The organism is Stenotrophomonas sp. 116085_Sma, from assembly GCF_056479585.1.
The window spans coordinates 1,017,672-1,238,190 of sequence record NZ_CM151057.1; the positions used below are offsets into that span (position 1 = coordinate 1,017,672).

General features: G+C 66.9%; 206 protein-coding genes, 14 tRNA genes, 1 other RNA gene and 1 pseudogene (2 of these 222 only partly in view). 102 read left to right on the forward strand and 120 right to left on the reverse strand.

Translation table 11 applies throughout. The features are described from left to right. Positions 1-1,167: the 5' portion of a DUF2235 domain-containing protein gene (locus ACZK0Z_RS04625; RefSeq protein ID WP_197633321.1), read on the reverse strand. The gene continues 291 nt to the left of window position 1, outside the view; the window shows 1,167 of its 1,458 coding nt (coding positions 1-1,167); the start codon lies at positions 1,165-1,167; the stop codon falls past the left edge of the window. A 224-nt stretch (positions 1,168-1,391) separates the two neighbouring features. Here ACZK0Z_RS04625 and ACZK0Z_RS04630 point away from each other — a divergent pair, with 224 nt between their 5' ends. After that, positions 1,392-2,645: a zinc-dependent metalloprotease gene (locus ACZK0Z_RS04630; RefSeq protein ID WP_049430308.1), complete on the forward strand. Its 1,254-nt coding sequence runs from the start codon at positions 1,392-1,394 to the stop codon at positions 2,643-2,645. Positions 2,646-2,699: 54 nt separating this feature from the next. Here the strand turns inward: ACZK0Z_RS04630 and lpxH are convergent, their stop codons facing one another. From lpxH to ACZK0Z_RS04675, 9 genes are all read right to left on the reverse strand, one after another. Next, entirely contained in the window at positions 2,700-3,446 is a 747-nt protein-coding gene (gene lpxH / locus ACZK0Z_RS04635) for a UDP-2,3-diacylglucosamine diphosphatase (protein WP_197633319.1), read from the reverse strand. Positions 3,447-3,539: 93 nt separating this feature from the next. Beyond that, a complete protein-coding gene (locus ACZK0Z_RS04640; protein WP_005408251.1) occupies positions 3,540-4,079 on the reverse strand; it encodes a phosphatase PAP2 family protein in 540 nt (179 codons plus the stop codon). Continuing rightward, complete coding sequence (locus ACZK0Z_RS04645; protein WP_049430305.1) at positions 4,060-5,205, reverse strand: glycosyltransferase family 4 protein; 1,146 nt, start codon at positions 5,203-5,205, stop codon at positions 4,060-4,062. The genes ACZK0Z_RS04640 and ACZK0Z_RS04645 overlap by 20 nt, the downstream gene beginning before the upstream one ends. A 142-nt stretch (positions 5,206-5,347) precedes the next feature. Next, positions 5,348-8,272, reverse strand: a complete 2,925-nt coding sequence (locus ACZK0Z_RS04650) for a TonB-dependent receptor domain-containing protein (protein ID WP_049430302.1) — start codon at positions 8,270-8,272, stop codon at positions 5,348-5,350. A gap of 397 nt (positions 8,273-8,669) precedes the next feature. Next, positions 8,670-10,196 carry an exopolyphosphatase gene (gene ppx / locus ACZK0Z_RS04655; protein ID WP_106550085.1) on the reverse strand — a complete coding sequence of 509 codons (1,527 nt, stop codon included), beginning with the start codon at positions 10,194-10,196 and terminating at the stop codon, positions 8,670-8,672. Between the two features lie 451 nt (positions 10,197-10,647). Further along, on the reverse strand, positions 10,648-12,735 hold the full coding sequence (ppk1, locus tag ACZK0Z_RS04660; protein WP_197633317.1) for a polyphosphate kinase 1: 2,088 nt from the start codon (positions 12,733-12,735) through the stop codon (positions 10,648-10,650). A 4-nt stretch (positions 12,736-12,739) separates the two neighbouring features. Next, complete coding sequence (gene phoR / locus ACZK0Z_RS04665; protein WP_100443773.1) at positions 12,740-14,071, reverse strand: phosphate regulon sensor histidine kinase PhoR; 1,332 nt, start codon at positions 14,069-14,071, stop codon at positions 12,740-12,742. A 106-nt stretch (positions 14,072-14,177) separates the two neighbouring features. Next, entirely contained in the window at positions 14,178-14,867 is a 690-nt protein-coding gene (phoB, locus tag ACZK0Z_RS04670; RefSeq protein WP_005408258.1) for a phosphate regulon transcriptional regulator PhoB, read from the reverse strand. A gap of 116 nt (positions 14,868-14,983) precedes the next feature. Further along, entirely contained in the window at positions 14,984-16,630 is a 1,647-nt protein-coding gene (locus ACZK0Z_RS04675) for a M48 family metalloprotease (RefSeq protein WP_049431132.1), read from the reverse strand. A 142-nt stretch (positions 16,631-16,772) separates the two neighbouring features. Between ACZK0Z_RS04675 and grxC the strand changes: the two genes are divergently transcribed. The 6 genes from grxC to ACZK0Z_RS04705 all read left to right on the forward strand — a co-directional run bounded on the left by grxC (position 16,773) and on the right by ACZK0Z_RS04705 (position 21,476). Then, the gene (gene grxC / locus ACZK0Z_RS04680) at positions 16,773-17,063 is read left to right on the forward strand and encodes a glutaredoxin 3 (protein ID WP_049400919.1); all 291 of its coding nucleotides are present in this window, start codon (positions 16,773-16,775) and stop codon (positions 17,061-17,063) included. Next, on the forward strand, positions 17,060-17,452 hold the full coding sequence (locus ACZK0Z_RS04685; RefSeq protein ID WP_005408260.1) for a carboxymuconolactone decarboxylase family protein: 393 nt from the start codon (positions 17,060-17,062) through the stop codon (positions 17,450-17,452). The genes grxC and ACZK0Z_RS04685 overlap by 4 nt, the downstream gene beginning before the upstream one ends. A gap of 325 nt (positions 17,453-17,777) precedes the next feature. Further along, positions 17,778-18,782, forward strand: a complete 1,005-nt coding sequence (locus ACZK0Z_RS04690) for an isocitrate dehydrogenase (protein WP_099551263.1) — start codon at positions 17,778-17,780, stop codon at positions 18,780-18,782. Positions 18,783-18,983: 201 nt separating this feature from the next. Further along, the gene (locus ACZK0Z_RS04695) at positions 18,984-19,727 is read left to right on the forward strand and encodes a cysteine hydrolase family protein (protein ID WP_049431138.1); all 744 of its coding nucleotides are present in this window, start codon (positions 18,984-18,986) and stop codon (positions 19,725-19,727) included. Between the two features lie 53 nt (positions 19,728-19,780). Then, on the forward strand, positions 19,781-20,689 hold the full coding sequence (locus ACZK0Z_RS04700; protein WP_197633205.1) for a LysR substrate-binding domain-containing protein: 909 nt from the start codon (positions 19,781-19,783) through the stop codon (positions 20,687-20,689). 25 nt (positions 20,690-20,714) lie between these two features. Next, entirely contained in the window at positions 20,715-21,476 is a 762-nt protein-coding gene (locus ACZK0Z_RS04705; RefSeq protein WP_049431144.1) for a sulfite exporter TauE/SafE family protein, read from the forward strand. 3 nt (positions 21,477-21,479) lie between these two features. On the opposite strand, the gene ACZK0Z_RS04710 is transcribed toward ACZK0Z_RS04705, so the two are convergent. Beyond that, positions 21,480-22,100, reverse strand: a complete 621-nt coding sequence (locus tag ACZK0Z_RS04710; RefSeq protein WP_049431147.1) for a flavin reductase family protein — start codon at positions 22,098-22,100, stop codon at positions 21,480-21,482. Between the two features lie 70 nt (positions 22,101-22,170). Beyond that, on the reverse strand, positions 22,171-22,929 hold the full coding sequence (locus ACZK0Z_RS04715; RefSeq protein ID WP_049431150.1) for a Bax inhibitor-1/YccA family protein: 759 nt from the start codon (positions 22,927-22,929) through the stop codon (positions 22,171-22,173). A gap of 179 nt (positions 22,930-23,108) precedes the next feature. Here ACZK0Z_RS04715 and ACZK0Z_RS04720 point away from each other — a divergent pair. The 18 genes from ACZK0Z_RS04720 (at position 23,109) to ACZK0Z_RS04805 (ending at position 34,177) form a co-directional block, all read left to right on the forward strand. Then, positions 23,109-23,185 (forward strand) — tRNA-Pro (locus ACZK0Z_RS04720). Positions 23,186-23,224: 39 nt separating this feature from the next. After that, a tRNA-Arg gene (locus ACZK0Z_RS04725) sits at positions 23,225-23,301 on the forward strand. A 174-nt stretch (positions 23,302-23,475) separates the two neighbouring features. Next, a tRNA-His gene (locus tag ACZK0Z_RS04730) sits at positions 23,476-23,552 on the forward strand. Between the two features lie 79 nt (positions 23,553-23,631). Continuing rightward, positions 23,632-23,707 (forward strand) — tRNA-Lys (locus tag ACZK0Z_RS04735). Between the two features lie 198 nt (positions 23,708-23,905). Next, a tRNA-Lys gene (locus ACZK0Z_RS04740) sits at positions 23,906-23,981 on the forward strand. A 207-nt stretch (positions 23,982-24,188) separates the two neighbouring features. Beyond that, positions 24,189-24,494: a hypothetical protein gene (locus tag ACZK0Z_RS04745; protein ID WP_197633206.1), complete on the forward strand. Its 306-nt coding sequence runs from the start codon at positions 24,189-24,191 to the stop codon at positions 24,492-24,494. 110 nt (positions 24,495-24,604) lie between these two features. Beyond that, a tRNA-Leu gene (locus ACZK0Z_RS04750) sits at positions 24,605-24,689 on the forward strand. Positions 24,690-24,879: 190 nt separating this feature from the next. Then, on the forward strand, positions 24,880-26,175 hold the full coding sequence (tig, locus tag ACZK0Z_RS04755; RefSeq protein ID WP_049426654.1) for a trigger factor: 1,296 nt from the start codon (positions 24,880-24,882) through the stop codon (positions 26,173-26,175). Positions 26,176-26,251: 76 nt separating this feature from the next. Beyond that, positions 26,252-26,878: an ATP-dependent Clp endopeptidase proteolytic subunit ClpP gene (gene clpP, locus ACZK0Z_RS04760; RefSeq protein WP_004146318.1), complete on the forward strand. Its 627-nt coding sequence runs from the start codon at positions 26,252-26,254 to the stop codon at positions 26,876-26,878. 126 nt (positions 26,879-27,004) lie between these two features. Then, complete coding sequence (gene clpX / locus ACZK0Z_RS04765) at positions 27,005-28,294, forward strand: ATP-dependent Clp protease ATP-binding subunit ClpX (protein WP_004154600.1); 1,290 nt, start codon at positions 27,005-27,007, stop codon at positions 28,292-28,294. 142 nt (positions 28,295-28,436) lie between these two features. Next, on the forward strand, positions 28,437-30,887 hold the full coding sequence (gene lon / locus ACZK0Z_RS04770) for an endopeptidase La (protein WP_049426655.1): 2,451 nt from the start codon (positions 28,437-28,439) through the stop codon (positions 30,885-30,887). A 217-nt stretch (positions 30,888-31,104) separates the two neighbouring features. Beyond that, complete coding sequence (locus ACZK0Z_RS04775) at positions 31,105-31,377, forward strand: HU family DNA-binding protein (RefSeq protein ID WP_004146343.1); 273 nt, start codon at positions 31,105-31,107, stop codon at positions 31,375-31,377. An 11-nt stretch (positions 31,378-31,388) separates the two neighbouring features. Beyond that, positions 31,389-31,463: transfer RNA gene (locus ACZK0Z_RS04780), tRNA-Val, on the forward strand. A 26-nt stretch (positions 31,464-31,489) separates the two neighbouring features. Then, positions 31,490-31,566, forward strand: a tRNA-Asp gene (locus ACZK0Z_RS04785). A gap of 84 nt (positions 31,567-31,650) precedes the next feature. Further along, a tRNA-Asp gene (locus ACZK0Z_RS04790) sits at positions 31,651-31,727 on the forward strand. A gap of 87 nt (positions 31,728-31,814) precedes the next feature. Then, positions 31,815-31,891, forward strand: a tRNA-Asp gene (locus ACZK0Z_RS04795). A 106-nt stretch (positions 31,892-31,997) separates the two neighbouring features. After that, a tRNA-Asp gene (locus tag ACZK0Z_RS04800) sits at positions 31,998-32,074 on the forward strand. 147 nt (positions 32,075-32,221) lie between these two features. Continuing rightward, positions 32,222-34,177, forward strand: coding sequence for a peptidyl-prolyl cis-trans isomerase (locus ACZK0Z_RS04805; protein WP_197633207.1), 1,956 nt, complete (start codon positions 32,222-32,224; stop codon positions 34,175-34,177). Between the two features lie 182 nt (positions 34,178-34,359). Here the strand turns inward: ACZK0Z_RS04805 and ACZK0Z_RS04810 are convergent, their stop codons facing one another. Further along, positions 34,360-35,559, reverse strand: a complete 1,200-nt coding sequence (locus ACZK0Z_RS04810; RefSeq protein WP_049430235.1) for a lytic transglycosylase domain-containing protein — start codon at positions 35,557-35,559, stop codon at positions 34,360-34,362. Further along, complete coding sequence (gloB, locus tag ACZK0Z_RS04815) at positions 35,556-36,320, reverse strand: hydroxyacylglutathione hydrolase (RefSeq protein WP_049430232.1); 765 nt, start codon at positions 36,318-36,320, stop codon at positions 35,556-35,558. The genes ACZK0Z_RS04810 and gloB overlap by 4 nt, the downstream gene beginning before the upstream one ends. Positions 36,321-36,331: 11 nt before the next feature. Between gloB and ACZK0Z_RS04820 the strand changes: the two genes are divergently transcribed. Genes ACZK0Z_RS04820 through dnaQ form a run of 3 tightly spaced genes read left to right on the forward strand, consistent with a single transcriptional unit; the run spans position 36,332 to position 38,178 of the window. Then, on the forward strand, positions 36,332-36,976 hold the full coding sequence (locus tag ACZK0Z_RS04820) for a class I SAM-dependent methyltransferase (protein ID WP_049430230.1): 645 nt from the start codon (positions 36,332-36,334) through the stop codon (positions 36,974-36,976). Positions 36,977-36,989: 13 nt separating this feature from the next. Then, positions 36,990-37,442: a ribonuclease HI gene (gene rnhA, locus ACZK0Z_RS04825; RefSeq protein ID WP_049430229.1), complete on the forward strand. Its 453-nt coding sequence runs from the start codon at positions 36,990-36,992 to the stop codon at positions 37,440-37,442. 4 nt (positions 37,443-37,446) lie between these two features. Further along, positions 37,447-38,178 (forward strand): DNA polymerase III subunit epsilon, encoded by a 732-nt coding sequence (dnaQ, locus tag ACZK0Z_RS04830; protein WP_197633208.1) that lies wholly within the window; start codon positions 37,447-37,449, stop codon positions 38,176-38,178. Between the two features lie 61 nt (positions 38,179-38,239). Here the strand turns inward: dnaQ and ACZK0Z_RS04835 are convergent, their stop codons facing one another. Further along, a complete protein-coding gene (locus tag ACZK0Z_RS04835) occupies positions 38,240-38,944 on the reverse strand; it encodes a PP2C family protein-serine/threonine phosphatase (RefSeq protein WP_049430225.1) in 705 nt (234 codons plus the stop codon). A 165-nt stretch (positions 38,945-39,109) separates the two neighbouring features. Between ACZK0Z_RS04835 and ACZK0Z_RS04840 the strand changes: the two genes are divergently transcribed. Next, a tRNA-Ser gene (locus tag ACZK0Z_RS04840) sits at positions 39,110-39,200 on the forward strand. A 579-nt stretch (positions 39,201-39,779) separates the two neighbouring features. Here the strand turns inward: ACZK0Z_RS04840 and ACZK0Z_RS04845 are convergent. Next, positions 39,780-42,794: an autotransporter domain-containing protein gene (locus ACZK0Z_RS04845; protein ID WP_197633209.1), complete on the reverse strand. Its 3,015-nt coding sequence runs from the start codon at positions 42,792-42,794 to the stop codon at positions 39,780-39,782. Between the two features lie 174 nt (positions 42,795-42,968). Here ACZK0Z_RS04845 and ACZK0Z_RS04850 point away from each other — a divergent pair, with 174 nt between their 5' ends. Continuing rightward, positions 42,969-43,373, forward strand: a complete 405-nt coding sequence (locus ACZK0Z_RS04850) for a DUF6165 family protein (RefSeq protein WP_049430220.1) — start codon at positions 42,969-42,971, stop codon at positions 43,371-43,373. A 46-nt stretch (positions 43,374-43,419) separates the two neighbouring features. Here ACZK0Z_RS04850 and ACZK0Z_RS04855 read toward each other — a convergent pair whose 3' ends face one another. After that, positions 43,420-44,466 carry a glycosyltransferase family 9 protein gene (locus tag ACZK0Z_RS04855; RefSeq protein ID WP_049430218.1) on the reverse strand — a complete coding sequence of 349 codons (1,047 nt, stop codon included), beginning with the start codon at positions 44,464-44,466 and terminating at the stop codon, positions 43,420-43,422. 20 nt (positions 44,467-44,486) lie between these two features. On the opposite strand from ACZK0Z_RS04855, the gene ACZK0Z_RS04860 reads away from it, so the two are divergent. The 3 genes from ACZK0Z_RS04860 to ACZK0Z_RS04870 are packed head-to-tail and all read left to right on the forward strand — an operon-like array spanning position 44,487 to position 46,389. After that, positions 44,487-45,236: a 3-deoxy-D-manno-octulosonic acid kinase gene (locus ACZK0Z_RS04860; RefSeq protein WP_012479275.1), complete on the forward strand. Its 750-nt coding sequence runs from the start codon at positions 44,487-44,489 to the stop codon at positions 45,234-45,236. Next, positions 45,236-46,003, forward strand: a complete 768-nt coding sequence (locus tag ACZK0Z_RS04865; RefSeq protein WP_197633210.1) for an MBL fold metallo-hydrolase — start codon at positions 45,236-45,238, stop codon at positions 46,001-46,003. The genes ACZK0Z_RS04860 and ACZK0Z_RS04865 overlap by 1 nt, the downstream gene beginning before the upstream one ends. Further along, entirely contained in the window at positions 46,000-46,389 is a 390-nt protein-coding gene (locus ACZK0Z_RS04870; RefSeq protein ID WP_197633211.1) for a DUF4440 domain-containing protein, read from the forward strand. The genes ACZK0Z_RS04865 and ACZK0Z_RS04870 overlap by 4 nt, the downstream gene beginning before the upstream one ends. Before the next feature lie 90 nt (positions 46,390-46,479). On the opposite strand, the gene ffs is transcribed toward ACZK0Z_RS04870, so the two are convergent. Continuing rightward, positions 46,480-46,576, reverse strand: an RNA gene (ffs, locus tag ACZK0Z_RS04875) — signal recognition particle sRNA small type. A 300-nt stretch (positions 46,577-46,876) separates the two neighbouring features. Here ffs and ACZK0Z_RS04880 point away from each other — a divergent pair. Both ACZK0Z_RS04880 and ACZK0Z_RS04885 read left to right on the forward strand, forming a co-directional pair. Continuing rightward, positions 46,877-47,194 carry a DMT family transporter gene (locus tag ACZK0Z_RS04880; protein WP_005408286.1) on the forward strand — a complete coding sequence of 106 codons (318 nt, stop codon included), beginning with the start codon at positions 46,877-46,879 and terminating at the stop codon, positions 47,192-47,194. Positions 47,195-47,553: 359 nt separating this feature from the next. Further along, positions 47,554-58,458: an autotransporter-associated beta strand repeat-containing protein gene (locus tag ACZK0Z_RS04885; protein WP_197633212.1), complete on the forward strand. Its 10,905-nt coding sequence runs from the start codon at positions 47,554-47,556 to the stop codon at positions 58,456-58,458. Positions 58,459-58,515: 57 nt separating this feature from the next. On the opposite strand, the gene ACZK0Z_RS04890 is transcribed toward ACZK0Z_RS04885, so the two are convergent. Beyond that, a complete protein-coding gene (locus ACZK0Z_RS04890) occupies positions 58,516-58,959 on the reverse strand; it encodes a GNAT family N-acetyltransferase (RefSeq protein ID WP_197633214.1) in 444 nt (147 codons plus the stop codon). A 374-nt stretch (positions 58,960-59,333) separates the two neighbouring features. Here ACZK0Z_RS04890 and ACZK0Z_RS04895 point away from each other — a divergent pair, with 374 nt between their 5' ends. Further along, complete coding sequence (locus tag ACZK0Z_RS04895; protein ID WP_197633213.1) at positions 59,334-59,708, forward strand: DUF3592 domain-containing protein; 375 nt, start codon at positions 59,334-59,336, stop codon at positions 59,706-59,708. Between the two features lie 141 nt (positions 59,709-59,849). Here ACZK0Z_RS04895 and ACZK0Z_RS04900 read toward each other — a convergent pair. Then, positions 59,850-59,942: transfer RNA gene (locus tag ACZK0Z_RS04900), tRNA-Ser, on the reverse strand. 144 nt (positions 59,943-60,086) lie between these two features. Here ACZK0Z_RS04900 and dnaX point away from each other — a divergent pair. From dnaX to ACZK0Z_RS04920, 4 genes are all read left to right on the forward strand, one after another. Continuing rightward, entirely contained in the window at positions 60,087-62,132 is a 2,046-nt protein-coding gene (gene dnaX / locus ACZK0Z_RS04905) for a DNA polymerase III subunit gamma/tau (protein WP_197619973.1), read from the forward strand. A gap of 6 nt (positions 62,133-62,138) precedes the next feature. Then, positions 62,139-62,459, forward strand: coding sequence for a YbaB/EbfC family nucleoid-associated protein (locus ACZK0Z_RS04910; protein ID WP_004154630.1), 321 nt, complete (start codon positions 62,139-62,141; stop codon positions 62,457-62,459). 82 nt (positions 62,460-62,541) lie between these two features. Continuing rightward, entirely contained in the window at positions 62,542-63,141 is a 600-nt protein-coding gene (gene recR, locus ACZK0Z_RS04915; protein ID WP_197633660.1) for a recombination mediator RecR, read from the forward strand. A gap of 67 nt (positions 63,142-63,208) precedes the next feature. Then, positions 63,209-63,568 (forward strand): histidine triad nucleotide-binding protein, encoded by a 360-nt coding sequence (locus ACZK0Z_RS04920; RefSeq protein WP_049430202.1) that lies wholly within the window; start codon positions 63,209-63,211, stop codon positions 63,566-63,568. 112 nt (positions 63,569-63,680) lie between these two features. Here ACZK0Z_RS04920 and ACZK0Z_RS04925 read toward each other — a convergent pair whose 3' ends face one another. The 4 genes and pseudogenes from ACZK0Z_RS04925 to ACZK0Z_RS04940 all read right to left on the reverse strand — a co-directional run bounded on the left by ACZK0Z_RS04925 (position 63,681) and on the right by ACZK0Z_RS04940 (position 68,064). Next, entirely contained in the window at positions 63,681-64,208 is a 528-nt protein-coding gene (locus ACZK0Z_RS04925; protein WP_008265847.1) for a Slp family lipoprotein, read from the reverse strand. Beyond that, positions 64,205-66,171: pseudogene (locus ACZK0Z_RS04930) on the reverse strand (transglutaminase TgpA family protein). The gene ACZK0Z_RS04925 and the pseudogene ACZK0Z_RS04930 overlap by 4 nt, the downstream one beginning before the upstream one ends. After that, positions 66,164-67,108, reverse strand: a complete 945-nt coding sequence (locus ACZK0Z_RS04935; protein WP_197633659.1) for a DUF58 domain-containing protein — start codon at positions 67,106-67,108, stop codon at positions 66,164-66,166. The pseudogene ACZK0Z_RS04930 and the gene ACZK0Z_RS04935 overlap by 8 nt, the downstream one beginning before the upstream one ends. A 2-nt stretch (positions 67,109-67,110) precedes the next feature. Next, the gene (locus ACZK0Z_RS04940) at positions 67,111-68,064 is read right to left on the reverse strand and encodes an AAA family ATPase (RefSeq protein WP_049430196.1); all 954 of its coding nucleotides are present in this window, start codon (positions 68,062-68,064) and stop codon (positions 67,111-67,113) included. Between the two features lie 42 nt (positions 68,065-68,106). Between ACZK0Z_RS04940 and ACZK0Z_RS04945 the strand changes: the two genes are divergently transcribed. Then, entirely contained in the window at positions 68,107-69,948 is a 1,842-nt protein-coding gene (locus ACZK0Z_RS04945; RefSeq protein WP_197633658.1) for a glycosyltransferase family 39 protein, read from the forward strand. Positions 69,949-70,198: 250 nt separating this feature from the next. On the opposite strand, the gene ACZK0Z_RS04950 is transcribed toward ACZK0Z_RS04945, so the two are convergent. Next, positions 70,199-70,768 (reverse strand): Maf family nucleotide pyrophosphatase, encoded by a 570-nt coding sequence (locus tag ACZK0Z_RS04950; protein ID WP_197633657.1) that lies wholly within the window; start codon positions 70,766-70,768, stop codon positions 70,199-70,201. Positions 70,769-70,881: 113 nt separating this feature from the next. On the opposite strand from ACZK0Z_RS04950, the gene ACZK0Z_RS04955 reads away from it, so the two are divergent. The 15 genes from ACZK0Z_RS04955 to ACZK0Z_RS05025 all read left to right on the forward strand — a co-directional run bounded on the left by ACZK0Z_RS04955 (position 70,882) and on the right by ACZK0Z_RS05025 (position 83,231). After that, positions 70,882-71,391: a YceD family protein gene (locus ACZK0Z_RS04955; protein ID WP_012479287.1), complete on the forward strand. Its 510-nt coding sequence runs from the start codon at positions 70,882-70,884 to the stop codon at positions 71,389-71,391. Between the two features lie 107 nt (positions 71,392-71,498). Beyond that, a complete protein-coding gene (gene rpmF / locus ACZK0Z_RS04960) occupies positions 71,499-71,693 on the forward strand; it encodes a 50S ribosomal protein L32 (RefSeq protein WP_005408308.1) in 195 nt (64 codons plus the stop codon). Positions 71,694-71,784: 91 nt separating this feature from the next. Further along, complete coding sequence (locus ACZK0Z_RS04965) at positions 71,785-72,762, forward strand: beta-ketoacyl-ACP synthase III (RefSeq protein WP_099553840.1); 978 nt, start codon at positions 71,785-71,787, stop codon at positions 72,760-72,762. A gap of 77 nt (positions 72,763-72,839) precedes the next feature. Next, a complete protein-coding gene (locus tag ACZK0Z_RS04970) occupies positions 72,840-73,622 on the forward strand; it encodes a BUD32 family EKC/KEOPS complex subunit (protein ID WP_197619848.1) in 783 nt (260 codons plus the stop codon). Between the two features lie 113 nt (positions 73,623-73,735). Beyond that, the gene (gene fabD / locus ACZK0Z_RS04975; RefSeq protein ID WP_197619847.1) at positions 73,736-74,680 is read left to right on the forward strand and encodes an ACP S-malonyltransferase; all 945 of its coding nucleotides are present in this window, start codon (positions 73,736-73,738) and stop codon (positions 74,678-74,680) included. Between the two features lie 82 nt (positions 74,681-74,762). Beyond that, entirely contained in the window at positions 74,763-75,506 is a 744-nt protein-coding gene (fabG, locus tag ACZK0Z_RS04980; RefSeq protein WP_005408312.1) for a 3-oxoacyl-ACP reductase FabG, read from the forward strand. A 152-nt stretch (positions 75,507-75,658) separates the two neighbouring features. Further along, entirely contained in the window at positions 75,659-75,898 is a 240-nt protein-coding gene (acpP, locus tag ACZK0Z_RS04985) for an acyl carrier protein (RefSeq protein ID WP_005408313.1), read from the forward strand. A 142-nt stretch (positions 75,899-76,040) separates the two neighbouring features. After that, on the forward strand, positions 76,041-77,303 hold the full coding sequence (gene fabF / locus ACZK0Z_RS04990; protein WP_197633656.1) for a beta-ketoacyl-ACP synthase II: 1,263 nt from the start codon (positions 76,041-76,043) through the stop codon (positions 77,301-77,303). Between the two features lie 112 nt (positions 77,304-77,415). Continuing rightward, on the forward strand, positions 77,416-78,780 hold the full coding sequence (locus ACZK0Z_RS04995) for an aminodeoxychorismate synthase component I (protein WP_197633655.1): 1,365 nt from the start codon (positions 77,416-77,418) through the stop codon (positions 78,778-78,780). 157 nt (positions 78,781-78,937) lie between these two features. Beyond that, positions 78,938-79,999: an endolytic transglycosylase MltG gene (gene mltG / locus ACZK0Z_RS05000; protein ID WP_197633654.1), complete on the forward strand. Its 1,062-nt coding sequence runs from the start codon at positions 78,938-78,940 to the stop codon at positions 79,997-79,999. Then, positions 79,996-80,661, forward strand: coding sequence for a dTMP kinase (tmk, locus tag ACZK0Z_RS05005; protein ID WP_197633653.1), 666 nt, complete (start codon positions 79,996-79,998; stop codon positions 80,659-80,661). Before mltG ends, tmk begins: the two co-directional genes overlap by 4 nt. Beyond that, positions 80,658-81,614, forward strand: coding sequence for a DNA polymerase III subunit delta' (locus ACZK0Z_RS05010; protein WP_043033674.1), 957 nt, complete (start codon positions 80,658-80,660; stop codon positions 81,612-81,614). The genes tmk and ACZK0Z_RS05010 overlap by 4 nt, the downstream gene beginning before the upstream one ends. Beyond that, on the forward strand, positions 81,611-81,964 hold the full coding sequence (locus tag ACZK0Z_RS05015; RefSeq protein ID WP_004146965.1) for a PilZ domain-containing protein: 354 nt from the start codon (positions 81,611-81,613) through the stop codon (positions 81,962-81,964). The genes ACZK0Z_RS05010 and ACZK0Z_RS05015 overlap by 4 nt, the downstream gene beginning before the upstream one ends. A gap of 116 nt (positions 81,965-82,080) precedes the next feature. Continuing rightward, positions 82,081-82,155: transfer RNA gene (locus tag ACZK0Z_RS05020), tRNA-Val, on the forward strand. A gap of 188 nt (positions 82,156-82,343) precedes the next feature. Further along, complete coding sequence (locus tag ACZK0Z_RS05025; protein WP_197619843.1) at positions 82,344-83,231, forward strand: hypothetical protein; 888 nt, start codon at positions 82,344-82,346, stop codon at positions 83,229-83,231. Positions 83,232-83,274: 43 nt separating this feature from the next. Here ACZK0Z_RS05025 and ACZK0Z_RS05030 read toward each other — a convergent pair whose 3' ends face one another. After that, a complete protein-coding gene (locus ACZK0Z_RS05030; RefSeq protein WP_197632549.1) occupies positions 83,275-83,682 on the reverse strand; it encodes a hypothetical protein in 408 nt (135 codons plus the stop codon). Positions 83,683-84,245: 563 nt separating this feature from the next. Here ACZK0Z_RS05030 and ACZK0Z_RS05035 point away from each other — a divergent pair. After that, the gene (locus tag ACZK0Z_RS05035; RefSeq protein WP_049430176.1) at positions 84,246-84,626 is read left to right on the forward strand and encodes a tautomerase family protein; all 381 of its coding nucleotides are present in this window, start codon (positions 84,246-84,248) and stop codon (positions 84,624-84,626) included. An 80-nt stretch (positions 84,627-84,706) separates the two neighbouring features. Here the strand turns inward: ACZK0Z_RS05035 and ACZK0Z_RS05040 are convergent, their stop codons facing one another. From ACZK0Z_RS05040 to ACZK0Z_RS05155, 24 genes are all read right to left on the reverse strand, one after another. Further along, the gene (locus ACZK0Z_RS05040) at positions 84,707-85,780 is read right to left on the reverse strand and encodes a contractile injection system protein, VgrG/Pvc8 family (protein WP_197619841.1); all 1,074 of its coding nucleotides are present in this window, start codon (positions 85,778-85,780) and stop codon (positions 84,707-84,709) included. Next, entirely contained in the window at positions 85,771-85,986 is a 216-nt protein-coding gene (locus tag ACZK0Z_RS05045) for a tail protein X (protein ID WP_049430174.1), read from the reverse strand. The genes ACZK0Z_RS05040 and ACZK0Z_RS05045 overlap by 10 nt, the downstream gene beginning before the upstream one ends. Next, the gene (locus ACZK0Z_RS05050) at positions 85,970-86,437 is read right to left on the reverse strand and encodes a phage tail protein (protein ID WP_049430173.1); all 468 of its coding nucleotides are present in this window, start codon (positions 86,435-86,437) and stop codon (positions 85,970-85,972) included. Before ACZK0Z_RS05050 ends, ACZK0Z_RS05045 begins: the two co-directional genes overlap by 17 nt. A gap of 2 nt (positions 86,438-86,439) precedes the next feature. Beyond that, entirely contained in the window at positions 86,440-88,887 is a 2,448-nt protein-coding gene (locus ACZK0Z_RS05055; RefSeq protein ID WP_197632550.1) for a phage tail tape measure protein, read from the reverse strand. A 120-nt stretch (positions 88,888-89,007) separates the two neighbouring features. Continuing rightward, on the reverse strand, positions 89,008-89,298 hold the full coding sequence (locus tag ACZK0Z_RS05060; protein ID WP_005412456.1) for a phage tail assembly protein: 291 nt from the start codon (positions 89,296-89,298) through the stop codon (positions 89,008-89,010). Positions 89,299-89,378: 80 nt separating this feature from the next. Next, positions 89,379-89,882 (reverse strand): phage major tail tube protein, encoded by a 504-nt coding sequence (locus tag ACZK0Z_RS05065; RefSeq protein ID WP_049430170.1) that lies wholly within the window; start codon positions 89,880-89,882, stop codon positions 89,379-89,381. Positions 89,883-89,884: 2 nt separating this feature from the next. Continuing rightward, positions 89,885-91,087 carry a phage tail sheath C-terminal domain-containing protein gene (locus ACZK0Z_RS05070; RefSeq protein ID WP_197632551.1) on the reverse strand — a complete coding sequence of 401 codons (1,203 nt, stop codon included), beginning with the start codon at positions 91,085-91,087 and terminating at the stop codon, positions 89,885-89,887. 106 nt (positions 91,088-91,193) lie between these two features. Continuing rightward, positions 91,194-91,853 (reverse strand): hypothetical protein, encoded by a 660-nt coding sequence (locus ACZK0Z_RS05075; protein WP_197632552.1) that lies wholly within the window; start codon positions 91,851-91,853, stop codon positions 91,194-91,196. Position 91,854: 1 nt separating this feature from the next. Next, entirely contained in the window at positions 91,855-93,846 is a 1,992-nt protein-coding gene (locus ACZK0Z_RS05080; RefSeq protein WP_197632553.1) for a tail fiber domain-containing protein, read from the reverse strand. Between the two features lie 7 nt (positions 93,847-93,853). Beyond that, positions 93,854-94,402, reverse strand: coding sequence for a phage tail protein I (locus tag ACZK0Z_RS05085; protein WP_238378719.1), 549 nt, complete (start codon positions 94,400-94,402; stop codon positions 93,854-93,856). A 223-nt stretch (positions 94,403-94,625) separates the two neighbouring features. After that, positions 94,626-95,522 carry a baseplate J/gp47 family protein gene (locus ACZK0Z_RS05090; protein ID WP_197632555.1) on the reverse strand — a complete coding sequence of 299 codons (897 nt, stop codon included), beginning with the start codon at positions 95,520-95,522 and terminating at the stop codon, positions 94,626-94,628. 2 nt (positions 95,523-95,524) lie between these two features. Continuing rightward, positions 95,525-95,863, reverse strand: coding sequence for a GPW/gp25 family protein (locus ACZK0Z_RS05095; protein WP_197632556.1), 339 nt, complete (start codon positions 95,861-95,863; stop codon positions 95,525-95,527). A 52-nt stretch (positions 95,864-95,915) separates the two neighbouring features. Beyond that, positions 95,916-96,506 carry a phage baseplate assembly protein V gene (locus tag ACZK0Z_RS05100; RefSeq protein ID WP_049430163.1) on the reverse strand — a complete coding sequence of 197 codons (591 nt, stop codon included), beginning with the start codon at positions 96,504-96,506 and terminating at the stop codon, positions 95,916-95,918. Continuing rightward, positions 96,503-97,057, reverse strand: coding sequence for a hypothetical protein (locus tag ACZK0Z_RS05105; RefSeq protein ID WP_049430162.1), 555 nt, complete (start codon positions 97,055-97,057; stop codon positions 96,503-96,505). The genes ACZK0Z_RS05100 and ACZK0Z_RS05105 overlap by 4 nt, the downstream gene beginning before the upstream one ends. Before the next feature lie 116 nt (positions 97,058-97,173). Further along, the gene (locus ACZK0Z_RS05110; RefSeq protein ID WP_197632578.1) at positions 97,174-97,503 is read right to left on the reverse strand and encodes a hypothetical protein; all 330 of its coding nucleotides are present in this window, start codon (positions 97,501-97,503) and stop codon (positions 97,174-97,176) included. Further along, positions 97,409-97,786, reverse strand: coding sequence for a hypothetical protein (locus tag ACZK0Z_RS05115; RefSeq protein ID WP_049430160.1), 378 nt, complete (start codon positions 97,784-97,786; stop codon positions 97,409-97,411). Before ACZK0Z_RS05115 ends, ACZK0Z_RS05110 begins: the two co-directional genes overlap by 95 nt. Continuing rightward, positions 97,783-98,268: a glycoside hydrolase family 24 protein gene (locus tag ACZK0Z_RS05120; RefSeq protein ID WP_049430159.1), complete on the reverse strand. Its 486-nt coding sequence runs from the start codon at positions 98,266-98,268 to the stop codon at positions 97,783-97,785. The genes ACZK0Z_RS05115 and ACZK0Z_RS05120 overlap by 4 nt, the downstream gene beginning before the upstream one ends. Beyond that, on the reverse strand, positions 98,265-98,615 hold the full coding sequence (locus ACZK0Z_RS05125; protein WP_049430158.1) for a hypothetical protein: 351 nt from the start codon (positions 98,613-98,615) through the stop codon (positions 98,265-98,267). The genes ACZK0Z_RS05120 and ACZK0Z_RS05125 overlap by 4 nt, the downstream gene beginning before the upstream one ends. Next, a complete protein-coding gene (locus ACZK0Z_RS05130) occupies positions 98,612-99,040 on the reverse strand; it encodes a helix-turn-helix domain-containing protein (protein ID WP_238378677.1) in 429 nt (142 codons plus the stop codon). Before ACZK0Z_RS05130 ends, ACZK0Z_RS05125 begins: the two co-directional genes overlap by 4 nt. 353 nt (positions 99,041-99,393) lie before the next feature. Further along, positions 99,394-99,777 (reverse strand): hypothetical protein, encoded by a 384-nt coding sequence (locus ACZK0Z_RS05135; RefSeq protein ID WP_049430156.1) that lies wholly within the window; start codon positions 99,775-99,777, stop codon positions 99,394-99,396. A 151-nt stretch (positions 99,778-99,928) separates the two neighbouring features. Next, on the reverse strand, positions 99,929-100,567 hold the full coding sequence (locus tag ACZK0Z_RS05140; RefSeq protein WP_197632557.1) for a deoxynucleotide monophosphate kinase family protein: 639 nt from the start codon (positions 100,565-100,567) through the stop codon (positions 99,929-99,931). Between the two features lie 41 nt (positions 100,568-100,608). Further along, positions 100,609-100,836: a hypothetical protein gene (locus ACZK0Z_RS05145; RefSeq protein WP_197632558.1), complete on the reverse strand. Its 228-nt coding sequence runs from the start codon at positions 100,834-100,836 to the stop codon at positions 100,609-100,611. A gap of 74 nt (positions 100,837-100,910) precedes the next feature. Further along, on the reverse strand, positions 100,911-101,186 hold the full coding sequence (locus tag ACZK0Z_RS05150) for a DUF7696 family protein (RefSeq protein ID WP_049430152.1): 276 nt from the start codon (positions 101,184-101,186) through the stop codon (positions 100,911-100,913). After that, entirely contained in the window at positions 101,187-103,523 is a 2,337-nt protein-coding gene (locus ACZK0Z_RS05155) for a VapE domain-containing protein (protein ID WP_197632559.1), read from the reverse strand. It lies immediately after the preceding gene. Positions 103,524-104,010: 487 nt separating this feature from the next. Here ACZK0Z_RS05155 and ACZK0Z_RS05160 point away from each other — a divergent pair, with 487 nt between their 5' ends. The 5 genes from ACZK0Z_RS05160 (at position 104,011) to ACZK0Z_RS05180 (ending at position 108,884) form a co-directional block, all read left to right on the forward strand. Next, positions 104,011-104,235, forward strand: coding sequence for a hypothetical protein (locus tag ACZK0Z_RS05160; protein WP_197632560.1), 225 nt, complete (start codon positions 104,011-104,013; stop codon positions 104,233-104,235). 11 nt (positions 104,236-104,246) lie between these two features. Beyond that, entirely contained in the window at positions 104,247-104,501 is a 255-nt protein-coding gene (locus ACZK0Z_RS05165; protein ID WP_005408345.1) for a hypothetical protein, read from the forward strand. 211 nt (positions 104,502-104,712) lie between these two features. After that, complete coding sequence (locus ACZK0Z_RS05170) at positions 104,713-105,099, forward strand: DUF2946 family protein (RefSeq protein ID WP_197632561.1); 387 nt, start codon at positions 104,713-104,715, stop codon at positions 105,097-105,099. 129 nt (positions 105,100-105,228) lie between these two features. Continuing rightward, positions 105,229-107,367, forward strand: a complete 2,139-nt coding sequence (locus ACZK0Z_RS05175; protein WP_197632562.1) for a TonB-dependent siderophore receptor — start codon at positions 105,229-105,231, stop codon at positions 107,365-107,367. 11 nt (positions 107,368-107,378) lie between these two features. Next, on the forward strand, positions 107,379-108,884 hold the full coding sequence (locus tag ACZK0Z_RS05180; protein WP_197632563.1) for a PepSY domain-containing protein: 1,506 nt from the start codon (positions 107,379-107,381) through the stop codon (positions 108,882-108,884). Between the two features lie 9 nt (positions 108,885-108,893). Here the strand turns inward: ACZK0Z_RS05180 and ACZK0Z_RS05185 are convergent, their stop codons facing one another. Continuing rightward, positions 108,894-110,027, reverse strand: coding sequence for an MFS transporter (locus ACZK0Z_RS05185; RefSeq protein ID WP_197632564.1), 1,134 nt, complete (start codon positions 110,025-110,027; stop codon positions 108,894-108,896). Between the two features lie 11 nt (positions 110,028-110,038). After that, complete coding sequence (locus tag ACZK0Z_RS05190) at positions 110,039-110,815, reverse strand: DeoR/GlpR family DNA-binding transcription regulator (protein ID WP_197632565.1); 777 nt, start codon at positions 110,813-110,815, stop codon at positions 110,039-110,041. A gap of 161 nt (positions 110,816-110,976) precedes the next feature. On the opposite strand from ACZK0Z_RS05190, the gene smqnr reads away from it, so the two are divergent. Further along, entirely contained in the window at positions 110,977-111,624 is a 648-nt protein-coding gene (gene smqnr / locus ACZK0Z_RS05195) for a SmQnr family pentapeptide repeat protein (protein ID WP_197632566.1), read from the forward strand. 3 nt (positions 111,625-111,627) lie between these two features. Here the strand turns inward: smqnr and ACZK0Z_RS05200 are convergent, their stop codons facing one another. Beyond that, positions 111,628-112,302 (reverse strand): class I SAM-dependent methyltransferase, encoded by a 675-nt coding sequence (locus ACZK0Z_RS05200; RefSeq protein ID WP_197619834.1) that lies wholly within the window; start codon positions 112,300-112,302, stop codon positions 111,628-111,630. Positions 112,303-112,436: 134 nt separating this feature from the next. Then, on the reverse strand, positions 112,437-113,816 hold the full coding sequence (locus ACZK0Z_RS05205; protein ID WP_197632567.1) for an aminotransferase class I/II-fold pyridoxal phosphate-dependent enzyme: 1,380 nt from the start codon (positions 113,814-113,816) through the stop codon (positions 112,437-112,439). Positions 113,817-113,948: 132 nt separating this feature from the next. Between ACZK0Z_RS05205 and ACZK0Z_RS05210 the strand changes: the two genes are divergently transcribed. After that, positions 113,949-114,812, forward strand: a complete 864-nt coding sequence (locus ACZK0Z_RS05210) for a DMT family transporter (RefSeq protein ID WP_100447882.1) — start codon at positions 113,949-113,951, stop codon at positions 114,810-114,812. Here the strand turns inward: ACZK0Z_RS05210 and ACZK0Z_RS05215 are convergent. Next, entirely contained in the window at positions 114,802-115,719 is a 918-nt protein-coding gene (locus tag ACZK0Z_RS05215; protein ID WP_197632568.1) for a LysR substrate-binding domain-containing protein, read from the reverse strand. The genes ACZK0Z_RS05210 and ACZK0Z_RS05215 overlap by 11 nt on opposite strands. Before the next feature lie 106 nt (positions 115,720-115,825). On the opposite strand from ACZK0Z_RS05215, the gene ACZK0Z_RS05220 reads away from it, so the two are divergent. Beyond that, positions 115,826-117,343, forward strand: a complete 1,518-nt coding sequence (locus tag ACZK0Z_RS05220; RefSeq protein ID WP_197632569.1) for an MFS transporter — start codon at positions 115,826-115,828, stop codon at positions 117,341-117,343. Positions 117,344-117,440: 97 nt separating this feature from the next. On the opposite strand, the gene ACZK0Z_RS05225 is transcribed toward ACZK0Z_RS05220, so the two are convergent. Together ACZK0Z_RS05225 and ACZK0Z_RS05230 are read right to left on the reverse strand one after the other, a co-directional pair. Beyond that, complete coding sequence (locus ACZK0Z_RS05225) at positions 117,441-118,817, reverse strand: sensor histidine kinase (RefSeq protein ID WP_080355058.1); 1,377 nt, start codon at positions 118,815-118,817, stop codon at positions 117,441-117,443. Next, positions 118,804-119,487, reverse strand: coding sequence for a response regulator transcription factor (locus tag ACZK0Z_RS05230; protein ID WP_049430138.1), 684 nt, complete (start codon positions 119,485-119,487; stop codon positions 118,804-118,806). The genes ACZK0Z_RS05225 and ACZK0Z_RS05230 overlap by 14 nt, the downstream gene beginning before the upstream one ends. A gap of 156 nt (positions 119,488-119,643) precedes the next feature. Between ACZK0Z_RS05230 and ACZK0Z_RS05235 the strand changes: the two genes are divergently transcribed. Both ACZK0Z_RS05235 and ACZK0Z_RS05240 read left to right on the forward strand, forming a co-directional pair. Next, complete coding sequence (locus ACZK0Z_RS05235) at positions 119,644-120,831, forward strand: efflux RND transporter periplasmic adaptor subunit (RefSeq protein ID WP_197632570.1); 1,188 nt, start codon at positions 119,644-119,646, stop codon at positions 120,829-120,831. Between the two features lie 2 nt (positions 120,832-120,833). After that, positions 120,834-123,935 carry an efflux RND transporter permease subunit gene (locus ACZK0Z_RS05240; protein WP_049430136.1) on the forward strand — a complete coding sequence of 1,034 codons (3,102 nt, stop codon included), beginning with the start codon at positions 120,834-120,836 and terminating at the stop codon, positions 123,933-123,935. Positions 123,936-124,201: 266 nt separating this feature from the next. On the opposite strand, the gene ACZK0Z_RS05245 is transcribed toward ACZK0Z_RS05240, so the two are convergent. Next, complete coding sequence (locus ACZK0Z_RS05245; protein ID WP_049430135.1) at positions 124,202-124,606, reverse strand: GFA family protein; 405 nt, start codon at positions 124,604-124,606, stop codon at positions 124,202-124,204. Positions 124,607-124,777: 171 nt separating this feature from the next. On the opposite strand from ACZK0Z_RS05245, the gene ACZK0Z_RS05250 reads away from it, so the two are divergent. Continuing rightward, a complete protein-coding gene (locus ACZK0Z_RS05250) occupies positions 124,778-125,752 on the forward strand; it encodes an Lnb N-terminal periplasmic domain-containing protein (protein ID WP_049430134.1) in 975 nt (324 codons plus the stop codon). Then, complete coding sequence (locus ACZK0Z_RS05255; protein WP_197632571.1) at positions 125,752-127,776, forward strand: lipase family protein; 2,025 nt, start codon at positions 125,752-125,754, stop codon at positions 127,774-127,776. The genes ACZK0Z_RS05250 and ACZK0Z_RS05255 overlap by 1 nt, the downstream gene beginning before the upstream one ends. A gap of 46 nt (positions 127,777-127,822) precedes the next feature. On the opposite strand, the gene ACZK0Z_RS05260 is transcribed toward ACZK0Z_RS05255, so the two are convergent. Beyond that, positions 127,823-129,244, reverse strand: coding sequence for an MFS transporter (locus ACZK0Z_RS05260; RefSeq protein ID WP_197632572.1), 1,422 nt, complete (start codon positions 129,242-129,244; stop codon positions 127,823-127,825). A gap of 29 nt (positions 129,245-129,273) precedes the next feature. Here ACZK0Z_RS05260 and soxR point away from each other — a divergent pair, with 29 nt between their 5' ends. After that, positions 129,274-129,708: a redox-sensitive transcriptional activator SoxR gene (soxR, locus tag ACZK0Z_RS05265; RefSeq protein WP_049430131.1), complete on the forward strand. Its 435-nt coding sequence runs from the start codon at positions 129,274-129,276 to the stop codon at positions 129,706-129,708. Positions 129,709-129,758: 50 nt separating this feature from the next. Here soxR and ACZK0Z_RS05270 read toward each other — a convergent pair whose 3' ends face one another. Beyond that, a complete protein-coding gene (locus ACZK0Z_RS05270; RefSeq protein WP_049430130.1) occupies positions 129,759-130,361 on the reverse strand; it encodes a short chain dehydrogenase in 603 nt (200 codons plus the stop codon). A 96-nt stretch (positions 130,362-130,457) separates the two neighbouring features. On the opposite strand from ACZK0Z_RS05270, the gene ACZK0Z_RS05275 reads away from it, so the two are divergent. After that, positions 130,458-131,333 carry a LysR family transcriptional regulator gene (locus ACZK0Z_RS05275; RefSeq protein WP_100443775.1) on the forward strand — a complete coding sequence of 292 codons (876 nt, stop codon included), beginning with the start codon at positions 130,458-130,460 and terminating at the stop codon, positions 131,331-131,333. A gap of 48 nt (positions 131,334-131,381) precedes the next feature. Here the strand turns inward: ACZK0Z_RS05275 and proC are convergent, their stop codons facing one another. Both proC and ACZK0Z_RS05285 read right to left on the reverse strand, forming a co-directional pair. After that, entirely contained in the window at positions 131,382-132,203 is an 822-nt protein-coding gene (gene proC, locus ACZK0Z_RS05280; RefSeq protein WP_049430129.1) for a pyrroline-5-carboxylate reductase, read from the reverse strand. A gap of 18 nt (positions 132,204-132,221) precedes the next feature. Further along, positions 132,222-132,899 carry a YggS family pyridoxal phosphate-dependent enzyme gene (locus tag ACZK0Z_RS05285; protein ID WP_049430128.1) on the reverse strand — a complete coding sequence of 226 codons (678 nt, stop codon included), beginning with the start codon at positions 132,897-132,899 and terminating at the stop codon, positions 132,222-132,224. Between the two features lie 87 nt (positions 132,900-132,986). Here ACZK0Z_RS05285 and ACZK0Z_RS05290 point away from each other — a divergent pair, with 87 nt between their 5' ends. From ACZK0Z_RS05290 to ACZK0Z_RS05300, 3 genes are all read left to right on the forward strand, one after another. Beyond that, complete coding sequence (locus ACZK0Z_RS05290) at positions 132,987-134,024, forward strand: type IV pilus twitching motility protein PilT (RefSeq protein WP_004147099.1); 1,038 nt, start codon at positions 132,987-132,989, stop codon at positions 134,022-134,024. Positions 134,025-134,170: 146 nt separating this feature from the next. Beyond that, positions 134,171-135,265, forward strand: a complete 1,095-nt coding sequence (locus ACZK0Z_RS05295) for a PilT/PilU family type 4a pilus ATPase (RefSeq protein WP_049426723.1) — start codon at positions 134,171-134,173, stop codon at positions 135,263-135,265. A 204-nt stretch (positions 135,266-135,469) separates the two neighbouring features. Next, positions 135,470-136,453 carry an aldo/keto reductase gene (locus tag ACZK0Z_RS05300; RefSeq protein ID WP_197632573.1) on the forward strand — a complete coding sequence of 328 codons (984 nt, stop codon included), beginning with the start codon at positions 135,470-135,472 and terminating at the stop codon, positions 136,451-136,453. Between the two features lie 66 nt (positions 136,454-136,519). Here ACZK0Z_RS05300 and ACZK0Z_RS05305 read toward each other — a convergent pair whose 3' ends face one another. Beyond that, the gene (locus ACZK0Z_RS05305; RefSeq protein ID WP_197632574.1) at positions 136,520-137,419 is read right to left on the reverse strand and encodes a LysR substrate-binding domain-containing protein; all 900 of its coding nucleotides are present in this window, start codon (positions 137,417-137,419) and stop codon (positions 136,520-136,522) included. A gap of 340 nt (positions 137,420-137,759) precedes the next feature. Here ACZK0Z_RS05305 and ACZK0Z_RS05310 point away from each other — a divergent pair, with 340 nt between their 5' ends. Beyond that, positions 137,760-137,972, forward strand: a complete 213-nt coding sequence (locus tag ACZK0Z_RS05310; RefSeq protein ID WP_014646220.1) for a DUF4287 domain-containing protein — start codon at positions 137,760-137,762, stop codon at positions 137,970-137,972. A gap of 110 nt (positions 137,973-138,082) precedes the next feature. After that, positions 138,083-138,790, forward strand: a complete 708-nt coding sequence (locus ACZK0Z_RS05315) for a YitT family protein (RefSeq protein ID WP_049427633.1) — start codon at positions 138,083-138,085, stop codon at positions 138,788-138,790. An 83-nt stretch (positions 138,791-138,873) separates the two neighbouring features. Here the strand turns inward: ACZK0Z_RS05315 and ACZK0Z_RS05320 are convergent, their stop codons facing one another. Then, positions 138,874-139,419 carry a DNA-3-methyladenine glycosylase I gene (locus ACZK0Z_RS05320; protein ID WP_197633052.1) on the reverse strand — a complete coding sequence of 182 codons (546 nt, stop codon included), beginning with the start codon at positions 139,417-139,419 and terminating at the stop codon, positions 138,874-138,876. Between the two features lie 88 nt (positions 139,420-139,507). On the opposite strand from ACZK0Z_RS05320, the gene ACZK0Z_RS05325 reads away from it, so the two are divergent. The 3 genes from ACZK0Z_RS05325 to ACZK0Z_RS05335 are packed head-to-tail and all read left to right on the forward strand — an operon-like array spanning position 139,508 to position 141,527. Continuing rightward, complete coding sequence (locus tag ACZK0Z_RS05325) at positions 139,508-140,074, forward strand: YqgE/AlgH family protein (protein WP_049427628.1); 567 nt, start codon at positions 139,508-139,510, stop codon at positions 140,072-140,074. Further along, a complete protein-coding gene (gene ruvX, locus ACZK0Z_RS05330; RefSeq protein ID WP_049427627.1) occupies positions 140,067-140,561 on the forward strand; it encodes a Holliday junction resolvase RuvX in 495 nt (164 codons plus the stop codon). Before ACZK0Z_RS05325 ends, ruvX begins: the two co-directional genes overlap by 8 nt. 15 nt (positions 140,562-140,576) lie before the next feature. Further along, complete coding sequence (locus tag ACZK0Z_RS05335; RefSeq protein WP_197633054.1) at positions 140,577-141,527, forward strand: aspartate carbamoyltransferase catalytic subunit; 951 nt, start codon at positions 140,577-140,579, stop codon at positions 141,525-141,527. 91 nt (positions 141,528-141,618) lie between these two features. Here ACZK0Z_RS05335 and ACZK0Z_RS05340 read toward each other — a convergent pair whose 3' ends face one another. From ACZK0Z_RS05340 to ACZK0Z_RS05420, 17 genes are all read right to left on the reverse strand, one after another. Continuing rightward, complete coding sequence (locus ACZK0Z_RS05340; RefSeq protein WP_049427631.1) at positions 141,619-142,110, reverse strand: REP-associated tyrosine transposase; 492 nt, start codon at positions 142,108-142,110, stop codon at positions 141,619-141,621. Positions 142,111-142,247: 137 nt separating this feature from the next. Further along, complete coding sequence (locus tag ACZK0Z_RS05345) at positions 142,248-143,045, reverse strand: carboxylesterase family protein (protein ID WP_080354970.1); 798 nt, start codon at positions 143,043-143,045, stop codon at positions 142,248-142,250. A 71-nt stretch (positions 143,046-143,116) separates the two neighbouring features. Continuing rightward, positions 143,117-143,383, reverse strand: coding sequence for a hypothetical protein (locus tag ACZK0Z_RS05350; RefSeq protein ID WP_049427625.1), 267 nt, complete (start codon positions 143,381-143,383; stop codon positions 143,117-143,119). Positions 143,384-143,444: 61 nt separating this feature from the next. Further along, the gene (gene mgtE / locus ACZK0Z_RS05355; protein ID WP_010483662.1) at positions 143,445-144,806 is read right to left on the reverse strand and encodes a magnesium transporter; all 1,362 of its coding nucleotides are present in this window, start codon (positions 144,804-144,806) and stop codon (positions 143,445-143,447) included. Between the two features lie 274 nt (positions 144,807-145,080). Further along, positions 145,081-146,850: a phosphoenolpyruvate--protein phosphotransferase gene (ptsP, locus tag ACZK0Z_RS05360; RefSeq protein WP_197633056.1), complete on the reverse strand. Its 1,770-nt coding sequence runs from the start codon at positions 146,848-146,850 to the stop codon at positions 145,081-145,083. A gap of 2 nt (positions 146,851-146,852) precedes the next feature. After that, positions 146,853-147,122 (reverse strand): HPr family phosphocarrier protein, encoded by a 270-nt coding sequence (locus ACZK0Z_RS05365; protein WP_005408385.1) that lies wholly within the window; start codon positions 147,120-147,122, stop codon positions 146,853-146,855. After that, positions 147,115-147,507, reverse strand: coding sequence for a PTS sugar transporter subunit IIA (locus ACZK0Z_RS05370; RefSeq protein ID WP_005408386.1), 393 nt, complete (start codon positions 147,505-147,507; stop codon positions 147,115-147,117). The genes ACZK0Z_RS05365 and ACZK0Z_RS05370 overlap by 8 nt, the downstream gene beginning before the upstream one ends. Before the next feature lie 405 nt (positions 147,508-147,912). After that, positions 147,913-148,797, reverse strand: a complete 885-nt coding sequence (gene rapZ / locus ACZK0Z_RS05375) for an RNase adapter RapZ (RefSeq protein ID WP_049427492.1) — start codon at positions 148,795-148,797, stop codon at positions 147,913-147,915. Positions 148,798-148,823: 26 nt separating this feature from the next. Then, positions 148,824-149,774, reverse strand: a complete 951-nt coding sequence (gene hprK, locus ACZK0Z_RS05380; RefSeq protein ID WP_005408388.1) for an HPr(Ser) kinase/phosphatase — start codon at positions 149,772-149,774, stop codon at positions 148,824-148,826. Next, positions 149,771-150,223 (reverse strand): PTS sugar transporter subunit IIA, encoded by a 453-nt coding sequence (locus ACZK0Z_RS05385; protein ID WP_049427489.1) that lies wholly within the window; start codon positions 150,221-150,223, stop codon positions 149,771-149,773. The genes hprK and ACZK0Z_RS05385 overlap by 4 nt, the downstream gene beginning before the upstream one ends. Positions 150,224-150,244: 21 nt before the next feature. Beyond that, complete coding sequence (hpf, locus tag ACZK0Z_RS05390; RefSeq protein WP_197633058.1) at positions 150,245-150,562, reverse strand: ribosome hibernation-promoting factor, HPF/YfiA family; 318 nt, start codon at positions 150,560-150,562, stop codon at positions 150,245-150,247. 58 nt (positions 150,563-150,620) lie between these two features. Continuing rightward, a complete protein-coding gene (locus tag ACZK0Z_RS05395; protein WP_049427487.1) occupies positions 150,621-152,042 on the reverse strand; it encodes an RNA polymerase factor sigma-54 in 1,422 nt (473 codons plus the stop codon). Between the two features lie 40 nt (positions 152,043-152,082). Next, the gene (gene lptB / locus ACZK0Z_RS05400) at positions 152,083-152,802 is read right to left on the reverse strand and encodes an LPS export ABC transporter ATP-binding protein (protein WP_049427486.1); all 720 of its coding nucleotides are present in this window, start codon (positions 152,800-152,802) and stop codon (positions 152,083-152,085) included. Further along, positions 152,802-153,353, reverse strand: coding sequence for a lipopolysaccharide transport periplasmic protein LptA (gene lptA / locus ACZK0Z_RS05405; protein WP_049427484.1), 552 nt, complete (start codon positions 153,351-153,353; stop codon positions 152,802-152,804). The genes lptB and lptA overlap by 1 nt, the downstream gene beginning before the upstream one ends. Before the next feature lie 103 nt (positions 153,354-153,456). Continuing rightward, entirely contained in the window at positions 153,457-154,032 is a 576-nt protein-coding gene (gene lptC, locus ACZK0Z_RS05410; protein WP_197633060.1) for an LPS export ABC transporter periplasmic protein LptC, read from the reverse strand. Beyond that, on the reverse strand, positions 154,029-154,577 hold the full coding sequence (locus ACZK0Z_RS05415; protein WP_197633062.1) for an HAD hydrolase family protein: 549 nt from the start codon (positions 154,575-154,577) through the stop codon (positions 154,029-154,031). The genes lptC and ACZK0Z_RS05415 overlap by 4 nt, the downstream gene beginning before the upstream one ends. A 66-nt stretch (positions 154,578-154,643) precedes the next feature. Continuing rightward, positions 154,644-155,645, reverse strand: coding sequence for a KpsF/GutQ family sugar-phosphate isomerase (locus tag ACZK0Z_RS05420; RefSeq protein ID WP_197633064.1), 1,002 nt, complete (start codon positions 155,643-155,645; stop codon positions 154,644-154,646). Between the two features lie 54 nt (positions 155,646-155,699). Between ACZK0Z_RS05420 and ACZK0Z_RS05425 the strand changes: the two genes are divergently transcribed. From ACZK0Z_RS05425 to ACZK0Z_RS05435, 3 genes are read left to right on the forward strand one after another with little or no spacing between them, the layout of a single operon-like run. Beyond that, a complete protein-coding gene (locus ACZK0Z_RS05425) occupies positions 155,700-155,930 on the forward strand; it encodes a BolA family protein (protein WP_005408396.1) in 231 nt (76 codons plus the stop codon). Between the two features lie 21 nt (positions 155,931-155,951). Then, entirely contained in the window at positions 155,952-157,223 is a 1,272-nt protein-coding gene (gene murA, locus ACZK0Z_RS05430; RefSeq protein ID WP_049427476.1) for a UDP-N-acetylglucosamine 1-carboxyvinyltransferase, read from the forward strand. Further along, positions 157,220-157,537 (forward strand): hypothetical protein, encoded by a 318-nt coding sequence (locus ACZK0Z_RS05435; protein ID WP_049427475.1) that lies wholly within the window; start codon positions 157,220-157,222, stop codon positions 157,535-157,537. The genes murA and ACZK0Z_RS05435 overlap by 4 nt, the downstream gene beginning before the upstream one ends. Before the next feature lie 123 nt (positions 157,538-157,660). Here ACZK0Z_RS05435 and ACZK0Z_RS05440 read toward each other — a convergent pair whose 3' ends face one another. From ACZK0Z_RS05440 to purM, 7 genes are all read right to left on the reverse strand, one after another. Further along, complete coding sequence (locus ACZK0Z_RS05440) at positions 157,661-158,344, reverse strand: DUF3108 domain-containing protein (protein WP_197633066.1); 684 nt, start codon at positions 158,342-158,344, stop codon at positions 157,661-157,663. Between the two features lie 2 nt (positions 158,345-158,346). Continuing rightward, positions 158,347-159,174, reverse strand: a complete 828-nt coding sequence (locus ACZK0Z_RS05445; protein ID WP_049427470.1) for a DUF3108 domain-containing protein — start codon at positions 159,172-159,174, stop codon at positions 158,347-158,349. Positions 159,175-159,241: 67 nt separating this feature from the next. After that, positions 159,242-159,901, reverse strand: coding sequence for a phosphoribosylglycinamide formyltransferase (gene purN, locus ACZK0Z_RS05450; protein WP_197633068.1), 660 nt, complete (start codon positions 159,899-159,901; stop codon positions 159,242-159,244). Beyond that, positions 159,898-160,560, reverse strand: coding sequence for a DUF2238 domain-containing protein (locus ACZK0Z_RS05455; RefSeq protein WP_478449466.1), 663 nt, complete (start codon positions 160,558-160,560; stop codon positions 159,898-159,900). The genes purN and ACZK0Z_RS05455 overlap by 4 nt, the downstream gene beginning before the upstream one ends. A gap of 40 nt (positions 160,561-160,600) precedes the next feature. After that, complete coding sequence (locus ACZK0Z_RS05460) at positions 160,601-161,023, reverse strand: hypothetical protein (RefSeq protein WP_197633070.1); 423 nt, start codon at positions 161,021-161,023, stop codon at positions 160,601-160,603. Then, positions 161,020-161,508, reverse strand: a complete 489-nt coding sequence (locus tag ACZK0Z_RS05465) for a hypothetical protein (RefSeq protein ID WP_049427463.1) — start codon at positions 161,506-161,508, stop codon at positions 161,020-161,022. Before ACZK0Z_RS05465 ends, ACZK0Z_RS05460 begins: the two co-directional genes overlap by 4 nt. Positions 161,509-161,529: 21 nt before the next feature. Further along, a complete protein-coding gene (gene purM, locus ACZK0Z_RS05470) occupies positions 161,530-162,588 on the reverse strand; it encodes a phosphoribosylformylglycinamidine cyclo-ligase (RefSeq protein WP_197633071.1) in 1,059 nt (352 codons plus the stop codon). A gap of 99 nt (positions 162,589-162,687) precedes the next feature. Here purM and ACZK0Z_RS05475 point away from each other — a divergent pair, with 99 nt between their 5' ends. Genes ACZK0Z_RS05475 through hda form a run of 3 tightly spaced genes read left to right on the forward strand, consistent with a single transcriptional unit; the run spans position 162,688 to position 165,700 of the window. Then, positions 162,688-163,827 (forward strand): DUF2066 domain-containing protein, encoded by a 1,140-nt coding sequence (locus ACZK0Z_RS05475; RefSeq protein WP_049427460.1) that lies wholly within the window; start codon positions 162,688-162,690, stop codon positions 163,825-163,827. Next, positions 163,824-164,993 carry an AI-2E family transporter gene (locus ACZK0Z_RS05480; protein WP_049427458.1) on the forward strand — a complete coding sequence of 390 codons (1,170 nt, stop codon included), beginning with the start codon at positions 163,824-163,826 and terminating at the stop codon, positions 164,991-164,993. Before ACZK0Z_RS05475 ends, ACZK0Z_RS05480 begins: the two co-directional genes overlap by 4 nt. Further along, positions 164,993-165,700, forward strand: a complete 708-nt coding sequence (hda, locus tag ACZK0Z_RS05485) for a DnaA regulatory inactivator Hda (RefSeq protein WP_049427455.1) — start codon at positions 164,993-164,995, stop codon at positions 165,698-165,700. Before ACZK0Z_RS05480 ends, hda begins: the two co-directional genes overlap by 1 nt. A 464-nt stretch (positions 165,701-166,164) precedes the next feature. On the opposite strand, the gene murU is transcribed toward hda, so the two are convergent. The 4 genes from murU to ACZK0Z_RS05505 all read right to left on the reverse strand — a co-directional run bounded on the left by murU (position 166,165) and on the right by ACZK0Z_RS05505 (position 169,794). Continuing rightward, the gene (murU, locus tag ACZK0Z_RS05490) at positions 166,165-166,875 is read right to left on the reverse strand and encodes an N-acetylmuramate alpha-1-phosphate uridylyltransferase MurU (RefSeq protein WP_049429349.1); all 711 of its coding nucleotides are present in this window, start codon (positions 166,873-166,875) and stop codon (positions 166,165-166,167) included. After that, positions 166,872-167,897: an aminoglycoside phosphotransferase family protein gene (locus ACZK0Z_RS05495; RefSeq protein ID WP_197633073.1), complete on the reverse strand. Its 1,026-nt coding sequence runs from the start codon at positions 167,895-167,897 to the stop codon at positions 166,872-166,874. Before ACZK0Z_RS05495 ends, murU begins: the two co-directional genes overlap by 4 nt. A 64-nt stretch (positions 167,898-167,961) precedes the next feature. Further along, positions 167,962-168,231, reverse strand: coding sequence for a GlsB/YeaQ/YmgE family stress response membrane protein (locus ACZK0Z_RS05500; protein ID WP_005415577.1), 270 nt, complete (start codon positions 168,229-168,231; stop codon positions 167,962-167,964). A 69-nt stretch (positions 168,232-168,300) separates the two neighbouring features. Next, positions 168,301-169,794: a M20 family metallopeptidase gene (locus tag ACZK0Z_RS05505; RefSeq protein ID WP_100443776.1), complete on the reverse strand. Its 1,494-nt coding sequence runs from the start codon at positions 169,792-169,794 to the stop codon at positions 168,301-168,303. Positions 169,795-169,994: 200 nt separating this feature from the next. Between ACZK0Z_RS05505 and ACZK0Z_RS05510 the strand changes: the two genes are divergently transcribed. The 4 genes from ACZK0Z_RS05510 (at position 169,995) to ACZK0Z_RS05525 (ending at position 173,142) form a co-directional block, all read left to right on the forward strand. Beyond that, complete coding sequence (locus ACZK0Z_RS05510) at positions 169,995-170,321, forward strand: ComEA family DNA-binding protein (RefSeq protein WP_049429368.1); 327 nt, start codon at positions 169,995-169,997, stop codon at positions 170,319-170,321. Positions 170,322-170,673: 352 nt separating this feature from the next. Beyond that, positions 170,674-171,759 carry a L,D-transpeptidase gene (locus tag ACZK0Z_RS05515; RefSeq protein ID WP_197633075.1) on the forward strand — a complete coding sequence of 362 codons (1,086 nt, stop codon included), beginning with the start codon at positions 170,674-170,676 and terminating at the stop codon, positions 171,757-171,759. Positions 171,760-171,776: 17 nt separating this feature from the next. Further along, positions 171,777-172,502: a murein L,D-transpeptidase catalytic domain-containing protein gene (locus ACZK0Z_RS05520; RefSeq protein WP_197633077.1), complete on the forward strand. Its 726-nt coding sequence runs from the start codon at positions 171,777-171,779 to the stop codon at positions 172,500-172,502. Positions 172,503-172,536: 34 nt separating this feature from the next. Then, on the forward strand, positions 172,537-173,142 hold the full coding sequence (locus ACZK0Z_RS05525; RefSeq protein WP_049429352.1) for a HutD/Ves family protein: 606 nt from the start codon (positions 172,537-172,539) through the stop codon (positions 173,140-173,142). 115 nt (positions 173,143-173,257) lie between these two features. Here ACZK0Z_RS05525 and ACZK0Z_RS05530 read toward each other — a convergent pair whose 3' ends face one another. From ACZK0Z_RS05530 to ACZK0Z_RS05590, 13 genes are all read right to left on the reverse strand, one after another. Continuing rightward, on the reverse strand, positions 173,258-174,862 hold the full coding sequence (locus ACZK0Z_RS05530) for a flavodoxin domain-containing protein (RefSeq protein ID WP_197633079.1): 1,605 nt from the start codon (positions 174,860-174,862) through the stop codon (positions 173,258-173,260). Next, positions 174,859-175,830, reverse strand: a complete 972-nt coding sequence (locus ACZK0Z_RS05535) for an FAD:protein FMN transferase (RefSeq protein WP_336339907.1) — start codon at positions 175,828-175,830, stop codon at positions 174,859-174,861. Before ACZK0Z_RS05535 ends, ACZK0Z_RS05530 begins: the two co-directional genes overlap by 4 nt. A gap of 52 nt (positions 175,831-175,882) precedes the next feature. Next, the gene (locus ACZK0Z_RS05540) at positions 175,883-176,686 is read right to left on the reverse strand and encodes a DUF4198 domain-containing protein (RefSeq protein ID WP_197633083.1); all 804 of its coding nucleotides are present in this window, start codon (positions 176,684-176,686) and stop codon (positions 175,883-175,885) included. Between the two features lie 121 nt (positions 176,687-176,807). Then, entirely contained in the window at positions 176,808-177,326 is a 519-nt protein-coding gene (locus ACZK0Z_RS05545) for a DUF2271 domain-containing protein (RefSeq protein ID WP_005408420.1), read from the reverse strand. A gap of 26 nt (positions 177,327-177,352) precedes the next feature. Then, positions 177,353-177,991 (reverse strand): PepSY-associated TM helix domain-containing protein, encoded by a 639-nt coding sequence (locus tag ACZK0Z_RS05550; protein ID WP_197633085.1) that lies wholly within the window; start codon positions 177,989-177,991, stop codon positions 177,353-177,355. Positions 177,992-178,154: 163 nt separating this feature from the next. Further along, on the reverse strand, positions 178,155-180,575 hold the full coding sequence (locus ACZK0Z_RS05555; RefSeq protein WP_197633087.1) for a TonB-dependent receptor domain-containing protein: 2,421 nt from the start codon (positions 180,573-180,575) through the stop codon (positions 178,155-178,157). Between the two features lie 145 nt (positions 180,576-180,720). Further along, positions 180,721-181,119 (reverse strand): hypothetical protein, encoded by a 399-nt coding sequence (locus ACZK0Z_RS05560; protein ID WP_197633089.1) that lies wholly within the window; start codon positions 181,117-181,119, stop codon positions 180,721-180,723. Positions 181,120-181,284: 165 nt separating this feature from the next. Beyond that, positions 181,285-181,962: a Fe2+-dependent dioxygenase gene (locus ACZK0Z_RS05565; RefSeq protein WP_197633090.1), complete on the reverse strand. Its 678-nt coding sequence runs from the start codon at positions 181,960-181,962 to the stop codon at positions 181,285-181,287. A gap of 10 nt (positions 181,963-181,972) precedes the next feature. Continuing rightward, entirely contained in the window at positions 181,973-182,692 is a 720-nt protein-coding gene (locus ACZK0Z_RS05570) for an SEL1-like repeat protein (RefSeq protein ID WP_197633092.1), read from the reverse strand. A 68-nt stretch (positions 182,693-182,760) separates the two neighbouring features. Continuing rightward, complete coding sequence (locus ACZK0Z_RS05575) at positions 182,761-185,064, reverse strand: TonB-dependent siderophore receptor (protein WP_197633094.1); 2,304 nt, start codon at positions 185,062-185,064, stop codon at positions 182,761-182,763. A gap of 147 nt (positions 185,065-185,211) precedes the next feature. Further along, a complete protein-coding gene (locus tag ACZK0Z_RS05580) occupies positions 185,212-185,616 on the reverse strand; it encodes a hypothetical protein (RefSeq protein ID WP_049429362.1) in 405 nt (134 codons plus the stop codon). Positions 185,617-185,790: 174 nt separating this feature from the next. Beyond that, a complete protein-coding gene (locus tag ACZK0Z_RS05585; protein WP_049429363.1) occupies positions 185,791-186,123 on the reverse strand; it encodes a non-heme iron oxygenase ferredoxin subunit in 333 nt (110 codons plus the stop codon). Continuing rightward, positions 186,120-186,659 (reverse strand): GNAT family N-acetyltransferase, encoded by a 540-nt coding sequence (locus ACZK0Z_RS05590; protein ID WP_049429364.1) that lies wholly within the window; start codon positions 186,657-186,659, stop codon positions 186,120-186,122. The genes ACZK0Z_RS05585 and ACZK0Z_RS05590 overlap by 4 nt, the downstream gene beginning before the upstream one ends. Positions 186,660-186,775: 116 nt before the next feature. Here ACZK0Z_RS05590 and ACZK0Z_RS05595 point away from each other — a divergent pair, with 116 nt between their 5' ends. Next, a complete protein-coding gene (locus ACZK0Z_RS05595; protein ID WP_404830276.1) occupies positions 186,776-187,522 on the forward strand; it encodes a transposase in 747 nt (248 codons plus the stop codon). A 15-nt stretch (positions 187,523-187,537) separates the two neighbouring features. Here the strand turns inward: ACZK0Z_RS05595 and ACZK0Z_RS05600 are convergent, their stop codons facing one another. The 5 genes from ACZK0Z_RS05600 to ACZK0Z_RS05620 form a co-directional block, all read right to left on the reverse strand. After that, the gene (locus tag ACZK0Z_RS05600) at positions 187,538-188,794 is read right to left on the reverse strand and encodes a SufS family cysteine desulfurase (protein WP_197633768.1); all 1,257 of its coding nucleotides are present in this window, start codon (positions 188,792-188,794) and stop codon (positions 187,538-187,540) included. Continuing rightward, the gene (sufD, locus tag ACZK0Z_RS05605) at positions 188,791-190,053 is read right to left on the reverse strand and encodes a Fe-S cluster assembly protein SufD (protein ID WP_197633769.1); all 1,263 of its coding nucleotides are present in this window, start codon (positions 190,051-190,053) and stop codon (positions 188,791-188,793) included. Before sufD ends, ACZK0Z_RS05600 begins: the two co-directional genes overlap by 4 nt. Then, positions 190,053-190,817 (reverse strand): Fe-S cluster assembly ATPase SufC, encoded by a 765-nt coding sequence (sufC, locus tag ACZK0Z_RS05610; protein ID WP_049429367.1) that lies wholly within the window; start codon positions 190,815-190,817, stop codon positions 190,053-190,055. Before sufC ends, sufD begins: the two co-directional genes overlap by 1 nt. Before the next feature lie 64 nt (positions 190,818-190,881). After that, a complete protein-coding gene (gene sufB, locus ACZK0Z_RS05615; RefSeq protein WP_006423171.1) occupies positions 190,882-192,357 on the reverse strand; it encodes a Fe-S cluster assembly protein SufB in 1,476 nt (491 codons plus the stop codon). Positions 192,358-192,374: 17 nt separating this feature from the next. Beyond that, positions 192,375-192,830, reverse strand: a complete 456-nt coding sequence (locus ACZK0Z_RS05620; protein ID WP_005408436.1) for an SUF system Fe-S cluster assembly regulator — start codon at positions 192,828-192,830, stop codon at positions 192,375-192,377. Between the two features lie 208 nt (positions 192,831-193,038). Between ACZK0Z_RS05620 and ACZK0Z_RS05625 the strand changes: the two genes are divergently transcribed. Together ACZK0Z_RS05625 and ACZK0Z_RS05630 are read left to right on the forward strand one after the other, a co-directional pair. Further along, complete coding sequence (locus ACZK0Z_RS05625) at positions 193,039-193,506, forward strand: SET domain-containing protein (protein ID WP_012479369.1); 468 nt, start codon at positions 193,039-193,041, stop codon at positions 193,504-193,506. Between the two features lie 162 nt (positions 193,507-193,668). Further along, a complete protein-coding gene (locus ACZK0Z_RS05630; protein WP_024956948.1) occupies positions 193,669-194,211 on the forward strand; it encodes a type 1 glutamine amidotransferase domain-containing protein in 543 nt (180 codons plus the stop codon). 38 nt (positions 194,212-194,249) lie between these two features. Here ACZK0Z_RS05630 and ACZK0Z_RS05635 read toward each other — a convergent pair whose 3' ends face one another. From ACZK0Z_RS05635 to ACZK0Z_RS05650, 4 genes are all read right to left on the reverse strand, one after another. Continuing rightward, positions 194,250-194,846 (reverse strand): YceB family lipoprotein, encoded by a 597-nt coding sequence (locus ACZK0Z_RS05635; RefSeq protein WP_005408439.1) that lies wholly within the window; start codon positions 194,844-194,846, stop codon positions 194,250-194,252. A gap of 82 nt (positions 194,847-194,928) precedes the next feature. Next, positions 194,929-195,459 carry a hypothetical protein gene (locus ACZK0Z_RS05640; RefSeq protein WP_049430049.1) on the reverse strand — a complete coding sequence of 177 codons (531 nt, stop codon included), beginning with the start codon at positions 195,457-195,459 and terminating at the stop codon, positions 194,929-194,931. A gap of 50 nt (positions 195,460-195,509) precedes the next feature. Further along, positions 195,510-195,818: a DUF3861 family protein gene (locus ACZK0Z_RS05645; RefSeq protein WP_049430048.1), complete on the reverse strand. Its 309-nt coding sequence runs from the start codon at positions 195,816-195,818 to the stop codon at positions 195,510-195,512. Between the two features lie 253 nt (positions 195,819-196,071). After that, positions 196,072-196,470 carry an HU family DNA-binding protein gene (locus ACZK0Z_RS05650; RefSeq protein ID WP_010483539.1) on the reverse strand — a complete coding sequence of 133 codons (399 nt, stop codon included), beginning with the start codon at positions 196,468-196,470 and terminating at the stop codon, positions 196,072-196,074. 371 nt (positions 196,471-196,841) lie between these two features. On the opposite strand from ACZK0Z_RS05650, the gene ACZK0Z_RS05655 reads away from it, so the two are divergent. Beyond that, positions 196,842-197,273 (forward strand): OsmC family protein, encoded by a 432-nt coding sequence (locus tag ACZK0Z_RS05655; protein WP_049430047.1) that lies wholly within the window; start codon positions 196,842-196,844, stop codon positions 197,271-197,273. A gap of 102 nt (positions 197,274-197,375) precedes the next feature. Here ACZK0Z_RS05655 and ACZK0Z_RS05660 read toward each other — a convergent pair whose 3' ends face one another. Both ACZK0Z_RS05660 and ACZK0Z_RS05665 read right to left on the reverse strand, forming a co-directional pair. Continuing rightward, positions 197,376-198,254, reverse strand: coding sequence for a PhzF family phenazine biosynthesis isomerase (locus tag ACZK0Z_RS05660; RefSeq protein WP_197632848.1), 879 nt, complete (start codon positions 198,252-198,254; stop codon positions 197,376-197,378). Between the two features lie 90 nt (positions 198,255-198,344). After that, positions 198,345-199,217: a PhzF family phenazine biosynthesis isomerase gene (locus ACZK0Z_RS05665; protein ID WP_197632846.1), complete on the reverse strand. Its 873-nt coding sequence runs from the start codon at positions 199,215-199,217 to the stop codon at positions 198,345-198,347. Between the two features lie 75 nt (positions 199,218-199,292). On the opposite strand from ACZK0Z_RS05665, the gene ACZK0Z_RS05670 reads away from it, so the two are divergent. From ACZK0Z_RS05670 to ACZK0Z_RS05685, 4 genes are all read left to right on the forward strand, one after another. After that, a complete protein-coding gene (locus ACZK0Z_RS05670; protein WP_197632845.1) occupies positions 199,293-201,887 on the forward strand; it encodes a bifunctional aspartate kinase/diaminopimelate decarboxylase in 2,595 nt (864 codons plus the stop codon). A gap of 76 nt (positions 201,888-201,963) precedes the next feature. Beyond that, the gene (gene murL, locus ACZK0Z_RS05675) at positions 201,964-203,316 is read left to right on the forward strand and encodes a UDP-N-acetyl-alpha-D-muramoyl-L-alanyl-L-glutamate epimerase (RefSeq protein ID WP_099560396.1); all 1,353 of its coding nucleotides are present in this window, start codon (positions 201,964-201,966) and stop codon (positions 203,314-203,316) included. Further along, positions 203,297-204,706, forward strand: a complete 1,410-nt coding sequence (murD, locus tag ACZK0Z_RS05680; RefSeq protein ID WP_197632843.1) for a UDP-N-acetylmuramoyl-L-alanine--D-glutamate ligase — start codon at positions 203,297-203,299, stop codon at positions 204,704-204,706. The genes murL and murD overlap by 20 nt, the downstream gene beginning before the upstream one ends. Before the next feature lie 96 nt (positions 204,707-204,802). Beyond that, the gene (locus ACZK0Z_RS05685; protein ID WP_049430041.1) at positions 204,803-205,336 is read left to right on the forward strand and encodes a hypothetical protein; all 534 of its coding nucleotides are present in this window, start codon (positions 204,803-204,805) and stop codon (positions 205,334-205,336) included. 60 nt (positions 205,337-205,396) lie between these two features. Here the strand turns inward: ACZK0Z_RS05685 and ACZK0Z_RS05690 are convergent, their stop codons facing one another. After that, positions 205,397-205,990 (reverse strand): SMI1/KNR4 family protein, encoded by a 594-nt coding sequence (locus ACZK0Z_RS05690; RefSeq protein ID WP_049430040.1) that lies wholly within the window; start codon positions 205,988-205,990, stop codon positions 205,397-205,399. A 133-nt stretch (positions 205,991-206,123) separates the two neighbouring features. Here ACZK0Z_RS05690 and ACZK0Z_RS05695 point away from each other — a divergent pair, with 133 nt between their 5' ends. After that, the gene (locus tag ACZK0Z_RS05695) at positions 206,124-206,909 is read left to right on the forward strand and encodes a dienelactone hydrolase family protein (RefSeq protein ID WP_049430039.1); all 786 of its coding nucleotides are present in this window, start codon (positions 206,124-206,126) and stop codon (positions 206,907-206,909) included. A gap of 79 nt (positions 206,910-206,988) precedes the next feature. Here the strand turns inward: ACZK0Z_RS05695 and ACZK0Z_RS05700 are convergent, their stop codons facing one another. Beyond that, positions 206,989-207,987: a polyprenyl synthetase family protein gene (locus ACZK0Z_RS05700; protein WP_049430038.1), complete on the reverse strand. Its 999-nt coding sequence runs from the start codon at positions 207,985-207,987 to the stop codon at positions 206,989-206,991. Positions 207,988-208,201: 214 nt separating this feature from the next. Here ACZK0Z_RS05700 and ACZK0Z_RS05705 point away from each other — a divergent pair, with 214 nt between their 5' ends. Beyond that, on the forward strand, positions 208,202-209,815 hold the full coding sequence (locus tag ACZK0Z_RS05705; protein WP_049430037.1) for an alpha-glucosidase: 1,614 nt from the start codon (positions 208,202-208,204) through the stop codon (positions 209,813-209,815). Positions 209,816-209,998: 183 nt separating this feature from the next. Here ACZK0Z_RS05705 and ACZK0Z_RS05710 read toward each other — a convergent pair whose 3' ends face one another. Continuing rightward, on the reverse strand, positions 209,999-212,767 hold the full coding sequence (locus ACZK0Z_RS05710; protein ID WP_197632841.1) for a TonB-dependent receptor: 2,769 nt from the start codon (positions 212,765-212,767) through the stop codon (positions 209,999-210,001). Positions 212,768-213,043: 276 nt separating this feature from the next. Then, complete coding sequence (locus ACZK0Z_RS05715; protein ID WP_404830730.1) at positions 213,044-215,092, reverse strand: glycoside hydrolase family 97 protein; 2,049 nt, start codon at positions 215,090-215,092, stop codon at positions 213,044-213,046. 243 nt (positions 215,093-215,335) lie between these two features. Here ACZK0Z_RS05715 and ACZK0Z_RS05720 point away from each other — a divergent pair, with 243 nt between their 5' ends. The 3 genes in view from ACZK0Z_RS05720 to ACZK0Z_RS05730 are tightly spaced (each overlapping or abutting the next) and all read left to right on the forward strand, a layout consistent with a single transcriptional unit that may run on beyond the window. Continuing rightward, positions 215,336-217,528, forward strand: coding sequence for a glucosidase family protein (locus ACZK0Z_RS05720; RefSeq protein ID WP_197632838.1), 2,193 nt, complete (start codon positions 215,336-215,338; stop codon positions 217,526-217,528). Continuing rightward, complete coding sequence (locus tag ACZK0Z_RS05725) at positions 217,525-219,012, forward strand: MFS transporter (protein ID WP_049430034.1); 1,488 nt, start codon at positions 217,525-217,527, stop codon at positions 219,010-219,012. The genes ACZK0Z_RS05720 and ACZK0Z_RS05725 overlap by 4 nt, the downstream gene beginning before the upstream one ends. Further along, on the forward strand, positions 219,012-220,519 hold the 5' portion of the coding sequence (locus tag ACZK0Z_RS05730; RefSeq protein ID WP_197632836.1) for an alpha-amylase family glycosyl hydrolase. Its footprint extends 208 nt past the window's final position; 1,508 of the gene's 1,716 nt are visible here — the first part of the coding sequence; it begins with the start codon at positions 219,012-219,014; its stop codon lies off the right edge, out of view. The genes ACZK0Z_RS05725 and ACZK0Z_RS05730 overlap by 1 nt, the downstream gene beginning before the upstream one ends.

Genomic DNA, 220,519 nt, shown 5'->3' on the forward strand with positions numbered 1-220,519 from the left:
TTGCACGCCGGCATTGATGGCCTGCTGCTGCATCACCTGCAGTGCGATCAGCTGGTAGCGCCAGTCGATCCTCCGGCGCAGCACTACTGCAGCGGTCACATACAGCACCGGTGACAGCAGCACGCTGCGGCTGCCGGCACGGCGCTGCTGCTGCCATTGGTGCCAGACATCCACCCAGATCTCTTTTTCCCCAACGCCCAGTTGTTGCCGCCAGCGCTCGGCATCGGCCTGCGTTTCAGCGTAGGCCGTGGTCGCCTGCAGCAGGGCCAGCGGTGGCGTCTGGTAGTCAGCCACTGCTGGCCGGCGCAGCTGTTGCCGGCGTGGACGACTGAGCAGCTTGGGGCCTTCCTCCAGCTGGTTGTAGCCACCACCGATGTTGGCGTGTACGCCGGGCAGGGCGATTTCGGTGAACGGCGGTGCCACGCTGGTCAGCGGATAGTGCTGTCGATGTTCATCGCGTGCAGTGAGCTGCACGACGCGACCGGCGATGCCGCTGTGCAGGGCCAGCCGCGGCTGCTCGTCGGCGCGGCCACCATTGACTGCGACTATGGTGTCGAACAGTCCGATGAAGCGCAGCACCGGTGTGGCGGGGGCGAAGTTCGCAGTGCAGGACAGGCCGGCGGTCTGCAGCAGCTGGCGCCAGCGCACGCTGTCCCAGCCCTGCAGTTGGTTGGCGATGTCACGTGCGGCAGCAGCACCGCGTGAATAACCGAACAGGTCCAGCTGCACCCCCTGCAGCGGTCGCTGCCAGCGTGCGGACAGTTCCGCCAGTGCGGTCGGCAGCAGCACCTGCAGCGCGCGCTGCACTTTCGCCCGCACGCCGCTGGCACCGACTCCGAAGGCCAGCCCGATCAGATCGTCGTCGGCATCATCGCGGGTACCCACGCCTTCGACATAGATCGACAACGAGGGGGCGGCCACCGCATCACGGCGGCTGTCGGGATACAGCTGCTGCAGGCGCGCGATGTTGGTCAGGCCGTTGTCGTAGCTGCTGGTCAGCCGGCTCTGGTAGGTCGAATCATCATCGGCCCGCAGCTGCGCCGGCCGCGGCTGCGGGACCTGCGGGCGACCGCGCGCCAGGTTATGTGCGTTGTTGCGGGTGCCGTCGAAGAACAGGCCGATCCGCAGCAAGCCGACATCTTCGTCCGTGTCCTGCGATGGTGCCATGTGCATTCCCCGTCGTGGCTGCGTCACGGTAGCGCGAAAGCGGTGTATTGGCGAAGTGTAGTGACGCTATTGACCTCACTGAACGCAGATGCGGTCGATCACAGTTCCTGATTTTCATTCCCATCTTCTATTGAATTCACACGACCCGCGCAGGCCATATGGCCAAACCCGGCAAACCGGGCGTGCTGCATCAACGCTGTTCACATCATTCAAGGAGCGACGCAATGTTGTCCAGATCGATTGGCAAAGCGGCAGGTGGCCTCGTGTTGGGTTTGTCGGTGGCAGCGGCCGCGCATGCGGCACCGTTGTTCGAACCGGTAACGGTCATCAGCCGCGCATCGGCAAACAGTGAGCCTGCCCTGGGCAAGCTGCTGGCCACCCCGTCCACGGCGACGGTGCAGGAAGTGCGTGTCGACGCGGCGGCCACCGCGCAGCCGCAGCTGGAATTCGAGCTGCTCGGCAAGCGCGTGCAGGCGGTGCGCAGCAAGGTCGAAGCGCTGCCCGACGGCGGCAGCATCTGGTACGGCCAGTTCCGTTCGCCGTCCGACCGGCTGACCGCGGCCACCTCCAACGGCCAGGACGATCCGGGCAATTCGCTGATCCTGGTGCGTTCGGGCGACACCATCACCGGTTCGATCCGCAAGGACGGCAAGCTCTATCGCCTGCGTCCGCTGGGCAACCGCCACGTGCTGGTGGAAGTGGACGAATCGCGGATGCCGGCCGATCACCCGGCCGATTACAACCAGCTGCCGAAGATCCCGATGGCCGACAACGACCACATCGGCATCGCGCAGGCTTCGTCCGGCACGCCGGCGACCATCCGCGTGCTGGTGGTGGCGACCAATGCCGCGGTCACTGCCTATGGCGGCAACATGCAGTCGCTGGTGCAGCTGGCGGTGGCCGAGTCCAACCAGGGCTACACCAACAGCAACGTTGGCCTTACCCTGCAACTGGCCGGTTACGAGACCACCAGCTACACCGAGTCCGGCAACTTCACCACTGATCTAACCCGCTTCCGCGGCACCAGCGATGGTTTCATGGACAGCATCCACACCAGCCGCAACAACACGGCGGCCGACGTGGGTGTACTGCTGATCAACAACAGTGCCTATTGTGGCCTCGCTTCGGGCATCGGCTCGACCGCATCGACCGCGTTCGCCGCGGTGTACTGGGATTGCGCGACCGGCTACTACTCCTTCGCGCACGAGATCGGCCACCTGCAGAGCGCGCGGCATGACATCGCCACCGACTCGAGCACCTCGCCCTACGCCTATGGCCACGGCTACCGCTATGAACCGGCCACCGGCACCGGCTGGCGCACGATCATGGCCTACAACTGCACCCGCAGCTGCCCGCGCCTGAACTACTGGTCCAACCCGAACATCAGCTACAACGGCATCCCGATGGGCAACGCCAGTACCGCCGACAACCAACGCGTGCTGGTCAACACCAAGGCCACCATCGCGGCCTTCCGCTGAGTCCGTAGGGTCCGCGGCCGCCTTGCGCGGCCGCGGATTTCCTGCCGGCGGGAATTACCCGCGGGCGAGGGTATCCAGCGACCAGCCGCTGGCGTCCACGCGCAGCACCGAACCCTGCTCGTACCAGTCGCCCAGCACGATGCGGGTGCAGGCGCGACCACCCGCCTGCAGCGAGTGGATCGCCGGACGATGGGTGTGGCCATGGATCATGGTGTCCACGCCATGGCGCACGAAGGTGGCATCGACTTCGGACAGAGCCACGTCGGTGACGGTCTCGAACTGCGCGCGATCACCCTGCTTCATTTCCGACTGGCGGGCCTGGCTGGCTTCGCGCGCCTTCTGCGCGAAGGCGATACGCGCGGCGAGCGGCTGTGACAGGAACTGTGCCTGGAACACCGGGTCACGGGTCTGTGCACGGAACTGCTGGTAAGGAATGTCATCGGTGCACAGCAGGTCACCGTGCTGCAGCAGCACCGGGCGACCGTAGAGGTCGATCATGCACGGGTCGGGCAGGATGCGCAGGCCGGCGCGACGCGCGTAGTCCTCGCCAAGCAGGAAGTCACGGTTGCCGCGGATGAAGTACACCGGCACGCCACTGTCGGACAGTACCTTCAGTGCATCGGCCACCACATCGGCGGCGGGCGAGGGCGTGTCGTCGCCGATCCAGGCTTCGAACAGGTCGCCGAGGATGTACAGCGCATCGGCGCCGGGTGCCTGCTCGCGCAGGAAGCGCAGGAACAGGTCGGTGATCTCCGGACGGCTGGGGTCCAGGTGCAGGTCGGAAATGAACAGCGTGGTCATGCGGGCATTCTAGGGCATCAACGATGACGGCAGCGACGCCGGCATCGTGGGGCCAGAACCCTCTCCAAAGGAGAAGGGATCTGCCCCCGGGGGCTACACCGGCAACGGCAACCAGGCCAGGCTGGCCGAGGCCAGCCCGATGGCGATGCCGGTGGCGGCCAGCACGTCGGACGGGTAGTGCAGGCCCAGTACCACCCGCGACAGCGCCACGCCCGCCGTGAACGGCACCAGCAGTGGCGCCAGCCACGGGTAGTAGGCCAGCGCCACGATGGTGAACGACACTGCGTGCAGGGTATGCCCGGAAGGGAAGCTGAACTCGTCCAACGGTGCCACCCAGGCGCGGATGCGCAGGTCGGCGGCATACGGGCGCGGTCGCCGGGTCCAGCGCTTGAGGCCCTTGTACAGCAACAGCGCGGCCAGGCCGGTGGCGGCCATGTGCACGGATGCGCGCAGGCCGTCGAAGCCATCAAGCAGCACCAGCGCGCCCATCAGCACATACCAGAACACACCATCACCGAGCCGGCTGATGACCGCGAACAGGCGGCGCACGCGGCGACGTCGGCAGTAGTGGTTGGCCCGCCGGCACAGGCGTGCCTCGCGGTCGGCCAGCAGTTCAAGCCGCGTTGTGCGCATGGCCGGTCCTCCGCGACTGGGCCAGTTCGGCCAGCAGGGCGTCGAATTCCGCCACCACCTGCTGCGGATGCAGACGCTTCATGGCGCGTGCGGCGTTGTTGCCCAGCACGTGGCGCTGTGCGTCATCCGCGGCCAGTTGCACGGCCGCTTCGATGAACTGCTCATCGTTGTCCACTGCGGCGCCATTCTCGCCATTGCGCAGGTACTCGCGCGCAGCGCCGTAGTCGAAGGCCACCGTTGCCACGCCACTGGCCATGCTTTCAAGGGTCACGTTGCCGAAGGTCTCGCTGCGGCTGGGGAACAGGAACAGATCGCCGCTGGCGAAATGACGTGCAAGGGCTTCGCCACGCTGGATGCCGCAGAAGATGAAGTCGGGATTCTCGTGCGCCAGTTTTTCGCGGGCCGGGCCATCGCCCACCCACACGAAGCGCGCCTTGGGACGGATCTGCTGCAGCCGGCGGAATGCTTTCACCGCCAGGCCGAGGTTCTTCTCGGCGGCGATGCGGCCGACGTAGATCGCCACCAGGCCGTTGCCGTCCACGCCCCACTCCTCGCGCAGCGCAGGGTCACGGCGGCTCGGATCGAACTGCTGGCTGTCGACCGCACGTGCCAGCAGGCGTACGCGTTCGAAACCCTGTTCGCCGAGGAACTGCTGCAGTTCGCGGGTGGGTACCAGCGTCGCATCGGCCTGGTTGTGGAAGCGGCGCATCCAGCGCATCGCGGCGGCCTGCAGCCAGGCCACGCCGTAATCGGGCAGGTACTCGTCGAAGCGGGTGTGGAAGCCGCTGGCCACCGGGATGCCGAGGCGCCGTGCGGTGCGCACCGCCGACCAGCCCAGTGGGCCTTCGGTGGCGACATAGACGGCATCCGGGCGTTGCTGCTGCCAATGGCGGCCGAGCCGGATCGGTGCCGGCATGCCGAAGCGCAGGCCGGGGTAGCGCGGAAGGGCGGCGCCGGGAACCAACAGGGTGCCCGGGGCGGAGTCCAACGCTTCGTTGGCCTGGCGGGGCCGGATCAGGTCGATCTCATGGCCGGCGTTGCGCAGTCCCTGCTCCAGTCCCTGCACGGTGAGGGCAACGCCGTTAACTTCCGGCGGATAGGTCTCGGTGACGATGGCATAGCGCATGGCGGGCCTCCGGGTTTCCGGCATGCTCGGGTCTGGCGATGTAGCCGATATGACCGCTTTGCGACCAGTAGATGACGCGGTCGGGGGCCCTCGCCACCACGGCCCCGAGGGGCCATGGTGGGCACCGTGTTTGGTGCGTGGATCAGAAGCGCTGCTGGTATTTCATATAGATGAAACGGCCGATGTCGAAGCCGCCGTAATAGGAAAAGTTGGAACTCGGCTGGCTGTACATGACCGGCCCCTGGCGGCCGAACACGTTGTTGGCACCGATCGAAACGGTGGCGTCCCATGGCAGGTTGTAGCGCGCCTGCACGTCATGGAAGGTGACCGATCCACGACGGTTGTAGTCGCGCGTACCGCTGAACCACGGCGCGCGCTGGCCGGGGTGGGAACACTCGTTCGGATAATCCTCCGCGCCCAGGCAGCGTTCCTTGACCGCGGAGAAGTAGCGCAGTCCCCAGGTCAGGCCGAGATTGCCATGCTCCCAGCCCAGCGATGCGTTGGAGCGAACGCGGAAGCCGATGCCGCCGTTGGTGGCGATGCCGTTGCTGGGGATGGCCGGTACGCCGGCTTCGTTGGTGGTCTTCTCTTCGGCGTTGACCACATAGGTGGTCTTCCAGTCGGCGCTCAACGTGCCCCAGCGGGTTTCGACCTTGTGGCCAATCTCCAGGTCATAGCCTTCCGCCTGGCGGAAGCCGCTGTTGCGGTTGCCGTAGTTGAGCTTGTTGACAATGCCCAGCTCCGGATCGCGGGTGAAGCTGCCGCAGCGCTCGGCGATGCCCAGCTCGTAGCAGTCGCGGAGGATGTCATTGGGATGATCGGAAACGATGGTGTTGTCGATGCGGATCCTCCACCAGTCCAAAGCGATGTTCAGCCCTTCGGCAAACGTCGGGCTCCAGACCAGGCCCAGCGTGCGGCTGGTCGAGGTTTCCGGCTGCAGGTCCGGATTGGAGCCGTTGGTGAAGGGCAGGGGCGTCTGTCCACTGCTACCGGTGATGGGTTCATTGCCCTGGCCGAGCTGGCGGTAGGTGTCGGCATTGGCGATGTCGGCGGCGCAGCGCGCGCGCACTTCAGGACTGCTGGCCGCTGCACCGTAGACCGTGTCGCAGGGGTCGCGGAAGCCGGTGGTGAACGTCTCCGAGCCGCCGCCGTAAAGGTTGGCGATGGTTGGCGCGCGGAAGCCCTGGGCCCAGGTGCCGCGGACCAGCAGCTGATCGATGGGCTTCCAGGTGACGCCGAACTTGCTGTTGAGGGTTCCGCCGAAGGTGGAGTAGTCCGAGTACCGCGTGGCCGCGTTGAGGGTCAGCTCGCGGGCACCGGCGAGGTCGCGCAGCACCGGCACGCTCAGCTCCAGGTAGGCTTCGTCGACACGGTAGCTGCCGCCGGTCGGGCCGGCTGCCAGGTTGGTGGTGGCACCGGTCTGCGCCAGCGGGTCGGGGATGAAGCGACCGTCCTCACGACGGCTCTCCGCGCCCACTGCGAAGCCGAGTTCACCTGCCGGCAGAGTGGCCAGGCTGCCGCTGAGGTTGGCGAACAGATTGCGGGTGGTGGTGCGCCCGCGGGTGAGTTCTTCCGGGAACAGCCACTCCTGCAGTTCGGGATTGCCGGTCAGCCCATAAGGATCATTCTGGCCCTCCGGAACCAGCGGATTCCACGGCTTGCAGCCGGCAATCGGTGCTTCTGGGGTGCCACATTCAACCCTGCCGGTTTCCGGGTTGAAGAACGAGGGGCCGGTGGCATCGGCCACGCGCTGTTTGTGCAGGTTGCCGGTGGCACGTTGGGTCAGCTCACTGCGGTTGTACTGGTAGCCCGCTTCCCAGTCGAAGTCGCGACCGCCGAATTCGAAGTTGCCCTCGAATGCCGCGACGGCCTGCCAGGTGGTCAGATCGCTGGTGCTGACGCGAGGAATTTCCCAGGTACGGCGGTTCCAATGCACATCACTGGGCGTGTCGTAGCCGTGGTGGCTGCCGAACGGGTTGAACCAGCTGTCGGCGGACATCGGGGTGATGCCGGCTGGGCCGGACTGGAAGGGGTAGCCGGCGATCTGGCGCGTGGTGGTGCGCCGGTTGTAGGCCAGCTGCGTGTTGAAACGGACCTGGTCGTTCAGATCCACGCGCGCATCGACGAAGATCGAATCGCGCTTGATCGGCGTCTGCAGATGCATCTGCTCGTTGCTGTTGCTGACATCACCGGTGAATGGTGTGTTGTCGCTGAGGTGGAAGCTGTCCGGTCCACCCGGCAGGCTGCCACGGTCGAGCGAATAGCTGCAGCCCCGGCTGTTGCTGCAGCCGGGGCCCTTGAAGCCGGTGATGCGGCCCCACTGGCCGACCGTGGTCCAGCCGTCATCCGCGTGGCGGTCGGTATAGGTATAGGCACTGAAGCCACGGTCCCTGGCCCAGACGCCCTTTTCTTCGACATGTTCGGCAGCAATGCTGATGGAAGCACGGTCATTGGACCAGCCGGCAACCACGTCGTACTGGGTGCGTGCGCCGTCGCCTTCACTGTATTGGCCGTGATAGACGTTGGCGGTGACGCCTTCGACGTTGCGGCGGGTGATGATGTTCACCACGCCGGCCATCGCATCGGACCCGTAGATGGCCGAGGCACCGTCCTTGAGCACTTCCATGCGTTCCACCGCAGCGGCGGGAATGCTGGAAATGTCCTGGTATCCGCTGGTGGTCATGCCCAGCCGCTTGCCGTTGACCAGCACCAGGGTGCGCTGCGCACCGAGGCCGCGCATGTCCACGTAGCTGCCGCCGGCGGCTTCGCCGGCGCTCAGTGGGCTGGCGCGGCTCAATGCCGGACTGCCGGTCGCAGTCAGGTTCTGCAGGATGTCGGCAACGGAGTTGAAGCCCTGTCGCTCGATGTCGGCGCGGCTGACGGTCAGCACCGGCTGTGCGGTTTCCAGGTCGACCTGGCGGATGCGTGAGCCGGTGATCTCGATGCGGTCCAGCGTGGTGGCTTCGGGGGCCTGCTGCGCGAAGGCAGGAGCCGCCAGGGCAGTGGTTGCCGTCATCGCAAGTGCACGACGGATCGCCAACCCGAGTTCGGGAATACGGATGGTCATGGGTCTCTCTCTCTCTCAGTCTTCGAAGTCTTCGGTGCGCGGCCAAGCGGGCTGCGCCAACGCCACCGCAGGCGGTGGTTGTTCGAACCTAGTGAAGGAGGAGGGGGAGAGGTATGGGAAATGGACGAAATCGCCATGGCACGGCATGACGCTTCCGCACAAACCGGAAGTGAATCAATCGATTGATCTGATCGACGTGGGAGCGACGGACGAAGCATCCTCGCCTCGACTCTGGACTGAAAGCGTCATGGCAATTGCAGGGAGCGACAACCTGCGCGGAAACAGAAAAAAACCACGGCCCCGAAGGGCCGTGGTCGTAGAGCTTCAACAGCTTGTCGAACACGCGCGGAGGAGGCCTAAGGCGACGCGTTCTGACGCGCCGCTCTGGCAGTAGGGATCAGGCCACGAACGGACGGAACTGGATGCCCAGGCCGGCGAGGCCGTCGGTCTCACCGATCAGGTCGGCGCGGAGCAGCGGGCGGGCATCGATGAAGGCCTGCGGCACGATCAGCGACAGGCGGTTGTCGTCGGCGGTCAGTTCCAATGCCGGCAGCGGATCGTCCTCGTGGGCACGGTTGAGCAGTACCGCCAGGCGCAGCAGGGCGGCCAGCCGGCGTGCAGTCAGCAGCAGGCGCTCGGGCAGGGCGTCGAAGGCGGTCTTGGTCACGCTACGGCGATGACTGCGTACCAGTGCCGCCAGCATCTGCTGCTCCTGCCGCGAGAAGCCGGCGATGTCCGAGTGCTCCAGCACGTAGCTGCCATGCACGTGGTAGCCGCTGTGGGCAATCATCAGGCCCAGTTCGTGCAGGCGCGCGGCCCAGCCGAGCATGCGTGCGTCGTCGGCGTCGAGCTTCCAGCGCTCCTGCACCTGCTCCAGCAGCGACAGCGCGGTGTCCTGCACGCGGTCGGCCTGTACCGTGTCGATGCCGTAGCGCTGGCTGAGCGCGGCCACCGATTCGTCACGCAGGTCGTTCTCACCGGCGCGGCCGACGATGTCGTACAGGATGCCTTCGCGCATCGCCGCCTTGCTGACCAGCAGTTTCTGCAGGCCCAGTGCCTGGAAGGCGGCCTCCAGCACCAGGATGCCGCCGGCAATGATCGGGCGGCGGTCGCTGGACAGGCCCGGCAACTGGATGTCGTCGATCTTCTTGGCCTTCAGCAGTTCGTCGCGCAGTTGGGGCAGGGCCTCGGCGGTGATCGCGCCCTTGCTCAGCTTCATCGTTGCGCAGATCTCGCTGATCGCCTTGTGCGTGCCCGAGGAGCCGAGCGCTTCCTGCCAGCCCAGTGCGCGGTACTTGCTGGCGAAGGGCTGGAACTCGCGGCCGATCTCGGCCAGCGCATCCTTCCAGCGCTTCTTGCTCAGCTTGCCACCCGGGAAGAAGCGGCGGGTGCTGGCGATGCAGCCGGCCTGCAGGCTCTCGCGCTCCAGGGTCTGCATGCCCATGCCGATGATGAACTCGGTGGAGCCACCGCCAATGTCGATGACCAGGCGGCGCTGGCCGGGTTTGGGCGGTTGCGCGTGGGCCACGCCGAGGTAGATCAGGCGTGCTTCTTCGCGGCCGCTGACCACTTCAATGGCATGCCCCAGCGCGGTTTCGGCCGGGACCAGGAACGACTGCGGCGAGCGCAGCTGGCGTACGGTGTTGGTGGCCAATGCGCGTACCCGGTGCGGCGGCACATTGCGGATGCGTTGTCCGAAACGGGCCAGGCATTCCAGCGCGCGCTGCCGTGCAGCGGCGGAGAGGCCACCTTTGCCATCCAGGCCGTCGGCCATGCGCACCGTCTCGCGCAGGCGGTCGATCACCCGCAGCTGGCCGAGCGTGTAGCGCGCGATGACCATGTGGAAACTGTTGGAGCCAAGGTCGATGGCGGCCAGCAGGTCGCCATCCTGCAATGCGGGCGGAGTCGTGGTGGTATGCGGCATGGGCGAATGTTAGCCGAAGGGGCGGTGTGCTCGTCACCGCGTGGCCTTCACATTTTGGAAGAGGGGAGTGCGGCAGGGCTGCGCCCTGCACCTGCAGAGGCCAGAGCAACGGCAACAGCAACAGCGGGCTATCCGTGGGATGGCGGGGTGGGTCCGATGGCAGGGGACGCCGTGAACCCCCAGGCCGGCCCAGCCGCTGGCGGCTGGGCGTTCGGGCGCTCGCGAAGCAGTGCTTCGCAAGCAAAGCGCCCTCACCCATGGGGGCTTGGTCGCCGCTTGCTCGTGTGCGCAGTCCTGCGCACACGGCAAGACCGGGGTTGGGCGTCCTGCCCAACCCGCCCGAGGCATGCCTCGGGCCCATGCGGCTCACACCCCTGCCACCGGACCCACCCCGCCTTCGACAGTTCTCTGCGATCTGATGGTGGGTGTCGACCTTGGTCGACACACCAGGTCAGAGACCCTGCATCAATGCCATCTGCGCAGAGTGCGGGGCTTCGTCGTGGGCCGGCGCACGCTTGTGGTAGATGCCGTCGGCATCCAGTTCCCAGGCGTTGAGGTTGTCGTCCAGGTAGTTCTGCAGGACTTCGCGGTAGACGCGCTTGGCCAGCTCCGGGTCCAGGATCGGGAAGCAGGTTTCCACCCGGCGCAGCAGGTTGCGTTCCAGCCAGTCGGCGCTGGCGCAGTACATCTCCGGTGCGCCGTCGTTGCCGAACCAGTAGACGCGGCTGTGCTCCAGGAAGCGGCCGACGATCGAACGCACGCGGATGTTGTCCGAGATGCCCGCTACGCCCGGGCGCAGGGTGCAGGCGCCGCGGATGATCAGGTCGATCTGCACACCGGCCTGCGACGCGGCGTACAGCGCGCGCACCACCTGCGGTTCGTTCAGGGCGTTCATCTTGGCGATGATCCGCGCCGGGCGGCCGGCGGCGGCGATGCGCGTTTCGCGCTCGATGCGGCCGAGGATGCCGGTGTGCAGGGTGAAGGGCGACTGCAGCAGGCGCTTGAGCTTCATCTTCGACGCCAGCCCGGACAGCTGCTGGAACAGCAGGTGCACATCGTTGCCGATGTCCGCATCGGCAGTGATCAGGCTGATGTCGGTGTACGCGCGTGCGGTGCCGCTGTGGTAGTTGCCGGTGCCCAGGTGCACGTAGCGGCGCAGCTTGCGGCCCTCGCGGCGCACGATCAGCAGCATCTTGGCGTGGGTCTTGTAGCCGACCACGCCGTACACCACCTGCACGCCGGCTTCCTGCAGGCGATCGGCCAGGCCCAGGTTGGCCTCTTCGTCGAAGCGCGCGCGCAGCTCGACCACCACGGTCACGTCCTTGCCGTTGCGCGCGGCCTGGATCAGCGCGTCGACGATCAACGAATCCTTGCCGGTGCGGTACAGGGTCTGCTTGATCGCCAGCACGTTGGGATCGATCGCCGCCTGCCGGATCAGGTCCAGCACCGCGGTGAAGGCATCGAACGGGTGGTGCAGCAGCAGGTCCTGGCGCGCCGCTGTCTCGAAGATGCCGTCGCTGTCGCGCAGGGTGCGCGGGGTCATCGGCGGGTACTTCAGGTCCGGCTGTGCGATCAGGTCGTACAGCTGGATGATGCGGTTGAGGTTGACCGGGCCGTCGATGCGGTACACCGCGTTCTCGGTCAGGCCGAAGTTCTGCAGCAGGGTGCGCACGATCTCGCGCGGCATGTCCTGCGCGATTTCCAGCCGCACCGCCGGCCGGTAGCCGCGATCGACCAGTTCGTCGCGCAGTGCCAGCGCCAGGTTCTCCACTTCCTCCTCGTCCACCACCAGCTCGGAATTGCGGGTAACGCGGAACTGGTAGGCACCCTGGACTTCCATGCCCGGGAACAGCTCATCGACGAAGGTGGACAGCACCGACGACAGGAACACGAAGTTCTGCGATCCGCCGAGCTTCTCCGGCAGCTGGATGATGCGCGGCAGCGAGCGCGGCGCACGCACGATGGCCAGGTGGCCGGCGCGGCCGAACGCATCGGTGCCCTTCAGCACCACCACGATGTTCAGCGACTTGTTGAGGATCTTCGGGAACGGGTGCACCGGGTCCAGGCCCAGCGGCGACAGCACCGGCATGATCTCGTTGCGGAAGTACGCGCGCAGCCAGCGCTTCTGGCGGTGGGTCCACGAATGCCGGCCGAGTACGCCGATGCCGGCCTCCATCAGTGCCGGGCGCAGCGTCTCGTTCCAGCAGCGGTACTGCTGGTCCACCAGTTCGGCGGCGCGGTCGTGGATGGCGTTGAGGATGGCCTGCGGGCTCATCCCGTCCGGTGCCGGCGGCAGGCCGAACTCCTGCGCGTGGCGGACGGCGGCGGCGCGGATCTCGAAGAACTCGTCCAGGTTGGTGCAGGAAATGCACATGAAGCGCAGGCGCTCCAGCAGCGGCACCTGCGGATCCATCGCCTGGGCCAGCACGCGGAAGTTGAAATCCAGCTGCGACAGTTCGCGGTTGATGTAGAGCGCCGGGTCGCGCAACGGATCGTTGTCCGGGCTCACGGGGAGGGGGAGGGATCCGAGGCTGCTCATGGCGTCATTCTTCGATGGAAGTCAGGGGGGCGGACTCGCGCGGGCGCACGTGGTCGGCATCGAAATGGCAGGAAAACACCGAGCCCTTGCCAACCTCGCTTTCAATCTCCAGCCGCGCGTGGTGCAGGCCGAGGATGTGCTTGACGATGGACAGGCCCAGGCCGGTACCGCCGCTTTCGCGGGAACGGCTGCTGGAGACACGGTAGAAACGTTCGGTCAGGCGCGGCAGGTGAGTGGCCGGGATGCCGTAACCGGAATCGCGCACCGCCAGCACCGCGCCGTCGCCTTCGCGGCGGAATTCCACCGCGATGCGGCCACCGGCCGGGGTATAGCGCACCGCATTGGTCACCAGGTTGGAGAAGGCGCTGTGCAGTTCCTTGGTGGAGCCCTGCAGGTCGACGCCGGCCTGATCGTCGATGCTGATCTGGTGGCGGCCCTGGCTGTGCGCTTCGGCCTCGCGGCGCAGCGTGGCCAGCATCGGCTGCATGGCCACGGTCTCTTCCTCGCTGTGTTCCTGCGATTCCAGCCGCGACAGGGTCAGCAGGTCTTCCACCAGCTGGGCCATGCGCTGGCTCTGCTTGCGCATTTCTTCCAGCATCGGTCCGGTTCCCGGGAAATCCTCCGGGTCCATCATGTCCAGGTAGCCGTGGACCACGGTGAGCGGCGTGCGCAGTTCGTGTGAAACGTTGGCGACGAAGTCGCGGCGCACCTGTTCCAGGCGCAGCAGCTTGCTGACGTCGCGGGCGATCAGCAGCCAGTAGTCCGACGAATAGGGGATCAGGCGCAGGTTCAGGCGGATCGCCGGATCGACCGGCGAGGGCACGTCCAGGATCGGCTCGGCATTGCGGCCGCCGGCCAGCCAGTGGGCAAGCGGCATCGGCTGCAGGCGTTCGACCAGGGCCTCGCCGAGGTCGCCCGGATGATGCAGGCCGAGCAGGGCGGTGGCCGCTTCGTTGAACCACTGCACGCGCTGGCTGTTGCGGTCCAGCACCACCACGGCGTCGGGCAGCGCGGCGGCGGCGGCGCGGTAGCTGCGCAGCATGTCGAGCAGGCGGCGCTTGCGAACGCGCATTTCCACCTGGTTGCGGTACAGCAGGCGGTCCAGCTCGTTCCAGACGCCGGTGCCTTCCTCGGCGGTGTCCCAGCGCTGGCGCGCGGTCAGCCGGCGCAGCACGCTGCGCAGCCGCCAGTAATGCCAGGCCAGGGTGGCCAGTGCGCCCAGTGCGATGCACAACCACAGGTGACCCGTGAACCACCCCACCAGTCCGGAGAACAGCAGTACCGCGGCAACGGTGGCCAGGGTCTTCAACCAGGCAGAGCGGATGTGGCGGGGCATTGCGATCTCGTCGTTGAGGTGCGGCGGTTCACTGGGGTGAACCGAGGGTTATAGCAGAGTTGCCGGCGCCGGCACCCGCGGGTGCGTGGCGCCGGCACGACGAGACTCAGGTGGCGGTGGAGAAGCGGTAGCCGGCGCCGCGCACGGTCTGCACCATGTTCTCGGCGTTGAACGGTTCCAGCGTCTTGCGCAGGCGGCGGATGTGCACGTCGATGGTGCGCTCCTCCACGTACACGCTGCCGCCCCACACATGGTCCAGCAGCTGGGCGCGGGTGTAGACGCGCTCGGGGTGGGTCATGAAGAAGTGCAGCAGGCGGTATTCGGTCGGGCCGATCGGCACCGGCTGGTCGTTGGCGAACACGCGATGGGCGGCGCCGTCGATGCGGATCGGGCCCACCGCCACGCTGCCGTCTTCGTCGTCCTCGCGGGCGCGGCGCATGACCGCACGGATGCGGGCCAGCAGTTCGCGCGCCGAGAACGGCTTGACCACGTAGTCGTCGACACCGGCTTCCAGGCCACCCACGCGGTCGTTCTCTTCACCGCGGGCGGTCAGCATGATGATCGGCACTTCGCGGGTCAGCGTCTCCTTGCGCCAGCGGCGGGCCAGATCCAGGCCGCTGGTGCCGGGCAGCATCCAGTCCAGCAGGATCAGGTCGGGAACGCGGTCGGCGATCGCGGTCTGGGCCTCGCGGGCGTCGCCGGCGTGGACCGGTTCGTAATCGCCCTTGCGCAGGGCGAAGGCGACCATTTCACGGATCGCGGGCTCGTCATCGACGATCAGGATGCGTTTCTGCACGAGGACACCGTAGGGCTCGGTTACTGGAGTGGTGCCAGTAGACTACGGTTTGATGACATGTTTGTGACTGCCTGGCCGGAACCGGTCGGGATTGCCATCGACCGGTCATGCAGCACTCAGCGGCGGTCCAGGTCCGGGTCCTGCACGCCCTGGCGGCGCAGCTCCAGCACGGTGGGGGTGATCGCCTCGATGCGCGCATCCACCCGCGCCCGGCCCACATAGTCCAGCGCCGGGTTGCGCTTGAGCGCCTGCAGCTGCATCAGCGACTGCTCCGGGCGGCCGCTGAGGAAGGCGGCCTCGGCATAGGCCTCGCTGGCGCGCACGCTGTCACCGGCCAGCTCGCTGGCACGGGCGTATCGCTGCTGGAAGACCGGATCGTTACCACTTTGCGACAGCAGGGGCCGCAGCATGGCCTGTGCGCGCTGGCCGGCCTCGCGGGTGCCCTGTTCGTTCAGGATCTCGGCATAGGTCAGGGCCACGGGCCGGCTGTTGGGGTGCTCGCGCAGCAGCTGCTCGAAACGGGTGTTGGCCTGCGCCCCCAGCCCGGCACGCGATTCGGCCTCGCCCAGGCCCAGTGCCAGCCACAGGTTGTCCGGGCGGGTCTGCAGCAGGCTGGCCAGGGTCTGCCGGGCCTGCGTGGCACCGCTGCGGCCGCCGCGCATGACCGCCAGCGCCTGGCCGTAGCGCTGTGCATCGTTGAGGCCGTCCTTCTGCCGCTTGGCCATATCTGCGTATTCGCGCTCCAGCTCGGCGGTGGAATCGGCGCTGAGCACCCGCAGGCGTTCGCGTGCCCACTCGAAGTCGCCGCTGGCGCCACGGGCCAGCTGGCCGACCGGAATGCGCAGCACGCTGCTGGGCAGCAGGGGGTTGTTTCCGCGCAGCAGCGGCTCGGCCAAGCCCGGGTCGGCCGGATTCACCCGTTCCTTGCGCTCGCCGCTGGGGGTGCTGGTGGTCAGCAGCACCGTGTCCTTCTTCATCTGCTCGGCGCGGGCCTTGGCCTCGCTGATGCGGGTGATGTTGACCGGGTGGGTGCGCAGGAACTCGGGCACGCTGTAGCCGCCCTCGTTGCCGCGCATCGCCGCCGACATGCGCTCGAAGAAGCCGGCCATCGCGTCCACGTCATAGCCGCTGCGCGACAGGGTGCGGATGCCGAGGCGGTCGGCCTCCGATTCGTTGGAGCGGGTGTAGTTGATCTGCCGCTGCTGCATCAGGCCCATGCCCGAGCTGATCGCGGCCATGGTCGCATTGCCCGAGGAGGTGCTGTTGCTGGCCTGGGCAGCCACCACCGCCGCCAGCATGCCCAGCAGGATCGGAATCTGGTCGCGCTGGGCGCGCTCGACCCCGCGCAGCACGTGCTGCTGGGTGACGTGGGCGATTTCGTGGGACAGCACTGCAGCCACCTCGTCCTCGCGTTCGGCGGTCAGCACCAGGCCGGCATTGACCCCGATGTAGCCGCCCAGCGTGGCGAAGGCGTTGATCTGGCGGTCCTTCATCACGAAGAAGGTGTAGGGCTGGCGCGGCTGGTCGCTGTTGGAGCCAAGCCGGGTGCCCATGGTCTGCAACCAGTCGTTCACCAGCGGGTCGTCCAGCAGGTAGCCGTAGTTGCGCAGCTCGCGCAGCATCATCGCGCCGTACTCGGCCTGGCGCGCCGGGGTCAGAAGCTCGCCGGCCGAGGAACCGATGTCGGGCAGCTTCTCCTGGGCCTGGGCCAGCGGCATGGCCAGGGCCAGGGTGACGGCGGTAGTCAGCAGCAGGGCTCGCAAGCAGAAGATCCTCGGGCAGGGCGCGCCAAGCGTGGCAGGGCAGGGGGCAACCATTCGTTAATCCACAGTGTTGCGTCGGTGGCGTGGAAATTCCAGCGCACCGGTACCATATGTAGACCGTCGATCCATCGTGGAGTTTCCCGTGACAGCCCAGACCGCCGGCGGTGCCCCCGCCATCACCATCTATTCCACCGCCGTCTGCCCGTATTGCGTGGCCGCCAAGAACTTCCTGAAGAGCAAGGGCCAGCAGTGGACCGAGGTCCGCATCGACCTGGACCCGGTCGAGCGCGAGAAGATGATGGCGCTGACCCGTCGGACCAGCGTGCCGCAGATCTTCGTGGGTGATGTCCATGTCGGCGGTTACGATGACATGATGGCCCTGCACCGTGAAGGCAAGCTCGAGCCGCTGCTGGCCGGGCAGGGCCAGGCATGAGCGCGGCCGACGACGGCAGCAAGGACCGCATCGCCGAGTTCACCGATTTCCGCAAGCGCATGAACGAGCGCATCCTGGGCGAACCGAACCAGGTGGTGCGGCGCTTCTTCGCACTGGACACGCAGACCTACCAGGCCGGCGCGCTGGACGTGAAGACCAAGGAACTGCTGGGCCTGGTGGCCTCGATGGTGCTGCGCTGCGACGACTGCATCAGCTACCACGTGGCCCAGTGCAAGGACGCCGGGGTGACCCGCGAGGAGTTCTTCGAGACCTTCTCGGTCGGCCTGGTGGTCGGCGGCTCGATCGTGATCCCGCACCTGCGCCGCGCGGTCGACTTCCTCGACCAGCTCGAAGGCGGCGCCGCCGCCCCGGCAGCGCACGAGCACTGAGGGGTAGTGCCGGCCGCTGGCCGGCATCGCCTGAATCCGGCATGGCCGGGGTTGCCGGCCAGCGGCCGGCACTACCGGGCCCGCGAGGGGGCCTGCCCCGCGATCCAACAGTCCTGGAGCCCCCTTGTTGTTCAAGGGGGCGCGCCGACAGGCGCGGGGATAAGGTGGAATGCGCGGGCAATTCTGCCTGAGCCGGGGACTGGGACCATGGTCTATTTGGGACCTCGGCCCCGGCTCAGGCATAATTGCCGGTGAAACTTCCTTTGCGCCGGCGTTTCCGGGCACGTCCGGACGGCGTTTTTCCCCCTGTTCGGAACATCGATCAATGACGCAGAAAATTACGGTCATCCGCGGCGACGGCATTGGCCCGGAAATCATGGACGCCACCCTGTTCGTGCTCGACCAGCTGAACGCTGGCCTGGAGTACGAAGACGCCGACGCCGGCCTGGTGGCCCTGGAAAAGCACGGCGACCTGATGCCGGCGGTGACCCTGGAATCGATCGCGCGCAACAAGGTCGCGCTGAAGAGCCCGCTGACCACCCCGGTCGGTGGTGGCTTCACCTCGATCAACGTCAGCCTGCGCCGCCACTTCGACCTGTACGCCAACGTGCGTCCGGCCCACACCTTCCCGAACACCAAGTCGCGTTTCGACAACGTCGACCTGATCACCGTTCGTGAGAACACCGAAGGTGCGTACCTGGCCGAAGGCCAGGAAGTGTCGGCCGACGGCGAGACCGCCTTCTCCGGCACCCGCATCACCCGCAAGGGTTCCGAGCGCATCGTGCGCTACGCCTTCGAGCTGGCCCGCAGCGTCGGCCGCAAGAAGGTCACCGCCGTGCACAAGGCCAACATCATCAAGTCGACCTCGGGCCTGTTCCTGAACGTCGCCCGTGAAGTGGCCGCGCAGTACCCGGACATCGAGTTCCAGGAAATGATCGTCGACAACTGCTGCATGCAGCTGGTGATGCGTCCGGAACAGTTCGACGTGATCGTCACCACCAACCTGTTCGGCGACATCATCTCCGACCTGTGCGCCGGCCTGGTTGGCGGCCTGGGCCTGGCCCCGGGTGCCAACATCGGCAAGGACGCGGCGATCTTCGAAGCCGTGCACGGCACCGCGCCGGACATCGCCGGCCAGGGCAAGGCCAATCCGTGCGCGCTGCTGCTGGCAGCCGCGCAGATGCTGGACCATATCGGTCAGCCGGAAAACGCCGAGCGCCTGCGCAAGGCCATCGTCGCAACGATGGAAGCCAAGGATTCGCTGACCGGCGACCTCGGCGGCACCGGTACCACCATGAGCTTCGCCAAGGCCATCGCCACCCGCCTGTAAGCGGCCGGTCGACCTCGGTTGGATCCCAACGGGGCGCCTTCGGGCGCCCCGTTGCGTTTTCCGGTATATCCACGCCATGCGTGGATGACGGAATGATCGGTTGTGCGGTTTCCGCACAGATCATGTACCGCCGCACGGCTGGTCCGTGCGCCAATCGCTACGCATCCTGTGCCCCCACACCCACCACACAGGAACCCTCCCATGAACCTCACCGCCTTCGGCTTGGCCAGCCTGATCGGCATGGCCGCCACCGCCCCGGTTGCCGCTGCCGAGCCGTCCCATTCCACCATCCGCGACATGGCCGGCGTGCCGGTCGCGGCCTCGCTGGATGCCGCGAAGACCGCCGTGCTGGTGATCGACTTCCAGAACGAATACTTCGATGCCAGCGCTGCACCGGGCTTTGCCGGTGGCCGCATGGTCATTCCCGATGGCATGGCGGCGCTGCGCCAGGCCAAGCGGGTGGTCGAGTTCGCCGATGCGCATGGCATCCGTGTGATCCATGTGCAACACGTGCTGCCGGCCGGCGCGCCGTTGTTTGCGCAGGGCAGCGTCAACGCCGCCTTCCATCGTGACCTGCTGCCGCGCAAGGGCGAAACCGTGGTGCAGAAGGACAACGTCAGCGTGTTCGCTGGTGCTTCGGCTGCCGTGCTGGACACCGTGCTGAAGGACGCCGGCATCGACACGCTGATCGTCACCGGCCTGCAAACCCATGCCTGCGTGGCCGGTGCGGCCCGCGATGCAGCCGCCGCACCGCGTGGCTACCGGGTGATCGTGTCGTCCGATGCCAGCGCCAGTCGCGACCTGGATCTGGCCAGCGGCCAGCGCATGGATCATCGCGTGCTGCACGAGGCCTCGCTGGCGCAGATCGAGGACGCCTTCGGTGACGTTCTGAGTACCGATGCGATCCTGGCGCTGCCGGTGCGCAAAGCCGGCGACGGCGCTTGATAAGCTGGCAGGGCCCGCATGCCGTGGGCCCTGCCAGGGGGAACCGCTCGCTGATGGATCATTTCGCTGCCCTGCGTGCGCTGCGCGCCATCGTCGACGCAGGCAGCTTCACCGCTGCGGCAGAACGCCTGGGCACGACCCACTCGGCGATGTCACGGCAGCTGCGGCAACTGGAAGACCACCTGCAGGTACGCCTGCTCGATCGGAACAGCCGCCGGCTGTCATTGACCGAAGCCGGACGCGATTACTACCGGGAGGCGGGCTTGCTGCTCGATCGTCTGCAGGAGGCGGATGACCGCGCGCGTGCCGGGCAGGCGCAGCCCAGTGGCGCCGTACGCATCAGCGTGCCGCAGGTGGTCGCCAGCCAGGAGCTGCCCCAGTGGCTGCCGTCGTTCCTGCAGCGCAACCCACAGGTCTCGCTGGACCTGTCAGCCGATGATCAACTGGTCGATGTGGTGGGGGGCGGTTTCGACCTGGCCCTGCGCATCGCGCCCTCGTTGCCGGACAGCCAGCTGGTCGCGCGCGAACTGGCCAGCTGCCCGCGCATCCTGGTGGCCGCGCCGGCCTATCTGGCACGTCGTGGTCTGCCGCGGCAGGCTGCGGATCTCGAACAACATACGCTGCTGGGATTCAGTCCCACGCCGTCAATGCCGCCCTGGCAGCTGCAGGGGCCGCGCGGTACCTGCGTGAGCATCGAGGCCGGCCAGCGCCTGCGCGTGGATGCCACGCCTGCGCTGTATGCCGCCGCGCTGGCCGGAATGGGCATCAGCCTGTTCACTGCGCTGACCGTCCAGGAGGACCTGCGCGCGGGCCGCTTGATCCGCGTGCTGCCGGCCTGGCATGCCGGGCAGCGCCGCTACTTCGCGCTGTATCCGCATGCACGTGCGCTGGCGCCGAAAGTGCGCGCGCTGGTCGAGCACCTTGTAGCGCACTACGCTGCGCAGATGGGCGCGGCAGGGTAGCCGCGCGGTTGCAACCGAGGTGGTGATGGAGTCGGTGTATCTGCTGGTCGCGCTTGGCGCGATCGTTGCCGGGTTCGTGCAGGGGCTGTCCGGCTTCGCCTTCGGCATGGTGGCGATGTCGTTCTGGGCATGGGGGCTGGAGCCGCGACTGGCGGCCACACTGTCGGTGTTCGGCGCGCTGGTCGGCCAGCTGGTGGCGGTGTTCACCGTGCGCCGTGGCTTCAACCTGCGCCTGCTGCTGCCCTTCGTGCTGGGTGGGCTGGCCGGCATTCCGCTGGGCGTGATGGTGCTGCCGCAGCTGGACATGGACTGGTTCAAGGCTTTGCTGGGCGGCTTCCTGGCGCTGTGGTGCCCGGTGATGCTGATGGCGCGCTCGTTGCCGCCGATCACGATCGGAGGGCGCGTGGGTGACGCCATTGCCGGTATGGCCGGTGGCGTGCTCAGTGGCATCGGTGGCTTCGCCGGGCCGGTGCCGACGTTGTGGAGCACGCTGCGCGGCTTCGGCAAGGACGAGCAGCGCGCGGTCATCCAGAACTTCAACCTGGCCATGCTGGCGGTGACCATGGCCACCTATGTTGGCAGTGGACTGGTGACGCGGCAGATGCTGCCGTACTTCGCCATCGTGGCGCCGGCGATGCTGGCGCCGACCCTGCTGGGTGCGCGGGTCTACATCGGCATCAGCGAAGCGCGTTTCCGGCAGGTCGTGCTGAGCCTGCTCACGGCGTCAGGCATCGCGTTGCTGGCCTCGTCGCTGCCGGCGCTGCTGGCACGCGCGCCGGCGGCCTGAGACTCAGGCCGGGCGGAACATGCGGAAGCGTTGTTCGGCGCCGATGCGGAAGTAGTCGGCGGGGCCGCCGCCGCGCAGGATCGGCGCCGCTGCAGCGGTGTCGTAGATGCCATCGACCAGCAAACGGGTATCGATGTGCACTGCGACCACTTCGCCCAGCACCAGCCAGCCGTTGGTGTCCTGCCCGGCGGCATCGCGCAGGCGCACGATCTGGGTGCAGCGGCATTCCATGCTTACCGGGCTCTGTGCCACGCGGGGTGGCGCGACCTGCGTGGAGGCCAGTGGCGTCAGCCCGGCCAGGGCGAACTCGTCGACCTCCGGCCCGACCGCACGACAGCTTTCGTTCATTGCTTCGGCCAGGTCGAAGGTCGCCAGGTTCCAGGCGAACTCACCGGTCGCTTCAATGTTGCGCAGCGAGTCTTTGCGGCCCTGGCTGGAGAAGCCGATGATCGGCGGGGTGTAGTTGAACGCATTGAAGAAGCTGTACGGCGCCAGGTTCAATGTTCCTTCGCCGTCGCAGCTGGAAATCCAGCCGATCGGTCGTGGGCCGATGATGGCGTTGAACGGGTCGTGCGGCAGGCGGTGGCCGTCGGCCGGGCGATAGCTGTGGAAGGTGTGGGACATGGGGTGGGGTTCCAAAAAAGAAGCCGTGGCCCTCTCGGACCACGGCTTGTCGTTTACGACCTGATGGGGCTCAGCGCTGCTGGATCTTCGACAGCAGGCGCAGGAACTCCACATACAGCCAGACCAGGGTCACCATCAGGCCGAATGCGCCATACCACTCCATGTACTTCGGCGCGCGCTGGGCCACGCCGGTTTCGATGAAGTCGAAATCCAGCACCAGGTTCAGCGCGGCGACGACCACCACGAACAGGCTGAAAGCAATGCCCAACCAGCTGGAGTCGTGGATCACCGGCACATCGATGTTGAAGAAGCCGAGCACGAACGAGGCCAGGTAGAGCAGGGCGATGCCGCCGGTGGCGGCGACCACGCCCATCTTGAAGTTCTCGGTGGCCTTGATCATGCCGCTGCGGTACGCGAACAGCAGCGCGGCCAGGGTGCCGAAGGTCAGCAGCACGGCCTGGAATACGATGCCCGGGTACTTCATGTTGAACAGGGCCGAGACGGCGCCCAGGAACAGGCCTTCGACCAGCGCGTACATCGGTGCGGTGACCGGCGACCATTCCTTCTTGAAGATGGTGATCAGCGCCAGCACCAGGCCGCCGATTGCACCGCCGATGGCGTACAGGCTCGCGCTGCCGGAAATCTGGCCGTACTCATCGACCGACTGGCTCCAGGCGAACGCCGCGGTCAGCACGGTCAGCAGCAGCAGGATGCCGGTCTTGTTGGCGGTGCCGTTGAGGGTCATGACCTGGTCGGGGCTGGTCACCACCGAGCCACTGGCGAGGTCGAGGAAGGTCGACTCGGAAAGAGCCGGGTTGCCGCTGCGCATGCGTGTTCTCCGTGCGAATGAGGGGCTGGACGGCCATCCGGCCGATGACCGGGAGCATAGCCGATGGCTGCGCGTGGCGCCGTGCCACGCGTCGGGTCCGGATCGCCGCGTTGACAGTTCATGATGCGCTTGGCCACAATGACCAGCTCCCCGGGCCTGGCCCGAGGGGATTGCAAGACCGGGGTATAGCGCAGTCTGGTAGCGCGCCTGCTTTGGGAGCAGGATGTCGGGGGTTCGAATCCCTCTACCCCGACCAATCCCACATCACGTCGGATTGGACGCCGTTCCGGTTCGGGCGCCCGTAGCTCAACTGGATAGAGCACCGGCCTTCTAAGCCGGCGGTTACAGGTTCGATTCCTGTCGGGCGCGCCATTGGCGAGGCACTGGGATCGCATCGACGGATGTGAAGAAGTGCTTGCAAAAGCGTAAAGACTCCACCAGAATATCGGACTCGCTTCGGCGGACCGGAACTTCGGTGACAGTCTCCAGGCAAAGGTTTGAAGCTCCCGCGTCGGCAGTAGCGGCGGTGGGGCGAAAGTTTCAGTGGTGGCTGTAGCTCAGTTGGTTAGAGTACCGGATTGTGATTCCGGTGGTCGGGGGTTCGAATCCCCTCAGCCACCCCACTGATTCAACCGCATCGGCGCTGCCGAAACGGTATTGCAATAAACAGAACGCACGCTACAATGTGCGTCTGAGTTTCACGGGCCGTTAGCTCAGTTGGTAGAGCAGTTGACTCTTAATCAATAGGTCCAAGGTTCGAATCCTTGACGGCCCACCAAGACGGAAGCCACCTGGTACGCCAGGTGGCTTTTTTCTTATAAGTGTGACCCCATCATTTCGATGGATCACGCGCTGAAGCGCTCCGCCTGGCGGGGCCGCTGCAGCGGCAGCGGGACCGCAGCGCTGGTTTCAACGATGTTGAAAAAAGTGCTTGCACCCACCGAGCGGATCGGGTCATAATTCGCGCCCCGATTTCGGGCTGTTAGCTCAGTTGGTAGAGCAGTTGACTCTTAATCAATAGGTCCAAGGTTCGAATCCTTGACAGCCCACCAGACGAAAGCCACTTGGTCAGCCAAGTGGCTTTTTTCTTGCCTGTGGCCTGGCTGAGTGCGCCAAGTCGCTACTGAAGCGGTGATGAAACCGGGGTCATACGCGTCATCAGTGTTTTCAATGCTGTGCGCTGCTTCTCACCGCTTCGTGTCCTGCATCGCACCCAATGGTTCTTCCGCGCTGATGGCGCATGCATGAAGGAGAATCTGATGGCCGATATCAACCGACGCGTTTCATGGGCGATGGTTCCGCTCGCGCTGGTGGCGCTCGCTGCCTGCAGCCCGCCGGGCGACCCAGCGCAGACCGTGCAGCGCGATGCCGATGCGCAGCATGTTCCCGCACCTACTGTCGGTGAGGCGATGGAGATGCAGCCGGCGGCGCCGGCTGAAGGCGTGACCCAGCCCGAAGCGGTGCAGCTGCGCCGGACCGATGGCGGTGGCATCGAGATCCGCAACGTGGACGCAGCGGGCGGGCAGGGGGCTGACGCAGCGCCCGCCGCACCCCTGAAACCCTGATCCAGGGCCGTCCCGGGCGGCTGCCGGTCGTCCGGGACAGCAGATTCAGCTTTGTGCAGACCTTTCGCTTCCGGCCCCCGCCTGCGACAATGAAGGCCTGTGCCGGCCACGCGAAAGTGGCGGAATTGGTAGACGCCCTGGATTTAGGTTCCAGTGCCGCAAGGCGTGGGGGTTCGAGTCCCCCCTTTCGCACCAGTGCCGGCCTGTCTCCCCGCCCAGATCGGGCCCGCTGCACCCCTTGACCGGCACGCGCTGGCAGTGCAGGCCAAATTGGGCGAAACTAAAGGGCTGCGGCAAGCAGGCGCGTCCCAGACGCCGTGTCCTTACAACCGTTTCATCCCAATCATCGAGCCGGGGGCCTGGGCCACCGGTGGCAGGAGTCAACATGCAAGCTTCGATCGAATCCACCGGCAACCTGGAACGCCGCCTGAGCTTCTCGCTGCCGGAAGAGCGTCTGCAGAGCCACATCGTCGGCCGCCTGGGCGAAATCGCCCGTACCACCCGCATCAAGGGCTTCCGCCCGGGCAAGGTGCCGGCCAAGGTGATCGAGCAGCGCTTCGGCGCGCAGGTCCGTGGCGAGGCGCTGGACGGCCTGCTGCGCGAAACCTTCGACGCGGCCGTGCGCGAGCACGACCTGCGCATCGTCGGCAGCCCGCGCATCGACAAGGGCGACGAGGGTGAGTTCTCCTTCGTGGCCACCGTGGAAGTGGTGCCGGACTTCGGCGACATCGACGTCAGCAAGCTGACCGTGGTGCGCCACAGCGCCGAGATCACCGACGCCGACATCGACCAGATGATCGAGAACCTGCAGAACCAGCGTCGTACCTGGGCCCCGGTCAGCCGTGGCGCGCAGGACGGTGACCTGGTCGCGGTGGAAACCTGGTCGCAGGCCGGCGAAGAGCGCCTGCCGGCCGAAGGCACCGAGAAGGGTTCGATCGTGCTCGGCCAGGGCATGATGTTCGAAACCATCGAAAAGGGCCTGGTCGGCCTGGCCAAGGGTGAAGAGAAGACCCTGGACGTCGAGTTCCCGGCTGACTGGCGCGTGCCGGTGCTGGCCGGCAAGACCGTGCAGGTCACCGTCAAGGTGGCCGAAGTCTCCGAGCCGGTCGTGCCGGCGGTCGACGAAGCCTTCATCAAGAGCTTCGGCGTGAAGGGTGGCGATGTGGAGCAGTTCCGCAGCGACATCCGCGCCAACCTGGAGCGCGAGCTGAAGGGCGCCCTGATGAACCGCCTGCGCCGCGAAGTGGGCGAGCAGCTGATCGCCGCCTATTCCTCGGTGGAAATGCCGCCGCGCCTGGTCGAGAACGAAGCCCGCGCCATGCTGGCCCAGCAGGTCGAGCAGATCCGCCGCAACGGCCAGAACGTCGGCGAGATCCCGGCCGATGCCCACGAAGGCTTCAAGGACGCCGCCGCCAAGCGCGTGCTGGTCGGCCTGCTGGTCGGTGAAGTGGCCCGCATCAACGACCTGCGCCTGGAAGCCAAGCGCCTGAACGAAACGATGCGTCTGATCGCTTCGACCTACGAAGAGCCGGACCAGGTCATTGAGATGTACCGCAACGACCCCCAGCTGATGTCTGGCCTGCAGAACCGTGTGATGGAAGAGCAGGTGATCGACTGGATCGCCGAGCGTGCCCAGCACACCGAAGAGAAGCTGTCGTTCCAGGACGCGATCCGCCAGTAAGCCCGGGCGGATCACCGGATGCCCCGCGCCTTTGCCGGCGCGGGGTTGTAGCCCCCCAAGATAGGTACCTCACGTAATGGACAACCGAACCAAAGCCCTGAACCTGGTTCCGATGGTGGTCGAGCAGACCAGCCGCGGCGAGCGTGCCTACGACATCTATTCGCGCCTGTTGAAGGAGCGCCTGATCTTCCTCGTGGGCCCGATCGACGATCACATGGCCAACGTGGTGGTGGCGCAGTTGCTGTTCCTGGAATCGGAAAACCCGGAAAAGGACATCAACATCTACATCAACTCGCCGGGTGGCGTGGTCACCGCCGGCATGGCGATCTACGACACCATGCAGTACATCAAGCCGAATGTGAGCACCACCTGCATCGGCCAGGCCGCCTCGATGGGCGCCCTGCTGCTGGCCGCGGGTGAAGCCGGCAAGCGCTATGCGCTGCCGAACTCGCGCGTGATGATCCACCAGCCGCTGGGCGGCTATCAGGGCCAGGCCACCGACATCGACATCCACGCGCGTGAGATCCTGACCCTGCGTTCGCGCCTGAACGAGGTGCTGGCCAAGCACACCGGCCAGTCGCTGGAGACGATCGCCCGCGATACCGAGCGCGACAACTTCAAGAGCGCCTTCGAGGCGCAGGCCTACGGTCTGGTCGACCAGGTCCTGGAGCGTCGTCCGGATGAGTCGATCCAGGCCGGCTGACCGGCCTTCACGGGGCCATGGAGGCCCCGTTCCTGCAGGGTCGGGCGGGACTGGTGTCCCCTCGGCCCTGTGCTATTCTCGAATCGAACCCCCGTTCAGCGGGTGGGGTAACTGGGTAAGCGAAGCATGAGCGAAGACCGCCAAGGTCGTTCCACGGACACCGGCAAGATCCTCTACTGCTCTTTCTGCGGCAAGAGCCAGCATGAAGTGCGCAAGCTGATTGCGGGTCCGAGCGTGTTCATCTGCGATGAGTGCGTGGAGCTGTGCAACGACATCATCCGCGAGGAGCTTGAGGAAAAGGCGCAGTCGGCGCGCAGTTCGCTGCCGAAGCCGCGCGAGATCCTCGAGGTGCTCGACCAGTACGTGATCGGCCAGAACCGCGCCAAGCGCACCCTGGCCGTGGCCGTGTACAACCACTACAAGCGCATCGAGAGCCGGCAGAAGAACGACGACGTCGAACTGGCGAAGTCGAACATCCTGCTGGTCGGCCCGACCGGTTCGGGCAAGACCCTGCTGGCCGAGACCCTGGCCCGCCTGCTCAACGTGCCGTTCACCATGGCCGACGCCACCACGCTGACCGAAGCCGGTTACGTGGGCGAGGATGTGGAGAACATCATCCAGAAGCTGCTGCAGAAGTGCGACTACGACGTCGAGAAGGCGCAGCAGGGCATCGTCTACATCGATGAAATCGACAAGATCTCGCGCAAGAGCGAGAACCCGTCGATCACCCGCGATGTGTCCGGCGAAGGCGTGCAGCAGGCCCTGCTGAAGCTGATCGAAGGCACCGTGGCCAGCGTTCCGCCGCAGGGCGGCCGCAAGCATCCGCAGCAGGAATTCCTGCAGGTGGACACCAAGAACATCCTGTTCATCTGCGGCGGCGCGTTCGCCGGGCTGGACAAGGTGATCCAGGCCCGTTCCACCGACGTCGGCAGCATCGGCTTCGGCGCCAAGGTGAAGAGCAGCGAGCGCAAGCAGGAAGTGGGCAAGGTGCTGGCCGAAGTCGAGCCGGAAGACCTGATCAAGTTCGGCCTGATCCCCGAGTTCGTCGGTCGCCTGCCGGTGGTGGCGACCCTGGAGGAGCTGGACGAGCCGGCCCTGATCAAGATCCTGACCGAGCCGAAGAACGCCATCACCAAGCAGTTCAAGAAGCTGTTCGAGATGGAGAACGTCGAGCTGGAGTTCCGCCCGGACGCGTTGTCGGCCATTGCCCGCAAGGCGCTCAAGCGCAAGACCGGTGCCCGTGGCCTGCGCACCATCGTCGAATCGGTCCTGCTGGACACCATGTACGACCTGCCGTCGCAGGAAAACGTCAGCAAGGTGGTGGTGGACGAGTCGGTGATCGAGCACAAGTCCGAGCCGTACTTGATCTACCAGACCCCGGCGGCCCCTGAACAGAAGGCCGCAGGCGCCGAGTGATCCTTCCAGGTTGTTGATTGGAAAGGATTTTCAAGGAATGCCTTGCATCTGAAAGCCGATGGCCCCATAACGGGGCCATCGGCTTTTTTTGTCTCCGGAAGATGCCCTCCCGGAGGCGGTTTTCCCCTTCCCTGGAGCCCCCATGGCCCGTTCCCCAAGTGAAACCCTCGACCTGCCGGTCCTGCCGCTGCGCGACGTAGTGGTGTTCCCGCACATGGTCATCCCGCTGTTCGTCGGCCGTGACAAGTCCATGCACGCGCTCGAACAGGCAATGGAATCGGACAAGCGCATCCTGCTGCTGGCGCAGAAGTCGGCCGAGACCGACGACCCGCATGCGGCCGACCTCTACCAGGTCGGTACGCTGGCGCAGGTGCTGCAGCTGCTGAAGCTGCCCGACGGCACCATCAAGGTGCTGGTCGAAGGCCTGTCGCGCGTGCAGGTCACCCACGTCGACGAGCGCAACGGCTCGCTGCACGGCCAGGCCGTGGAGATCGACGCCACCGACGAGCGCGAAGCGCGCGAGGTCGAGGCGATCGCACGCTCGCTGATGTCGTTGTTCGAGCAGTACGTCAAGACCAACCGCAAGCTGCCGCCGGAACTGCTGCAGACGCTGTCGGGCATCGATGAGCCGGCACGCCTGGCCGATACCATCGCCGCGCACATCAGCGTGCGCCTGGCCGACAAGCAGCGGCTGCTGGAAACGCTGGCCGTGGGCGACCGCCTGGAGATGCTGGTCGGCCTGGTCGACGGCGAGATCGACGTGCAGCAGATGGAGAAGCGCATCCGCGGCCGCGTGAAGTCGCAGATGGAGAAGAGCCAGCGCGAGTACTACCTCAACGAACAGATGAAGGCCATCCAGAAGGAACTGGGTGACCTGGACGACGCACCGGGCGAGCTGGAAGAGCTGGCCCGCAAGATCGCCGAAGCCGGCATGCCGAAGGCCGTTGAAGCCAAGGCGCGCAACGAACTGAACAAGCTCAAGCAGATGTCGCCGATGTCCGCCGAAGCGGCCGTCGTGCGCAACTACCTGGAGTGGTTGCTGGGCGTGCCGTGGAAGAAGCGCAGCAAGGTGCGCAAGGACCTCAAGGCCGCGCAGGACACCCTGGACGCCGATCACTACGGCCTGGAGAAGGTCAAGGAACGCATCCTTGAATACCTGGCGGTGCAGTCGCGCGTGAAGCAGATGAAGGGCCCGATCCTGTGCCTGGTCGGGCCGCCGGGCGTGGGCAAGACCTCGCTGGGCCAGTCCATCGCCAAGGCCACCAACCGCAAGTTCGTGCGCATGTCGCTGGGCGGCGTGCGCGACGAGGCGGAGATCCGTGGTCACCGTCGTACCTACGTCGGTTCGATGCCGGGCCGCATCGTGCAGAACCTCAACAAGGTCGGCAGCAAGAACCCGCTGTTCGTGCTCGACGAGATCGACAAGATGTCGATGGACTTCCGTGGCGATCCGTCCTCGGCGCTGCTGGAAGTGCTCGACCCGGAACAGAACAACGCCTTCAACGACCACTACCTGGAAGTGGACCTGGACCTGTCCGAAGTGATGTTCGTGGCCACCTCGAACTCGCTCAACATTCCGGGCCCGCTGCTGGATCGCATGGAAGTGATCCGCATCCCCGGCTACACCGAGGATGAGAAGCTCAACATCGCCACCCGTTATCTGGTGCCCAAGCAGATCAAGGCCAACGGCCTGCAGCCGGAAGAGCTGGAGATCGGCAGCGATGCCATCCAGGACATCGTGCGCTACTACACGCGCGAATCGGGCGTGCGCAACCTGGAACGCGAGATCGCCAAGATCTGCCGCAAGGTGGTGAAGGAGATCGCGCTGGCCGGCCCGCAGCCGGCGGCGAAGGCGAAGAAGGGTGCGAAGAAGAAGGCGCTGGTGAGCGTGTCCAGCAAGAACCTGGACAAGTACCTGGGCGTGCGTCGCTTCGACTTCGGCCGTGCCGAGGAAGAGAACGAGATCGGTCTGGTCACCGGCCTGGCCTGGACCGAGGTCGGCGGCGATCTGCTGCAGATCGAATCGACGCTGGTGCCGGGCAAGGGCCAGCTGATCCTGACCGGCCAGCTCGGCAACGTGATGAAGGAATCGGCGTCGGCGGCACTGTCGGTGGTGCGTTCGCGCGCGGTCGGCTTCGGCATCGACAGCGACTTCCTGCAGAAGCATGACGTGCACCTGCACGTGCCGGATGGTGCCACGCCGAAGGACGGCCCAAGTGCCGGCGCGGCGATGGTGACCTCGCTGGTGTCGATGCTGACCAAGGTGCCGGTGCGTGCCGATGTTGCGATGACCGGCGAGATCACCCTGCGTGGTCGCGTCACCGCGATCGGTGGCCTGAAGGAAAAGCTGCTGGCGGCACTGCGTGGTGGCATCCGCACGGTCATCATCCCGGAAGAGAACCGCAAGGACCTGGCCGACATTCCGGCCAACGTCACCCGCGATCTGAAGATCGTGCCGGTGAAGTACATCGAAGAAGTCCTGGACCTGGCGCTGGAGCGTCCGTTGGCACCGAAGAGGGCGCGCAAGAGTGCGCAGCGTGTCACGGTGCGCAGCAAGGCCAAACCGAGTGGAAGCGCGCGCGTCAAGCATTGATGCGCGCTGTCCAATGGCCCGAAACCCGCGTCGTTGCTGGCTTTCCAGCTTGCGTGGGGGTAGGGCCACTGGTATAAAAGCAGCACTCGCGAATGAGTGATCGCTGTCAGCGATGACTGAATCGGCGAACCGTTTCCACATGGCGGCCGCATGCAGAAGGCATGCGGTTGCTTCCCTGTCGAATAAGCGGAACCCACCGCCAAAGGAGTTGTAGAGAATGAACAAGACCGAATTGATCGATGCCGTTGCTGAAGCTGCCGACCTGACCAAGGCCGAGTCCAGCCGCGCTGTCGATGCCGTCGTTGCTGCCGTCACCAAGGCGCTGAAGGACGGCGATGCGGTCACCCTGGTTGGCTTCGGTACCTTCCAGGTCCGCGACCGTGCTGCACGCACCGGCCGCAACCCGAAGACCGGCGACACCATCAAGATCGCTGCTTCGAAGAATCCGTCGTTCAAGGCTGGTAAGGCCCTGAAGGATGCTGTAAACTAAGCGGCTCGCTGGGGTGCTTAGCTCAGCGGTAGAGCGTCTCCTTTACACGGAGAGGGTCGGGGGTTCGAAACCCTCAGCACCCACCACAGCACCGCGGTAAAAGTTTGAGTGTGGAGCGGTAGTTCAGCTGGTTAGAATGCTGGCCTGTCACGCCGGAGGTCGCGGGTTCGAGTCCCGTCCGCTCCGCCATTCAACGAGGCCTCCGGCCAAAAGCTGGAGGCTTTGTTTTCTTCCCGGTCCAGGCTGGTTGGAAAGCAAAAAAAGCAACAATGCGGAGCGGTAGTTCAGCTGGTTGGAATGCTGGCCTGTCACGCCGGAGGTCGCGGGTTCGAGTCCCGTCCGCTCCGCCACTACATCGAGGCCCCCGGCCTGAAGCCGGGGGCCTTGTCTTCTCCCAGGAAGGTTCGGGAAGAAGGCGAAAAGGTTTTTGCAAGAACGGAGCGGTAGTTCAGCTGGTTAGAATGCTGGCCTGTCACGCCGGAGGTCGCGGGTTCGAGTCCCGTCCGCTCCGCCATTGCAGAATTCTTAAGTCCCTGTGAAAAAACTTTGAAAAAAGTGTTCATCGGGCTGGGTTTCCAGGGAGTCTTCGGATATACTGGGCGCCTGCAAAGTTTCAGCGCGGAGCGGTAGTTCAGCTGGTTAGAATGCTGGCCTGTCACGCCGGAGGTCGCGGGTTCGAGTCCCGTCCGCTCCGCCAACTTTAAAAGCCCTCGGCGCAAGCCGGGGGCTTTTTCTTTGTGTCGTCGCGAAGCGGTGCGCAGGCCACGCCGGTGCTGCTTTTGGTCCCTGCGGCGAAGCGGGTTACACTGCCGGGCTCGCCAATCAGGCCTTGTGATTCCTCACCATGCTGCAGAAACTCCGCGACAAGACCTCAGGCTGGATCGTCACCGTGATCCTGGGGCTGCTGATGATTCCGTTCCTGTTCGTGATCGACAACAGCTACCTGGGTGGCGTTGGCGCACAGAACGTGGCCAAGGTTTCCGCGCCCCCGACCTGGTGGCGTTCGGCACCGTCGTGGTGGCCGGTGCGCATGCTGTGGCAGCACCATGAGATCAGCGCGCAGGATTTCCGCACCCGCTTCGAGCAGGAGCGCATGCGTGAGCGCCAGCAGCAGGGCGAGAACTTCGACCCGCGCGCGTTCGAGAGCACCCAGAACAAGCTGGCCGTGCTCGACCAGCTGATCGACGAGCAGGTCGTGCGCCTGGTCGGCGAGCAGGCCGGCGTGGTGATCGGCGATGGCGCGGTGCGCGAGTACATCGCCACCATCCCGGCCTTCCTCGATTCGAACGGCAAGTTCAACGAGAACAACTACCGCCTGGCGCTGGCCGGTGGCAATCCGCCGCGTACCCCGACCCAGTTCCAGGAACTGGTGCGTGAGAGCCTGCAGCAGTCGGTGATTCCGTCGGGCCTGCAGAACTCCGGCTTCGTTACCCAGTCCGAGACCGAGCGCCTGCTGAAGCTGCTGGGCGAAACCCGCGACGTCGAACTGGCCGCGCTGCCGGAAGTGCCGGCCGATACCGCGCCGGTGACCGATGCGCAGATCAAGCAGTGGTACGACAGCCACGGCAAGGACTTCCGCCAGGCCGAGAGCGTCTCGCTGGAGTACGTCGAGATCAATGGCGCGAACCTGCCGGCACCGACCGCAGCCGATGAAGCCACCCTGCGCAAGCGCTATGAAGACGAGAAGGCGAAGTTCACCACGCCGGAGCAGCGCCAGGCCTCGCATATCCTGATCACCGGCGACGGTGCCGAAGCCAAGGCGAACAAGATTGCCGCCGAAGCCAAGGCCGCCGGCGCCGACTTCGCTGCACTGGCCAAGGCCAACTCGGAAGACCCGGGTTCGAAGGGGCAGGGGGGGGACCTGGGTTGGGTGGAACGCGGCGCGATGGTCAAGCCGTTTGAAGATGCGCTGTTCGCCGCCAAGGCCGGTGACGTGATTGGTCCGGTCAAGACCGAATTCGGCTATCACATCATCAAGGTTGCCGCGGTCCGTGGTGGCCAGGGCAAGTCCTTCGAGGAAGTGCGTGACACGCTGGCTGCCGAGCAGCTGAAGGCCGATGGCGAGCGCGGCTTCAACGAACTGGCCGGCCGTCTGGTCGACGCCATCAACAAGAGCCCGAGCGATCTGGCTGCTGCGGCCAAGGAAGTGAACCTGCCGCTGCAGACCCTGGGCCCGATCACCCGCGCCACCGCCAGTGGCATCGCCGCTGACCCGGCCGTGCTGCGTGCCGCGTTCTCCGACGTGCTGGTGCAGGACGGGACCGCCAGCGACCCGATCGCTCTGGGCGGCGCGACCAACCACAGCGTGGTCATCCGCGTGGCCGCGCACACCCCGGAACAGGCCATGCCGCTGGACAAGGCCCGCGAGCAGGTGATCGCCGCGATCCGTGCCGACCGCCAGCGCCAGGCCAGCGACAAGGCAGCCGATGCCGTGCTGGCCAAGCTGAAGGCGGGCGCCACCCTGCAGTCGCTGGCGGCCAGCGAGAAGCTGCAGCTGAGCCCGATGCCGGGCCTGCCGCGCAGCCAGCCGGTGCCGACCCCGGAAATCAACCGCGCGATCTTCAGCGCGCCGGTGCCGGCCGAGGGCAAGCCGAGCTACGGCAAGGTCGACGTCAACGGCCACGCGCTGCTGTTCGCGGTGAACAAGGTGAACCCGGGCGACGTGAAGGAAGTGACCGCCGAGCAGCAGAAGCAGCTGAAGGACCAGCTGAGCCAGATCGATGGCATGGCTGCGGCCAAGGCCTACGTCGAGGCGATGCGCAAGAAGTTCGTGATCCAGACCACCGAAGCGAACCTGTAAGCCTCGCGGTGGACAGGACGAGAAAGGCCCGGCAATGCCGGGCCTTTTTTATTGGGAGCGATGCTGGAAATTGAACTGTAGAGCCGAGCCTACGCTCGGCTTGTCATGAACCCCGACACGTCGCAGGCAAGAAAAAAGCCGAGCATGGGCTCGGCTACATGGGGAGGCGCTTGGCCTGCGCGTCAGTCCTCCACGCGCAGTACCGCGCCAGGCTTCAGCACGCTGCTGCCGCTCAGGCCGTTCAGCGACAGCAGGGCCTTCACCGGCATGCCGTAGCGGCGGGCGATGGTCCAGGCCGACTCGCCATCACGCACGGTGTGGCGGCGACTGCGCGGACGGTCGGCGATCGCGGCGACGGTCCTGCTGGCCTGCGGCGCGGGTACAGCGGCCGCCACCGGTGCGGCGCTGGCGACCAGCGTGGTCGCTGCCTCCGTTACCGTCGCATTTGCGGCCGAGACCGGTGCCAGCACGCGGGTGGTGCCCGAGGGGCGGCCACCGGAGGCCAGGGCCGGGTTGAGGCGGGCGATCCTGGCCGGGTCCAGGGCGCGCTGTGCGGCCCACTGCTGCACGCTGGTGCCCGCGGGCAGGGTGTGGTCCTTCAGCACCGGCACGGTGCGGTCCAGCGAGGCCATCACGCCAGGCTGGTCTTCCACGTCTTCCAGCACGCACGCCAGGGCATGCAGCTTCTCGACGTAGGCATGGGTGACCGGCGACAGGCCGGGCAACGCCGAAGGCTTGGCGTTCTGCGCGTTCATGCCAGCCTTGCGCATGGACTGCAGCACGCGGTACTCGCCGGCGTTGTAGGCCATGGTGGCCAAGCGCCAGTCGCCGCCGAACATGCCGTGCAGGGTCTTCAGGTAGCGCACTGCGGCCTGGGTCGAATCGACCGCCGACAGGCGGCCGTCATAGCCATTGGTCATCGGCACGCGGTGGTTGCGCGCGGTGGTGGCGATGAACTGCCACAGCCCGGTCGGGCCGCTGCCGTTGCGGGCATTGGGCCGGTAGCCGCTTTCCACGAAAGGAATCAGCGCGAACTCGGTGGGCAGGTCGGCCTTGCGCAGCTCTTCGACCACGTAGCCGAACAGCACCAGCGCATCGTCATCCTGGTTGGCCAGGCGCGAGGGGGCGTGGGCGAACTGCTTCTGCCAGCGCGGGCTGGTGGCCTCGGCGTCGCAGCTGGGTTCGGCCAGGCCATCGCGGAAGCTGGTGAAGATCTCCTGGCCGTTGCGCACCGAGGCCGCTGGCAGCGAGGACGGATCCAGTGGCAGGGCCGCGGCAGCGGTCAGGTTCTGGCTGATGCCGGCGCCCAGCGACTGTGCGCCCGCGGTTCCGGCCAGCCCCAGGGCAAGGCCCAGGGCCAGCGGCAGACTTCGGCGCATCATGCGCGGAAGCCGTCTTTCCAATGCCGGAGACCGGCCATCACGTCGACGTCGTCAACGACGTCACGGCCCAGGTGTGCCGACACCGACGCACGGATGGGCGCCGCGTGCACACGCAGGAAGGGATTGCAGTCGAACTCGTTGGCCAGGGTTACCGGCAGGGTGGAACGGTCATCGCGGCGCATGGCCAAAGCCTCCTCTTGGCGCTGCCACAGGGCAGCGTTGGCGGGGTCGACATGCCGCGCGAAGACGGCATTTGACACGGTGTACTCGTGGGCGCAACAAAGCAGCAGTTGCGCGGGCAAGGTACCCAGCTTGCGCATCGATGCCAGCAGCTGGGACGGCGTACCTTCGAACAGACGTCCACAGCCCAGGCTGAACAAAGAATCTCCACTGAAAAGATGTTCAGCAGTGTGAAACGCGATGTGGCTGCGGGTATGCCCGGGCACGGATAGTACGTGGAACGTCCGGCCCAGTGCCTGAACGCGTTCACCTTCGCCGACCCGCTCGGTCGCCGTGGGAATGCGCTCTTCGACCGGCGCGATCACCCGCGCATCGGGAAAACGTGCTTTCAGGGCAGGCACGCCACCGATGTGGTCGTCGTGGTGGTGGGTGAGCAGGATCGTATCCACGCGCAGGCCCTGATCGGCCAGCGCGAGCACCGGCGCGGCGTCGCCGGGGTCAACGACCACGGCGGCACCCTCGTCGTCGATCAGCGTCCAGATGTAGTTATCCGCAAATGCGGGCAGGGCAGTCAGTCGCATAGAATTGGACCATGCCCGCGCTGCAGAGCACCCGTCAAGCGAGCCAGACCCCGTGGTTCGACAGTGAGCCGGCGGCGGCCCTGCGCGTTCTGGAACGGCAGTTGCTGCTTCCGCAGCTGTCGGTGCTGCCCGCGCAACCCTGGTTGTGGATCGCACCGAGTGCGGCCTGGCTGGAGGATGCCCAGCTGGGTGGGCGCGGCCTGCGCCTGTACCGGCAGGGGCCGGGCTATGGCGGCGATACCCGCTGCGGGCTGCCCTTGCCCCTGGCCAACGAGAGCGTCAATGCGATCGTGCTGCAGCATGTCACCACAGGCGATGCCGACCAGCTGCTCGACGAGTGCGAGCGCGTATTGATGCCGGGCGGGCATTTGTGGCTGAGCAGCCTCAATCCGTTCAGCCCGTACCGCACGCACTGGCGGCAGCATGGGCTGGTGGTGCGTACGCCGCAGCGGATCCGCCTGCTGCTCGGCCGCCATGGCCTGGAGTGCGACGATATGCGCTACCTCGGCCCGCTCTGGCGCGGTGCCGGCAGCCGTCGTGCGGGGGGCTGGGCGCCATTGCGCGCGGCCTGCCTGTTCCATGCGGAAAAACGCACGCTGGCCCTGCCCGGGCCGAAACCGTTGCCGGTGCGCTGGCACGGCACCGTTGCTACCTGATTCTGGAGCTGTATTGAAAACCATCGAAATCCACACCGACGGATCCTGCCTCGGCAATCCCGGCCCCGGCGGCTGGGCCGCGTTGCTGCGCTACAAGGGCCACGAGCGCGAGCTCAGTGGCGGTGAGGCGCACACCACCAACAACCGGATGGAGCTGATGGCGGCCATTTCCGGGCTGGAGACGCTGACCGAGCCGTGCAACATCGTGCTCTACACCGACTCGCAGTACGTGCGGCAGGGCCTGACCCAGTGGATGCCCGGCTGGATCCGCAAGAACTGGAAGACTGCCGGCGGTGATCCGGTGAAGAACCGCGAGCTGTGGGAGCGCCTGCACGCGGCCACGCTGCGGCACCAGATCGACTGGCGCTGGGTGAAGGGGCACTCCGGCGACCCCGACAATGAGCGGGTGGATACCCTGGCCCGCAACGCGGCGATCCAGGTCCGCGACGCCAGCCCGGTAAACTGAGCCCATGCGTCAGATCATCCTCGATACCGAAACCACCGGCCTGGAGTGGAAGAAGGGCAACCGCATCGTCGAAATCGGCTGCGTGGAGCTGTTCAAGCGCCGCCCGACCGGCAACAACTACCACCAGTACATCAAGCCGGACTGCGAGTTCGAACAGGGCGCGCAGGAAGTCACCGGCCTGACCCTGGAGTTCCTCGATGACAAGCCTGAATTCGCGCAGATTGCCGATGAGTTCCTGGCGTTCATCGATGGCGCCGAGCTGATCATCCACAACGCGGCGTTCGACCTCGGCTTCCTCGACAACGAGTTGTCACTGCTGGGGCCGCAGTACGGAAAGATCACCGATCGCTGTACGGTGATCGATACCCTGGCGATGGCGCGTGAGCGCTTCCCGGGCCAGCGCAACTCGCTGGATGCGCTGTGCAAGCGGCTGGGCGTGGACAACTCGCACCGTGCGCTGCACGGTGGCCTGCTCGATGCGCAGATCCTGGGCGATATCTATATCGCGCTGACCTCGGGCCAGGAAGAGATCGGCTTCGGCCTGGGCGATGAAGATGGCGGCGGCGCCGGCGCGGGGTTGCAGGCTTTCGATACCAGCAAGCTGCTGCCGCGTCCGCGCGTGGTGGCTACACCGTCGGAACTGGAAGCGCACACCGCGCGACTGGAGCGGCTGCGCAAGAAGGCCGGGCACGCACTGTGGGATGGCCCGAAGGTGGAAGAGCCCGCCAGCGCCTGATCATCCACGCATGGCGTGGATCTGCTGTAGAGCCGAGCCATGCTCGGCTCATGCGCGAGGCTCAGTGGCAGCGCACCAGGATCACGCTGATGTTGTCGCGGCCACCGCCGTCGAGTGCGGCGGCGACCAGCGTATCCACGCATTCCTGCGCGCTGGCATCTTCGAATGCCAGGGTGTGGGCGATGCCGCGGTCATCCACTTCCTCGGTGAGACCGTCACTGCACAGCAGCAGCTGCATGCCCGGGCGCAGCTCACCGCTGGTGGTGGCCACGTTCAGGTGGGCCGGATCAGTCACGCCCAGTGCCTGGGTGACCACGTTGCGGTGCGGATGCGCGCGGGCCTGCTCGGCGGTCAGGTTGCCCTGCGCGACCAGTTCCTGCACCACGCTGTGGTCCTGGCTGAGCTGCGCCAGCTGGCCGTCGCGCCACAGGTAGGCGCGGCTGTCGCCGACCCAGGCCACTTCATAGCGGTTGCCCTGCACACGCGCGGCGACCACGGTGGTACCCATCGGCAACGTGTCGTTGCGCCGGCGCGAGGCACGGATGATCTCTTCGTCGGCAGTGCGGATGGCCTGTGCCAGCGGTGCGCCGCGGCGGATCTCGCGCACGATGGTTTCGCGCGCCAGTGCACTGGCCACTTCGCCGCAGGCATGCCCGCCCATGCCATCGGCCACCAGCCACAGGGCCAGCTCGCTGTCACCGTAGTAGGTGTCCTCGTTGAGCTCGCGGCGCATGCCGGGGTGGGTGAGGTGTCCGAATTCGATCATGGTAGGCAGGGCGGGGTATTGCCGGGGGAGACAGGCATCATCGGGTGGCCGCAGGCATCCGGCAAGGCATGCGCCCAGGAAATTTACACTTCGTTGGCCAGAATCACTTGTCGTCGGCCTCACTTCCTCGTATGATGCGCGTCCCCGGTCCGCCGGGGACCACCCGGAGAGGTGGCAGAGTGGTTGAATGTACCTGACTCGAAATCAGGCAGGCGTTTATAGCGCCTCGGGGGTTCGAATCCCCCCCTCTCCGCCAGATAAAGAAGAAAGCCGCCCACTGGGCGGCTTTTTTCTTGGCCAACGTTCGGGAGATGCAGGCGGTTGTTGTAGTGATCGACATCTCTGATGCGGGGGGATGAGAACCCCCGACGGGGTTCGACGGTTCTGCAGGAGCAGAACCGGACAGCCGTAGGCTGGCCCTGGAGCGCGTAGCGCGGAAGGGTCGGGTGCATGGATGCACCCGACAATCCCCCCCCTCTCCGCCAGATAAAGAAAAAGGGCTGCCTTTCGGCAGCCCTTTTTCTTTATCTGGCGCGGGACGCGACGCGCGTTTCGCGCGTCGCCCCACACGTTGCTGCGCAACGCGTGGGCCCCTCCCTTTGCCTGCCTCTCCCCGCCCCTGTCGGGGCAGCCCCTCAACAGAGGGGCTTGTTCCACCCGACGATTCAATGTCACGCCTGTGGGCCATCCACGCATGGCGTGGATCTACCGGGAGGCGCATTCGCGTGGTGTGGGAGTGAAGGCCATCCAAGCACGCGATGGATCCACGCATGGCGTGCGAGGGGAGGCCATTCGCACAGAGTGGGGAACCATGCCCTGTGCGAATGGCGTGTGCTCAGAACGTGTAGCCCAGCCCCAGCTGGATGCCGTTCTGGGTCTGGCCGTCGCGCCGCTCGCCCACGTAATCAACCATCACCGACAGGCGCTTGCTGGCGCGGCTGGTGATGCCGAGGTTCCAGGCCAGCACCTGCTCGCCGACGGTCTGGCTGCTGGCACCGAACAGCAGGTCCGGGGCGGCGGTGAAGCCGTTGCTGTAGCGGGCCTGGGTATCGCCCAGCTCCTTCTGCCAGAGCACGCGGGCACGCGGGGTGATGCGCTCGCCGTTGTTGCCGTCGAAGGTCTTGAACAACTGCAGGCCTGCGCCCACGCGGATGCTCTCCAGGCTGCCACTGCGGCCGACCAGTGCGGCCGCATCCTGGCCTTCGTTGAAGCGCGTGGCCGAGGTGCGCGTGTAGTCGATCACCGGCAGCAGCGGCTGGATCACCACGCCATTGCCGGTGGTGAACGAGAACGCATGCTCCACGCGTGCGGAAATCGCGTCGTTGCTGTACTTCGCACGCAGCGGAGCCTGCAGGCCCTCGATTCCCTCGATGCTGCGACGGGTGTCGTGGCGAAGATCGGTGTAGCGGACGGCGGCGGACAGGTAGCCGCGCGAATAGAGCGCGTCCACGTAGCCGCCGATATCCAGCGCGCGGACATCACCGCTGAATCCTGCACTTTCGCTGGACCGGGTCGACATGTCGGCCGCGGCAAGGCTCACGCCCAGTGTCACACGGTCGTCTGCCAGGCGTGTATCGGCACCAAGCGCGATGCCGCCGATGGTGTGGCTCAGGCCGGCGACGCCAGCATCACCGTCGATACGGCCGTGGCTGCCGAACCCCCGCGCCCAGAAGCTGCGGTTGCGTCCGGCGTCGCCCGCATCACTGCCGGCATCTGCCGGTGCGACCAGGTGCATCGCCAGCTGGTTGAACAGGCGATTGCCGGTCATCGCCGATTGCGCCGAGGCCGCCTGCGCGGCCTGTGCCGCCAGGCCATCGGCATCGCCACCGCTGCGCGATGCCGCCTGGTGCTGCTGCACGACATTGCCGATGCTGCCGATCAATGCGTTGTCGGCCAGGCGCAGGCTGGCATGCGCGTCGCCACGCAATGCTCCCGCCTGGCGCGCGATGTCATCGCGGTCAGCGAACTGCAGGGCGCCCAGCAGTCCGCTCATCGAGGAAGTGCTCTGTGCAGCCGCCTGTTGCAGTGCGACGCCCAAGCCGTCGCCGGATTGCGCATTGCCGAACAGCCGGGTGTCGTCGAAGGAGGGATTGGCGGTCAACCAGATGCCGCTGCCGGTCTGGTTGACCGCGAAGCTGAGCAGCGAATTGTGGCGGGGACGGAACACCGCGCCGGGCGCGGTGAGGTCGACCGCGCTGCCGGCTTCGCCACTACGCTCGACGTACTGGAAGCGCCCTTCGATGAAGTCCGACACCGGCGCTGCGCGGGTCAGGGTGTCTGGCGTAGCGGTACGGCACCACAGGCCAGCGTACTCACCGTTCGACGGGCCGCAGGGGGCGACGGGCAGCTGCAGGGCGCTGGCATCCACCTGGGTCCCGACCAGGTGGTTCTGCTGCCCGGCCGGGAAGAACGCCTGCTTGACGTCCAGTGTCAGCCTGGCGCTGGGGGCAATGCTCAGCACGGCGCGGTTGATGTTGCCGAACAGGTTGTAGTCACCCGCACGCGGGTCCTCATCGACCAGGAAGTAGCGGGCTTCTTCCAGTGTCAGTGCCGGTGCGGTGCGCTGGCTGTCGACCTGGAAGGCCAGGTTCGCGCCGTCATTGAGGTTGATGTAGCGACCCTTGCCGATCCGGAAGCGTTCGCTGGTGAACACGTCGTCGCCACCCGGCGCGAGTGCTTCCAGCGAGTAGGGGCGCATGACGATGCCGGACGGCGCGAGTGTTCCGCCCTCGTTGATGTCGATCGTGGCATTCAATGAACCGTGTCCAGTCAGCACGCCGCCGCGTTCGATCACGGTCAGGCTGCGCAGTGCGCCCTGCTGCAGCTCGATGCGTCCGCCATTGCGGGCGCCGATGGCTTCGGCGTGGTGGATCCAGCCATTCTGCTGCAGGCGCAGGGTGCCGCCATCGGCCACCACATACTGGGCAGCAGAAGCGGTATCCAGCGACCAGGCGCCGCCCTTGCCGATGCGGATCACACCGAAGGCGTCGTCCAGCCGGATGTCCGGGGCCGATTGCTGGAAGTAGCGCAGATTGGCCAGCGCATTGGTGTAGCGCCCGCGCACGGCCAGGTTCGGATTGAGGTCTCCGCTCACTTCCTTGTTGATGGAAAGCACGTCTCCGGGCTGGGCGTAACCGGCTTCGGTAACGACGCGATCACTGTAGAAGGTCACGCCGGGATAGGCGGTGCAGTTGCCTGCCGCGCTCTGGTCGCGGGTTGGGCAGAAGCGCGTGGCCACGGCCGCCACGTTCGGGTCGAAGTAGCGCAGGAAGCCCGACTGCTGGGTCAGTTCATAGTGCGCCTGGACGATGCGCGCTTCGATCACCGCGAAGTCGGTCGGCCCGAACATGTCCTTGTAGTACTTGATGTACTTGTCCTGCCCCGGGTACGGGGTAGGGCCGTTCGGGCCGGATTCGCCATGGATGCCCAGCACCGTCTGCGTGTAGTTGCCGTGCGCCGGCAGCAGGCCGAACTGCGTCACCTTGCGCTTGACGCCGGCCACGAAGGCGTCGGCGCAGGCCGAGTAGCAGCCGCCGTCGAGCACGGTGTCCAGCCCATGCTGGCGGATGATGGCGCCCATGCCCACGCCGCCGGAGGCGGCCCCGCCCGGCGAGTTGCGGAACACCACCTGGCGCAGTGGCGTACCACGGGCCTGCGCGGCCAGGATGTAGGCTTCCAGCGTCTGCGGATCGGTCGCCAGCACGTTGCCGGTGTAGTAGAGCGTGTCTCCATTCACATGGAAGGCACTGGCATGGGCCTGCGGCGCGAAAGCGATGCCGAGCAGTGCTGCAACAAGGGCGCTGCCGAGGACGGTGGCGCGGCGGGTGGGGAGGGTGGGGTATCGATGCATGCGGAATTCCACGGAAAGGAGTGGAGGGCGGCAGGCCGCCTCTCCAGACCGCTAACGCAGCTGCAGGGGTTTCTCCCCCAGTCATCGCGCTCGGGCGCCCATGCAGGCGCCGGGGCGGAGCATTCGTGCCGCGCGGGTTACCATGTGCGCATCACTTGCTGGAGCCTTCCCCCCATGAGCGCTGAAATCCTCGTCCCCGTGTCCTTCGGCGAGCTGCTGGACAAGATCTCGATCCTGCAGATCAAGTCCGAGCGCATCAGCGACGAGGGCAAGCTGGCCAACGTGCGCAGGGAGCTGTCGGCGCTGGAGCAGACCTGGATGGCGCACCCGGCGGCGGTGAAGGACATCGCCAAGCTGCGTGCCGAGCTGAAGGCGGTCAACGAGCAGCTGTGGGACATCGAGGACGACATCCGCCTGAAGGAGAAGGCGCAGGCGTTCGACCAGGGCTTTGTCGACCTGGCGCGCAGCGTCTACCTGCGCAACGATGAGCGTGCGCGGATCAAGAAGGCGATCAACCTGGCGCTGGGCTCGGCGTACGTGGAAGAGAAGTCCTACCAGGACTACGCGCAGCGCGGGTGAGGTGGATCCGCCGGGCGTGGCCCGGCGCTACCGATGATCCGTCGACTCAGGTGAGGTGGTCCGCTACGTAACGTTCGAATGCCGCGATGCCGTCTTCGACGGTGATCAGTTCCATCACATCGTCGAACTCGATCTTGGTGCCCCATTTCAGGTCGGCAGCCTGCTTGGCCAGGTACTTGCGCGCGGCATCGTCGTAGCGATCCACGCAGTAGCGGCGGTCAGAGTACGGGCCGCTGCGGTTCGGGTTGCTGGCCGCATGCAGGCCCAGCACTTTGGCGCCCATCGCGTTGGCGATATGCATCGGGCCCGAGTCCGGGGTCATCACCAGGTTGGCGCGGGCGAGCAGGGCGGGCAGCTGCTTGAGCGTATCCTTGCCGACCAGGTCCAGCGCTGGCGTATGCAGTTGCGCCTGGATGGCATCGGCCATGCTGCGCTCCAGTTCGCTGCGGCCACCGCACAGCACCACCCGCCAACCGCGCTGTGCGGCGTGGTTGGCCACGGCTGCATAGCGGTCTGCGTACCAGTTGCGGCGCACGTGGCTGGAACAGGGCGAGATCATCAGCACCGGGCGGCCATCGTCCTGCCACTGCGCCGCAGCCCACTCGTACGCGGATTGCGGCACGGCCAGATCCCAGCTGACCTCGGTCTGGCGCAGGCCCAGCGGCTCGCAGAAGCTGCCGATGGCGTCCAGCACATGGATGCCGGGGCGGTCGGGGATGCGCTCGTTGATGAAGAGCCCGTGCAGGTCCTTGGAGCGGCTGCGGTCGTAGCCGATGCGGCGCTCGGCGGGAATGAAGGCCGACAGCAGGTTGGCGCGGAACGCCACCTGCATCTGCAGCAGCGCTTCAAAACGCCCCGGTGGCAGCTGTTTGCGCAGCTCCTTGACCCCTGCCATGCCGCTCTTCTTGTCGAAGGCGTGGAAGGTGACGCCGGGCAGGCCGTCGAGCAGTTTGTGGCCGACCTTGTCGATGATCCAGTGGATCGGCGTGTCCGGACGCGCAGCCTGCAGGGTGCGCACCAGGGGCACCACGTGGGTGACGTCGCCGAGTGCGGACAGGCGCAGGAGGCACAAGGAGGAGGACGCTGATGCCATGTGTTGTTAGACTCAATGAAATGGTCGCATTCGACGCCAATGAAGCGCTGACGCCATGCCGCGAGGGTCGCGGCATCGGGGCCATTCTGTTCGACCGCGAGCGGCTGCGGCAAGCCGAGGTTGGCCTGTTCTCGCCCCAGCACTGGGGCAGCAAGGCCCGGCCGGTCGGCGAGGGCGGTCGCGGCAGCGCCTGGTTCATTGATGCGCCGTTCGGCGCCAGCGTGCTGCGCCACTACCTGCGCGGCGGCCTGGCAGCGAAGATCAGCCATGACCAGTACCTCTGGCGCGGGTCGGACCGGACCCGGAGCTTTGCCGAATTCCGCCTGATGCGCGCCCTGCGCGAGAAGAAGCTGCCGGTGCCCCGGCCGATCGCCGCGTACTACATGCGCGAGGGCCTGCGTTACCGCGCCGCGATCCTGATGGAGCGGATCGAGGGCGTGCGCTCGCTGGCCGACCGCGCATTGGTTGCCGGCCGCGGCGCCCCGTGGGAGGAGACCGGGCGGTTGATCGCCCGCTTCCACCGTGCCGGCCTGGACCATGCCGACCTCAACGCGCACAACATCCTGTTCGATGGCAACGGCCACGGCTGGCTGATCGACTTCGACCGCGGGGTGATCCGCATACCGGCCACCGCCTGGCGCGAGCGCAACCTCAAGCGCCTGCTGCGTTCGCTGATCAAGCTGCGTGGCGAGCGCAGCGTGGAAGACGTGCAGAAGGACTACGCGCGGCTGCGCCGCGCCTATGACATGGCCTGGAACCGGGGCACCTGATGGACTGGTCGTTGCGTTTCCTCGGCGTCGGCAATGCGTCGGCGGTCGAGCTGGGTTCGCCGATGTCGGTGATCGAGCGCGATGGCCGGCCGTGGCTGACCATCGATTGTGGCGGTGAAGGCCTGACCGCGTTCAAGGCCCACTACGGGCACATGCCGCAGGCGCTGTTCGTCACCCATGTGCACCTGGATCACGTGGCCGGTTTCGAGCGGCTGTTCGTGGATACCTTCTTCAGCACGCAGCGCCGCGGCAAGGTGCGCCTGTACGTGCCGGCCACGGTGGTGCCGCTGCTGCACAGGCGCATCGGCGACTACCCGAACGTGCTGGCCGAGGGCGGTGCCAACTTCTGGGATGCCTTCCAGCTGATCGTGGTGGGCGAGGCGTTCTGGCATGAGGGCGTGCGCCTGGAAGTATTCCCGGTACGCCACCACTGGCCGGAGACGGCTTACGGCCTGCGCCTGCAGGGCGCGCTGACCTGGAGCGGTGACACCCGGCCGATTCCGGAGATGCTGGCCCGCTTCGCCAACGACAACGAGCTGATCGCCCACGACTGCGGCCTGCACGGCAACCCGTCGCATACCGGCGTGGACGACCTGGAGCGTGAGTACAGCGCAGAGCTGCAGTCCCGGATGATGCTCTACCACTATGCCAGCGTGGCTGACGGTGCGGCGCTGGCCGCGCGCGGCCACCGCGTGGCGCAACCGGGGCAGCGCGTGCCGCTGGCTTTCCCGACCGCACCGAACGTGCTGGCACAGGATCCGCCGTGAGCGGAACCGGCGCGCCCGCCGATGCGGCGCTGGCCGCCGAACTGGAGATGCTGGAGCGCGCGCTGCATGCGCCTGCGGTGCGGGCTGATCGTGAGCGCCTTGCCGCACTGCTGGACGAGGATTTCAGCGAAATCGGCAGTTCCGGCCGCTGTTACGGCCGTGAAGCGGCGTTGGCGGAGATTCCGCTGGAGCGGGCGCAGGTGCAGATCGAATCGGAGCAGTACGCGGTCTCGCTGCTGACGCAGGACCTGGCCCAGGTGCGTTATCGCAGCCGCTATCACCTCGATGGCCAGCCGCAGGGCTGGGTGCTGCGCAGTTCGCTGTGGCGCAGGCACGCACAGGGGTGGCGGGTGGTGTTCCACCAGGGCACGCCCGAGGCACGGTAGCGCTGGGCCATGCCGGGCGAAGCATGTGAAGCCGGGGTCAGATCCCTTTGCCGTGCAAAGGGATCTGACCCCAGTGCAGAAAAGGCGGTGGCCCCGCCGGCTGACCTCGGCGCCCGCGTCGATCGATACCGTTGCTGCCTTCCGGCCCTGGCGGGGTTTTCGACCTAGCGTCGCGAGGGGCCGACGGGGCCACCATAGAGACGTTGGCCGCCCGGTGGGCGGCCAGTTCACGGATCAGGGGAAGCAGCGCGCGATGCGCCAGAGACCACAGCCGGACTGCGCATCGGCTGGCCGATGGCAGGCGCGTAGTCTAGCGCAGGCAGGTGCATCGACGCCAGCTTCACGCGCTGAATCTGCTGTAACCCGTTCCCGCCCACGGCGCCCCGGGCCAGCCCCCGTTGCTAGAATGCCGGCCTGGAGGAACGACCTCCCCCACATCGGGAATCAATGACCAGGACGGCCTGGCCCTACCAAGAGGAGGGCCGTCATGGCCTGGATCTATCTGTTGTTCGCCGGCCTGCTGGAAATCGTCTGGGCCGTGTCCATGAAGCAGTCCGAAGGCTTCACCAAGCTCACCCCCACCGTGGTCACGATCGTTGGCATGATCGCCAGCTTCTGGCTGCTGGCCGTGGCCATGCGCAGCCTGCCGCTGGGCACCGCCTACACGATCTGGACCGGCATCGGCGCGGTCGGCGCATTCGTGGTCGGCATCGTGTTCCTGGGCGAGCAGGTCAGCCCGATGCGGATCGGTGCGGCGGTACTGATCGTTTCCGGCCTGGTGCTGATGAAACTCTCGAGCAGCTGAATGTATTTACTTATGGCGGGGAAAGGAATCTCCGCTTCCAGTAGATATATGCATTTTCGGCAAAACCATTTTGTCCGCCCGTTTTATTTGACGTACGTCATGAAAATGGAGGGCGTGATTCACATGCCGCTGGCACCGACGGTCGCACAGTGCCGCCATTCGTCGGGCGAAACCGGGGAGTTTTCGCCTTGATGGACATGCTTTCGTACCTGTCACCGGGTGTGATCGCGTGAAGATGTGAAGATTTTCAGGAGTTAATGCCTTCAAGCCTTGTTTCCGTATCGGGAGCCGAGGTGGGCCGCATTGTCTCCAAAAAACCTGCCAGCTGTGCCATCCGGTCTTTTCATGGAGATTTACCGATGAACCGCATTTACCGTCTGGTTTTCAATCGCGCCCTCGGCGTAATGCAGGTTGCTTCGGAGGTCGCCCAGAATCCCGGCGGAAGTGCGGTACGCTCGGCACGGCCACCGCGATTGCGGACGCACCAGCTGGCGGTAGCACTGGCAGCCACGCTGGCCAGTGGATCGGCATTCGCGGCCTGCACTACCGCAGGTACGACGGTGACCTGCGCCACCGGCTCCAATACCAATTCTCTGGCCAACAGCATCAATGGCGTGACGCTGGATATCCAGACCGGCGCCGCGCTCAGCGTGCTGCCGGTCGTTGGCGGAAGTGCAGTGAATTTGAGTGGTAATGGCATCACCGTGAACAACCAGGGCACGGTCGATCCCACGATCAACGGTGGCCTGAGCCTGGCGGCGTCGGGCATGGTGCTGGGCAACAACACCGTCGGTGGAAACACCATCAGCGTCAACAATCAGGCAGGCGGGGCGATCAAAGGCCTGGTCAACATCGGCTCCATCTTCGGTTTCGGCGGACAGGCGCTGGTGGTGCAGAATGCTTCCGGCGGTGTCAGCAACATCGTCAACGCCGGTAATGTGGACATGTCGATCTTTGGTGCAGGCCTGTTGACCACGGCCGATGCGGCATCGATCGTCAGCTACGGTGGTGCGCAGACCACTCTCGACAACACCGGCACCATTACCGGCCGCATAGGGTTCCAGGGTTCGGCCACGGCGGGGGCCGGCAATACCTTCCTCAACGCAGGAACCATCAACGGCAGTGTGAACCTGGGCAGTTCGGTCACCGGCAACACCTTCACCGCCGTGTCTGGTTCCAGCGTCAATACCGCCGGTATCGGCGTGGCCGGGCAGGTCGGCGCGCTTGCGGTGAATCTGGCCGCGGCCGGCATCGTCGACGGTGGTTCGGCGTCCAACAACAGCCTGGTGCTGCAGAACAGCGCCACCGGCCCGGGCAGCGGTACCGGTGGGGTGGTGACCACGCTGGGCTGGAACCAGTACATCAACTTCCAGAGGCTCACCGTCAACAGCGGTACCTGGAACCTGCAGGGTGCGTGGGCTGGTGCAGGCACGACCACGCTCAATGATGGTCTGGTCAATTTCAATAATGCCGGTTCCTTCGGCACAGGGCTGTTCACCGCCAACGGGGGTGCCATCGCCTCCTCCACGGCCGGTCTGAATCTGGCCAACGCTTTCAGCCTTGGTGGCAATCTGTCACTCGCGGGGACCAATGCGTTCAGCCTGGGTGGCGTGCTGTCCGGTACTGGCGGGCTGACGGTCAACAACACCGGCATCGTTACTCTCGGCGGCGCAAACCTGTTCTCCGGCGGCGTCAACCTCAATGCCGGCGGCCTGGTACTGGGGAATGCCGGTGCACTGGGCAGCGGCAACCTGACCGTGGGTGGCAGCGCTTCGTTGGATACGACGGCGGGCTTCACCCTGGGCAACAATCTGGTGATCAATGGCGGGGGCTCGCTGAACCTGCTGGGCAGCAATGCGCTGTCATTGAACGGTTCGATCTCCGGTGCCGGCAACGTGACCAAGAACGGCGCGGGCACGTTGACCTTGAATGGTGCCAACTTGCTGACCGGTAACTTCAGCCTTGCCGGGGGCTCGCTCGCGCTCGGCGCGGGCGGCAGCCTGTCGCCCACGGGTGCGATGACGCTGGGCGTTGGCACCACGCTGGACCTGACGGCAGCGGCCAACCAGACCATCGGCTCGTTGGCCGGCCTCGGCGGCACGGTCAATCTGGGCAGCCACACTCTGACCTTGGGCGGGCTGGGCGACACCAGTTACAGCGGCACGTTCGGCGCCGGCACGGGTGGCCTGATCAAGCAGGGCATCGGTGTGCAGACCCTGTCCGGCGTAAACAACCTCAGCGGCGGTGTTGCGCTCAACGCCGGCGGCTTGTTGCTGGGCAACGTGGCAGCGTTGGGCAGCGGCACGCTGTCCGTCGGCGGCGATGCCACGCTGGATGGCACGACCGGGTTGGCGTTGACCAATGCCGTCAACCTCGGTGCCGGCGCCAGCCTGAATCTGCTGGGCAACCAGGCGCTCACCTTCAACGGCGTGATCGGTGGCGCTGGCGGCCTGATCAAGAATGGCGCGGCAACCCTGACGCTCAACGGCGCCAATACGTTCGGCGGCGGTCTGGCGCTCAACGCCGGCAGTCTGGTGCTGGGCAATGGCGGTGCACTGGGAGCCGGCGCACTGAACGTCGGCGGCGCGGTATCGCTCGACGCCAGCACCGGGCTCACCGTGGGCAATGGCATCACACTGGGCGCCGGCGGTTCGCTCAATGTGCTGGGCTCGAACGCGCTGACGCTGGGGGGTGTCATTGGCGGGACCGGCAGCCTGGTCAAGAACGGCGCTGCCACGCTGACGCTGGGTGGTGCGAACACCTTCACCGGCGGCCTGGCCATCAATGCCGGCAAGGTCGCGGTGGGCAGCGGCGGCAGCCTGGCTGCCGGCGGTGCGGTCAGCCTGGCCGGCGTGGGCGCTGACCTGGACATCTCGCTGGGGGGCAACCAGACCATCGGTGCACTGTCCGGCATCGCCGGCAGCACGGTGACGTTGGGCAGCAGCACGCTCACCTTCGGTGATGCCACCAACCAGACCTTCGCCGGCGTGATCGGCGGCACCGGTGGCCTGATCAAGCAGGGCACCGGCGTGCAGACGCTGACCAGCGCCAACACCTTCAGCGGTGGGGTAAATCTTGCCGCCGGTGGCCTGGTGCTGGGCAACGCCGGTGCGCTGGGAAGCGGTGCGCTGACCGTAAGTGGCAACGGTTCGCTGGACGCCACTGCTGCGCTGAACCTGGGCAATGCGATCAACCTTGGCGCGGCATTGACCCTGCCGGGCAGCCAGAACCTGACCCTGGCCGGCAACATCACCGGCACCGGCAGCCTGGTCAAGAACGGTGCGTCGACGTTGACCTTGAACGGCACCAACACCTTCAGTGGTGGACTGAGCGCAAACGCCGGAAGTCTGCTGCTGGGCAACAACGGTGCGCTGGGTACCGGAGCGCTCAGCGTCGGCGGGAGTGTTTCGCTGGACGGCAGTGCCCCCCTGAGCCTGGCCAATGATGTCGCGCTCGGTGGTGGTGCGCTGCTGACGCTGCCGGGCACACAGGCCATCACCCTGGGCGGCGCGGTTTCCGGCGCAGGTGGCCTGGTGAAGAACGGTGCCAGCTTGTTGACCCTCAACGGCGCAAATACCTTCAATGGTGGGCTGACGCTCAACGGTGGTGGCCTGCTGCTGGGCAATGCCGGTGCACTCGGCACGGGCGCACTGAATGTCGGCGCAAGCGCGACGCTGGACAGCAGTGTCGCGCTCAGCCTGGGCAATGCGGTGAATCTGGGCGGAGGCACGGTACTGAACCTGCTTGGCACGGAGAATGTAACGCTGGGCGGTGTCATCGCCGGAACCGGCGAACTGGTCAAGAACGGCGCTTCGACGCTGACCTTGAATGGCTCCAACACCTTCTCCGGTGGTGTCGGCCTCAATGCCGGTGTGCTGCGGCTGGGCAATGCCGGCGCACTGGGCACCGGCGCACTGGATGTGGGTGGCAACGCGTCGCTGGATGCCAGCGCCGCACTGAACCTGGGCAACAGCATCGGCCTGGCCGCAGGTGCCAATCTGACCGTGCTGGGCAGCAACGACCTGACGCTGGGTGGGCCGGTGTTCGGCGCCGGTGGATTGATCAAGGACGGTGCGGCACGGTTGACCCTGAGCGGTGCCAACCTCTATGCCGGCGGCACCACCATCAACAACGGCACGCTGGCGCTGGGGGCCGGTGGCAGCCTGGCGGCGGGCGGCGATGTGACGCTCGGCAATGCCGGCGCGGGCTTCGACATTTCCGCGGCCGGCGGCAACCAGACCATCGCTGCGTTGAACGGCGTGGCCGGAACCGCGCTGACGCTGGGCGGCAATTCGCTGACCTTCGGCAGCAATGCCAACGCCAGCTTTGATGGCGTGATCAGCGGCACTGGCGGCCTGGTCAAAACCGGTACTGGCATCCAGACGCTGTCCGGTGCCAACACCTTCAGCGGTGGCCTGGCGCTCAATGGCGGTGGGCTGGTGCTGGGCAACGCCGGTGCGCTGGGGACCGGCGCGCTCGGTGTGGGTGGCACCGTCAGCCTCGACAACACGGTGGCACTGAACCTTGCCAACGCGGTGAACTTCGGCGCCGGCACGCAGCTGACTCTAGGCGGCGGCAGTGACCTCACCCTGGGCGGCGTGCTGAGCGGCAACGGCAGCCTGGTCAAGAACGGTGCTGGCCTGCTGACGCTCAACAACAGCAACACCTTTGGCGGCGGCCTGACCTTGAATGGTGGCGGCCTGGTGGTCGGCGCCAGCGGCGCGCTGGGCACCGGTGCGTTGAATGTGTCCGGCAGCACCACGCTGGATGCCGGCGCTGCGGTGACGCTGGGCAACGCCGTGAACCTGGGATCGGGCGTGGCACTGACCCTGCCGGGAAGCAACGCGCTGACCCTGGGCGGCATCGTGGCCGGCAATGGCAGCCTGATCAAGAACGGCACCGCCACGCTGACGCTGGCAGGGGCCAGCACCTACAGCGGTGGTACCACCATCAACGCCGGCACGCTGGCGCTGGGCACGGGCGGCAGCCTTGCCGCAGCGGGCGATGTCACGTTGGGAGCAGGCGCTGGCTTCGATATCTCCGGTGCCGGCAGCAGCCAGACCATCGGCGCGCTCAACGGTGCTGGCGGAAGCACGCTGGCGCTGGGCGGCAATTCGTTGACCTTCGGTACGGCCGGCAACGCCGCGTTCGACGGCGTGATCAGTGGCAGCGGCGGGCTGATCAAGGTAGGCACGGGCGTACAGACGCTGTCCGCGGCCAACACCTTTGGCGGCGGCGTGACGCTCAACGCGGGCGGACTGGTGCTTGGCAATGACGCGGCGCTGGGCAGCGGCGTACTGACCGTTGGTGGTGCCGCCACGCTGGATACCACCGGCCTGGCAGCGCTGACCAACAACATCGCGCTCAACGCCGGGCTGACCGTGCTCGGGACCAATGCACTGACGCTCAACGGCGTCCTATCCGGGGCCGGCAGCCTCACCAAGAATGGCAGCGCGACGCTGACCTTGAATGGCATCAACACCTACACCGGTGGCACCAACATCAACGCCGGCACGCTGGCGCTGGGGGCCGGTGCCAGCCTGGCGGCGAGCGGTACCGTGAACCTCGCCACCGGCGCCACGCTGGATCTGTCTGCCGGCAGTGGCACGCAGCAGTTCGGCACGCTGGTCGGCAACGGTACGGTGAACCTCGGTGCCAACTCGATCGAGGTCGGCGGCGCCACCAATGGCACCTTCAGTGGCTCGATCGCAGGCACTGGGGGCCTGACCAAGGTCGGTGCGGGCATCGAGACGCTGACCGGTGCCAATACCTACACCGGCGGGACCTTCATCAATGCCGGCACGCTGGCGATTGGTCCGGGCGGCAGCCTGGCCGCCACCGGTGCGGTCACGCTGAGCGCCGCAGGCACCGGCTTTGATATCTCCACCGCAGGGGCCAGCCAGACCATCGGGGCGTTGAATGGCGTGGCGGGCTCGACGGTGAGCCTGGGGGCACAGACGCTGACACTCGGTGGCGTTGGCAACAGCCTCTTCGATGGCGCGATTTCCGGCACCGGTGGCCTGGTCAAGAATGGCGCCGGGATTCTCACGCTGGGCGGCGCCAATCTCTTCAGCGGTGGCGTTGCACTCAACGGCGGTGGCCTGGTGGTTGGCAACAACGCTGCGCTCGGCAGCGGTGCGTTGACGGTCGGAAGCAACGCAACGCTGGACGCATCGACCGGTGCCAGCCTGGCCAACAACATCAGCCTGGCAGCGGGTGCCAATCTTGATCTGCTCGGCAGCCAGTCGCTGGCACTGGGCGGTGTGATCTCGGGTACAGGTGGGTTGATCAAGGACGGTGCGGCCACGGTAACCCTGAGCGGTGCCAACACCTACACCGGTGGTACCACCATCAACAGCGGCACGCTGGCGATCGGTGCCGGTGGCAGCCTCGCCGCAACCGGCGCGGTGAACCTGGCCGGTACCGGTACGCTCGACATCTCCGCGGGCAACCAGGCCATCGGTTCGCTGGCCGGCGTGGCCGGCAGCACGGTGGCGCTGGGCGGCAGCACGCTGACCCTGGGCGGCACGGTGGACAGCACCTTCAACGGTGTGATCGGCGGCAGTGGTGGCCTGGTCAAGAACGGCGCGGGCGTGCAGACGCTCAATGGCGTCAACACCTTCAGCGGCGGCGTGGCGCTCAACGCCGGTGGCCTGGTGGTCGGCAACGATGCTGCGCTGGGCACCGGTACGGTGACGGTCGGAGGCGCTGCTACGCTCGATTCGAATACTGCGGCCATCCTTGCCAACACCTTCGTCCTCAACAACGCGTTGACCGTGCTGGGCAGCAACAACCTCACCCTTAATGGCAGCCTGAGCGGCACCGGCAGTCTGACCAAGGAGGGGGCAGCCACGCTGACCTTGAACGGCACCAACACCTACACCGGCGGCACCAACATCAACGCCGGTACGTTGGCACTGGGCGCGGGCGCGAGCCTGCACGCCAGCGGCATCGTCAACCTGGCCTCGGGGGCGACCTTCGATCTGTCGGCGGGTAGCGGCACGCAGCAGTTCGGCACCCTGATCGGCAACGGTACGGTGAACCTGGGTGCCAACACGCTGACGATCGGAGACGCCACCAATGGCACGTTCAGTGGTTCGGTGGCGGGCTCCGGTGGCCTGATCAAGGAAGGATCGGGTACCCAGACCTTGACCGGCACCAACACCTTCACCGGTGGTACCACCATCAACGCCGGCACGCTGGCGATCGGCGCCGGTGGCAGCCTGGCTGCGACCGGTGCGGTGAACCTGGCCAACGCCGGTACCGCCTTCGACATCAGTGCGGGCGGCGCGCAGGCCATCGGCTCGCTGGCCGGCGTGGCGGGTTCGGCAGTGGCGCTGGGCGGCAGCACGCTGACGCTCAATGGCGTGGGTAACAGCACGTTCGCCGGTGACATCACCGGCACCGGTGGCCTGGTGAAGAACGGCGCAGGCATACAGACCCTGAGCGGCAACAATACCTTCAGCGGCGGCGTGGCACTCAACGCCGGCGGCCTCGCCCTGGGCAACAACAATGCACTGGGAACCGGCGCGCTGACCGTGGGCGGCAATGCCAGCCTGGACGGCACCAGCGCGCTGACCTTGGCCAACAGCGTGCAGCTGGCCGGCGGTACGCTGACCCTGGCCGGCAGCAACGCGTTGACCTTGAATGGCCCGATCAGCGGTGCCGGCGGCCTGCTGAAGGATGGCGCGGCGACGGTTACCCTCGGCGGCGCCAGCAGCTACACCGGCACCACCACCATCAACAGCGGCACGCTGGCGGTGGGCGCGGGCGGCAGCCTGTCTGGCGCCAGCACGGTGAACCTGGCCGGCACCAGCACGCTGGACATCAGTGCCGGTGGCAACCAGAGCATCGGCGGCCTGGCCGGTGTCGCCGGCAGCACGGTGGCGCTGGGCGGTGCAACGCTGACCACCGGCGGCAACAACGCCAGCACCACCTTCGCCGGCGTCCTCGGTGGTACCGGCGGCCTGGTGCAGAGCGGTACCGGTACGCTGACCCTGAGCGGCGACAACACCTATACCGGTGGCACCACCATCAACGGCGGCAGCACGCTGCAGATCGGCAGCGGCGGCAGCACCGGTTCGGTGCTGGGCGACATCACCAACAACGGCAGCCTGGTCTACAACCTCGGCACCACGGCAACCGTGGGCGCCGTGATCAGCGGCAGCGGTGGCCTGACCCAGGCCGGCAGCGGCACGCTGGTGCTGACCGGCAACAACACCTACACCGGCGGTACCACCATCAACGCTGGCGGCACGCTGCAGGTCGGCAACGGTGGCGCGACTGGTGCGATCGTCGGTGACATCACCAACAATGGTGCGCTGGTCTCCAACGTGGCCGGCAACACCACGCTGGGCGGCACCATCAGCGGCAGCGGTGGCCTGACCCAGGCCGGCGCCGGTACGCTGACCCTGACCGGCAACAACACCTATACCGGCGGCACCACCATCAACAGCGGTGGCACGCTGCAGGTGGGCAATGGCGGTGCGACCGGTGCGATCACCGGCAATGTCGCCAACAACGGCAGCCTGGTGTTCGATGTGTCCGGCAATACCACGGTCGGCGGTGCGATCAGTGGCACGGGCGCGCTGACCCAGGCCGGCGCTGGCGTGCTGACCCTGGTCGGCAACAACACCTACACCGGTGGCACGACCATCAACGCCGGCGGCACACTGCAGATCGGCAATGGCGGCGCGACCGGCTCCCTCGCCGGCGACATCATCAACAATGGCGCGCTGATCTCCAACGTTGCGGGCAATACTCTGCTGGGCGGCACCATCAGCGGCAGCGGTGGCCTGACCCAGGCTGGCAGCGGTACGCTGGTGCTGACCGGCACCAACACCTACAGCGGCGGCACCACCATCAACACCGGCGGTACGCTGCAGCTGGGCAACGGTGGCGCGACCGGTTCGATCGTCGGCGACATCACCAACAACGGCACGCTGGTCTCCAACGTGGCCGGCAACACCACGCTGGGGGGAACCATCAGCGGCAGCGGCGGCCTGACCCAGGCTGGCAGCGGCACGCTCACCGTGACCGGCAACAACACCTACACCGGGCCGACCACGATCAACGCAGGCGGCACGCTGCAGGTCGGCAACGGCGGTGCGACCGGCGCGATCGGTGGCAACGTCACCAACAACGGCAGCCTGGAGTTCAACGTGGCCGGCAACACCACCGTCGGCGGCGCCATCAGCGGCAGCGGTGGCCTGACCCAGGCCGGCAGCGGCACGTTGATCCTGGGCGGCAACAACACCTATACCGGGGGTACCACCATCAACACCGGCGGCACGTTGCAGCTTGGCACTGGCGGCGCCAGCGGTGCGATCGCCGGCAACGTCAGCAACAACGGCAGCCTGGTGTTCAACGTCGGTGGCAATACCACGGTGGGCGGCACCATCAGTGGCAGTGGTGGCCTGACCCAGGCCGGCACCGGCACCGTCACCCTGACCGGCAACAACACCTACACCGGCGGCACCACCATCAATGCCGGCGGTACCGTGCAGGTCGGCAATGGCGGCGCCAGCGGCTCGATCACCGGCAACATCACCAACAACGGTGGCCTGGTCATCAACACCGGCGGCACCACCACGCTGGGCGGCACCATCAGCGGTGGTGGCAGCATTGTGCAGGCAGGCCCGGGCGGCCTGAACCTGGGCGGCAACAGCGGCGGCTTCAGCGGCACCGGCCAGGTCACCGGCGGTGGCCTGAATGTCACCGGCAACATCGGTGGCCAGTGGACCATCGGCAGCGGTACCACGCTGTCCGGCACTGGCACCATCGGTGGTACCGGTGGCGGCGTAACGGTGTCCAGCGGCGGCGTGCTGTCGCCGGGCAACGGCCCGGGCAACGGCAGCGGCGCGGGCAATGGCACCGGCACGATCACGGTGGGCGGCAACCTGACCCTGTCGCCGGGCAGCACGCTGGGCATCGATCTCGGTGCCACCGGCAGCGATACGGTACAGGTGGGCGGCAGCGCCAACGTGGGTGGCAGCATCGTAAAGGTGAATACCATCTCGCCGAACACCAGCTACCAGCAGGGCCAGCAGTACACCGTGATCAACGCGGGTGGTGGCGTCAGCGGGCAGTTCGCTTCGGCGACCTCGCCGTCGGCCTTCCTGACCATCACCCCGGTCTATACCGCGAACACGGCCAATCTGCAGATTGATGTGGCGCAGACCGCGGCATTCACCACGGCGGCGAAGACGCGCAACCAGTACAACACCGCTGCAGCGCTGGACAGCCTGCCGCAGAGTGGCGCAGCACTGGGCCTGTACAACACGGTGCTGACGTACGACGCGGGCACCGCACGCGCGGCGTTCGACCAGCTGTCCGGTGAGGTGCATGCGGCCAGCCGTGCGGTGTTGCTGTACGACAACTATCTGGAAGAGGGCATCCGCCAGCGTCTCGGCAGCGAACTGCCGACCGTGCGTGGCGAGCGTGCCTCGGCCTGGCTGGCCGGCAGCGGCAAGGTGTTCAAGCAGGATGGCGATGGCAACGGCGGCGACATCCGCTCCAACCGCAATGCACTGATGGCGGGTGTGGACTGGCAGCTGGGCGAACATGTGGTGCTGGGTGCGGCCGCGGGCAACGAGCGGCTGGATACGCGCCTGTACGATCGCAGCTCGCGGGCCCGCCTGCGCGGCAACACGTTCGGCCTGTACGCACAGGGCCAGTGGAACAACGGCTTTGCGGTCGGTGGCAGCGTGTCGCGCGGTGATTACCGCACGCGCACCACGCGCGAGGTGCCGCTGTTGGGGCAGACCCTGTACAGCCGCCAGGATTCGGATGTGACCATCGCGCAGGTGGAGGGCAGCTGGACCTGGACCCATGGCAAGACCCAACTGCAGCCGTATGTGCAGTTCACCAAGCACTGGGTCGACAGCGATCGTGCGGTGGAGCAGGGCGGTACTGCCGCGCTGGTACTGGAAGGCGGCAAGGACACGCTCAATGTCAGCACCGTGGGCGTGCGCGGCCGTTGGGACGTGGGCAGCGGCGAGCGTTTCCCGGCGCAGCTGACGGTGGGCCTGGGTTGGCAGCACGCATCGGGTGATACCGATGTGGCCAGCCGCAACCGCTTCGCCGTCGGTGGCAACGCGTTCGATGTCTACAGCGCGGTGATGGCACGCAATGCCCTGGTCAGCCAGGTGGGCGTGGCGGTTGGGCTGGGCCGCAACAGCCAGCTTTCGATGTTCATGCAGGGCCAGCACGGCGATGGCCGCCGCGATGTTGGCGGGCAGATCAACCTGCGCGTGGGCTTCTGAGGGGAGCAGGGCAGCACCGGATCCACGCGCGGCGTGGATCCGGGCCGGGGCGGAGGGCTACACCCTCCGCTCCATCTCCACGGCGTCAATCCCGGCGCCGTGGCCATCGGGTACCACCCGTGTCACCTGGAAGCCGAGGCCGGCGTAGAACCCCTGGGTGTGCTGGCTGGTGCTGAGCGTGATGCGCGCAATCGAGGCATCACGTCCGGCCTGCTGCAGTCGTACCACCGCCAGTTCACGGCCGATTCCCTGCCGGTGCAGCGCGCGCGCGACCATGCCCCAGCAGAAGCCGGCGCTGCCATCGCCGCGGCGCGAGAGCCCGCCGCAGGCCACGATGCTGCCATCTCGCTCGATGACCTGGAATGCACAGTCCATGGCCTGTTCTTGCAGGAAGCGCTCAAAGTCGCTGCGCTCTTCGGGCGCGAAGTAGGTGGGCACGTTGCTGTCGAAAATCGACAGGCAGGCGCTGGCATCGGCGGGACGGTAGAGGCGGAGGTTCATGGAAAATGCCTTGGCGTTGCCCGGGCGCATTTCAGCCGTCCAGACGCTGTCCTTCTCAAGGGGGTATTGCACGACGAGGCCGCAGGGGGGCGCCGAAGTGCTCCAAGGTACATGGAGCGGAGTCGATCTTCTCACGGATGATTTCGCCCACCTCGAATGACTGTGCGGAACACAGGCGCCTGCACCAGGCGGGTGCGTCAGTGGCGAGGCATGCGGCCGCGATGGCGTGCAGCGGGGCGCGGCGGCTTCTGGGCTATGCTTTCGACACGTGGGACTGACCGCGCGGCAGGATCCGCCGGCCCCATTCGTCTTCCTGCCTGCAACGGAGCTGCCCAGCGATGCCCGCCCCTTCTCTTTCCCGGACTGCCCAGGTCATGCGCGGTCTGCTGTTTGGCGCGGCGGGGCTGCTGATCCTTGCCGTGGCCGCCTTCGAAGTGACGCATCGCCTTGAGTTCCTGCAGATCGCGCAGGCCGTCGATGGCCAGGTCGAGCGACTGAACGCGGGCGGATCGCATCCGCAGGTTGCGTTCACCGCCGCGACCGGCCAACGCGTCTCTTACCCGCAGGGCGGCATGATCTTCGGCTATGAGCCTGGACAGCCGGTACGCGTGCTGTACGATCCGGCGCAACCGCGCCTGGAGCCGGTCCTGGATACGTTCGGGGCGCTGTGGGGAATGACGGTCGTGTGGATGCTGCTGGGGCTGGCGTTCGTCGGCGTCTGCGTGCGGGGACTGCTCCGGCGCAGGTGACTCGCAGCGGATCGCGCGCTGTCGGCGGGCGGATCGTTGGACCTGCCCCTGGCGGCAGGGCCTGTTCAGTTCGGTAGTACCTACCGCGCTTCCCGCCAGCCAAATAAAAAAGCCGCCCGGTGGGCGGCTTCTTCATTTATCTGGCGGAGAGAGGGGGATTCGAACCCCCGAAGCGCGGTTTAGACGCTTACACACTTTCCAGGCGTGCTCCTTCAACCACTCGGACACCTCTCCGGATCCCTGCCATCGGCAAACGCCTCAGCAGGGGCGCAGATTCTAGCGGGCTGCGCGGCACTTCACAAGCACCCCGGCCAGGAACCTGCGAAGGGCGTGCCGGAGGCGAGGGGGCTGGACAGGCATGGCACAATGGAACATCCGATGGAAAACGGTGGCCTGATGTCCTATCTCGTCCTTGCCCGCAAGTGGCGTCCGAAGCGTTTTGCCGAGCTGGTGGGCCAGGAACACGTGGTCCGTGCGCTCAGCAATGCGCTGGACAGCGGCCGGGTCCACCATGCGTTCCTGTTCACCGGCACCCGCGGCGTGGGCAAGACCACCATCGCGCGCATCTTCGCCAAGTCGCTGAACTGCGAGCAGGGCACCAGTGCCGATCCCTGCGGCCAGTGCGCGGCCTGCCTGGACATCGACGCCGGCCGCTACATCGACCTGCTGGAAATCGACGCTGCGTCCAACACGGGTGTGGACGACGTGCGCGAGGTGATCGAGAACGCGCAGTACATGCCCTCGCGTGGCAAGTACAAGGTCTACCTGATCGACGAAGTGCACATGCTGTCCAAAGCGGCGTTCAACGCGCTGCTGAAGACGCTGGAAGAGCCGCCGGAGCACGTGAAGTTCCTGCTGGCCACCACCGACCCGCAGAAGCTGCCGGTCACCGTGCTCAGCCGCTGCCTGCAGTTCAACCTCAAGCGCCTGGACGAGGACCAGATCCAGGGCCAGATGACCCGCATCCTGGCGGCAGAAGAGATCGAGGCCGACGGCAGCGCCATCGTGCAGCTGGCCAAGGCCGCTGATGGCAGCCTGCGTGACGGCCTGTCGCTGCTGGACCAGGCGATTGCCTATGCCGGCGGCGCACTGCGCGAGGACGTGGTGCGCACGATGCTGGGCACCGTCGACCGCACCCAGGTGGCCGCGATGCTGGATGCACTGGCCGAGGGCGATGGCCCGCGCCTGCTGCAGGTGGTGGCCGCGCTGGCTGAATTCTCACCGGACTGGAGTGGTGTGCTGGAAGCGCTGGCCGAAGGCCTGCACCGCATCCAGGTGCAGCAGCTGGTACCGGGTGCGGCCGTTGCCGAAGGCCTGGATGCCACCGCATTCGCCGAGCGCCTGCGCCCGGAAGTGGTGCAGCTCTGGTACCAGATGGCCTTGAATGGCCGCCGCGACCTGCCGCTGGCGCCGAGCCCGCGCGCGGGCTTCGAGATGGCCGTGCTGCGGATGCTGGCATTCCGTCCGGCTGCCGCGGTACCGCCGGTGCCGAAGTCGGTTGAAGGTGCAGCAGGCGGCAACGTTGCCGGTGGAGGCAGCGGTGCCGGCAACCACGAAGCGGCGCCGGCCGCTGCCGCCGCTCAGGCGGCCCCGACCCCGGCGACGCAGGCGGCCGCGCCGTCCGAGGCTGCGCCGCGCGAACCTGACCCCGAGCCTGAGCCGGCCCCGCAGCCCGAGCCGGACCCGACGCCGGAACCCGAGCCTGTTCCGGTGGAAGAGCCCGTGTCGCCGCCGCCGGTAAAGGCCGAAGCAGAGGTGCCGCCGCCGGCCGCTGAAGCAGAAACGAGCGACGATCTGCCGCCGTGGGCCACCGACGAAGCCGAGTCTCGTGACGCAGCACTGGCGGCCGAGATGGCCGGCCCGGAGGCGGCCATGGTCGCGCCCTGGCACGAGCCGCCGGCTCCCGCCGCGGCCCCCAGCGAACCTGCCCCGCCCGAGCGCCCGTTCCGCGCCGATGGCATTGCCATTGCACCCGCCGAACCGGTCCCGGCGCGTGATACCGCGCCGCAGGACGGCGTCAGCGAGCTGGCCACGGCCGAGGACTGGCTGGATCTGGTCGCCAACAGCGGTCTCAGCGGCCCATCGCGGCAGTTGGCCGCCAATGCCGCCTTCATCAGCTGCCAGCACGGGACCTTGAAACTGGGCCTTTCGCCCGGATTTGAATACCTGCGCTCGGAGCGCGCGCTGGCCGCCCTGGGCGAGATGCTGGAAAAGGCCCTGGGCCAAGCGCCGAAGATCGTGGTCGAGACCGTGGAAACCGAACACGTTCCGGCCGAGACCCTGCACCAGCGCGCCGACCGCCAGCGTGGCGAACGGCAGCAGGAAGCAGAGGCCGTTTTCATGGACGACCCGGAAGTGCAGGTGCTGATCCAACAGCACGGTGCCCGGGTTGTTTCCGATTCCATCCGTTCTTTTGACGAGTAAGACACCATGCGCGGAAACATCGCCCAACTGATGCAGCAGGCCCAGAAGATGCAGGAAAACCTGCAGAAGGCCCAGGAAGAAATTGCCAAGATCGAAGTGACCGGCAGCGCCGGTGGCGGCATGGTCAGCGTGACCCTGACCGGCGCCAAGGAATGCCGCAAGGTGCGCATCGACCCGTCGCTGGCCAGCGACCCGGAGATGCTGGAAGACCTGATCGCCGCCGCCTTCAACGACGCCTCGAACAAGATCGATGCCGAGTCGAAGTCGAAGATGGGTTCGGCCACCGCCGGTATGCAGCTTCCGCCGGGCATGAAGCTGCCGTTCTGATTTTCGGCGTGGCACCCGTGCAAGCGGGTGCCACGGAACCTGTAGCCGTCGAGCTTGATCGACGCCATGAAAGCATGCCGCCGTGTCTGCACCCTTGCTTGAACAATTGATCGACGCGTTGCGGGTGCTGCCTGGCGTCGGCCAGAAGACCGCGCAGCGCATGGCCTACCACCTGCTCGAACGCGAGCGCGAAGGTGGCCAGCGTCTGGCCGAGACACTGGCATTGGCGGTGGAGCGCATTGGCCACTGCGCACAGTGCCGCGATTTCAGCGAATCCGAGTTGTGCCCGACCTGCGCCAACAGCAGCCGCGAGCGCAGCCAGCTGTGCGTGGTCGAATCGCCCGCCGATCGCCTGGCCATCGAGAACGCCACCGGTTTCCGCGGCGTCTACTTCGTGCTGCAGGGCCGTCTGTCGCCGCTCGATGGCATCGGCCCGCGCGAACTGGGCCTGGAACAGCTGGAGCAGCGCCTGGCCGGAGGCGAGGTGCAGGAACTGATCATCGCCACCAGTGCCACCGTCGAGGGCGAGGCCACCGCGCACTATCTGGCGCAGTTGGCGCGCGCGGGCAAGGTGCAGCCGAGCCGCCTGGCGCAGGGCCTGCCACTGGGCGGTGAACTCGAATACGTCGATCGCGGCACGCTCTCGCACGCGTTCGGAACGCGCAGCGAATTCCGCGATTGAACGCCGGCCGGGCATCCGCCGGCGCGGCCGGCCTACAATGCGGATGACATTTCCGCCGAGGCCGAACATGAGCACTGAAACCCTCTTCAGCAAGATCATCCGTCGCGAGATCCCGGCCACCATCGTCTACGAGGATGACGAGGTGCTGGGCTTCAAGGACATCGCACCGCAGGCGCCGGTGCATGTGCTGTTCATTCCGAAGAACGAGATCATTCCGACCCTGGATGACCTGCAGCCCTCGCAGGCACACCTGATCGGCAAGCTGGCGCTGGCCGCTGCCGAGTACGCGCGCCGCGAAGGGTTCGCACAGGACGGCTACCGCATCGTGATGAACTGCCGTGAAGATGCCGGGCAGACCGTGTTCCACATCCACATGCACCTGCTGGCGGGTGCACAGCTGGGGCATTTCGGTACGCCGGGGCGTTGAAGCCCCTATCCACGCAGGAGTACCACGGGTACCCCGCTGTAGATCCACGCCATGCGTGGATGAAAAAGGCCGCCCGAGGGCGGCCTTTTCCGTCACGCGTGCCGGTTGGCGATCACCACCAACCCCAACGGCCGTAACCGCCCCAGTACGGGCCATACGGACCCGGGCCCCACGGACCATAGGGGTAGGGCACCACGTCGACCTGGCGCTGTTCCGGCCACAGGTAGATCACATCGGCCGACAGCTTCGGCAGGCGGTAGTCGTAGTCCCCGATGCGGGTGTTCTGGTAGCCATCGATCTTGCCGATGAAGGTCACGTCACGGCCTGCTTCAAACACGGCCGGGTCGTAGAAGCCGGCGCGGCAGGCGATGAAGCGGCCGTCGCTGGCGTCGGACGAGGTGGTGTTCGGGCGGCCGCTGGCGTTGAGCGGGCGCGAGATCATCTGGAAGCAGGTCTCGCCCTGGCCGGGCTTGGTTTCGATGATGCGACCGCCCCAACGGACCGGCGTGCCGACCTGCTGGGTGGCGACCGAATCGCGCGGGGAGACCAGGCTGAACTGTCCCTGCAGCGGCTTTGGGGCCGTGGCGCAGGCCGACAGGGCCAGCGTGGCCACAGCGGTGAGGAGGAACTTGGTGTTCATGGGGAGGCTCCGGAAGTCGGGCGATGCCTGCGCAGGTCCCGCAATAATGAAGCGAGGTCGGTGCAAGTTCCAGCGTAACGCGCGTCGGCGAAACGCTGGCTGAGTGCGAGCAGGGCGGGATCGGGACGTTGGGCATGGACCCGCCGTGCCCAGTCCTGCGCGGTTTCGTGGGGTTGCCGGCCCAGCCCGAGGCGGGCATAGCGCCGGCCCAGCCCGCGCCAGGCACGCAGCAGCGGGTCACGTTCGCGCTCGCCCCGGGCCAGCAGCCAGACCATCCACGCCAGGGCCAGCACCGTTGCCACCACGAAGCCAGCGACAAGTTGCGTGGGGCCGAGATCATCCAGTCCGAACGGCTTGAGCAGCTGCTGCTGGCGGCGCGCATCGAAGGAGAGCACCAGGTCGTTCCAGCCGCGGCGCAGCCAGTCGCCCATCTGCCCCAGCTGCTGCCAGCGTTGCCGCAGCGGGCTGTCGGTACCTGCCTGCAGGCGGTCGTCGAGGGTATCGAGGATGCGTTCCGGTGCCACTGCGGCGGTAGGGTCGACCCGTACCCAGCCGCGCTGCGGCAGCCATACCTCGGCCCAGGCGTGGGCGTCCATCCGCCGCACGATCCAGTAGTCGCCAAGGCGGTTGTAGGTGCCACCAGCAAAGCCGGTCACCACCCGCGCCGGAATGCCGGCGTTGCGCATGAGTACCACGAAGGCGGAACTGAAGTGTTCGCAGAAGCCGGCCTTGTAGCCGAACAGGAACTCGTCGACCGGATCGCGTCCCGCCGGTGGCGTCTGCAGCGTGTAGGAGAAATCGGTGGTGATCCATTGCAGCGCGCGGCGGACGATGGCTTCGTCATCACCGCCGGCATCCTGCCGCCACTGCTGCGCCAGTGTGGCGGTGCGCGGGTTGAAGCCGCTGGGCAACTGCAGCGCGGCCCGTCGCAGATAGGGCGACAGCGTGCTGTCGAAGCGTTGAGGTGGCGCCGAATGCAGTCGCCAGCGGCTCAGCGACGCCAGTGGCCGCTCGCTGCTCAGGCTCATGTCAGCATCCAGCGTGCTGCCTGCTGGGGCGCGGCTGGGCAGGTCCAGTGCCACCAGCTGGCGCCGGTCGGTGGGCTCGTAGTCGATCTGGTAGTCCCAGTCCTGCGTGCCGGCCTCGACCACGGCCGCCGGTCGTCGCTCGCTGGCGCGGTCACGTGTCCAGCGCCGGCCATCGAAGGCGGTCAGTACCGGCCCTCGCCAGTAGCGTTGCATCGGCTCGGGCACCGCACCGAAGAACTGCACGCGCAGCGCCGGGGCGTCGTCGGCCATCAGGTCCAGCCACTGGCCGGGTTCCATGCTGTCGGACAGCCCCGGCGTGCCGACCGCGCGCTCGGGAACGCCCCATAGCGGGGTCGCCAACCGCGGGAACAGCCAGAAGCAGGCCAATGCCAGTGGCAGGCCGATCGCCAGCAGGCGGCCAACGCCGCGCAGCTGCCCTCGCAGTGGGGGGGGGCCGGGGGGGCCTTCATCCCCGGGGGGGGGGGGGGGGGGGAGAAACGCGGGGCCCCGCGAGGGGGGAAAAGGGGGGGGGGGGGGCCGGGGGGGGGGGGGGGCCGAAGGCGAGGGGGGGGGGGGGGGGGGGGGGGGGAAAACAGCGCGAAGCCGAGCAGGCTGCGGGCATCGCGCCGGCTGCGCAGTTCGCTGGACTTGATCGCCAGCATCGCTGCCAGCAGGGCGCAACCTGTATCGCGCCCGGGTCGAACCATCCCCATCTGCCAGACGATGGCACCGAGCATGGCCAGCACCAGCAGCAGGCGCACCGGCATGGGCAGTACCTTCCGCCACGACAGGGCTGCAGTCACGAGCGCCGCGGCCGCGATCACGCCAGCCAGCAGGGGCGGCAGCTGCAGCAGCAACGGCAACAGCGCCAATGCCGCGCTGGCCAGGGTCCAGTTGCGGGCATTGCGGTCGAGGGCGGGCGTGGTTTCAGTCATGCGGCATCAATGCCAGTGCGCGCAGGCACAGGTGGTGGTGACTGGCGCCCTGCCCGGGCCCGAACGGTGGATGTGCAGGCAGCAGCAGGGTGTAGCGGCGGCCTTCGCGCTCGGCCATGTCGACCCATCGTGCCAAACGCGCGATGCGTGCTTCATGGCCCAGCGGAGACAGCCTGCGCCAGTCGAGGATGACTTCGATGCCGACTGGCTTTTCGTACTCGCGCACCAGCAGGCTGTCGCGGCGTGCCGAGTGCTTCCATGAAATGCTGCGTGGTGCATCGCCCGCACGATAGGGCCGCAGCTGATGCAGTTCCTCGCCACTGGCATGGGCGCGGGTATGCAGCGGATCGTTGCCGCTTTCCGGCAGTGCAGGCGCCAGCGCTTCGGGTTGCGGATAGACCAGCAGCGGTTGTTCCGGCCACACCCACGACCATGCCCGGACCAGGCCCAGTGGCTGGGTGGTGGACAGGCGGATGCGTGGCAGTTCCAGCCAGCCGCGGCGTTCGCTGGGAACCTGCAGTTCCACTTCGCCACGGCCGTGCGCAGGCAGCGAGGTCCAGGCTTCGCTGTCACCCAGCAGCAGGTGCAGGCCGTGGCGTGCGCGCGGATCGCGCAGTGACAGGTCCACGCGCAGGCGCAGCGGTTGCCCGGCCGGAACCGGCTCGGCGGAGATCGCGTCGATCTGTACGCCGGACAGCTGCAGGTGCGCGGCGATGGCGCTTGCGATCGCCGCTGCCGCCAGCAGCAGGGCCAGCAGCAACGCCGGGTTATTGTTGTAGTTCAGTGCGCCCAGCAGCATTGCCGCCAGCAGCGTGGCGACGAACAGGCCGAAGCGGGTGGGCAGCACGTAGATGCGATGGCGGTCCAGGCGCTGCGGCAGTGCTTCAGGCCTGCGCGGGCGTGCCAGCAGTTGCAGTCGTGCCCAGCGCGTGGCCACCCTCAATCCACCGCAACGGTCTGCAGGATGGCTCGTGCCAGTGCCGGCCCCGAGCTGGACTCGGCTTCGGCCACCAGGCGATGACCGGCCACCGCCACGAACAGGGTCTGCACGTCCTCGGGCACCACGTGGCCGCGGCCCAGCAGCAGTGCATGCGCCCTGGCCGCGCGCAGCAGCGCAAGGCCGGCACGCGGTGACAGGCCCACGCGCACGCCGGCGTGCTGGCGACTGCGGGTCAGCAGGGCCTGCACGTAGTCGACCAGTGCATCGCTGGCATGGACCTGGCCGACGGCCTCACGCAGCGCGCGTACCTGGGTGTCATCCAGCTTCGGTACGGCACGTGCGATCAGGTCACGACGGTCGGTGCCGCGCAGCAGTTCGCGTTCGGCCTGCGCGCTGGGGTAGCCCATCGCCAGTCGCAGCAGGAAACGGTCCAGCTGCGAATCCGGCAGCGGGAAGGTACCGGACAGGTCCACCGGGTTCTGCGTGGCGATCACGAAGAACGGATCGGGCAGGGGGTGGGTCTGCCCATCCAGGGTGACCTGCTGTTCGGCCATCGCCTCCAGCAGCGCGCTCTGCGTGCGTGGCGGCGCGCGGTTGATCTCATCGGCCAGCAGCACGTGGGTGAACACCGGCCCTGGATGGAACTGGAACTGGCGGCTGCCGGCTTCGTATACCGAGACGCCCAGTACATCGGCGGGCAGCAGGTCGGAGGTGAACTGCACGCGCTGGAAGCTGAGGCCCAAGCTGCTGGCCAACGCATGCGCCAGCGTGGTCTTGCCCAGGCCGGGCAGATCCTCGATCAGCAGATGACCACCGGAAAGCAGAGCGACAAAGGCCAGCCTGACTTCCGGCACCTTGCCCAGCACCAGTGCGTTTACCTGATCCTGTGCCTCCCGCAGGGCCTGGCGCAGTTGATCGGTTAGCATGGTGGGATTGGGGGACGAGGCTGGCATGATCGTCTCAGGTCTGGAATCCATTCGATTATCCATAGAGCAATGCAAGGCGAACAGCGCGCGCGGACAATATTTCTCTGGTTATGGACGCTGGTCACAGCGGCCAAGCTGGTGGTGGCTGCGCGCCTGCCACTGTTCGTTGACGAGGCGTTCTACTGGCAGGAAGGCCAGCATCTGGCCGCCGCGTATTCGGACCTTCCCGGACTGACCGCATGGCTGGCGCGCCTGGGGGTGGAGATCGGTGGCCACCATGTGCTCGCGTTGCGCCTGCCGTTCCTGGCCATCGGCGCGCTGCTGCCGTTGCTGGTGGTGCGCACGGCCACGCGCTGGTTCGGCAATGTGGCCGGTTGGCAGGCGGGCAGCCTCACGCTGTTGATGCCGTTGTCGGCGACGCTGGGCCTGCTGGCGGTGCCGGATGTACCCATGGCGCTGGCCGCGGTGATCTGCCTGCACGCTGGTGCACGGCTGCTGCACAACGTCGATGCATCGTCGGCGATGAAGCTTGCGCTGGGTCTGTCGATCGGTGCGCTCAGTCACTACCGTTTCATCGGTGTCATCGGTGTTGGCTTCATCGCGTTGCTGGCGCTGCCGCAGGGGCGGCGCATGCTGGCCGATCCGCGCGTATGGGTCGCGCTGGCGGTAGGCGTGCTGGCCTGGCTGCCGTTGCTGGCATGGAACGCGGACAACCACGACGCCGGCCTGAAGTTCCAGGTGGTCGAGCGCCATCCCTGGACGTTCGAATGGAACGGGCTGTGGTTCCTGGTGATCCAGCCGATGCTGGTCACCCCGATCCTGTGCATGGCGATGTGGAAGGTGGCGCTGGCCGGTACCCGCAGGGGCGGCGGCACGCGTGTGCAGTGGCGCTACTTCGGCCTGGTCGGGGGCGTATCCACGCTGGGCATCTTCCTGCTGGGCTTCTTCACCGACGTCGAGCGGATCAGTTTCCATTGGCCACTGCCGGGCTACCTGGCCCTGCTGGTGGCGGTGCCGGTGGTGCTCAACGGCTGGCCACGCTGGCTGCGGCGCACCGGCTGGTGGCTGGCCGGCGCAGGCATGGTGCTGGCGTTCGGCTATTACCTGATGGCCTCCACGCCTGCGTTGCGCGAGCAGCTGGCGGGCAGCAAGTACTACCCGCGCAATTTCGCTGGCTGGCAGCCGTTGGCGATGGCAGTGCGCGAAGAGTTGCAGCAGATGCACGCGGGCACGCGGGTGCTGGCCGGGAACTTCAAGGTGGGGGCCGAGCTGGGCTTCCAGCTCGGCAACGGCGATATCGAAGTGCTGCCGCACCCGCTCAACGACAAGCATGGGCGCACCGCGCAGCTGGCGCAGTGGGGTCTGCTGCATGAAGGCAAGCGCTCGGCGCCGATGCTGCTGGTGCTTTCACCCAGCGATCAGCGTTACCGCGATCTGCTGGCGCGCTATCACGCCATCTGCGAGCAGGTGGGGCCGTTGCCGGCGCCGCGGGTGGTCAGCAGTGACCATGGCTTCCAGCGGTTCCTGCTGTTCCGCCTGCCGGCGCAGCGTGCGCCGGGGGCGTGCGTGACTCCGGCAATGGCGTGGCTGGATACCCCTTCCAACGGCGAAAAGGTGTCCGGCGTGCTGGCCATCAAGGGATGGGCGTTCAAGGATGGTGTCGGCCTGGCACGGGTTGAAGTGCTGGTCGATGGCCGCTCGGTGGGGGATGCGCGCTATGGCCGCGCATTCGACGTGCGCCAGACCTGGCCGGACAGCACCGACCCGCAGCATCCGTCGGTGGGCTTCGATGCGTCATTGGACACGAGCACGCTGGCGCCGGGACGGCATTGGCTGGGCCTGCGCCTGCATGGGCGCGATGGCAGCGTGGAGGAATGGCAGGAGCAGCCGTTCGAGGTTCGCGGGCGCTGAGGCGGCGCGCGGTCCAGGTTGGTCGCGTACTCCGGGTTGGTTGCGCGTGCCAGGTTGGTCGGGTGCTCCACGTTGGTCGGGTGCTCCGGGTTGGTAGAGTCGACTGTTAGTCGACTGCTCTTCCAGCCGCTGGCAAAACCCCGCGCTGCGCGCGATAGTCGACTGACAGTCGACTCTACCCGGCTTGGGTCCTACCCGGCCCAGGTCCGGCCTGTTTCCGCGATCGGTGCCGGCAGTCAGCGTGCCGCCTTCAGGGCACCGCGAACCCTGCCTGGCGCAGCAACCCGCACAGCGCGATCAGCGGCAGGCCGATCAGCGCGGTCGGGTCGCGGTTGTCGATTGCTTCGAACAGGCTGATGCCCAGGCCCTCGCACTTGAAGCTGCCGGCGCAGTCCAGCGGCTGTTCGGCGGCCACGTAGCGGGCGATCTCCTCCTGGCCCAGCGCGCGGAAACGGACCTCGGTCAGATCCACGGCGCTGAGTGATTCTCCGTCTCGTGTGAGACTGATTGCGGTATGGAAGCGTACCGTCTGCCCGGACATCGCCGCCAGCTGCGCGCAGGCCGCCTCGGCCGTGCCCGGCTTGCCCAGCGGCCGCCCGTTCAGGTCCGCCACCTGATCCGAGCCGATCACCCAGGCGCCGGGGTAGCGAGCGGCGACCTCGGCCGCCTTGGCCGTGGCCAGGCGCGTCGCCAGGACCAGGGGTGTCTCAGCGTTCAACGGGGTTTCATCCACCTCCGGGCGCGCGCAGTCGAAGGGCAGGCCCAGCCGCTGCAACAGCTCGCGGCGGTAGCGGGAGGTAGAGGCCAGGACCAGTGACATGCGACAATTCCGGGGCGGGGCGCGGCAGTCTGGCCCGTGTGCGGCGCCAGCAGCAAGTCCTGTATGGCGGGCATTTGACAGCAGCCCCCCCGATCCTTAGTATTCAGCGGCTTATGTCCGCGAACGTGCCCGAATCGCTGGATGCTTGGCGGATGGTCGTAGCGCGCAGGCGCTTCGACGGCCAGGTCTCCCTGGCTGAATTGACCCGCCTGCAGGGGCTGGTCGCAGATACCGACGGTGAGTGTTCCTACTCGCTTGAATTCGGTCGCGACGAAGTCCTGCGGGTATCCTATGTGGAACTGACCATCGACACCGCGTTGCCGCTGACCTGTCAGCGCAGCATGCAGCGATTCCTGTTGCCGGTGAAGGTGACCCAGAGGCTTGGCCTGATCCGCGACGAGGACGAGGAATCGTCCCTGCCGGAGGAGTACGAGGCGTTGCTGGTGCCGGAAGACGGCCAGCTGCGTCCGCTGGACCTGGTCGAAGACGAGTTGGTGCTGGCGGTGCCGGTGGTACCGCTGTCGCCCGACGGTGAAGCAGTCGACAAGGACTGGGCACCGAGCGAAGAAGAAACGAAGAAGGCCAACCCGTTCGCGGCGTTGGCGGCATTGAAGAAACAATAGCAGCCGGATTGTCGTCGGCGGCTGCGGCGAAAGCGAAAGTGTGCTGGGCGCTGGCGTCCTGCGCGACGATACGACGAAGCAAAACGAACCGAGTTTGGAGCAATCCCATGGCTGTGCAGAAATCCCGTGTTACCCCGTCCCGCCGCGGCCAGCGCCGTTCGCATGACGCCCTGAGCGCCAAGCAGCTGTCGACCGACCCGACCACCGGCGAAGTGCATCTGCGTCACCACATCACTGCCGATGGTTTCTACCGCGGCAAGAAGGTCATCCAGACCAAGACCTCGGCCGTCGAAGAAGATTGATGTGCCGGGAAGGCCGCTGCCCCCGGGCAGCGGCCTTTGCCCTCTTTCCCGGGCGTGCCGGTGATCGGCGGCCCGCGCAACAGGAAACATGATGAGCAAGCGGATCTATTCGAGGATCGCGGGCACCGGTAGCTATTTGCCGGAAAAAGTCCTGACCAACGCCGACCTGGAAAAAATGGTCGAAACCTCGGATGAGTGGATCCAGTCGCGCACCGGAATTCGTGAACGGCACATCGCGGCCGAAGGCGAAACCACCAGCGACCTTGGCTACCAGGCCGCGTTGCGCGCACTTGAAGCGGCCGGTATCGACGCTTCGCAGCTCGACATGATCGTGGTCGGTACGACCACGCCTGACCTCATTTTCCCCTCCACCGCGTGCCTGATCCAGGCCAAGCTCGGTGTTGCGGGGTGCCCTGCCTTTGACGTCAACGCCGCCTGTTCGGGCTTCGTGTTCGCGTTGGGCGTGGCCGACAAGTTCATCCGTTCCGGCGACTGCAAGCATGTGCTGGTGATCGGCACCGAAACGCTGACCCGCATGGTCGACTGGAACGATCGCACCACCTGCGTGCTGTTCGGCGATGGCGCCGGCGCCGTCGTGCTCAAGGCCGACGAAGAAACCGGCATCCTCAGCACCCACCTGCATGCCGACGGCAGCAAGAAGGAGCTGCTGTGGAACCCGGTGGGCGTCTCGACCGGCTTCAAGGACGGCGCCAACGGGGGTGGCACCATCAACATGAAGGGCAACGACGTGTTCAAGTACGCCGTCAAGGCGCTGGACTCGGTCGTGGACGAGACCCTGGCCGCCAATGGCCTGGACAAGTCCGACCTGGATTGGCTGATTCCGCACCAGGCCAACCTGCGCATCATCGAAGCCACCGCCAAGCGCCTGGACATGTCGATGGACCAGGTGGTGGTGACTGTCGACAAGCACGGCAACACCTCGTCCGGTTCGGTGCCGCTGGCGCTGGACGCCGCAGTGCGCTCGGGCCGCGTCGAGCGTGGGCAGCTGCTGCTGCTGGAAGCCTTCGGCGGAGGCTTCACGTGGGGTTCGGCCCTGCTGCGCTATTGATAGCGCAAGTTACGACAATGTGAAGCTTGTCGTTACGGCCCCACTGGGGCCGTAACGCGTTTATAGGAGTACCTGTCATGGTTGAGCCCATCGTCATCGAAGGGCAGCGCGCCTGGCTGAAGCAGTACGGCAAGGGAGGCCGCGCACTGGCCCTGGGCCTGCTCAATTTCGTTGCCCGCCGTTTCCATCTGGACGCCCTGCGTCCGCCACCGCACCGCGGCGGTGATGCCGCCCGCGAAACCGAAGCCCGTCGCCTGGGAGAACTGCAGGCGCAGGGCGTGAACGTGCCCGACGTGCTGGGCAGCGGCCACGCCGCGCTGGTGATCGGTGACAACGGCAGCTCGTTCAACACCTGCCTGCGCCAGGCCGACGAGGCCGGCCGCGACCGGCTGGTGATGGCTGCCATGCAGGCCATCGCCGAAGCGCATGCGCGCGGCGCCTATTTCGGCCAGCCGCTGCCGCGCAACCTCACCTGGGACGGGCAGAGCGTGGGCTTCATCGACTTCGAGGAAGATCCGCTGGAAGTGATGGATCTGTCCGAAGCGCAGGCCCGCGACTGGCTGATGTTCGGCTACGGCGTGGCCAAGTACTACGCCGACCGCCCCGAGCAGCTGCAGGCGATGATGGCCGAGGCGATGGGCGATGCCCAGGCGCCGGTGCGCGAGCATGTGCATGCGGTCAGCGGCCGGCTGCGCAGCCTGGCCCGGGTGTGCATGAAGCTGGGCCGTTCAGCGCGCGCGCTGGCCCATTCGATCTTCATCGCCCATGGCGCCAGCACGGCGGGCGTGCTGATGCTGGTGGGCCTGTGCGTGGATTTCCTCGCCGACGGCGACCTGGACGTGCTGCAGCTGTTCTGCTGACGCCGTGCGCTTGCCCGGCTGCGCTCCATACGCCTGCATACGCGCACGTACAGACGACACAGCGGATTCGCCCTTATCATGGCCCGCTTCGATTGCAACAAGCGGATGACCGCGTGACCGTATCCACCCTCGCTTTTGTCTTCCCCGGCCAGGGCTCGCAGTCTGTGGGCATGGTGGCCGAGCTGGCCGAACTGCACCCGCAGGTGCGTGAAGCCTTCACCGAGGCATCCGATGGTGCCGGCGTCGACCTGTGGGCGCTGTCCCAGGGTGGCCCGGAGGAAATGCTCAACCGTACCGAATACACCCAACCGGCGCTGCTGGCCGCGAGCATCGGCGTGTGGCGCGCCTGGAACGCCGTGGGCGGTCCGCGCCCGTCGGTGCTGGCCGGCCACAGCCTGGGCGAGTACACCGCCCTGGTTGCCGCTGGCGCGCTGAGCCTGCATGACGGTGCACACCTGGTTCGCCTGCGCGGCCAGCTGATGCAGGAAGCTGCACCGGCCGGTGTCGGCGCCATGGCCGCCGTGCTCGGCGCCGAAGACCAGCTGGTGCTGGACGTCTGTGCCGAAGCTGCAGGCAGCCAGGTGGTGGTGCCGGCCAACTTCAACTCGCCGGGCCAGATCGTGATCGGTGGCGACGCCGATGCGGTCGACCGCGCGCTGGCGTTGCTGGCCGAGAAGGGCGTGCGCAAGGCGGTCAAGCTGGCCGTGAGCGTGCCCTCGCACACCCCGCTGATGCGCGAAGCCGCCAACCGCCTCGCCGAAGTGATGGCCGGCCTGTCCTGGCAGGCGCCGCAGCTGCCGGTGGTGCAGAACGTCGATGCCAAGGTGCACGAGGGTGTGGACGCGATCCGTACCGCGCTGGTCCAGCAGCTGTACCAGCCGGTGCAGTGGACCGGGTGCGTGCAGGCGCTGGCCGGCCGTGGCATCACCCAGATCGCCGAGTGCGGCCCGGGCAAGGTGCTTACCGGTCTGGTCAAGCGCATCGACAAGGCCATCGACGGCCGTTCGCTGGCCACCCCGGGCGACTTCGAAGCCGCCCGCGAGGCATGGTCGGCCTGACTCCCCCTGTTCCTGCCGACCGTACCGGTGGCCGCTGCACGCGGCACGGGTGCGACGGCCGCCCCAGCCTGAGGAAAACATCATGAGCAAGCCCCTGCAGGGTGAAATCGCACTGGTCACCGGTGCCAGCCGCGGCATTGGTGCCGCCATCGCCGATCTGCTGGCCGCCCAGGGCGCCACCGTCATCGGCACCGCCACCACCGAATCCGGTGCCGCCGCCATCGGCGAGCGCCTGGCTGCCCACGGCGGCCACGGCCGCGCGCTGAACGTGACCGACGCTGCCGCGCTGGACAGCGTGCTGGACGGGATCGCCAAGGAGTTCGGCCCGATCTCGATCCTGGTCAACAATGCCGGCATCACCCGCGACAACCTGCTGATGCGCATGAAGGACGAGGACTGGGCGTCGATCATCGACACCAACCTGACCAGCGTGTTCCGCACCAGCAAGGCGGTCATGCGCGGCATGATGAAGGCGCGCAAGGGCCGCATCATCAACATCGCATCGGTGGTGGGCGTGACCGGCAATGCCGGCCAGGCCAACTACGCGGCCGCCAAGGCCGGCATCATCGGCTTCAGCAAGTCGCTGGCCAAGGAAATCGGTTCGCGCGGTGTCACCGTCAATGTGGTCGCTCCCGGCTTCATCGACACCGACATGACCAAGGCGTTGCCGGAAGAAGCGCGTACTGCGCTGATCAACGACATCGCCCTCGAACGCCTGGGTTCGCCGGAGGACATCGCCCATGCGGTGGCCTTCCTGGCCAGCCCGGCTGCCGGTTACATCACCGGCGAAACCCTCCATGTGAACGGTGGCATGTACATGCCGTAAGCAAGGGGCGCAGGGATTGCGCCGCAAGTGGTTGATCTGCTGGGGTTTTTGCTGCAATGCAAGGCCGCGCCGGTTTCCACTACACTATCCCACGGCCATCGCCTTTGATGGCGACCACTTTTGAACCACAACTCCATCTGGAGCGAGATCCCATGAGCACCATCGAAGAACGCGTCAAGAAAATCGTCGTCGAACAGCTTGGCGTCAAGGAAGAAGAAGTCACCAACAGCGCATCGTTCGTCGATGACCTGGGCGCTGACTCGCTGGACACCGTCGAGCTGGTGATGGCCCTGGAAGAAGAATTCGAGTGCGAGATCCCGGACGAAGAAGCCGAGAAGATCAGCACCGTGCAGGCCGCCATCGACTACGTCAAGGCCCACGTCAAGGCCTGATGTCAGACGGCAGTGCGCGTGCGGGTCATCCTCGCCGCGCACCGCACCCCATGGGGCCGCTGTTGCGGCCCCGTGTGTTTGAGCATCACATCGAAGCAAACCGAGTTGCCCGTAGAATCCATCCGGGTCAGGAGAAACAGCAATGAAGCGTCGCGTCGTCGTAACCGGCCTGGGTATCGTCTCGCCGTTGGGCAATGATCTGGCCAGCAGCTGGGAAGGCATCACCCACGGTCGTTCGGGCATCGGTCCGCTGACCACCGTTGCTGATGCCTACGTGGATCGGTTCACCACCAAGATTGCAGGTGAGGTCAAGGGATTCGACATCACCGCCGACAATGAACTGTTCGGCAAGTATCGGGTCAGCGGCAAGGATGCCAAGAAGATGGACCCGTTCATCCATTACGGCCTCGGTGCCTCGTTCATGGCCCTGCACGACTCGGGCCTGGAGATCACCGACGCCAATGCCGAGCGCATCGGCGCCATCGTCGGCGCCGGCATCGGCGGCCTGCTCGGCATCGAAGAGCAGACCATCGAGTTCCACGAGGGCAAGAAGATCTCGCCCTTCTACGTGCCCAAGACCATCATCAACATGCTGCCGGGCCAGCTGAGCATCATCACCGGCCTGAAGGGCCCGTCGTTCTCGGCGGTGTCGGCGTGCGCGACCTCGAACCATTCGATCGGTACCGCGATGCGCATGATCCAGTACGGCGATGCCGACGTGATGGTGGTCGGTGGTGCCGAGCGTGGCTCGTCGCCGACCGCGCTGGGCGGCTTCTGCGCGATGAAGGCCATGAGCACCCGCAACGACGCCCCGGAACAGGCCTCGCGCCCGTGGGACAAGGACCGTGACGGCTTCGTGCTGGGCGACGGCGCCGGCATCCTGATCCTGGAAGAGTACGAGCACGCCAAGGCACGCGGCGCGAAGATCTACTGCGAACTGGCCGGTTTCGGTGCCAGCTCCGACGCGTACCACATGACCGCCCCGAGCGAGAACGGCGAAGGCGCCGCGCGCTGCATGGTCATGGCCATGAAGGACGCCGGCGTGACCCCGGAACAGGTGGGTTACCTCAACGCGCACGGCACTTCCACGCCGCTGGGCGACCTGGGCGAGACCATGGCGATGAAGACCGCCTTCGGCGACCACGCCTACAAGATGATGGTCAGCTCCACCAAGTCGATGACCGGCCACCTGCTGGGCGCCGCCGGTGGCGTGGAAGCGATCTTCTCGGTGATGGCGCTGCAGGACAACATCATTCCGCCGACCATCAACCTGGAACAGCCCGGCGAAGGCTGCGACCTGGACTACGTGCCCAACGAAGCACGCCAGGCCAAGGTGGACGTGGTGATGTCCAATGGCTTCGGCTTCGGCGGCACCAACGGCACGCTGATCTTCAAGCGCGTCTGACCGGCATCGTCGCGCCGCGACCCATCGGCAATCCGACAAACGGATCAACGCCGTGCACCACGGAGCCGCCGCAAGGCGGCTTCCGTGCATCTGAACCCCCGAACTGGCCATCATGACCCACGCACCGCTGATCCACCCGCTGCCGCACCCGATCGATCTGTTGGCGCTGCAACAGCACGACCCGGCGCGTTTCCCGCTGCTGATGGAATCCACCGCCTCGGGCACCGCCCAGGGCCGCTGGAGCCTGCTGCTGGCCGCGCAGGGCGAGGGCCTGCGGCTGGACGCCGATGGCCAGGTGCGTGACCTGCACGACGCCGTGCAGCCCGGCACGTTCCTGCAGGCGCTGGATCGCGCGTGGCAGGCCGAACGCCTGCCACATGACGGCAGCCACAGCCTGCCGTTCCGCGGCGGCTGGGCGCTGATGCTGGATTACGAAGTGGCCAGTCAGATCGAACCGGTGCTGCCGGCGCGTGCACGTGACGATGGCGGCCCGACCGCCGTGGCGCTGCGTTGCCCGGCCGCCGTGCTGCACGACCATCACAACGACGCCAGCTTCGTCATCGCCGAAGCCGGTGAGCAGGTATTGCTGGATGCGCTGGTAGCACTGGCCTCGGCGGCGTTGCCCGACGCCGGGCAGGGCTGGCAGCCGCCGCAGTCGGTGGGCGAGGATGCGCCGCAGCGCTTCACCGACGGCGTGCGCCGGGTGATCGAGTACCTGCGTGCCGGCGACGTGTTCCAGGTGAACCTGTCGCGGCGCTGGGGCGCGCAGTTCGCTGCGCCGGTCAGCCCGCAGGCGCTGTATGCACAGCTGCGCCGCGCCAACCCGGCGCCGTTTGCCGGCCTGTTCAGCGCGCATGGCCGCCATGTGGTCAGTTCCTCGCCGGAGCGGCTGGTGTCGGTGCACGCCGGCCACGCGCAGACCCGTCCGATTGCCGGCACGCGTCCGCGCTTCGAGGGCGACGATGATGCCGCGCGCATCCAGGAGCTGGTCGGTCACCCCAAGGAGCGCGCCGAGCACGTGATGCTGATCGACCTGGAGCGCAACGACCTCGGTCGCATCTGCCTGCCGGGCACCGTGGTGGTCGATGAGCTGATGACCGTGGAGAGCTACGCGCACGTGCATCACATCGTCAGCAACGTCAGCGGCCATCTGCGCCCGGAGGTCACGCCCGGCGAGGTGATCGCCGCCACGTTCCCGGGCGGCACCATCACCGGCTGCCCGAAGGTGCGCTGCATGCAGATCATCAGCGAACTGGAGCAGGTGCCGCGCGGTGCCTATACCGGCGCCTTCGGGTGGCTGAACCGCGATGGCGACCTGGACCTGAACATCCTGATCCGCACCGCTGAAGTGGATGGCCACGAGGTCAGCTTCCGCACCGGCGCCGGCATCGTGGTGGACTCGGACCCGGACAAGGAACTGGACGAGACCCGCGCCAAGGCGCGCGGCCTGCTGCGGGCGCTGGGCCAGCAGGGCTGATTGACCGCCCCCGCCGGGCATGACCCGGCGCTGCCGGTTCCGGTTTTGGTGGGTGCCGATCTTGGTCGGCACGGATGCGGGTGTCTGCCTCCCCGGTCATGACCCCACACCACCGGCACGGTATCCTGCACGACGGAATCGAGTTCAGAGGTAGTCCATGGCGGGAGCCAAGCGCGGGTGTCTGTTCGTGGTAACGCTGGTGGTGGTGCTGGCCGCCGTCGTGGCCGGCGTGGGCGCGTGGTTCTTCTACCAGCAGACCCGCTTCGCCGATGCTCCGATCACCCCCACTGCCGAAAGCGTGGTCATTGCCAGTGGCGATGGCATGAACAGCGTGCTGCGCAAGCTGCGCGACGCAGGCGTGGATGAAGGCCAGGACACGCAGTGGCAGCTGCTGGCGCGCCAGCTCGATGCCGCCGGCAAGCTGAAGGTGGGCGAGTACGCGCTCAGTGGCGAGCTGACCCCGCGCGAGCTGCTGCTGCGCATGCGCGCCGGGAAGGTGCTGCAGCACCGCGTCACCATCGTCGAGGGTTGGAACATCCGCCAGCTGCGTGCCGCGCTCAAGCGCGCCGAACCGCTGCTGCACACCACCGATTCCCTGGATGACGCCGCGCTGATGCAGCGCCTCGGCTTCGGTGGCCAGCATCCGGAAGGTCGCTTCCTGCCGGAAACCTACGTCTACCAGCGCGGCGACAGCGACCTGGACGTGCTCAAGCGTGCACATGGCGCGATGGAGAAAGCGCTGGACGAGGCCTGGGAAAGCCGTGCGCCGGACCTGCCGATCAACACGCCCTATGAACTGCTGACGATGGCCTCGATCATCGAGAAGGAAACCGCGCTGGCCAGCGAGCGCCCGCAGATTGCCGGCGTGTTCATGCGCCGCCTGAAGATCGGCATGCGCCTGCAGACCGACCCGACTGTGATCTACGGCATCGGTGCTGCGTATGACGGCAACATCCGCCGCCGCGACCTGACCACCGATACGCCCTATAACACCTACACCCGTGCCGGCCTGACCCCGACCCCGATCGCCATGCCCAGCCGCGATGCGCTGATGGCGGCCGCGCAGCCGGCGCCGGGCGACGCGTTGTATTTCGTCGCCGTGGGCGATGGCAGTGGCGCACACGTGTTCTCGCCCAGCCTGGACCAGCACAACGCCGCAGTGGCCCGCTACCTGCAGCAGCTGCGCCAGCAACGTACCAAGGAGACCCCGGCGCAATGAGTCCCGCGCTGCTTCGCCACCCGCGTTTCGTCAGCCTGGAAGGCGGCGAGGGCGCGGGCAAGACCACCGCCATCAACGCCATCCGCGAGTGCCTGCGCAGCCACGGCCATGAAGTGGTGCTGACCCGCGAGCCGGGCGGCACGCCGCTTGCCGAGCGCATCCGCGGCCTGGTGCTGAAGCCCGATGCCGAGATCGCCGCCGAACCGCTCAGTGCCGAAGCCGAACTGCTGCTGGTGTTCGCCGCGCGCGCACAGCATGTGCGCCAGGTGATCCAGCCGGCACTGCAGCGCGGCGCCTATGTGCTGAGCGATCGCTTCACCGATTCCAGCTACGCCTACCAGGGCGGTGGCCGTGGGCTCGATCCGCAGTGGATTGCCGATCTGGAGCGCCGCGCGGTCGGCCTGTTGCCGGGCCTGACCCTGCTGCTGGATGTGGACGTGGCCATCGGCCGCGCGCGCGCCAACGGCCGTGACCTGTGGCCGGACCGCATCGAAAGCGAGCAGGACGATTTCTTCCAGCGCGTGCGCGAAGTATTCCGCGGCCGTGCGCAGCAGGATCCGCAGCGCTTTGCGTTGATTGATGCGGGCCAGGAGCAGGAACGCGTGGCGGCCGATGTGGTCGCGCGTGTCGAGCGCTGGCTGCAGGAAGGGGAGGGCGCATGAGCACGTTCTCGCCCTGGCAGCAGCGCGCGTTCGACCAGACCGTGGCCGCGCTCGATGCCGGTCGCCTCGGTCATGGCCTGCTGATCTGCGGGCCGGCCGGGCTGGGCAAGCGTGAGGTGGCGCTGGCATTGGCCGACCACGTGCTGGCCCGCGGTGACGCCGCGCATGCCACGCGCACGCGTCAGCTGATCGCCGCGGGTACCCATCCGGACCTGCAGCTGGTCAGCTTCATCCCGAACAAGAGCGGCGACAAGCTGCGCACCGAGATCGTCATCGAGCAGGTGCGCGAGATCACCGACAAGCTGGCGCTGACCCCGCAGTACGGCGTGGCGCAGGTGGTGATCGTCGACCCGGCCGATGCGATCAACCGTTCGGCCGCCAATGCGCTGCTGAAGACCTTGGAAGAGCCGCAGCCGGGCCGCTACCTGTGGCTGATCAGCAGCGATCCGGCGCGCCTGCCGCAGACCATCCGCAGCCGCTGCCAGCGCCTGGAGTTCAAGCTGCCGCCGCAGCACGAGGCGCTGGCCTGGCTGCAGCAGCAGGGCCATAGCGAGGCCTCGGCGCGCGAAGCGCTGGAGGCTGCACGCGGCCATCCCGGCCAGGCCGACAACTGGCTGCGCGAAGATGGCCTGAGCCTGCGCCGCGAAGTGGGTCGCGAGCTGGAACAGCTGGCCGCCGGCAAGACCGGTGCGGTGGAGCTGGCGCAGAAGTGGTGTGGTGACGACAACGCAGCGCTGCGCCTGCGCTTTGCCGCCGACCTGGCGCTGGCCCAGGCCAGCACCGATGCCTTGACCACGCCGGAGCGATTGCACAAGCTTGCAGCCTGGTTCGATGCGGCCAACCGCACCCGCGACCTGCTGCGCACCACGGTGCGTGCAGACCTTGCGGTGGTCGAGTTGCTGCTGGCCTGGAACAAGGTGAACGAGCGGCCTGCCGCAAGGGGAAATCGATGAGTGCCAGCAACGCCCGCCAGGGCATCCTGTCCCTGGCCGTGAAGGACAAAGCCGCGCTGTACAGCGCGTACATGCCGTTCGTGAAGAACGGCGGCATCTTCGTGCCCACGCCTAAGCGTTACTTCCTGGGCGACGAAGTGTTCCTGCTGCTGACCCTGCCCGATTCCAGCGAGCGCCTGCCGGTGGCCGGCAAGGTGATCTGGGTGACCCCGGCCGGCGCGCAGGGCAACCGCACCGCCGGCATCGGCGTGCAGCTGGCCGACGGCGCCGAAGGCGAGGGCGTACGCCACAAGATCGAGACCCTGCTGGCCGGCCTGACCAGCTCGGACAAGCCGACCCATACGATGTGATTCCGGTAGCGCCGGGCCATGCCCGGCGACGACCTCGAAACACCCGTGAACACGAATGTGAAAAACTGTTGACGGCCTCTGAAAAGCCCCTATAATGAGCGGCTCAGCAACACACCGGGCGGTTAGCTCAGCGGTAGAGCATTGCCTTCACACGGCAAGGGTCACAGGTTCGATCCCTGTACCGCCCACCATGTTGTTATCGATGATAAAGGCCACCCGAATAGGGTGGCCTTTGCATTTCTGCTTTGAGAACTGCGCAAAAACTGACCTAAAGCGCCCGCGGCTGTGTCGATTCCGGCTATCAGGTGGATCACTACCATAGCTGTGAGAGCAACAAACAATGGCTCGGTCCGAGTCGTCGTTGGCGTCAAGTCTTGTCATGCGCGTCGTCGAGTCGCACCCTATGGGGCAATCCAAGGGGGATTCGCAAGTGCCAGAGGAAGCGCCAAAAATGCCTGCTGCGCGCAAGAGAGCAATGGCCAAAGAGGTAGTTGGTCCGACTCCGCCTCAGGCGCAGGCTCCCGACTGGAAAAACCATCCCGTTCTGATCGTCGGCGGCGCAGTTGTCGCAACGGCCATAACGTGCCTGACGTACTTCAATCAATTTGCACTTCCGCAGCGAACCGCGGCCTTGGAGCATAAGGCCAGTCAGGCGACAGAAGAGGCCAATAGGCTCACGGACGCGCTAGGTGTCGAGCATGACTTGAACAAGAAGCTCCAAAGAGATGTCGCGGGTCTCCAAAAGCGTGAAAAAGAGTTGTCAGGGCTTTTGTCAGAGTCCAGAGCAATCAATATGTTCCAAGCGGGAAGTGCATATCCAAATGGATTTTCATTGGTGAAGGTTGGAATGACTGAGGCGGATGTATTCAAGTCATATCCGGTTGATTCAATTACGCCAAATGAGCGCGGCTATCTGAGTGTGAAGTTTGAAAATTCTCCTTTTTCATCAGCCACTTACTACTTTGATGAAAATACAGAGAGTAAGATCATTACTCATATTTTATTCATGGTTAATTATAAGTTCCGGCAAGGTCAGTTGGGGCTCGTCAAGCGCATGTCGGAGAATCTTGGCAAGCCATTCGTCATCCCGCCCGACTATTACGCATGGCCTGCTTCTGGAAATGTCAATGTTTTCATGGGTGACGACACATCCTATATCGTAATGCGCCCTGGATCTCGACCTGCAAGTTGGCCAACAGAGAAAGAGAATGAGATCGTCTGCAAGGCGGCTGCGCAGGCGAAGGGAGTCTGTCCCATCAATCAATAAGTGGGTTCCTGTAGTACTGTTGCCTGAGATCCTATTCAACTAATCAGTACGGGCCGTCGTTTAGACAGTGATTGGCCTCGCGCACCAGTTGCCGTGCGGCCACGATCAGTCCGTCGGTATGGAAGGCGCCCAGCTGTTCTTCCGGGCCGGCCTCGGCACGCGCTCGGTCGGCGGCCTGCAGCAGATCGAGCACTGCGCTGAGCCCGGACATCGAGCGGCGCAGCGAGGCGTGATTGCTGGCGCCGAGGGTGAGGCTGCGGCACGGTTGCCCGTCATCGCCGTCGGCGCAGCTGATGGCGTTGAGGCACGCGAAGAAGGCAGGCGACTGCATGGGCAGGTTCTGTTCCTGCAGGGCGCATTCGATCTCGTGCGCAAGGTCTTCAGGCACGTCGGTGGCGATGTTGCCGATCAGGGCGTGCAGGCGGGGATGGATGGCGGTGCGGTTGGTCATGGCGAAACCCTCACTGGCGTAGGTCCACCTTCCGGAGCGAAGGTGGCGGACGGTGCGGGTTGGCGTACCAAGGCAAACAAGCTTCAAGGGAGAAGAACGCCTGGCGGATCTGGTGATCCCCACACACCGTCCGCCATTGAGGACAGTCGGTGCATTCTCTCAGCTGCGATTGTTTTCGCAGGCCTTGAAGCTTGTTCGTTTATTCGAGACGCCAATCCCGGCCCAGGCAATCTGCCTCGGCGCGGCGATCATCACGCCGGGCAATCACATCGGTCTGTAGGGAAAGTTCTCAACTTTCCCTAGGCAGGCCAGACGTTTTCCGTTGTGTGCCGTGCAACACCTGCGAGTAGTGCGGCACGTCACTGATGGCGCAGATCGCCGCCCCTGCCGACCGTGCGCATGACGCCTGCGGAGCCGCGCCGCCATGCCAATCACGTCACCTCGCGCGGGAGAGGGGGCATGTCACGAATGAAGGCAGAGGGTTCCATCCCTGCGCTGTTCCGCCGCCCCGGGCAGGCGTAGTCTCAGCCTGTCACCGTACCCATCCACGCTGGAGTGCCACCATGCCGCTCGCCCGCATCGATCTTCGCAAAGGTAAATCCGCCGACTACCTGCAACGTGTCGGCGAAACCATCTACCAGGCCATGCGCGCGGTGGGCGTGCCGGAAAACGACCGCTTCCAGATCTTCCAGGAACACGAGCCAGGCACGCTGATCTACGACGCCAGCTACCTGGGCGTGGACCGCACCGACGATTTCATCTGCATCCAGATCACCTGGAACGAAGGGCGCACGCTGGAGCAGAAGAAGGCGCTGTATGCCGGCATTGCTGATGGCCTGCACGCGGCAGTGGGCATCCGCCGCGAGGATGTGTTCATCAACCTGGTGGAAGTGAAGAAGGAGAACTGGTCGTTCGGGAGCGGGGTTGCGCAGTACGTGAGTTGATGCGCGAAAAGCATCCACGCATGGCGTGGATCTACCGAGCTTGGTCGAGGCCGCCGATGTAGATCCACGCCCGCGTGGATCTACACCTCGCTGCCGACCTGCTTGCCTTCGGTGGCGGCGGCACTGCGGGCCGCCTTCACTGCGTCGGCACTGTTGGGTTGTTCGCACTCGATGCTGGTCACGTAGCCATCGTGGCTGATGTTGTGCTCGGCGCGCTTGACCAGCCACTGCCCATCCACGCCATCGCGGAAGCCCTGCATCACCACCGTGGCTTCGGCCATCAGCGTCTCGCGGCCGGGTAGGGTGTAGCTCAGCGTACGCGTCTGCCGGGCCTGTTCCTGGTGTTTGGCACGCGCTGCAGCTTCGGCGGTTTCGCGGTCGGCGTAGGCCATGCGCAGGCGCACGATCGGCTCACCGCTGCCCAGCTTCACTTCCTGGCGCGTGGCACCGCGGACATCGCGGTAATAGGCAATGGTGGTGCCGGTCTTCTCGCGCGAGACGATGTTCACCTTGTAGCCACTGCCATCGGCCGGGGTCAGGGTGACGTCGGGAATGCGCTCACCGCTGGCACTGGTGGATTCGCCTCGCTTGACGAACATCAGGCGGCCGCCGCCCGGCTTGGCGATGGCGTCATGCTGCTTGGCCAGGCGCAGCAGCAGGTTCATGTCCGACTCCTGCGACTGCACCGTCAGTGGCAGCGCGATCGATGCAAGCGACCCGCTCACGGCAGCCTCCATTCCGTGTTCGCCGGCCATGCGTTGCACCATGCCGCCGATGGTCGTGCCCTTCTTCCAGGTGCGTGTCTTCTGCGTCTGCAGATCGTTCTTGCCGCCCTTGCTGGCCTCGAACGGCGCCGCGCGGGCGCGCAGGGTCATGCTGCCCGGGTAGCCGGAAATCTCCACCTCGTCGCAGATGTACAGGCCCATGCGCCGCACGTCACCGTCGTAACCGATGAAGGCTTCCAGCTCCGCGCCTGCCGGCGGCAGCTGGATCGGATCGGAAGGATCATGGTCGGCCAACTGCAGTTCCAGCATGTCCGAGTTGTTGTCGGTCTCGTCGGTGATCCGCAGCGACTTGAAGCGCGACCTGATGGTGTCGGTGATGTCCTGGTTGTTGGCCACCACGCGGAATGCCGGCGTGATGTTCAGTCCCACAGGGCCACTCCCTTGCGCTCGTTTGCCGGGCGCTGCACATCCGGCAGGGTGATCGCCATGCCGGCAGGCAGTACCGCGCCGCGTGCGGCCAGGCCCGGGTTGGCGTCGAATACCGCGCGCAGGATGGCTGGTGATTGTTCGCCATAGTGCGTGTACGCGATGCGGTCGACGACGTCGCCGTCGCGGGTGTTATACGTTCGTGCCATCGCTGTGCTTCCGCAGGGAGAGGGTGAATTCGTGCCGTTGGATTCCAGCATCGGCAGTGAAACCGGAGGCGGTGGCGTCGATCTTGTCGATGACCCACAGCCCCAGGTTCCCGCCCTTGCCGGTCAGCAGCCGCTGTGGCTTGCCCTGCGCGGCCAGCTTGCGCAGCTGCGAGAGCTCATTGCCGGCACCGCGGAACGCATAGTGGATGACGCCAGGCAGCGTCATGCTGGCCTTGCCGGGCCCGGTGTACTGCAGCGCAGCCATCTGGCCGATGCGTTCCTGCGCTGCCCAGCCATACTCGTTGCTCTGCTGGATATCCTGGAACACGGCGGTGTTGAGGCTGAACTTGAAACCACCCAGCATCAGCAGCACCGGAGCGTTGCCGGAATCGTTGGCTTTGAACTGCGACAGCAGCTTGTCCACTGTGCCGGTTACGAACTCGCGCTTCATGCTCAATTCCTGTCTGCAAGGCCACCACGGGCGGCAACCGCGTTGCGACGCTGCAGTTCGTCGGCGGTGCGACGTGCTACGGATTCGCTGGATTCACCTGGTTGCTGGTGGATGGTGATGTTGTTGGTCTGTTGTTGCTGCACGGTGGTGGGTGCACGGGTGGTGGGCGAGGGCATGGCCGGTGCAGTGCGTCCCTGCGCACCGCTCAGCTCAGCCATGCGCCGGTTCAAGCCATCGTTGCTGTCGGTGCCGACGGCATATGCGACCCGTGCCATGTCACCAATGCCACCACCACCGCGTGCCTTCATGCTGCTGTAGATGTTGGCGGCGCCCACTGCGGTCTGCAGCCCGTCCTGGGCAACGCCCAGTGCCTTGTCCTTGGCCGCGCCCACGCCGCCGCCGAGCTTGTCCATGAACCAGCCAACGCCTTCAATGACCGGCTTGAGCTTCTCCAGGATGCGGTCGAACGCCGCCGTTGCCTTCTCGCTGATCGACTCCCAGATGCTGCCGAGCGTCTCGCTGATGAAACCGGCGACGGTGCCGAGCATCTCGCCCAGCCACACCACTGCCCCCACCACGCCGCCGATGACCTGGATGACCAGCCGGAAGTTGGTCAGCAGCGCCTCGCCTACCAGTGAGCCGATCTGGCCGACGCGTGACAGTTCGTTGCCGGTGTACTGCGCCGGTTCCAGCATCTTCGACAGCCAATCCCAGGCCTGCCCGATCAGCCCGCTCATGACTTCCCAGGCGGGGCGCAGCGGTTCGACCGCGCGCATCAGTTCCCCCATCGCCGCGGTGCCTGCACCGCTGAGACCTTCCCAGACGCCGCCCAGGAACGCCTTGATCGGCTCCCAGTACTTGCGCACCAGCAGGGCGCCGGCGGTGATGGCGGCGACCGCAAGAGCGATGGGGCCACCACCGATGGCACCGACGGCGGTAGCGACGATGCGGAAGCCCGACGCCAGGCGCATCGCCATCGGCCCGAAGCGTCCCAACTGGGCCAGCAGGCTGCCGCCACGGAACAGCTCGAAGGCCTTCTGCACGGCCAGGATCGGGCCCTGCAGGAACGTCCAGGCGTAGCGGGCGCCGAGCACCGCGGTGCGCAGGCCCAGCATGCCGACCACGATCTGCGTGGTGTTGGCGATCAGCTTCGGGTTCTCCTGCACGAACGAGGTGACCCCGTTCAGCAGTTCGGTCAGCTTGACCGCCGCTTCGCCCACCGCCGGTAGCAGCGCGGCACCGAAGGCCTTGGACAGGTTGTCCACGGCGATTTTGGCGCCCTCGATCTTCTGCGGGTCGGTCTGCATCGCATCGGCATAGGCTGCATCGGTGGTGCCCGCCGATCCATTCAGCGCCTTGTCGCGGACTCGAACGTAGGTGTCCCAGTTCTCGATCATCGGCTGGACGAAGTTCTTCGCCTGCGCATCGCCGAACAGTGCGCCGATCTTCTTCTGGTCGCCCGCGGTGGCCTGGATGATCCCCTGCATCGCAGCATCGAAGGGATTGCCGCCGCTGGTTTGTGCATCGCCGATGATCTTGCGCAGATCCAGGTTCAGGCTCTTCTTGGCCTTCTCCTGAATGTCCGGCGAGAGCACCTCGGACATGAAGCTCTTCATGTTGCTGGCGGCCTTGTCAGCGCCACCTGCCGAGTCCAGCGTGGCTTCCAGTGCCGCACCCAGCGTAGCCGCCGCCGATGTACCCTGCAGCTTCATCGCCTCGAACGAGGAACCCAGCACCGGCAGCACCTGGGCCATGTCCTTCAGGCCCAGGCCGCCCTGCTGGCTGTTCACTACCAGCACGTCCAGCGCGTTCTGCATGCGCGAGGGATCGATATCGAACGACTGCTGCAGGGCGGCCGCGGCCTGGGCCACATCATCGATGCTGGCACCGGTGACGGTGGTGGTCCGCCCGACAGCACCGAGGCTGGCCTGGGCCGACTGCGCATCCATGCCGGCGTCGATCATCAGCCTGATCGAGCGTTGCAGCGCGTCGGCGCCCTGGTTGGTTGCACGCGACTGTTCCAGGATGGCCTGCCCCAGTGCGCTGACCTGGGCGCGGCTGAGGTTGGCTGCCACGCCGATCTGCTGGTTCTGGCGGGCGAAGCCGGAGGCGTTCTCGACCGGCTTGGCCAGTGCGGTGACGGCGGTGCCGAGTGTGCCGCGTGCCTCGCCAAATGCCGAGCCGAGCTTCCCGCGCTTCTCCAGGTTGGCGTCGCGCTTTGCTTCGATGCTCTCCAGCGCCACCTGCGAGGTACGCAGAGCATCGACCTGGGTACGCATGCGGGCGTACTCCTTGCTGGTCGTACTCATGCGCGCGAGCCTGCGATCCAGCAGGGTCACCTCGGTGCCGAGGCGCTTGATACCATCGTTGGCAAAGGAGAAGGCGTCCTTCAGTGACTTGGACACCTCGCCGCCGATCGTGATCGTTGTCGTTTGAACGTTACTGGCCATGTACCGGCAATCCCTGAATCCACCAGATGAACTTCGACACCCGCAGTGTCATGATCTCGCGCAGGCCCCAGCCGGTATGGCCGGCCAGGGCGAGCACTCCCTGCCTGATCTGAGGCAGGGTCAGGTGGTAAAAAGCGCGACGCCTGCCTGCAGTCGTGCGTAGTCGCGCAACGGCATCTTGCGCACGTCGTCCGGCGAGATCTCGCACAGGTTGGCGATCATCCGCACCTCACGCTGGGCGTCGCTGCCCTTGTCGTCCTGGTAGCGCTCCATGTCTTCCACGGTCGGTTCGCGCATGCGCAGCACGGCGGTCTCCATGCCGTTGACCTGGCGCGGGCGGGTGAGGGTGATCTCGGCAAAGCCATCGCGCTCGATGACGGTGTCGGTGGGGGTCTTGGTCTTGCTGGACATGGATGCGTTCCTGGAATGCGATGCGGTTCGATGGATGCGGGGGCGCGAGGCGCCCCCGGGTTCTTCAATGCGGCGAGGGTTCAGATGCCCAGTGCGCCGCGGATGCCGGCCAGTACGTCCACGCCACCCTGGCGCGCGATCATGTTGACCACGTCGATCTCCTGCACGACCTGGGCGCCATGGGTCAGCTTGTAGTAGCTCAGCGCCAGGTTGACCTTGATCGTGCCTTTCTCGCCAACCTTGGTTTCGCCGCGGTCCAGCAGCTTCACCTTGCCGCGCATGTTGTGCACGACCTGGGTCACTTCGCCGTCATCGCCTTCCAGGGCTTCACGGGCGGTGAAGCCGTATTCCTTGCTCTCGATGACGTGGAACTTGGTCATGATCTCCGCGTCATCCGAGGCAAACTCGACATCAGCAGTGAGCTTTTCATGGCCGAGCACGATCTCGGTCGGGGCGAGCATGCCGCCGGCCTGGAAGTCCTCGGTCTTCAGCGACAGCTTGGGGGCGGTGAAGGACATCACGCTGCCGGCATAACCCTTGCCGTCGACGTAGAAGTTGAAGTTTTTGCGGATCTTGCGCGCCATGCTTAGAAGATCTCCGAGACGTAGTTGTTGTTCATGTGCATGCGGAAGGTCAGCTGCTCACCCGGGTAGGTCGGGGTGAAGTCGAAGTCCCAGTAGAAGCGGCCCTGGGCCACGCTGTCCGCTGCGTTCAGTTCCGGGTCGATCCAGCAGTTGCCGCCGAGGATCGCGCCCTGGGTCTTCAGCCCGCGCAGGAAGGCATTGACACCCTCGCGCACGTCATCGACGTAGGTCTTGCTGATGCCGCGGTCGACGGCCCACAGGTGGGCGGCTTCCAGGCTGTCGGCGATGATGTCGGCGGTGCGTACCACGCACAGGAACTGCCACTTCGGATCGATGCTGGTGGTGCGGTTGCCCCACAGGCGGAAGCCCCCTTCGCGGATGACCGTTGCCACGTTGGCCTGGTTCAGCAGGTTGGCGCGGCTGGTCGCATCGGACAGGCCGAAGTCGATTGCACGCGCGGTGCCGACCACGCCGTTGAGTTCCAGGTTCGACGGCGACGCCCACCAGCCGCGCTCGTTGTCGCTGCGGGCGATGGCGCCGGCCACGGCACCGGAGGCATAGCGGGTGACGATGGCATCACCGGACTGCACCAGCAGCGCCGGGTCGACCACGTAGACACGCTTGGAGCCGGTCAGTGCAGCGGTGGACTTGGCCGCGTCGTCGTTGCTGTTCGGGCCATCCTTGATGATCACTGCGCGCAGCTTGTCGGCAATGCCGAGCAGTTCCGCGACGACCGGGTTGGCCAGCACGGCCTCCGGCTTGGCCGGGTCGGCTGGGTGCACATGGGTGAAGCCGGGTGCGACCAGGATGCGCGGCTTGACGCCGACGATGGACTTGGCGGCCAGCAGCGCATGCACGCCTTCGTACGCGCCGGTCTGGGCGTTCACGCCGCCCAGCACGTTGGCCAGGGTGGCGCTTTCATTGGCGCCCTTCTCGACGCGGACGACGACGACGACGGCACTGGACTGGTCGAAGATCGCGTCGAGCGCACCGGGCAGGGTGCCGGCATCGGTGCCGGTGGTGGCCGACAGCTTGGTGGCCTGCGACGGCGAGGTCACCAGGACGGGCGTGTTGACGGGGAACGCTTCGGTGTCGGCCAGCGGTGCGGTGCCGACGATGCCGATCACGCTGCTGGAGGCGATGGCAATCGATCGGGCACCGGTATCGATGTTGACGACCTGTACGCCATGGAGAAATTCGGTCATTCGGGGTTCTTCCTCGGTGTGGGTGTGTGCCGGCTTGTGCAGGCGACGGGGTAATGTTCGGAGAATGTGGCGGTCGGGATAATTGCAGCGGTGGCCCGATGTGCAATCAGTACCAGCCCGAGACAGCGACGTTGGCGTATACGGTTGAAACCTGAGCGGGGCTGCCGGAACGACGGAGATGAACGGCTATCTCAACCGTGACGCTCTCGTACATGGAAGATGCCGCAGGAATGCTGATGGATACGGTTGCCAAGCGCGATGTCGCAAGTGAGGAGAACGACGGTGCGCTTGTGCTGAACGAAGCAGCCCCTGTGTTGCCGGCCGTGAACTGCACTTCGTACTGGCCGGGATTGGCACCCGCCGGTGCCCAGCGACCGGAATCCACCTGGGCGGTGGCATCGTTGCCACCGCCGTAACTGTTGCTGTGGACGGTGAAGTTGCCGTCGGACAGCAGGCTGATCTGCACCGACGCCGTGACATCGCCGAATGAGTTTGTTTTGGCGCCATTGCCGGCTGAGTAGTCCTTGCCGTGGAAGGGCAGCCGGTAGCTTGCGGTGCCCCGGGCCGCCCACAGGTTGGATACGTCCATGCCGTTGATGCGATGGCCTACGTCGGCACGTTTGCTGCCGTACTGGATGTGGGCGTAGCGGCGGCTCAGGTCGGTGCCGCCGATACGGCGGCTCGAGTCCTGTGCCTGCGGACCTTCGACGTACGGATCGAACAGGTCGTCAAAGTCGATACCGGAAGAGCGATATCCGCTGGGCATGTCAGCGCTCCGCTTTCAGTGCGCGCACTTCGGCGGCCAGTTCCTGGATGGCCTTGGCCATGACCGGCAGCAGCTGGTCGAGCTTGACCGACGCCACGCGTTCACCCTGGAACTCGACACCTTCCAGGTCGACTGCTTCCGGCACCAGCTCGGCCAGCTGCTCGGCGACGAAGAACAGGCGGCGACGACCGTCGTCGTTGTACTCAGGCTTGTAGTGGCCGGCGGCCAGTTCCATTTTCTCTACAGCAGCCAGACCGTAGGGAAGTACGCCCTCGATGTTCTTCAACTTTCGTGAGGAGCCGAAGTCGTATCCGCCTGTGGCAGATACACTACCGATGAAGGCATGACCGGTGAATCCATTCTCCGCAGAGTACTGGATCCGATTTCCATCCCCCCAGCCTACGTATCCCATACGTGTTCCATCCGCACGATGGAACGCAACGTAGCCGGCAAGTACATCGGTGCCTGCGTTTGTTCGAACGCAGCCACCAGCACTGATGAGCGAGCCTACCGTGGTTACGGTTTCATTGAAGGAGGCGGGTCCAATCACAGAAACAGTGGAGCCGCGCAGCTCAAGTGGTGCAAAGGCATTCTCGGCCGGATTCACTGACTGGAGCACGGTGGTTCCGGCTCCATTGCTGATGAATCTGATCAAGTTGTGTCCTGCGGCTGCCTGGGTGTACAGATACGCGTTGACGCGCAGTGAACCGGTCACAGTGTCGCCGGTCCTGTTTATTTTGCTTGCGGGATCAAAGTTCCCACTCGTCCAGATGGATCCACCAGTACTGAGTGTGGAGGTGAACCCACCCGCTGAGTTTGCGAAAGTGAAGTTCGAGCCATTTTTGAAGATGTAGGAGTTCGCATCACCCAACACAATAACGCCATCGTTGGGCACCCCATTCCAACCATAGGAGCGCAGCGAATTGCCGTTCACTGCAACATGGCCAGTGAACGTTCCGCCAGACTTGTCCATCTTCGATTCGGGCGCGAAGTTCCCCGCATGCCACATCGCCGATCCATTCCAGCGCGGGCCGTCGCCATGCTTGATGGTGATCTCACTACTGGCACTGCGATCGGCGCTCCATACGCGCCACAGGCTGGAATTGCCCCAGCCGCCTATGAAGGATTGTTCGGCGCCGGCGGCACCGAAGCCCAGCAACGGATACGTGCCGCTGATGAACTGCTGGTCGGTGAACGTGTTGCCGCCCCTGGATGCCTTGCCATCCAGCGCCGGCTGCAGTCCGGTCACATCGGCAATCACATGCTTGTGGCCCACGGTGGCGAAGTCACCGGCCAGGGCGAACTCGGAGGCGTGCTTGCCGTCCAGGGTGTCGGCGTCCAGGCCGTTGCCATGCCCGGTGTCCTTCAGCGCGGCGCTCTTCAGTTCCAGGGCAGTGCGCGCCGCGGTGGTGTTCGCCGCAGACAGCAGCGTCTTCGCCAGCGCGGTCGGGGCGCTGGCGCCGAAGCGCTTGTCGGTGTAGGCGCGCAGGCCACGCGGGGTGACCGCGCGCTGGGTGTCGGTGGCATCTTCGGCTTCAGTGCTGGTGGCCAGCTCGACCACGCCGACCACCTCGGTGGTGGCCGGTGGATAGAGGAAGCCGGCGTCGCCGAACTGGATCTGCGTTGTGTCGATCCCGCTGAAGCGGGTATCGGTGGCCAGCAGCAGCATCGATGCGGCCGACTTCTCCATGATCGGATCGGCCTGGCCGTAGCTGGCAAACAGGGTGCCGTCGGCCAGGTACAGGCCGAAACCGCGCAGCGTGTAGGAGGTGGCGCTGTCGTCGCGGATGGTGACGTGCACGGTGTCATCGCCCACGGCCTGGCCGCCGAAGGTGGCGACGCGCTTGATCTCGCCGGGCAGCGCGGTGAGCCCGGCTGAAGGCACGAAGGCGGTCGAGGTCAGGCCGATCTGGGTGATCAGGACGGCGTTGGTGCCGGTGTTCGGCGGATTGACCAGCTTGGCGAAGCCGGCATCGGTGATTTTCAGGCGCATGCGGGGGTTACTCTCCGATCAGTTGAAGGCGGCGGAAGGCCGTGGCGTGGGCGGCTGCCAGTGCGCCGACGGCGGCGTCGGCCTGCATGCCCTGGGTAAAGGTGAAATGCGAGCGCACCGGCTTGGTCCGGGTGATTTCGCCGATGACGTCCTCGACGAACATCGCCGTGGCGGACTGGCCATCCTGGTTGGCGATGGTCATCACCGCTTCGAAGGTGTGCGGCGCGCCCCTGGGCTGCAACTGCCACCACTCGCGGATCAGCACCGAGCCGCCGAAGGCGGCCACCACGTCGCGCACGCTGCCGGCGGTGCCCTTGCGTCGCTGGATGGCGATGGCCGTACGCACCCGGGCGCGCTTCACCGCTTCGGGCCAGTAGGCTTTCCATTCGTCCAGCGACAGCGCCCAGGCCAGCCAGGGCAGCAGTGCGGTCGGGCAGCGGTCGGCATCCCACAGCGCGGTGATGTCCACCGGCAACGGACGTGCAACGATGGCGCGGGCAAGCGCTCGCTCGGCGTGGGTGGCGTTGGCGGGAAGCAGGTTCGCCGCCGAGGGCACCACCACCTGGGCGTCACCATCGATGACCTCGCCGGGTGCCGGTGCAGCGGCCAGGGTGACTACGCCGCCGTCGATGACGGCGCCCTGCAGCAGCTGCCGGCCGTGCGCATCGGTGCGGAATACCGACTGCAGGCTCGCCAGCGCGCCGCCGGGGTGGCGGAAGGTGCGGTTGCGGCCATCGATCGCGCCGCGCAGGCGCGCGTTGATCAGGCGCGTGCTCGGCTCATTCATCGGTGCCGCCGTGGGTCAGGGTCACGCCGGTGCAGTGCGTGGCCTGGGTTCGGTCCACCACCACATCTGCAGCTGGATGGACGATCTCCACGCGCTGCACGCCCTCGGCATGCAATGCGGCGAACAACCCCGAACGGGTGACATCGCGGCCGAGACGGTGTGACTCGCTGATGTAGCGGTCCAGGCGGGTGCGCGCTTCGGCAAGCACGACCTGCGAATCCGGGCCGGCAAAGGTGAACAGCGTGGCGTCGACCGTGTAGTTGACGATCATTGCCGGCTTCACCAGCACGTGGTCGGTCAGCGGTCGCACGTCATCCGCGCTCAGCTTCGCCTCGACGATGTCGAGCAGGCCCTGGGTGGCGGTTCCATCCGCTTCGCGCGACAGCACCGAGACCACGACCTCGCCCGGGGCCGGACTGGTCGCGCTGGCGTCGAGCACGCGCGGGTCCGCGCTCAGCGCATGGAACACATAGGCGCCCTCCGGCCCCGCCACGCTGAAGCCTTCCGGGCCCAGCTGGATGCGGCGGCGGAAGTCCTCATCGCCTTCATATCGAGGAGGAACGCCTTCCTGCGGTTTGCCCGGGTCGAGCACCTGGCGGACGACGCCGAAGATCGCGGCGAGGTGATCCAGGTCGCTGCCGACGGCATAGGCCAGCATCACGCCACGCGCGGCGTCGTTGACGCGCTGGCGATCGAGCAGACGCAGGTAGGTGCAGACCTCCAGGATCTTGAAGGCGGGGTCCGACGGCAGCAGCGCGTCGAAGGCGGGATCCAGGGCCTGCAGCGCGGTCAGCGATTCATCGAACATGGCTTCGAAATCGAGCACTTCGATGACCGCCGGGGCAGGCAGCTGGGACAGATTGACACTGGTGAACGAGCCGGATGCCACGGTTAGCGAACCTCGATTCCTTCGATGGTGATGGCCTGCCCGTCGGGAAGATGGATTCCGGTCACTGCCAGGATCATCACGCCGGGGGCGGGGAGGGAGACGTCGACGGTGTCGACGTGGAGCCGCGGTTCCCATCGCGCGAGTGCGTCGACGGTGGCGGCGACTAGGTCCATGCGCAGCGAGCGGTTGGTCGGCGCATCGATCAGTTCAAATACGCGCGAGCCGTATTCGCGGCGCAGTACGCGCGAGCCAAGGGGCGTGGTGAGGATGTCACGCACGGATTGATGCAGATGGGCCAGGCCATCCAGTGATTTGCCAGTGTTGGCGTTGATTCCTCGCATGGTCTCTATCGTCGTGGAGTGCGGGTTTTCAGGGCATTGCAGGCGTGGCCGTTCAGGCCTGGGCCGGCGTGGTCGGGGCGGTTGGGCCCTGGGCGGTGTGCTTGTGTGCCTTCAGGCCGATGGCACCGGCCTTGATCTCGCCGGGTGTGCTGATGTCCTTGCCGGCGCTGATCGCGCCGCTGACATCCAGATCGCCGCTCGCCTTGATCGAGGGCGTGTCGAGCACGATCGATTCGCTGGCGATCACCTGCGCGCTTGCACAGGTGACGATGACCTTGCCGCTGCCGACGTTAACGCTCAGCGTGGTGGTTTCCTGGTCGTACTCGACGGTGCTGCCGTCGGCGAACTCGGTGCGCTGCCGCAGGCGCGAGTCGGCGGGTGGCGGAAAGCGGTCCTGATACAGGCTGCCGAGTACCAGCGCCTGGCCGGGGTCGCCATAGGGGCACGCCAGCACGACCTGCTCGCCTGGTTCGGGGGCGCACCAGCTGCGCATGCCCGGCCCCGCGCGGCGCTCCAGCCAGGGAATCCAGTCGGTAAGCATGCCGTCGGCATCGACGCGAACGCGCCCGTTTGCCTCGTCGAGTTCGCGCACCACGCCGATCATCAGCAGGTTGCCGATCAGCCGCGCGTGTTCGGCGCTCATCGTGCGCGCTCCGGCAACAGCTGGTAGCGGGACTCATGGGCGCGACCGATCTCCGGCGCGAAGCTGTAGGACGCCTGCGGCACCACGCCACCGGCGTCGTCCCACGGGTTGTCGCCCAGCGCGACCGGCAGCGACCACTCAACGATCCAGGTGCGCAGGCCCGGCTGTGCTGCCGCTGGGTCTTCGGGCGACGCCGCGATCACATCGATCGCGCCGCTGGCAACGCCGGGAAAGCGGCCGAGCTGGTGCAGCCAGGTCGCCAGGGCGAGGGCCGCATTGCGCAGCTGCAGCGCTGTGCTTGCGTCGGTTGCCGGCAGCGCGATGCGGGCTTCGAAACGCAGCGTGGCCTGCAGCAGGCCACTGCCATCATTGTTGTCACGGCTGCGATCACAGCGGGTCATCGCCAGAAGGCAGGCCGGCAGGGGCATCCCCTCAGCGCTGGCATCGCGATGGAACTCGACGCTTGCAAACCCGGGAAAGCGTGCGCGGATCGCGGCTTCGATCGCGGCAATCAGCGGATCGAGCGTGGGAGGGAAGGGATCGTTCGCCATGTCAGCTCATGCAGAGAGGGGAGGAAGGGCGTAGCGCTGCAATGCGCGCGGTCAGCAGCCAGTGTTGCCATCACCGCTGTGGGGTGGCATTGCAGGCGTGGCCGTGTCCGGCAGGCTCAGCGCGCGGGAGTGGCGCTGCTGTCGCAGTGGGCAGGTGCTGCCGGCACGGAGCCATTGATGGTGATGCCGTGCTGGTTGCCGAGGCTGCACAGCAGCGCACTCAGCTGGTCGGCCAGCGCGTGGTACTGCTGTGCGACGGCAACGTGATTGCGCAGCAGCGCGTCATCGCTGGCCGCGTGCAGGTCTGGCAGGCGGGAAGGGGGAAGCAGCTGGGCCGGTGCGATGCTGAGATCAGCGCGGCAGGGCGTGGCCGGCGTTGGCCTCGCGCCAGATGCGCACGAACTCAGCGTCAGCGTCGCCGCGATCACGACCAGGAGTCTTGGCATGGGTCTCGATGTCCCGTTGCAGGGTGTTGAATTGTTCGGTGCGGCGGGCCTGCTGGGCCACGCGTTGTGATTCGGCCTGCGCGCCTGCGGCGCTGTTGTCCAGGGCCTGCTGGTGCGCGCGCTGGGCTGCATCGGTGCGGGCCGCCTGCTGTGCCGCCCGGGTGGTGGCAGCGGCAAGGTCCGCGCTGCGGCCGCGCAGGGTCCATCCCAGCCAGGCGCAGCTCGCGTGGCTGCCGGCAAGGACCAGCAGTCCGATGCCCAGCCTCAGGGTCCCGGGCGTCACTGCAGGGCTCCACCGGCGGCCCGGTAGGCCGCGCGCAGTGTTTCCAGTGCGTGCTCCTTCTGCCCGTAGCCGGCGCCTGGCAGCGACGCCCAGATGCGCCGTGCCGCGGTAACGGCGGCATCGAAGCGTCCCAGCCGGATCAGCTCGTAGGCACCGCACTGCTTCAGCAGGGCGACTGCTGCACGGTCCTGCGAGACCGGCCCGAAGTCGGGCAGGCCCAGGCGTGAGCGCAGGTCGTCCCAGGTGCTGCGCAGGAACTGGTAGCGGCCGGCGGCGCTGGACTTGATGCCATAGCGCGGCAGCGACACCAGCACGCGGGGATGGTCGCGGTAGTCGGTGAACAGCTGGCCGCCGACGATGACGTCGTAGCCGCGGTCACGTGAGCGCTGGCCCGGAATGTCGGTGCCTTCGGACACGGCCAGCATGTCCAGGAACGCAGCGACGTTGGTGCCACCGAGGGCGCTGGCGGCGGCGACGGTCATGCGGCCGCTCCCGGTTGCCTGCGAACCAGGGCCAGCAGGGCGTCTATCTGTACGCTCTGCTGGGTGATCTGCGCACGCAGGGCACTGACTTCACCACGCAGCTGCCCGATCTCCTGGGCCATTGCCTCGCGTTCGTGCATCAGTCCATCGGCGCGTGTACGTTCGGCCGCGAGTTGTTCCTGCAGCGTGCGCAGGGTGTTGCTGGTGGCTTCATCGGCGGTGCGGTCGACCTTGGCCGACGACAGCCACTGGCGCAGCCACAACGACACCGCGATCAGCACGCCCGAGGTCCCGCCCAGGTACTTGGCCCAGTCTGGCACGCCGGCCAGCAGGTCGCTCTCGTTCATGCGCGTGCGTACCCCTTGAGCAGGGCCGGGTGCACGGCCGGTGGCGGCGCACTGCGCGCACCGCGCAGGGCACGCTTGATGGTGGTCTGGGAGACGCCGAACTCACGCGCGACATGGTCGCGTGGCATGCCGCTGGCGACCGCGCGGGCGATCTGTTCACGGCGTTCGTGCGCGCCGGCAGCGAAGCAGGACGCCAGGAACAACAGTTCGCCGCCGAAGTGCGCGACCAGCCGCTGGGCGACGTCGTGGCCAAGGATGTCGATCAGCCGATGCTGGTCGGGCAGGGTGGAGGGGACGTAGACAATGACACGGTGACGGCCGGTGGTGCTGGAGGTGGTCGGCGGCCACGCACGCACCAGCGTGAGGGCTGCGGATTCGCCGATGACCTCGGCCAAGGTCTGGATGCTGTCGGGCAGGGCGTTCATGGAGGATGTCTTCAGTGGCATTGATCTCCACTGTTGCCATCCCGTCCGGTCAGTCAACACCTTTCATCTACTTTGATGTCGGCGCGCTGAAGGCGTTCAGCCGTGCGCGAGGACGGGTGAGGATCACGCCCCGCCTGCTTGCAGTGCGCTGCATCCGCCTGCACTGGCCGCTGCTGTTTTCCTGTACATCCGTACTCGTTGTCCTCACCTGGCAGGAACGGAGGCAGATCAAGGGGAACGGGCAGGTACAGGGTGAGGACGGCCACCCGCCACATGGCCTCATCCGCCGTGTACTGGCCGCAAAAAAAAGCCCCGGAAGATGCCGGGGCTTCAGGACTGCAGGAGGCGCTGGATCAAAGATCGAATACCAGGTTGCCGCCGGTCTTGCGGGGGATGTACCCGGCGTCGCGCAGCCAGCGTGCCGCGTTGACCTGGTCCATGCGCTTGACCGGGAAGCGGTTGGCGAACATCAGGAAGCGCGCAACGGTGATCGACTCACCCTTGCCCTTCAGGGCCGCGAGGGTTTCGACGAACCATGGCGCAGGCGGCTGCTGGCTGCCCGGGCGGGCCACGGTGCGCGACTGCCGGGTGCTGCCAGCATCGGCCTGGGCAGTGGCCAGCGTGCACAGCGAGATGAAGATCGCATCCAGGCTCACGTTGTCCTTGCTGCCCTTGGGCTGGGACTTGAACAACTCGATGGCCTTCAGGCGCGTCGACGTGAACTGTTCGACCTCCATGGCGTTTCCTCTTTGCGAAATGGGTTGGGGATGCAGGGTGACGACAGGTGTCGTCGGTGATGGGGGATGACCTTACATCATTTTCGCCGATGATGGGTCGTGGCCTGCAGTGGGTTCAGCGGATGGGCGGGTAGCTGGTCCTGATTCCGGATCAGATCACACCGCGTGAAAGCAGCTGGTCCAGCGATCTGCGGACCAGATCGGCCGGGGTGCCGTCGTTGTCGACTTCGATGTCGACCAGTTCATGCGGCAGCGGCTGCTCGCTGGCATGAGGGTCGCTGCTGCAATGGCCCGGGCGGTTGACGCGGATCACGACACCACCGCGGCGCCGGATCGCGCGCGCCTCATTGGCGAATCGGACGTCGGGTACCAGCCCGCCCTCGGGCAGGCGTGCGAACAGCGAGCGTACCCACAGTTCGGGATGGACGCGGTCACGTCCCCATTCGGTACCGGCGGTCTGCATCAGCTGGCGCGGGGTGAGTTCGGCCAGCCAATCGATGGCGTCCTCCTTGCGGCGGTCCAGTTCATGCAGGGAGAGCCCGAGGAGGGAGGCGACGAACTGGCGCAATGGGGCCGCGAAGCTGTCGCGTGGCAGCGCCAACGCCGATGCCAGCCCATTGGCGAGTGTGTCCTTGCCCGAGCGCTTGCTGCCGGCGATGCCGATGTAGAGCGGTACGCGCGCGCGCGGCGCCGGCCGCAGGGCGATGCTGCCCAGTGCAGCGCCGGCACGGAACGCGGCCAGTGTGTCGGCAATCATGCGATGACTGCTGTCGAGGGAGGCGGGAATCATGCGGAATCTACTCCTGGAAGAATGCTGCAGGTGCTGGCGGGTCAGGAATCACGACCGGCGAGGCTGCGGGCGCGGAGGATGCGCTGGGTAATGCGACCACCTCGGGCCGCCGCGGCGATCGGGTCAAAGCACAGCATGGCGGTGCGGGTACGTCGGCCGGCAGCAAGGTGGTCGCGGATGGTCCGCTCGGACAGCACCGGTACCCGCTGGTGGATCTGCTGCACGGTCAGCTGCTCACCTTCGAAGGCATGCAGTCGGGGACGGGGCATGGCGGAAGCGCTCCTTGAAGGTGGCGGGCCGATACAGGCATCTTGCCTTTGCAGATGACTCCAGTCAACACCTTTCATCTACTTGCATCATGACCTGGTCGATCTGGCTGGCGTGCGATCCACAGTCGCAATGCCGCCACGGCCAGGCGCTCACGCTCAACTGCGCCGCGTGCGGCCAGGACACCCTCGAGATACTGCTGGCGATGTCGGCGCGGACTGACCGCCGTCCAGCGCCCGTCGTTGCCCATGCGCCGGTAGCCGTCCAGTTGCAGCAGGCGACGTGCTTCGCAGTGCAGGCGCCAGTCGTCGCTGCTGCTGTCAACGTCGCGACCATCATGCAGGCGTGGCATCTAGAACGGGCCTGCCGCATGCTCGGCGAGAGTGCGTCTGCGCTCTGGCATCAGCCAGACCTTGGCCCGCTCCTTGCCCACCACGCGGGTGCGTACGCCATGGCGTTTGACCACGTAGGCGGCGGCCTCGTTCACCTCGCGACGGTTGGGTTTGTCGATGCCCACCGCGATGACGATCTCGGTGGCGCGGTAATGCGCGCTCCAGTGTTCGGCAGGGAGCGACCAGTCGAAATGGCGATCGATCAGTTCGGCGATCGGCGAGATGGGTTCGTGTTCGCTGTTGGTGGCATTCAGCGCATCCAGTTCCTCGGCAGTCAGGTGCCAGGTCTCGCCGCTGCAGTACAGCGCATGGGCCTCTGCCCAGACCTGCTGCATGTCGATCCGTGCCGGTTCGCCCAGCGCCACGGCGTGCACGGTCCACCAGCGGGTGTTGCCGGTGGCATCGCGCAGGAAGCGTTCGTCGTTGACACTGGCAAACAGGATGGTGCGCCGTGCGTAGCGGGATTCGGTGCGCGCGTAGGGGCGGCGGATCTCGTCATGGCTGCGCGAGATGAATGATTTCAGCGCCGCGATATCGGTACGGCGGAAGGTGGCATCGACCTCGCCCAGTTCGACGATCCACTTGGAGATGACCTGCTTGACGCTGTCCTTGTTGGCCGGATCGAGCACCACGCCATCGGCGATCAGCTGCAGCTCGGCCGGCGCCAGCTGCCGTGCCCAGCGCGTCTTGCCCAGGTTCTGCTTCGAGACGAACGTCAGTACGCCGCGCGCGACCACGCCATCGGACTCAAAGGCGGCCGCCACGCCGGAGATCAGCCAGCGCCGCATCAGGACCTCCTTCAGCACGCGGCCGTCGGCCATGCGCGTGGGCTGGGCTTCCTGCACGGTGTCGAAGAACACCTGCAAGCGGGTCTGGCCATCCCACGGCCGCGAGGTGATCCAGCTGGCGACCGGGTTGTAGGGATTGGCTTCGGCCACCTGGCACAGGTTGGTCTCGAAGCTGGCGGTGGCCATGCCGGCGCGGTGCATGCAGTCCATCACTTCGCCTGCCGCGACTTCCTTGGCGTTGTCCACGGTCGTCTGCAGCCCCGGGACCAGGATTTCCAGGTCCTTGCGGATGACGTTGTAGCGCACGGTCACACCGGTACGGCGGCACAGCTCGGCCAGGTTGCGGGCCGTTGGCAACGGCCGCCCGCGCGCACTGGTGTCGGGAAACGGGGTGAAGGCATCGAATGCGGACAGGTTGCCAGGCACCTGGTAACGCGCGCTGGCCGATGAGGGCGCATCGTCCTGCGCCACGTCGTCGCCTGCTGTGGGCGGTGCGGGAGGCAACAGCTGGGTACGCACGGCGTCCAGCCCTTCACGCAGATGCAGGTCGTTGAAGTCGGTAGGACGGTCATCGTCGCCATGCAGCGCGGCGAACTCGGGCCAGGCCACGCGGGCATCGATGTCCGCGGCAGCCTGCGTGGCCAGGGTGACGCCCGGGTTGTCCAGCGGCTGCCGCGTCCATTGATCGTTGTCGGCACACAGCACGAACGATGCGTCCGGCATGGCGCCGCGCCAGGCCCGGGCGACCGCGCCAAGGTTGCCTGCATCCCAGGCCACCACCACGCACCAGCCCGTGGCCTGGTGGATGGATGCGGCGGTGGCATAGCCCTCTGCAATGGCGATCGGTTGGCCAGGGGCCGGCTTGCCGATGACATGGAAGCAGCCCTGCTTGCGGCCACCGGAAAGGAAGTCCTTGTCACGGCCAAGTGCTGGATCCACGCGGGGAAAGATCGCCTGCAACGAGACGATACGGCCCGCGCTGTTCATCACCGGCACCAGCAGGACATTGTCGATATGGCGGAAGACCAGGCCATCGCTGTTGCGCACCGGCCACGGCGCCGCGCGCAGGCCATGTGCGTGGATGCCCTTGCGTACCAGATAGGGGTGCTGGACGTCGGCGGGAATGGCACGGTTCCACAGCACGTTGGCGGCTTTGGCGGCAGCGTCCTCGCGCTCGCGCTGATGCCGTTCGCGCTCGCTGCGGGCCGCTTCCTGGCGTTGCCGGATGGCGCGCTGCTCGGCCGCACTCAACGCGGTCGGCGATTTCGCGCACCAGGCATGGCGGGTGCCGGTCCGCCAGCTGCCGAACTCGCCGGCCGGCACATGGTCTCCAAACAACACGGCCCACCCGTTGCGCGTGCCACGACGGTCGCCTTCCACATGGAAACGCACCAGCGTGCCATCGGCGTTGAGCGCGTCGCGGCCGCGCGCGTCCGGCACGATGCCGTGCGCGTGCATGGCCTGCAGGAACGCGGGAACGATGTCCTGCGTGGGATGCGGTGTGTGCATTCGACGGGGCCCCTGGGAGCGTGGATCGGTCCACGGCGGCCGATGGCGGCCAACGTGCTGTGCAGTGCCTGGCTTGTGCAGGTCACGCGGCGGCGGACCGATGCGGCGTGGTCAGGACGTGATGGGTGGTGGTGACACGTTCATGGTGTCGGAATGGGGCTTCTTTTGCAACACCTTACAGCACCTTTCATCCCCGGTCGCGACCAAGCCGACCAGTACACGTTGGATCTGCGATGGCGTTTGCAGATTGCTGTGATCGTGGCGATGCGTCGCAGTTGGCGAGAACCGCCTTTCGGATGATGTGACTGCCGTCAGCGACGGCCCTTCGTTTCTCTCCACCGCGCCTTCGGGCGCCCGTGCACAAGGAGCCTGCATGTTTGAAATCCACTGCAACCACGAACGCCGATCCGCCGCGGAATCCGCGTCGTTGACGGTCGTTGCGACGTTCTCAATCGGTGCGACCACCCCTCGATAAAATACAACCCGCATGACGGACACCATCGACGAAGCGCAGGAAATGGAAGCGCGCCACCGGCAACGCGCCCTGGCCCAGCACGCAACGCGGGCCAGCAACGTTGCCCCTCTCACTCCCATGGGGGAATGCCACAACCCGGACTGCAGCGAAGACTTCGACAACGATCCGGCAAGGCTGTTCTGTGGGCCTGCCTGTGCCGAGCGTTTCGAAGCCATCCATCAACACCGCAACGCATAGGAACAGGGGACATGTCTCTGAACAGCAACGACGCTGGCTTCACCGAACGCATCGCCGGTTTATCGGCCGAGCTCGCCGTGCTGGTGAGCCTGGTGGAGAACCACATCCATCTGCAGCTGGCTGATCTGGCCGACTCGGGTGATGTGGATGCACAGGAGCGATTCGCGGTAGCCGATCCGGAGCGCTGGTTGGAGAACGCCCGCAACAGCCTGCAGGCGGGTGTCATGTTCCTGGAGCGCGCGGTGCAGCAGCCGGCGCGGTTCTAGTCATCCGGTGCGGGGACGGAAGGGGCCGGCCAGGCTGCCTTCCGTCCCCCTCGGGCAGTGGACGATCCCCTGCGCTGGAGGCTGCGTCATAACGTCGCACCGGCGGCAGGGCAACCCTGAACGTGGTCCAAGGTTGGTCGCAGGCCCGTAGAATGGCCGGGTGCGTCGTTCTGTCCTCCACCGCCGGTTCCAGGCCCTGGCATGGCTAGCCATGCTGCTGGTGCTGCTTGCCCCGCTGGTGAGCCGCTGGCTGGCGCATGGTCACGTTGCAGCGGCTGTGCCGATGGCGGCGATGGATCATTCCCAGCATGCGCAGCATGCGATGGAGGGCCATCACGGGCACCACGCGATGGCGATGCAGCAGGGCGAGGTCGCGAAGAAGCCGCCCGCCGATCCACACGCCGAGCATGAGATGGGCGTGGACTGCGACTACTGCCTGATCGCCGCACGGCTGATCACCCTGCTGGTGGCGGCATTGCTGCTGCTGGCACCGATGGCATCGATATGCCATGCGTTGCGGGGTGCAGTGCAGGCGTTGCCGCAGCGGGTCAGCGGCACATTGGGAGCGCGCGGGCCACCGGCCTTCATGGCTGCCTGAGCCACACGCGCAGTGCATTGATCGTTTTTCCATGAGGTTGCCGGCCACGGCCGGTGCCCGCACGCGCGTGTCTGTCCCTTTCTGATTGCTGCCCTGCCATTGCTGGGTGGCCTTGCATGCCGTGAACAAATGAAAACGAACCCCAACTCCGCGCGCCTGCGCCGGGCGACGCTGCCTGTCATGTGCGCGTTGCTCGTGCACAGCGCCCCAGTACTTGCCGCCGATGCGGCACCACCAACCACACTGGATACCGTGCGCGTGGTTGATACCCGCAGCGGCGAGCTGTCATCCACCGCCAGCGCAGGCTCTGCGTTGGGCCTGAGCGTGCTGCAGACACCGGCCAGCCTGACGGTGATTTCGCGCGCGCAGCTGGAACAGCGCGGCGACACCAACCTTAATGATGCAATCAGCCGGGCAGGCGCGATCAGTGCGATGCCGCACCCGGGCAATGGCCTGAGTGCGCTGTCCAGCCGTGGCTTCACCGACGGCGCTTCAGTGATGCGCCTGTACGATGGGCTGCGCCAGTACGGCGGCGTGGGCATCACGTTCCCGTTCGATACCTGGTCCATCGAGCGCATCGAAGTGCTGCGGGGTCCGGCCTCGGTCATCCATGGCGATGGTGCCATCGGCGGGGTCATCAACATCGTGCCGAAGAAGCCGACGCGCGGTGCCATCGAGAACGAGATCAGCGTGACCGTGGGCAGCGAGGACACCGCACGCCTGGGCTTCGGCAGTGGCGGCGCGCTGACGCCAGAGCTGGCCTACCGCGTGGACGTGAGCGGCAACTACAGCGGTGGCTGGGTTGATCGCGGGCGAAGCAGTGATGCCACCTTCTCCGGCGCACTGCTGTGGCAGCCACGCACGGACCTGCAGCTGACCCTGACCCATGCGCAGGGCCACCAGAAGCCGATGCGCTACTTCGGTACGCCCCTGGTGGATGGCCGACAGTTGGACGCACTGCGCCACCGCAACTACAACGTGGAAGACAGTGACATCCGCTTTCGTGACCGCTGGACGCAACTCGATGCGCTGTGGACACCGAATGCGAACGTGGAATGGCGCACGCGCGTCTACCAGATCGACAGCCAGCGCGACTGGCGCAATGCCGAGGCCTATGTCTACAACCCGCGAACCGGGTTGATCGATCGTTCGGGCAATACCCAGATCACCCACAACCAGGACCAGACCGGCCTGACCTCGACGCTGCGCGTGCAGGGCAGTGTGGGGGGGCTGCAGAACAATTTTGCCGTAGGCCTGGACGCCAACCGTGCGCACTTCAAGCACACCAACAACACCTACGCCGGCAGCTCCGGCCCGGTCGATCCGTTCCATCCGGTGCCGGGGCAGTTCGCCAGCGATGCGCCGAACCTGCCGCGCTATCGCAATGGTGCCGAGCAGTACGCGCTGTTCGTGGAAGACCACCTGACGTTGAGCGAGCGTTGGTCGGTGCTGGGTGGGCTGCGCCATGACCGCGCGCGCATCGAACGCACCGATCTGATCAGCGGCCAGAGCGCATTCTCGAAGACCTACAGCAGCACCGGCTGGCGCGCAGGCACGGTGTTCGCGCTGCGCCCGACGTTGAGCCTCTACGCGCAGTACTCGCAGGCGGCGGACCCGGTCAGCGGCCTGCTGATGATCAGCCCGGCCAACGGTGCTTTCGACCTCGCCAAGGGACGGCAGGTCGAGGTGGGCCTGAAGCAGGCGTTTGACGGTGGCGAGTGGACCCTGGCGGCCTATCGCATCCGCAAGACCGGCTTGCTCAGCCGCGACCCGCTGGTGCCGGATCGCCGGGTACAGGTGGGCGCGCAGACCTCGCGCGGCATCGAGGCATCGTTGAACTGGGCCTTCGCGCCGCGGTGGTCGCTCGATGCCAATGCCACGGTGCTGAAGGCCGGGTTCGAGGACTTCCTGGAAACCACCGGTTCGCCGGCAGTACTGGTCCCGCGCGATGGCAATGTGCCGCCGAACGTGGCTGAGCGCCTGGCCAATGTGTGGGTGAGCTGGCAGTTCCTGCCCGACTGGAGCGCGGCCGCAGGCGTGCGTTACGTCGGCAAGCGCTACGCCGACAATGCCAACACCCTGGAACTGCCCGGCTACAGCACCACCGACCTGGCGCTGACCTGGCAGGCGTCACCGCGCACGCGGTTGTCGGCGCGCCTGTTCAATGTGTTCGACAAGGCGTACTACGCCACGGCGTACTACGCCAGTACCCAATGGCTGCTGGGACCGGATCGGCGCGTCGAGTTCACCGTCGACCATCGGTTCTGAGGGCACTGGCCATGTCGTTGCGTTCCACTGCCAAGCGCTGGACCTATCTGGTGCACCGCTGGCTGGGCATCGGCGGATGCCTGTTGATGCTGCTGTGGTTCATCAGCGGCATGGTGATGCTGTTCATCGGCTACCCGAAGTTGACGCCCGGCGAGCGGCTGGCAGCGTTGCCGGTGCTGGGTGACGCAGGGGATTGGCGAGGACTGTCGGCGCTGCCGGATGCTGTACAGGCCGAACCGGAAGCCGTGGCCCTGACCACGGTGGGCGGTGAAGCGGCGTATGTAGTGCGCAGCGGCAGCAACGTCGGTGCGTGGTCGGTACGGACCGGCCAGGCGCTGCTGCCGGTTTCCGCCCAGCGCGCCGAAGCGTCGGCCGCGCAGTTCGCCGGTGGGCAGGCCTTCGTTGGGGCGATGCGCGTGGATGAGGACCGCTGGACCCATTCGCGCGCGCTGGATGCGCATCGGCCACTGTACCGGGTCGAGGTGGGCGGCGCGCAGCCGGGGGATGTGTATGTGTCCTCGCACACCGGCGAAGTGGTGCTGGACGCGCCGCGCGTGCAGCAGCGCTGGAATTACGTGGGTGCGTTGCTGCACTGGCTGTACTTCCTGCGCATGCAGTCGGTCGATCCGGTGTGGACGTGGGTGGTGATCGTGCTTTCAGCGTTGTGCACGGTGGCGGCAATCAGCGGCATCGTGGTGGGTGTGTGGCGCTGGCGCTTCCGTGGGCACTACCGCACTGGCGCGAAGACGCCGTATGTCGAGCCGTGGATGCGTTGGCACCACCTGATCGGGCTGGTGGCAGCGGCATTCGTGTTCACCTGGATCTTCAGCGGACTGATGTCGATGAACCCTTTGGGCGTCTTCAGCAGCACGCGCGAGGCGATCGACAGTGAACGCTATCGTGGCGGCGCGGCAGCCGTGGATGGAATGCTGGGTGAGCCTGCAGCACTGCTGGCGGCGGCGGGTGCCCGGAACTTCAGGCCAGTGGAGGTCCAGTGGCGGCGCATCGGCGGCGAACTGTTCGCAGTGTTGCTGGATGGGCGGGGTGATACCCGCATCGTGTCCAGCGCAGATGGAGAACTGCAGGTCTTGCGGAAACTGCCTGCGGATTGGCTGCAGCAGAAGGTGCGCGCCATGTCTGATGCGCCGATGCAGGGATTCGCGGTCCAGCAGGCGCCGGACGCGTACTTCTATCCGCGCTCACCTGAAGCGATGAACGGTGCAGCCGTACGCCGCTTCCCGGTGGCGGTGGCGGACTTCGGTGATGCAGAGGCGACGCGCGTCTATCTCGACCTGGCCACCGGCGATCCACTGCTGACGATGGGACATCGGGAGCGTGTCGGGCGCTGGCTGTTCTACTTCCTGCACAGCTGGGACCTGCCGGCGATGCTGCGCTTCGATAGCGCCCGATTGGCTGTTCTGCTGTTGTTGAGCGTTGCGGGTACGGCGTTGTGCGCGACGGCCGTAGTGATTGGCTACCGCCGGTTGCGGATGAAGCTGCGGCGCCGGCGACGCTGATGTCGCAAACTACATCCGCAGCCAACGGGTGGACACCGCCACCAGCAGCAAGGCCATGGCCACGCCGATGAACGCAGCAATCAGACCGAAATGATTGGCGGCAAAGCCGATCAGTGCCGGGCCGGCGAGGATGCCGGCAAAGCCCAGCGTGGAAACGGCGGTGATCGCCAGCGCACCGGGCATGCGGTTCTGATGGCCGGCCAGCGAGAACAGCGCCGGCGCGATGTTGGCGCAGCCGAGGCCGACCAGCACGTATCCGGCCAACGATATCTGCCACGGCGTGACCAGGGTCAGCACCAGCACGCCGCTGGCAGCGAGCAGTGCACCGAACACGATCGCGCGTTGGCGTCCCACGCGCGAGACCAGTGCATCGCCGAACAGACGGGCGACGGTCATGGTCAGGGTGAAGGTCACATAGCCGATGCCCGCCAGGCTGGCATCGACGCGGCGTACATCACTGAGGAACACCGCGCTCCAGTCCAGCATCGCGCCTTCACCCAGGAAGGCGACGAAGGCCAGTACGCCAATGAACAGCACGATGCCATGGGGCATGGCCAGCATCGGGGTGTCATGGGGCATGCGTTCGCTGTGCCAGTACCCCGCTGACAGCAGCATCACCAGCAGCATGGCGCCGACGCCGATCAGTACCGACGCCAGCGGTGGCAGCTGCGCTGACATCAGCACGGTCATGGTGGCCGCGCCGAGGAAGCCGCCGATGCTGAAGAAAGCGTGGAAGCCGGACATCATCACGCGACGCGCCTCCCGCTCGACGATCACCGCCTGTACGTTCATCGTGCAGTCCATCGCACCCACGGCGGCACCAAACACGAACAGCACCAGGCCTAGCGCCCACGCCGAACTGGCTAATGCCAGGCCGGGCACGGTCAGGCAGATCAGCAGGCTGCTGGCTACCATCACCCGGCGGCAGCCCAGGCGCGCGGCCAGCACGCCGGACAACGGCATTGCCAGCAGCGAACCCGCTCCGAGGCAGAGCAGCACCAGGCCCAATGTGGCGTCGTTGATGTCGGTGCGTGCCTTGGCGAACGGCACCAGCGTGGCCCACAGCGCGGTGGCGAAGCCGGGAATGAAGAATGCAGCGCGGGTCGCGTGCTGTTCGGCACGCGCGCGGTTGGCGAGGGGCATTGGAGATGCGCTCAGGGCGGAGTGGGGTGTACCGCGATGCCGGCGGCGTGGAAACGCGCGGCCAGCGCGGGCGGTGCCGATGTGGTGAGCACCAGATCGTCGATCTCATCCAGGCTGGCGATCTGCCAGTGGCCGCGGGCACCGAGCTTTTCCGTGGTGGCGGCAACGATGATGCGGCTGCTGCAGGCCACCATCGCGCGTTTGAGCGTGGCTTCCTCGGCATCCATCGCCCACACGCCGGTGTCGCCGTCCACCGCGCACGGGCCGGGCAGGTACACGTCGGCACGCAGGCGCTGGACCTGGGCCAGTGCTTCGGCGCCGACCGCGCCACCGCCGCTGGCCAGGCGGCCGCCGATCAGCTGCACGGAGGTGCCTTCATGCAGGCTGGCGGCGGTGGCGATCTGCGGGGCATTGGTGATCACCGTCAGCCCGAGGGCGGCAGGCAGCTGCTGGGCAATGGCCAGGTTGGTCGAGCCCGCATCAAGCAGCACCACCTGGCCGGGCTGCAGCAGGGCGCAGACGCGGGCGGCCAGCTCGGCCTTGTCGCCGCGGTCGCGGGTCAGGCGCTCGCGCAGCGGGCGTTCCTTCGGCGGCGGCAGCACGGCGCCGCCATAGACACGCTGGCACAGGCCCTGAGCGGCAAGTTCGCGCAGGTCGCGGCGGATCGAATCTTCGGAGACGGTATAGCGGCGCGCCAGTTCGGCGGCCACCACGCGGCCCTGCTGGCGCAGTTCTTCGAGGATCTGCCGGGTGCGCTGGGCGGGGAGGGGGCTGGGATCGGAGCTCATGCTGCAAGTCTGCACATTCGTGCATTAACGTGCAACACTGTGCATCTGGTGCGAAGGGGCACAAGGTGGCGACGGGCTTGCCGGCGATCTGGGGCTGCGGGCCTTTGGATCGCCTGCGAAGCCCGGCATCATGGCGGGGCCCCTGGCACATGGAATCCCCGATGTCCCCCACCGTTCACCGCAGGCTGCGCATCGGCGCGGACCAGTACACCGGCCAGAAGGTGGTCGATCAGCAGTTCCACGAATGCGATTTTTCCGGCGCCGACCTGACCGGTACCGAGTTCATCAACTGCAGCTTCTATGACGCCGACAGCCGTGCAGGCTGCCGCTTCAATGGCGCTACGCTGAAGGAAGCCAGCTTCCGCAGCTGCGACATCAGCATGTGCCACTTCAGCTTCATCAAGGCACTGGGCCTGGAGATCAGCGAGTGCCGCGCGCAGGGCGCGGATTTCAGCAACGCCAGCTTCATGAACCAGATCACCACGCGCAGCTGGTTCTGCAGTGCCTTCATCAAGAAGTCGAACCTGCGCTACGCGAACTTCTCGCGGGTGACGCTGGAGAAGTGCGAGCTGTGGGAAAACCGTTGGGATGGTGCGAATGTGAGTGGTGCCAGCTTCGCCGGCTCGGACCTGTCCGGTGGCCAGTTCGAGGGCATCGACTGGAACAGCGCCAACTTCACCGACTGCGATCTGACCAACTCGGAGCTGGGCGAGCTGGACCTGCGCAGCACCAACCTGCGCGGCGCCACGCTGGATGTGCAGCAGGTGGCGCTGTTGATGCAGCGCATCGGCATCACGGTGGTGCCGTAGGCATCACCCGGCGTAGGCGACCCAGCCCTTGAAGCTGAAGCCTGCGTAGAACAGCTCTACGCCGTCGAAACCTGCGTCCCGCAGCAGTGCGACCTCCTGCTCGGGGGCCAGCAGCGGCAGCCGTTCGGCAATCGCCTCGATCGCCCGCTGCGCGTCGGCGCGGGCCACGCCGGAGGCTTCGGCAAACGCGGCATAGCGTTGCAGCCATCGCAGCTTGCCGGCCGGGTCCTGCGGCACGCTGTGGTGGGCCACCACCAGCGGCGCACCCGGATGCAGCCGCCTGTGCAGCTCGCGCAGTGTGTGCAGGCGCTGCGCGGTATCAAGGAAGTGCAGGGTCAACAGGCAGCTGGCACCGTCGAAGCGCAGGTCCGGAGCGTCGTCGATGTAGCCTTCCAGCAGCTCCACGCGCGGCATCAGCGGGCCCAGTGTCTGCTCGGCCAGGGCGAGCATCGGCGCGGCCGGATCTACCCCCAGCAGCTGCCAGGCCGGTTGCGCTTCGGCAAAGGCCTTCAGTTCCAGCCCGCCGCCGGCACCCAGCACCAGCACGCGGCCCTGTGCGGGAACCCGTTCGGCCAGCAGCAGGCGGCTCATCTGCTGCAGGGCGGCAAAGCCCGGCACCTGGCGCAGTGGACCTTCGGCGTAGCGGGCCACCGCCTGCGGATCGGAGAACGAAGACATGCGCGGATTCCTGTTGCGGGGGACATAGCACTGTAGCGCGGCGTGCAAGGGGCATTGCGTGCCGCTGCCGCATCGTCGCGGCCAGTCGCCGGGCGTGCGCATGGTGGTGGATGCGCTGGTCGCGCATTACCAGCTCAACGCAGCGCGCGTGCCAGCACCTGCCAGATCCGTGGGTCCTGGCATTGCGAGACGTTGAAGCGCACATAGTCGGCCGCGCGCTGCGATTGGCTGAAGGCGTTGCCCGGGGCCAGCACGATGCCTTCGCGCAGGCAATGCCGTGCCAGCGCAGCGGCGTCGCGGCCATCGGGTAGCTGGCACCAGAGGAACAGGCCGGCTTCCGGTTGCAGCCACGGGGTGATGCCCAGCGAGTACAGTTTCCGCAGTGTGTGCCGGCGCGCATCGGCCAGGCGCGAGCGCACCGATTGCATGTGGCGGCGATAGCCACTGTCGGTCAGCGCGATGTGCATCAACTGCATCGCCAGATGGCCGCCGCCGAAGCTGGTGGCCAGCTTCAGGTCGGTCAGCGCTTCGATCCAGTCGTGGCGTGCAGCGATATAGCCACAGCGCGAAGCGGCCGACAGGGTCTTGGAGAAACTGCCGACGTGGATCACCCGCGACAGCCCATCCAGCGCAGCAAGGCGCGGTGCCGGCTGCAGTTCGAAGTCGGCGAAGATGTCGTCCTCGACGATGATCGTTTCGCTGCGTTCGGCCAGCTCCAGCAGCCGATGCGCGGTGCTGGCCGAGAGCACCGCGCCGGTCGGGTTGTGCAGGCCCGAGTTGGTGATGTACAGCCGTGGCGAATGTGCCTGCAGCGCCTGCGCGAACGCGTCCAGGTCCGGACCGGTGTGCGTGTACGGCACACCCACCGCCTGAACCTGGTGCGCCCTCAGCAGGGCGTGGTAGTTGAAATAGCTTGGGTCGTCGACCAGCACGCAGTCGCCGGGCTTGAGCAGGAAACGGCAGATCAGGTCGACCGCATGCGTACCGGATTCGGTCAGCAGGATCTGCTCCATCGGTGCGTCGATGCCCAGCGCAGCTGCACGTCGCTGCAGCAGATGGCGCAACGGTAGAAGGCCGAGCGGGCCGGCGTAATCGACCAGGTGGGGAGCATCGCCGCGCGCCAGCCGACGCAGGCCTCGCCGCATGCCGTCGTGGTACAGCCAGTCGCTGGGCATCCAGCCGCAGCCCGGCTTGAGGTGCGCGGGCGGTGTTTCCAGCGATTGCCGCGATACCCACAGCGGGTCCACCGCGCGGTCCAGGCGCGGTTCCATTTCGGCCCGGGCGAGCGGTGCGGCCGGCCCGCTGACGTAGAAGCCGGAGCCGGCCCGGGCGCTGATCAGCCCCTCGGCGGCGAGGCGTTCGTAGGCCTCGACCACGGTGGAGACCGACACGCCCATCGCCGCCGCCTGCGCGCGTACCGAGGGCAGCCGCGAACCGGCGCCATCCACCCGCGTGCCGATGCGGGTGCGGACGGCCTGGATGACCGATTCGATGCGGGTAAGCGGGCGCGTCACGGCGAAAGTGTGCTGTAAGTGTGGGCGGTACAGTTATTTGAAACTGTACTGGATTGTAGCTGGGGAGCGCGGGCCGCAGGTGCTTCCATGGAGATCCCGCCGGGCACCGCCCGGCACCCCGGGAGTACAGACGTGGAACGGTCGGCGAGTGGTTGGATCAATGGCTTCATCGGTGTGGTGATCTTTGCCGGCTCGTTGCCGGCCACCCGCCTGGCCGTGCTGCAGCTGGACGCCGGGTTCGTCACCGCCGCGCGCGCCACCATCGCCGCCATACTCGGCCTCGGCCTGTTGCTGCTGTTGCGCCAACCCTTTCCGCGACGCAGCGACCTGCCCGGGCTGGCGGTGGTCAGCCTTGGCGTGGTGGTCGGCTTCCCGCTGCTGACCGCGCTTGCCCTGCGCCACGCCTCATCAGCGCACACCATCGTGTTCCTCGGCCTGTTGCCGCTGAGCACTGCGGTGTTCGGCGTACTGCGCGGTGGCGATCGGCCGCGCCCGGCGTTCTGGCTGTTCTCGCTGCTGGGCAGTGCCTGCGTGGTCGGCTATGCCGCGCGCAACGGCATTGAGGCCTCGCTGCAGGCCGACCTGCTGATGCTGGCGGCGATCGTGGTGTGTGGACTGGGCTACGCGGAAGGCGGTCGGCTCGCCCGCCATCTCGGCGGCTGGCAGGTGATCAGCTGGGCGCTGCTGCTGGCACTGCCGGTGATGCTGCCGCTGACGGTGCTGATGCGCCCGCCCTCGTTCGTTGAGGTGGGGGCATCCGCGTGGTGGGCGCTGGGCTACGTGGCGGTGTTCAGCATGCTGCTCGGGTTCCTGTTCTGGTATCGCGGGCTGGCCCAGGGCGGTATCGCCGCGGTCGGCCAGCTGCAGCTGCTGCAACCGTTCTTCGGCCTGGCGCTGGCTGCGCTGTTGCTGCATGAAGCGGTCAGCCTCAGCATGGTGCTGGTGACCGTGGTCGCGGTGATCTGCGTCGCCGGCGCGCGCCGTTTCAGCCGCTGAACACAAACGGGGACGTAGCGTCGCGGAAAAGGTGTGCGACAGCATAATCGATGAACACCCGCAGGCGCGCACTGGGATGGCGTCCACCGGGCCATAGCAGCGAGAACTGCCCGTTGTGCGTGGGCAGCGCGGGCAGCACCTGTTGCAGGTGGCCGTCGGCTAATGCGTCGGCGGCAAGGAAGTCAGGCATCCAGGCCAGGCCCATGCAACCGATGGCGGCGGCCAGCACGGCTTCCATGTTGTTGCAGGTCATCGCCGTCGTAAGGCGTGCGCCCGCATCGCCTTCCACCCCCGGCAGCTGCCAGGGATGCAGCTTCCCGGTAGTCGGGTAGCGGAAGCGCAGAGCCGCATGCATGCGCAGATCGTTCACGTCGCCGGGAGTGCCGTGCGCCTGCAGATAGCCCGGCGCCGCACAGAGGATGAAACGGAAGCCGCCCAGCCGCCGTGCGGTCAGGCTGGAGTCGGCCAGTTCACCGCTGCGTATCACTGCATCCAAGCCTTCGCTGACCACATCGACGATCCGGTCGTTGAAGTCCAGTTCCAGCTGCACCTGCGGATAACGTTGCTGGAAGCCGGGCAGCACCGGCAGCAGGAAGCGGTAGCCGATGGTGGGCAGGCCGATGCGCAGCAGTCCGCTGGGGGCATGCTGGCGCTGTGCCAGATCCGCCTGTGCTTCGGAAAGCTCGTCCAGTGCACGCCGGCAGCGCTGCAGCAGCAGTTCGCCTTCGTCGGTGAGGTGCACGCGGCGGGTGGTGCGATGGAACAGGCGGGTGCCGAGTTCCTGTTCAAGGCGGGCGATGCGCTTGCCGACCGCCGAGGCGGACAGGCCGAGCACGCGTGCGGCGCCGACGATGCTGCCGGCCTCGGCGGTACGAACGAAGGCAAGCAGGGCGGAGATGGAGTCCATGCAGTCATGATTGCGGAACAGTAAGCCGCAATCAACGTCCATCGAGCCTGTTTTTCGGGAATAGCGGCCTGTCCATCATCAATGCCCCTGATGGATGGAGGCCCGCATGGCCCCGGTTTCGATACGCCCTGTACCCGTCCGCACGCAGCAGCAGTGGACGCTGCTTGCCGTCTGCCTGGCCGCGCTGGCACTGCCGTTGTCCTTTTCGGCCGGTGCGGTCGCGGTGCCGGTGCTGGCTCGTTCTGCGGGGGCCTCACCCACCGCGCTGGCCTGGGTGACCAATGCCTTCATGCTGACCTTCGGCAGCCTGCTGCTTGCTGCCGGTGGCCTCGCCGACCGCTATGGCCAACGACGGTTGTTCCTGCTGGGCACGGCAGGCTTCACTGTCGCCACGATCGTCGTCTGCCTCGCGCCCACGCTGCTGTGGCTGGATCTGGCGCGCGGCCTGCAGGGCGTTGCCGCTGCAGCGGCGTTGGCATCCGGCACCGCCGCGCTGGCGCATGCCTGGCAGGGTCCGGTGCGTGCCCGTGTGTTCGCCCTGCTGGGCACCACGTTCGGTGCAGGATTGGCACTGGGGCCGCTGCTCGCGGGCCTGCTGCTGCATGCTCTGGGATGGCGCAGTGTGTTCGCCGCGGGCGGTGTACTGACGCTGGCGGCGTTCGCCGTGGGCGCGCGCGCGTTGCCCGAAAGCCATGGCGAACGCGGGCGGCTGGATGTTGGCGGCATGCTGGGCTTCAGCCTGATGCTGGCGGCGTTGACCCTGGCCCTGTTGTGGCTGGGTGAATTCGGCCTGCATGCCATGCGCGTGCAACTGGCGCTGCTGGCGACGCTGTTGCTGGGCGGGGTATTCGTCTGCATCGAACGGCTGCACCGCTCACCGTTGCTGGACCTCTCGCTGTTCTCGCAACCGGCGTTCCTCGGTGTCCAGCTGCTGCCGGTCGCAACCTGCTTCGGCTACGTGGTGCTGCTGGTGGTACTGCCGCTGCAGTTGCTGGGCGTGCACGCACAGAGCACGACATTGGTCGGGCTGCAGATGCTGGCCCTGTCTGCGCCGATGCTGGTGCTGCCGATGCTGACCGCGCAATGGGCGGAGCGCGTTGGAAGTGCGCGGCTGTGCACGCTGGGCCTGCTGGTCTGTGCTTCTGGCCTGTACCTGTTGTCGCGCCATGCATCGCATCCGTCGCCCTCGCAGTGGGTGCCGTTGCTGATGCTGGTCGGTGCAGGAACGGCCTTGCCGTGGGGCCTGATGGATGGGCTGTCGGTCAGTGTGGTGCCGGTACAGCGTGCGGGCATGGCCGCCGGCATCTTCGGAACCGTGCGGGTGGCCGGTGAAGGCATCGCATTGGCCGCAGTCACTGCCTTGCTTGCGCTGCTGATCGGCCACCAGCTGCAGGGAGCATCGCCCGCATCGTTGGCGCGCGCTGGTGCCTATCTGGCCACGGGGGCGCAGGCACAGGCGCAGGCACTGCTTCCGGCGATGAGCGGCGCACAGCTGCAGCAGGCCAGTGCCGAGGCGCTGGCGATACTGCTGCGGGTCCTGGCGCTGCTGACCGCCGCATGCGCTGTGCTGTTGCACCTGCTGCTGCGACGGCCCAGGTTGGCTGTGATCAGAACCGAGGGCTGAAGGCGCCGGTCACCGCGCGCGGGCAGCAGGGGGTGTGTCGGTTGCCAGCTGGTTTTCCTTTCCTGCGGGGGCTGCGCATTGGCTCGAAGGCCGTTGCTCAGGGCAGGCCATCCGTCGCGCCGCGGATGCTCATCCAGGCGCCGCCGCCGGGGGCGCTGCCGGCGCGGACACGGAAGCCGTGCAGGCCGGCAATGGCGGCCACGATCGAGAGGCCCAGGCCGAATCCAGGTCCCTGGCCGACGCTGCTGCTGCCACGGAAGAAGCGCTGGTAGATCAGCGTGCGGTCCTGCGGTGGGATGCCCGGCCCGTTGTCGATCACATCGATCCTGGGAACACCTTGATCGTCCACCGCGCGCAGCAGGATGTGGCCCTGCGCCGGCGTGAACTGCAGGGCATTGGACAGCAGGTTGGCCAGCGCTTCGAACAGCAGCTCGCGGTCGCCACGCAGCGGGCCGACCTTCGGGTCCACCTGCAGCTCCAGCAACTGCTGCTTCTCTTCGGCCAGTGGCAGGTAGAACTGGTGCAGTTCCTGCAGCAGCTCCGTGACGTCGACCGCGTCGAAGGCCGAACGTCGCTGGTGGCTCTCCAGCTCCGACACCCGCAGCAGCGCGGCGAAGCGCGCCATCAGCATGTCGGTCTCGGCCAGCGCCTTGTCCAGAGGATCGGCATGCGGGTTCTGTTCGTCCAGGCCCGCGCGCATGCGGTACAGGTGGGCACGCAGGCGGGTCAGGGGCGTGCGCAGGTCGTGGGCAATGCTGTCGCACACGCCCTTGACCTCGGTCATCAACTGCTCGATGCGCTCCAGCATGGCGTTGACGATGCTCGACAGCCGGTCGATCTCGTCGCGGCGGCTGGAGACCGGCAGGCGCTGGCCGAGGTCGCCGGCAACGATGCGGCTGGTGGCGGCTTCGATCTGCTGGATCCGTTTCAACGGCCGCCGGCGGAGCAGATGCCAGCCCACCAGGCCGGGAATGACGGTCAGCGACACACCCCACAGCAATGCATCGAGGATGATGCTGTTGACCGCCATGAGCTTGCCGTTCTGGCGCACGAACACCAGCGTCCTGCCATCCCGGGTCACCACGCCGAGCGCGCTGCCACCGTCCTCGTGCGGCCCATCGGCCAGCGTCCAACCCTCGACCGGATGCGAGCTGCCATCCAGCGGCAGTCCCTCGGGGATCGCTGTCAGCGGGCCCGCCATCGGCATGCCGGTCTTGTCGAACAACCCATAGGTATAGACCTGGTGCAGATCGAAGCGCTGGCTGTCGCGCAACGCTTCATCCAGTGCCGGGCCGTCGAAGCTCATGAACAGGTGCGCGCGCTGCTGCAGGCCCGATTCGGTCAGGTCACTCAGGTAATCCGCGATGCGCCAGTACATCACGCCCAGCAGCAGGCTCGACCACGCCACGAACAGGATGCAGTACAACCCGAGCAGGCGGCTGCTGGACGAGCGCCACTGGTCAGGGTTGCGCATCGAAGACATAGCCGGTTCCACGTACGGTGGTGATGGGTTGCGGGCGGCCGGGCTGCTCGATGCGTCTGCGGACACGGCCGATGTGGACGTCGATCAGGTTGGTGCCGGGATCGAAGTGATAGCCCCAGACTTCCTGGAACAACATGCTGCGGGTGACCACCTGGCCGGCATTGCGGACCAGGAACTCGAGCAGCTTGAACTCCGTCGGCAGCAGGCTGATCTCCTGCCCGCCACGCCGGGCCGAACGGGTCATCAGATCCAGTTCGAGGTCGCCGGCGCGCAGGACATTGTCGGCAGGACCGGCCTGGCTCTGACGACGGATCAATACCTCCACGCGGGCGGCCATCTCATCCGAGGCGAACGGCTTGGTCAGGTAATCGTCGCCACCTGCTCGCAGGCCACGCACGCGCTCGTCCACGTCCGACAGCGCGCTGATCATCAGTACGGGCGTGACGATACCTTCGCGCCGCAGGGCAGTGACCAGCGCCAGGCCATCGATGCCGGGCAGCATGCGGTCCAAGGTGATCACCGCGTAGTCGCCCGCCCGCGCCAATGCCAGGCCGGCAGTTCCGTCAACGGCAACGTCGACCTCGAAGCCATGGCTGCGCAGTTCGGTTGCGATTTCCTCCGCAGTGACAAGGTCGTCCTCGATGGTGAGTACGCGCGGCATGGGCCATTGTGCAGGTTGGATGGCTGCCATCCTCGCAACCGCGCGCGGTGACTGCAAATGAAAAATGTTTCATGCGTGATTCGCCGGAATCCACGCACGGGTCTTCTATATTCGGCGCCGAGCGTCTCCCCCCGGCGCACGGAATCCCGGCCACCGATGAACCTCCTGCACACCCCATTGCCACGCCACGCCCGACCACTGAGGATGCGCCGGCCGGCGCTGCTTGCACTCGTTCTGCTCAGCCTGCTGTCGGCCTGCGGCAAGGATGCGCCCAAGCCGGCCGGCAGGCTTCATGAGGTGGAAGTGCTGACCCTGCAGGAGAAGCCGTTGGCGATGGAACAGGAGCTGCCTGGGCGGACCATCGCATCGCAGGAGTCTGACGTGCGGCCGCAGGTGGATGGCGTGCTGGTGAAACGCCTGTTCGAAGAGGGCGAATCCGTGCGTGCCGGGCAGCCCTTGTTCCAGATCGAGCCGGCCCTGTACCAGGCGGCAGTGAACCAGGCGCAAGCCAACCTGAAGACCGCCGAAGCAGCGGCAGTGACCGCACGCCTGCGCGCGCAGCGGATGCAGGCGCTGGGCGGCGAGCAGCTGGCCGCGCGCCAGGACGTGGATGACGCCATCGCCAGCGGGCAGCAGGCCGCAGCCGCGGTACAGGCGGCACAGGCGAGCCTGGATACCGCGCGCACGCGGCTTGGTTTCGCCACGGTGACCGCGCCGATCGCCGGTCGCATCGGCCGCGCGCTGTTCACACCGGGTGCGCTGGTCACCTCGGGCCAGGCCAACCCACTGGCGCGGATCCAGCAGGTCGACCCGATGAACGTTGACATCACCCAGTCCAGCAACGAGTACCTGGCCCTGCGCCGCGCGATCGCCGATGGAGGCGTGCAGGCCACCACCGCTGCGGTGCGGCTGCGGCTGTCCGATGGCAGTGAATATCCGTTGCCCGGCACCCTGGAATTTGCCGATATCGATGTGCAGCAGGAAACCGGCAGCATCACCCTGCGTGCACGTTTTCCCAATCCCGCCGGGCAGCTGCTGCCGGGAATGTATGTGCGGGCGCAGGTGGGGCAGGGCACGCAGCAGCAGGCCTTGCTGGTGCCGCAGTCTGCGGTGGACCGCAGCCCGAAGGGCGAGGCGCAGGTGTGGGTGGTGGATGAGGGGGGCAAGGCGAAGCTGCGCCTGTTCCGTACCGCGCGGGCGATTGGCGACCAGTGGCTGGTACTTGATGGCATCGCTGCAGGTGAACGGGTGGTCGTGGCCGGCGCACAGGGGCTCTCCGATGGCATGGCGGTGCAGGTGAAGCCCGCGGCGGCAATCGCTCCGGCAGCCGCCGGGAAGGGCTGAGCATGTTGCCGCGCTTCTTCATCCATCGCCCGGTATTCGCCTGGGTGCTGGCGATCTGCATCATGGCCTTCGGCGCGATCGCCGTCAGCCAGCTGCCGGTCGAACAGTACCCGGACATCGCACCGCCGCAGGTCAACATCACCGCCAACTACACCGGTGCTTCGGCGCAGACGGTGGAAGACAGCGTCACTCAGGTGATCGAGCAGCAGATCAAGGGCATCGATCACCTGCTGTACTTCTCCTCCACCAGTTCGTCATCGGGGCAGGCGCGGATCACGGTCACGTTCGACCAGAACGCCAATCCGGATATCGCCCAGGTCCAGGTGCAGAACAGCGTCAACCAGGCCATCAACCGGCTGCCGCAGGAAGTGCAGCAGCAGGGCGTGACCGTGGCGAAGTCGCAGGGCGACTCGCTGATGGTGGTATCGCTGTATGACACCAGCCGGCGCATGGAACGGGCGGACGTTTCCGACTTCCTGGTCAGCAACGTGCAGGATCCGATCAGCCGCATTCCCGGTGTGGGCGAGATCAATGTGTTCGGCTCGGCGTATGCGATGCGCGTGTGGCTGGACCCGCACAAGCTGCGCGCCTACGACCTGATGCCGGCCGACGTGCGCACGGCCATCCAGGCCCAGAACACCCAGGTCACCGCCGGTGAGCTGGGGGCGTTGCCATCCAGCGCAACGCAGAGCCTGAATGCGACCGTTACCGCGCAGTCGCGCCTGCAGACGCCCGAACAGTTCCGCGCGATCATCCTGCGCACGCTTCCCAGCGGCGCTGCCGTGCACCTGGGCGACGTGGCACGGGTGGAGATCGGTGCCGAGAATTACCAGACCAGCAGCTATCTCAATGGCTATCCGGCGGCGGGTTTCTCGGTCACGCTGGCCTCCGGGGCCAACGCGCTGGCCACCGCGGATGCGGTCCGCGAGGAGATCGAACGCCTGCGGCCAACGTTCCCGCCCGGGCTGCAGGTTGCCTATCCCCGCGACAGCACACCGTTCGTGCGGGTCTCGATCGAAGGTGTCATCCATACCCTCATCGAAGCCATCGTGCTGGTGGTCGTGGTGATGTTCCTGTTCCTGCAGAACCTGCGTGCCACGTTGATCCCCGCGATCACGGTGCCGGTGGTGCTGCTGGGCACGTTCGGGGTGCTGGCGGTCGCGGGATTCACGATCAACACGCTCACCCTGTTTGCGATGGTGCTGGCGATCGGCCTGCTGGTCGACGACGCGATCGTGGTGGTGGAGAACGTGGAGCGCATCATCCACGACGAGCACCTGCCGCCACGCGAGGCCACCGAAAAATCGATGGGCGAGATCACCGGCGCGCTGATCGGCATCACCGTGGTGCTGGGCGCGGTGTTCCTGCCGATGGCCCTGTTCGGTGGTTCCACCGGCATCATCTACCGCCAGTTTTCGATCACCATTGCTTCGGCGATGGCGCTGTCGGCGCTGGTTGCGCTGACGCTGACTCCGGCGCTGTGCGCGACCCTGCTCAAGCCGTCTTCGGCGCAGAAACCGCAGGGCCGCTTCTTCAGGGCGTTCAACCGGGGTGTCGAGCGCAGCCAGTTGGCCTATCAGGGAAAGCTCGGTGGCGTGGTCGCCCGGCCGCGGCGCTGGATGGCGTTCTACCTGCTGCTGGTGGTCGCCATGATTGCGCTGTACGCGCGCATGCCCACCGGCTTCCTGCCGGTGGAAGACCAGGGCCAGGTGACCTTCCAGTTCTCCACGCCGGAGGGCACGCCGATGGCGCGTACCGAAGCACTGGGCGAGCAGATCAGCCGCTACTTCATGGAGCACGAGAAGCAGAACCTGGACGTGGTGTTCGTGGTGGTCGGCCGCAACAATGCCGGCACCGGCCAGAATGCCGGACAGGGATTCCTCGCACTGAAACCCTGGGATGAGCGTACCGGCGACAACACCGCTGCGGCGATCATCACGCGTGCCAATGCCTACTTCCGCGGGTTGCCCGATGCCAGGGTCAATGTGCTGGCGCCGCCGGCGGTGCGCGGACTGGGCCAGTCCAGTGGCTTCGAACTGTGGCTGCAGGACACCAGCGCCGCCGGGCGCGTGGCCCTGCAGGCGGCGCAGGAGCAGGTGGTGCGTGCGGCCGGCGAAGATGATGGGCTCACCTCGGTGCGCCTGAACGGCCTGGGCGACAAGGCCGAGCTGCGGCTGGACATCGACCATGCGCAGGCCAGCGCGCTGGGGCTGTCCCAGGCCGACATCAATTCCACCCTGTCAGCGGCCTGGGGCGGCAGCTACATCAACGATTTCCTCGATCGAGGCCGGGTCAAGCGTGTGTACATGCAGGGCGACCAGCCCTACCGCAGCGTGCCCGACGACATCGGCCAGTGGTATGTGCGTGGTGGCAACGGCCAGATGGCGTCGTTCGCCAGTTTCGCCAGCAGCCACTGGGCGCGTGGGCCGCAGCTGCAGCAGCGCTTCAATGGTCTGCCGGCGATGCAGATCCAGGGCAGTGCCGCGGAAGGGCGCAGTTCGGGCGAGGCGATGCAGCGCATGCAGGCGCTGGTTGCGGACCAGCCGGGATTCGACCTGCAGTGGAGTGGCCTGTCCTACCAGGAGCGGCTGGCCAGCAACCAGACGCTGTGGCTGTACCTGGCCTCGATTGCCTTCATCTTCCTGTGCCTGGCTGCGCTCTATGAAAGCTGGACGGTACCGGTGGCCGTGGTACTGGTGATTCCACTGGGGGTCATCGGCACGGTGCTGGCGACCACCGCGGCGGGCTTCGTCAACGACATCTACTTCCAGGTCGGCCTGCTGACCACCATCGGCCTGTCGGCGAAGAATGCGATCCTGATCGTGGAGTTCGCCGAGGCCCGCTATCGCGCGGGCAGCTCAGCGGTGGAGGCCGCGCTGCAGGGCGCACGCCTGCGCCTGCGGCCGATCGTGATGACGTCGCTGGCCTTCGTGGCCGGCGTGATTCCGTTGGCGCTGGCGACCGGTGCGGGTGCAGTCAGTCGACGTGAAATCGGCATGAGCGTGATCGGCGGCATGCTGTCCGGCACGGTGCTGGCGGTGATGCTGGTGCCGCTCTTCTTCGTGCTGGTCCGCAGCCTTGGCCGATCCCGGCCGCAGGACTGAGGGGCCACCTGTCATCTGCCTGCCGCGGCATCCTCACCCGTTCTTTGCCGATGCAGGGCTAGCGTTGGTCGTCCCCGTCCCCCACGGAGACCCGCCATGTGGCTGCTCGACCATCTCTGGCCTGGCCGCAGACCCTCACCTCCCCCGGTCGCGGCCGAGCCGCAGGCCGCGCCCCGTCGCCCCTGGCTGAAACGCCCGGTGCGGGCCGGGCGCAGCGGCATGGCGCCCTGGCGGAAGGTCGCCGCACCGCCGCGGCGCACACGTCACTAGGCGGTGCGGTCGGCGGGGTGATTGACCCCGTCGTTGACCGGGATCATGCCCAGTGCGAACGGGTCGATGCCCTCCAGGCAGGCCACGTTGTAGCCGTACTGGTCCGGGTTGGATCGACGCCGGTGGTGGGTGTAGATGCCGCACACGCCGCAGAAGTAGTGCTCGGCCACATGCGTGTTGAACTGGTACAGCCGCAGGTGGTCCTGCCCGCGCACCACCTGCAGGCCGGCGCGGGTGACGCTGGCGGCGATGGCGCCACGGCGGCGGCACATCGAGCAGTCACAGCGGCGCGGGTCGACGATGCCATCAGGCAGGTCCAGCAGCAGTTCGACCGTACCGCAGTGGCAGGTGGCGCGGTGCCGGGCTTGGACCGGAACGCCGGCCACGGACGTGATACCCATCGTTTCTCCTGGGGGGGGAAGGCGGCCGCAACGGCCGCTGTCGACCCTGCGCCGGCCTGCCTGAACGGGCCGTAGATGCCACGCTGATCCGGCTTGTGGCTAACTATGCGGCTACAAGACCGCGACAGGATGCCAGTGAACGCCGCAGGACGTTGGATGACAGGAAGTGCCATGGCGCTGGCGGCGCTGTGGGTGACCGGGCTGCTGGCATACCAGTTGCCCGGCCCGGACTGGTTGGCCGTCGGCGTGGCCGTGCTGTGGCTGCTGGTTGCCCTGTGGGCGTCGTGGCGGATCGCGCGTGGCCGTGGGTCACGCAGGTTGGGTCTGATGTTCGGCGCATCGCTGGCGCTGGCCGTGCTGTGGTGGCTGCTGCTGACCCCGCGCCAGGACCGCGTATGGGCCGACGACGTCGCGCAGCGCCTGCACGTGGTGTCCTTCGATGGCCACCACGTAGTGTTCGACAACGTGCGTGATTTCACCTGGCGCACCGAGACCGACTATGACGCGCACTGGGTGCGCCGCGGGTACGACCTGGACCAGCTGCGCTCGGCCGACCTCGTTCTGTCCTACTGGATGGGACCGGCCATCGCCCACACGCTGATCTCGTTCGGCTTCGAGGATGGCCGCCACGTGGTGTTCTCGCTGGAGATCCGCAAGGAACGCGGTGAATCGTTCTCGGCACTGGGCGGCTTCTTCCGCAAGTTCGAGATGACCCTGGTGGCGTCGGAGGAGACCGACATCATCCGCACCCGCACCAATGCGCGTGGTGAGGATGTCTACCTGTACCGGCTGCATGGTATGGACCGCACGCAGCTGAAGGAACTGTTCGCGGCCTACATCGAACAGGCCCGTGAACTGGATGCCAGGCCGGGCTTCTACAACACGCTGACCAGCAACTGCACCACGATCGTCTTCGACCTGGCCCGCCACATCGCACCGCGCCTGCCGCTGGATTACCGCCTGCTGCTGTCCGGTTACCTGGCCGAATACGCGCAGGAGGTCGGCGCGCTCACTCCAGGCGTGCCGTACGCCGAGCTGCACGACAAGGGCCGCATCACCCAGCGTGCGCTGGACCTGGGCGATGGCCCGCACTTCTCCACCGTGATCCGCCAGGGCGTGCCCGGCACCGAGCAGGACCCGCAGTAATGACCCGATTCTTCCCAAGCCGCTGGCAGCGTCTGCTGCCGGTGTTGTTCGCCGCCTTCCTGCTGCTGGGCAGCAGCGGTTGCGCGATGGTCACCGTCAAGCAGGTCAAGTCCAGCGATTCGCTGGTCAACAAGCGTGCCGATGTGCTCAACACCGGCAAGCTCAGCCCGGCCGCGCGCGAGACGCTCAGCGCGGCAGGCCTGGACGAGTCGCAGTGCGAAAAGGACTTCATGGTCTGCCGCAGCACGCTGCTGATGACCGACGATCTCAATGTCGAGCAGCGGTTGTCGGCGCTGTCCGAACTGTGGGTGAAAGCAGCGCTGGCGCTGACCCCGAAGAAGACCGCGGCCGGCGATCCGCCGATGAGCGATGCGGCGCTGGATGCATGGCTGGAAGCGGCGCGCTATGCCTATGCCTACCTGTTCTACAGCGGCCGGTCTCCGTCTGATCGAGCTTTCGAGGACCGGCAGACGCAGGTACGCGACTACTACAACTACGCGGCCGAGAAGGCGGCAGTGGTGCTGTTCGTGCGCGCGCGTGCTGCGGCACTTGCCGGCGAGGACTACACGAAGCCGGTCTCGGTCGGCAGCTGGTCGCTGGCTTCCAACTACCAGCAGTTGAACCTGAAGAGCATCCCGGCGCAGCTGGTGCCGGCCGGCACCGTCAGCTTCGTCGGCCTGCGCAGCACCTATCGCCGCGATGGCTTCGGTGCCGAGCTGGTGATGGTGATGGACCCGCCGAAGCTGGTCGCGCCGGTGATTGCAGCCGATGGCCCCAAGGCCGAGGCGCCGCAGGAGGACGAGGACGACGCACGCCGTGGCCGCCGTCATCGCCATGACGACTCGGTGCCTGAGTTCAGCGAGATGTCCTCGATCAACGTCACAGCGCTGCTGCGCTTCGAAGGCAGCAGCCTGGAAGACGTGATGCGCACGCGCCGGGTCGAGCTGGATGCCTATTCGCCGGAAGCCACCGAGCGCGTCACCCTGCATGGCGAACAGGTGCCGCTGGCCGGCAATTTCACGGCGGCCTACGGCCTGTGGCTGGCGCAGAGCGGTTTCGCCCGGCAATCACTGCGCACCCTGTTCGGCATGAGCGAGGGCATCGGCGAACCGCACATCTACCTGATGCAGCCGTGGGATCCGAACCGCCGCATCATCTTCATGCTGCATGGCCTGGCCAGCAGCCCGGAAGCCTGGGTGAACCTGGCCAACGAGATCATGGGCGACCCCGAACTGCGCCAGCAGTTCCAGGTCTGGCAGGTCTATTACCCGACCAATGCGCCGATCGCACTGAACCGCTACGAGATCGCCAATGCGTTCAACGATACGCTGAAGCATTTCGACACCAACGGCAGCACGCGTGCATCGAAGGACATGGTCTACATCGGCCACAGCATGGGCGGCGTGCTGGCGCGCCTGCTGGTGAGCGATTCGGGCGACGTGCTGTGGAATGACCTGCTGGCCAACTACGATCTGAAGGGTGAGCGCCTGAAGCGGGTGCAGAACAAGCTGGGGCCGTTGCTGCACTTCAAGGCGCAGCCGAACGTGGAGCGTGCGATCTTCATCGCCGCGCCACACCAGGGTACCGACATCGCCGGCAACAGGGTTGGCCGCCTGATCGGTCGCCTGGTGCGCCTGCCTCTGACCATACTCGGCAAGTTCGAGGATGTGTTCATGGCGCTCGCGCAGGCCGAACAGCAGGTCGATGGCACCGCCAAGCCGAAGATCCCCAACAGCATCGACAACCTCAAGGCCAGCGATCCGTTCGTGAAGGCGGCCGCGCAGTTGCCGATCGAAGCGGGCCTGAAGTACCACTCGATCATCGCCCAGCGCAAGCCGGAACTGCCGGTGGAAAAGTCCGATGACGGGCTGGTGCCGTACTGGAGTGCGCACCTGCCGGGCGCGCTGTCGGAGAAGGTGATCATCTCCGGCCACAGCGTGCAGGAGACCCCGCAGGCGGTGCTGGAAGTGCGGCGCATCCTGCATCGGGACATCGATGATGTGGGAGCCGACAGGACACCCTGACCGCTGCCTTCGCCGGGCGTGGCCCGGCGGAATCCGCCCGGTGGCGTTACACCCGTCGCGCGATCACCGTGGCCAACACCGCAAGGCCGAGGGTGATGGCCAGGCACAGCAGGTAGCCGGTGTGTGGTGCCGATTCCACGAACAGCGCGAACAAGGCGCCGGAGACCGCCAGCGCAGTGGTGACCGACAGGGCCTCGCTCAGCTGCAGTGCCGAGGTGTTGGCACCCTGCTCCTGCGGCGCCGACAGCGACAGCGTCAGCACCGACAGGCTTGCGTAGATCATGCCCATGCCGAAGCCGGTCACGGCCCAGCCGAGCAGCGACACCGGCAGTGGCACCACGTTGAACAGCACTGCGAGCGTGGCGGCGATGCCGACGGTCATCATCGTCGTGCCGGCGCGCAGCAGCTGCTGGCGTGACCAGCCACGCTGCTGGTGGCCCTGCAGCCACGAGCCGGCAAACCAGCCCAGCGCACCGAGACTGAGTACGGCACCGGCCCAGCTGGGCGAAAGGCCACGTTCGCGCTGCAGCAGCAGCGGCAGGTAGGCCTCGCAGGCGAAGAAAGCGGCCGCCGCGATGCCACGCAGCGCGATCACGCTGGGCAGGCCACGGCGCAGGATCAGTGTTCCAGGCGGAAGCAGTCGATGTACGCAGAACAGCAGCGCCAGCATCGCCACGCCGATACAGAGCAGGGCCGCTGCTCCCTGCTGCTGGCCGCCGAAGTACAGCAACAACGCTGCCAGCGAGGCACCGCTGGCCCAGCGCACCACCTTGCCGCCTCCATCATCGGCGCTGCCGGCAGGACTGGGCTGCACGCGTGCCAGCGCGGGGCGCAGCAGCAGGGCCGCCGGAACCGCCAGCAATGGCACCGCCAGGAACACCCAGCGCCAGCCCAGGTGCTGCACGATCAGGCCGCTCAACGCCGGGCCGACCATCGATGGCACCACCCAACCGGCCGAGAAGGCGGCGAATACCTTCGGCCGCAGGTGCTCCGGGTAGCTGCGGCCGACCATCACGTACAGCGAGACCGAGATCGCGCCCGCACCCAGGCCCTGCAGCAGGCGTCCTGCCACCAGCATGCCCATGCGCATGGCAAAGCCGGCCAGCAGCAGGCCCAGCACGAAGCAGGCCAACCCGTACCAGAGCGCCCGTGCCGGCCCATGGCGGTCCGCCCAGCGCCCGGCCAGGGTCATGCCGATCACGCTGGTGGCCAGGGTGCCGCCGAAGGCCAGTGCGTACAGGCGCAGGCCGTCCAGTGCCACGGCCACGGTCGGCATGGCGGCAGCTACCGCCAAGGCCTCAAAGGCGTGCAGCGCGACCAGCGCGACCATGCCGATGGTGGTGGCGCGGTAGCGCGCGGACAGGATCGAAGTGTCGGCCGGTGTACTGGCGTTGGCGGGGGAGAGCGTGGGGGTCATACGGGTCAGCTGCGGGCCGCGCTTGTCAACAGGCGGCGAAGATAGCAGCATGACACCTCAACTGCAGTTGAGGTCAAGCAATGGTGTCCCAGGAACTGAGCGTTGGCGAAGTCTCCCAGCGCAGTGGCGTGGCGGTTTCGGCGCTGCACTTCTATGAGCGCAAGGGGCTTATCAGCAGCCTGCGCACTTCGGGCAACCAGCGCCGCTACAGCCGCGACGTTCTGCGCCGGCTGGCGGTGATCCGCGTAGCGCAGCGCGTGGGCATGCCATTGGAAGCGGTCGGCCGTGCCTTCGAGAGCCTGCCCGACGGCCGCGCACCGACCAAGGCGGATTGGGCCAGGTTGTCCGCGCGCTGGCGCACCGAGCTGGAGGAGCGCATCCACATGCTGCAGCTGCTGCGCGATGAGCTGACGGGTTGCATCGGCTGCGGCTGCCTGTCGCTGCAGCGCTGCCGCCTGGCCAATCCCGAAGACGTCCTCGGTGAACGCGGCGACGGCCCGATGCGCTGGGAATGACCGGCAATAAAGCGCCCGGCTCCCGGTAGCGCCGGGCCATGCCCGGCGGATCACCAGACCGTGATCGTCTCGCCGCTCTGGATGCCTTCCACTGCGCGCTGGTAGCCCATTGCCGCGCGCTGCGCGCTCACGGCTTCGAAGCCCGGGAAGTAGGGGCCGTAGGCCGCCATCGATTCGATCAGCACATTCGGGCTGACCACATTGATGCGCAGGCCACGGGGCAGCAGCTCCAGCGCCGCCGCACGCACGAAGCCTTCCAGTGCGGTGTTCACGGCGGTGGCGTTGACGCCGTCGCGGATTGGCTGCGCGCTGATGATGCCGCTGGTCAGGGTGATCGAACCGCCTGCATTGAGGTGATGCTGCGCGGCCAGTGCCAACCGCACCTGCCCCAGCAGCTTGTCCTGCAGGCCGAGGTTGAACTGAGCCGGCGTCATCGCCTGCAGCGGGCCGAAGTGCACCGAGCCGGTGGTGGAAATGACCGCATCGACCGGGCCGGTGCGTGCGAACAGCTCGGCAACGCTGGCGTCGTCGGTCAGGTCCACGCGCAGCTCACCGCTGCGGCGGCCGGCGGCCAGGATCTGGTGCTGCTGTCCCAGCTGGCGGGCAACTGCCTGGCCAAGGGTGCCGCTGGCACCGACGAGGAGAATCTTCATGGTCGTTCCTTGCGAGGAGATGGTCGCAGTCTGCGCTCTCACAAAGGGGTTAGGTAAGGGGCGTATGCTTCGCTGATTCCTAACTCTGGATTAGTAATGGATACGTTGCGCTGCATGCAGGCCTTTGTTGCCGTGGCCGAGCGCGGGAGCTTTGCAGGGGCTGCCGAACAGCTGCAGGTGTCGGCGGTGATGGTCGGCAAGTACATCCAGCAGCTGGAGGCGCATCTGGGCACGGCCTTGCTGCAGCGGAACACCCGCCGCCAACGCCTGACCGAAGCCGGTGGGGCCTATCTGGCCGGTTGCCGGCAGGTGCTGGAGCAGGTGCAGCAGGCCGAGGCGGATGTGGCCGGCCTGCAGGTGCAGCCGCGCGGCCTGCTGCGGGTCAGCGCACCGACCACCTGGGGCAGCTGCGTGCTGGCTCCGCAGCTGGCCACGCTGTTGCGCGCACAGCCGCAGTTGAACATCGAGCTGGACCTGAGCAACCGCCGCGTGGACCTGATCGAAGAGGGATTCGACGTGGCGATCCGGGTCGGGCCGCTGCCGTCGCAGGAAGTGGTGGCGCGGCCGCTGCCGCCGTACGCGATGAGCCTGTGCGCGGCGCCCGCGTACCTGCGCCGGCGCGGCACGCCGCGCACACCCGCCGATCTGGAAGGGCACGACTGCCTGAGCCACCTGGCCTGGCGTGGTGGCCACGGCTGGCAGCTGGCCAATGGCGAACAGGTGGATTGGGAGGCGCGCCTGACCTGCAATGATGGTTTCGCGCTGCGAGAAGCTGCCGTGGCCGGAGCGGGCCTGGTGTTGCAACCGACCGCGTTGCTGGCGGGCGAAATTGCCGCCGGGCGCCTGAAGCCGCTGCTGCGCGACTACCTGCCCGAACCACGGCCGATGCACCTGATCTACCTGCCTGATCGCAGGCCGCGCCCGCGGTTGCAGTGCTTCGTTGATTTCGTCATGGCCAACTTGGGGCGGTAGATGGGGTCAGATCCCTTTGCCTCGGCAAAGGGATCTGACCCCAGGGGATCAATCATTCGCCGCAGACAATTCCTGTCCACGCACCTGCGCGGCGCGCAGCGCCGTGTCCACCAACGCCTCGAAACCCCCAGCCTGGAAGCTCTCGATCGCGGCCTGGGTGGTTCCGTTCGGCGAGGTCACGCGGCGGCGCAGCTCGGCCGGGCTTTCACCGGCCTCATCCAGCATGCGCGAGGCACCCAGCAGGGTCTGCACCACCAGCGTGCGCGCGGCGTCGGCTGGCAGGCCCTGGGCGATGCCCGCCGCTTCCATCGCTTCGGCCAGCAGGAATACATAGGCCGGGCCACTGCCGGATACGGCAGTGACCGAATCCATCAGTGCTTCGCTGTCGATCCACACGGTGCGGCCTGCGCTGGCCAGCACCTTCTCGGCCTGCGCGTGCTGCTGCGCATCCACCGAAAGCGTGGCGTACAGGCCGGTCACGCCGGCACCGAGCAGGGCCGGCGTGTTCGGCATTGCACGCACCACCGGCAGGTTGCCACCCAGCCAGCGCTCCAGCTGCGTGCTGGTGATACCCGCGGCAATCGATACCACCAGCGGTCGGTTCGCCTGTGCCAGCGCCTGCAGCGACTGGCAGACCTCGCGCAGCACCTGCGGCTTCACCGCCAGCAGCCAGGTGCTGCCCTGTGCGGCAGCATCAACCGCGTTGTCGTGCACCTGTACGCCGAAGTCGGCAGCCAGCGACTCGCGCAGCGCTGCAACCGGTTCGGCGACGTGGATGTGCGCGGCGGGTGTGCCCTGGCGGATCAGGCCGGCGATCAGGCTGCGCGCCATGTTGCCGCCCCCGATGAAGGTGATGGAATCAGCTGCCATGGAAATCTCCTCGAAAAGTCAGGCTGGGCGCGGGCGTGCGCCGAACAGTGCGGTACCGATGCGCACCAGGGTGGCGCCTTCGGCGATGGCTTCAGCGTAGTCGCCGCTCATGCCCATCGACAGCGTGTCGACCTGCGGGTACTGCTCGGTCAGCGCCTGGAAAAGTGTGCGCATGCGCACGAACGCATCCCGACGGCGCTCGGCCTCGGGCCACGGCGCGGGAATCGCCATCAGGCCGCGCAGGCGAAGGCTGGGCTCGGTGGCAATCGCCGTGGCCAGTTCCTCCACCTGCTCCGGCGCGCAGCCGTGCTTGCTGGATTCGTCGTCGATGTTGACCTGGATCAGTACGTTCAGCGGGCCACGCGCGGCCGGACGATGGCGCGCCAGTGCGGCTACCAGCTTGGGCCGGTCCACGCTCTGCACCCAGTCGAAGTGGATGGCCACGGCATCGGCCTTGTTCGACTGCAGGTGGCCGATCAGGTGCCATTCCAGCGCCAGGTGCTGCAGCGCCTGCATCTTGGCCAGCGCTTCCTGCACGTAGTTCTCGCCGAAGGCGTGCTGGCCCTGTGCGGCCAGCGCGGCCACGGCCTCAGCCGGCTGGGTCTTGGACACCGCCAGCAGGCGCGGGTCGGGCCTGCCAGCGGCCTCGGCGGCGGCATGCAGGTTGCTCAGGATCTGGGGCAGGGGAGTGGCCACGTAACGCGTTCCGTTGAATCAGGAGGCTATACTGCCGCCCGGGGAAAGATCCTTCCAGTCGAAGCCGTTATTGGGGAGTAGCCGCTCATGGATATCGCCGAACTGTTGGCGTTTTCCGTAAAGAACAAAGCGTCCGACCTGCACCTGTCCGCAGGCCTGCCGCCGATGATCCGCGTGGACGGCGATGTTCGCCGGATCAACATTCCAGCCCTGGACCACAAGCAGGTCCACGCGCTGGTGTACGACATCATGTCCGACAAGCAGCGCCGCGATTACGAGGAATTCCTCGAAGTGGACTTCTCCTTCGAGATTCCATCGCTGGCGCGCTTCCGAGTGAATGCGTTCAACCAGAACCGCGGTGCGGGTGCGGTGTTCCGTACCATTCCGTCCGAGGTGCTCACCCTCGAGGACCTGGCCTGCCCACCGCTGTTCCGCGAGGTGATCCAGCAGCCGCAGGGCCTGATCCTGGTGACCGGGCCGACCGGCTCGGGCAAGTCGACCACGCTGGCGGCGATGATCGACTACATCAACAAGAACGAATACGGCCACATCCTCACCGTCGAGGATCCGATCGAATTCGTGCATACCTCGCAGAAGTGCCTGATCAACCAGCGCGAAGTGCACCGAGACACGCACGGCTTCAATGAAGCGCTCCGTTCTGCGCTGCGTGAGGACCCGGACATCATCCTGGTCGGCGAACTTCGTGACCTGGAAACCATCCGCCTGGCACTGACCGCCGCGGAAACCGGCCACCTGGTGTTCGGCACCCTGCACACCAGTTCGGCAGCGAAGACCATCGACCGCATCATCGACGTGTTCCCCGCCGGCGAAAAGCCGATGGTGCGCTCGATGCTGTCCGAGTCGCTGCGTGCGGTGATCTCGCAGGCGCTGCTGAAGAAGGTTGGCGGCGGTCGTACCGCAGCGTGGGAAATCATGGTCGGCACTCCGGCCATCCGCAACCTGATCCGCGAGGACAAGGTGGCGCAGATGTATTCGGCCATCCAGACCGGCCAGCAGTACGGCATGATGACCCTGGACCAGCACCTGCAGGACCTGGTCAAGCGCAGCCTGATCACCCGCAACCAGGCCCGCGAGTACGCCAAGGACAAGCGCCTGTTCGAGTAAGGCGGGGCAGCAACGGACGGCGCGCGCAATGGCGCGGCCGCTCCGTGTTGTTTCCTCCACCGACCGTTACCTGGTAAACCGCTTTCCGGGAGCCCGCCGTGAACACAACCGCGACCACCATCGATTTCACTTCGTTCCTCAAGCTGATGGCGCACCAGCGCGCCTCTGACCTGTTCATCACTGCGGGCATGCCGCCGGCGATGAAGGTCAACGGCAAGATCTCGCCGATCACGCAGACCCCGCTGACGCCCCAGCAGAGCCGCGACCTGGTCCTCAACGTGATGACCCCGGCACAGCGCGAGGAATTCGAGAAGACCCACGAATGCAACTTCGCCATCGGCCTGTCCGGTGTTGGCCGCTTCCGTGTCAGCTGCTTCTACCAGCGCAACCAGGTCGGCATGGTGCTGCGTCGCATCGAGACGCGCATTCCGACCGTGGAAGAACTGAGCCTGCCGCCGATCATCAAGACGCTGGCGATGACCAAGCGCGGCATCATCCTGTTCGTCGGCGCTACCGGTACCGGTAAATCGACTTCGCTTGCGGCGATGATCGGCTACCGCAACCAGAACTCGACCGGCCACATCATCACCATCGAAGACCCGATCGAGTTCGTGCACAAGCACGAAGGCTGCATCATCACCCAGCGTGAGGTCGGCATCGATACCGACAGCTGGGAAGCCGCGCTGAAGAACACCCTGCGCCAGGCGCCGGACGTGATCATGATCGGTGAGGTGCGTACCCGCGAAGGCATGGACCACGCCATCGCGTTCGCCGAGACCGGTCACCTGGTGCTGTGCACCCTGCATGCCAACAACGCCAACCAGGCGATGGACCGCATCGTCAACTTCTTCCCGGAAGACCGCCGCAACCAGCTGCTGATGGACCTGTCGCTGAACCTCAAGGGCGTGGTCGCGCAGCAGCTGGTGCCGTCGCCCGATGGCCGTTCGCGCAAGGTCGCCATGGAGATCCTGCTCGGCACGCCGCTGGTGCAGGATTACATCCGCGACGGCGAGATCCACAAGCTGAAGGAAGTGATGAAGGACTCGGTCCAGCTGGGCATGAAGACCTTCGACCAGAGCCTGTTCGAGCTGTACCAGGCCGGTGAGATCAGCTACGAGGACGCGCTGCGCTATGCTGACTCGCAGAACGAAGTGCGCCTGCGCATCAAGCTCAGCCAGGGCGGCGACGCACGCACGTTGTCACAGGGCCTGGATGGCGTTGAGATCTCCGAGGTCCGGTGACCTGCAGATCTGTAGAGTCGACTGCCAGTCGACTCTCGCGCGCAGCGCGGGATTTCCCTGGCCGTTGGAAAGCAGTCGACTGACAGTCGGCGCTACCGCGCGCGGGCGATTGATGAATTCCAGTCATGACCAACTGCAACGCTGCCCATTCAATCGGCAGCCCCTGCAGGCGTATCGTCAGCGTTCCCCCTCTGGAGCACCACGATGCAGACACGTGAACTCGGCCGCAGCGGTCTGAAGGTTTCCGCCTTGGGCCTGGGTTGCATGGGCCTGACCCATGCCTATGGCCAGCCGGTCGAGCGCAGCCAGGGCATCGCCCTGCTGCACGCTGCCGTTGAACGCGGCGTGACCTTCTTCGACACCGCCGAAGTGTACGGCCCGTACACCAATGAAGACCTGCTCGGCGAGGCCCTGGCGCCTTACCGCGACAAGCTGGTGATCGCCACCAAGTTCGGCTTCAAGGATGCGCGCACCGATACCGGCCTGGACAGCCGCCCCGAGAACATCCGCGCCGTGGCCGAAGCCAGTCTCAAACGCCTGCGCACCGACCATATCGACCTGTTCTACCAGCACCGTGTCGACCCGAACGTGCCGATCGAGGACGTGGCCGGCACCGTGCGCGACCTGATCGCCGAGGGCAAGGTCGGCCACTTCGGCCTGTCCGAGGCCAGCGCCGCCACCGTGCGCCGTGCGCACGCGGTGCAGCCGGTGGCTGCCGTGCAGAGCGAGTATTCGCTGTGGTGGCGTGAACCGGAGCGCGAACTGCTGCCGGCCCTGCAGGAACTGGGCATCGGCTTCGTGCCGTTCAGTCCGCTCGGCCGTGGCTTCCTGACCGGCGCGATCAACGCCGACACCACCTTCGACGCCAACGATTTCCGCAACAGCGTGCCGCGCTTCGAAGTGGAAGCCCGCCGCGCCAACCAGGCGCTGGTGGATCGCATCAGTACGATTGCTGCAGCACGCGGCGCGACCCCGGCGCAGGTGGCGCTGGCCTGGCTGCTGGCGCAGGCGCCGTGGATCGTGCCGATTCCGGGCACCACCAAGATCCACCGCCTGGAAGAGAACCTGGGCGCGGCTGACCTGCAGCTGGCGCCGGAGGAACTGCAGCGCATCGCGCAGGCGCTGGATGAAGTGTCGATCGTCGGTGAGCGCTACAACACACAGCGTGCGGCGCAAGCCAAGGGCTGATCACCGGGCCATCCGGCCGCTGGCGGGTGCAGACCGAGGTGGGTGCGGATCGTTGGTCCGCACTCCTCAACGTCCCATCGGTCCGCGCAGCGCATCCAGCACCGTGCGCATCGCCACGGTGACGTGGCGGCGCGACGGGTAGTACGCGTAGTAGCCATCGAAGTGCGGGCACCAGTCGTCCAGTACCGACTGCAGGCGGCCATCGTCCAGCATCGGCTGCACCTGGTCTTCCGGCAGCCAGGCCAATCCGCTGCCGGCCAGCGCAGCGGCACGGGTCATACCCATGGTGTTGAAGGTCCACTGGCCGCTCACGCGCACGCTCAGTTCGTTGCCGTCCTGGCCGAAATCCCACGGCATCAGCCCGCCATGCGTGGGCAGGCGCAGGGTCACGCAGTTGTGGTCTGCCAGCTCGTCCGGATGGCGTGGCACTACGTGCTGGCGGAAGTAGCTGGGTGCACCGACCACGCGCATGCGCAGCGGCGGGCTGATCGGCACGGCGACCATGTCGCGCGCCAGGCGTTCGCCGAGGCGGATGCCGATGTCGTAGCGCTCGGCGACAATGTCGGCCAGCCCGTAGTCGGCGGTCAGTTCCACCTTGAGGTCCGGATACTGCTGCAGCAGCGGCGCCAGCCGTGGCCACGCGATGTACTCGGCGGCATGGCCGGTGGCATTGATGCGGATGGTACCGGCCGGGCGTTCACGGTATTCGGCCAGCGCGGCCAGTCCGTCCTCGATCTCGGCCAAGCGCGGGCCCAGGGTGTCGAGCAAGCGGGCGCCGGCTTCGGTGGTGGACACGCTGCGGGTGGTGCGGGTCAGCAGGCGCACGCCAAGGCGCTGCTCCAGGCCGCGCATGGCGTGGCTGAGCGCAGACTGGGAGACACCCAGCTGGGCGGCGGCCTTGGTGAAGCTGCCCTCGCGGGCGACGTGGACGAAGGCCTGCAGGTCGTTGAGGTTTTCACGGGGCATGCGGGAATGATACGGCCGGGCTGCGCCCGGCACCTGCCGAATCAACGGCAACGGCCACGTCAACTTCAAATGCTGGCTATCCGTGGGGTGGCGGGGTGGGTCCGGTTGCAGGGGACGCCGTAAACCCGTCCATGGGGGCTTGGCCGCGGCATCCATGCCGCGGACACCCCTGCAATCGGACCCATCCCGCCTTCGACAGTTGGCTGCGGTCTGTCGGGCGAAGCGGGGGCGGATCCCGTTGCTGCGCGACGGGCTCCGATCCCATTCTGTGTAGACGTGTGGGGATGTCGATTTCAGGGACTGTGGTTCGTCGAATGAATGACTTCAACGGGAGCTGCACATGAGCACTGACACCAAGCCGAAAGGCCCGGCCTCGTACTTTCCCTCCATCGAGAAGACCTACGGGCAGCCGGTGGCGCACTGGTTCGGGTTGCTGGCCGGGAAGAAGGGCCTGAAACACATGGAACTGGTCAGCTTCCTGAAAAGTGAGCATGGCCTGGGCCATGGCCACGCCAACGCGCTGGTGGCGCATCACCTGGCCGGAAAAGGCTGATCGGCGGCCGGCAGAGAACGGGGTGGGGCGCATTCAGCTGAACGATTTCATCTGCAACTGTCATGCAGATCGTGTCTAATACCGCTCCCCACCTGCTGTTCCCCACCCGTATGTCCCTTCCCTCCCATGGCCCCGCGCCGTGCGACGACGCTGACGGCCACCTGGTCACCGCTGGTCCGCTGACCCCGCCGCCCGACAGCGCCGGCACCACCGCCGACGGAAAAGCGCTGCGCCACTCGATCGCCGAGGACGTGCAGGGCATGGTGCTGGCCACCATGGTGGCCTCGCTGGGGCTGGCCATCTTCGCCAAGAGCGGGCTGATGATCGGCGGCATGGCCGGCATGGCCTTTCTGCTGCACTACGCGCTGGACTGGAACTTCGGCGTGGTGTTCGTGCTGGTCAACCTGCCGTTCTACTGGGTGGCGGTGCGGCGCATGGGCTGGGAATTCACCCTGAAGACCTTCGCCGCGGTCACCGCCTGTGGCGTGCTGACCGACCTGCTGCCGCGCTGGATCGACTTCTCGCACATCCACCCGCTGTATTCGGCGATCGTCGGTGGTGCGCTGTCCGGCCTGGGCATCCTGTTCTTCATCCGCCACCGCGCCAGCCTCGGCGGCATCGGCATCCTGGCGGTGTACCTGCAGCGCACCCGCGGCTGGAGCGCGGGCAAGGTGCAGATGTCCTACGACGCCTGCCTGATGGTGGCCGCGTTCTTCGTGCTGTCGCCGTCGAAGGTGCTGTACTCGGCCATCGGCGCGGTGGTGCTCAGCCTGGTGCTGATGTTCAACCACCGCCCTGGCCGCTACATGGGCGTGTGACCGTTCAACGGGGTTGCCGGCCAGCGGCCGGCACTACCGGAACCCACGCGTGGTAACGCCGGTCCATGCCCGGCGGATATCCATCAGCGGGTGGCGGCCTGCACCCACGGCGGCGACAGCTTCAGCAGCCGCTTCTGCACCGGGCAGTCCTTGGCATGCGCACCGGGCAGGTAGCCCAAGCTCATCAGGAACTCGCCGGTGATCTCGCCGCCGGTGAAGCGGAAGGTCTTCTTGAACAGCTTCACCCAGTCGGCCTTGCTGCGCGGGTGGTGCGCATCCAGCCACGACGCGAAGCTGCCGTGGCTGGCCCGCAGCTGCTGGATCACCTGCGCGTTGTGGATCGCCGCCAGCACCTTCAGCCGGTTGCGGATGATGCCGGCGTCCGACAGCAGGCGTTCGATGTCCTGCTCGGCATAGGCTGCCACACGGTCCACATCGAAACCGTCATAGGCCGTGCGAAAGCCCTCGCGCTTCTTCAGGATCGTTTCCCAGCTCAGGCCGGCCTGGTTGATCTCCAGCACCAGTCGTTCGAACAGCTCGCGCTCGTCACGCTGCGGGAAGCCGTACTCGTTGGCGTGGTAGTAGTCGTGCACCGGATGGCCCGGGGCGATGAGGCAGTAACCGGACACGTCGAACTCCTGCGCGGTGGGACGTCATTATGCGCGCCGTGACCGTCGAGTGGAGGCGCCCGGCGCGCCCAGCCGCTAGAATGGGGCCATGCCTGTAACGCCGACCTCCCTTGCCGATCACCTGCTCGTCGCGCTGCCGTCGCTGCTCGACGCGACCTTCGCCCGCAGCGTCGCGCTGATCTGCCAGCACGACGAGAACGGGGCGATGGGCGTGCTGGTCAACCAGCCTTCCGAGTACACGCTCGGTGAAGTGCTTGCACAGATGGACATCACCACCGGCGATGGCGACCTGCAGGCGCGCATGGTGCTCAACGGCGGCCCGGTGCATCCCGAGCGCGGCTTCGTCATCCATGACGACGCGCGGGCGTGGGATTCCAGCCTGACCGTGGGCAATGGCCTGTACCTGACCACCTCGCGCGATATCCTCGAGGCGATGGCGCGAGGCGAAGGCCCGGCCAACGCCGTGGTTACCCTCGGCTGTGCCGGTTGGGGCGCAGGGCAGCTGGAAAGCGAGCTGTCCGAGAACAGCTGGCTGACCGTGCCGGCCGACGCCGAGCTGGTGTTCCAGCTGCCACTGGAGCAGCGCTGGCAGGGTGCGGCCTCGCGTATCGGCGTGGACCTGTTTCGGCTGACGGATTACAGCGGCCATGTCTGAGCCGGCCGCGCCCGCACCGGTATCTTCTGCCCCGGCGATCCGCCGTGACGGCACCGTTCTGGGTTTCGATGTCGGCTCGCGACGGATCGGCGTGGCCATCGGCAGTGCCTTCGCGGCGCATGCGCGCGCGGTGGCGGTGGTCGATGTGCATGGCAACGGCCCGGACTGGACCGCGATCGAGCGCCTGCTCAAGGAATGGAAGCCCGATGGCCTGGTGGTCGGCGACCCGCTGACCCTGGACGGCCAGGACCAGCCCAACCGCAAGCGCGCGCAGGGCTTTGCCCGCCAGCTGCGGGAACGCTTCAAGCTGCCCGTGGTGATGATCGACGAGCGCTCCAGCTCGGTCGAAGCCGCCCGCCGCTTCGCCGTCGAGCGCGCCGAAGGGCGCAAGCGCCGCCGCGATGCGGCCGCCCTCGATGCCGTGGCCGCGGCGGTGATCATCGACCGCTGGCTGTCGTCGCCGGACGACGCCACCCCCATTCCCTGACTACCGACACCCGCCATGACTGCCCAGCAAATCGATGCCTCCGGACGCCTGCGCCACCTGCTGACCCTGGAGGGCCTGCCGCGCGAAACCCTGTTGCAGCTGCTGGACCGGGCAGGGCAGATCCGCGATGCTGCGGTCGGTCGCGTCGGCAACAAGCGCCACGTATTGGGCGGTTCGGCGGTGTGCACGCTGTTCTTCGAACCGTCCACGCGCACCCGCAGTTCGTTCCAGCTGGCCGCGCAGCGCCTGGGCGCCGACGTGCTGAACTTCGATGCCTCGACCTCGTCCACGCGCAAGGGCGAAACCGCCTGCGACACGCTGCGCAACCTGGAAGCGATGGGCGTGCGTGGCTTCGTCGTGCGCCATCCCGATGACGGCGCCGTGGCCGCCCTGGCCGAAGCGGCGGGCGAGGGCACTGCGCTGATCAACGCCGGTGACGGCCGCAGTTCGCACCCGACCCAGGGCCTGTTGGACATGCTGACCCTGCGCCAGGCCAAGGGCCCGGATTTCTCGAAGCTGAAGGTGGTGATTGTCGGCGACGTGAAGCACTCGCGCGTGGCCCGCACGGATCTGCACGCGCTGCGCACGCTTGGCGTGGGCGAGATCCGCGTGTGCGGCCCGCAGTCGCTGCTGCCGGACGACGAGACGCTGAAGGGCTGTGTGGTCGGCGATGATTTCGATGCGATGCTGGAAGGCGTCGACGCGCTGATGATGCTGCGCCTGCAGCGCGAGCGCATGGAAGAAGGCCTGGTGCCGTCGCTGGAGCAGTACCACGCACAGTACGGCCTGACCAATGAGCGCCTGGCACGCGCCGGCAAGGATGCCGCGGTGCTGCACCCGGGCCCGATCAACCGCGGCGTGGAAGTGACCGACGAGGTGGCCGACGGCCCGCAGTCGTGGGTACTGCGCCAGGTCGCCAACGGCGTCGCCGTGCGCATGGCCGTGCTGGAAACCCTGCTGGGCTGATGCCCGCTCTGGTAGGTGTCAACCTTGGTTGACACACTTACCGCGCGGCTTGACCGCGCACCGCTCTGGTAGATGCCAACCTTGGTTGGCACTATCTATCCGCGCCCAAGTTGTCGAGCGGATCACACGAAGCCCCGAGCTCCCATTCGCACCATGCGTGGGGATATTGCCCCAGCCGCGTCGTCAGCCCGGCCCTGATCGGATTTCCCATCAGATACATCGCATGCCGGTGCAACGATTCGTCAGAGCGGATTGCATGATCGTGATAGCACGCCTGCCAGACGCGCCCGATCCGCCCCAGCAAGCGATTTGCCTGCTGGGCTGTGCGCGACTTGAAGCGCTTCATGACGGTTTCCAGCGTCCCCGCGCGCAGTTCGACCAGCCAGTGGATGTGGTCGGGCATGACCACGTAGGCGATCGAGCGGGTGAAGCCTTCCTGATCCAGTCGCTGGAATTCGCGCATTGCCAAGGCGGCCGCTGCGGCGTTGGTGAAGAGCGGTGCGCGGTCATGGACGACGGTGGTGAGGATATAGCTGAGGCCGATGCTGGAGCGACGACCGAGCAGGAGACGTGTGTTCTGCATGGAGCAAGCATGGACAGGCCTGCTTCCAATGAACATCGGGGAATGGCTTGGATTCAGGTAGGCCAGTGCCAACCAAGGTTGGCAACTACCAGAGCAGTCAATGCCAACCAAGGTTGGCAGCTACCAGGGGCTGTGGCTCAGCGCTTCTGCGCGAACAGCCACGCCCACATTGCCGGGTCCGCATAGGTGGCATCCCAGGCGTTGTGGTTGCCTTCCGGGTACTCGGTATAGCGCATGTCGCGTGCATTGGTGGCCAGGAAGGCGCTGTGAAGCCGGCGGTCGTCGTCCGGTGGGACCACGTCATCCAGTGCGCCGTGGAAGATCCAGATCGGGGTGTGCCGCAGGCGCTGGGCGATGGTCGCGTACGGGTCGGGCTCCTGCGCGACCTGCTCGACGAACAGGGTCGGGCGCACCGCACGCGGGGCCAGTACCGCGCCGCACACCGGCACGATCGCCGCGAAGCGGCGTGGGTCGTCCAGCGCGATGTCCCAGCTGCCATAGCCTCCCATCGACATGCCGGTCAGGTACTGGCGCGCCGGGTCGGCACCGAACTCGGCGATGGCGGCGTCCAGCGCAGCCAGCGCCACGCGGTTGTTGCGTCCGCTCCATTCCTCGCGCCCCGGCACCTGCGGAAATACGGCCAGCGCCGGGAAATCGGCCGCATGCGCGCGCAGGTACGGTCCCAATCCAGCGTGGGTCTGCTTGACGCCATCGCCGCCGCGCTCGCCGGAGCCATGCAGGAACAGCACGACCGGCAGCGAGCCCGGCGTGCGCGCCGATGCCGCCGGAATGAACACCTGGTAGTAAGCCGTTTCGCCATCCACCTTCACTGCGCGGGCCTCGAAGCGACCGCGCGCGCTGTCCGGCAGCGAGGCACAGCCCGTCATCATCAGAAAGGCCAGCAGCGGCAGCCAGCGCGACATCGAACGGACCATGGGCGTTCCCGAGGCGGTAGGGTCACCCGCATCGTAGTCCGGCGTGGGTCAACGCAGCATCATGCGCCGCGTCACTCCGGCCGCGGGAAGCTGGCGATGATGTCCAGCTGCTCCTGTGCTTCTGCATTGCCTTCGGCAGCGGCGGCCTGTACCTGTGCCATGTCCGGATGCAGCACCACCAGCAGCGGGTTCTCGCAGACCGGGCAGTCGTACTCGGTGGCGTCCTCGTCCAGCTCCATCACCATGGCCCGCGAGCAGCCCTTCCATTCACAGGCCGGGCAGGTGTGCTGCTGGTCGCGCCAGCCGGGCAGGAAGTAGTTTTCGATTGTCGTTGCCATGGGGGATCCAGTTGGGATCGGGCCAGAGCCCCGCGCAGCGGGGATCCGACCCTTGAGACGGTCAGTGCAGCAGCACCAGGGTGGCCAGGCCGAGGAAGGTGAAGAAGCCCATCGAGTCGGTCACGGCGGTCAGGAAGATGCCGCTGGCCAGCGCCGGGTCGAAGCCGAAGCGTTTCAGCGTCAACGGCACCAGCACGCCCGCCAATGCAGCGAACAGGAGGTTGCAGGTCAGCGCGATGGCGATCACCGCCGACAACCCGGGCGAGTGGAACCAGGCCAGCACGATCAGGCCCAGCACCGAACCCAGCATCACGCCGTTCAGCAGCGCGACGCGCACTTCCTTCCACAGCAGGGTGCGGGCGTTGGAGGCGCCCACTTGGCCCAGCGCCAGGCCGCGCACCATCAGGGCCAGCACCTGGGTACCGGCGTTGCCACCGAGGCCGGCGACGATCGGCATCAGCACCGCCAGCGCCACCAGTTTGTCGATCGTGCCTTCGAAATGGCCGACCACGCTGGAGGCCAGGAAGGCCGTGCACAGGTTCACCGACAGCCACATCAGGCGGCGGCGCATCGCGCGCCAGACCGGGCTGAACAGATCCTCGTCCTCGTCCAGGCCGGCGGCGCCCAGCGCCTGGTGCTCGGCCTGGCCGCGGATGATGTCGACCACGTCATCGATGGTGATGCGGCCGACCAGGATGTTGTTGTCATCCACCACCGGCGCGGAGATCCAGTCGTGGTCGGAGAACTGGCGGGCGACTTCCTGGTCGCTCTCGCCGACGTCGATGGCTGGCTGCTCGTCGTCGATCAGGCGGTTGATCGGGGTGGTGTCCTCGTGGGTCACCAGTGCCGCCAGCGACACCCGGCCGAGGTACTGGTGGCGGCGGCTGACCACGAACAGATGGTCGGTGTGGTCGGGCAGTTCACCGCGCAGGCGCAGGTAGCGCAGCACGACGTCGACATTGACGTCGGCGCGCACGGTCACCACGTCCGGGTTCATCAGGCGGCCGGCACTGTCCTCTGGATAGGACAGCACCTGTTCCAGGCGCTCACGGTTCTCGCGGTCCATCGACTTGAGGACTTCGTCGATGACCGTGTCCGGCAGGTCCTCGACCAGGTCGGCCAGGTCGTCGATGTCCAGGTCTTCGACCGCGGCGATGATCTCGTCCGGGTCCATGTCCGCGAGCAGGCTTTCGCGCACGTCGTCGCCGACGTGGACCAGCACCTCGCCGTCATCTTCCGGATCGACCAGGCCCCACACCACCTCGCGCTTGCCCGGTGGCAGTGACTCGAGCAGGTTGCCGATCTCGGCCGGGGCCAGGGTGTTGACCAGGCGACGCACCGGGCCCAGCCGGCCGCTGTCCAGTGCATCGGACAACATCCGCAGTTGGCGCGCAGTCTTGTCGTGGCGTACAGCTTCAGCCATCGCAGCTCCCGCGGGTATAAGAAAAGCCGCGATCCCGGCAAGGATGCGGCAACAGGGGTGTTCAGCGCGTCATTATCGCAAGGGGATGTTTCAACGCATACCCCGCTGGCCTGCGGCCACCGGGGTCCACGCATTCAACCTTATCCCCGCGCCTGTCGGCGCGCCCCTTGAACAACAAGGGGCTGTTTCTGCGGATCGAATCTGCGTCGGGCCAGCGGCCAGCGGGGTCCACAAATTCCGCCGGGCCATGCCCGGCGAGCGCGTGGCGCGGAAATCAGGACGCGTCCGCCACCAGCGCCAGCCAGCGCTCGATGGCGCGGCGGTCGCGCGCGGCCAGCAGCTTGGGCGCGCGTGCACGCAACGTCGCCAGATCGGCCTCGCGGATCGCGCGGCGGACCTCGAGCAGGGTGCCGGGATGCAGACTGAATTCGGTCAGGCCCAGTGCCAGCAGCAGTGGCGTCATCCGCGCATCGCCGGCCATCTCGCCGCAGACCGCCACCGGGATGCGGTGGCGCGCGCCGGTCTCGATCACCATCTGCAGCAGCCGCAGCACCGCCGGGTGCAACGGCGAATACAGCTCGCCCAGCGCTTCATTGTTGCGGTCGGCCGCCAGCAGGTACTGCACCAGGTCATTGGTACCGATCGACAGGAAATCGACCAGGTCGATGAAGCTTTCCAGCGCCAGTGCAGCGGCCGGGACTTCGATCATCGCGCCCAGTGGCACGTGGTCGGACACCATGTGGCCTTCGCTGCGCAGCTGTTCGGTCAGCTTGAGCATGCGCCGGCGCACCGCCAGCAGCTCCTCGCGGGTGCTGACCATCGGCACCAGCACCCGCAGCTTGCCGTAGGCCGAGGCGCGCAGGATCGCGCGCAGCTGGGTGTCGGCTACCTTCGGCCGTGCCAGCGACAGGCGTACGCCACGCAGGCCGAGCGCCGGGTTTTCCTCGTTGCTCAGGGTCAGGCCGGTGCGATCAGCCTTGTCCGCGCCCAGGTCGAGGGTGCGGATGGTCACCGGTCGCCCGCTCATGCCCAGGGCGGCATCGCGGTAGGTCTGGAACTGTTCTTCTTCGTCGGGCAGCTCGTTGCGCTGCAGGAACAGGAATTCGGTGCGGTACAGGCCCAGGCCGTGGGCGCCCAGCGCATGCGCCTGGGTCACGTCCTCCAGCGATTCGGCATTGGCCAGCAGGGCGATGTCGACCTGGTCGCGGGTGCGGCTGGGCTTGCTGCGCAGGCGGCCGAGCTCGCGCTGTTCGCGCGCGTGTTCCTTCAGTCGTGCGCGATAGTCGCGCAGATTATCGGCCTGTGGATTGGCGGTGATGCTGCCGTCGGCGCCATCGATGATCAGCACGTCGCCATCGGCGATGCGGCTGAGAAGCTGCGGCACGTTGACGATCAAGGGCAGGTGCAGGCTGCGCGCAAGGATCGCGCTGTGCGAGAGCGCGCTGCCGGCGGCGGTGACGATGCCGACTACGCCCTGTGCCTGGAGCTGTGCCAGTTCAGAGGGCGCGATGTTGTCGCAGACCAGGATCTCGCCGGCCAGGCCTTTCACCGCAGGTGGGCGTTCGGGCTGCAGGAAGGCATGGATGCGGCCGATCACATGGTCGAGGTCGTCCATGCGGCTCTTCAGGTAGGCATCGTCCATCCCGTCGAAGACCTTGGCCAGGCGGTCGCGCTGCAGGCGCAATGCATAGCCGGCGCTGTACGGTCCGCTGCGGATCAGTTCGTCCAGGCCATAGAGCAGCTCGGGATCGTCCAGCAGCAGCGCATGCAGGTCGAGGAACTCACCCACTTCCTGGTTCAGGGCCCCATGCAGGCGCTGGCGCAGCTCGTGCATCTCCGTGCGTGCGGCATCCACCGCGCGATGCAGGCAGGCCAGCTCGGCCTCGACCTGGTTGGCGGCAACGCGCTGCTCGGCCACTTCCAGTGCATGCGGCAGGCGCACGCGGGCGCGGCCCATTGCCGTGCCGCGGGCGGCACCGTGGCCCGCCAGCAGCAGTACCGGCCGTTGGCCGGAAGGGGGCTGGCCGGCGCGTGCGCGTGGCACGCTCAGCTGTCCTCGTCGAAACGGCGTTCGAACAGGCCGACCACCGCCTCCATCGCGGCGGCTTCGTCCTCGCCATTGATGCGCACGGTGACCGGGGTGCCCTGGCCGGCGGCCAGCAGCATCACGCCCATGATGCTCTTGGCGTTGATCTCACGGCCTTTGGCGGCCATGGTCACGTTGCAGCGGAACGGCGCCAGGGTCTGCACCAGCTTGGCGGTGGCCCGGGCGTGCAGGCCCAGGCGGTTGCTCACGGTGAGTTCTCGTTCAAGCATCGTCGACTATCGCTCCATTACGGGTACCCGCCGCGGCTGTGGCGGGCAGTTGATCCAGTCCCTGTTCCGGATAATTCATCACCCGCAGCAACATCGGCAGGCTCAGCGCCGACACCCGGCGAACCGGGGTCCCCAGCCGGGCCAGCTGCCCGGCAAGGTTGGCGGGGCTGGCGCCGTACAGGTCGGTCAGGATCAGCACACCGTCACCCCCATCGACCCGCCGCAGGGCGGCCGAGGCGAGCGGGAGCAGGGCGTCCAGGTCTGCGTCGAACGGTACTTCGAAAGCTTCGGTTTTCAGCGGCAATTGCCGCAGGAGCCGGGTCGCCACGTCAAGCAGGGCGGTCCCGACCCCGGGATGTGTTACGAGGAGAATGCCACAGGTCATTACTGCACGTTAACAGGTCAAGGTGAATTGGCGATAGCAGCAGGAGAGGGGCACTGTGTCCCGTATTCAGCGATGCTCGGATCGGAGCCCTTTTTCTGTTGAAAAGGGATCCGACCCTGCCCGTTTTTTGATGCCTGACAGAGATTCATCCACGCATGGCGTGGATCTACCGTGTCGACCAGGGTCGACACCTACCAACAGCAGCAGAGATCTGTCAGAGGTGGGGCGGTCTGGATCTGCAGGACCGTTGGCGCCATGGATGGCGCCATCGAGCCCCCAGGGACGGGTTTACGGCGTGTCCTGCAGATCCAGACCGCCCCGCATCCCTCGAAATGCAGGCGTTTGACGTTGCCGTTGCCGTTGCCTTGGCCTCGGCGGGTGCCGGGCGCAGCCCGGCCGACCCCCTCAATCCTGTTCGCGGTGGTAGGTCGCCACGTCTTCCCAGCCCATCTCGCGGGCATGCCGGGCCATGCGCTCGGCCAGGAACACCGACCGGTGCTTGCCGCCGGTGCAGCCGAACGCCACGGTTACATAACTGCGGGTGCCATCCCCCAGCTTCGGCAGCCAGGTATCGAGGAAGTCCATCAGCTGGGCCACGTAGCGCTGCACATCCGGCTGTGCTTCCAGGTAATCGCGCACGCCGGGTTCGCGACCGCTCATCGCCCGCAGGTCCGGATCCCAGTGCGGGTTGGGCAGCACCCGTGCGTCGAACACGAAGTCTGCTTCGGCCGGCACGCCACGCTTGTAGGCAAACGATTCGAACAACAGCGACAGGCTGGTGGCATGGCCCATCGCGAACTCGGTGACGATGCGACGGCGCAGCTGGTGCACATTGAGGCTGCTGGTATCGATCACCGCATCGGCGTCGCGCCGCAGCGGCGCGGTCAGTTCGCGTTCGCGGGCGATGGCTTCGGGCAGGGACAGCCCCAGCTGGCTCAACGGATGGCGGCGGCGGGTGTCTGCGTAGCGCTTGAGCAGCGTCTCGTCGCTGGCTTCGAAGAACAGCACCTTCACCTCCACGCCGGCGTCGGCGGCCAGCTGCCGCCAGTCGCCCAGCTGGCTCAGGTCGGCCTGCCCACGCACGTCGATGCCTACGGCCAGCCGGCGCGGTGCACTGCGGCCGCGATTGGCCAGCAGGCTGCGTACGAAGTCCGGCAGCAGGTTGATCGGCAGGTTGTCCGAGCAGTAGTAGTCCTGGTCCTCGAAGGTCTTCAGGGCGACGGATTTACCCGAGCCGGACAGGCCGCTGACGATGATCAGGGTCGGGGCGGAGGGGGGGACGGTGCTCATGGACAGGCTCTTCGAAGGGCAGGGGGTCAGGGCGTTCGCCGTTCCAGCAGGTTGCTGTGGCGGGCGATGAACATCGCCGCCGGGTCGATGCCCTTGGTCCGCAGGATATGCAGGCGGGTGGCCGCCTCGGTCAGCACGGCCAGATTGCGGCCGGGCATCACCGGCAGCGTGATCAGCGGCACGTCCAGGTCCAGCACATGGCGGGTGCCCGAATCGCCGGTCAGGCGCTCGTAGCCATGCGGAGTGGGTTCGGTCATCGGCTTGGTCAGGTGGACGATCAGCCGAAGGTACTTGTTCTTCTTTACAGCCGTGTCGCCGAACATCTCGCGCACGTTCAACACGCCCAGGCCGCGCACTTCCAGCAGGTCCTGCAGCAGTTCGGGGCAGGTGCCGTCGAGCACGTCGGGTGCGATCTGGGTGAACTCGGGCGCATCGTCGGCCACCAGGCGATGGCCACGGCTGAGCAGCTCCAGCGCCAGCTCGCTCTTGCCGGACCCCGCTTCGCCGGTGATCAGCACGCCGATGGAGTAGATCTCCATGAACACGCCATGCAGGATCACCCGCGGCGCCAGCGTACGCGCCAGGTGGTAGGACAGGTGGTTGAGCAGTTCGTGGCCGCGCTTGGGCGAGAGCCACAACGGGGTGCCGGATTCATCGGCGGCGGCACGCAGGTCTTCCGGGCACGCCTGGTTGCGGGTCAGCACCAGTGCCAGTGGGTGCGACTGCATGATTTTTTCGATCGTTTCCCAACGCTGGCGCGGTTCCAGCGCATCCAGCCAGGACAGTTCCTCGGTACCGAGGATCTGCACCTTGTTGGGATAGATCGCATTGAGGTAGCCGGCCAGCGAGGGGCGCCGCGAGACCGTATTGCCGGCCTCCAGCTCGCGCTTCTCGCCGGATTTGCCTGCAGCCCAGCGCAGCCCCAGCCGCTCGCGCTGCTGTTCGAACAGTTCACGGGCGGTGATGCTGGTATTCATGCGGCACTCGCAGGTGGGGTCATGTCCAGTGCCTTGCGCAGGGCCCGCGCGTCGCCTGCCTGGCGCAGGGCCTGGCGGATATCCGCCGCCGAGAACAATTCGGCAAGCTCGGACAGCAGCATCAGGTGCTGGTGGGTGTAGTGGGCGGGAACGGCCATCGCGAACACCAGGTCCACCGGCTCGTCGCCACCGAAGTCGACCGGGCTGGTCAGGCGCAACAGGGCGCCACGCGGGCGGTCCAGGGTCGGCGCGCGGCCGTGGGGAATGGCGATGCCGTGGCCGATCGCGGTGCTGCCCAGCGCTTCGCGCTGGCACAGGTTCAGATAGATCTGTTCGGCGTTGGCCTGGCGGCAGGCCAGCAACCCGGCGGCGGCCTGCAGGACGCTGTCACGGTCGGTGGCCGTGCAGAGCTGGGTCTGCACGGCCGCCAGGAGGTCAGTCAGGGGCATGTCTGCGGGGAACGGTGGCGATCAGCCACCATTGTCGCCCACCGGCAGCGGTGCGTGCTGCTGTTTTTTCTCCTTGTGCTTGATCACCAGGCGGTCAAGCTTGTCCGCAAGCAGGTCGATTGCGGCGTACATGGTCTGGCCGGCGGCCTCGGCGTGCAGGGTCTGTCCCGGGATATTGAGGCTGGCGTCGACGTGGTGCTCGGTCTTCTGCAGCTTGAGGGTCACCCGCGCTTCGCAGTGCTGGTCGAAGTGTTTGCCGATCCGGGCCAGCTTCTCCTCTACATAGGACTGCAGGGCCGGGGTGACTTCGACATCTTTGCCAAACGTTTCGATGCGCATCGGGTTTCTCCTGTGTTCGGATGTGCCAATGAACCTCTCCGCCGGGCGCGGCGGCGCGTCAAGCGATTCTGACCCTTTCGTGCGAGGCGGAAATGTTCATGGCTTCACGATACTTCGCCACGGTGCGTCGCGCTACTGGAATTCCCGACGATTTGAGCAGGTCAGCCAGCTTGGCGTCAGAAAGTGGCTTGCGCGGGTTCTCGTCGTCGATCAGGCGGCGGATCATCGCCTGGATGGCGGTGCTGGATGCTTCGCCGCCGCCCTCGGTATCGATGCCCGAGGCGAAGAAGGCGCGCAGCGGCAGGGTGCCGCGCGGGGTACGCACGTGCTTGCGCGCGATCGCGCGCGACACTGTGGATTCGTGCAGGCCGAGCTCGGCGGCGATCTCGCGCAGGGTCAGCGGGCGCAGGGCCTGCTCGCCGAACTCCAGGAAACCGGCCTGCTGCAGGATCAGGCTGCGCACCACCCGCAGCAGGGTCTCGCCACGCTGCTGCAGGCCCTTCAGCAGCCAGCGCGCTTCCTGCAGCTGGGCGCGCAGGTAGCCCGCGTCGGCGTCACCACAGCGACGGATCAGCTGTTCGTAGCCGCGATGGATCACCACCTTCGGCCCGGCGTGCCCGGCCAGCGCCGCACACCACACGCCGTTCTGCCGCCACACCACCACGTCCGGCACCACGTAGGTGTCCTGCGACAGGGGGGCGATCTGGGTACCCGGGCGCGGGTCCAGCGAGCGCAGCAGGGCGACCGCCGTCTCGACCTCGTCCACGGGTTGTTTCAGTTCGTGGGCGAGCCCGGCGACGCCGCTGCGCGGCAACCGCTCCAGCGGTCCTGCGGCAATCTGTCGCGCCAGCAGCAGGCCCGGCGTTTCATCGGGCAGCACGTCCAGCTGCAGCTGCAGGCATTCGCCGAGCGTGCGTGCAGCCACACCGACCGGATCGAAACGCTGGATGCGATGCAGCACGGCAAGGATCTCGTCCTCGTCGGCGTGGATCGCCGGCAACAGGGTTTCGGCGATGGTGCCCAGCGGTTCGCGCAGGTAGCCGTCATCGTCCAGTGCATCGATCAGCGCCGCGCCGATGCTGCGATCGCTGGCAGAAAGATGCGACAGGTGCAGCTGCCACAGCAGGTGGTCGGCGAGCGTCTCGGTTTCGGCCACGCGTTCGGCGGCGCTGCCGGTATCGTCGTCATCATCGAAGCTGCCACCGCTGCCGGTCGCCGTCCAGTCCAGTTCGGCCGGCGCCCAATCGTCGCCTTCATCGCTGCGTTCTGCAGGCGCTTCGTTGTCGTTGCCATCGCTGCCTTCATTGGCGGCGCTGCTGTCATTGCTATCGGCCCAGTCCAGCAGTGGGTTGCTCTCCACTGCCTGCGCGATCTCCAGCTCCAGCTCGGTGGTCGACATCTGCAGCAGCTTGATCGCCTGCTGCAACTGGGGCGTGAGCACCAGTTGCTGTCCCAACGATGTCTGCAGCCGAGTCTTCATGCCTGTGCCGAAAGGAAGGAAAGGGACCCGGCGACCGCAGTCACAGCTTGAAGGAATCCCCAAGGTAGACCCGACGCACGTCGGCATTGTCCAGGATCGCCTCCGGCGAACCCTGGGCCAGCACGCTGCCCTCGGCGAGGATATACGCGCGGTCGCAGATACCCAAGGTCTCGCGCACATTGTGGTCGGTGATCAACACGCCGATGCCACGCTGCTTGAGATGGGTGACGATGCGCTGGATCTCGCCGACCGAAATCGGGTCGACACCGGCGAACGGTTCGTCGAGCAGGATCAGGCGCGGCTGCGCGGCCAGTGCGCGGGCGATCTCGCAGCGGCGGCGTTCGCCACCGGACAGGCTGGCGCCGAGCTGGTCGGCGACATGGCCCAGCTGCAGTTCGTCGAGCAGGCCGTTCAATTCGCGCTCGCGGCCGGCCGAGTCCAGGTCCTCGCGCAGTTCAAGCACCAGGCGGATGTTGTCTGCCACGGTCAACTTGCGGAACACCGAGGGTTCCTGCGGCAGGTAGCCCACACCCTGCTTGGCGCGGGTGTACATCGGGTCACCGGTGATGTCCTTGCCGTCGAGCACGATGCTGCCGGCATCGGCGGCGACCAGGCCGACGATCATGTAGAAACAGGTGGTCTTGCCGGCGCCGTTGGGGCCGAGCAGGCCCACCACTTCACCCGCATCGAGGGTCAGCCCGAAGTCCTTGACCACTTCGCGCTGCTTGTACGTCTTGCGCAGGCCCTTGGCGACGAGCATTACTTCTTGCTCCCGGCCGGCTGTGCCGGCGTGGCGGCCCTGGGTTGTGCCGCCGGCGCGGCCGGGGTCTTGTTCTTCGGCGGGATGACGGTGCGCACGCGGCTGCCGTCACCACCGGAGTTCATCTCGCCGGTACGGGTGTTGTAGACCATGCGCTGGCCGGCATTGGTGCCGCGCGCGCTGGTGACCTTGTAGTTGCCGGTCAGGGTGATGATCTCGGTCTTGATGTCGTAATCGATGCGGTCAGCCAGCGCGTCCATCCAGGTGCCGTCATCAAGCTGCTGCTTCATCTTGGCCTGCTTGCCGGTGAACACCACGCGCACGGCCTCGCCGTCCTTGAGGTAGATCTCGGCCTCGGACGAGCGCAGGTCCAGCGTGCCCTGAGTGATGATCACGCCCTGCGACAGCACGGTCTTGCCGTCGCCGGTGAGCATGCCGGACTGGGCGCCGGAATCGATGTGCATGTCTTCGTTGCGGTCGGTGGACTTGGCGAAGGCGGCGCTGGGGACAAGAAGAGCGAGCGCGAGTACGGCGGCAAAGGGAATCTTCATCGGGGTCCGTTCTACCGGTGAGGGCCTCCCGGGCGGGCCGGGGGCGGAGGGTGGGGCTGCCGGCCCTGCGCCTGTCCGGAGACGTCGCGGGCTGGCGGCGGAATCAGCGTTTGGGCGTGTAGCGGCCCTTGGACTGGCTGAGGAAATGATACGTGTTGTTCTTCGAATCCACCTCAAAGCCGACGCCGGACTGTTCCATGCCCGGGCGGGTCATGGTGACCAGCGCATCGGTGCGGGCACGGTTCTCCTTCGGGAACACGTCCAGGTGGTCGGTGCGGAAGGTGGTCGGCACCACGCCCGGGCCCGCCGGGCTGTCGCCGGCGACATTGCCGCGCAGCTTCATCTCGTCGCCCTTGGCGCTGAGCCAGCCGGTCTCGGCACGCAGGGTCCAGTGCTTGCCATCCTTGGCCGGCATCTCGAACAGCGGGGTGGCGATGTTGATGGTCTGGTCGCCGCGCTGGCGTTCCAGCAGCGGTGCGCGCAGGGTGGTCGATTCCTTGCCGTGCTCATCCAGGGCGACAATCTGGAAGTCATGCAGGATGTAATCCACGCCGACCTCCTGGCCGGCACTGGCCGGGCCCTTGTCGCGGTTGCGCAGCGCCGCCCAGCTGCTGAGCAGTGCCGCCAGCAGCAGGCCGATGCCGAGCAGGGTGCGCCAGTTCAAGGTGGGCAGGTTCATGCGCCGAACCTCGCCAGCACCGCATCCACGCGGCCCTGAGCGGCCAGCAGGATGTCGCACAGCTCACGGGCTGCGCCACGGCCGCCATCGGCGCGGGTCTGCCAGTGCACGCGCTCGGCGATCCACGGGTGGGCGTTGGCCGGGGCCACGGCCAGGCCGACCGAACCCAGCGGCGCCAGGTCGGGCAGGTCATCGCCCATGAACGCCACCTGTTCCAGGCCGATGCCGTGCTGCGCACACAGCGCCTGCACGCTGGCCAGCTTGTCGCCCACGGCGATCTGGGTATCGATGCCGAGGTCGGCGCCGCGCTTGAGCGCGGACTGGCTGTTGCGCGCGGTGATCAGCACGGGATGGATGCCGTGCTGCTGCAGCAGTTTCAGGCCCAGGCCGTCCTGCACGAAGTACGCCTTGCTCTCGTTGCCGTCCTTGTCGTAGTACAGCCGACCGTCGGTGAGGGTGCCGTCCACGTCGAAGCAGGCCAGGCGGATCTGGGCCGCAGCGGCATGCAGGTGGGCGGGGAAGGCGGGCAGGGGGGACCAGGGCATCAGGGCGGCAGGCTCGTTGTGGGCGGGTGCGGCGTTACAGACTGAATGGGGTCTATGGACTGTCGGTTAAACCACCCGGGCCCGCAACAGGTCATGAATGTTCAGGGCGCCGACTGCGCGGCCCTGGCCATCAACCACGATCAGGCCATTGATTTTCTGGGTTTCCATCTGCCGGGCGGCCTCTACTGCCAGCTGGTCGGCGCCGATGGTGCGCGGGTTGCGGGTCATTACATCGGCGATCTTCGCGGTGCGCACGTCCAGCGCGCTGTCCAGCGCACGGCGCAGGTCGCCGTCGGTGAACAGGCCGATCAGCACGCCGTCGGCGTCGACCACGGCGGTCATGCCCAGCCGCTTGCGGCTCATCTCCATCAGCGCTTCGCTGAGGCTGGCGTCGGCGCCCACGCTGGGCAGGTCGTCGCCGGTGTGCATGACGTCGGTGATGTGCAGCAGCAGGCGGCGGCCGAGGCTGCCGGCCGGGTGAGAACGGGCGAAGTCATCGGCGGTGAAGCCACGTGCGTCGAGCAGGGCCACGGCCAGCGCATCGCCCATCGCCAGCGAGGCGGTGGTGCTGGAGGTGGGCGCCAGCGCCAGCGGGCAGGCCTCGGCCGGCACGCTCACGTCCAGGTGGACGTCGGCGGCGGTAGCCAGGCTGGACTGCGCACGGCCGGTCATGGAAATTAGTACGTTGCCCTGGCGCTTGAGCACCGGCAGCAGCATCAGCACCTCGTCCGATTCGCCCGAATAGGACAGGGCCAGCACCACGTCGTCCTCGGTGATCATGCCGAGATCGCCGTGGCCGGCTTCGCCGGGGTGCACGTAGAACGCCGGCGTTCCGGTAGAGGCCAGGGTAGCGGCGATCTTGCGGGCGATATGCCCGGACTTGCCCATGCCGGTGGCGACCACCCGGCCACGGCTGGCCAGGATCGCCTGGCAGGCCTGCTGGAAGGCCTCGCCGAGGCGGTCGGCCACCGCATCCAGCGCCTGCCGCTCGATCTCGAAGACGCGGCGGCCGCTGGCGACCAGGCCGGCAGGATCGACGGAACGGGGGGGCAACAGGGATTCGGCCATGCGGACGCCACGCAGCGGAAGTAGAATGGAGGCACATTTTATTAGGAAAGCCCGTTGGACGCCGACACCATCCGCAATCTGATCGAAACCGGCCTTCCCGGCGCCCGCGCCGACGTGCAGGGCGACGATGGCGTGCATTTCGAAGCGACCGTGGTCTGCGAGGCCTTCGCCGGCAAGATGCCGCTGGCCCGCCACCGCATGGTGTATGCCACCCTGGGCGACCTGATGGGCGGCGCGATCCACGCGCTGGCGCTGAAAACCGTGACCCCGGCCGAAGCCGGCTGAACCGCAGAAGATCCCGAATACATGGCCAAGATCGTTGTGACCGGCGGCGCTGCGCTGCACGGTGAAGTGAGCATCTCCGGCGCCAAGAACGCCGTCCTCCCCATTCTCTGCGCGACCCTGCTGGCCGATGAGCCGGTGGAGATCACCAACGTGCCGCACCTGCACGACGTGGTCACCACGGTGAAGCTGCTGGGCGAGCTGGGCGCCAAGGTCACCATCGACCAGGGCACGCTGTCGCGTGGCAGTGCGATCGTGGTCGATCCGCGCTCGGTGAACCAGCATGTTGCGCCGTACGAGCTGGTCAAGACCATGCGCGCCTCGATCCTGGTGCTGGGCCCGCTGCTGGCGCGCTTCGGCGCGGCGGAAGTGTCGCTGCCCGGCGGCTGCGCGATCGGTTCGCGCCCGGTTGACCAGCACATCAAGGGCCTGCAGGCGCTGGGCGCCGAGATCGTGGTCGAGAACGGCTTCATCAAGGCCACCGCCAAGCGCCTGAAGGGTGGCCACTTCACCTTCGACATGGTCAGCGTCACCGGCACCGAGAATGTGCTGATGGGCGCGGTGCTGGCTGAAGGCACCACCATCCTCGACAACTGCGCGATGGAACCGGAAGTGACCGATCTGGCGCACTGCCTGATCGCCCTTGGCGCGAAGATCGAAGGCCTGGGCACCGCCCGCCTGGTCATCGAAGGCGTCGAGCGCCTGTCCGGTGGCCGTCACGAAGTGCTGCCCGACCGCATCGAGACCGGCACCTTCCTGGTCGCTGCGGCGATGACCGGCGGCAAGGTCACGGTGAACCGTGCGCGCCCGAGCACCATGGATGCCGTGCTGTCCAAGCTGGTCGAGGCCGGTGCGAAGATCGACACCACCGACGACAGCATCACCCTGGACATGCAGGGCAAGCGGCCGAAGGCGGTCAACCTGACCACCGCGCCGTACCCGGCGTTCCCGACCGACATGCAGGCGCAGTTCATGGCACTCAACTGCGTGGCCGACGGTGTGGGCGTGATCAACGAAACGATCTTCGAGAACCGTTTCATGCACGTCAACGAACTGCTGCGCCTGGGCGCGGACATCCAGGTCGAAGGCCACACCGCCATCGTGCGTGGCAGCGAGCACCTGAGTGGCGCACCGGTGATGGCGACCGACCTGCGTGCGTCGGCGTCGCTGATCCTGGCCGGCCTGATGGCCAGCGGCGACACCACCATCGACCGCATCTACCACCTTGATCGTGGCTACGAGAACATCGAAGAGAAGCTGTCTTCGCTCGGCGCCACCATCCGGCGCGTGCCATGATCCTGCGCGGCAAGTTCAGCCCGCGCCGCAAGGCGCTGCTGGCCCTGGTGCTGATCGTGCTGGCGTGGCTGGGCTACGCCTGGTACGCCAACATCGCCATCACCCAGGGCATCGAGCAGAAGGACATGGACTGGAACGGCGACGGCACGGTCACGCGTGACGAGATCATCGAGTCGTTCTATGCGGTTGCGGTGAACGACAGCCAGGACGGCAACCGCCATTGCCGTACGTTTGTCTGGCGCAGCACCGGCGAGCAGATCCGCGTGGACTGCCGCACCGAGTTCACGCCGGCCGCGGCCGACGAAAAGAAGTAAGCAGAACGCCCGCGAAAGCGGGCGTTTTTTTACGGTAGATCCACGCCATGCGTGGATGAAGGCGCCGGGTCGCTGTCGGGGTCAGGAGCCCTTCCCGTTGGAAAGGGATCCGACCGCGGGCGCTCAGTTCATCGCCTTGATGGTCAGGTCCAGCGCATCGCGGCCGCTCTCACGCTGCAGCATCCGCGCCGGCACCGGGAATTCCGGTACGATCCAGGCGATCAGCTCCTTGTTGCCATCGGCACGCGAGACCTTCGTGGCCTCGTAGCTCTTGCCGCCCACGGTGATCGACTCTTTGCCGATCACGCGGTAGGTCATGTTCTTGATCCGGCCCTCGTCCACCATGCGGTAGGTCAGCGGCTTGCCGGCCGCCAGGTCACGGGCGATCGCCAGGTTGATCAGCAGCGCATCCATGTCACCGGACTTCAGAGCAATCGGTCCGGCGCGGTCCGGCTTGATGTCGCCGGTCCAGGTGGCCTGGTTGCTGCTCCAGTTGTAGGTGGCCTGCACGTTGCGCTTCTTCACCAGCAGGGCCGAACGGTCCTGGCTGCTGAGCGGGCGCAGCTGGCCGCGCACTTCCTCGAACACGGTGCTCTGGCTGAGGTCGGCCAGCTGGTTCTTCACCTGCAGGCTGTAGCGCCACTTGTTGGCGCCTTCGCTGGACAGGGTCATGGTGCCGTTGGCCTGCATGCCCATGTAGCTGGCCAGGTAGTCGGCCTTGAACGGCTCCAGCGCCATGGCCGGCAGGCTGGCCACAGTCAGGGCAGCGGCTGCGATCCAGGTGAGGGGGCGGGTCAGGGTGTTCATGCTCAGACTCCTTGGTATTCGATCAGGCGCAGGTCGACGCGGTCTTCGCCGTCTTCGCGTTGCAGGATGCGCACCGGGGTGGGGACACCGTTGGCGATCCAGAGGATGGTTTCGTTGTTGCCGCCGTTGGTCCGGTAGACCCGCAGCGCGTTGTAGGACAGGTCGCCGACCTCGACGTTCTCGGTCTGCGGCGCGGCCTGGTAATCGTGCTGGCGGACCTTGCCCATGTCCACGTAGCGGTAATGCATGGCGGCGCCCGGGCGGGCGTCGCGCATGATCGCCAGGTTGATCAGCAGTGCGCTCTGGTCGCCCGGCTGCAGCGGGATCGGCTGCGCACGTTCCTTCTTGACGTCACCGGTCCACTGCGCGGTACCGGCCTGCCAGTTGTAGGTGCCCACGGCCTTCTTGCCGAGGAACAGGCCCTTGCGCACCGTGCTCTGGCTGAGCGGTGCGTAGACGCCACTGCGCTCTTCGAACACCGTGCTCTGCTCGATGTTCAGGCCGAGCACGCTGGCAAAGCCGCGGCGGCCGACCACCTGCATGTCCACCCGCCACTGGCTGCCGCCGGTGTGGGTGACCTGCATGCTGGCATCACCTGCTTCCTTGCCCTTGTAGAAGGCCTGGTAGGTGGCGGTGAACGGCTGCAGCGGCGGCGGCTCCCAGGCCAGTGCCGGCAACAGCGGCACGCTGGGCTCGTTCGGTGGCAGCGCAGTGGGTGCGGGTGGCGGTGCCGGTGAAGCAGCAGGCGGCTGCGCCTGGCCCCAGCCCACGCCGGGAAGCACGGCAAGCGACAACAGCAGTGAAGTGGACAGCAGCGTCGTGGTCTTCATGGGGGACAGGGGCCGCAGGAGGGGGCAGGATGCCAGCCCCGCAGTCAGCGGGGCGTGTGCAAGGGCGTTACTGGTTCAGGTTTCCGGCGGAATCTAGGGCCAGGGGGCTAAACAGGGGGTGACCGTCCAACCAGGGCTGGCCCTCCCGTTCAGCCAGGCGACCCGCGCACAGCAGCTGCAGCGTAGCGATCAGCAGCGGGTGCTCCACCGCCAGTACCCGCTCGGCCAGGCTGCGCGCGTCGTCGCCCGGCAGCACGGGAACCCGTGCCTGCGCCAGTACGGCTCCGGCATCCAGCTCCGGCACTACCAGGTGCACGCTGGCACCGTGCTCGGCATCGCCGGCCTGCAGCGCCCGCGCGTGGGTGTCCAGGCCCTTGTGCAGCGGCAGCAGCGACGGGTGGATGTTGACCAGGTGGCCAGCGAAGCGCTGCACGAAGGCCGGACCCAGGATGCGCATGTAGCCGGCGCAGACGATCCAGTCCGGCTGTACTGCTGCCAGCGCATTGCCCAGTGCCTGCTCGTAGGCGGCGCGGTCGCTGAACGCCTTCGGCGCATGCGCCCAGCGCAGGGCCGGTGCGACGCGCTGTAGTGCTTCTGCAGCGGGGCGGTCGGAGAACACGCCGACCACCTTGGCCGGCAGGCGGCCGCTGCCGATCGCGTCGAGGATGGCCTGCAGGTTGCTGCCGCGGCCCGAGGCGAGCACGGCGATGCGGGTTGGGGCGGTCATTGCAGGGAACTCCGGCGGATCAGTGGCCAGGTCAACAGGCTGCCGACGGTCGCCATCAGCATGTCGGCATGCGCATCCCACAGGTCACCCTGCTGGCCGTTGTAGGCCTCGGCGGCATCCGGAGACAGCGCCAGCGCGATGGCCCATTCGAACCATTCGTAGACCAGGCTGGCGCACGTCACCGTCATCACCGCCAGGGTGAAGGCCTGGCCCAGCCGCAGTGCTGGCCACGCGTGGCGCGCCAGCTGCAGCAGCGCGGGGGTGAAGCAGACACCGAACAGGAAGTGGATGAGGCGGTCGAAGTGATTGCGCTGCCAGCCGAACGCCGCATTGGGTGACCAGCCGGTCAGCGCCTGCGCCCAGGCGTCGTAGGGCACGTTGGAATACAGCCAGCGCGCCGCCACGCAGTGCAGAGCGATGAAGCCGCAGATGGCGATGAAAGCGCCATCGCCCAGCCAGCCACCGCGACGGTCGACCCATAGCAGGGCGACCAGCCCGACCACGGTCAACGTGCTGTGCAGGGCCTGCTCGGTGGGCCACAGCGGGTGGATCCAGCTGATCGCGAAGACCGCCAGTACGGCGGCGAAGGCCAGCTTCTTCGGGCCCGAGAAGCGGTGGCGGGTGGGTGAGACGGTCGTTGAGAAGGCGGGCGAGGACATGTCGGGTCGATCAGGGAAGGGCGGCTGTCTGCCCACGGGCTCAGACACTGAGATGGTCGCCGCGGTCGAACAGCGCAGCCATCTCCGGCTTGCACAGGAACACCCAGGCATAGGCGGTCAACGCCATGCCCAGTGGGCCAGCCAGCACAGCCAGCCACGCCGCGCGCTGGCACCAGGCCAGGCCCGTGCGGCGTGAAAGCAGGCGCGCGGTATGCAGCTGCACGAAGCCCAGCAACGCAGCCAGCAGGGCGATCGAGGCATAGACTGTGGTCAGCAGCCAGGCATCGTCCAGCCCGCGTGAGTGGGCCACCCATCCACTGAGGCCAAGGAACGCCACTGCGGCGACACAGTGGAAACCGGCCAGGGCGTAGAACAGCACGCTCAGTGTCTGCAGATGGCTGACCCGCTGCAGCTGCGCCAGGGTCCGATGCGGCAGTGGCGGTGGATTGCCTGAGGCGGTCATGCGGTCGTGGTGGGAGCGTCGAAGGCAGCCTTGACCTGCGGACGCAGCAGAGTGATCAGGCTGAACACCCCCAGCACCGTGCCGACCGGCGTGAACAGGCAGGCCAGGCCAGCCGCGATCAGGCACAGCAGATGGCGGCGACGGCGGGCCAGGCAGCGGCCGGCATAGGCCACGAACGCGCCCAGCGCGATGCCGCCGAACACGACGACGCAGCCGAGAACAGTGAACACCCAGCCCATCAGGCGCTGTTCCTCCGGCGAGGAGGGCTCGCCGCCGGACTTCATCGGCAGGCTGCCGGTCAACGCAGCGATGCCGATCACGATGTGCAGGATGAAGATCAGCGAGAACAGCACGATCAGGCCACCGACCACGTAGTGTGCGATGACCAGCATGCGCAGGTGGTCGGCATCCTGCGCGCTGAACGGCGGTACCGTCACCAGCGGCGGCGGCACGGGGGCGGGCGACAAGGGGGGCGATGCGTCCATGCGGGCTCCTGGTTGCCGGGCTCAGCCGATGTGGACGCGCTCGGCGCCTTCGGCGGTGACCACCTGGCCGATGGTCCAGTGCTCCAGGCCCTGCGCCTTGACCGCCTCGGACACCGCAGCCACCTGGTCCGGCGCGACGATCAGCACGAAGCCGATGCCGCAGTTGAAGGTGCGCCACATCTCGCTGTCGGCCACCGCGCCCTCCTTCTGCAGCCACTGGAACACCGGCGGCAGGGTCCAGGACGACGCCTGGATGTCCAGGCCGAGGCCGTCGGGCACCACGCGGATGATGTTCTCGGTCAGGCCGCCACCGGTGATGTGGGCCATGCCATGGATGGCCTCGCCATGCGACTTCAGCAGCGACAGGATCGGCTTGACGTACAGGCGGGTTGGTGCCATCAGCGCATCGACCAGCTTCACGCCGCCTTCCAGCTCCAGATCGGCCGGGCGGCCGGCGCGGTCGTAGATGCGGCGGACCAGCGAGTAGCCGTTGGAGTGCGGGCCGGAGGAGGCGATGCCGATGAGCACGTCGCCAGCGGCCACGCTGGCGCCGTCCTTCAGCTCGCTCTTCTCTACCGCAGCGACCGTGAAGCCGGCCAGGTCGTACTCGCCCGGGGCATACATGTCGGGCATTTCAGCCGTTTCGCCGCCGATCAGCGCGCAGCCGGCCTCGGTGCAGCCGTTGGCGATGCCGCCCACGACCGCCGCCGCGGTGTCGATGTCCAGCTTGCCGGTGGCGAAGTAGTCCAGGAAGAACAGCGGCTCGGCACCCTGCACCAGCACGTCGTTCACGCACATGGCGACCAGGTCGATGCCGATCGTATCGTGGCGGTTCAGCTGGTGGGCCAGCTTCAGCTTGGTGCCCACGCCGTCGGTGCCCGACACCAGTACCGGTTCGCGGTACTTGTTGGACAGGTCGAACAGGGCGCCGAAGCCACCCAGGCCGCCCATCACTTCCGGGCGGAAGCTGCGCTTGACCAGGGGCTTGATCCGCTCGACCAGCTCGTTGCCGGCGTCGATGTCGACACCCGCATCACGGTAGGTGAGGGGGGAGGGGGAGGAAGACGGGGTGTTGGTCACGGGCGTCGGCGCTGGCAGGGGTTGAACGGGCGATTTTAACAGGCCGCATTGGCGCAAAGACCGTATTCGGGCAACAATTCCCCCGGATACGTCGAGCCAATGGATGTCCTGATGCGCCGCAGCCTGATTCTGACCCTGCTCCTTGCGCTGAGCCTGCCGGTGGCCACGATGGCCCAGAGCGGCCTTCGCACCGAGGGTGATGTCGCCACCGCCAGTGGCGCGTACGAGGCCGAAGTGCCCGTCAACAGCCAAGCCGAGGCCGATCGCAACGGCGCCCTGGCCCGCGCCCTGAGCGTGGTACTGGGCAAGCTGTCCGGCGACCGCAGCGTGATGTCCCGCCCTGGCGTGGTGCAGGCGCTGCGCAACGCCAAGGACTACGTGGCCAGCTACGACTACAAGCAGGACCAGAGCGTGAGCGCCAACGGCGCCCCCAGCTTCCGTACCCTGCTGGTGGCCCGCTTCCGCGAGGACGACGTGGATTCGCTGGTGTCGGCGCTGGGCCTGCCACTGTGGCCGCAGCCGCGACCGAAGCCGGTGCTGTGGCTGGCCGTCGACGATGGCAGCGGCCCGCGCCTGGTCAGCGTGCAGCAGGCCAACGCCGCTCGGCCGTTGCTGAACCGCGCCATCGAGCGTGGCTACAAGCTGGGGCTGCCCACTGGGGGGGCTGCCGAACAGGCGCTGGCCGGGGCCATCTGGCGCCAGGACAGTGCCGCCGTGGCCCGTGCCTCCTCGCGCTACTCGCCGCCGATGCAGCTGATCGGCAAGCTGTACCGGGCCAATGGCGGCTGGCAGGCGGATTGGGTGTTCGTCGACAACGGCCGCGAACTGAACAAGTGGACCAGCAAGGACGCCAACGCCATGCGTGCGATGGCCGCCGGTGCCGACGGCGCCGCCGATGCGCTGGTCAAGCGCTATGCCAAGGCGGGCGCCGCCGTCGGCCAGGCCGGGACCTACCGCGTGGTGGTCACCGGCATCAACAGTGCCGACGACTACCTGCGGCTGGCTGCCGGCCTGCGCGAGGTACCGGTGGTGCGCAACGTCACCCCGCTGCACGCTTCGGCCGGCCAGCTGGAGCTGAGCCTGGAGATGACCACCGGCCTGGCAGGCTTCAACCGCATGCTGGGCGACAACGGCGTACTGGTGCCGAGCGCACCGCTGCCTGCCCTGCCGACGCCAATCGATGACACCACCGGGGCTCCGGTGGCCCCGCCGGTCAGCAACGAGTACCGCCTGCGATGACTCTGACCCCGGAAGCGGAAATCGCGCAGTTCCTGCGTCGCCTGAAGTACATCCTGTTCGCCGGCCTGATCGGCTGGGTGGTATGGCTGCTGGCGCCGATCCTGACCCCGTTCGTGCTGGCGCTGGCGCTGGCCTGGCTGGGTGACCCGCTGGTGGACCGCATCGAGGCCACCGGCCGCTCGCGCATGACCGGCGTGGTGCTGGTGTTCGCGGCGATGGTGCTGGTGATCGTGGCGCTGCTGCTGGTGCTGGTGCCGATGATCGAGCGCCAGATCACCACCCTGATCGCGGTCGCGCCGCAGGCACAGGCGTGGCTGATGGAAAAGGGCATTCCCTGGTTCGAGCAGAAGACCGGCCTGGAAGTGATGCAGTGGCTGGACCCGGACCGCCTGATCGAATGGGTGCGCAGCCACTGGCAGCAGGCCGGCGGCTTCGCCACCACGTTCATGGGCTACGTCTCGCGCTCGGGCTTTGCGATGGTGACCTGGGTGGTCAACATCCTGCTGCTGCCGATCCTGGCGTTCTACTTCCTGCGCGACTGGGACAAGCTGGTCGAGCGGGTCGCGTCGGTGATTCCGCGCAACCAGATCGGCACCATCAGCGCGCTGGCGCGTGAATCCAACGAGGTGCTGGGCGCGTTCATCCGCGGCCAGTTCCTGGTGATGCTGGCGCTGGGCGTGATCTATGCCGGTGGCCTGTCGCTGGTTGGCCTGAAGCTGGGCCTGCTGATCGGCCTGATTGCCGGCCTGATCAGCTTCATCCCTTACCTGGGCGCGACCACCGGCATCCTGATGGCGATCATCGCCGCACTGGTGCAGGCGCAGGGCTTTGACCTGAAGCTGCTGATCCTGGTCGGCGTGGTGTTCACCGTGGGCCAGCTGCTGGAAAGCTACGTACTGACCCCGCGCATCGTCGGCGACAAGATCGGCCTGCACCCGGTGGCGGTGATCTTCGCGGTGATGGCTGGTGGCCAGCTGTTCGGCTTCCTCGGCATGCTGCTGGCGCTGCCGGTGGCGGCGGTGACCAACGTGCTGCTGCGCTATGCGCACCAGCGTTATCGCCAGAGCGAGCTGTACGTGGGCGAGAAGCCTTCGATCGTGCTTGATGGCGTGGTCGATGCCCCCCATATCATCATTCCGAACGACAAGGGCCCCGACCTGAAGTGATGGGTGTGCCGCAACTGCCGCTGGCCCTGCATTACCCGCGGGACCAGCGCCTCGAGACCTTCATCGGCGCGCCGGATGGCGCGCTGGCGCAGCTGCGCGCGATCGCGGTGGGTGCCAGCCACGACTGGGTCTACCTGGAAGGTGCGGCGGGCACGGGCAAGACCCACCAGGCGCTGGCGATGTGTTCCAGCGCCGAGCAGGCCGGGCGCCTGCCGACCTACGTGCCGCTGGCCAGTGCGGCCGGCCGCGTGCGTGCGGCGCTGGATGGGCTGGAGGTGCGCGAGCTGGTGGCGCTGGATGGCCTGGATGAGGTTGCCGGCCATCGCGAGGACGAGATTGCGCTGTTCGATTTCCACAACCGCGCACGCGCCGCGGGGGTGACCGTGTTGTACACGGCGCAGAAGGCGCCGGAAGAACTGGGCCTGTTGCTGCCGGACCTGCGTTCGCGGCTGGGCCAGTGCGTGCGCGTGCTGTTGCAGCCGCTGGACGAAGAGGGCCGTGCGGCGGTGCTGCGCGAGCGTGCGCTGCGCCGTGGGCTGGCGATCGACGAGGCGGCCATCGAGTGGCTGTTGTCGCACACCGGGCGCGAGCTGGGTGGGTTGATCACGCTGCTGGACTGGCTGGACCGCGAGTCGCTGGCGGCGAAGCGGCGGATCACCGTGCCGTTCCTGCGCCAGGTGCTGGAAGAAGGCCGGCCTCGTTACTGAGGGTGGGGTTTGTTTGCAGGGCTGCGCCCTGCACCCGCCGAAGCCGAAGCCGAGGCAACGTCAACGTCAAAGGCTGGCTTCCTGAGGGGAGGCGGGGTGGCTCAGGTTGCGGGGGACGGCGCAAGTACGTCCATGTAGCCTCGATCGCGCCATCCATGGCGCTCACGCCCCCGCAACCTGAGCCACCCCGCCTTCGACAGGTTCCCGCAGCTGTTGGTGGGTGTCGACCTTGGTCGACACCTGAGCAAGCGCAGCGAAGCGACCCGCTTCTGCTTTTCTTTCTTTCTTCCGTGGCTGGACGCCCACGGAAACTGTCAGAGGCCGGGCGGGGTGGGTTCGCGGGGGTGTCCGCGGCATGGATGCCGCGGCCAAGCCCCCAGGGACGGGTTCACGGCGTCCCCCGCGGGACCACCCCGCCCGGCCAAGCAAGGCTTCTGCTCTCAAAACGTCCAGCCACGAGGGGCTCAGCCGTTCGCCGCCAACTCAACATCCAGCGCGCGCAGGCGATCCACGGTACCCACGTCGGTCCAACGCCCGCGATGGTGCTGCCCCGTCATCAACCCCTGCGCCATGAAATGCTTCTGCAGCGGCACCACCGAGAACTTCGGCGGCACCCGCTCGCTGCCCGGCGCATCACCGATCACCGCGCGCCAATCGGCCACGACGGAAGGGCGATAGACGCCGATGCCGGCATAAGTCAGGCACGGGCCCTCGCGGTCGTGATGCAGCACGCCTTGCGAGTCCAGCCGGTAGTCGCCGTCGGGGTGCTGCACCGGATTGTCGACCAGCACCAGGTGCGCCTGGCCCTGCGGCTCTCGTGGCAGCGTGGCGAAATCGAAATCAGTCCAGATGTCGCCGTTCACCACCAGGAACGGGGCGTCGCCCAGCACCGGCAGTGCGTTGAGGATGCCGCCGCCGGTTTCCAGCGGGGTCTCGCCTTCGTGCACGAAGTGCAACTGCAGGCCCCACTGGCTGCCATCGCCCAGCGTGGTCGGGAACTGCTCGGCCAGCCACGCGGTATTGACCACCACCTCGCGCACGCCGAGTGCGGCGAGGCGTTCCAGGTGCCAGGCGATCAGCGGCTTACCGGCCACTTCCAGCAACGGCTTGGGCGTGTGCAGGGTCAGCGGGCGCATGCGCTCGCCGAGGCCGGCAGCAAAGACAAGTGCTTTCATCGGGCCACGCGCATCGGTGCGGCCAGCTCGGCCAGCGCCGGCTTGATGCGGTCTTCCAGCAACTGCTGCAGCGGCGCCAGTTCGCGATAGCGTGGCAGCACTTCATCCAGATAGGTGATGAAGCGCGGCGCGTCGTCGAGGTAATGGCCCTTGTTGTCGCGGTAGCGCAGGCGGCAGAACAGGCCGAGGATCTTCACGTGGCGCTGGATGCCCATCCAGTCGGCATCGCGCAGGAAGGTGGCGCGGTCGGGCACCGGCAGGCCGGCACCGCACGCACGCTCGTGGTACTGCGCCAGCCACTCGTCCACGCGCTGCAGCGGCCAGCTCAGGAAGGCGTCCTTGAAAAGGCTTACCGCGTCGTAGGCGATCGGACCGCGCACCAGGTCCTGGAAGTCCAGTACCGCTGGGCCGTCGTCGACTGGCATCAGGTTGCGCGGCATGTAGTCGCGGTGGGTCATCAGCTGGGCCTGGCCCAGCGCGTTGTCCATCAGCCGGCGGTGCACCAGCTGCAGCCCTTCAATCTCGCCGCAGTCCAGTTCCAGGTTCAGGTGGCGCTGCAGGAACCATTCGTCGAACAGGCCGGCATCGCGCTGCAGCAGCGCTTCGCCGAACTGGCCGAAGTCGGCCGGCACCGGGATCGCCTGCAGGCGCAGCAGCTGTTCGATCGAACGGTCGAACCATTCATCGGCATTGCGCTCGTCGAGGATCTTCGCCAGGGTCGGGCCGCCGAGGTCTTCCAGCAGCAGGAAGCCGGCCTCCAGATCCTGGGCGAGCAGCATGGGCACGCGCAGGCCGTTGTCGTGCAGCAGGCCGCGCATGCGCAGCCACGGCCGCGGATCTTCCAGCCCCGGCGGGGCGTCCATCACGATGTGGCTGCCGCGCGTGCTGGTGGTGCGCCAGTAGCTGCGCATGCCGGCATCGACCGAGGCGCGTTCGACCACTGCATTGGCATCTTCGAGCTGGGTACGGGCCCACTGCAGGCGCTGCGCGCTGCGCTGGGGATCGGAGGCGGGTTCGGTCATGCAGGCATATCCGGGCGCGCCGGGCGCGCCAACGTCGGGAACAGGAAGGGAAGGGGATGCGGGCTCAGCGGCGGCCGCTGAACAGGCGCAGGACGGCCAGCACGGCCACCGCGCCCACCACCGCACCGAGGAAACCGGCCGGTTCGCCGGGGGCGTACCAGCCCATGTACTGGCCGAACCAACCGGCCAGCAGCGCGCCAAGGATGCCCAGCACGATGGTCAACAGGCAGCCCATGCGGTTGTTGCCGGGCATGAAGAAGCGCCCGAGCAGGCCGACGAAGAAGCCCACCAGCAGGATGTACAGCCAGCTGCTGCTGCCGAACAGACCATTCATGCGCGCGGATTCCGCTTGAGTGTGGACGCAGCCTAGCAAGGCCAGGCTGCGTCCGTCACGGGTGCCGGATCAGCAGCAGCCGTGGTCGCCGTGGCGGGTGCCGCTATCGGCGGCCACCGGCGAACCGCTGGTCTCGCCGCGCAGGCTGGCGGCGTAATGCTCGCTGATCACCTTGGATACGCAGGCGGTGACCTTCTTGCCCATCGGGATGTGCAGGAATTCGTTCGGGCCGTGCGCGTTGGAGTGCGGGCCGAGCACGCCGGTGATCATGAACTGCGCACCCGGGAACTTCTCGCCGAGCATGCCCATGAACGGGATCGAGCCGCCCTCGCCCATGTACATCGCCGGCTTGCCGAAGAAGGCCTGGCTGGCGTCGTCGATGGCCTGGGTCAGCCACGGCGCCATGGCCGGGGCGTTCCAGCCGGTGGAGGCCTTTTCAAGGTCCAGGGTGACCTGTGCGCCGTTCGGCGGGTCGCGCAGCAGCGCTTCCTTCAGCAGCTCGCCGCAGGTCTTGCCATCGGCGGTCGGCGGCAGGCGCAGCGACAGCTTCACCGAGGTCTGCGGGCGCAGCACGTTGCCGGCCGATTCCAGCGGCGGCATGCCGCCGACGCCGGTGACCGACAGCGCCGGGCGCCAGGTGCGGTTGAGCACCAGCTCGGTCAGGTCCTCGTTCATCGGGCGCAGGCCGTCGACCATCGGGAACTTCTCGAAGATCTCGGTATCGACCACTTCGGCGGCACGCTTGGCCTGCTCCTGGCGCTCGGCCGGGATCTCGACGTTCATGCCCTCGATCAGGATACGGCCGGTATCCTGGTCCTCGATGCGCGAAAGGATCTGGCGCAGCAGGCGGAAGCTGGATGGGATCACGCCGGAGGCATCGCCGGAATGCACGCCTTCGTTGAGCACCTTCACGGTGAAATTGCCGCCGGTCAGGCCGCGCAGCGAGGTGGTGCACCACAGCTGGTCGTAGTTGGCACAGCCCGAATCCAGGCAGACCACCAGCGAGGGCTTGCCGATGCGGTCGGCCAGGTGGTCGACGTAGGCCGGCAGATCGTAGCTGCCCGATTCTTCGCAGGCTTCGATCAGCACCACGCAACGCGCGTGCGGCAGGCCCTGGGCCTGCAGCGCCAGCACGGCGGCCAGCGAGCCGAAGATGGCGTAGCCGTCATCGGCGCCACCGCGGCCGTACAGCTTGTCACCGCGCAGCACCGGGGTCCACGGGCCGAGGTCGTCGTCCCAGCCGGTCATTTCCGGCTGCTTGTCCAGGTGGCCATAGAGCAGGATGGTGTCGTCGCCGGTTTCGGCGCCGGTGGCCGGAATTTCCAGGAAGATCAGCGGGGTACGGCCTTCCAGGCGCACCACTTCAACCTTCAGGCCCGGCAGCTGCTGGGCCTTGGCCCAGTTCTCCATCAGGGTGACTGCCTGTTCCATGTAGCCGTTCTGCACCCAATTGGCGTCGAACATCGGCGACTTGTTGGGAATGCGGATGTAGTCGACCAACTGCGGGACGATCTCGCTGTCCCACTTGTCATTGACGAATTGGCCGAGCTTGGCGCTGTCCATCTGAAACTCCGGTTGCATGGGCTGTGATCGCGCCATTCTACGCCTGTGCCGGGGTAGGGTTTTTCCTACATCACGTCGGGTATTTGGCTGGCTTACGGAAATACGGGAAACCGATAGGCTGTGCACATGTGGTGACGGACACTGTTCCTGCCGACGGGATTGCCGGTCGGGACGGCCAGAATCACAAGGAGATACACGTCGTGCCTTGGTTTGTCGTGTTGAGGGTGCTGGTACTGGTAGTGGGGATCGCTGGGGCGCATGCCGCCGAACCGATCGACATCAACCGCGCCGATGCCCAGGCGCTGCAGCAGGGATTGACGATGGTCGGAGCCGCCAAGGCCGAGGCGATCGTCGAGCACCGGCGCAGACACGGCCCGTTTCATCGCGTCGAGGACCTGACGCAGGTGAAGGGAATAGGGAATGCAATCGTCGAACGGAATCGACAGCGGATCACCGTAGGCAACAGGTTGTTGCCGGCGGATCCGGTACCCGGATCGGTACCGGTGCGAACCGTACCCAGGCGCTGACAGCAGGAATCGTCGGAACCGGCAGGAAGCTGGTTCACCGGACACAGGCAGGACGCCTGTGCCCACCGACCGCCGCAGGACGCGGCACCAATCACCAGGATGGTGGCATCACAGACCTGTGGAAGGGGCTGAGATACAAACAGGACCGACGCGGCCGCGTGCAGGATGCAACGCTACCCCCACAGCGCAGGATGCGAGGGGGCGGCAGCAGGCCGACAGGGACGTAACGATTGCCCGGTACGACACATGGCTGTGTCGCCGGGCAGTTTCATTTCCGGCGCCCGGTTTTGCCGCGGCCACCACGGGGCGATGGTGTACGGTGGCCGCTCCGCATGGAAAGGACACCCGCTGGATGTTTCCGCATCGCCCCACGACCCTGATGCTCGCCCTTGCACTGGCCCTGCCGCTGCTGGCCCAGGCCGCTGCACCGACGCCGGCCGCCAAACCCGCGGCTGCCGCTGCGGCCACCGCCGAGGTACGCGGGCCGACCGACCTGAAGCCGGGCGAATACCTGTGGCATCCGGAAATCTCGCCGACCGGCCCGATCGTGCTGGTGGTCAGCCTCGATGAGCAGCGCGCCTATGTGTACCGCAACGGCATCGCCATCGGCCTGACCACGATCAGCTCGGGCAAGGCCGGGCACGAAACACCAACCGGTGTGTTCACCATCCTGCAGAAGGACAAGGACCACAAGTCCAACCTCTACAACAGCGCGCCGATGCCCTACATGCAGCGGCTGACCTGGGACGGCATCGCCCTGCATGGCGGCAGCCTTCCCGGGCACCCGGCCTCGCACGGCTGCGTTCGACTGCCACAGGCCTTCGCGCAGAAGCTGTTCAGCGAAACCCAGCGCGGCGACACGGTGGTCGTGGCCGATGCCAAGAGCTCGCCGATGACCCTGGCCTATCCTTCGGTGCTGGCGCCGGTGAACGCGCGCGGCCAGGCCCTGCCGGAAACCGAGGGCGGTGCAACGGCGCAGGCCTGGTGGAACGACAGCCTGGCCCCGGCCGGGCAGGTCGGGATACTGGTCAGCCTGCACGACCAGCGCCTGTACGTGCTGCGCGATGGCGTGATGATCGGCGAGTCGCCGTTGAAGGCCGACGCGCTGCCGGCCTTCCAGGGCACCACCCTGTTCGTGATGGGGCAGGGTTACAGCGACACCCCCAGCCCGCTGGACGCGAACCAGCGCCTGCACCAGTGGACGGCCTACCCGCTGCTGGGCCAGGACCGGGCCCAGGCCACGCCGGACCTGCTGGCCACGCCCTCGCTGCCGATGGCGCTGCCGGCCGATTTCGCCCGCCAGCTGTACCAGGTGCTGGTGCCGGGCACGACCCTGCTGGTGACCTCGCTGCCGGCGGTCCGCCCAAGCCCGGCTGAATCCGGAATGCAGCCGGTCTTGGAATCCGAGCCGCCAGGGTCCACCCTCAAGGGCAACTGAGTCCCCTCGTTGTGCCCATGACTGCATCCCGCCTGTGCCGGCTGGCCGCGTTCGGCCTGCTGGCGACCTCGGCCAGCGCCCCGGCGCTGGCACAGACGCCTGCCCTCGCTACCTCTGCCGATGATCTCGCTGCCCTGCTGTCGCGCAGCGCGCCCAAGGCCGACCGCCACGTGCTGCAACTGGCCGCGCATGCCATGCGCTGTGCACTGCAACGGCCGGAGTTGGGCATCAACGGTGATCGCCTCAGCGTGATCGACTACTCGCGGCCGTCCACCGAGCCGCGGCTGTGGGTGTTCGACCTGGCCCACCAGCGCCTGCTGTTCGAGGAATGGGTGGCGCATGGCCGCAACAGCGGTGAGAACCGCACCGAGTACTTCTCCAATCGCGATGGCAGTTTCATGTCCAGCCTCGGCGCGTTCACCGCGCAGGAAACCTACATGGGCGGCAATGGTTACTCGCTGCGCCTGGCGGGGTTGGAACCGGGCTTCAACGACCGTGCGCGGGAACGGGCCATCGTCATCCACGGCGCGCCCTACGTGAATCCGGCGACCGCGCAGCTGCAGGGGCGGCTTGGTCGCAGCCTGGGCTGCCCGGCGGTGCGCCTGTCGGTGGCCAAGCCACTCATCGACGCGTTGCGCGGTGGCACGATGGTGTTCGCGTATTACCCCGACCAGGACTGGCTGAAGCACTCGCAGCTGCTGGGCGGGGAGTGTGGTGGCCAGGGCACGCTCGCCACGCGGTGATGCACGACGGCGCGCGGCATGATGCAATGCGCCGATGAACATCGACTCCCTGCTGCACACTCCGAGCCAGGTCATTTCCAGTCTGGACTATCGCCGCGAACGCTGGCGGAATGGACTTGGCTGGACCCGCGAGATCCTGCGCCTGCCTGCGGAGGGCGATGACTGGGCGCTGCGCCTGTCGGTGGCCGAGATCGAGCAGGACGCCGCGTTCTCCGCCTTCCCCGGCGTGGAGCGCGAACTGGTACTGCTGCAGGGCAATGGCGTGCGCCTGCGCTTCGACGATGGCCGCGTGGCCGAGGTGTTGCCGCCACACGGACGCGTGCGTTTTGCCGGCGAGGAAACCCTGCACGGTGAACTGGTCGATGGCACCACCCACGACTTCAACCTGATGTGGAAGCGCGAGCTGCTGCAGGCCGAACTGCTGCACCGGCCGCTGGTGGGCGCGATGTTCTTCTTCTGCGAACCGGGCGTGGCCTGGGCGCTGCATCTGCTGTCCGGTCAGGCGGAGTTCGGTGCCGACAGCGGCCTGCCCGCGCTACGGGCCGGCGATACCGCGTGGTTGGCGGCCGGCGAACGTCAGCGGCACGCGTTGCAGGGCGGTGGCGAGTTGTTGGCGATACGGGTGGCGAGCGCCGGGTAGCGCCGGACCATGCCCGGCGTCATGGTGCGAACCAAGGTTCGCACCCACCAGAGAGCATTTGTGGTTGGGGTCAGAGCCCTTTCCTGCGGAAAGGGATCCGACCCCGAGGGTTCGTTCAATACACATCGCGCCGGTAGCGACCGGCCAGCAGCAGCGCTTCCTTGCCCGAAATACCCAGCACCTGCTCGATCACCGCATCCACCGCCGGGGCCATGCCCTGCAGGCTGCCGCAGACCAGGATCGTGGCGCCTTCATCCACCCACTGCCGCAGCGTTGCCGCTTCGGCCAGCAGCCGGTCCTGCACATAGCGATGCGCGCCGCCGTCGCGGCTGAACACGGCATCCAACCGCGCCAGTGAGCCGTCGGCCAGCATTGCCTGCAGTTCTTCACCGAAGTGGAAGTCATGCGCGGCGGTGCGCTCACCGAACAGCAGCCAGGTCCGTCGTGCGCCACTGCGGATACGTTCGTGCAGATGCGCGCGCAGGCCGGCAATGCCGGTGCCGTTGCCGATCAACAGCAGCGGCACGTTGGCGGCCACGCCATGGAAGTTGTCGTTGCGACGCAGCCGCAGCTGCACCGGTTCGCCGATGGCCGCGTGGTCGCACAGCCAGCCGCTGCCGATGCCAGGCGTGCCGTCCGCGCGCAGCTGTCTGCGCAGCAGCAGCTCGACCGCACCGTCGGCCATCACCGAGGCGATCGAGTACTCGCGATGGGGCAGCGGTTGCAGGGTCGCCAGCAATGGGGGCAGGTCACCCGGGGGAACCAATGAGGGCAGGTGCGAGCGCGCGACGCGCGCCAGCAACGTCTGCCCGTCGTCCAGCACGGTATCCGCATCGAACCCCTGCGCGTCCAGCCACGCGCGCGCGATGTGGCGGGCGTGTTGTGGCCCGATCTCGGCGATGTCACCGGCCTGCCACTGCGCATCTGCATCGGCCGGAGGCTGCAGGCGCAGCCAATACACGGGGCCGCCGGGGCTGCCCGGATTCAGATGCTCACGTTGCAGCAGCGTCCACGGCTGGTACTCGGCCGGGCTCCAGTCGGGCAGTTCACTGGCGCCGCCGGCAAGTTGTCCCAGCAACTGCTGCCAATGGCGCAGTGCCGCCGGATCGGCGTTGTCGACTTCGATCGCGTCGAACAGCGGATGCGCGCCGTGCTGGCGCAGCCAAGTGTCCAGCTGGTGGCCGAATCCGCAGAAGTGGCCATAGCTGCGGTCGCCCAGCGCGAGCACGCCGTAGTGCAGGTGCTGCAGCGAAGGCGGCGCGGCCATCACCCCGCGCAGGAACGGCAGGGCATGATCGGGTGGGTCGCCTTCGCCAGTGGTGCTGGCGATGAACAATGCACGCTGGCTACCGGCCAGCAAGGTGGCGTCGACCTCATGCAGGCCTCGCACGCGCACCGGCACGCCGGCACCACGCAATGCCTCGGCACTGCGTTCGGCCAGTTCGCGGGCGAAGCCCGTCTGGCTGGACCAGACCAGCAGGATCGGTGCGACGTCGGCAGAGGCAGCATCGTCGCGCGGTCGCCCACGCCACCACAGTGCGGCACAGGCCAGCGCATACAACGCGGTGGCGATGATCGCGACCTGCGTTTGCCGTGCAGGTGGCGCGCCCTGCCACCAGGCTTCGCTGAGGTGCAGGCGCAACAGCGCCCAAGCGATCAGCGCCAGCAGGATCAGTACAAGCGCGTTGCCGAGCAGCGCGCGCGACGGCCGTGCGCTCATGCGTCCTGCTCGTCGAGCAGGCGCTGGAAGGCGCTGCTGAGAAATTCGTGCGGGCCATCCGCTGCGCGATGCAGGTAGCGTGCGGCCAGTCCTTCGCGTTCGGCCAGCGCCATGCCGTGCTCGCGGCCTAGTACGGTCAGTGCGGTGGCCCAGGCATCAGCATGCATCGCGTCGTCGGCGACCACCGTCACTGCCGCTGCAACCTGGCGCACCGGTCTGCCAGAGCGCGGGTCCAGGCTGTGACTGTAAGCCTCGCCATCGGCCTGGTACTGGTGCCAGCGATCACCGGAGGTGGCCACCGCCTTGTCCTCCAGCGCCAGCACCCGCGGTGGTGTTTCGGTGTGCGCGTCTTCTTCCGGTGCGGATTCCACCAGTACGCGCCAGGGGTGGCCGTCGGGCTTGCGGCCGTAGCCGGCCAGTTCGCCACCGACCTCGATCAGTGCAGCAGCGATGCCCTGATCGCGCAGCCAGGCGGCCACGTGATCGACGCCGAAGCCCTTGGCGATCGCAGAGAGATCCAGTTCCAGTCCACCCGGTTGCAGCAGCGCATCGTCCTGCCACTGCAGGTGCTGCCAACCGCAGCGATCACGCGTGGCCTGCAGGGTAGCGTCGTTGGGCTGGCGGCGTTCGCCAGCATGTGCACCGAAACCCCACAGTGCCACCAACGGGCCGACGGTGGGATCGAATGCACCATCGCTGGCGGCGGCGATGGCCTGTGCGCAGGCCAGCACCTGGCGCGTCTCGGCCGGCAGCGTGCACCACTGGCCAGCAGCGGCGTGATTGAAGCGGCTGAGGTCCGAGCCGGCGTCCCACGTGCTCATCTGCGCGACCACCTCATCCAGGCGCGCCTGGATGCCGGCGTGCAGCGGGTGCAGGTCGCGCTGGCGCGACGCAACCAGCGACACACTCCAGGTGGTGCCCATGGTGGCGCCGCCGAGGCGGGCGATGTCGAGCAGGGAATCGGTCATGGTGATGCGTTGCGGCGGCGATGCCGGGACGTGCCCGGCATCGCGGTCCACGTTACTGCGGCAGCACTTCCAGCGTGGCCACGTAGCTGAGGCGACGCTTGGCGGCCTGCTTCACCGAGGTCTTGCTGTCTTCAGTGCCGGTTTCCAGCCAGTACATGCCGGCTTCCGGCCAGGTCACCTTGATCTCGCCCTTGGCATCGCTGGTCAGTTTCAGTTCCTCCTGCGCGTTGCGGTAGCGGGTGGCGCCACGCACGATCTCGAATTCCAGTCCGGCGGTCGGCTTGCCGTCGACCAGCACGCGGAAGGTGGCTTCCTCGCCGGCGAACAGGTCGTTCGGATGGCCCGCGGCGACCAGTTCGATGCCTCGGTTGGTCGGCTTCAGCGCGGTAGCGTTCGGCGCGCCGTTGGTGACGAAGGTCTCTACGCGGCCGACCGACTGGCTCACTTCCAGCTTCTTCGCATCCTTGGGCAGTTCGCCGAAGGTGGCGGCAGTGCCGCGCCAGCGCTTGCGCTCGCCATTCAGTTCATAGGTGGCCGACAGGCCATCGTTGACCGAGGCGATGCGGTAGGTGCCCGCCTGCTTCAGTTCGAGGTCGAACACGCTGCGGTACTTGCCGGTGGCCGCGTTCTGCGGCTGCACGGTGCTGCCGTCCGGCGCGGTGATCACCAGCGATTCCAGACGCAGCGGCACGTGGTTGAAATAGAACAGGTCGTTGGAGACCGCACCGTCGACGGTGATCCATGGCGCGTTGCCGGCGATCACGGTCTGCGAGGGCAGCAGCCAGGCCTTGTGGGCCAGGGCGGAGAAGGGAAGGGCAGCGGCCAGGGCGGCGGCGAGGACGAGCGTGCGCTTCATGCGGAAGACTCCAGTTGGAAGGGGTCGGATCCCTTTCCAACGGAGAGGGCTCTGATCCCGGGGATGTGGCGATGGGGTCAGAGCCCTTCCTGTGGAAGGGATCTGACCCCGGAACAAACGGTCAGGGTTTGACGGCGAGGGTGACCTGGCCCAGTTCGGTGGCGCCCTGCGCCTTGCCGTTCTGTGCGGCGGTGGCCGGCCAGGTGAAGGGGATCTTCAGCAGTTCACGGCCGCCGACTTCGCGCACCGCTTCCACCACCAGGGTGTAGTTGCCCGGGGCCAGCTGCTTCAGCGCCGGCTGCCTGTCGTTGAACGACAGCGCGTGCTTGCCGGCCGGGCGGGTCGGGCCGGTCACGCCGTCCACCGGCACCTGCAGGGTGCGGCCGCTCTTGCGCCACCACTGGCGCAGGTCGGGCAGCCACTTGGTGCCATGGCCTTCACTGTTGCTGGTCTGCTGGTACCAGACCGACAGGTTGGCCGCTACTTTCTGGTCGGCGCCTTCCAGCCACACGGCCACATACGGGCGGTGGTATTCGGCCACGTTGAGCTTGGGCACTTCGACGTTGATGTCGAGGGTGGTGGCATAGGCCGGCGAGGTGGCCAGCAGGCCGCTGAGGGCGATGGTGAGGGTGACGCGCATGGGGCGGCTCCGGAAACGAGGGAAAGTCAGTGGATCAGCAGCAGGGCGATCAGCAGCGGGATCATCAGGCCCAGGCCGACCAGCGGCCAGGTCATGCGTCGCTGCCGCGCATGCAGGTGCAGCAGGAACAGGCCGGTGATGCAGAACACCAGGCAGGCCACGGCGAACAGGTCCAGGAACCAGCCCCACGCCGGTCCGGCGTTGCGGCCCTTGTGCAGGTCGTTGAGGTAGGACACCACGCCACGCGAGGTTGATTCGTACTCCACCGCGCCGCTCTCGCGATCGATGCTCAGCCAGGCGTCGCCGCCGGGGCGTGGCAACGACAGATAGATCTCCTCGGCCGACCACTCGGCCGGGCGGCCGCCGATGGCAATGCCCAGCTGTGTATCCAGCCATTGCCGGGCCGGACGCGGGATCGGCGCATTGCCGTCTTCGCGCGTGCCGAGCTGGCCGAGCAGATCGGCTGGCAGTTCCAGGTGCTGGTTCTGCACCTGGGGCTTGGCCTCGATCTTCGCCGCGTGGTTGAGGGTCAGGCCGGTCACCGCGAACAGCAGCATGCCGATCAGGCACACCGCCGAGCTGATCCAGTGCCACTGGTGCAGCGTCCGCAGCCAGAAGCCGCGGCTTTGTTGCTGCTGCACGGTGGAAGAGGCAGGACGGCTCACGGCACGGTTCGAGGCGGACGGGGACTGCCCATTACATCATTGGTGAGAATAGCTCGCAATTGCGTGTCGTTCTGTATCCCGGAGGCGGTAGATCCACGCCATGCGTGGATGAAGCGGTGCCGACCAAGGTCGGCACCCACCGAAGCAGGGAGGAGCGCGGTGATCAGAACTTCGCGTTCAACGAAATCCAGTAGCTGCGGCGCTGGTCCTTGGTCGCATAGTCGTCCACGCAGTTGAATTCGCTCTGGCTGATCAACAGGCACGACTGCGAGACGAAGTTCTTGTCGAGCAGGTTGTTGACCCGTGCGTTCACCGTCAGCCAGGGCGTGGCCTTCCAGCTGCCACCCAGGTGGAAGAGGGTGTAGTCCTCGTAGTAACGGGTCTGGCTGACGCCGTTGGCGTCGAGCAGGGTGTCGCGGTAGCGGTCGTAGCGGCCCTCGCCGATCAGCGACAGGCTGATGGCCTCGTTGAGCTGCCAGTTCAGGCTGGCATTGGCCATGTGCCTGGCCGGGGTGGTGCCGGTGATCGGCAGACCCTTCTGCGGGCCGCTGGTCTGCTCGCTCCTGGTCCAGGTGTAGTTGCCGCGCAGCTGCAGGGTGTCGAGCAGGTCGACGTGGCCGGCCAGTTCCGCGCCGCGGGTTTCGGCCTTGTCGATGTTCACGCTCTGGGTGAAGGTGCTGTAGCCCAGCGCCGCCCAGCCCGGGCCGATGTCCACGCAGTAGCCGCTGCCGGCCGGTGCCACTTCGCAGTTCGGGAAGGTGCCGCCGCTGGCGATCTTGTCCTCGAACTTGTTGATGAAGCCGGTGACGTTGAAGCCCCAGCGCTGGCCTTCGTAGTAGGCGGCCAGCTCGTAGTTGGTGCTGGTTTCCGGCTTCAGGTTGGGCGAGCCCACCAGCGGCAGCACGCCCTGGCCACCAAAGCCGGTGATGCCCGGGAACAGCTGGTCCGGACGCGGGGTCTTGTAGCCGGTGCTGACGCCGCCCTTGAAGGTCCACGCATCGCTGGCGTTCCACACCAGGTAGCCGCGCGGGCTGAGATGGCTGCCGAAGATGTTGTGGTCGTCGTAGCGCAGGCCGAAGGTGGCGGTGAGGGTGTCGGTCAGCGCCCAGTTGTCCTCGGCGAACAGCGCCCACATGCGGTGCTTCTGCTTGGTGTTGCTGCGGTAGCCGGCGCCGTCCATGCCGAACACGCCGTCGATCATGTCGGTGTCGTTGTACTGGCCGCCGACGGTCAGCTTGTGCGCGCCGAAGTCCAGATCCAGCATCGTGTCGAGCACGTAGCCTTCCAGTTCCATGGTGCGCAGCGGACGCGGCAGGAACGCCTGCAGGCGCGCCATCTCGCTGGGATTGAGTGCGGTCAGCGCATTGCCACGGCCGGCCGCGCAGTTGTTGGCCGCACCGGTGCGGCGGCAGACCTCATTCCACAGCGTCTGCAGGTTGGCGCGCTCGTCCAGGGTCAGCGGCAGCGAGCGGCCGAGGTTGCTGCTCTTGCTGTGGGTCAGCGAGGTCTGCCAGGTGCCGAAGCTGTAGCGGCCCTGGTGGGTCAGCGACAGCTGGTCGCGCTCGTAGCGCTGGTAGGCGGTGTAGCCCACGCGCGGCTGCACCACGCGGCGGGTGACCGTGCCGCTGCCGTTCGGGTTGGGAATGACTGCATTGCCGACGCGCCACAGGCTGGCCAGGCTGTCGAGGGTGCCGGTCTGGCCTTCGCTGTTGTCGTACTTCTGCCGCGACACGTCGTAGTCCAGCCACAGCTCGTGGTCATCGTTGACGCGGAAGTCCAGGCGCACGCCGGTGTTCCAGTTGGTGTTGGCCACCGACTTGCCACCGCCACCGAAGCCGATGCTGCGCTCCCACAGCGTGCCATCGGGCAGGGTCAGTGCATCCCATTCCGGGTTCGATGCCTTGGCATCGTAGTAGCTGCCGCGCACGGCGAGGCTGAGGCGATCCTTCAGCAGCGGGCCGCTGAGGTACAGGTCGGTGGTGCGTGCATCGCCGAACTGGTCATCCTGCTGCACGGTGAAGCCCTGGGTGAGCGCGCCGTGCCAGCTGTCCTGGTTGCGGCGGGTGATGATGTTGATGACGCCGCCCATCGCATCCGAGCCGTACAGGGTGGACATCGGGCCGCGCACCACTTCGATGCGCTCGATGGCATCCAGCGGCGGCAGGTAGGCGAACTGGCCGCCGCCGAAGTTGTTCGGGTACAGCTGGCCGACATTGCTCTGGCGGCGTCCGTCGATCAGCACCAGGGTGTATTCGGAGGGCAGGCCGCGCATCGAGATGGTGGCGCGGCCGTTCTTGTCGGTGGCCTCCAGGCCGACGTCGATGCCTTCGACATCGCGCAGCGCATCGACCAGGTTGGTGTACGGGCGCTTGCTCAGTTCCTCGCGGCTGACCACGCTGATGCTGGCCGGTGCATCGACCACCTTCTGTTCGAAGCCGGAGGCGGTGACCACCACCTTGTCCAGCGTCTGCGGGGCGCCGGCGATCTCTCCATGGGCGAAAGCAGGGGCCGCCATCGCCGCCAGCACGGCGCTGGTCAGCAGGGGGCGGGACAGGGACGAACGGACACGATGGCGCTGGGCCATGGCAGTTACCTCGAAAGATGCAGAGAGATGCGATGCCGGGCGCGAAGGGCGCGGCATGCACGGGAAGCCCGGTCAGGGGCGGCAGGGATGAAGCAGGCAGCGGCGTGTGGACGCGACCGCGCAGGCGGTCACGTCGTGCCGTGGATCAGGCGAGCGGCGGCGCCTGGCCGCGTTGCTGGCGACGCCCGGGCGCGTCGGCCCAGGGCGTGTCCGGAGCGGCCAGCGGCCAGTCCGGGCGCACGCCGGGCATGGCCGGCGTGGCGGGTACGAGTTCACGTTCGGTGCGCAGCCACTGGCTGGCCAGCAGCAGCGGCGGCGCCTTCTCGGCCGCTTTCACCGGGGCGGAGGCACAGCGGCGCAGCTTGGCCGGGGCTTCTTCCTGCAACGGGCCTTCGCCGCCGCGTTCTTCCAGCGGCATCTGCACGGTCGCCGCTGTCGCCGGATGCGGCAGCAGCGGCAGGGTGCCCAGCAGCAACGCCAGCATCGCCACCCACGCCAGCAGGCTGGCCAGCGCAGGACGCTGACCGCGCATGGCGGTGCCCATCTTGCGATGGATCAGTGGGCGAGGGCGAAGCGGGCGCAGCAAGCAAGGGTCCCCAGGTGGTCTGCCGGCAGCAGCCAGCATCAACGGGGCGTGATTGTAATGAGAGCCGTTAGCCGTTGCAAATGAGAATGATTGCCAAAATGTCGCGGGCTGGCCGGATGGGGCTCAGACTTCGCTCCAGCGCCGCAGCAGGTTGTGGTACACGCCGGTCAGCTGCAGCACCGCCTCGGCGTCGCCGCCGGTCTGCCGCAGGCGTTCGATCGAGCCGTCCATCTCCCACAGCAGGCGCCGCTGCACGTCGTCGCGGATCATGCTCTGCACCCAGAAGAACGAGGCCACGCGCGCGCCGCGGGTGACCGGGTTGACCTTGTGCAGGCTGCTGGACGGGTACACGATCAGGTCGCCAGCGGGCAGCTTCACTTCATGCTCGCCGTAGGTATCGCTGATGATCAGCTCGCCGCCCTCGTACTCGTCCGGATCGGACAGGAACAGGGTGCAGGAGATGTCCGAGCGCAGCTGCTCGCCGTTGGCCAGGTTCATCACCGCGCCATCGACATGGAAACCGTAGGTGCCTCCACCGCTGTAGCGGTTGAAGCGTGGCGGCAGGTACTTCAGTGGCAGCGCCGCGCTGAAGAACAGCGGGTGCCGGGCCAGCGCGACGAGGACGGTCTCGCCCAGCTCGCGGCGCAGCGGCGAGGCCTCGGGCAGCTGCTGGTTGTGCTTGGCCTGCGCACCCAGATGGCCAACCGTCTCGCGGCCATCGGTCCAGTCGGCGACGTCGAGGCGGCGGCGGAACTCGGCCACCTGCGCGGCGCTGAGGATGTCGGGGATGTGCAGCAGCATGCGGAACTCCTCAGTGGGACGGCGGTGCGACCAGGGCGCGCACCTGCGGATGCGGGGACGCTGCCAGCTCCGGCACGATGTGGGCCATGAACGCCGGGCTGCCGTGGGCCAGCGCCAGCCGCAGCCAGTGCACGGCCTGATCGACCTGGCCGGCCTGCAGCAGGATCGAGGCGTAGTTGGCCTGGCCGCGGAAATCACCGGCCTCGGCCGCGCGCTGGTACCAGTCCAGCGCCGCCTGCGGATCGCGCTCGATCTCCAGTCCGTCTTCGAGGTGGCGGGCCAGCAGGTTCATCGATTTGGCGTGGCCCAGGTGCGCGGCGCGCGTGTACAGCGCCAGCGCCTGCGCGCGGTCCAGCGGCACGCCGCGGCCGGTGGCCAGCAGGTTGGCCAGGTTGTACAGGCCCCAGTCCAGCCCGGTGTCGGCCGCGCGGCGGTACCAGACGGCCGCCAGCGCCGGGTCGGGCGCAGTGCCCTGGCCCAGCTCATGGCAGCGGCCGAGCATGTTCATCGCCATCGGCACGCCGTTGTTGGCGGCGGTTTCATACCAGAGCAGCGCGGCCGAGGCGTCCTGCGCGGTGCCTTTGCCTTCCATGTGCATCTGCGCGAGCAGCAGTTGTGCATCGACCTGGCCGGCCTGCGCGGCATCGCGGATGTGCACGAACGCGGCTGCCGGGTCGTGCTGCAGCAGTTCGGCCAGGGCGTCGCTGTCGATGGGGGTAAGGGTCGCCATGGGGTGAGTATCGCCGGAAACAAAAACGGCGGCAGGAGAGCCTGCCGCCGTGGTGGAGCGAAGTTACATCAGAACTTCACGTTCAGTGCCAGGGTGGCCGAGCGACCCGGGGCGATGCTCGCGTAGTGCGAGGCATAGGCCTTGGTGAAGTAGGTCTTGTCGGTCAGGTTCTGCACGTTCAGCTGCAGGCTGATGTTGTCCTGGATCGCGTAGCTGGCCATCGCATCGAAGCGGGTGTAGCTGGCGATCCACTTGGTGTTGGCGACATCACCGTACTGCTTGTCCGAGTAGAACGCGCCGGCGCCGATGGTCAGGCCGATCGGGAAGCGGTAGGTGGTCCACAGGTTGGCGCTGTGCTTGGCGGTGTTCGGGAACATGTTGCCGTTGTTCGGCGACGGTACGTAGATACCGCTCGGGCAGGTGCGGCCCGACACGGCGCAGACGAAGCCGTTGTCCTTCAGCTCCGAATCCAGGTAGGTGTAGCCGCCATACAGGCTCCAGGCGTCGGTCAGCTGGCCGTTGAAGCCCAGCTCGAAGCCGTTGATCTCCTTCTTGCCGGCGTTCTGGCTGGTGCCGTTGTCGACGGTCACGCGTGCGTTGTTCATCACGGTGTGGAAGATCGCGGCGGTCAGGTTCAGGCGGTTGTCGAGCAGGTCCCACTTGGTGCCGAGTTCGAGGTTCCTTGTGTCCTGCGGCTTGAGGTCGGCCACCAGCCCGGTCAGGCCGTCGGAGCCATCGCCACCGTCCATGCCCGGCGGGGTCGAGGAGGTGCCCCAGGACAGGTAGATGCTGCCGTTGGCCACCGGCTTGAACACTACGCCGGCCTGGTAGTTCACGAAATCGTTGTCGTTGCGCAGGCGGGTCGGCGCTGCGTTGAGCACCGGCGTGGTCAGCGTGGTGCTGTAATCGTCATAGCGCAGGCCGACGTTGAAGCTCCACTGTGCATTGAGCTCGATGGTGTCGAACAGGTAGGCGGACTTGGTCTTGGTGCGCTGTTCAACGTCCAGCGCCTTGTTGCTGCGGTAGACGATCTGACCGGCCGCCCACGGATCGTTCGGGTTCGGATTGTTGAAGTCGGTGCAGTTGTAGCCGGTGGTCGCGCCGGACACCTGGCAGCGAGTGCTGTTGGCGCTGTTTTCAAGGGGATTGGCGGTGCCCGGCGACATCAGGTAGCTGCCGCGGGTCATCTTCTCGTCGCTGTACTCCACGCCCGCGCTGTAGCTGTGCTTGAGCGCGCCGGTCTGGAAGGCGCCGGTCAGGCCCAGCTGGTCGGCGAAGCTCTTGACGTCGACGGCGCGGCTGTTGGTACGGCGCCACAGGGTGCCGTAATTGTTCGGGTTGCCCTTGCTGTCGTCCGGCTGGGTCCACAGGTAGTCGTTGCTGGTGTTGCCCAGGCGCGCGATGTTGCGCAGCTTGTGGCCGCCGAAATCGTAGCTGGCGTCGAGGGTGCTGATATCGGCGCGGGTACGCTGGAAATCACGGTCGACCAGGCCGTAGTAGTTGTTGCGGTCCGGCACCATCGGGCGGCCGTCGCCGTTCTTGGCCACGTTCGGGCCGCTGGTGAACGGGTTGTTGTACGGGAAGCCGCCGGCATCGGGCAGGTCATCGCTCTGCATGTGGTAGTGGCTGGCGATCAGCTGCGCCGGGCCGTTCAGGCCGAACGCGATCGACGGTGCGATGCCCCAGCGGCTGACGTTGGCCGCATCACGACCGGCGATGTCCGACGCGTGCTTCATCAGGTTCAGGCGGGCGGCGACGCCATCGCCCAGCACATAGTTGGCGTCCACGGTGCCGCGCGCGTAGCTGTCGGTGCCGATGCCCATGCTGGCGCTGGTTTCGTTCTTCAGCTTCGGCGTCTTGCTTACCAGGTTCAGGCTGCCACCACCGGAATCACGGCCGCCGTAGGCCGAGCTCGGGCCCTTGACCACTTCCACCTGCTCCAGGTCGAAGATCTCGCGGGTCTGCGAGCCGACGTCACGCAGGCCGTCGACGAAGATGTTGCTCTGGGAGTCGAAGCCGCGGATGAAGGGGCGGTCGCCGGTCGGGTTGCCGCCTTCGCCGGCACCGAAGGTGATGCCCGGCACCATGCGCAGCGCATCCTGCAGGTTGGTCGCGCCGGTCTCGGCAATCAGCTTCTCCGAGACGATCGACACCGACTTCGGGGTGTCCAGCAGTTCGGCGGTGAACTTCGGCGAGGACGGATTGAACCAGCTGCCGCGCACCTGCACCTTGTCCAGGTCGGTGGCCTTGTTGGTGCCGGAGGCGGCGCCGTCGGCGGCCTGTGCGGCCAGCGGTGCGAAGCCGGCGGCCAGGGTGGCCGAGGCGAGCAGGGAAACGCGCGGGGCGTACTTGCGGGTCTTGATGTGGGTCATGGTCTGGGTGGCGGTGGCTTGGATCGGGAAAGGGCGCGGGCCGGCACGCATGCGTGGCGGCTGGCAGGAGACGGGTGCTGTAGAGCCGAGCCGATGCTCGGCTTGCCCGAAACGCAATGAGGCGCACGGCAAAGGCCGCAGGGCGCCTCAGCTGGCGTGCGGTGCGGGCGGTGCGTGGCCGGGGTTCAACCGCAGTGCGGGATCGTGCAGCTGCCAGCGCAGGGCGTCGGAGCGCCACAGCGGGATGTGTGCGACAAGCGCGGCGCGCGGTGACGCCAGGCCGGTGCAGGGTGTACTGCCCTCGCCATCGAGCGGTGGCTCGGGGGCAGGGGCGGCGTGTTGCGGGCATTCGTCGGCCGGCGCTTCCGGCAGCGGCAGGGCCTGCAGCAGATCATCCGCGTGGGCCTGCCAGCCGTGTGCGGCCGGATCGCTGCCGCGCCCCTCGTGCAACGCCGACCAGCCCAGCAGCAGCGTCAGCAGCACGGCCACAAGCAGCGGCCATCCGTGGCGGGCGAGCTGGCACAGCGTGGCGGTGGGCGCGGGCGAAGCCATGGCGCAGGGGCGGAGTCGTTACGAAGATGTTACGTAGAATAACATCAACGATAATGATTCGCATGTACGGAATGTGGCCAGCCGCCGGGGTGTCCCCGAAACGCCTTGGGAAGGCCCTCAAGGCGCTTCCGTAGATCCGCCCCATGGGTGGTGCCCTGGGGCGGGCGCGCGGCCTCAATCGCGGTCGTCGCGGGTCCAGACCGCGTCGTGCTCCCGCTTCACCGGGAACTTGGGCACCGGGGTATAGGCCGGGGCGCACAGGGCGCGGCCATCGCGCACGTCGAAGCGCGCACCGTGCAGCACGCACTCCACACTGCCTTCGGTGGTGTCGAACTCACCCGAGGACAGCTCGAACTCTTCATGCGTGCACTGGTCTTCCAGTGCGTACAGCTCGCCGTCGAGGTTGAACACCACGATCGGGGTGCCGGTCACTTCGTCGAACACGCTCTTCATTTCACCCGGCAGCAGCTCGTTGCCGGCACAGACAAAGGTCCAGGCCTCGCTCACGCGGCGGCTCCGGCCAGCGGCTTTTCCAGGATCTCGAAGCGCAGGTCGTCGCGCTTGGGAATGCCGAAGCGTTCGTCGCCATACGGGAACGGCTTCTTGATGCCGGTGCGGCTGTAGCCGCGGCGCTCGTAGAAGGCAATCAGTTCGTCGCGCACGTCGATGACGGTCATCTGCATCACCGGCACGTTCCATTCGCGCGCGGCGTGCGCTTCGGCGGCATCCATCAGCTGCTTGCCGACGCCACCGCCCTGCTGGGCCGGGTCGACCGAGAACATGCCGAAGTAGCCCTTGCCGTCGACATCGGCGACGTGGGCGCAGGCCACCAGTTGGCCCTCGCGTTCGGCCAGCAGGATGGTGGAGCGCGGGCGGTCGAGGTCGCCCTGGATGCCTTCGGCGTCGATGCGGGCGCCATCCAGCAGGTCGGCTTCGGTGGTCCAGCCGACGCGGCTGGCGTCGCCACGGTAGGCCGAGGTGACCAGGGTGATCAGGGCGGGGATGTCGGCCGACGTCGCGGCGCGGAAGGTCAGGGTGCTCATGGGCACATTCTAGGTGGGGTGGGGGCGGGCGCAAATGGGGGCGCGGCGTGGGGTCAGATCCCTTTCGCCGGGCGAAAGGGCTCTGACCCCGGCGTCTACCGACCGAGCGGCAGGTCATGGACCGACTGGTACGGGCACGGAATCAGCAGATGCTCGGGGTCAGATCCCTTTGCGCAGCGATGGGTTCTGACCCCTATTCCCAGGAGACACCTATGCCAAGGCCACCACGCATCGATGCGCCCGGTTACCCGCAACATGTCGTTCAACGTGGCAACAATCGCCAGCCCGTGTTCTTCACCGATGGCGACCGCGTGGCCTACCTGCGCCTGCTGTGTCATCACGCAGGCCAGCAGCACTGCCGGGTCCACGCGTATGTGCTGATGGACAATCACGTTCATCTCCTGGCGACGCCTGATGTCTCCGGCGGGCTGTCGCGGATGATGCAGGCCGTAAGCCGGACCTACGTGCGGCGGGTGAATGATCGGCAGGGCCGCACGGGAACCCTGTGGGAGGGGCGTTTCCATTCCACGTTGGTGGATACGGATCGCTATCTGCTGGCTTGCCAGCGCTACATCGAGCTCAACCCTGTCCGTGCGGGGAGGGTGGCGCGTCCAGGGGACTATCGCTGGTCGAGCTATCGGGCGAATGCGCAGGGCAGGCCGAATGCGCTGCTCGAGCCGCATTCGGCATTCGAGCTGATTGCCCTGGATCTGGATGAACGGCGCAGGCGCTATGCGGAGTTCATCGAGGAGGGTATTCCTGCCGCGGATGTGGCGGCGATCCGGCGAGCATTGCAGTCGCAGCGACGACTGGCCGGTTCGCTAGCGGGGTCAGAGCCCTTTCGCGATGCGAAAGGGATCTGACCCCGGTGTGCCGGGTCACCCCAACAGCTTGCGTACCTTGGTCAGTGCGGTCATGAAGCGCTCGATCTCGGCGTGGGTGTTGTAGAACGCCAGCGAGGCGCGGCAGGTGGCCGCCACACCGAAGTACTGCAGCAGCGGGTGCGCGCAGTGCTGGCCCGAGCGCACGGCCACGCCTTCCAGATCAAGCAGCGTGGCCAGGTCGTGGGCATGCGCGCCGTCGATCAGGAACGAGACCACGGCGGCCTTCTCCGGCGCTTCGCCGATGATGCGCAGGCCGTCGACGCGGCGCAGTTCTTCGGTGAAGTGCGCGAGCAGTTCGGCTTCGCGCGCTTCCACGTTGTCCTGTCCCAGCTGCTGCAGGTAGTCGGCGGCCACGCCCAGGCCGATGAAGCCGGCGATGTTCGGGGTACCGGCTTCGAACTTGTGCGGGGCATCGTTGAACACGGTGCCGTCGAAGCTGACTTCCTTGATCATCTCGCCACCGCCGAGGAACGGCGGCATCGCGTCCAGGTGCTCGCGGCGCGCCCACAGCGCACCGGTCCCGGTCGGGCCGCACATCTTGTGGCCGGTGATGGCGTAGAAGTCGCAGCCGATCGCGGCGACGTCGACCTTGCGGTGCGGCACCGCCTGCGAGCCATCGACCACGGTGATGATGCCGCGCTTGCGCGCTTCACGGCAGATCTCGCGAACCGGGTTGACCGTGCCCAGCACGTTGGACACATGGGTGACCGCCAGCAGCTTGACCTCGGGGGTCATCGCCGCACGCAGCGCATCCAGGTCGAGCGCGCCATCGGGGGTGATCTCGGCCACGCGGATGGTGGCGCCGGTACGCTGCGCGACCAGCTGCCACGGCACGATGTTGGCGTGGTGCTCCATGCGCGAGACCAGGATCACGTCGCCGGCCTTCAGCCGCGGCAGCGCCCACGAATACGCCACAAGATTGATGGCGAAGGTGGTGCCGCTGCACAGCACCAGGTCGCTGGCACGCACGTTGAGGAAGCGCGCCAGCTTGTTGCGCGCGCCTTCGTAGGCGTCGGTGGCTTCGCTGCCCAGTGCATGCACCGCGCGGCTGACGTTGGCGTTGTAGCGGCGGTAGAACTCGTCCACCGCGCCGATCACCTGCACCGGCTTCTGGCCGGTGTTGGCATTGTCGAAATAGACCAGCGGCTTGCCGTGCACTTCGCGCATCAGCAGCGGGAAGTCGAGGCGGACGCGGTCCCAGTCGGGCGCGCCGCTGGGGGTTTCGATCGGGCGCGGGGTGGACAGGTTCATGCCACACCCGCCTCGGCCAGGGCCTTGTCCAGGCGGCGTGCCAGCTGTTCGCGCAGGGCTTCCGGCAGGATCTTCAGCGGTTCGTGGCAGAACGCGGCACTGAGCAGTGCCTGCGCCTGTGCCTGCGGCAGGCCGCGCGAGCGCAGGTAGAACAGCGCATTGGCATCGAGCTGGCCGACGGTCGCGCCGTGCGCGGCCTTCACTTCATCGGCGTCGATCACCAGCGTCGGCTGGGTATCGATCTCGGCGTCGGCCGACAGCAGCAGGTTCTTGTTGGACAGGTTCGCGTCGGTACCATCGGCGCCTTCGCGGATCTGGATGCCACCATGGAACACCACGCGGCTGCGGTTGGCGGCGACGCCGCGCCACAGCAGTTCGCAGCTGGTGTCGCGCGCGATGTGATCGATGCCCAGCCGGGTCTCGACGTGGCGGCGGCCATTGCCGAGCAGCACGCCGTTGGCGGTCAGCTGGGCGTTGTCGCCTTCCAGGCGTACGTTCAGTTCGTGGCGGCTGAGCGCGGCGCCCAGTTCCAGGTCGACGCGGTGGTACTGCGCGTCGCGGGCCAGCACTGCGTCGGTACGCAGGAAGCTGGTCTGGCGCGCGCTGCCGGTCTGCACGCGGGCGTGCTTGAGCACGGCATCGCGGGCGACGTGGGCATGCAGCACGGTGTTGTCCAGGTGGGCCGAATCACCCACGCTGAAGCGGTGCTCGACCACGCCCAGGCTGGCGCCGGCACGCAGTTCGATCAGGTGGCGGTGGTGCCAGGCCAGGTCGGTATCGCCGGCCACGCTGGCGAACACCAGCTGCAGCGGCACTTCGACCTGCACGCCTTCGTCCACGCGCAGCACCACGCCTTCATCAGCCAGGGCAGCGTTGAGGCGGGCAAACACTTCGTCGCTGCGCTCATAGCGGCGGCCAGGGAAGCGCGCGGCATCCTCGCCGGCGGCCAGTGCGCTGGACAGCGCTTCCAGCTGCACGCCGGCGGGCAGGCCGTGGGTGTCGCTCAGGCCATCGTGCAGACGGCCGTTGACGAATACCAGGCGCGGCGCGGGAATGTCGGCCAGTGCCTCGGCATCCAGCGCGGCCGGGGCCTGCGGTGCGGGGGCGAAGGCGCGGCGCTCCAGCTGGCGCAGCGAGGTGTACTTCCAGGCTTCGTTGCGGGCGGCCGGCAGGCCGTCGCGCAGGGCCGCATCCAGCACTTCGCGGCGCGCATCGCTGCCGCGGAAGGCCTGGGCCATCGAGTCAAGCAGGGCGCTCATCAGACCGCCGCCTCGCGCACCACGCGATCCTTGAGGAAATCGTAGCCGTGCGCTTCCAGTTCCAAGGCCAGTTCCGGACCGCCGGTCTTGACGATGCGGCCATCGGCCAGCACGTGCACCACGTCCGGCTTGATGTAGTCCAGCAGGCGCTGGTAGTGGGTGATGACCAGGAACGAGCGGTCGGCGGCGCGCAGTGCGTTGACGCCGTCGGCCACGCTCTTCAGCGCATCGATGTCCAGGCCCGAATCGGTTTCGTCGAGGATCGCCAGCTTCGGCTCCAGCACGGCCAGCTGGAAGATCTCGTTGCGCTTCTTCTCGCCACCGGAGAAGCCTTCGTTGACGCCACGGTGCAGCAGTTCGTCCTTCAGGTGCAGCACGGCCAGCTTCTGGCGCACCAGCTTCAGGAACTGCATGGAATCGAGTTCTTCTTCACCGCGGGCCTTGCGCTGTGCATTCAGTGCGGCGCGCAGGAAGTAGGTGTTGTTCACGCCCGGGATTTCCACCGGGTACTGGAAGGCCAGGAACAGGCCGGCGGCGGCGCGGGCTTCCGGGTCCTGGTCCAACAGGTCGGCGCCCTCGAACTGGACGCTGCCTTCGGTCACTTCATAGCCGTCACGGCCGGCCAGGACATTGCCCAGGGTGGACTTGCCGGCGCCGTTGGGGCCCATGATGGCGTGCACCTGGCCGGGCTTCACGTCCAGCGACAGGCCCTTGAGGATTTCCTTGTCGCCGATGCGGGCGTGGAGGTTTTCGATCTTCAGCATGGTATGAATCCAGTAGAGCCACGCCACGCGTGGCTGAAATATTCAGACGAAGGTGGTTGGCGTGTTAACCGACCGACCCTTCCAGCGAGACTTCCAGCAGCTTCTTGGCTTCCACCGCGAACTCCATCGGTAGTTCGCGGAACACCTGCTTGCAGAAGCCGTCGACGATCATCGACACCGCGTCTTCCTGGCTGATGCCACGGGCGCGGCAGTAGAACAGCTGGTCGTCGGAAATCTTCGAAGTGGTGGCCTCGTGCTCGACGGTGGCGCCCGGGTTCTTCACCTCGATGTAGGGGAAGGTATGGGCACCGCACTGCTTGCCGATCAGCAGCGAATCGCACTGGGTGTAGTTGCGTGCGCCATCGGCGTTGCGGTCGACCTTCACCAGGCCGCGGTAGGTGTTCTGGCCGCGGCCGGCACTGATGCCCTTGCTGACGATCTTGCTCTTGGTGCGCTTGCCGACGTGGATCATCTTGGTGCCGGTGTCGGCCTGCTGGCGGTGGTGGGTCAGCGCCACGGAATGGAATTCACCGACCGAATCGTCGCCCAGCAGCACGCAGGACGGGTACTTCCAGGTGATCGCCGAACCGGTCTCGACCTGGGTCCAGGTGACCTTGCTGCGCGCGCCACGGCATTCGGCACGCTTGGTGACGAAGTTGTAGATGCCGCCGACGCCGTTCTCGTCGCCCGGGTACCAGTTCTGCACGGTGGAATACTTGATCTCCGCGTCTTCCAGCGCGACCAGCTCGACCACCGCGGCGTGCAGCTGGTTCTCGTCGCGCATCGGCGCGGTGCAGCCTTCCAGATAGGAAACGTAGGCCTTGTCCTCGCACACGATCAGGGTGCGCTCGAACTGGCCGGTGTGGCCGGCGTTGATGCGGAAGTAGGTGCTCAGTTCCATCGGGCAGCGAACGCCCTTGGGGATGAACACGAAGCTGCCATCGGAGAACACCGCCGAGTTCAGCGCGGCGAAGTAGTTGTCGCCCACCGGCACCACGGTGCCCAGGTACTGGCGCACCAGCTCCGGGTGTTCCTTGATGGCCTCGGACATCGAGCAGAAGATGATGCCCTTCTCGGCCAGTTCCTTGCGGAACGTGGTGCCGACGGACACCGAGTCGAACACCGCATCCACCGCCACGCCGGCCAGCTTGGCACGCTCGTGCAGCGGCACGCCCAGCTTGTCGTAGGTGTCGAGCAGTTCCTTGGGCACGTCATCCAGCGAGGCGTACTTCGGGCCCTTCGGCGCGGAGTAGTAGCTCAGCGCCTGCAGGTCGATCGGGGCGATCTCCAGCTTGGCCCAGTCCGGCATCGGCATGGTCAGGAAGTGGCGGTAGGCGTCCAGGCGCCACTGCGTCATCCACTCCGGCTCTTCCTTCTTGGCCGACAGGGCACGGATGGTGTCCTCGTCCAGGCCCGGCGGCAGGGAGTCCGATTCGATCTCGGTGATGAAGCCGGCCGAATACTTGCGGCCGAGCTGCTCGTGGATCTCGCGGTTGGGGGTGTCGTCGTGGGCGACGTTTTCGATGGTTTCGGTGGCCATGGGGGGCTGCCTACGGATCAGGAGACGACGTCGACAGCGATGGTGCGGCGCTGTTCGTCATCGGCAAGGGGGAGAGGGGGCAGGATCTGCGCCAGGGTGACATCGCGCAGGGCCTCGGAGACCACGTCGTTGATCAGCCGCCAGCTGCTGCGCGCGCCGCACTTGGGCGCCATGCCGCACTGGTGGTGGTCGTGGCTGCATTCGGTCAGGGCCAGCGGCCCTTCCATCGCTTCGACCACTTCGAACAGCGAGATCTCGATGGCCGGGCGGGTCAGGCGGTAGCCGCCTCGGACACCGCGCAGGCCTTCGACCAGGCCGGCCTGGGCCAGTGGCTTGAGCACCTTGCTGACGGTGGGCGGCTCCAGGCCGGTGAATTCGGCCAGCTCGGTGGCACTGAGCACCTCGCCCGGACGGGCGGCAAGCACGGTCAGTACCACGGTGGCGTAATCGGTGAGCTTGGTGACACGCAACATGGGAATGCGAGCGGTTCTTAAAGCGGACTGAAATTGTACGCTTTTATTCGCCGCCATCCAACCCGGGCATTCAGCCGGCGCTGGGACGGACCGGGACGACACACCGGGGCCATTGCCGGGGCGCCATGCTGCGCCAACGGGGTGATTTTCGCAATCACCCGGAATGGGCGAGAATCAACGTTCCTTTCGCTGCAGACCTCCCTTGCCGATGCCCAAGAAGATCCAAGCCCGCAAGTCCGCCATCCATGGCAACGGCGTGTTCGCCGTGGCCCCGATCAAGCAGGGCGAGCGCGTGATCCAGTACAAGGGCCTGTTGCGCAGCCACGGCGACGTTGATGCCGATGACAGCGGCGACGTCGAAAGTGGCCATACCTTCCTGTTCACCCTCAACGACGACTGGGTGATCGATGCCAACTACAAGGGCAATGACGCGCGCTGGATCAACCACAGCTGCGACCCGAACTGCGAGGCAGTGATCGAGGAAGACGAGGACGGTGACAGCCGAGGTGACAAGGTGTTCATCGAGGCGCTGCGTGACATCAAGGCCGGTGAGGAACTGACCTACAACTACGGCATCACCCTGGCCGAGCGCCACACCGCCAAGCTGAAGAAGATCTGGGAGTGCCGCTGCGGCTCACCCAAGTGCACTGGCACCATGCTGCAGCCCAAGCGCTGACCGGTACCGGGTAGTGCCGGCCGCTGGCCGGCAAGGCGCAATCCGGGTGCCGGCCAGCGGCCGGCGCCACCCGGAGGCTCTCCACCTGCCGTGCACGGCAGGGTCACCGCCGTGCAAGGGCCGTTCTTCCATTCTGTCGGCACCCCCAACCGGAGTGCACCCATGGCAGAACGATTGAAGGGCAAGCAGATTGCCATCCTTGCCACCCACGGCTTTGAACAGTCCGAACTGACCGAACCCAAGCGTCTGCTGGAAGCCGAAGGCGCGCGCGTCAGCGTCGTGTCGCCTGCAAAGGAGGCGACGATCAAGGGCTGGAAAGAGAAGAACTGGGGCGACGCCGTCGCGGTGGATATTCCGCTGGATGAGGCCGATCCGGCCAGCTTCGATGCGCTGGTGCTGCCGGGAGGGGTCATCAATCCGGACACGCTGCGTACCGACGAGGCTGTACTCGGCTTCGTCCGCGCAGTAGACGAGGCCGGCAAGCCTGTGGCGGCGATCTGCCATGGCCCGTGGCTGCTGATCAACAGTGGCCTCGCCGATGGCCGCGAGCTGACGTCCTGGCCTTCCCTGCAGCAGGATCTGACCAATGCGGGGGCGAACTGGCGCGATGCCGAGGTCGTGGTCGACGGCAACGTGATCACCAGCCGCAAGCCGGATGACATCCCGGCCTTCAGTGAGGCGGTGGTCAAGGCACTTGCCGCCTGATGCGCTACCGGTAGTGCCGGCCGCTGGCCGGCACCACCTTACTTGCCCAGCACGCCTGCCGGCACCAGGTTGCCCAGGTTCTGGTTGAAGGTGACCACCAGCTTGCCGTTCTTCACCTGCGCCGACTGCACCTGCAGAGCGCCGAGTACCCCGGCCACGGCCGGATCCAGCTTGTAGATCGGCTCACGCTGGGCGTAGTCGCTCAGCCAGGCGTTGAGCAGGCCGCGGGTACGGGAGTCGAGACGACCACCCTGGTTGGCCGGGGTGAAGTCATCCACGCTGGGCTGCTGCAGGTGGAACCCCTGGGTCTGTGCGTCGTAGCGCAGGCCGCTGCTGAGCTTCACCGTACCCAGCTTGGCCGGATTGCCACCGGCAGTGGCCAGTGCAACGTCCATGCCGAGGTTCAAACGCTCGCCGGCCGGGAGGCTCAGCTGAGGGTGGCTCATGGTCAGGGCGATCAGTCCGCCCAGGGCGTCCTGGGTGCGCGGGAAGCTGCCATCGAGGTATTGCTGCACATCGCTGGCGCCCACCGACAGTTCGCGGCCGGAAATGGAAGGGGCGGCCTGAGCACCGATCGCGGCTGCGATCAGTACGGTGGAGGCGGCGAGGCGGGTCATCAGGGAACGCAGGCGCATGGCGGTGGCCGCTGGACAGGGAATGGATGGAGGAAAGAGTAGCCGGGTCGGCTGAATCGTGCGTGCATGCCGCTGCAACGGTTCAGTCCAGCGTTGGCCGCAGTTGCGCCGACTGGATCTGCCAGGCGCGACCGTCCGGGCTGGGCTGCACGCGATACCAGCCGCGGAAGCGGAAGGTGCCTTGTGCGGTGGTCGCGCGGAGCCGCACCGGCACCTCCAGCAACCGGGATGGCTGCCGGCCATCGCGTGCCAGCGGGGTGCCACTGTCCAGGCGCAGCGTGCGCAGGTCCTGCAGTTGGCGTATGGCAGCGTCATCTGCGCGGTGCGGATCGACCGGTGGAATCGCCCATGCCGCGTCGCTGGCGCTGCGGTTGCGGTTGAGCAGCGCGATCACGTAGCGGTTGAGCATCACCGATGGTGGTTCGGCGTCGGCAGCGACCGCGGCGAACAGCGGATCGATCGTTGCTCGCTGCAGCGGTGCTGCGTCGGTGTCTGCAACGGCCTGTGCATCGGCGCTCGCTGGCGCCGGCACTGGCGCAACCTCCGGTTGTGCAGTGGGTCTGGAACAGCCCAGCAGCACCAGTGGCGCGATCAGGAAAAGCGTCCTGCGCATGCCTCCTCCCCGAGGCGATGTGGGTTGACAGTGTATCGGCTGCGCGGGAATCAGCGGGAGGAGGGCAACTGTTCCAGTGCATCCAGCGCCGGCAGCACCTGCCCGGCGATGGCGGCCAACGCATGTCCATCGGTTTCGGCGTGGCGCTGCACGATGTCGCGCAGCAGCTGGGTGGCAATCACCAGGGTCGCGCGTTCATCGCCGCTGAGCCCTGCCGTCCGCGGTGCCGCTTCCAGCAGGCGCATCAGGTCGCGGCTGGCGCGATGTTCCAGTTCGATGGTGCAACGCCCGGTGCACTGCACCCCGTCCTTTTCGATGGGGGTCACCGAGATCCGGTAGCGGGTGGAGGGGCTGGCCATGAGGAGATGCTCGCCGTAGCTGTGGAGGATGTGCCAACCATAGGCAAGGCCACGGTCGGCGGCGACGGCCGGCGCTGCACGCAGTGTTCCACCCGGTACGTTCCGGCACCGCCGCAGGCGGGGCCCAGCCAATGGCGACGGGCCTGTACGGGCATTCCCTGGGATGCGGCAACGCTGTGTTGCGGGCCGTGGTTGGGACAAAAAAACGGGACGGCCAGAGCCGTCCCGTCGGAATCCGCGTTGGGGCGCGCGCTTACAGCGCGGCGTCCTTCAGCTTCTTCAGCGGACGCACCTTCAGCTTGGTGGTGGCCGGCTTGGCGGCGAACCACTGTTCTTCCTTGGTGAACGGGTTGATGCCCTTGCGCTTCGGCTTGGCCGGCACATTGACGGTGGTGATCTTCAGCAGGCCCGGCAGGGTGAAGGAGCCAGCGCCCTTCTTGTGCACCGAGGATGCGACGGCGCTTTCCAGCGAGGCCAGCACAGCGCGGACGTCCTTGGCGATGACGCCGGAGGCTTCAGCGATGTGTGCAACCAGGCCGGACTTGGTCAGCACTTCCTTGATCGGCTTCGGAGCGGCCGGCTTGGCGGCTGCCTTCGTCGCGACTTTCTTCACTGCCTTCTTCGGGGCAGCCTTCTTAGCGGTCTTTGCCATGGTTTCCTGTTCCGTGAACGGTTGGTTGTTTGGTCGGCGCCGAACCCCGTCGGCAAGCGCAATGTAGGGCAACTCTCGGGCGCCGCCAATAGCCCGAAGCGCGGAAAGTGCATGTTTTTTCATATCCAGGCCGATTCAGTACATGGCCGGCGATGGGGGGCGGGGGTGTCGGGACGCGGCTGGCCGCCAGCGCCCGGTCATTGGAGGAATGCGCGAAACCACTGAAAACAAGGGGGAAATGCGTTTCCGGCTGGCGAGGACGTGTCCATCTGCCCGGCGCCGGAGCGACGTGGCGCGTGCGGCGGAGCGACGCAGGGCTAACGCGCCACGTGCGAGGGTGATCGTTCATCACCGTCACGCAGGAGCAGCACATGGGAATCTCGCGACACGCCACCGCGCACTGGGAAGGCGACCTGAAGTCGGGCAAGGGGCAGTTGAGCACGCCGCAGAGTGGCCTGCTGGACAAGACCCGCTACGGCTTCAACAGCCGCTTCGGCGACGAGAAGGGCACCAATCCGGAAGAACTGATCGCTGCCGCGCATGCCGGCTGCTTCACCATGGCGCTGTCGGCCAAGCTCGGCGAAGCCGGTTTCACCCCGACCTCGCTGGACACCGAAGCCAAGGTCGATCTGTCGCTGGAAGGCGGCCCGCAGCTGTCTCAGATCCGCCTGAAGGTAAAGGCCGTAGTGCCGGGTATCGACGCGGCCAAGTTCCGCGCCATTGCCGATGACGCCAAGCAGAACTGCCCGGTATCCAAGGCGTTGAGTGCGGTGCCGATCAGCCTGGAAGCCGAGCTGGGCTGAGCGCCGGATGCTCTTGTAGAGCCGAGCCCACGCTCGGCTTCTGCAGCTGCCGTGATCTGGCCGAAGAGCAGCCGAGCGTGGGCTCGGCTGTACAGTGTCCCTTTACCAATCGAGGGTGCCGGCAATCACAGTCTGCACCTGACCGCCCGACCAGACCTCGCCGTCCTCATCGACCAACAGGGTCAGGCGCGCATCGTAGCCGACTTCGCGGCCCTGACTGACTTCGAACGGCGCACGGCCCCGCGGCAGTGCCTCGCGCAGGTCCAGCCACGCGGCCAACACGGCGTTGGCGGCACCCGAGGCGGCGTCTTCGAAGCGGCGACCGTTGCCGACGAAGGCGCGTACCGCAAGATCGAACCCCTCGCTGCCATCGCTGAAGGCATAGGCGAACACGCCCATGCTGTCGGTGGATTCAGCCACTGCCGCCACCGCATCCCAGTCCGGCTGCAGGGCGCGCAATGCGGCTTCATCGGCCACCTGCACCACCCACCAGCTGCGGCCACCCTGCATGCGTGCCGGCGGCAGTGTGCCCAGTGGCCAGCCCTTCAATGCGGCCTTCAGGCGTGGATCGGTGGCTTCGGCGGTTTCGGCCAGCTGCGCGCGCGGGGTGCGGATGGCGATGCGCTGCTGCGCACCTTCACCACTGACGCGCAGCGGCAGCGCACCAGCAATGCCCTCCTGCACCAGCACGCCCTCGACCGGTGTAGCAAGGCCCGCCTGCAGCACCGCATGCGCGGTGCCGACGCTGGGGTGGCCGGCGAACGGGACTTCCTTCTGCGGGCTGAACATGCGCAGCCGGTAGCTGGCACCAGGTGCCTGCGGCGCGAACACGAAGGTGGTTTCCGGTAGGCGCGTCCAGCGTGCGATGGCCTGCATGCTGGCGTCATCCAGGCCCTCGGCATCGAGTACCACGGCCAGTGGGTTACCGGCGCCGGCGCGCGGGGAGAACACATCCAGCTGCAGGAAACGGCGGGTGGTCATAGGGGGCAGATTCCGTAAACGAGAGGGGATACGGTAGCGCCGGGCCATGCCCGGCGTCCGTGTACTGCGTTCGCCGGGCGTGGACCGGCGCTACCAATGGATGCTGCCGTCGATCACGCACTGCACCTGGCCGCCGATCCACACCGTGCCCTGCGCGTCGACCTGCACCTGCACGCGGCCATCGCGGCCTACTTCGCGGCCCTGGCTGGCCACGTAGCGGCCCTCGCGGCCGGGCAGGGCATCGCGCTGCCGCAGCCAGGCGCCGATCAGCGCATTGGCGCTGCCGGTCACCGGGTCCTCGGGCACGCTGGGCGCATCAGCAGGACAGAACGCGCGGACCACGCGGCTGTGGTCGGTGCCGGCTTCGTCGGCGAATACCGCCACGCCAGTGGCATCGGTGGCGAGACTCCAGGCGGCCACCGATGCCATGTCCGGCTCCAGGTCGCGCACGGCGGCGCCATCGCGCAGCGGCAGCAGCCACCAGCGTGCGCCGTTGTCCCACAGCTCCGGTGCATGGCCGTCGGCAGCCAGCGCAAGCAGCGTTGCGGGTGCCGCGTCGGCGGCGGTTGCCAGCTGCCGGGCCGGTGGGCTGGCCAGCTGGATCTCCAGCGCCTCGGCCGGCCCACTCACCTTTACCGGCAACAGCCCGGCCGCGCATTGCTGCAGCAGGGCACCGTCACGTGGAGTCGCCAGGCCACAGGTCACCGCCACCCAGGCCGCACCGACGCTGGGATGGCCGGCGAACGCCAGTTCCCGGGTCGGGGTGAAGATGCGGATGTGGTAGTCGGCGCCGGGCGCGCTGGGGCGCAGGAAGAACACCGTCTCGGACAGGTTCAGCCAGGCGGCCAGGGCCTGCATCTGGCTGCTGGAGAGCCCGTCGGCGTCCAGGATGGCGCCCAGTGGGTTGCCGGTGCCGGGGCGGGGGGCGAAGACATCGAGCTGCAGGTAACGAAGGACGGCCATCTACGGGGATATTGCGCTTAGAATCAAAGGTTCCGCCCCCGAGGGCGGCTTCCCCACATTCTACATAGCCAATCCATGTCAGCTTCCCCCCTTGTCGATCGTTGGATCGTACTGAAGTTCGGCGGCACCTCGGTGTCGCGTCGTCATCGCTGGGACACGATCGGGAAGCTGGCGAAAAAACGTGCGGAAGAGACCGGCTCGCGCGTGCTGGTAGTGGTGTCGGCGCTGTCCGGGGTCACCAACGAACTGACCGCGATCGCCGATGGCGCGCCGGACAGCCGTGATCGCGTGGCCGCGCTGGTAGAGCGCCACGAGGGCTTCCTGGTTGAACTGGGCCTGGGCCGCGAGGTGCTGGCCGAACGTCTGGCGGCGCTGCAGGGCCTGTTGGACGACGCGCGCGCGGCCACCCGTCCGCTGGACTGGCAGGCCGAAGTGCTGGGCCAGGGCGAGCTGCTGTCCTCCACACTGGGTGCGGCCTACCTGCGCGCGTCAGGTCTGGACATGGGCTGGATGGATGCCCGCCAGTGGCTGGATGCGATGCCGCCGCAGCCGAACCAGAGCGACTGGTCGCAGCGCCTGTCGGTGAACTGCCAGTGGCGCGCCGACGCAGAGTGGATGCAGCGCTTCCGCGCGCAGCCGACCCGCCTGCTGATCACCCAGGGCTTCATCTCGCGTCACGCCGATGGCGGCACCGCCATCCTCGGTCGCGGCGGTTCGGATACCTCGGCGGCGTACTTCGGTGCATTGCTGGGTGCCAGCCGCGTGGAGATCTGGACCGACGTGCCGGGCATGTTCAGCGCCAACCCGAAGGATGTGCCGGACGCGCGCCTGCTGACCCGCCTGGACTATTACGAGGCACAGGAAATTGCCACGACCGGCGCCAAGGTGCTGCACCCGCGCTCGATCAAGCCGTGCCGTGATGCCGGCGTGCCGATGGCCATTCTCGATACCGAGCGCCCGGAACTGCCGGGTACCAGCATCGATGGCAGTGCCGCGCCGGTCCCGGGGGTGAAGGCGATCAGCCGCCGCAACGGCATCGTGCTGGTGTCGATGGAAGGCATCGGCATGTGGCAGCAGGTCGGCTTCCTGGCCGATGTGTTCAACCTGTTCAAGAAGCACGGCCTGTCGGTGGACCTGATCGGTTCGGCCGAAACCAACGTCACCGTGTCGCTGGACCCGTCCGAGAACCTGGTCAACACCGATGTGCTGGCCGCGCTGTCGGCGGACCTGTCGCAGATCTGCAAGGTGAAGGTGATCGTGCCGTGCGCGGCCATCACCCTGGTCGGCCGTGGCATGCGCTCGCTGCTGCACAAGCTGTCGGACGTGTGGGCCACGTTTGGCCGCGAGCGCGTGCACATGATCTCGCAGTCGTCCAACGACCTGAACCTGACCTTCGTCATCGACGAGGCCGATGCTGACGGCCTGCTGCCGATCCTGCACGCCGAGCTGATTGACAGCGGTGCGATGCCGGTGGAAGAGACCGAGGTGTTCGGCCCGCGCTGGCGCGAGATCGCCGGCACCGTGCGCCCGCGTGGCACGCCCTGGTGGCGTGGCCAGCGCGCGCACCTGCTGCAGCTGGCCGATGCCGGTACGCCGCGCTACGTCTACCACCTGCCGACCGTGCGCGCCCGTGCCCGCGCGCTGGCCGCGATCAAGCCGATCGACCAGCGCTACTACGCGATCAAGGCCAACAGCCACCCGGCCATCCTGCAGCTGCTGGAAGCCGAGGGCTTCGGCCTGGAGTGCGTCTCGCACGGCGAACTGAAGCACGTGTTCCAGCACCTGCCGGAACTGTCGCCCAAGCGCGTGTTGTTCACTCCCAGCTTCTGCCCGCGCAGCGAATACGAAGCGGCGTTCGCGCTCGGGGTGACCGTGACCGTCGACAACGTCGAAGCACTGCAGCGCTGGCCGGACCTGTTCCGCAACCGCGAGCTGTGGCTGCGTGTCGACCTGGGCCGTGGCGAAGGCCACCATGCCAAGGTCCGTACCGGCGGCAAGGACTCCAAGTTCGGCCTGCCGATCGCCCGCGTCGACGAATTCGTGCGCACGGCCACCGACCTGGGCAGCCGCGTGGTCGGCCTGCACGCGCACTTGGGCAGCGGCGTGGAGACTGCGCAGCACTGGCGCCTGATGTGCGATGAGCTGGCCGGTTTCGCCCGCCGCATCGGCAGCGTGCAGACCATCGACATCGGCGGCGGCCTGCCGATTCCGTATTCCGCCGAGGACGAGCCATTCGACCTGGATGCGTGGGCCGAGGGCCTGGCCGAGGTCAAGGCGCTGCATCCGGCATTCCGCCTGGCGATCGAGCCGGGCCGCTACCTGGTGGCCGAATCCGGCGTGCTGCTGACCCATGCCACCCAGGTGGTGGAAAAGGACGGCGTGCGCCGTGTCGGCCTGGACGCCGGCATGAACGCACTGATGCGCCCGGCGCTGTACGACGCCTGGCATGACATCGAGAACCTCAGCCGGCAGGGGGGGTATGCCGAAGCGGCGTTCGATGTGGTCGGGCCGATCTGTGAATCCAGCGATGTGTTCGGCAAGCGCCGCAAGCTGCCGGTGTCCACTGCGCCGGACGACGTGATGCTGATCGCCGATGCCGGTGCCTACGGCTATGTGATGGCCAACACCTACAACCAGCGGATGCTGCCGCGCGAAGACGTGATCGAATGACCACCGCGCGCGCCCTGCACCCGCCCACCGACACGCCCCGCGCCTTCGCGCGGGCCCGTGCCTGACCGGATACACCATGACTGCTTTCGACAAACACCAGGTTTCCCGCTTCCGCTTCGTCCGCTGCGACTTCGCAGCGGATACCGGCGTGGCCCGGCTGGTCTACGCCTTCGACGACGGCCCGGAGATGGTGGAAACCATCACCGTGCCCGGCGCCCCGTTCGTGCTGGACGAGGCGCGCGCCGCCGCCGTGCAGCGTGCGCTGCAGCTGCTGCACCTGATCGCCGGCGTCAGCTACTACAAGGCCGGCGTACCGGATACGGTCAGCATCGACAGTTACAGCATCGATGCCGATACCGCCGCACTGGTGGAGACCATTTACCTCAATGGCCTGGGCGAATTCGCCTACCGCAACGGCCTGAACCTGCGCGGCCGCTTCCGGTTGCCGGTGCAGGGCGAGGCCGTGCAGGCGCCGGCGCTGGGCCTGCGGCCGCACGCGCTGGTGGCCATCGGCGGCGGCAAGGATTCGCTGGTCAGCATCGAAGCGCTGCGCCGTGCCGGCGTGGACGAGACGGTGACCTGGATCGGTGGCTCGCAGCTGATCCGTGCGTGCGCCGAGCGCACCGGCCTGCCGACATTGAACCTGGGCCGCACGCTGGCACCGGAACTGTTCGAGCTCAACCGCCAGGGCGCCTGGAACGGCCATATCCCGGTGACGGTGGTGAACTCGGCAATCATGGTGCTGGCCGCCCTGCTGCACGGCGTGGACCAGGTCGTGTTCTCCAACGAGCGTTCGGCCAGCTACGGCAGCCAGATTCCGGGCACCGGCGAAGTGAACCACCAGTGGTCCAAGGGCTGGGCCTGCGAGCAGGCGTTCGGCAGCCATGTGCGGAAGTACGTGGCGGCGGATCTGCAGTACTACTCGCTGCTGCGACCGATGTCCGAGCTGGCGGTGGCCCGCCAGTTCGCCAAGACTGATTTCTACGACGCGCACTTCTCCAGCTGCAACCGCAATTTCCACATCCTCGGCGAGCGCCCGGTGAACCGCTGGTGTGGCGTCTGCCCGAAGTGCCATTTCGTGTTCCTGGCGCTGGCCCCGTTCATGCCCAAGACGCGCCTGGTGCGCATCTTCGGCCGCAACCTGCTGGACGATGCCGAGCAGGCCGGTGGCTTCGATGCGCTGCTGGAATTCCAGGACCACAAGCCGTTCGAGTGCGTGGGTGAAGGCCGCGAATCGCGTGCGGCGATGGCGACGCTGGCGCAGCGCCCGGAGTGGAAGGAAGACGTGCTGGTGAAGCGCTTCTGCAACGAGATCCAGCCGCAGCTGGATGCCGCCGAACTGGAACTGACGCCGCTGCTGCAGCTGCAGGGCGAGCACCGCGTTCCGGCTGCGCTGTGGGAACGGGTGCGTGAAGATTTCGAAGCTTGAGGGAAAGCGCGTTGCGCTGTGGGGCTGGGGCCGTGAGGGCCGCGCCGCGTTTGCGGTGCTGCGTGAGCGCCTGCCAACGCTTGGCCTGAGCCTGTTCTGCCCGGCCGCTGAGGCCGAGGCGGCGCGTGCGGAAACGCAGGAATTGCTGGACGTGCGCGGTGAACCCACTGCCGAAGCGCTGGCCGCGTTCGATGTGGTGATCAAATCGCCTGGTATCAGCCCCTACCAGCCGATCGCACTGGCGGCGGCGGAGCAGGGCACCACGTTCATCGGCGGCACCGCGCTGTGGTTCGCCGAACACGCCGCCGACGATGGCATCGTGCACGACACCGTGTGCGTGACCGGCACCAAGGGCAAGAGCACCACCACCGCGCTGGTCGCGCACCTGCTGCGTGCCGCCGGCCACCGCACCGGCCTGGTCGGCAACATCGGCCTGCCGCTGCTGGAAGTGCTGGATCCGCAGCCGGCGCCGGAATACTGGGCGGTGGAACTGTCCAGCTACCAGACCGGGGAAGTGGCGCGCAGTGGCGCCCACCCGCAGGTGGCGGTGGTGCTGAACCTGTTCCCGGAACACCTGGACTGGCACGGCAGCGAACAGCGTTACATCCAAGACAAGCTGCGGCTGGTGACCGAAGCTGCGCCGCGCATCGCCGTGCTCAATGCCGCCGATCCGCACCTGGCCGCGCTGTCGTTGCCCGACAGTGAAGTGGTCTGGTTCAACCAGCCGCAGGGCTGGCACATGCGCGGTGACGTCGTGCATCGCGGTGAACAGCCCGTATTCGATACCTGCAACACGCCGCTGCCGGGCCGCCACAACCGCGGCAACCTGTGCGCGGTGCTGGCCGCGCTGGAAGCGGTGGGCCTGGACGCGGTGGCGCTCGCTCCGGCGGTGCAGGATTTCCGTCCGTTGCCGAACCGCCTGCAGCGCATCGGCGTGGCCGAGGGCCTGACCTACGTCAACGATTCGATCAGCACCACGCCGCATGCCAGCCTGGCCGCGCTGGAGTGCTTTGCCGGCCAGCGCATCGCGCTGCTGGTGGGCGGGCACGATCGTGGGCTGGACTGGACCGATTTCATGCAGCACATGGCGCACGACGTGCCGCCGGTGGAGATCGTGACCATGGGCAGCAACGGCCCGCGCATCCACGCGATGCTGCAACCGTTGGCCGATGCCGGCCGCTTCGGCCTGCACGCGGCGGGCGATCTGCCCGAGGCGATGGCGCTGGCTCGCAGCGCGCTGGGGGCGCAGGGCGGGGTGGTGCTGCTGTCGCCGGGCGCGCCGAGTTTTGGTGCCTACCGCGACTACGTGGCGCGTGGCCGCCATTTCGCCGAGCTGGCCGGATTCGACCCGGACAGCATCAGCGCGATCCCGGGGTTGGGCATCGCTTGATCCGCCGGATCGGGCTCGGATCCCTTTCCTCAGGAAAGGGCTCTGACCCCGGCGAGTTACCATGGGGCGCATCCCCGGACGGACCCGGATAGCCGCATGTGCACGTTCATCACCTTGTTCCTTCCTGCGTCGATTGCGCAGGTCGATGCCGCCGCGATCATGCAGCGCAGTGGCCGGCGCCTGTTTGCGCAGGATTCGCCCAGCCTGCAGTCAGCGGTCGGGCCCGGTTGGCAGCCGTGGTTGAGTGCCGTGCACTGCGATTGCGGCACGTCGCTGGCCTCGGCGCAGGCGGTTCGTGAGTGGAACGGCGATGCCGAACGCTGGCGCAGGAAGGGCTGGAGCGAAGCGAAAATCGCGCGCGCGTTGGCGGCGCAGTTGGCGCGGCATGAACAGGATCAGCAGGCACGCCGCGATGAAGCCTTGGGGGATGCCGGCCAGTGGTTGCAGCGTATCGAAGCGCTGTTGCAGGCCGGTGCCGCGCGTATCGGCCTGCTGGTGCGTGACTACGACGGTGCGGTGGGTGCCCGGCAGCCGAAGCCGCCGGAACGCCACTGGCCGCGCGCGTCGCTGGAGGCAGCGGATCTGCTGGCCTTCGCGCCGGGGACGCTGCACTGGATCGAGCGCGGGTGAGGACGCCATCCACGCATGGCGTGGATCTACTGTAGAGCCGAGCCCATGCTCGGCTGGATTTCAGTCGTCCTGATCGAGGAACGCGTACCCGCCATCGATCAACTGTTGCAGGTACACATCGAAGCTCGGCGCGATCACCGCATAGCTGTCCGGATCATGCAGGTAGCGAACCACCTGGCCGACGGTGCCGCGCGGCGCCGGATCGAAATCCAGGTACAGCATCGAGGTGCCGCCATTGTTCATGCAGTGCGAGAAGCACAGGCGGCGGTTCATCGGCACGTCGGCGTCGATGCCGTCGCCGAGGATCTCCGGTTCGTCATCCAGCCACTCCTCGTAGATCGAGCGGATGCTGTCGTCCCACTGCTGCTGGTCCTCGAAGATCTGTGCCACCGAGCGCAGGTAGTAGGGATAGCCGCCGTCCTCGACGTCCGAACCCAGCATGAGCACGCAGACCTCGCCGCCGGGGTATTCGCGGAAGTGCGTGCCATCCACGCGCGAGAGCAGTTCCACCAGGCTGTCCGGCACCTGCGGCCACTGCACACGCAGGCGCTGCAGGTCCTCGGCGCTGGCGCCCCGTACGTGGGCCCACTGCGGGGCATCGTCGGCAGGCAGGCGCGGGATCAGGCCAGACAGAAAGCGATCAACAAGGTTCATGCGAAAAAAGGGGACGGAGGGGATCAAGTCGTATCCAACCACACCTGCGTCACGTCGCCAATGCAGAATGCGACGCGGGAGGGGCGAATACGGCTTGATCCCCTCCGTCCCCTTTTTCTTGCGGAGCAGGCGCATGAAACGTTGGCGATGCGGTGTGGCGGTGATCCTGGGCCTGGCGGCGCTGCCGGCGTGGGCGGCGATGAAGGCGCAGCCGGTGGAATGGAAGCACCAGGGAACGACCTTCAGTGGCGTGCTGGTCTATGACGACGGCGAGCATGACAAGCGCCCTGGCCTCGTGATGGTGCCGAACTGGAAGGGCGTGAACGAATCGGCCATCGAGAAGGCCAAGCAGCTGGCCGGTGACGACTACGTGGTGCTGGTGGCCGATGTCTACGGCAAGGGTGTGCGGCCGAAGACCGATGCCGAGGCCGGGCCGGTAGCGACCAAGCTGCGCAACGACCGGCCGTTGCTGCGTGCCCGCGCGCTGGAGGCGGTGAACGTGCTCAAGGCGCAGGCCGGCAAGGTGCCGCTGGATGCCAGCCGGATCGGCGCGGTCGGGTTCTGTTTCGGCGGCACCACGGTGCTGGAGCTCGCCCGGGCCGGCGCTCCGTTGGCCGGTGTGGTCAGCCTGCATGGTGGGCTGGGTTCGCCGCTGCCGGCGCAGGCCGGTGGCACGCACCCGTCGGTGCTGGTGCTCAATGGTGCCGACGACAAGAGCGTGACCGCCGAGGACATCGCCGGTTTCCAGAAGGAAATGGACGCGGCCAAGGTCGATTGGGAGTTCACCAATTACAGCGGTGCGGTGCACTGCTTCGCCGAGCGCGATGCGAACAGCCCGCCGGGCTGCCAGTACAACGAACGGGCGGCCAAGCGCGCCTGGAAGGCGCTGGATGAGTTCTTCGAGGAGCGTTTCCGGTAAACAAAGGCGTGCCAACCAAGGTTGGCACCCACCCACAGCGGCGGGAATGCCGGCCAGCGGCCGGCACTACCGGAGTTGGTCAATGCGAGCGCTGCACCGCGTAGCGTGCCAGGCCGCGCAGGGCGGCCACCGCATCGTTATCACCCAGGCCATCGAGCGCACGCTCGGCGGCGTCGGCGTATTCCTCGGCACGCGCGCGGCTGTACTCCAGGCCGCCGGTGGCGCGGATCGCGGCCAGCACTTCCGGCATCGCCGAGGCGTCGCCGTCCTGCACGATGGTGCGCAGGCGCTCACGGGTGGCATCGTCGGAGTGCGCCATCGCGTGGATCAGTGGCAGCGTCGCCTTGCCTTCGGCCAGATCATCGCCCAGGTTCTTGCCCAGCTCGTCAGCGTTGGCCGAGTAGTCCAGCACGTCATCGGCGATCTGGAACGCGTAGCCCAGGTGCATGCCGTAGTCGAACAGGGCCTGCTGGGTGGCTTCGTCCACACCGCTGGCCAGCGCGCCCAGGCGGGTGCCGGCGGCGAACAGCACCGCGGTCTTGCGCTCGATCACGCGCAGGTAAGCCGCTTCGTCGGTGTCCGGGTTGTGCACGTGCAGCAGCTGCAGCACCTCACCCTCGGCGATGCGGTTGGTGGCATCGGCCAGGATCTGCATCACCGACATGCGCTCCAGCTCGACCATCAGCTGGAAGCTGCGCGAGTACAGGAAGTCGCCGACCAGCACGCTCGGCGCGTTGCCCCATAGCGCGTTGGCGGTGCTGCGGCCACGCCGCAGGCTGGATTCGTCCACCACGTCGTCGTGCAGCAGGGTGGAGGTGTGGATGAATTCGATGATCGCGGCCAGCTGGTGGTGGTCCGCGCCGACATTGCCGACCGCACGGCCGGCCAGCATCACCAGCATCGGGCGCAGGCGCTTGCCGCCGGCGGAAATGATGTGATCGGCGATCTGGTTGATCAGCACGACGTCCGAAGACAGCCGGCGCCGGATCAGGGCATCGACGGCGGCCATGTCGGCCGCAGCAAGCGACTGGATCTGGGGCAGGCCCAGGGCGGGACGGGTGTCTTCGGTGATGGTCATGCGATCAGGCTTTCAGGCTCACCACTGATTATAGGCGCTGGCCGTGAATTCGGGCGCAAACCGGGCTGGCCGGCGTCCGCGGCCCCGCCAAGGCTGCCGCCTGCGTGAATACGTATGCAGGCCGCGCCATGCCCGGGAGGCCGCCGCTAAGCTTGCCGGAACAGGATTTCGGCCCGCTTCCGGCGGGCCCTGCATGCCCGGAGGGGGGCTGTCGATGTCGCACTATCCATGGTGGCGCGGAGCCGTCATCTACCAGATCTACCCGCGCAGCTACCTCGATGCCAACGGCGATGGCGTGGGCGACCTGCCGGGCATCATCGAGCGGCTGGACCACATTGCCGCGCTGGGCGTGGACGCGATCTGGATCTCGCCGTTCTTCAAGTCCCCCATGGCCGACTTCGGCTACGACATCGCCGACTACCGCGACGTCGACCCGCTGTTCGGCAGTCTGGACGACTTCGATCGCCTGCTGGCCAAGGCGCACGGCCTGGGCCTGAAGGTGATGATCGACCAGGTGCTGAGCCACACTTCGATCGAGCACGCCTGGTTCCGCGAGAGCCGTCAGGACCGCAGCAATCCGAAGGCCGACTGGTACGTGTGGGCCGACCCGCGCGAGGACGGCACCCCGCCGAACAACTGGCTGTCGCTGTTCGGTGGCGGCGCCTGGCAGTGGGAGCCGCGCCGTGAGCAGTACTACCTGCACAACTTCCTGGTCGACCAGCCGGACCTGAACTTCCACCACCCGGACGTGCAGCAGGCCACCCTGGACAACGTACGGTTCTGGCTGGACCGCGGCGTGGACGGCTTCCGCCTGGACGCCATCAATTTCTGCTTCCACGACGCGCAGCTGCGCGACAACCCGCCAAAGCCCGCCGACAAGCGCGTGGGCCGCGGCTTCAGCCCGGACAACCCCTACGCGTACCAGTACCACTACTACAACAACACGCAGCCGGAGAACCTGCCCTTCCTGGAGCAGTTGCGCGCGCTGCTGGACGAGTACCCGGGCGCGGTGAGCCTGGGCGAGATCTCCTCGGAGGACTCGCTGGCCACCACCGCCGAGTACACCCGGGGCGGCCGCCTGCACATGGGCTACAGCTTCGAGCTGCTGGTGGACGACTACAGCGCGGCCTACATCCGCGACACGGTCTCCCGCCTGGAAGCGGCGATGACCGAAGGCTGGCCGTGCTGGGCGGTTTCGAATCACGACGTGGAGCGGGCGGTCAGCCGTTGGGGCGGGCACCCGGCCGACCCGCGGCTGGCGCGTATGCTGGTGGCGCTGCTGTGCTCGCTGCGCGGCTCGGTGTGCCTGTACCAGGGCGAGGAGCTGGGCCTGGCCGAGGCCGAGGTGCCGTTCGAGGCCCTGCAGGACCCCTACGGCATCACCTTCTGGCCGAACTTCAAGGGCCGTGATGGCTGCCGCACGCCGATGCCGTGGACCGATGCGCCGCTGGCCGGTTTCACGTCCGGCCAGCCGTGGCTGCCGATTCCGGCCGAGCACCGGGCGGCGGCGGTGGCCGTGCAGGAACGCGACCCGCACTCGGTGCTGACCGCGTTCCGGGCATTCCTGGCCTGGCGGCGCAGTCAGCCGGCACTTCTGCATGGCAGCATCCGTTTCATCGACAGTACCGAGCCAGTGCTGCTGTTCGAGCGTATGCTTGCAGATGAAACCCTTCTGCTGGCCTTCAACCTGTCGGCCGAGGCGGTGCGCCATCCGCTGCCGCCGGGCAACTGGCAGCAGGTGGCGGTACCGGGCCCGGATGCGGGCACGGTGCAGGGCAATGAACTCCAGCTGCCGCCGCGCGCGGTGTATTGCGCCCGACGCAGCTGACCGTTTTCTCCGGTGGCGGTACTTGCGGGGACGGGGCCGAAGCGCCCCGTCCCTTTTTTGTGGGTGGGCCTGGCCGACCAACGGCCGGCATCCGCGCAGAAGAAAACCCGCTGCCTGCGCAGCGGGTTTCCGGTCCTGCTCCCCATGTGTTGCCGGCCAGCGGCCGGCACTACCCGGTCGTGATCAGAACTTGTAGTTCACGCCCAGCATGTAGGTGCGGCCCCACTCGATGTACTCCAGCGGGCGGTCCTTGCTGCCGGCATAGGTGCGGTACGGCTCGTTGGTCAGGTTGCTGCCCTGCAGCAGCAGGGTCAGCCCGCGCAGGCTGCTGCTGTCGCTGAAGGTGTAGCTGACCTGTGCATCGGTCACGTTCTCGCCTACCACGTAACGCAGCGTGCGGTTGCCGTTGAAGTTGCCGATCTCACCAATGAAGTCCGAGCGGCGGCGCTGGCTCACGCGTGCTTCAAAGCCACTGCGCTCGTAGTAGGCGGTGAAGTTGTAGACACGCTTGGACAGGCCGGGAAGGCTGATCGGGTCACTGCCCACGCTGGAGGCGCTTTCCGGATCCAGGATGGTGATGTCGCTCTTGTTGAAGGTCGCGCTGGCCTGCACGCCGAAGCCACGCAGGCTGTCGGTCAGCATCTCCAGCGGGAACGACCCGGTCAGTTCCAGCCCCTTCAACGTGCCGCCCTTGCCGTTCTGCGGCGTGGAGAAGGTGCCGGTGGTCAGCACCGGTGCGGTCATGCCCGGTGGCGGCACGTAGTTGCCCAGCAGGCCGCTGAAGTCGTAGTTGTCCACCGACTGCGTGTAGACGTAGCTTTTCAGATCCTTGTAGAAGATCGCCGCTGCGACGTAGGCCTTCTCGCCGAAGTACTTCTCATAGGACAGATCCAGCGCGGTCGCGCGCCACGGATCCAGCAGCGGATTGCCGCCGCTGCCACCGGGGCGGCCGTTGTTGGTATCCACACCGAATTCCAGGCCGGCACGCATCTGGTCCACGCGCGGGCGCGCGACCTGCTTGGCGGCGGCGAAGCGCAGCGTCTGCTGGTGCGGGAACATGAACACCAGGTTCAAGCTCGGCAGCCAATCCTTGTAGGTCTTGCCGGCAGAGAAGGGCTGGATGTTGCTGCCAGCCGGCTGCGAGCTGTCCCAGTAGCGCGAATCCGAGCTCTGGTCGGTGTGCTGCATCTGCACGCCGATATTGCCGCGCACGCCGACCACGCCGATGTCGGTGTTGATGTTCAGGCGTGCCCACGCGGTGGTGATCTTCTCCTCGACCGTCCACGACTTGGGAATCAGGTAGTCCAGATTGTCGACCGGCTTGAAGGTCATGTAGCGACCCACCGCTGCCGGCACGTTCCACGACGGGATGTAGCCGATGCCGGCGAAGCCGAGGTTGACCGGGCGGTACTGCAGGTCCGGGGCGATGGTGGATTCGCCTTGGGCGCCGAGCAGGATGTTGCCTTCGGCCTGGGCCTTCTGCTTGCGGCGGTCGGCATAGTTCACGCCCACGTCCACATCCGAGAACCAGCTGGACATGGCCTCGGGAACCGGCAGCGTCGCCGCCAGCTTGGCGCCCTTCAAGCGGTCTTCGACCTCCGGCACCTTGCCGTAGCCGGAACCATAGATCGTATTGGTCAGGAACAGGCTGCCCGGATTGGAGTAGTCACGCCCCGGCGTGATCTGCGAGAAGCTGTTGTTGTTCACCGCCAGGCCGATCGTGTCGAACTGCGGGCGCGGCACCAGCTGCAGGTTGTTTTCCAGGTTGATCTCGCGGCGGGTTGCCTTCGAGTAGTTCAGGTCGGCGACCAGCTTCACGCCGCCGACGTTGAACTCGTTGTTCCAGCCGAACGCGTCGATCTTGTCCTTGCGCTTGTTGTACATGCCGCGGACCAGCGGGTACGCATTGCTGATCGTGCCACCGGTGAAGCTGCCATCGGCATTGCGGCCGACATTGCTGAACACCGGCAGGATCGCGTTGGGATTGTTGCTGTCCTCGCCATTGCCACTGAGGCTCAGCTCGAACTGGTTGGCGGTGTCGATCTGCTCGGCTTCGGTGTGGAACGCGTCGAAGGTGCTGGTCCAGCTGTTGCTCGGACGGAACTGGATCGTCGCCATCACGCCGTCGCGCTTGTTGTTGCCGGTACGGCGCAGTGCCTTGATGCCATCGGTGAAGTAGGTGCCTGGCGCGATTCCGCGACGCTCGCCCTTGTCGGTGTGCTCGGTGGTCCAGGGCTCGTAGAGGCCGACCTGGTTCTCCTGGATCGGCATGTCGCTGTGCGCGTAACCGATGGCGATGCCCAGGGTGTTGTCGAAGAACTGGTCGATGTAGCTGGCACTGAAACGATTGCCGTACGGATCGATGTTGGCGGCGCGGCCCAGCGAACTCTTCTGGTAGCGCCCACTGACCGCGATCACGCGCTCGCCGAAGCTGAGCGGACGCGCGGTCTGCATGTCGATGGTGCCCGACAGGCCCTGGCCCACCAGTGCGGCATCCGGGGTCTTGTACACGGTCACGCCATTGACCAGCTCGGACGGGTACTGGTCGAACTCGACGCCACGGTTGTCACCGGTGCTGACCACTTCGCGGCCGTTGAGCAGGGTGGTGGCGAAGTCCGGTGACAGGCCGCGCACGCTGATCACCTGCGCACGGCCCGCCACGCGCTGGGCGGCCAGGCCGGGCAGGCGCGAGATGGATTCGGCGATGCTGACGTCGGGCAGCTTGCCGATGTCTTCGGCGGAGATCGCTTCGACCACCGAGGTGGCGTCCTGCTTGACCGCGATCGCGCTCTCGATGCCGCGGCGGATGCCGGTGACCTGCACCGTATCCAGGTTGGTGGCGGCGGTGCCGGCCGGCGTGGTGGTGCTCTGCGTGGACTGTGCCGACGCGAGCGTCGGCGCCAGCACAACGGCCAGCGCGAGACTCAGCGCACTGCGCTTGTGGTTCAACATTTTCCCCTCCCAGGCAATGTTGCAGATCGATCTGTGAGCGTTCCGGCGGTGCCGTGAACGTGCGACGCGGTGGCCGCTGTCGTCGCCGCTATGGTAGGCAGCGCATTCTTCGCGGGAATCACCCTGCATACGTATTCAATGGCGTTTGCAGGGGTGTAATCGCTTTCAAGTGTCTCGTTCTGTAGAACCGAGCCCCATGCTCGGCTGCATTTTGGTGCTGCGCACCGCCGCCCGAGCGTGGGCTCGGGCGCTACGGGGGCGCAGGCAGGAAAACGTTCAGCGGATCGGCGTGAAGCGGATGGCCTGCCCACCGCCCGGCGCCAGCACCAGCGTCAGGGCATCGGCGCTGGTCACCTCGCGGGTTTCCCGGACGAATGCGAACGGGTTGCTGCGGAAGTCGGCGCCGTCACCATCGCGGTAGATCTCTGCGCGATAGCGCACGCCGGGTTCCAGGAAGCCCAGCGACACCGGCAGCACGCGGCCGTTTTCATCGGTGATGCTGCCGAGGAACCAGTCGCGGCTGTTGCGGTCGCGGCGCACGATGGTCACGTAGTCGCCCACTTCGCCATCGAGCACGCGGCTCTGCTCCCAGTCCACCGCCACGTCCTCGATGAAGCGGAACGCCTCGCGGTGCTGCAGGTAGTGCTCGGGCAGGTCGGCGGCCATCTGGATCGGGCTGTACAACACCACGTACAGGGCAAGCTGGCGGGCCAGCGTGCTGGGGATGGCCTGGCCGTGGCGGCCCTTCAGGCTGAGGATGCCGGGGGTGTAATCCATCGGCCCGGCCAGCATCCGGGTGAAGACCAGGTTGACCTCGTGCTCCGGCGGGTTCGGCGGCTGGCCCCAGGCGTTGTACTCCATGCCGCGCGCGCCTTCGCGAGAGATCCAGTTGGGGTAGGTGCGGCGCAGGCCGGTGTCCTTGATCGGCTCATGCGGGTTCACCGACAGGTGCCGGCGCGCGGCCTCCTGCACCACCTTCAGGTGATGGCGGGCCATGAACTGCCCGTCGTGCCACTCGCGCCAGAGCGGGCCGCCGGCTGGGTTGCGGCGGTCGACCTGGCCATCGTCGCAGACGTAGCCGGTCTTGAACTGGTCCACGCCCAGCCGTGCGTACAGGTCCAGCGCGGCGCCCAGCTGATCCTCGTAGTGCTCGATGGCGCAGCCGGTTTCGTGGTGGCCGATCAGGTGCACGCCCTTTTTCAGGCCATACGCCGACAGCGCGTCGATATCGAAATCGGGCGTGGCGCGGGTGAAATCGAATTCGTAGCCGTTGCCCACCCACATGCCGTCCCAGCCGGGATTCCAGCCTTCCACCAGCACGCCACGGAAGCCGTGCGCAGCGGCGAAGTCGATCACCTTCTTCGTCTTGGCGGTGGTGGCCGCATGCTTCGGGCCGGTAGCCCAGCTCTCGTTGTCCAGGTGCATCGACCACCACACGCCCAGGTATTTGGCTGGCTTCACCCAGCTCACGTCGCCCAGCGCATTGGGCTCGTTGAGGTTGAGGATCAGGTCTGACTCGACCAGCCCACCTGCGCGGTCAGCAATCTGCAGCGTGCGCCACGGTGTGGCGAAGGGCAGGGCGCGGCGCACCTTCCAGCCCTCGGCCGAGGGCGAGAGCTGCGCGCGCAGGCGCTGGCCCTCGGTGCGGCGCAGCCACATGCCGGCGTAGTCCACCAGCGCGGCCTCGTGGATCGCCACGTGCAGGCCATCGCGGCTGCGCAGGGTCATCGGCGTATGCACCAGCGGCACTTCGCGCAGCGGGGTGCGCTGGTACAGGTATTCGTAGTGGATCGGCTCGCCGGCAGGAATCCACCAGGCGGTTGATTCCGGCGCAATGGCGAACTCGGTCAGCTCGTCGTCGATGATCGCCTCGCGCAGGTTGGGCTGCTCGGGGAACACGTAGCGGAAGCCGAGGCCGTCGTCGTAGACGCGGAACACCACATCCAGGCGGCGCTCGCTGCCAGTGGTCTCAGCCAGCTGCACGATCAGCTCGTTGAAGTGGTTGCGGGTGACCCGGCGTTCGCCCCAGGGCTGTTCCCAGCTTTCATCGACGCTGCGCTGCTGCTGGCCGATCACCGCGAAATCACGATCCAGCCGGCCGTCGCGCAGGGCGAAGCCCAGCTTCGAATCCTCCACCACGGTCTGGCCGAAACGCTCGACGCGATAGCGCGCCGTGCCGCCGTCCAGCACCAGGCTGGCCCTGAGCACTTTGCCCGGCGATTCGACGCTGACAACCTGCGGCGCAGCCTGCGACAGCGCCGCCATTCCCAGCAATGCCAGGCCGAACACATGCGCGAGCGCGCTGCGTGCAGCAGTGGGTGACATCGGCATTTCCCCTCCCAAGGCGCCGTTGGCAGACCCGGACCATAAGCCAGCGCAGCCGGCGCGCTACGGCGCAGCGCCATGAATACGTATGCAGCTGGGCGCAGCCGACAGTCCCGCGTCTACCATGGGGCCAAGGCCCCTTGAGGGAGGGGCCGCGCCCGCCCGCCGGCAACGACGGTACGGACCTACAACGCGTGCAGAGAGGGAGGGAGGCCGACGGGCGCAAGCCGGTCCGCCGCTTCGATGCTGAAGATCATTTGCCTGACCGCTGCCCTCGGGGCAGCGCTGGGACCGACCGCGCAGGCGGCCGACCTGCAATTCGACGGCCGCCATGCGCGCGCCGAGGCCACCGCCGACGGCAGCTTCGTGCTGCATGCGCCGAAGGGTGAGGTGCACATTGCCGCCGCGCCCATGCGCAGCCAGACTGGCAGCGTGATGTTCGATGCATTGTTCGCGCTGGCCCAGCAGGAGATGGACCAGGACCGCGTGGATGCGATCCGCGATCCTGCGTTCGACGAGGGTCGGCCGGTGCCGTGCGAGTGTTTCCAGACCGGCGCGCGCTGGCCCTATGTGTGGACCCGCGATGTCAGCTTCGCCGCCGATCTGGCGTTGGCGCGGCTGGATCCGCAGCGCACCCGGCAGTCGCTGCAGTTCAAGCTGTCGGCGGCCCGCGATGGTCACACGCCCGGCCTGTTCGTGGCGCAGGACACCGGGTCCGGCGGCAGCTGGCCGATCAGCAGCGACCGCGTGGTGTGGTTCCTGGCTGCGCGCCACCTGCTGGATGATCCGGCGTTTGCCGATCAGGTCTGGCAGGCGCTGCAGGGCACGCTGGCGCAGGACCGCGCGATGGTGTTCGACGCGCAGGTGGGCCTGTACCGCGGCGAGACCTCGTTCCTGGACTGGCGCGAACAGACCTATCCGGACTGGACCCGCGAGGATGTGCGCTTCATCGGTGATTCCTACGCGCTGTCCACCAACGTGCTGCACTACCAGGCGCTGCGCCTGGCCGAGCGGCTGGCGGCCCAGCGTGGTGACGCCCGTGCGGCCGAATACAAGGCCTGGGCCGACGCGCTGGCGCAGCAGATCGATGCGCGCTTCTGGCGAGAGGACATCGGCCAGTACATGAGCTACATCGGTGAAGCCGCGCATCAGGTGCCGTATGCCAAGGTGGATCTGCTCGGCCTGTCGCTGGGCATCCTGGCCGACGTGCTGCCGCCCGAGCGTGCGCGCCGTGCGCTGGCGGCGTACCCGATCGGGCCGGCTGGCAGCCCGGTGGTCTGGCCGCAGGAAGCGCAGCAGCCGATCTACCACAACCGCGCCATCTGGCCGTTCGTCAGCGCCTATTCGCTGCGTGCAGCGCGGCAGCTGGACGATGCGCCGCGCATCGCCGCCGAGATCCGCTCGCTGATGCAGGGTGCCGCGCTGGCCGGTTCCAACATGGAGAACTACGAGCTGGTCAGCCAGGCGGTGCATGTCGAGGAAGGCGCGCTGAGCGGCCCGGTGGTCAATTCCGAGCGGCAGCTGTGGTCGGTGGCGGGGTACCTGTCGATGGTGGTCGAAGGTGTATTCGGCGTGCAGGACGATGGCAGCGTGCAGCCCAAACTGCCGGCCAGCCTGGTGCCCGAGCTGTTCGGCAAGCAGCGCCGCATCACCTTGGAGGCCAACGGCAAGCGCTACGTGCTGGAGCGCCCGCAGACCGTAAGCGATGGCCTGCTGGTGTCAGGCAGGACCACCACGCGTGGCAGCATCACGACGGTGCAGCTGGTCGCCGCCCCGGCAGCAACTGGTTTCGCTGCCACGACTGCGGATGCCAACGCCCGTGCGCCGGTCACGCCGGTGGCACCGCAGGCCCTGCGCAAGGGCGCGGGTTGGAACGTTGCGGTGGCAGCCGATCAGGTGCTGTGGAAGGACGGCAAGGCAGTCACTGCCAGCAACGGCGTGGCGCGCATCAGCGACGATGGCCTGCAGCACTGCCTCAGCCTGACCCGCCGCGAAGGCCGGCTGGAATCGCTGCACAGCCCGATGGTCTGTGTCGGGCCGGAGCAGCGGCTGAAAGGGGGACAGCGCTGGCAGTTCACTTCGGCCAAGGCCGGGCACGTACGCCTGCGGTTGCAGTACGCCAACCCGAACGGGCCGATCAATACGGGCGTCACCGCTGCGGTGAAGCAGCTGGCGCTGCAGTGCGCGGGCCAGCCGCTGCAACGGCACACGGTTGCCTTGCCGCACAGCGTGGCCGTTCAGGATTCCACGGCGGCGACGTTCGCAGTACCCAAGGGACCGTGCACGGTCACGCTTGAAGAGGGTTTCAACATGAGCGCGCTGGAACACTTCGCGCATTACACCGGTGGCAAGGGCGGGCGCGACGGTGTGCTCAACCAGGCGCAGGTGCTGGCATTGAAGGTGGTGCAGGTGGCCGTGGAAGAGGGCGCACGATGAATCGTCCCGCCAAACCGCAGCTGTCGTTCTGGCAGATCTGGAACATGTGTTTCGGCTTCCTTGGCATCCAGTTCGGTTTCGCGCTGCAGAATGCCAATGCCAGCCGCATCTTCGAGACGCTGGGCGCGGACATCGAGGCGGTGCCCGGGCTGTGGATCGCCGCACCGCTGACCGGCCTGCTGGTGCAGCCGGTGATCGGCTACCTGTCCGACCGCACGTGGACGCGCTGGGGCCGCCGCCGTCCGTTCTTCATGATCGGTGCGGTGCTGACCACGCTTGCCCTGCTGGTGATGCCGAACTCGCCGACGCTGTGGATCGCCGCCGGCACGCTGTGGGTGCTCGACGCTTCGATCAACGTGTCGATGGAACCGTTCCGAGCCTTCGTGGGCGACCAGCTGGCACCGCGGCAGCGGCCCACCGGCTATGCGATGCAGAGCTTCTTCATCGGCGTGGGCGCGATTGTCGCCAGCTTCCTGCCGTTCATCCTTGCCCACTTCGGCGTGGCCAATACGGCTGCCGCCGGTGAAGTGCCGGACACCGTGCGCTATGCGTTCTACTTCGGCGCGGTGGTGCTGCTGGCGGCGATCACCTGGACGGTGGTCAGTACCCGCGAGTATTCGCCGGCACAGCTGGCTGCATTCGATGATGCCGAGCCACCTTCGCACCATGCCGCGCGCGCTGTCAGCGGACCGGCACCGTGGACGCAGGTGGCGCTGTGGCTGGGGCTGGGCGTGCTGCTGGCCCTGCTGATCGCCTGGCGCCAGGGTGACAGGATGCTGTACGTGCTGGCGGGACTGTGTGCAGGCTACGGCCTGCTGCTGGCCGTGGCCCGCGCGCTGCCTGGCACGCATATGCTGGCCGCCATCGTCGGCGACCTGCGAGCGATGCCGGTGACCATGCGGCGGCTGGCCTGGGTGCAGTTCTTCTCGTGGTTCGCGCTGTTCGCAATGTGGATCTACACCACCGCGGCGGTGGCTGGTGTCCACTTCGGTTCGGCCGACCCGAAGACGGCGGCCTACAACGAGGGCGCCAACTGGGTGGGCGTACTGTTCGGCGCCTACAACGGCTTCGCTGCGCTGGCTGCGGTACTGATTCCACCGATGGTGCGTGCCATCGGCCTGCGCTGGAGCCACCTGGTCAACCTGTGGTTGGGTGGCGCCGGTCTGGTCTCGCTGATGTTCATCCGCGACCCGCACTGGCTGTTGCTGTCGATGGTCGGCGTCGGCTTCGCCTGGGCGTCGATCCTGTCGCTGCCGTATGCGCTGCTGTCCGACAGCGTGCCGGCGTCGAAGATGGGCGTGTACATGGGCATCTTCAATTTCTTCATCGTGATCCCGCAGCTGGTCGCGGCCAGCGCGCTCGGCTTTGCGCTGCGCGCGTGGCTGGGTGGCCAGCCGATGCATGTGCTGGTACTGGGCGGCTGCAGCCTGTTCGTCGCCGGCCTGTGCGTGCTGCGGGTTCCGTCCCGTCCGGAGGTGGTGTGATGCGTGCTGCGTTGGCTGTTGCTGTTTCCCTTGCCCTGTTCGCCGGCCAGGCCGTGGCCACTCCGCGCCCGGACTACGTTGGTACCACCGAGCCGTTCGCCAGCGATGCGGTGTACTTCGTGGTCACCGACCGCTTCGTCAATGGCGATCCCTCCAACGATCACCGCGACCAGGGTGGCAAGCACCGCACCTTCGATATCCCGGTGCCGTGCCCGGACAAGGTGGACGGCAACATCGGCTACCTCGGCGGTGACTTCCGCGGCGTGCTCGACAATGCGCAGTACATCCGCAGCCTGGGTTTCGGTGCGGTATGGATCACGCCGATCGTCGACAACCCGGATGAAGCCTTCACCGGCAGCAAGCCGATCAGCTGCACCAGCACGCTGACCGACCGCGGCAAGACCGGCTACCACGGCTACTGGGGCATCAACTTCTACACACTCGACGAGCACCTGCCGAGCAAGGACCTGGACTTCGCCGGCCTGACCAAGGGCCTGCACGGCGCCGGCCTGAAGGTGGTGCTGGACATCGTCGGCAACCACGGTTCGCCGGCCTGGACCATGCCCACGCGGCAACCGCAGTTCGGCCAGATCTTCGACAAGGATGGAACGCTGATTGCCGACCACCAGAACCTGCCGCCGCAGAAGCTGGACCCGAAGCACAACCCGCTGCACGCGTTCTACAACAACATCGGTCCGGTCGACAGCAAGGACGGTTCGATCTTCGATGGCAACCTGGCCGAGCTGTCCGACTTCAACCAGGACAATCCGGCGGTGATGGACTACCTGGTCGGTGCTTATCTGCAATGGACCGCGCAGGGCGTGGACGCGCTGCGCATCGACACCATCGGCTGGCTGCCGCACCCGTGGTGGCACGCCTTCGTCAAGCGAATCCGCGCCGAGCACCCGGGCATGTTCATGTTCGGCGAAGCGTTCGACTACGATGCCGCGCGCATCGCCGAGCACACCTGGCCGGCCAATGCGAACGTGAGCGTGCTCGATTTCCCGCTGCGTGGCGCGCTGGAGCAGACCTTCGGCACCGCCGGAAAAGGCTTTGAGATGCTGGCCGAGCCGCTGCACCTGAGCGGTGGTCCGTACGCCAACCCGTACGAGCTGATGAGCTTCTACGACAACCACGACATGCCGCGCCTGCAGGCCAGTGACAACGGCTTCATCGACGCGCACAACTGGCTGTTCACCGCGCGCGGCATTCCGGTGGTCTATTACGGTTCGGAAACCGGCTTCATGCGCGGCCGCGCCGAGCATGCCGGCAACCGGGCCTACTTTGGCCAAACGCGCGTGGACGCCGCGCCGCAGAGCCCGATCTTCGTGCCGCTGCAGCGCATCGCCAAACTGCGTGAAGCGACCCCGGCACTGCAGCGTGGCCTGCAGGTGAACGAGCGGCTGCAGGGTGACGAGGCGGTGTTCTTCCGCGTGCTGCAGCACGGCGATGTGGCGCAGACGGCGCTGGTGCTGCTGAACAAGGGCGATGCGGCGCGCACCTTCGA

Excerpts from the sequence above, each read along its gene's own strand:
- ACZK0Z_RS05455 (WP_478449466.1), bottom strand. The coding sequence starts at position 160,560 with ATGTCCTCGCCCGCCTTCTCAACGACCGTCTCACCCACCCGCCACCGC.
- ACZK0Z_RS04945 (WP_197633658.1), top strand. The coding sequence starts at position 68,107 with ATGCAAGGCGAACAGCGCGCGCGGACAATATTTCTCTGGTTATGGACG.
- ACZK0Z_RS05235 (WP_197632570.1), top strand. The coding sequence starts at position 119,644 with ATGAACCTCCTGCACACCCCATTGCCACGCCACGCCCGACCACTGAGG.
- ACZK0Z_RS05580 (WP_049429362.1), bottom strand. The coding sequence starts at position 185,616 with ATGGCTTCGCCCGCGCCCACCGCCACGCTGTGCCAGCTCGCCCGCCAC.
- ACZK0Z_RS05435 (WP_049427475.1), top strand. The coding sequence starts at position 157,220 with ATGATCCTGCGCGGCAAGTTCAGCCCGCGCCGCAAGGCGCTGCTGGCC.
- ACZK0Z_RS05075 (WP_197632552.1), bottom strand. The coding sequence starts at position 91,853 with ATGCCCAGCGGATATCGCTCTTCCGGTATCGACTTTGACGACCTGTTC.
- ACZK0Z_RS04700 (WP_197633205.1), top strand. The coding sequence starts at position 19,781 with ATGGATCATTTCGCTGCCCTGCGTGCGCTGCGCGCCATCGTCGACGCA.
- ACZK0Z_RS05335 (WP_197633054.1), top strand. The coding sequence starts at position 140,577 with ATGACTGCCCAGCAAATCGATGCCTCCGGACGCCTGCGCCACCTGCTG.
- ACZK0Z_RS05060 (WP_005412456.1), bottom strand. The coding sequence starts at position 89,298 with ATGTCCAGCAAGACCAAGACCCCCACCGACACCGTCATCGAGCGCGAT.
- ACZK0Z_RS05145 (WP_197632558.1), bottom strand. The coding sequence starts at position 100,836 with ATGCCCCGTCCCCGACTGCATGCCTTCGAAGGTGAGCAGCTGACCGTG.
- ACZK0Z_RS05295 (WP_049426723.1), top strand. The coding sequence starts at position 134,171 with ATGGCGCACCAGCGCGCCTCTGACCTGTTCATCACTGCGGGCATGCCG.
- ACZK0Z_RS05080 (WP_197632553.1), bottom strand. The coding sequence starts at position 93,846 with ATGCGCCTGAAAATCACCGATGCCGGCTTCGCCAAGCTGGTCAATCCG.
- ACZK0Z_RS05095 (WP_197632556.1), bottom strand. The coding sequence starts at position 95,863 with ATGCGAGGAATCAACGCCAACACTGGCAAATCACTGGATGGCCTGGCC.
- ACZK0Z_RS04850 (WP_049430220.1), top strand. The coding sequence starts at position 42,969 with ATGAGCGCTGAAATCCTCGTCCCCGTGTCCTTCGGCGAGCTGCTGGAC.
- ACZK0Z_RS04855 (WP_049430218.1), bottom strand. The coding sequence starts at position 44,466 with ATGGCATCAGCGTCCTCCTCCTTGTGCCTCCTGCGCCTGTCCGCACTC.
- ACZK0Z_RS05725 (WP_049430034.1), top strand. The coding sequence starts at position 217,525 with ATGAATCGTCCCGCCAAACCGCAGCTGTCGTTCTGGCAGATCTGGAAC.
- ACZK0Z_RS05640 (WP_049430049.1), bottom strand. The coding sequence starts at position 195,459 with ATGCGCAGGACGCTTTTCCTGATCGCGCCACTGGTGCTGCTGGGCTGT.
- ACZK0Z_RS05110 (WP_197632578.1), bottom strand. The coding sequence starts at position 97,503 with ATGCCAAGACTCCTGGTCGTGATCGCGGCGACGCTGACGCTGAGTTCG.
- ACZK0Z_RS05475 (WP_049427460.1), top strand. The coding sequence starts at position 162,688 with ATGGATGTCCTGATGCGCCGCAGCCTGATTCTGACCCTGCTCCTTGCG.
- ACZK0Z_RS05150 (WP_049430152.1), bottom strand. The coding sequence starts at position 101,186 with ATGCCACGCCTGCATGATGGTCGCGACGTTGACAGCAGCAGCGACGAC.
- ACZK0Z_RS04710 (WP_049431147.1), bottom strand. The coding sequence starts at position 22,100 with ATGTCCCACACCTTCCACAGCTATCGCCCGGCCGACGGCCACCGCCTG.
- ACZK0Z_RS05705 (WP_049430037.1), top strand. The coding sequence starts at position 208,202 with ATGTCGCACTATCCATGGTGGCGCGGAGCCGTCATCTACCAGATCTAC.
- clpX (WP_004154600.1), top strand. The coding sequence starts at position 27,005 with ATGAGCGAAGACCGCCAAGGTCGTTCCACGGACACCGGCAAGATCCTC.
- ACZK0Z_RS05340 (WP_049427631.1), bottom strand. The coding sequence starts at position 142,110 with ATGCAGAACACACGTCTCCTGCTCGGTCGTCGCTCCAGCATCGGCCTC.
- ACZK0Z_RS04895 (WP_197633213.1), top strand. The coding sequence starts at position 59,334 with ATGCGCGGTCTGCTGTTTGGCGCGGCGGGGCTGCTGATCCTTGCCGTG.
- ACZK0Z_RS05530 (WP_197633079.1), bottom strand. The coding sequence starts at position 174,862 with ATGAGCGCACGGCCGTCGCGCGCGCTGCTCGGCAACGCGCTTGTACTG.
- ACZK0Z_RS05010 (WP_043033674.1), top strand. The coding sequence starts at position 80,658 with ATGAGCACGTTCTCGCCCTGGCAGCAGCGCGCGTTCGACCAGACCGTG.
- ACZK0Z_RS05135 (WP_049430156.1), bottom strand. The coding sequence starts at position 99,777 with ATGGAGGTCGAACAGTTCACGTCGACGCGCCTGAAGGCCATCGAGTTG.
- ACZK0Z_RS05445 (WP_049427470.1), bottom strand. The coding sequence starts at position 159,174 with ATGAAGACCACGACGCTGCTGTCCACTTCACTGCTGTTGTCGCTTGCC.
- ACZK0Z_RS04940 (WP_049430196.1), bottom strand. The coding sequence starts at position 68,064 with ATGCCAGCCTCGTCCCCCAATCCCACCATGCTAACCGATCAACTGCGC.
- ACZK0Z_RS05290 (WP_004147099.1), top strand. The coding sequence starts at position 132,987 with ATGGATATCGCCGAACTGTTGGCGTTTTCCGTAAAGAACAAAGCGTCC.
- ACZK0Z_RS05025 (WP_197619843.1), top strand. The coding sequence starts at position 82,344 with ATGCGCGTCGTCGAGTCGCACCCTATGGGGCAATCCAAGGGGGATTCG.
- ACZK0Z_RS04775 (WP_004146343.1), top strand. The coding sequence starts at position 31,105 with ATGAACAAGACCGAATTGATCGATGCCGTTGCTGAAGCTGCCGACCTG.
- ACZK0Z_RS04910 (WP_004154630.1), top strand. The coding sequence starts at position 62,139 with ATGCGCGGAAACATCGCCCAACTGATGCAGCAGGCCCAGAAGATGCAG.
- ACZK0Z_RS04890 (WP_197633214.1), bottom strand. The coding sequence starts at position 58,959 with ATGAACCTCCGCCTCTACCGTCCCGCCGATGCCAGCGCCTGCCTGTCG.
- ACZK0Z_RS05555 (WP_197633087.1), bottom strand. The coding sequence starts at position 180,575 with ATGGCCCAGCGCCATCGTGTCCGTTCGTCCCTGTCCCGCCCCCTGCTG.
- ACZK0Z_RS05185 (WP_197632564.1), bottom strand. The coding sequence starts at position 110,027 with ATGCCCCTCGCCAACCGCGCGCGTGCCGAACAGCACGCGACCCGCGCT.
- ppk1 (WP_197633317.1), bottom strand. The coding sequence starts at position 12,735 with ATGAGCAGCCTCGGATCCCTCCCCCTCCCCGTGAGCCCGGACAACGAT.
- soxR (WP_049430131.1), top strand. The coding sequence starts at position 129,274 with ATGGTGTCCCAGGAACTGAGCGTTGGCGAAGTCTCCCAGCGCAGTGGC.
- ACZK0Z_RS04650 (WP_049430302.1), bottom strand. The coding sequence starts at position 8,272 with ATGACCATCCGTATTCCCGAACTCGGGTTGGCGATCCGTCGTGCACTT.
- dnaX (WP_197619973.1), top strand. The coding sequence starts at position 60,087 with ATGGAAAACGGTGGCCTGATGTCCTATCTCGTCCTTGCCCGCAAGTGG.
- ACZK0Z_RS05620 (WP_005408436.1), bottom strand. The coding sequence starts at position 192,830 with ATGTTGCGTGTCACCAAGCTCACCGATTACGCCACCGTGGTACTGACC.
- murA (WP_049427476.1), top strand. The coding sequence starts at position 155,952 with ATGGCCAAGATCGTTGTGACCGGCGGCGCTGCGCTGCACGGTGAAGTG.
- gloB (WP_049430232.1), bottom strand. The coding sequence starts at position 36,320 with ATGCGACTGACTGCCCTGCCCGCATTTGCGGATAACTACATCTGGACG.
- ACZK0Z_RS04965 (WP_099553840.1), top strand. The coding sequence starts at position 71,785 with ATGAGCAAGCGGATCTATTCGAGGATCGCGGGCACCGGTAGCTATTTG.
- lpxH (WP_197633319.1), bottom strand. The coding sequence starts at position 3,446 with ATGACCACGCTGTTCATTTCCGACCTGCACCTGGACCCCAGCCGTCCG.
- lon (WP_049426655.1), top strand. The coding sequence starts at position 28,437 with ATGGCCCGTTCCCCAAGTGAAACCCTCGACCTGCCGGTCCTGCCGCTG.
- ACZK0Z_RS04805 (WP_197633207.1), top strand. The coding sequence starts at position 32,222 with ATGCTGCAGAAACTCCGCGACAAGACCTCAGGCTGGATCGTCACCGTG.
- ACZK0Z_RS05070 (WP_197632551.1), bottom strand. The coding sequence starts at position 91,087 with ATGACCGAATTTCTCCATGGCGTACAGGTCGTCAACATCGATACCGGT.
- ACZK0Z_RS05695 (WP_049430039.1), top strand. The coding sequence starts at position 206,124 with ATGAAACGTTGGCGATGCGGTGTGGCGGTGATCCTGGGCCTGGCGGCG.
- ACZK0Z_RS05565 (WP_197633090.1), bottom strand. The coding sequence starts at position 181,962 with ATGCTGCTGCACATCCCCGACATCCTCAGCGCCGCGCAGGTGGCCGAG.
- ACZK0Z_RS05660 (WP_197632848.1), bottom strand. The coding sequence starts at position 198,254 with ATGACCACCCGCCGTTTCCTGCAGCTGGATGTGTTCTCCCCGCGCGCC.
- ACZK0Z_RS05685 (WP_049430041.1), top strand. The coding sequence starts at position 204,803 with ATGTGCACGTTCATCACCTTGTTCCTTCCTGCGTCGATTGCGCAGGTC.
- ACZK0Z_RS04685 (WP_005408260.1), top strand. The coding sequence starts at position 17,060 with ATGAGCGCGGCCGACGACGGCAGCAAGGACCGCATCGCCGAGTTCACC.
- ACZK0Z_RS05175 (WP_197632562.1), top strand. The coding sequence starts at position 105,229 with ATGAAAACGAACCCCAACTCCGCGCGCCTGCGCCGGGCGACGCTGCCT.
- ACZK0Z_RS05690 (WP_049430040.1), bottom strand. The coding sequence starts at position 205,990 with ATGAACCTTGTTGATCGCTTTCTGTCTGGCCTGATCCCGCGCCTGCCT.
- ACZK0Z_RS05575 (WP_197633094.1), bottom strand. The coding sequence starts at position 185,064 with ATGACCCACATCAAGACCCGCAAGTACGCCCCGCGCGTTTCCCTGCTC.
- ACZK0Z_RS04955 (WP_012479287.1), top strand. The coding sequence starts at position 70,882 with ATGTCCGCGAACGTGCCCGAATCGCTGGATGCTTGGCGGATGGTCGTA.
- ACZK0Z_RS04645 (WP_049430305.1), bottom strand. The coding sequence starts at position 5,205 with ATGCGCTATGCCATCGTCACCGAGACCTATCCGCCGGAAGTTAACGGC.
- rapZ (WP_049427492.1), bottom strand. The coding sequence starts at position 148,797 with ATGAGCACCGTCCCCCCCTCCGCCCCGACCCTGATCATCGTCAGCGGC.
- ACZK0Z_RS05240 (WP_049430136.1), top strand. The coding sequence starts at position 120,834 with ATGTTGCCGCGCTTCTTCATCCATCGCCCGGTATTCGCCTGGGTGCTG.
- ACZK0Z_RS04865 (WP_197633210.1), top strand. The coding sequence starts at position 45,236 with ATGGACTGGTCGTTGCGTTTCCTCGGCGTCGGCAATGCGTCGGCGGTC.
- tig (WP_049426654.1), top strand. The coding sequence starts at position 24,880 with ATGCAAGCTTCGATCGAATCCACCGGCAACCTGGAACGCCGCCTGAGC.
- ACZK0Z_RS05525 (WP_049429352.1), top strand. The coding sequence starts at position 172,537 with ATGAACATCGACTCCCTGCTGCACACTCCGAGCCAGGTCATTTCCAGT.
- ACZK0Z_RS05345 (WP_080354970.1), bottom strand. The coding sequence starts at position 143,045 with ATGGTCCGTTCGATGTCGCGCTGGCTGCCGCTGCTGGCCTTTCTGATG.
- ACZK0Z_RS05670 (WP_197632845.1), top strand. The coding sequence starts at position 199,293 with ATGTCAGCTTCCCCCCTTGTCGATCGTTGGATCGTACTGAAGTTCGGC.
- ACZK0Z_RS05275 (WP_100443775.1), top strand. The coding sequence starts at position 130,458 with ATGGATACGTTGCGCTGCATGCAGGCCTTTGTTGCCGTGGCCGAGCGC.
- ACZK0Z_RS04880 (WP_005408286.1), top strand. The coding sequence starts at position 46,877 with ATGGCCTGGATCTATCTGTTGTTCGCCGGCCTGCTGGAAATCGTCTGG.
- ACZK0Z_RS05650 (WP_010483539.1), bottom strand. The coding sequence starts at position 196,470 with ATGGCAAAGACCGCTAAGAAGGCTGCCCCGAAGAAGGCAGTGAAGAAA.
- ACZK0Z_RS05395 (WP_049427487.1), bottom strand. The coding sequence starts at position 152,042 with ATGAAGACTCGGCTGCAGACATCGTTGGGACAGCAACTGGTGCTCACG.
- ppx (WP_106550085.1), bottom strand. The coding sequence starts at position 10,196 with ATGCCGCATACCACCACGACTCCGCCCGCATTGCAGGATGGCGACCTG.
- ACZK0Z_RS05130 (WP_238378677.1), bottom strand. The coding sequence starts at position 99,040 with ATGAACGCCCTGCCCGACAGCATCCAGACCTTGGCCGAGGTCATCGGC.
- ACZK0Z_RS04715 (WP_049431150.1), bottom strand. The coding sequence starts at position 22,929 with ATGCGCAGCGGCAACCCGGCTCTTTCCGAGTCGACCTTCCTCGACCTC.
- fabG (WP_005408312.1), top strand. The coding sequence starts at position 74,763 with ATGAGCAAGCCCCTGCAGGGTGAAATCGCACTGGTCACCGGTGCCAGC.
- ACZK0Z_RS05570 (WP_197633092.1), bottom strand. The coding sequence starts at position 182,692 with ATGGCGACCCTTACCCCCATCGACAGCGACGCCCTGGCCGAACTGCTG.
- ACZK0Z_RS05035 (WP_049430176.1), top strand. The coding sequence starts at position 84,246 with ATGCCGCTCGCCCGCATCGATCTTCGCAAAGGTAAATCCGCCGACTAC.
- ACZK0Z_RS05250 (WP_049430134.1), top strand. The coding sequence starts at position 124,778 with ATGGCGCTGGCGGCGCTGTGGGTGACCGGGCTGCTGGCATACCAGTTG.
- ACZK0Z_RS05595 (WP_404830276.1), top strand. The coding sequence starts at position 186,776 with ATGGACCGACTGGTACGGGCACGGAATCAGCAGATGCTCGGGGTCAGA.
- hpf (WP_197633058.1), bottom strand. The coding sequence starts at position 150,562 with ATGCGCATCGAAACGTTTGGCAAAGATGTCGAAGTCACCCCGGCCCTG.
- lptC (WP_197633060.1), bottom strand. The coding sequence starts at position 154,032 with ATGAACCTGCCCACCTTGAACTGGCGCACCCTGCTCGGCATCGGCCTG.
- dnaQ (WP_197633208.1), top strand. The coding sequence starts at position 37,447 with ATGCGTCAGATCATCCTCGATACCGAAACCACCGGCCTGGAGTGGAAG.
- mltG (WP_197633654.1), top strand. The coding sequence starts at position 78,938 with ATGGCGGGAGCCAAGCGCGGGTGTCTGTTCGTGGTAACGCTGGTGGTG.
- ACZK0Z_RS05440 (WP_197633066.1), bottom strand. The coding sequence starts at position 158,344 with ATGAACACCCTGACCCGCCCCCTCACCTGGATCGCAGCCGCTGCCCTG.
- ACZK0Z_RS05140 (WP_197632557.1), bottom strand. The coding sequence starts at position 100,567 with ATGATTCCCGCCTCCCTCGACAGCAGTCATCGCATGATTGCCGACACA.
- ACZK0Z_RS04695 (WP_049431138.1), top strand. The coding sequence starts at position 18,984 with ATGAACCTCACCGCCTTCGGCTTGGCCAGCCTGATCGGCATGGCCGCC.
- ACZK0Z_RS05245 (WP_049430135.1), bottom strand. The coding sequence starts at position 124,606 with ATGGGTATCACGTCCGTGGCCGGCGTTCCGGTCCAAGCCCGGCACCGC.
- ACZK0Z_RS05560 (WP_197633089.1), bottom strand. The coding sequence starts at position 181,119 with ATGGGCACCGCCATGCGCGGTCAGCGTCCTGCGCTGGCCAGCCTGCTG.
- ACZK0Z_RS05310 (WP_014646220.1), top strand. The coding sequence starts at position 137,760 with ATGAGCACTGACACCAAGCCGAAAGGCCCGGCCTCGTACTTTCCCTCC.
- ACZK0Z_RS05590 (WP_049429364.1), bottom strand. The coding sequence starts at position 186,659 with ATGAGCACCCTGACCTTCCGCGCCGCGACGTCGGCCGACATCCCCGCC.
- ACZK0Z_RS05720 (WP_197632838.1), top strand. The coding sequence starts at position 215,336 with ATGCTGAAGATCATTTGCCTGACCGCTGCCCTCGGGGCAGCGCTGGGA.
- ACZK0Z_RS05155 (WP_197632559.1), bottom strand. The coding sequence starts at position 103,523 with ATGCACACACCGCATCCCACGCAGGACATCGTTCCCGCGTTCCTGCAG.
- ACZK0Z_RS05165 (WP_005408345.1), top strand. The coding sequence starts at position 104,247 with ATGTCTCTGAACAGCAACGACGCTGGCTTCACCGAACGCATCGCCGGT.
- ACZK0Z_RS05635 (WP_005408439.1), bottom strand. The coding sequence starts at position 194,846 with ATGCGCCTGCGTTCCCTGATGACCCGCCTCGCCGCCTCCACCGTACTG.
- lptB (WP_049427486.1), bottom strand. The coding sequence starts at position 152,802 with ATGCTCGTCGCCAAGGGCCTGCGCAAGACGTACAAGCAGCGCGAAGTG.
- ACZK0Z_RS05220 (WP_197632569.1), top strand. The coding sequence starts at position 115,826 with ATGGCCCCGGTTTCGATACGCCCTGTACCCGTCCGCACGCAGCAGCAG.
- ACZK0Z_RS05190 (WP_197632565.1), bottom strand. The coding sequence starts at position 110,815 with ATGAGCTCCGATCCCAGCCCCCTCCCCGCCCAGCGCACCCGGCAGATC.
- fabF (WP_197633656.1), top strand. The coding sequence starts at position 76,041 with ATGAAGCGTCGCGTCGTCGTAACCGGCCTGGGTATCGTCTCGCCGTTG.
- ACZK0Z_RS05170 (WP_197632561.1), top strand. The coding sequence starts at position 104,713 with ATGCTGCTGGTGCTGCTTGCCCCGCTGGTGAGCCGCTGGCTGGCGCAT.
- ACZK0Z_RS05420 (WP_197633064.1), bottom strand. The coding sequence starts at position 155,645 with ATGGCCGAATCCCTGTTGCCCCCCCGTTCCGTCGATCCTGCCGGCCTG.
- acpP (WP_005408313.1), top strand. The coding sequence starts at position 75,659 with ATGAGCACCATCGAAGAACGCGTCAAGAAAATCGTCGTCGAACAGCTT.
- ACZK0Z_RS04690 (WP_099551263.1), top strand. The coding sequence starts at position 17,778 with ATGACGCAGAAAATTACGGTCATCCGCGGCGACGGCATTGGCCCGGAA.
- ruvX (WP_049427627.1), top strand. The coding sequence starts at position 140,067 with ATGTCTGAGCCGGCCGCGCCCGCACCGGTATCTTCTGCCCCGGCGATC.
- ACZK0Z_RS05630 (WP_024956948.1), top strand. The coding sequence starts at position 193,669 with ATGGCAGAACGATTGAAGGGCAAGCAGATTGCCATCCTTGCCACCCAC.
- phoR (WP_100443773.1), bottom strand. The coding sequence starts at position 14,071 with ATGCCCCGCCACATCCGCTCTGCCTGGTTGAAGACCCTGGCCACCGTT.
- ACZK0Z_RS05480 (WP_049427458.1), top strand. The coding sequence starts at position 163,824 with ATGACTCTGACCCCGGAAGCGGAAATCGCGCAGTTCCTGCGTCGCCTG.
- ACZK0Z_RS05255 (WP_197632571.1), top strand. The coding sequence starts at position 125,752 with ATGACCCGATTCTTCCCAAGCCGCTGGCAGCGTCTGCTGCCGGTGTTG.
- murU (WP_049429349.1), bottom strand. The coding sequence starts at position 166,875 with ATGAAAGCACTTGTCTTTGCTGCCGGCCTCGGCGAGCGCATGCGCCCG.
- ACZK0Z_RS05665 (WP_197632846.1), bottom strand. The coding sequence starts at position 199,217 with ATGGCCGTCCTTCGTTACCTGCAGCTCGATGTCTTCGCCCCCCGCCCC.
- ACZK0Z_RS05535 (WP_336339907.1), bottom strand. The coding sequence starts at position 175,830 with ATGACCGATTCCCTGCTCGACATCGCCCGCCTCGGCGGCGCCACCATG.
- ACZK0Z_RS05495 (WP_197633073.1), bottom strand. The coding sequence starts at position 167,897 with ATGACCGAACCCGCCTCCGATCCCCAGCGCAGCGCGCAGCGCCTGCAG.
- ACZK0Z_RS05120 (WP_049430159.1), bottom strand. The coding sequence starts at position 98,268 with ATGACCGTCGCCGCCGCCAGCGCCCTCGGTGGCACCAACGTCGCTGCG.
- ACZK0Z_RS04995 (WP_197633655.1), top strand. The coding sequence starts at position 77,416 with ATGACCCACGCACCGCTGATCCACCCGCTGCCGCACCCGATCGATCTG.
- ACZK0Z_RS04925 (WP_008265847.1), bottom strand. The coding sequence starts at position 64,208 with ATGAACACCAAGTTCCTCCTCACCGCTGTGGCCACGCTGGCCCTGTCG.
- smqnr (WP_197632566.1), top strand. The coding sequence starts at position 110,977 with ATGTCCCCCACCGTTCACCGCAGGCTGCGCATCGGCGCGGACCAGTAC.
- ACZK0Z_RS05700 (WP_049430038.1), bottom strand. The coding sequence starts at position 207,987 with ATGACCATCACCGAAGACACCCGTCCCGCCCTGGGCCTGCCCCAGATC.
- ACZK0Z_RS05515 (WP_197633075.1), top strand. The coding sequence starts at position 170,674 with ATGTTTCCGCATCGCCCCACGACCCTGATGCTCGCCCTTGCACTGGCC.
- ACZK0Z_RS05055 (WP_197632550.1), bottom strand. The coding sequence starts at position 88,887 with ATGGCCAGTAACGTTCAAACGACAACGATCACGATCGGCGGCGAGGTG.
- purN (WP_197633068.1), bottom strand. The coding sequence starts at position 159,901 with ATGACCGCCCCAACCCGCATCGCCGTGCTCGCCTCGGGCCGCGGCAGC.
- ACZK0Z_RS05160 (WP_197632560.1), top strand. The coding sequence starts at position 104,011 with ATGACGGACACCATCGACGAAGCGCAGGAAATGGAAGCGCGCCACCGG.
- sufC (WP_049429367.1), bottom strand. The coding sequence starts at position 190,817 with ATGCTGAAGATCGAAAACCTCCACGCCCGCATCGGCGACAAGGAAATC.
- ACZK0Z_RS05030 (WP_197632549.1), bottom strand. The coding sequence starts at position 83,682 with ATGACCAACCGCACCGCCATCCATCCCCGCCTGCACGCCCTGATCGGC.
- ACZK0Z_RS05065 (WP_049430170.1), bottom strand. The coding sequence starts at position 89,882 with ATGGCGCGCAAGATCCGCAAAAACTTCAACTTCTACGTCGACGGCAAG.
- hprK (WP_005408388.1), bottom strand. The coding sequence starts at position 149,774 with ATGAATACCAGCATCACCGCCCGTGAACTGTTCGAACAGCAGCGCGAG.
- ACZK0Z_RS04810 (WP_049430235.1), bottom strand. The coding sequence starts at position 35,559 with ATGATGCGCCGAAGTCTGCCGCTGGCCCTGGGCCTTGCCCTGGGGCTG.
- ACZK0Z_RS05050 (WP_049430173.1), bottom strand. The coding sequence starts at position 86,437 with ATGAAGCGCGAGTTCGTAACCGGCACAGTGGACAAGCTGCTGTCGCAG.
- ACZK0Z_RS05625 (WP_012479369.1), top strand. The coding sequence starts at position 193,039 with ATGCCCAAGAAGATCCAAGCCCGCAAGTCCGCCATCCATGGCAACGGC.
- ACZK0Z_RS05015 (WP_004146965.1), top strand. The coding sequence starts at position 81,611 with ATGAGTGCCAGCAACGCCCGCCAGGGCATCCTGTCCCTGGCCGTGAAG.
- ACZK0Z_RS04835 (WP_049430225.1), bottom strand. The coding sequence starts at position 38,944 with ATGATCGAATTCGGACACCTCACCCACCCCGGCATGCGCCGCGAGCTC.
- ACZK0Z_RS04630 (WP_049430308.1), top strand. The coding sequence starts at position 1,392 with ATGTTGTCCAGATCGATTGGCAAAGCGGCAGGTGGCCTCGTGTTGGGT.
- ACZK0Z_RS05385 (WP_049427489.1), bottom strand. The coding sequence starts at position 150,223 with ATGCCCCTGACTGACCTCCTGGCGGCCGTGCAGACCCAGCTCTGCACG.
- ACZK0Z_RS05180 (WP_197632563.1), top strand. The coding sequence starts at position 107,379 with ATGTCGTTGCGTTCCACTGCCAAGCGCTGGACCTATCTGGTGCACCGC.
- ACZK0Z_RS05200 (WP_197619834.1), bottom strand. The coding sequence starts at position 112,302 with ATGTCTTCGTTCTCCGATCCGCAGGCGGTGGCCCGCTACGCCGAAGGT.
- ACZK0Z_RS05315 (WP_049427633.1), top strand. The coding sequence starts at position 138,083 with ATGTCCCTTCCCTCCCATGGCCCCGCGCCGTGCGACGACGCTGACGGC.
- ACZK0Z_RS05215 (WP_197632568.1), bottom strand. The coding sequence starts at position 115,719 with ATGGACTCCATCTCCGCCCTGCTTGCCTTCGTTCGTACCGCCGAGGCC.
- ACZK0Z_RS04640 (WP_005408251.1), bottom strand. The coding sequence starts at position 4,079 with ATGCGCACAACGCGGCTTGAACTGCTGGCCGACCGCGAGGCACGCCTG.
- ACZK0Z_RS05270 (WP_049430130.1), bottom strand. The coding sequence starts at position 130,361 with ATGAAGATTCTCCTCGTCGGTGCCAGCGGCACCCTTGGCCAGGCAGTT.
- tmk (WP_197633653.1), top strand. The coding sequence starts at position 79,996 with ATGAGTCCCGCGCTGCTTCGCCACCCGCGTTTCGTCAGCCTGGAAGGC.
- ACZK0Z_RS05520 (WP_197633077.1), top strand. The coding sequence starts at position 171,777 with ATGACTGCATCCCGCCTGTGCCGGCTGGCCGCGTTCGGCCTGCTGGCG.
- sufD (WP_197633769.1), bottom strand. The coding sequence starts at position 190,053 with ATGAGCGCCCTGCTTGACTCGATGGCCCAGGCCTTCCGCGGCAGCGAT.
- ACZK0Z_RS04950 (WP_197633657.1), bottom strand. The coding sequence starts at position 70,768 with ATGTCACTGGTCCTGGCCTCTACCTCCCGCTACCGCCGCGAGCTGTTG.
- ACZK0Z_RS05460 (WP_197633070.1), bottom strand. The coding sequence starts at position 161,023 with ATGACCGCCTCAGGCAATCCACCGCCACTGCCGCATCGGACCCTGGCG.
- ACZK0Z_RS05365 (WP_005408385.1), bottom strand. The coding sequence starts at position 147,122 with ATGCTTGAACGAGAACTCACCGTGAGCAACCGCCTGGGCCTGCACGCC.
- clpP (WP_004146318.1), top strand. The coding sequence starts at position 26,252 with ATGGACAACCGAACCAAAGCCCTGAACCTGGTTCCGATGGTGGTCGAG.
- ACZK0Z_RS05260 (WP_197632572.1), bottom strand. The coding sequence starts at position 129,244 with ATGCTGCTATCTTCGCCGCCTGTTGACAAGCGCGGCCCGCAGCTGACC.
- ACZK0Z_RS05710 (WP_197632841.1), bottom strand. The coding sequence starts at position 212,767 with ATGTTGAACCACAAGCGCAGTGCGCTGAGTCTCGCGCTGGCCGTTGTG.
- ACZK0Z_RS05350 (WP_049427625.1), bottom strand. The coding sequence starts at position 143,383 with ATGGCAACGACAATCGAAAACTACTTCCTGCCCGGCTGGCGCGACCAG.
- sufB (WP_006423171.1), bottom strand. The coding sequence starts at position 192,357 with ATGGCCACCGAAACCATCGAAAACGTCGCCCACGACGACACCCCCAAC.
- ACZK0Z_RS05500 (WP_005415577.1), bottom strand. The coding sequence starts at position 168,231 with ATGAATGGTCTGTTCGGCAGCAGCAGCTGGCTGTACATCCTGCTGGTG.
- ACZK0Z_RS05465 (WP_049427463.1), bottom strand. The coding sequence starts at position 161,508 with ATGGACGCATCGCCCCCCTTGTCGCCCGCCCCCGTGCCGCCGCCGCTG.
- ACZK0Z_RS04860 (WP_012479275.1), top strand. The coding sequence starts at position 44,487 with ATGGTCGCATTCGACGCCAATGAAGCGCTGACGCCATGCCGCGAGGGT.
- murL (WP_099560396.1), top strand. The coding sequence starts at position 201,964 with ATGACTGCTTTCGACAAACACCAGGTTTCCCGCTTCCGCTTCGTCCGC.
- lptA (WP_049427484.1), bottom strand. The coding sequence starts at position 153,353 with ATGAAGATTCCCTTTGCCGCCGTACTCGCGCTCGCTCTTCTTGTCCCC.
- ACZK0Z_RS05225 (WP_080355058.1), bottom strand. The coding sequence starts at position 118,817 with ATGCGCAACCCTGACCAGTGGCGCTCGTCCAGCAGCCGCCTGCTCGGG.
- ACZK0Z_RS04885 (WP_197633212.1), top strand. The coding sequence starts at position 47,554 with ATGAACCGCATTTACCGTCTGGTTTTCAATCGCGCCCTCGGCGTAATG.
- ACZK0Z_RS04820 (WP_049430230.1), top strand. The coding sequence starts at position 36,332 with ATGCCCGCGCTGCAGAGCACCCGTCAAGCGAGCCAGACCCCGTGGTTC.
- ACZK0Z_RS04845 (WP_197633209.1), bottom strand. The coding sequence starts at position 42,794 with ATGCATCGATACCCCACCCTCCCCACCCGCCGCGCCACCGTCCTCGGC.
- ACZK0Z_RS05540 (WP_197633083.1), bottom strand. The coding sequence starts at position 176,686 with ATGAAGCGCACGCTCGTCCTCGCCGCCGCCCTGGCCGCTGCCCTTCCC.
- ACZK0Z_RS04970 (WP_197619848.1), top strand. The coding sequence starts at position 72,840 with ATGGTTGAGCCCATCGTCATCGAAGGGCAGCGCGCCTGGCTGAAGCAG.
- ACZK0Z_RS05045 (WP_049430174.1), bottom strand. The coding sequence starts at position 85,986 with ATGGCACGAACGTATAACACCCGCGACGGCGACGTCGTCGACCGCATC.
- ACZK0Z_RS05105 (WP_049430162.1), bottom strand. The coding sequence starts at position 97,057 with ATGGCGAACGATCCCTTCCCTCCCACGCTCGATCCGCTGATTGCCGCG.
- ACZK0Z_RS05600 (WP_197633768.1), bottom strand. The coding sequence starts at position 188,794 with ATGAACCTGTCCACCCCGCGCCCGATCGAAACCCCCAGCGGCGCGCCC.
- rpmF (WP_005408308.1), top strand. The coding sequence starts at position 71,499 with ATGGCTGTGCAGAAATCCCGTGTTACCCCGTCCCGCCGCGGCCAGCGC.
- ACZK0Z_RS05100 (WP_049430163.1), bottom strand. The coding sequence starts at position 96,506 with ATGAGCGCCGAACACGCGCGGCTGATCGGCAACCTGCTGATGATCGGC.
- ACZK0Z_RS05325 (WP_049427628.1), top strand. The coding sequence starts at position 139,508 with ATGCCTGTAACGCCGACCTCCCTTGCCGATCACCTGCTCGTCGCGCTG.
- ACZK0Z_RS05545 (WP_005408420.1), bottom strand. The coding sequence starts at position 177,326 with ATGCGCGTCACCCTCACCATCGCCCTCAGCGGCCTGCTGGCCACCTCG.
- ACZK0Z_RS05300 (WP_197632573.1), top strand. The coding sequence starts at position 135,470 with ATGCAGACACGTGAACTCGGCCGCAGCGGTCTGAAGGTTTCCGCCTTG.
- ACZK0Z_RS05125 (WP_049430158.1), bottom strand. The coding sequence starts at position 98,615 with ATGAACGAGAGCGACCTGCTGGCCGGCGTGCCAGACTGGGCCAAGTAC.
- ACZK0Z_RS05505 (WP_100443776.1), bottom strand. The coding sequence starts at position 169,794 with ATGGACAGCGCCAAGCTCGGCCAATTCGTCAATGACAAGTGGGACAGC.
- ACZK0Z_RS05655 (WP_049430047.1), top strand. The coding sequence starts at position 196,842 with ATGGGAATCTCGCGACACGCCACCGCGCACTGGGAAGGCGACCTGAAG.
- ACZK0Z_RS04920 (WP_049430202.1), top strand. The coding sequence starts at position 63,209 with ATGAGCACTGAAACCCTCTTCAGCAAGATCATCCGTCGCGAGATCCCG.
- ACZK0Z_RS05230 (WP_049430138.1), bottom strand. The coding sequence starts at position 119,487 with ATGCCGCGCGTACTCACCATCGAGGACGACCTTGTCACTGCGGAGGAA.
- ACZK0Z_RS05415 (WP_197633062.1), bottom strand. The coding sequence starts at position 154,577 with ATGCCCTGGTCCCCCCTGCCCGCCTTCCCCGCCCACCTGCATGCCGCT.
- proC (WP_049430129.1), bottom strand. The coding sequence starts at position 132,203 with ATGGCAGCTGATTCCATCACCTTCATCGGGGGCGGCAACATGGCGCGC.
- mgtE (WP_010483662.1), bottom strand. The coding sequence starts at position 144,806 with ATGGCTGAAGCTGTACGCCACGACAAGACTGCGCGCCAACTGCGGATG.
- ACZK0Z_RS05715 (WP_404830730.1), bottom strand. The coding sequence starts at position 215,092 with ATGTCACCCACTGCTGCACGCAGCGCGCTCGCGCATGTGTTCGGCCTG.
- ACZK0Z_RS05370 (WP_005408386.1), bottom strand. The coding sequence starts at position 147,507 with ATGACCTGTGGCATTCTCCTCGTAACACATCCCGGGGTCGGGACCGCC.
- ACZK0Z_RS04745 (WP_197633206.1), top strand. The coding sequence starts at position 24,189 with ATGGCCGATATCAACCGACGCGTTTCATGGGCGATGGTTCCGCTCGCG.
- hda (WP_049427455.1), top strand. The coding sequence starts at position 164,993 with ATGGGTGTGCCGCAACTGCCGCTGGCCCTGCATTACCCGCGGGACCAG.
- ACZK0Z_RS05305 (WP_197632574.1), bottom strand. The coding sequence starts at position 137,419 with ATGCCCCGTGAAAACCTCAACGACCTGCAGGCCTTCGTCCACGTCGCC.
- ACZK0Z_RS05645 (WP_049430048.1), bottom strand. The coding sequence starts at position 195,818 with ATGGCCAGCCCCTCCACCCGCTACCGGATCTCGGTGACCCCCATCGAA.
- ACZK0Z_RS04705 (WP_049431144.1), top strand. The coding sequence starts at position 20,715 with ATGGAGTCGGTGTATCTGCTGGTCGCGCTTGGCGCGATCGTTGCCGGG.